Source organism: Pseudomonas sp. GNP013, assembly GCF_054343995.1.
Genome location: NZ_JBTGUT010000001.1, coordinates 341187 through 571872, shown reverse-complemented (window position 1 = coordinate 571872; position 230686 = coordinate 341187). Strand labels below are relative to the sequence as shown.

Genomic DNA, 230686 nt, shown 5'->3' with positions numbered 1-230686 from the left:
ACCGTTTGCTGGCCGAGGCACACACACCGGCACAACGCCCGGCCTTGCTGATGATGAGCGGTGACCAGATCTACGCCGACGACGTGGCCGGGCCGATGCTGCGGGCGATTCATGCGCTGATCGCGCGTTTGGAGTTGTTCGACGAATACCTGGAAGGCGCCGTGGTGGATGACAGCGCGAGCCTTTACGGGCATCGCGCCAGCTATTACCACCGGGCCGATCTGCTGCCCGCACTGGACAGCAACGAGACCTTGCGCGAACGGTTTTTCGGCGGCGTGAAAAAGCCGATTTTCACCAGCAGCACCGCAGACAATCACCTCGTGACCTTTGCCGAAGTGGTCGCGATGTACCTGTTGGTCTGGTCGCCCACGCCCTGGACACTGATCAGCCCACATGCGCCGCAATTGAGCGCGGAGGAACAACGGCGGTATGCCGGGGAGCAGGTGCAGATTGAGCGCTTCTGCGACGGCCTGCCCGGCGCCGCGAGGGTCCTGGCTCACCTCTCGACGCTGATGATCTTCGACGACCACGACATCACCGATGACTGGAACCTCAGCGCGCAATGGGAAGAAACCGCCTATGGCCATCCTTTCTCCAAACGCATCATCGGCAATGCCCTGCTGGCCTACCTGCTGTGCCAGGGCTGGGGTAACCAGCCGGATGTGTTTGGCGATCTGTTGAAACAAACCCAGGCACTCACCGCCCAGCCGCACAACAACCATCTGCAGGCCGCTGCGCAAGATGACCTGCTGCAAGCGCTGCTGAAATTCCAGCAATGGCATTACGTGTTGCCCACGTCTCCCGCCCTGGTGGTGCTCGACACCCGAACGCGGCGCTGGCGCAGCGAATTCACGCTCAAACAACCCTCCGGCCTGCTGGACTGGGAAGCCTTGTGCGAACTGCAACAGGCGCTGCTGGACCACCCCTCGGCGATTATCGTCTCTCCCGCGCCAGTGTTCGGCGTCAAGCTGATCGAGACGGTGCAGAAGGTCTTCAGCTGGTGCGGCTACCCGCTGCTGGTGGACGCTGAAAACTGGATGGCCCATCGCGGCGCGGCCCAGGTGATCCTCAATATTTTCCGCCACTCCCGCACGCCGGGTAACTACGTGATTCTCTCCGGTGACGTGCACTATTCGTTTGTCTACCAGGTGCTGATTCGCCACCGCAACGGCGGCCCCAGGCTCTGGCAGATCACCAGCAGCGGCATCAAGAACCAGTTTCCCCCGCGTTTGCTGGAGTGGTTCGACCGCCTCAACCGCTGGCTCTACTCACCACGTTCCCCACTCAACTGGTTCACGCGTCGGCGCACCATGCAGGTGGTACCGCACATCCCGGAACATGCCGAAGCCGGGGAACGGCTGTGGAACTCGGCGGGCATCGGCCAGGTGTTTTTCAATGCCCAGGGCCAGCCTGAGGCGATCTACCAGCACAACGCGGATGGAAAGCCTCGGACGAGGATGGTGGAGCCACCGTTATAGGCGCCAGGGTGCGCGCGACTCCGACCGAGTAGAGGCGCATCCAGACCAAATAAGTAGCCAATCGCCATCAAACTAAAGCAGCACACTCTTCCTATTCAAACCCCACAGCCCCCCCTGTAGAGTGAAATCTGCCACGGAGTATCGGCGCCAATACACCCTGGCCTGGGGGCCAGCACATGCAGGGAAGCGCGCAGATGGACGATACATCCGGCAATAACCCGTTGGCCAATGACTTTTCCGACCTCAACGCCGACATGCTGCATGCGGTCATGGAGTTGGTCAGCGACGGGATCTGGGATTGGAACGCCGACACCGGTTACGTCTACCGCAACCCCGGCTGGTACGAGATGCTCGGCTACCCCCGCCACTCGCTGGAAAACAACGTGTTTACCTGGGAGAACGTCATCCATCCGGATGATTACCCCCTTGTGATGGTTGTTTTCGATGATTACATCAACCAGCGCGCGCCCCATTATCAGGCCGAATATCGCTGTCGAAAAAAAGACGGCAGCTATCTGTGGATCGAAGACCGGGGCTATGTGATTGCGCGCAACCCCGACGGCTCGGTAAGGCGCATGGTCGGCGCACACCGCGATATTCATTCGCGCAAACACTCCATTGAACAACTGCAAAAGCGCAACCAGTCTCTTGAAGCGCTGGTAGCCGAACGCACCCGTGAACTGTCGCGGGTCAATCAACAACTGCAGCTGCAACTGGACGAGAACCGCATCCTCGCCGAACAGGATGCCCTGACGCACATCGCCAACCGCTACCGTTTGGAGAAAGTCCTGCTGGAAGAATGCGAGCGTGCCGAGCGTTTTCGCCTGCCGCTGACACTGGTAGCCATGGACATTGATGAATTCAAATTGATCAATGACCAGCACGGCCACAGCATGGGCGACGAGACCCTGATGATAGTGGTCGAGGGCCTGAACGCGTGCATGCGCACTGGCGACCTGCCGGCCCGCTGGGGCGGCGATGAGTTCATGGTGGTGCTGCCCAAAACCACACTGGACGCGGCAAAACGGGCGGCCGAACATATTCGTAAGCACATCGCGCAATTGCCCATCTTGCACGACGTTCGCGTGACCTTGAGCCTGGGTGTGGCGCAACGTCATCCGGGTGAGTCCGCAGCCGCGTTGATGAGGCGCGCCGATCAGGCGTTGTACCGGGCCAAAGCGGCGGGCAAGAACAGGGTTTCTGAGTAGATCGCGACTTTTATTAATGACCCGGCGACTTTATTTCGTTTGCGGCAAGGGCACGCGGGCAGCTTAGATAAAAAGACGCCCGCCACCGCCGAGTCCAGGATTCATGAGCCACGATCCGATCAGCCAGTCGATTTCCATCGTTCATCCCATCAGCCTCAGCCACGGTAAAAACGCCGAAGTCTGGGACACGGCCGGCAAACGCTATATCGATTTTGTCGGTGGCATCGGTGTGCTCAACCTTGGCCACTGCCACCCCGCCGTGGTCGAGGCGATACGCGAGCAGGCCACCCGGCTGACCCACTACGCCTTCAACGCCGCGCCGCATACACCCTATATCGAACTGATGGAGCGCCTGACCGCATTTATCCCGGTGAGCTATCCGGTCAGCGGCATGCTCACCAACAGCGGCGCGGAAGCGGCCGAAAATGCCTTGAAGATCGTACGGGGCGCCACCGGCCGTACCGCTGTGATCGCCTTCGACGGCGCGTTCCACGGCCGCACCCTGGCTACCCTCAACCTCAACGGCAAGGTCGCGCCCTACAAGCAAAAGGTCGGCGTACTGCCCGGTCCGGTGTATCACCTGCCCTACCCGAGTGCCGATAACAGCGTGACCTGCGCCGAAGCGCTGAAGGCGATGGACCGCCTGTTCAGCGTGGAAATCGACGTCAACGATGTCGCCTGCTTCATCATTGAGCCGGTGCAGGGCGAGGGCGGCTTCCTGGCCCTGGATATCGAGTTCGCCCAGGCACTTCGCCGTTTCTGCGACGCCAAAAACATCCTGCTGATCGCCGATGAAATCCAGTCCGGTTTCGGCCGTACCGGGCAGCGCTTTGCCTTCTCACGCCTGGGTATCGAACCGGACCTCATTCTGCTCGGCAAAAGCATTGCCGGCGGCGTGCCGCTCGGTGCAGTGGTGGGCCGCAAGGCGCTGATGGACAACCTGCCCAAAGGCGGCCTGGGTGGCACTTATTCGGGCAACCCCATCGCCTGCGCAGCGGCCCTGGCCACCCTCGACGTGATGACGGATGACCATTTGCAGCGCTGGGGAGCGCAGCAGGCGGCCGCGATCGTCAGCCGTTATGAAACCTGGCGGGCCCAGCACCTGTCGCCCTGCCTGGGGCGCCTTACCGGCGTCGGCGCCATGCGCGGCATCGAGCTGACGAATGCCGACGGCACCCCTGCCTCCAGGCAACTGACCCAGTTGCTGGGCTTGGCGCGAGACGCCGGCTTGCTGCTGATGCCCAGTGGCAAGTCGCGGCACATCATCCGCTTGCTGGCACCGCTGACCATCGAGCCTGCGGTGCTGGAGGAGGGCCTGGATATTCTGCAAGCGTGTCTTGCGCAACTGGACGAGTAGCACGCATCCGCCTTGACCTCACCCCCCTCCCCCCTGAAAATGCCCGACGCTTTTTTGTCTCCGTTTACTGAAGTAGTGAAATTTCAATGCCTGATTCCCACCTCGAAGAATCCGTAGCCACCTTGCACGCCAAGGCTGAATACGAAAACGCCATCAATCTTTCACAGCATGTGCCAGCGGCCAAGATCATCAGCGAGATGGTGCTGGACGCGTTTCACACCTCAAAGGAAAGCGACCAGATCCGCGAGTTGCGCGTGGCCATCCGCCAGGCTCACGACGCCTTCGACGATGACAAGGCCTATGACCTGATGGGCCGGCTCAAGCAACTCAAGGACGCTGAAGCGGCCGACAACCTCGCCCTGGAAGACCTGAGCAGCAAGTTCTCGATCAGCCGCATTTTGTCCAGTTTCAAGGACGACCCCGAGTTTCAGGAACTGGTGTACGGCCTGGCCCTCAAGGTGTTGAATCAGTCGCACCAGGCCATCAGCAACCCGAGCGCCGGCAAGAGCAAGGCCGCGCGTAGCAAAAAAGACGCTGAAGTGTTCGTGATCAGCAAGGATGGCGTCAGCGTCACCCTGCCGCTGCGCACGCCGCGCTCCAGGCTCAATGTCGACCGTCAGGCATTCGAGTTCCTGGGGTTCAGCTTCGTGGGTGAAGGCGATGAGGCCGAACTGGAAGTCGAGAGCTTTGTGGACAACTCAGGCGCCGAACAGCCGCTGAACCGCAAGAGCGTGATCACCGCGCTGCAGCAGCAGACGGCGTTCGCCGGTTACAGCATCGCCCAGCAGTAACTATGCGCGGGAGCTGTTGTGGCGAGCTTGCCATATTGAGACTGTGGTGTCTCAACTGATCCGTTTGACCTGCGCTGCGAATACCTCGCGAAAACGCGCCATCTCCTGCCTGTTGCCCACCGTCACGCGCATCCACTGCGGCCAGTTGCTCCACACCCGCCCAACCAGCACGTGATGGGCTGCCAGCCGTTCAACCACCTGCTGCGCCGGTTGCTTCACGTCGACCATGAAACAGTTGCTCTGCGACGCCGTGCAGGTGAACCCGCGCGCCCTCAGCCAGGCGATGGTCTCATCCCGCGCCCGGGCATTGAGGGCCTTGCGCTGCGGCAGCAGTTTGATGTCTTCCAGACTGGCCTGCGCGCCCAGCAGGCTTGCGCCCGCCGGAACGTTATCGCCGCCGAACACCGCCAGCCGTTCCAGCAGCGCCGGATGCCCGATCGCCAAGCCCACCCGCGCGCCAGCCATGCCGTAGATTTTCGAGAAAGTACGCAGCACCAGCAGGTCGTCGTGGTCGTTCACCCACCCCACACAACTGGGAGCGTCGCAGAAATCGATGTAGGCCTCGTCCACCACCAGCACGCTGCCCTTGGGTTTGTTCGCCAGCGCATGGCGGATCGCCTCGGTAGGCGTGAGGGTGCCGGTGGGGTTGTTGGGATTGCACAGGTACAGCATGCCCGCCTGTGGGTCGGCGGCAAGCATGGCGGGTAGGTCATGAGCGTGGTCAGCGTTCAGGCTCACCTCATGCACGGGAGCACGCCACGCCTGCGCAGACTGGTACGGGACTTCGTACGACGGCGTGGCCATCACCAGGCCACGGGTGGCGCTGGTAAATGCCAGGACGGCATAGCGCAGGGCGGCCATGGAGCCGGCAAACACCGCCACCCGTTCTTCGGCGATGCCCTGCTGCTGGGCGAACAACGCGGCCAGCGCGTACATGTGCGGGTAGGGATAACGCCCCGCCGCTGTAATCCCGCGCTGCATCGCATCGCGGGCGGTACCTGCGGGGCCGTAGGGGCTTTCGTTGTAGTTGAGCCGCACGGTGTCAGACGTTTTCGGCGCGGGGCTGGCGTGCGCCCAGTTCAGGTGCCCCAGCACCGGCAACGCGGCGCCAAAGGCGAGAAGGGAACGACGACTGACGCTGACCATGGTGTCTACTCCTTGTAGGCGAGTGCTGAATGCTCACTGTGTAAGGAAGTATGACGAGAAGCCGGCCAGTGGATTTAACCGCGGTTCAGCTCGACTGCAACTTGTGCTTCAGGCTGCCCATGACCGCCGTCTTGTTCTGCAGGTAGTCATTCAGGCCACGCGCACGCAGCTCGCAGGCGATGCAATTGCCGCAGCCGTCGCCGATCACGCCGTTGTAGCAGGTCAGGGTTTGCTGGCGCACCAGCTCCAGTTGGCCCAGGTCATCGGCCAGTGCCCAGGTCTCGGCCTTGTTCAGCCACATCAACGGGGTGTCCAGGCGCAGTGTGTAATCCATGCCCAGCGCAAGCGCCTTGTTCAGCGCCTTGACGAATTCGTCCCGGCAATCGGGATAGCCCGAGAAGTCGGTTTCGCACACGCCGGTGATCACGGTTTCGGCCTTTACCTGGTAGGCGTAGATCGACGCCAATGTCAGGAACAGGATATTGCGCCCCGGCACGAAGGTACTCGGCAAACCATCGCCTGAACTCTCGGTGGGCACGGGAATGTTGTCGCGGGTCAGGCTGCTGATGGCCAGCTCATTGAGCAACGACACATCCATCACCTTGTGCACGGTGGCGCCCAGCTGTTTGGCCAATCGCTGGGCCACTTCGATTTCGGCGACATGGCGCTGGCCGTAATCGAAGGTAATGCAGTGCACCTGTTCGTAACGCGCCAGGGCCTGGATCAGACAGGTCGTCGAGTCCTGCCCGCCACTGAAGACCAGAACGGCTGTTTTACTCATGCTTTTGTTCCTGCCTGCTTGGAAGTGGTGAAGAGTTTAAGGGTGGCTCAATAAAAAGCCCCGCGCTTCTTTCGAGGGCGGGGCTGATTTTGGCTAAAGAGCCGGTGCTCGATGACTCAGTGAGCGTAAGTCAGCAACAGCTCTTTGGGTGCCTGGAAATCCAGAGACATCATCACGCTGAGCGCGGTGATGGTGAAAATCGAGAACACGAACAGCTTGCGCGCCCAGACGGTGTCATCCACCGCCTTGTAGCCGGTCCAGGCCATGTACAGCCAGTACATGCCCATGGCGGCGGCAACGGCGAGGTAGCTCATGCCGGCATAGCCACTGAAGGTCAACATCAAGGTCGCCACAAGGAAGGCCAGGATGTAGAGCAGGATGTGTTTCTTGGCCACCTGGATGCCACGCTTGACCGGCAGAACCGGGATCGACGCAGCCAGGTAGTCATTGAAGCGGAAAATCGCGATGGCATAGGAATGCGGCATCTGCCACAGGCTGAACATCACCAGCAGCACCAGCGCGGCCATGTCGAAGCTATTGGTCACAGCCACATAACCAATCACCGGCGGCATCGCCCCCGACAGACTGCCCACCAGCGTGCCGTGAACCGACTTGCGCTTGAGGTACAGGCTGTAGAGGCCGACGTAGATGACAAAACCGATCACGGCAAACAGCGCCGCCAACGGGTTGGCCACCTTGTACAACAACACCACACCGGCAATACCCAGGACGGTCGCGAAGATCAGCGCCAGTTTCAGGGAAATAAGCCCCTGCACCAGCACACGATTCTTGGTGCGCTCCATCTTGATGTCGATGTCACGGTCGATGCAGTTGTTGAACACGCAACCGGACGCCACAACAAGGGAAGTGCCGATCATTGCCGCCAGGAAGATGGCCAGATCGACATGCCCCTTGGAGGCCAGGAAGAAGCCGCCTGCCACAGAAAGCACGTTACCGAAAATGATCCCCGGTTTGGTGATTTGGATAAAGTGCTTAAGCGACATCGGGTCTTACCTCACTTCGCCATCATGTAGGTGTGGATGCTGAACATGATCCACAGCGACAGACCAACCAGCAGAACGATCACAAGACCTGCGAACACGAACGCGATCACGTTCTCGCGCTGGGCTTCGGAGCGGTCCAGGTGCAGGAAGTACACCAGGTGCACCAGCACCTGGATCACGGCGAATGCCAGCACGATCATCAGGGTGATCGACTTCGGCAAGGTTGGGTACATCACCAGGCCGAACGGAATCAGGGTCAGGATGACCGACAGGATGAAGCCGATAGCGTAAGACTTTACGCTGCCGTGGCTCGCATCATGGCTGTCATGGGAGTGTGCATTAGCCATTACAGAGTCCCCATCAAGTAGACGACGGTGAATACGCAGATCCAGACCACGTCCAGGAAGTGCCAGAACAGGCTCAGGCAGCTCAGGCGGGTCTTGTTGGTGTTGGTCAGGCCGTGTTTATTGACCTGATACATCATCACCGCCATCCACAGCAGGCCGGCCGATACGTGCAGACCGTGGGTGCCTACCAGCGTGAAGAACGCGGACAGGAAACCGGAACGGTGCGGGCCGTAGCCTTCGGAGATCAGCAGGTGGAACTCGTTGATCTCCATGCCGATGAAGCCCAGGCCGAACAGGAAGGTCAGGGCCAGCCAGCTCAGCACGCCTTTCTTGTTGCCTTTGTAGAAGGCCAGCATGGCGAAGCCGTAGGTGATCGAACTGAACAACAGCAAGGCGGTTTCGCCGAGTACGTAAGGCAGTTCGAAGATGTCGTGGCCCGACGGGCCACCCGCTACGTTGTTTACCAGTACCGCGTACACCGCGAAGATCGACGCAAACAAAATGCAGTCGGTCATCAGGTAGAGCCAGAAACCGAAGACGGTTATCGGGCCGGTGTCGTGGTGGTCGTGGTGCCCATGGTCATCGACATGGGCGTGTCCAGCATTGGTCGCTAAGTTCGACATGGTTTAAACCTGTTCCAACGGGGTTTCAACACGGTTGGCCGGGATCTTCTTCTCGGCTACCAGGCGAGCGTGCTGCTCGGCTTCGATGCGTTCGATGGTTTCCACCGGCACCATGTAGCCTTGATCGTCACGTGCAGCGTGGACGATGAAGTAACCGATAGTGCCCACCAGGCCCACGATTGCCAGCCACCAGATGTGCCAGATCATCGCGAAACCGAACACGGTCAACAGCGCGCCCATCACCACGCCAGTGGCGGTGTTGTTCGGCATGTGGATCGGCTCGTAGTGCGCAGGTTTCTGGTACGCAGTACCGTCTTCCTTGGCTTCGGTGAACGCATCAATGGTGTTCGCAGTCGGGATCACGGCGAAGTTGTAGAACGGTGGTGGCGACGAGGTCGACCATTCCAGGGTGTGGCCGTTCCACGGGTCGCCGGACTCGCACAGGTTCTGCTTGCGATCACGCACGCTGACATACAGCTGGATCAACTGGCAGGCGATACCGGCCGCGATCATCAACGCACCGAACATGGCGACGTACAGGTACGGCACCCACTCAGGGTTGGTGGTGGCGTTCAGACGACGGGTCATGCCCATGAAGCCCAGTGCATAGAGCGGCATGAACGCGACGAAGAAGCCCGAGATCCACAGCCAGAACGCAGCCTTGCCCCAACCTTCGTGCAGCTTGAAGCCGAACGCTTTCGGGAAGTAGAAGCTGAAACCGGCGATGTAGCCGAATACCGCGCCACCGATGATCACGTTATGGAAGTGAGCGATCACGAACAGGCTGTTGTGCAGCACGAAGTCAGCACCCGGAATGGCCAGCAGTACGCCGGTCATGCCGCCAATGGCGAAGGTCACCATGAAGCCCAGGGTCCACAGAACCTGGCTGGTCATGCGCAGACGACCGTGGTAGATGGTGAACAGCCAGTTGAACAGCTTCACCCCCGTCGGGATGGAAATCAGCATCGTCGCCAGGCCGAAGAAGGCGTTGACGCTGGCCCCCGAACCCATGGTGAAGAAGTGGTGCAGCCAGACCATGAAGCCCAGTACCGAGATCGCGCCCGATGCATAGACCATCGAGTGGTGACCGAACAGGCGTTTGCCGGTAAAGGTCGAGATCACTTCGGAGAAGATACCGAACGCTGGCAGGATCAGGATGTACACCTCAGGGTGACCCCATGCCCAGAACAGGTTCACGTACATCATCGGATTGCCACCAAGTTCATTGGTGAAAATGTGGAAATCCAGGTAACGGTCAAGCGACAGCAGCGCCATGGTAGCGGCCAGGATCGGGAACGAAGCCACGATCAGCACGTTTGCCCAGGTGCAGGTCCAGGTGAAGATCGGCATGTCCATCAGTTTCATGCCAGGGGCGCGCATCTTGAGGACGGTGGCCAGGAAGTTGACCCCCGTCAATGTCGTCCCGAGCCCTGATAACTGCAGTGCCCAAATGTAGTAATCCACCCCCACGCCCGGACTGTATTGCAGGCCCGACAATGGCGGATACGCAACCCAACCGGTCTTGGCGAATTCGCCGACGCCCAGGGACAGGTTGATCAGCACCACGCCCGATACCAGCAGCCAGAAGCTCAGGGAGTTCAGGAACGGGTAGGCAACGTCACGCGCACCGATCTGCAGCGGCAAGGCAAGGTTCATCAGGCCGGTGAAGAAAGGCATCGCCATGAAGATGATCATGATCACACCGTGGGCGGTGAAGATCTGGTCATAGTGTTCAGGCGGCAGGTAGCCCGGCGAACCCTCGGTGGCCATGGCCAACTGGGTACGCATCATGATGGCGTCGGCAAAGCCGCGCAGCAGCATGACCATGGCCACGATGACGTACATGACACCGATTTTCTTGTGGTCGACGGAGGTCAACCACTCGGTCCACAGGTAGGTCCACTTCTTGAAGTAGGTGATTGCCGCAAACAGTGCCAGACCACCCAGCGCGATCATGGCGATGGTCACCATCACGATCGGCTCGTGGAATGGGACCGCGTCCCAACTTAATTTACCAAACATCGTTTACTCCTCTGCCCCAGCAGTTGAATTCGAGCCCGTGTCAGAACCTTCAGCCGCGGCCACTTCTTTCTTCTCGTGCTTGACCGGCTTGCCTGGTTTCATGCCTTCGTACTTGTCGACGATTTTCTGAAACAGGTTCGGCTCGTACGAGGAGTACAGGGCGACAGGGTTGTTCTGGCTTGGTTTGGTCAGGGCGTCGTATTCAGCTTGATCAAGCTGTTTAGGTGCGGCCTTGACTTCGGCGACCCAGGCGTTGAAGTCTTCCTGGCTTGTCGAGATCGCTTTGAATTTCATGCCGGTGAAGCCAGCGCCGCTATAGTTGGCGGAGATGCCTTCCATTTCAGCTTTCTGGTTGGCGATCAGGTGCAGCTTGGTCTGCATACCTGCCATCGCGTAGATCTGACCGCCCAGGGCTGGGATGAAGAACGAGTTCATCACGGCGTCGGAGGTGATCTTGAAGTTCAGCGGGGTGTGCTCCGGGAAACGGATCTGGTTCACGGTGGCGATACCCAGGTCCGGGTAGATGAACAACCACTTCCAGTCCAGCGCGACCACTTCGATGTTGATCGGCTTGACGTCCGATTCCAGCGGACGGTACGGGTCCAGTGCGTGGGTGGACTTGTAGGTCACATAACCCAGGGCAACGATGATGAGGATCGGGACCAGCCACACCGCGATTTCGATCTTGGTGGAGTGCGACCACTTCGGCGCGTAGGTCGCGTTGGTGTTGGACGCGCGGTATTTCCAGGCGAAGGCGAAGGTCATGATGATCACAGGGACCACGACCAGCAGCATCAGCAGGGTGGCGGTGATGATCAGGTTTCGTTCATCCAGACCGACCTGTCCTTTTGGGTCGAGCAAGGTCCACTTGCAGCCTCCCAGCATTAACAGCATGCCAAGCAGCGGCAAAAAGCCTAGTAATCGGGGGTACCTGTTTTTACTCATCTCACGACCTCTAAAGCAGCTTGCGCAATGCAGTTGGGTTTTGATCGCCAACACTTCACCCTGCCAAGGGTTGGCATTTCTCTTCGATTGAATAAGAGCCTGCCCGCCACACCAAAAAAACTGTACGTTTCACTGACCTGCGGCGCGTTCTTATTCGATTTCGTGGTTAAAGGCCTTGTTACAGACCAATTCCATTTGGTGCGGATAGTTGAAAGGCTGCCGGAACCTGGGTCGCACGGAGCCGTCCATCGCCCCTCGACCCCTGCGATGCTCAAATATTGCACAGCATCGGACACTCAGTGCGGGGGATTGTAGTTAGCTGGCGATGTATAAACCATGTCTGATAAAGAAATAATTTTTATCGATTACAGCAATAATTCTTCACTGACAGGGCCGGGATGCGCGATCTTATTGCGGTCAATTCTCAATAAAACCCACAAAAAATACCGTGTTATTCGTTCCTCCAGGCCATCCCTTACAAGTTGTAAGGGCATGACGAGGCCGTCGAAGTCCCCATAAAACAAGGCATTGGGACATCACCTCACGGCCACGACCGCGACCTGTCAAAGGTACGATTCAAACGATGAACTGACAGCACAAACTGACCGATTGGTGCAAATCCGCACGCCAAAAACGACGCATGGAAAGCGCCTGCGACAGCATCCGTGTGACAACATGTCGCACGCCACGCGCCCCATTTGTCGCCGTTCGTCACGGCCCTTTCACATTTGCCGACGCACAAAAAAGCCCCGGTCCTTCTTCAGGAGTGACCGGGGCTTTTTACGAAAAGTTCAGGCTGTGCGCTGGCGATTGCGATAAATGCCCAGCGGCACCAGGATCACCGTCAGCACAAACGCCACCAGCGCCCATTGCGCGAGCGACAGGCCCAGCACCGGTGGGTACGGTGTGCTGCAGAAGCCATCGACCTGGAAGCCCAGCGGGAATACCTTGGCCAGCGGCAAGTCATCGACGATCGGCTGCAACACGTCGACGCCGCAGCTGACCTGCGGGAAGAACTGGGTGTACACATGGTGCCCCGCCGCAGCCACCCCGCCGAGTGCACTGAGGATCACCAACCCTTCGAACAGGGTGACCGCGCCCTTGGTGCGCATCGCCGCGCCAATGAACGCGAAGATCGCGATCAGCAGCAAGGCGTAACGTTGCAGGATGCACAACGGGCACGGCGCTTCGCCCAGCACCACCTGCATGTACAGCGCACCGCCGATCAGCGCCAGGCAGATGATGCCCAGCAACACCAGAAAGCGCCGCTCCCTGCCTAAACGCAATTCGTCACTCATCCCCGTATCCCTTTGTTTGGTTGTGCCAATGGGCGCAAGTTTACACACAGAGCATGGTTTAAACAGAGGGGGGTTAACGGGGGATTAATCAGTCAGCACACCGATCCAACGGTGGCAGGGGCTTGCTCCCGATGGCAGTGGGTCAGCCAGCTTGGCTGTCACTGATACACCGCCATCCGGAGCAAGCCCCCTCCCACACTGTTGACGCGCGTTACTCCAGCGCCGCTGCAGGGCCGAAGAACTCGTAGCGCGTTTGCGCCTGCGGCACGCCCAGTGCCTTGAGGTGACGTTTGATCGCGGTCATGAAGCCCTTGGGCCCCAGGAAATAGGCATCCACATCGCGCTGTTCAGGCAACCACGCCGCCAACTGCGCCTGGCTCAACAACCCGATACTGTCCGCCGCCGGACTCACCCCATCGTCCTCGGCGTAGCAGTAAAACCGCTTGAGCTGCGGATGCCTGGCCGCCAGTGCATCCACCCACTCACGAAACGCATGCACCCCGCCATTGCGCGCGCAGTGGATAAAGTGCACCGGGCGCTCGGTGGCCAGGGCCGCCTCGAGCATCGCCAGGGTCGGTGTGATGCCCACCCCGCCACTGATCAGCACCAGCGGTTTGTCGCTGGCCACCAGCGTGAAATCCCCCGACGGCGGGAACAGCTCAATCGTCGCGCCGACCTGCAGTTGATTATGCAAATAGCTGGACACCCGTCCCCCGGCTTCGCGTTTGACGCTGATGCGGTATTCGCCGCCATCGCTCAGTGCCGACAGGGAGTAATTGCGGCGCACTTCTTCGCCGTCGAGCACCAGCCGCAGGCTGATGTATTGGCCCGGCGCGGCCTTGAGAATCGGGCCGTTGTCCACCGGAGCAAAATGAAACGAAATGATCTCGGCGCTCTCCTCCACCCGCTTCACCAGTTTGAACGACCGAGCCCCGCGCCAACCACCCGGCGCCTTGGCTTTTTCGTCATAAAGGGCTTTTTCCGCGCCGATCAGAATATCCGCCAACTGGCCGTAGGCCGCGCCCCAGGCCTGCATGACCGCAGGCGTGGCGATGTCGCTGCCCAGCACTTCAGAGATCGCACGCAACAGGCAGGCGCCGACAATCGGGTAGTGCTCCGGCTGGATCTGCAGCGCCACGTGCTTGTTGATAATCTTCGCCACCAGGTCGCCCAACTGGTCGAGCCGGTCGATATGCCGCGCGTACATCAACACGCCATTGGCCAGCGCGCGGGGCTGATCGCCGCTGGCCTGGTGGGCCTGGTTGAACAGCGGACGCACCTGCGGGTACTCGGACAGCATCATGCGGTAGAAATGGGTGATCAGCGCTTCACCGCCGCGTTCCAGCAACGGCACGGTGGACTGGATGATGGCACGGTCTTGGGCCGTCAGCATGGGAGACTCCTGGGCCTGTTAATGAAGTGCCCTGAAGCAGTCAGTATTCGTGCCAATCTACAAATCCAATATTTTCAATTGCTTACGACATACCTAGTCAATATGACTTGCTACGCCTTATAGTCACAACGACTACAAGGAGTCATTATGACTGCGCATTCGCTGCTTACCACCCTGCTGCCCCTGGTCGCCGACCTTTCCCGCGACCTGCCCGAAGGCGAGCGTTACCGCCGCCTGCTGCACGCCATGCGCGCCCTGCTGCCGTGCGACGCCGCCGCGCTGTTGCGCCTGGACGGCGAGTGGCTGGTGCCGCTGGCGGTGGATGGCCTGAGCGCCGACACCCTGGGGCGACGCTTCAAGGTCAGCGAGCACCCGCGCTTCGCCGTGCTGCTGAGCAGCCCCGGCCCCACCCGCTTCGACAGCGACAGTGCGTTACCCGACCCCTATGACGGCCTGGTCGCCGGCGTGCACGGGCAACTGGAAGTGCACGATTGTATGGGCTGCCCGCTGTTCGTCGATGACCGGCCCTGGGGCCTGCTGACCCTGGATGCGCTGGACACCGAACGTTTCGAACGCGTTGAGCTGGACGCCCTGCAAGCCTTCGCCAGCCTCGCCGCCGCCACCGTCAATGTCGCCGAACGCATTGAACGCCTGGCCCTGCGCGCCGAGATCTACCGCCAGGCCGGCGGCCAGCCCCACAAGGAAATGATCGGCCAGAGCAAAACCCACAAGCGCCTGGTGGAAGAGATCAACCTGGTCGGCGGCAGCGACCTGACGGTGCTGATCACCGGCGAAACCGGGGTGGGCAAGGAGCTGGTGGCCCAGGCGATCCATGGCGCCTCGACGCGGGCCGACAAACCGCTGATCAGCCTCAACTGCGCCGCCCTGCCGGAAACGCTGGTGGAAAGCGAGCTGTTCGGCCACGTGCGCGGCGCCTTTACCGGCGCACTGAATGAACGCCGAGGCAAATTTGAGCTGGCCAATGGCGGTACCCTGTTTCTCGATGAGGTCGGCGAACTGTCGCTGAGCGTGCAGGCCAAGCTGCTGCGTGTGCTGCAAAGCGGCCAGCTGCAGCGCCTGGGCTCGGACCGCGAACACCGGGTGGACGTGCGCCTGATCGCCGCCACCAACCGCGACCTCGCCGAAGAAGTGCGCAGCGGCCGCTACCGCGCCGATTTCTACCATCGCCTCAGCGTGTACCCGCTGCATGTGCCGGCGCTGCGTGAACGCGGACGCGATGTGTTGCTGCTGGCCGGTTATTTCCTTGAACAGAACCGCTCACGCATGGGCCTGGGCAGCCTGCGCCTTGGCGGCGATGCCCAGGCCGCGCTGCTGGCCTGGCACTGGCCGGGCAATGTGCGCGAGCTGGAGCACGCGATCGGGCGCAGCGCGCTCAAGGCGCTGGGCAACTGCCGCGAGCGTCCGAAGATACTCAGCCTGAGCGCCAGGGACCTGGATCTGCCGGAGGTCAACGCCCCGGTCATTGAAGCGCAAGCCGCGCCGGCCCCCGTCACCGGTGACCTGCGCCAGGCCACCGAGCACTACCAGCGCCAGGTGATCGGCGCCTGCCTGGAACGCCACCAGCACAACTGGGCCGGCGCCGCCCGCGAGCTGGGCCTGGACCGCGCCAACCTGGGCCGCCTGGCCAGACGCCTGGGCCTGAAGTAGCAGGCAACCACATCCCTGCGGGTACCGGCGTGTTGTGGCGAGCGGCTTGGTTGTGGCAAGCGGGCCTGTTGTGACGAGCGGGCTTCTTGTGGAGAGCGGGCTTGCCCTAAGCGCAGATTCCCTGTGGCGAGCAGGCTTGTCCTGCGTTGGGCTGCGCAGCAGCCCCAAAGCCAGGCGCTGAGCCGTATCAGGTACACCGCGTTTTGCTCGATTGGGGGCGCTTCGCACCCCAACGCGGGGCAAGCCCGCTCGCCACAATAAGCCCACACATTTTCCTTAACTGAACGGCATTAGGGCTTGCCACAGGGCGGCAGCAGAATCGACGCGTTGGCGGAGCCTCACTGGATTGGTTTTGTCTGGAAGGTCGGGCTCATAACTTTAGGCTTTCGGAACACCAGCACATTGCCCAGCATCACCAGCACCAACCCGGCCAATGCCGGCGGCGTCCACTGATAGCCTTCGGCAAACGCCGACACGTTCAGCGCCACCACTGGGAACAGCACGGTGCAATACGCCGCACGCTCGGGCCCCATGCGCCCCACCAGCGTGAGATAGGCCGTAAACCCGATCACTGACCCCGGAATCACCAGGTACCCCAAGGCGCCGATGTACCGCGCGCTCCAGTCCATCTCGAAGGGAATGCCGCGCACCCCGCACCAAGTCGCCAGCATCAAGGCGCCGTAGGCCATGCCCCAGGCATTGGTGGTCAACGGTCTGAGCCCGGCCTTCTGTTGCAGGCTCGAAAGCATATTGCCCGCCGAAAAACACAGCGTTCCCAGCAGCGCCAGGCCCAGCCCCAGCAACGTCTGCGGGCTGGCGGTGTGCCCGGCCAGTTCCGGCCAGAACAGAAAGCCCAGTCCCAGCAGACCGAGGCCGCCGCCCATCAACACATTGCGCGCCACGCGCTGGCCGAAGAACACCCGCGCGTTCAGCGCGTTCCACAGCGTAGCCGTGGAAAACACCACCGCCACCAAGCCGCTGGGGACCCACTGCGTGGCGGTCAAAAAACACATGAAGTTGACGCAGAATAGGCACAGGCCCTGGGCCAGGCAGATCAGATGCCCACGCCGGTTCATCACCTGCAGCCTGCGACTGAACAACAGCAGCGCAAACAGCACCAGCGCGGCCAGGCCGAAGCGGTACACAATCGACACGGGAATGGCGACAACCCCCAACTGCCACTTGAGGGCGATCCAGGTGGTGCCCCAGATCAGCACGGTAAGGACATACAGGGAAAGGTTCATGGCGCGGCTCCGAAGGTTGAGCCACAGTGTCCGCCTCAAGCCACGGACCGCTCTTGCACATTCTTGCGCTTTTGTCGGGCGAAGGGATCACAGCCCGGACCTCGCGCGGTAGGATGCCAGGCATCGGAGAACACACGCCATGCCTGATCTGCAATCGCTGCACATCTTTCAGTCCCTCAACCGCTCGCCCAACGCACGCCTGCACGCCTGCGCCGAGCTGGGTGACGGCGTGTCGGCCGCGCTGTGGAGCAACCACCACGATGCCCAGGATTACCAGGGGCCCAGCCATCACACGCTGTCCTGCTACATCGGCGGCGGCACCGGTACGTTTCGCCGTGACCAGCCGGGCATCAAGGGCGGCCCGGACAAGTTGTGCGTGCTGCCGGCCGAGCATCAATCGGCCTGGGTGATCAACGGCGACATCCGCCTGGCCCATGTGTATTTCAGCCCGGAACAATTCGCCCTCGGTTGCGTCACCCTGCTGGACCGCGAACCGCGTGCCCTCGCGTTGCAGGAAGCGACCTTTCTTGAAGACCCAGGCCAGGCGCGGCGCTTTCATCAACTGATCGCGCTCAATTGGCACGAGCCGGCCGAACGCCTGCTCACCAGCAGCCTGGCCCATGAAATGCTTAGCCACACCCTGCTCAACCAGGTCGGCGCTCGCGATGGCCTGCGCTTGAAAGGCGGGCTGGCGGCCTACCAACGGCGGCGGTTGGTGGAGTACATCGAGCAGCACCTGCAGGATCCCATCAGCCTCGGGCTGTTGGCGGGCTTGTGCGCCTTGTCGGAATACCACTTCGCGCGGATGTTTCGCCAGAGCTTCGGCCTGCCGCCCCATCAATACCTGCTGGCGCGGCGCCTGGCCCGTGCGCGCAGCCTGCTGCGCGGCGGCGCCCTGCCGCTGGGCGAGGTCGCCCTGATGTGCGGGTTTTCCAGCGCCAGCCATTTCAACCAGCGCTTTCGCCAGGCCACGGGCGCAACGCCTGGCGACTACCGTCAGGCCTTCGTCTAGACCATCAGCCCGAGGGTCTTGGCCTTGGCCACCGCCTGGGTGCGCCGTTCCACGCCGAGCTTGCTGTGGATGCGCCGGGCATGGGTCTTGACCGTGTGCAGGGAGATGAACAGACGGTCGGCAATCTGCAGGTTGGAATTGCCCAGGGCGATCAACCGCAGCACTTCCAGCTCGCGCTGGCTCAAGGGATTGTCCGCCGCGCCAATGGCGGCTGTGTGCGGCTCCAGGCCCAGTTCACTCAGCACACCGGGGGAGCGCAGGCGCAGCTCGCGGATCGCTTGCTGCACCTGGCAACGCGCCGCCAGGGCCAGGCCACTTTGCAGCGCACGCCGCGCCAGCGCGGTGTCGCCCAACTGCCACGCCACCTCGCCAAGCACCAATTGCACCTCGGTTTCCAGGCAGAGCATGCCGCGTTGCCGGGTGACCTCCAGCAGCGCGTTGAGCCTTGAAAGAGGTTGCTCGGCGCACCCGAGCCTCACTTCTGCCAGCACCAGCAGGTACTCAAGGCGCGGGATCAATTCCAGCGTGGCCGGCGGTGCCTGCCTGGCGTGCGGCCCATGAAAGTGACGCAGCACGCGGCGCACCGCTTCCACGGTCAAGTCGGCCCGCCCCTGCTGCAACCAGAAATGCCCGCTGATCAACAGCAGCACCGCGCGGTAAACGCTCTGCGGGACGTGCCGCTGCTGCATCAACCGCTCGGCCTCGCGCAGCTGGATAAACGCCTGGGCGTAGTCGCCCTGGTTGGCCGCCAGCAGTGCCAGGCCCAGAAAGCCGTAGAGCACGCGTTTGTCCTGACTGTGCAGGCACATCGCCAAGCCTGCCTGGAAACACTCGGCGGCCAGTGCGTCCTGACCCTGGCGCAAGGCAAGGTGGCCACGGCGCAATGCGATCCGCCCCACCAGCGGGCCGGCCTCGATCTGCTGCTTGAGCAACATCGCCTGCACTTGCTCCAACAAGCTCTGCGCCCGATGCGGTGCGCCGCGCTGCTCGAGCAACTGGGCGTGATCCAGCTCAAGTAACGCCTCCAGCAGCAGCGAACCCTCGGCGCGCGCCAGGCACAGCGCTTCGCGATTGAGGGTTTGGGCGACGTCCAGCTCGCCGCGCAGCAAGGCTTGCTGGGTGAGCCCGGACAGGCACATCAGGCGCGAGGTCCAGGCGCTGTCGGGCAAGGCCTGCAGCGCATCAAGAAAATGCGCGCGGGCGCATTCGGCATCGCCGTTCAAATGCAACAGCCAGCCCCACTGCGCCTGCCAACGCGCCAGCAAGTGACGTTGCTGTACGGCGCCAGATTGCGGCGTAAAGCGCGCCAATTGATCGATGCACTGCGCGGCCTGATCGAAGCGCCCGGCGAACAGCAGCGCCGCCGTCACCAGCCCCACCAACTGCGCAGAACACAGCAGCAGTTCATCACCGTGCTGTTCGTGCAGACGTAACACCAACACGGCGTTCTGCTGGCGAAACAGGTCTTCGAAACTGAAATGCTGCAACAGGCTTACCGCCACTTCGAACGCTTCGGCCAGCAATGCCTGTTCGAACGCGGCCTGCCAGTCGCCCTCGGTGGTAAACCATTGGCAGGCGCGCCGATGCCAGGAACGCCGGGCCGGCCACGGTTCGTCGCGCACCACGTGGGCCAGTGGCGCGAATATGCACAGCCAGTCGGCGCTGTGTTCCCACGGCTGGACAAAGGCACCGAGCGCCTGCAGATCGCGCAGGTAGCGGGCGCCGTCGCCCGCGCCGAACAGGTGTTCACACAGGCTCGCATTGAACCTCGGCAGATGGGCCAGCACCTGCCAGGCCTCGACCCACTCGGCGGACCAGGTGCTGAACAGCTCGTGCTGCAAATAGTCGCGCAAGGTCTTGTCGGGAGGGCCGTCGCCCAGCAAGGCGATACGCACGCCGGCGCACCAGCCGGCACTGAAGTGCATGACGCTGTCGAGGCTCTGGCCGGGGCCCAGCAAAGCCTGGACTTCCCCAGCGCTGAACGCCAGCTCGCCGGCGCTGCACTCCCACAGTTCATCATCGAGCAACAGCCTTGGCCAGTTGCACGCCGGGCGCCGCCGCGTGCCGAGCCACCAGCTCAGCGCCGGGCTGCCGAGGGTGAGCAGGCGGTCGAGCAAGGCATCCAGTTCGGGGTCGGGAAAACGGCAGAAGTCATCGAGAAACAGCCAGGCCGGCGTTGACCAGGTACTCAGGTCGAGCAACAGCGCGGCTTCATCGGTGAAGGGCAGGCCCAGGCTCTGCGCTACTCGGCGGCAAAGACCCTCGGGGCTCAAGGCCACCCCATTGAGCGCCAGCCAGTACACCGGGCACCCCGCCGGCGCCTGCAAGGCGCACTCGGCGAACAACGCACTCTTGCCACTGCCGCCCGGCGCACACAGCAACCTCACCCGTGCCTGCGCCGCGAGCAAGGGCTGGGCCAGCCGCGGCCGCAGCAGATGGTGAGCGGACAGCCGTGGCATGAATCCGGGACGGTCCAGGCAACGAGTCATGGCGGTCATTGCTGCATCCTGCGTTTTTATTGTGATGAAGCCTGACGCGTACCCTAGTCCTGGGGTTGGTGGTTGTTGAAGAAGTATTCAGCGGGGTGATTGACGGCCATGCATAAAAGCCAGGGTGTACACACTCTACTGTGGAAGGGAGCAAGCCCCCTCCCACAGTGATTGCATTTCACCTCACCTTCAGCGCACGCCTTCGGAGCGCAATGCTGCGGGGGTGTAGTCGGCGGCCTTGGCGGCGAAGCCGAACACGAAGCTGCGTTTCTCCTCGTTCTTCATGCCCAGGGCGATGTAGCGCCCGGCGATGAGGTCATACAGGGTTTCGACCGTGTAGGCCGGCACCTGGTGGTCGTAATAGAACTGCGCATGACCTTCGGCGACGCGCCACAGTTGGCCGCGACCGTCGTAGTGATCCACCAGCGCCACCTGCCAGCTGTCTTCGTCGATGTACATGTGGCGCTTGGCGTAGATATGCCGCTCGCTGGGCTTGACCGTACCGACCACTTCCCACACGCGGTGCAGCTCGTAGCGGGTGAGGTCCTGGTTGATGTGGCCGGCCTTGATGATGTCGTCGTACTTGAGGTTCGGCGAATCGAGCTTGTAGCTGTTGTAGGGGATGTACAGCTCTTTCTTGCCCACCAGCTTCCAGTCGTAGCGGTCGGGCGCGCCGGAGAACATGTCGAAGTTGTCGGTGGTGCGCAGGCCGTCGGAAGCGGTGCCCGGCCCGTCATATGACACTTGCGGTGCACGCCGCACACGGCGCTGGCCGGCGTTGTAGATCCAGGCCAGGCGCGGCTCCTTCACCTGATCGAGGGTTTCGTGCACCAGCAGCACGTTGCCCGCCAGCCGCGCCGGGGCCGTCACCGATTGCTTGAAAAAGCTCAGCACGTTGGCCGCCTTGGCCGGGTCCATGTCGGGGATGGCCTGGGGCACTGCCACTTCTTCTTCGAAACGGATCGGCGTGTAGCTGCCGTTGGTCTGCGGCGTGGCCTGGGTGATGATGCGGCGCAGGTTGCCGCCGTGGTAACGGGTGATGTGGTTCCACTGCACCTCGACGCCAGTCTTGGGAATCGGGAACGCGTAATAGCGGTTGCCGGTGAAGTTCTCCAGGCCGTTGCCGTCGTTGATCGCCTTGACGTTCAACGCGCTGCGCTTGATCGACTCGTAGATGTCCGGCGGCAGGTTTACCGTACGGTGGCTGGGGTACACCGGGATCTTGTAGGTCTCGGGGTAACGCTTGAACATCGCCACCTGGCCGTCGGAGAGTTTGCTCTGGTACTTATCGACGGTGGCGGCGGTGATCACGAACAGTGGTTTTTCACTGGCAAACGGATCGGCCAGAAAGCCTTTGCTGTCCACCGCGCCGGCGTTTTTCGGGATGCCGCCGGTCCAGGCCGGGATCGAGCCGTCAGCATTGCCGGCCTTTTCGGCACCGACCGGCGTGAGGGTGGTGCCCAATTTGGCGGCCTCTTGCGGCGAGACCGCCGCCATCACGTGAGCGGCCAGCAGACTCAGGGCCAACGCTGCAATTGTCTTACGCATAAGTTCTTGTCCTTCTTTAAGCCAAATCAGAAGTTCACGCCGAAGCTGAGGGCGAGGAAGTCGCGGTCGGTCAGGGTGTTGTAGTCGCCGCCAAAAAAGTCGGTGTAGCTGAGGCTGGCGGTGTAGGTGCTGCGGTAGTCGGCATCCACGCCGACGCTGATGGCCTTGGCGCCCTTGTTGAAGATGCCGTTGGGGCCGTAGCCGGCGACGTCATGGGACCAGGACAGGTTGGGCTTGAGGTTCACCCCGGCAATCGCGTTGTTGTAGTCCAGGATCGCCCGCGCGCGGTAGCCCCAGGAGGTGGAGGTGACGAAGCCATCGGTGTCACCCTGAAACCCGTAAGCGCCGTACACCGAGTCGCGGCCGTAACGCAGCTTGGCTTTGTCTTCCAGGCCGGCAACGTGCACCACAGCCGCCTCGCCCACCAGGGTCAAGCGCTCGGCGCCCAGCACCTGGTCGAAAAACTGGGTCATGGTGCTCTGGATCTGGGTGATTTCCTTGCGCCGGTAACCCACGTTATCGGCGCCGAACGAGCTGCGGATGGGCGAGGCGGTGTTACCGGCAATCGGGTTGATCAGCGCCAGGGTCAGGTCGGTGGTGTTGAGTTGCACCGGGGCGTTGGGGCGGTAGCTGATTTCCCCGGTCCACGCCGTGCCGGTGGGCAAGGTGGTGGAGAAGCTGGCGCCGAACAGGCGGATATCCTCGGGATAGTCGAGGTAATACTGGCCGCGGCCGAGCATCAGACTTTGCACCAGGCCCGCACCGGAGCCGGGCGCCAGGCGGTTGGCGGCACCTGCAATGGCGCCGAGGGTCGCAAGGCTGGTGTTGTTGGTAAGGGTGCCCACGGTCGGCGTGCGGCTGTGGTAGTTCATGAAGTACAGGCCGTACTCGGTGTCGTCGCCGAGCCAGCGCAGGGCCGCGCCGAACTGGCCGGAGTCGCGCGCATCGCGGTCGCCGGCACGCCGTACGATCACGCCTTCATTGGTCACGCCGAAACCCTGGCCGAATGCGGCGGCCACCGGTTGCAGGGGCCGGATCGCCGGGCTGCCGACCGTGTAGTTATTGGTGCAACCGTCCGCCGCCACATCGCCGCCAAAGAAGGTGCCGCAGTTGTCCAGCACCGTCTGGTCCCATTCCAGTTGGTAGAAGCCTTCGACGGTGAGCTGACTGGTGAGGCTTTGGGAGGCGAACAGCATGTTCACCGGGATCAGGCCTTCCTTGATCTCGGCGCCCGGGCGGCGGAACGCGGAGACGTCAACCGGGTTGATGCTGTTGATGGAGTTGCCGATAAACGTGCTTTCGCCCCAGCTGACCACTTGCTTGCCGGCGCGCACGGTGCCCGGCAGGTCGCCCAGGGAATAGTTGTGATACACGAAGGCATCGAGGATCTGCGCGCCACTGGATTTGGCGCCCTCTTTGCGGTTGTGATCGCTGATGGGCTTGAACTCGCGGTCTTCGTCCTTGAGTTCGAAGTCGTACCAGTATTTGCCACGCACGAACACGCCGGTATCACCGTATTTCAACTCGAGGTCGTGCAGGCCTTTGAAGATTTTCGAGAAGGTCTCGCCTTTCTTGAAGTTGAGCCGCCCGTCATCGCCCGTGGAAGCCTGGCCACTGCCACCGTTGACGGTGCCCACCAGCTTGCGGTCGGCATCACGCATGCCCCAACTGGCGCCCACCGACAGCGACGAATCGAATTGCCCTTCGATCTCGCCGATGTTGAACGAAACAGCCTGCGCCTGGGCGCAGCAACCCAAGGCAACCGCAGCGGCCAGCGCCTGCGGCATGAAGATGGCGCGCATTGTTGTTTTTGTCATGCGTCTTCCCCGGTGAGTAACAGAAGGCTTCACCCTACTGCCGCCCGTGGGGAGCGATAAGCGCACCAAGGAGGTATTCGTGTTGTCGTTCGAAAGGATTAACGGCCACGCTGGCCGGGCTTCGGGCGCGGGCATGCAGCGGATGGATGGAGTCTTATCAAAGGGATGGATGGATCGTTACCAATTTTGTAATAGTCCTTGTCCCAATGAGGTATTACTCATTCTGTAACAAACGACTATTCTGACCCGGCTTTAAGAGCACTGCGCTCGCTCCCACCCCAGGGTGCAAAGCCGGATTCAACTTGATTGATGTTTTTATTCAATCGGTTATCGGTGTTCATTGACGTTTATCTGCCGCTCCTTGGTACAACGTCTTACTTCAGCCGCTGCATTTGCAGCGGCTTTTTTTTGCCTGGGGATTAAAAGACGATCACGCAACGATCAGAGGCTGTACTTCTGCAAATTGGCCATCATCTCCTTCAGCGCCTCGATGTTGTCCTGCGGATGGGCGGCTCCTTCGAAGTCGCAGATCTGTGCCCAGTGCGCCGCCACATCCTCGGGCGAGAAGCCGGCCTGCGGATCAAAACCCACCCCCAGGCTGCGCTCCCAGCGGGTCTTGCCGATCCAGCCACCGCCGACTTCAAACAGGCCCGAGGTGTCCTGGCAGGCCTCGCTGCCCAGGTACACCACCAGCGGGCTGACCAACTCCGGCTTGAGGCGCTCGAACACCTGCGGCGGGATCAGGCCTTCGGTCATGCGCGTGCCGCCGGTGGGGGCAATGGCGTTGACCAAAATGTTGTGCTTGCGCCCTTCCAGCGCCAGGGTGCGGGTCAGGCCATACAGCCCGAGCTTGGCCATGCCGTAGTTGGACTGGCCGAAGTTGCCGTAGATGCCTGAGGTGGACGCGGTGAAGATCACCCGTCCGTACGCTTGCTCACGCAGGTGCGGCCAGGCGGCGCGGGTGACTTTGTAGGCGCCTTCGACATGCACCCGGTAAACCAGGTCCCAATCGCTGTCCTCCATCTTGTGGAAGGTTTTGTCGCGCAGGATGCCGGCGTTGTTGACCACCACGTCGATGCGACCGAATGCGTCCATGGCGTTCTGCACAATCCTGTCACCGTCGGTGACCGAGTCATGGTTGGCCTCGGCAATGCCACCGGCTTCGCGGATTTCGGCAACCACCCGATCGGCCGCCGAGGCGTTGGCGCCTTCGCCCTGGGCGGAGCCGCCGAGATCGTTGACCAGTACCCTGGCCCCGTGCCTGGCAAACAGCAGCGCATGGGCGCGGCCCAACCCGCCGCCGGCACCGGTGACGATCACGACCTTATCCTGGAACTGCACTGACTCACTCATACCGAACTCCACAGGCGACAATGACAATGGCTCGAGTGTCCGGCACCGGGCGTGCGGTCACAATGAACACGGCCGCGGCTGAATGGTGCGCGATAAGGCAGCGGGATGATTGCGGGGCAAGCCCTAATGCCGTTCAGTTAAGCGCAGATTCCCTGTGGCGAGCAGGCTTGTCCTGCGTTGGGCTGCGCAGCAGCCCCAAAACCAGACGCTGAGCCGTATCACGTACACCGCGTTTTGCTTGATTGGGGGCGCTTCGCACCCCAACGCGGGGCAAGCCCGCTCGCCACAATAAGCCCACAAGAGCCCTCTTGATCGTTCCCACGCGTGGGAACAATCAAAATTTCCTTAACTGAACGGCATTAGGGCAAGCCCGGTTGTTGTGGCTATGGCGAGCGCGCTCGCCACAGGGATATTGGTTGGCTGAAATAGGCTTACCCAAGGCTTCATCGCGAGCAAGCCCCCTCCCACACGGTGACGCGTGCGATGTGCGCGCGAAACGTCAGGTAGTGTTTGAGCACCTGCACCGGCGCTTCGATCTGCGGGTAGTGGCCGATATTGGTCAGCAGCACGGTATCGGCGTGGGGCACCAGTTGATGGTATCGCTCCACCATGTGTGCGCCGGAGATCGGGTCGACCTCGCCATCGATCACGCGCAACGGCACATCGCCCACTTGCATGGCCGCCACCCAGCGATCGCGCAGGGTACGGCGCTGGGGCACGTAGGCGATGAGTTTGTGCAGGATGCGCGTGCCGTCGTTGGCGCTGATCAGGCTCCAGAAATCGTCCAGAGCGCTTTCGCTGGGGCGGGTCTGGGGGCCGAAGATCTGGCTGAAGCTGTTGGACAGGGCGTTGCGCCCAAAGGCGCGGCTGATCATCCACCCCAGCGGGCTGAGCAAAAGCTTTTGCAGCAGCGCCGGGTGATGGGTTTCGGGAAACAACCCGCCGTTGAGGAACACGCAACTGGCCATCTGGAAGCGGCCTTCGTAATGCCGTGCCAGCAGTTCCTGGGCGACACTGTCGCCGTAGTCATGGGCCAGCACATGCACGGGCTGCTCGACCCCCAGGTGCTGGAGCAGCGCCTGTTGCAGATCGGCCTGCTCCAGCAGGCAATAGCCATGATCCAGCGGCTTGGCCGAATCGCCAAAGCCGAGCATGTCGCAGGCGATCACCAGGTTGCGCTGGGCCAGGGGCTGCCACAGGTAGTGCCAGTCCCAACTGGCGGTGGGGAAGCCATGGATCAGCAGCAGCGGCTCACCCTGGCCGGCCACCCAGTAACGAATGGTATGGCCGCGAAAGTCAAAACTGCGGCTGCGCTTGCGCCAGGCACGCAACGGGATCTCGGCGAGTGGCATCAGGTTTTATACCCCGGGTCTTGCAGCTCGAGTTTGCGCAGCAGCGCAGGCCAGGCCAGCGCGCCGCCCAGGCCCTGAGCACTGCGGGTGACGGCGGCGGCCATGGCCTTCGCGCCGGCGAGAATCTGCGGTTCGATGGCGATTAACTCTGCGCCGCCGGTTTGCGCCAGTACCTGAATATCACAGGCCCGCTGAAAGATGAACATCATCAGGAATGTATCGGCAATGGTGCTGCCGCAGGTCAGCAGGCCATGGTTGTGCAGCATCAGAAAACCGTTGTCGCCCAGATCGGCCTGCAGGCGGACCTTCTCCTCGTGGTTCAGCGCCACGCCTTCGTAGGCGTGGTAGGCCAGGCTCGCCAGCACGAACAACGATTGCTGGCTGATCGGCAGTACCCCCTGCCTCTGCGCCGCCACCGCCACGCCGGCGGCGGTGTGGGTATGCAGTACGCACACCACGTCATGCCGCACTTCATGAATGGCGCTGTGAATGGTGTAGCCCGCAGGGTTGATCTCGTAGGGGCTGTCCATCAGTTTATTGCCGGCCTGATCGACCTTGACCAGACTCGACGCGGTGATCTCGTGGAACATCAGCCCATAGGGGTTGATCAGGAAGTCTTCGGTGCCCGGCACCTTGGCCGAGATATGGGTGAAGATCAGATCGTCCCAACCGTGCATCGCCACCAGGCGATAGCAGGCCGCCAGATCGACACGCGCTTGCCATTCGGCGGCGCTGACCTGGTCTTTGACATTCGGTGGCGATAGAACGGGGGATAGGCTCACGGCGATGACCTCCTTGGCGCATTTCTTATTATTTTTTTGAGTGATGGGCCAGTCTAGTCAGACACCCTGGCGCGATGAGTTGCCTTCGCAGCCAGCTTGATGACCGTGCGAGTCAGTTGTAAGAATAGTCCAGATCAGGGGTCGGCGGCGTCAGAGAAGCGCCGCCAGAAAAGCCGCAATCAGCCGCGCAGGGCCGTTATCAGCTCGCTCAGCCAGGGCTCGGCGTCGGCTTCCGGGGTGACGCTTTCGCTGGCGTCCAGGCGCAGCATCGGCAGGACTTCGCGCACGCCAAGCTCTGCGAAGAGTTCACGCATCTGCTCGCCACCACCGCAGAAGGTGTCGCCATAGCTGGCGTCGCCCAGGCCGATCACGGCGCCCGGGAGTCCGCGCCAGGCGGCGGGCAGTTGGTCACGGATGCTCGAATACAAGGGCTGCAGATTGTCGGGCAATTCGCCCATGCCGGTGGTGGAAGTCACGGCCAGCAAAGCCTCGGGCGCAAATGCCTGCACCTCTGCCAGGGTGGCGCGAGGGTTGTGCCAGGCTTCGAAGCCGGCCGCATTGAGGATGCCGACGGCGTGGCGGGCGACTTCTTCAGCCGTGCCGTACACTGAGCCGGAAAGGATGGCGACTTTCATCAATCTGATCCTGTGGTTGAGTGAAAGCCTGGGATATTAACAGTTGAGGCATATAGTTCGGTGCGCCCCGTGCAACATCCTGCCGGTGCCATAAACTGCCCTTTGAAAACACGCTTTGGACCGCTTAATGATTAACCCCAACCTGATGCAAATGGTGATCAACGCTTCCAACGACGGCATCGTGGTCGCCGAACGGGAAGGCCGAGAGACGCCGGTGATCTACGTCAACCCGGCGTTCGAGCGTCTGACCGGCTACACCCTCGATGAAATCCTCTATCAGGACTGCCGCTTCCTGCAGACCGGTGACCGCGACCAGCCGGGCCTGATAGCAGTCCGCAAAGCCATGCAAGAAGGCAGCCCCTGCCGCGAAATCCTGCGCAACTACCGCAAGGACGGCACGCTGTTCTGGAATGAGCTGTCGCTTTCTACCCTGTATAACGAGGCCGACAAGCTGACGTATTTCATCGGTGTGCAAAAGGACGTCACGCTGCAGGTCAAGGCTCAGCAGCGCGTCGCGCAGCTTGAAGCGGAACTGGCCGGGGTCAAGGCTGAGCTCGCAGCGCTGAAGGCGGCGGCCGGATCGAATAAAGTTTAGAAAACGTCGGCATTAGAATGGATAATCGCCCCTTACTCTTCCTCATTGAGCCCGATCAATGTCACGCGAAGCGCTTCTGACTCAGGATGAGTTGGATTTCATTCAGAACATGCAGCACAACCCCCAGCTCAATCTAAGGGATGCATCGTCGAGCCTGACGGTCAATGGCGGTGCGCAATTGCGCGACCTGCTCACCCGGCTGGCGGCTCACGATCACGTCACGCTGCAGGCGCAATTCGACAACCAGCAACTCACGTTCCCGCTGCATCTGGAGGAGGATGAGTTCAATGCGGTGCATTTGCGAGTCGGGGTGCCGAGCATCTTCGAAGACGGGCCGATGATCCGCCCGTGGCGCCTGGCGCTGGATACACCGGTGGCGCTGGAAAACATCCGCGGCACCCCCGGCGCACTGTGGGTGCATCAGGTGTCATTCAAGGGCGTGCTGGTGGAGATGCGTGGCCGGGTCAAGCCGCCCAAGAGTTTTTCGCTGTGGTTCAGCCCATCGGGCTACGAGCGAATTTCGCTGCGCGGTGCGTTCGAGCGGGAGACGGCGCGGGGCCTGTTCGCCTACCGCCTCAGCCAGGGTGATGCGGATGAAACCGAGCGCCTGCGCCAGTTCATCCTGCACGAACACCGCCGGGTGCACCCGCATATGCACGCCTGAATTCAGGCATCCAGCTTCGCGCCGATAAACTGCTGCAAGCGAGCCTGCATCAACTTACCGTCATTGCCCAGGCAGCCGATGGTGGAATCCACCAGGCCTTCGCGGGCCAGGTCCGACGCGTCTCCGGCCAGCAGCAACGGGCAGTCCAGGGTCAGCGCCAGGCGTTTGAGGCGCAGCGGCAATTCGCTGCCAGGCGCGTGATTGGAAAACAACACCAGTGCGCGCGGTCGGGTCTTTTCGCACACCAGCGTCAACTCATCGAACGGCTGGCCCACGCCCAGCACCTTGACCGAGAGCTGATCGCTGCTCATCAAGACCCCTGCCACCAACAATTCCAGCTCACGACACTCTCCGGCAATGGCCGCCAGCAACACACGCGGCGCCGGAGAAGCGCAGGCCAGTCGCAAGCGTTTTGAGGTACTGGCACGCAGAAAGTTATCGAAGAACAACCATTCACTGGCCTGGCCGAAGCGGCCTTGATGGCGCAACAGGTCGCTCCACAGCGGCATCAGGATGCCTTGGAACGCTACGCTGGCCGGGTAAGTCGCAAAAATCCGGCCGTAGAGGGTGTCCAACTGGGCATCGTCAAAAGCGCTGATCGCAAGCATCAACTGCGCCTGCCAACTCGGCCATTCTCCCTCTTCGACCGGGTTTCGCTCAGCGCGCACCACCACGGCCTGCTGGTCATCACGGGCGATGATCTTCGCGACCTTGCTGACGGCCAGGCCGCGTTCGATCCAGTCGAGGATGCGATTGACCGTGTCGATATCCGCCCTGGAGTACAGACGATGCCCACTTTCGGTGCGTGTGGGCTGGATCAGCGCATAGCGCCGCTCCCAGGCACGCAGGGTAACGGGGTTGACGCCGGTCAACCTGGAGACTTCACGAATCGGAAACAGCTGGTCGGAAACGGAGTCGGCAACCGGGGCGATTTCGTGAACAGGAGCAATGGTTTCGGACATCAGGCGGCCACGACGTACGTGAAATTGGATCCCATTTAACGCTTTTATACCGTGGTTTTTCAAGGACCGTGCCTATCGGACCAATGTCGCTGGTGTATTCGCGCAAAACAGGAATAATCCTTGCCTGCCTTTTCAACAGAGCTGCAACACCCCGCAGCTTCGTTTGTGCGCCACCTACCCGGTTCAGCGCACCCGTACATTCGGAGATACACAATGTCTACCTCACCCGTCACCTTGATGGTTGCGCGCCGTGTGGCCAAAGGGCGCTATGAAGAACTGATGGCCTGGCTGCGCGAAGGCGAGCAACTGGCCACGGACTTCCCCGGTTACCTGGGCTCCGGCGTACTGGCCCCGCCGCCCCATGACGATGAATTTCAGATCATCTTCCGCTTCGCCGATGAAACCACCCTGCACGCCTGGGAGTTTTCCGCCTCGCGCAGTGCGTGGCTGAGCCGTGGCAGCGAGCTGTTTGCCGACCCGTCCGAACACCGCGTGCGCGGCATCGATGGCTGGTTTGGCGCAGCGGGCGCGCGACCGCCGCGCTGGAAACAGGCGGTGGCGATCTGGCTGGCGTTTTTCCCGGTGTCGCTGCTGTTCAACTTTGGCCTGGGGCCGCTGCTGGGCGAGCTGGATCTGGTCCCGCGCATTCTGATCAGCACCCTGGCGCTTACGCCGTTGATGGTGTTCTGGTTCATTCCTCTGTCGACCCACCTGCTGGCCAACTGGCTCCACCCATCGCCGCCGTCCAAGGCCACGCAAGCTCCGGCCTGAGTACAGGGAAGGCCGGTCGCTGGTATAGTTTCAACCTGCCCGCGACCTGAGCCTCCCATGACCGCACCCCTTGCCCCGATCCTGATCACCGGCGCTGCCCAGCGCGTCGGCCTGCATTGTGCCGAGCGCCTGCTGGACGCGGGTCAGCCGGTGATTTTCAGCTACCGCAGCGAGCGCCCGGGTGTGCACGCGTTGCGCGAGCGCGGTGCCACAGGCCTGTTTGCCGACTTCTCCAGCGAGGCCGGGATTCTTGCGTTTATCACCGAGCTGAAAACCCATACCGACTGCCTGCGTGCAATCATCCACAACGCCTCGACCTGGGTCGCGCCAACGCCGGGCGACGAAAGCCGCGCGTTTACCGACATGTTCAGTGTGCACATGCTTGCGCCGTATCTGATCAACCTGCATTGTTCAACCTTGCTGCACCGCTCGACACCTGCCGATATCGTGCATATCAGCGATGACGTGGTACGCAAGGGCAGCCACCGGCACATCGCCTATTGCGCCACCAAGGCCGGGCTCGACAGCCTCACGCTGTCGTTTGCGGCGCAGTTCGCGCCGCTGATCAAGGTCAACGGCATTGCGCCGGCGATGGTGTTGTTCAACGAGGGCGACGATGCCGCTTACCGCGACAAAGTCCTGGCCAAGTCGGCCCTGGGCATCGAGCCCGGGCCCGACGTGATCTACCAGAGTGTGCGTTACCTGCTGGACAACCCCTATGTCACTGGAACCACCCTGACCGTCAACGGTGGGCGGCATATCAAGTAAGCCGTTTTTGAGGATGTTGTATGACTGTATCCCTGCCCCACCACTATCGCGAGATCCTCAAGGGCCTGGGTGAAGACCCGGAACGCGAAGGCCTGCTCGACACCCCCAAGCGCGCCGCCAAGGCCATGCAATACCTGTGTCATGGCTACGAGCAGAACCTGGAAACCATCGTCAACGGTGCGTTGTTCGCGTCCGACAACGATGAGATGGTGATCCTCAAGGACATCGAGCTGTATTCGCTGTGCGAGCACCACCTGCTGCCCTTTATCGGCAAGGCCCATGTGGCCTATATTCCGACCGGCAAGGTGCTGGGCCTGTCGAAGCTGGCGCGCATCGTCGACATGTTCGCCCGGCGCCTGCAGATTCAGGAGAACCTCACGCGGCAAATCGCCGATGCCATCCAGAGCGTAACCCAGGCCGCCGGCGTGGCCGTGGTGATCGAGGCCCGGCACATGTGCATGATGATGCGCGGCGTGGAAAAACAGAATTCAACCATGAACACTTCGGTGATGCTCGGCGCGTTTCGCGAGTCGAGCACCACGCGCATGGAGTTCCTGCAACTGATTGGACGGAGCAAGTAGCAATGCCACAACTTCAACCAGGCATGGCGCGCATCCGGGTCAAGGACCTGTGCCTGCGTACCTTTATCGGCATCAACGAGGAAGAAATCCTCAACAAGCAGGACGTGCTGATCAACCTGACCATCCTGTATGCCGCCCAGGCAGCCGTGCGCGACAACGATATCGACCACGCCCTGAACTACCGCACCATCACCAAAGCGATCATTGCTCATGTGGAAGGCAACCGCTTTGCCTTGCTCGAACGCCTCACCCAGGAACTGCTGGACCTGGTGATGGGCAATGAATCCGTCCTGTATGCCGAAGTCGAAGTGGACAAGCCCCATGCGCTGCGCTTTGCCGAATCGGTGTCGATTACCCTGGCGGCCAGCCGCTGACAGTGAAGTGAGCCCTATGAACGACCAACAACGCCTCGAACTCGAAGCCGCCGCCTTTCGCCGGCTGGTGGCGCACCTGGACAGCCGCAAGGATGTACAGAACATCGACCTGATGAACCTGTCGGGCTTCTGCCGTAACTGCTTGTCCAAGTGGTACAAGGCCGAGGCCGACGAGCGCCAGATCGAACTGAGCCTGGATGACGCCCGGGAAGTGGTGTACGGCATGCCCTACGCCGAGTGGAAAGCCCAGTACCAGCAAGAAGCCAGCGCCGACCAGCAGGCCGCGTTTGCCAAAGGAAAAACCCATGACTGACCTGAACACCCTGCGCGCCAGCCTCAACAGCGGCGAACACCTGTTTGCCGACACCCTGGCGTTTATCGCCGCCGGTTACGACTACCAGCCGCAAGCCTTCACCAATGGCAACGTGGAAAATGCGGCCGGCCAGAACGAAGGTTCGTGCAAGACCTTGGGTTTGGCGTTGCTGGAAGGGTTGAGCGACCAGCAAGCATTGCTGGCGTTTGGGGAGCATTACCGGTCGGTGATGGCGACGCCGGAGGGCAGTGACCATGGCAATATCCGGGCGTTGATCGAGCATGGCCTGGCCGGGGTGAAGTTCACCGCGCAGCCCCTGACCCGCAAATCCTGACATAGATCAACATGTGGGAGGGGGCTTGCCCTAATGCCAGTCAGTTAAGCGCCGCTCCCCTGTGGGAACGGCGGTGCGACGATTCGACTTGCCCGCGAAAGCGGTGGGTCTTCAACATCAATGTTTGCTGGGCCGACGCCATCGGGAGCAAGCCCCCTCCCACATTTTGTACAGCGTTCGGCAGACATTTCGGTCGGCTCTCAGGCCGCCACGCTTTTGCTTTTGCTTTTGATCTGGAAGCGCCCCGTCAAACACGCTGGCCGAACGCAGATTTTGGAGCGTGGGTAACCCGGCAGGACGCCGGGTTAGCCGCGCTGGGCCAAGGATGGCCCATCGCGGCGGCCCACGCTCCAAAGCCTGAGTGAGGGCACACCGAGCCTGGGCGAGGTGCCGAGTGTTGGGGCAAGAGCGTTTTGCTTACTTTTGCGCTTTTCAAAAGTGAGCCGCCGTAAGGGCGGAACCCTAAGCCGCCGTTACCGCACAAACCGATAGGTACACCGAAAAGTCGCACCGCTCGTTGCTTCGAGCATCACGCTGGCTTAACTGAACGGCATTAGGGCTTGCCCCCTCCCACATTTGTCTTGCGGTGTGATTTAGATTGGGCATAAAAAAACCGGCCTCTCAGCCGGTTTTTTCAGTTCAACAGGTTTAGAACGACGCGTCCTTCAACCCATCGAGGTAGCGCTCGGCGTCCAGGGCCGCCATGCAGCCGGCGCCGGCCGAGGTAATGGCCTGGCGGTAGACGTGGTCGGCCACGTCACCGGCGGCGAAGATGCCGTCGATGTTGGTGGCTGTCGCGTTGCCTTCACGGCCGCCCTGCACCACCAGGTAACCGTCCTTGGCGTCCAGCACGCCTTCGAACAGCGAGGTGTTCGGGGTGTGGCCGATGGCGATGAACACGCCGTCGACTTTCAACTCGTCGAAGCTGCCGTCGTTGTTCTTCAGGCGAGCACCGGTCACGCCCATGTTGTCGCCCAGGACTTCGTCCAGGGTGGCGTTGAGCTTGAGGATGATCTTGCCTTCGGCAACACGCGCGTGCAGCTTGTCGATCAGGATCTTCTCGGCGCGGAAGGTCTCGCGACGGTGCACCAGGGTCACGGTGCTGGCGATGTTGGCCAGGTACAGCGCTTCTTCCACGGCGGTGTTGCCACCACCGACCACGGCGACCGGCTTGTTGCGGTAGAAGAAACCGTCGCAGGTGGCGCAGGCGGACACGCCTTTGCCCATGAACGCTTCTTCCGACGGCAGGCCCAGGTAACGGGCGCTGGCGCCGGTGGCGATGATCAGCGCGTCACAGGTGTACACGCCGCTGTCGCCGGTCAGGCTGTAAGGCTTCTTGGAGAAGTCGACTTTGTTGATGTGGTCGAACACGATCTCGGTTTCAAAGCGCTCGGCGTGCTCCTTCATGCGTTCCATCAGCGCCGGGCCGGTCAGGCCGTGCACGTCACCCGGCCAGTTGTCGACTTCGGTGGTGGTGGTCAGTTGACCGCCCGCCTGCATGCCGGTGATCAGCAGCGGCTTGAGGTTGGCTCGGGCAGCGTAGACGGCTGCGCTGTAACCGGCAGGGCCGGAACCGAGAATAATCACTCGCGAATGACGGGTATCAGACATGACTCACTCCTGTCGACCGCCCGCAGAACAGGACGGCTGGAATAAAAAAGGACTGCGAAGCACTTGGGGAAGGCTTGAACTCGCAGATCCTGAAAATGATGGGTGCAGCGTATAGAGGGGGGCAAGATTAAGGAAATACGCATTAACAATCCAGCTCATAGGTGGTCTCTATGCAGTCGACTTGACTCATCGACGGCTTTGTAACTGCTGATGTTGCCGCTTTCGACTTGAGTGCAAAGTCGGTAAGGTCGGCGCGTTCGTCATCCTGCTCGGAGTTCACCATGCCCGCTCCTGTTCTTTCCGGCCCGCAATACCTGCGCGAAGGCCTCAAACTGGTATTGAGCCCAGGCCTGCGCCTGTTCGTGCTGCTGCCGCTGGCGATCAACCTGGTGCTGTTCGTCGGCTTGATCTATTTCGCCGGCCATCAGTTCAGCCTGTGGGTCGATCACCTGATGCCAACGCTGCCCGGCTGGCTGAGCTTTCTGAATTACCTGTTGTGGCCGCTGTTCGTGGTGCTGGTGGTGCTGATGGTGTTTTTCACCTTCACCATGCTCGCCAATATCATCGCAGCGCCGTTCAACGGGTTTCTGTCGGAAAAGGTCGAAGTGGTGGTACGCGGCACCGATGACTTCCCGGCATTCAGCTGGGGCGAGTTGATCGCTATGGTCCCGCGCACCCTGGCCCGGGAAATGCGCAAGCTGGGCTATTTCCTGCCCCGCGCCATCGGGCTGTTTATCCTGTCATTCATTCCGGTGGTCAACCTGATCGCAGCGCCGCTGTGGCTGCTGTTCGGCGTGTGGATGATGGCGATCCAGTACATCGACTACCCGGCCGACAACCACAAGCTGGGCTGGAACGAAATGCTCGCCTGGCTGCGCCAGAAGCGCTGGCAGAGCATGAGTTTTGGCGGGGTCGTCTATCTGGTGCTGCTGGTGCCGGTGGTGAACCTGCTGATGATGCCGGCGGCGGTGGCCGGCGCGACGCTGTTCTGGGTGCGCGAGCAAGGGGCCGAGGCGATGGCGGCGCAGCAGATCACTCGGTCATAAATCCATCATCCGCGCGACACATTGACGACATGGCCCACAGCGACACTGTGGGTCATGACGACAGCCTCGCTCCACATCACTCTGATCACCGAAACCTTCCCGCCGGAAATCAACGGGGTGGCCAATACCCTTGGCCGTCTGTGCGACGGTTTGCGCGCCCGTGGCCACGTGGTCGAACTGGTTCGCCCGCGCCAGGGCGTCGACCAGTGCCGACCCAGCGACGACGAACTGCTGCTGTGCCGCGGCTGGCCGCTGCCAGGCTACCCCGGCCTGCAATGGGGCCAGTCGTCGATGCACAAGCTGTTGCGACGCTGGACGCGCCAACGCCCGGACGTGCTGTACATCGCCACTGAGGGCCCACTGGGGCTCTCGGCCTTGCGCGCGGCGCGCAGGTTGGGCATCAGCGTGGTGAGCGGCTTTCACACCAATTTTCAGCAATACACCAACCGCTACGGGTTGAGCCTGCTGAGCCGTATGGTTACGCATTACCTGCGCTGGTTTCATAACCGCTCGAGCCTGACCCTGGTGCCCAGCGCCAGCCAGCGCCTGGAGCTGGAGCGCCGGCATTTCGAACGTCTGGGGATGTTGTCGCGTGGGGTCGACAGCCAACTGTTCCATCCCGCCAAACGGGACTGCACGCTGCGTGAGAGCTGGGGCCTGGAGAGCGACGACATCGCCGTGCTGCACGTGGGGCGCCTGGCTCCGGAGAAAAATCTCGGGCTGCTCAAGCGCTGCTTTGAGGGGCTGCAGGACAGCTACCCGACCCGGCGCATGAAGCTGATCATCGTGGGTGACGGTCCGCAACGCGCGGTACTGGAGCGCGACCTGCCCGACGCCGTGTTCTGCGGCACCCGGCGAGGCGAAGAACTGGCGCGCCATTACGCCTCAGGCGATCTGTTCCTGTTTCCCAGCCTGACCGAGACCTTCGGCAATGTGGTGCTGGAAGCCATGGCCTCGGGGCTTGGTGTGGTCGCGTATGACCAGGCCGCGGCCACCCAGCATATTCGCCATGGCTACAACGGCGTGCTGGCCATGCCTGGCGATGAGGGCGCGTTTTGCGATGCAGCCATCTGGCTGCTGGAGGAGCGCGAGACCTTGCGCAGGGCACGCCTGAACGCGCGCCAGCATGCGAGCCGCCAGGGGTGGACGGCGATTATCGAGCAGTTCGAGCGTCAACTGCGCGGCGTGTGCAAGGACCCGCACCCGTTGCCGGTCCTCACGCCCTTTACACCAGGGTCGTCAACGCCTCACGACTGAACGGCAAAATATCGCCCTCACGCCCTTCACGCACCTTCACCGCCCACTCCGGGTCCACCAGCAGGGCGCGGCCCACGGCCACCAGGTCGAACTCGTCGTTGTTCAGGCGCTCGAGCAATTTTTCCAGGCTGGCCGGCTGTGCGACCTTGTCAGTGTTGACCATGAACTGCAGGAACTCGCCATCCAGGCCGACGCTGCCCACGGTGATGGTCGGCTTGCCGGTGAGCTGACGGGTCCAGCCAGCCAGGTTGAGGTCGGAGCCTTCGAACTCCGGCTCCCAGAAGCGACGGGTGGAGCAGTGGAAAATATCCACGCCGGCGTCGGACAACGGCTTGAGGAATTCACCCAGCGCCTCGGGGGTTTGCACCAGCCGCGCGGTGTAGTCCTGCTGCTTCCACTGGGAGAACCGGAAGATGATCGGGAAATCCGGGCCCACGGCGGCGCGGGTGGCCTGGATCAACTCGATGGCAAACCGCGAACGGTTGGCCAGGCTGCCGCCGTAGTCGTCGGTACGCTGGTTGCTGCCTTCCCAGAAGAACTGGTCGACCAGATAACCATGAGCGCCGTGGATCTCCACGCCATCCATGCCGATGCGCTGAGCATCCCTGGCGGCCTGAGCGAAGGCGTCGATCACGTCCTTGATGTCCTGAACGGTCATGCCGTGGACGACCACCGTGCCATCCTTGAGTTTTTCCATCGGGCCGTAAGCCGGCACGCTGGCGTCAGGCTCGGTGCCGAGACGGCGCACACTGCCCACGTGCCACAGCTGCGGGACGATCTTGCCGCCTTCGGCATGTACCGCGTCGACCACCTGCTTCCAGCCGGCCAGGGCGGCTTCGCCGTAAAAATGCGGGACGTTGGGGTAGCCATTGGAGGCCACATGACCGACCACGGTGCCTTCGGTGATGATCAGGCCCACGCCGGCAGCAGCGCGGCGACGGTAGTACTCGATAACCTTGGCGTTGGGTACGCCGCCCGGCGAAAAGGAACGGGTCATGGGCGCCATGACCACGCGGGTCGACAGTTGCAGAGTACCGAGTTGGAAGGGTTTGAACAGGGCTTGGACAGGCACGGGACACTCCACGAAAGCAGGGTTTATGACGTGGATAATATGGTCCGGAGCGTGCGCCGCACAGCACTATTGATCTGAGTGATTGAGGGCCAGAAGTGAGCGGAGTCTGTGACTCAGCTCAGGGCTTTTTCGATGGCCTGGACGATTGCCGGGTCTTCCGGCGGGGTACGCGGCGAGAAACGCGCCAGCACGCGCCCATCTTTGCCCAACAGGAATTTCTCGAAATTCCAGGTGATATCCCCAGGAAACTCGGCGCCCTCGCCCGCCAGCAAGCGATACAACTGGTGACGCTCGGGGCCGTTCACGTCGAGTTTGCTGCCCAGGGGAAACGTAACGCCGTAGTTCAGGCTGCAGAACTGGATGATTTCTTCGTCGGTGCCCGGTTCCTGCCCCGCAAACTGATTGCACGGCAGGCCCAGCACGGTGAACCCGAGGTCCTTGTACTGCTGATAAAGTTTTTCCAGCGCCGCATACTGCGGGGTCAAACCACATTTGGAGGCCACGTTGACCACCAGCACCACCTGCCCCTTGAAGGGTGCCAGCGGCAGTTCTTGACCGTCCAAAGCTTTGAGTTTCAGGTCGTGGAAAGCACTCATGACGAACTCCAGATATCCATGTTCTTTGCGTTGCACAGGTTCGAGATTACAGACCGCGAGCCTGCAATCATAGACACCGCTGACAAAACTCGCCCGCCGGTTACTGAGCGGTCGGCCACGGCAGAATCGGAATCGCAGTGACCGCATTCTGCGGGCTGCCCTCGATCAGGCGGTCGCTGTAGACCAGGTACACCAGGGTATTGCGCTTCTTGTCGAGGAAGCGCACCACCTGCATGGTCTTGAACACCAGCGAGGTGCGTTCCTTGAACACCTCGTCGCCATCCTTGAGATCGCCCTTGAAGTGGATCGGGCCGACTTGACGGCAGGCGATCGAGGCTTCGGCGCGGTCTTCGGCCAGGCCCAGGCCGCCCTTCACGCCGCCGGTCTTGGCGCGGGACAGGTAGCAGGTCACGCCGTCGACCTTGGGGTCGTCAAAGGCTTCGACAACGATACGGTCGTTGGGGCCGACAAACTTGAACACCGTCGACACCTGGGCGATTTCTTCGGCTGAGGCCACCAGCGGTGTGAGCAACAACAAGCCGAGTACGCACTTCATTAAACGCATCGTGTATTCCTTTGGTTAAACCAGGATCAGGTTGTCGCGGTGAACCAGTTCCGGTTCGGCCATGTAACCCAATAATCCGACAATGGCGTCGGACGATTGTCCAATAATCTTCTGCGCTTCCAGGGCACTGTAGTTGGCCAGCCCGCGAGCAATTTCGCGACCGTCAGGCGCGACACACACCACCATCTCGCCACGGCGGAAGCTGCCCTGCACCCGTTTGACGCCCACCGGCAGCAGGCTCTTGTTGCCCTGGGACAACGCCGAGACCGCACCGGCGTCCAGCACCAGGGTGCCACGGGTTTGCAAATGCCCCGCCAGCCACTGCTTGCGCGCTGCCAGCATGCCGCGCTCCGGCGACAGCAGCGTGCCGATGCGCTCGCCCGCCTTGAGGCGATCCAGCACGCGTTCGAGGCGCCCGCCAACGATGATGGTGTGGGCACCGGAACGCGCCGCCAGGCGTGCGGCGCGCAGCTTGGTCTGCATGCCGCCACGGCCCAGTGCGCCGCCGACGCTGCCGGCAACCGCGTCCAGCGCGGGGTCGTCCGCGCGCGCTTCATAAATAAGCTGCGCGTCAGGGTTGTTGCGCGGGTCGGCGTCGAACATGCCGTCGCGGTCGGTCAGGATCACCAGCAGGTCAGCTTCGACCAGGTTGGCGACCAGCGCGGCCAACGTGTCGTTGTCGCCGAAACGGATTTCGTCGGTGACTACCGTGTCGTTCTCGTTGATCACCGGGATTACCTTGAGCTCCACCAGCGCGCGCAAGGTGCTGCGGGCGTTGAGGTAGCGCTTGCGGTCGGACAGGTCGTCGTGGGTCAGCAGGATCTGCGCCGTATGACGGCCGTGCTCGGCAAAGCTCGACTCCCAGGCCTGCACCAGGCCCATCTGGCCGATGGCAGCGGCGGCTTGCAGTTCGTGCATCGCGCTGGGTCGCGCGGTCCAGCCAAGGCGGCTCATGCCGGCGGCAACGGCGCCTGAGGACACCAGCACCAACTCCACGCCCGCTTCATGCAAGGCCACCATCTGCTCGACCCAGACGCTCATTGCTGCGCGATCCAGACCCTTGCCATCCGCCGTCAGCAGCGCACTGCCGATCTTCACGACCCAGCGCTGCGCGCCTGTCACTTTGCTCCGCATCATCTTCAACCTTAGAGTGAGGGCTGCACGCGACCCAGCGCCGCCCATAACGTTATACCCGGATACTAAAACGCCGCTCTATAAGGAGCGGCGTTCAAGTTTATCGCAACGAATCAGTCGCGCACGTAAATGATTTCCGGACCGTCCTCATCATCCACGTCTTCTTCGTCCCAATCGTCGTCGCCGATGTCATGGACCGACTTCACGCCGCTGCGGCGCAGGGCACGCTGGTCGTCCAGGGCCTGCAACTGGGCGCGGGCTTCGTCTTCGATCTGCTGATCGAGCTCGGCGAGCTCTGCCTTGAACACCGGATCGGCCGCCAGGCGGTCGGCACGGTCTTCCAGGTAGCGCATGATGTCGCGGGTCAGGCGCTCGGTGCCTTCTTTGGCAATGGCCGAGATCACGTAGACCGGACCTTCCCATTCCAGGCGGTCGACGATTTCCTTGACGCGCTCCTCGTGCTCTTCTTCAAGGATCTGGTCGCACTTGTTCAGCACCAGCCAGCGATCACGCTCGGCCAGCGCCGGGCTGAACTTGGTCAGTTCGCTGACGATCACTTCGGCAGCATCCGCAGCACTGGTTTCATCCAGCGGCGCCATGTCGACGAGGTGCAGCAGCAACCGGGTGCGCGACAAATGCTTGAGGAAGCGAATGCCCAGGCCTGCGCCATCGGAAGCGCCTTCGATCAGGCCGGGGATGTCGGCGATCACAAAGCTCTTCCAGCGGTCGACGCTGACCACGCCCAGGTTTGGCACCAGGGTGGTGAACGGGTAGTCGGCGACTTTCGGCTTGGCGGCCGAGACCGAGCGGATGAAGGTACTTTTGCCCGCATTCGGCAGGCCCAGCAGGCCCACGTCCGCCAGTACTTTCATTTCCAGCTTGAGGTCGCGCTGCTCGCCCGGCTTGCCCGGCGTGGTCTGGCGCGGCGCACGGTTGGTGCTGGACTTGAATCGGGTATTACCCAGACCGTGCCAGCCGCCCTGCACGACCATCAGCTTCTGGCCGGCTTTGGTCAGGTCGCCAATCACTTCCTGGGTGGCCGAGTCGATAATGGTGGTGCCGACCGGAACGCGCAGTACCAGGTCTTCGCCTTTTTTACCGGTGCAGTCGGTGCTGCCGCCGTTGGAGCCACGCTCGGCATCGAAGTGCCGGGTGTAACGGTAGTCGACCAGGGTGTTGAGGTTTTCGTCGGCCATCATGTAGATGGAACCGCCGTCACCGCCATCACCGCCGTTTGGGCCACCGTTTTCAATGAATTTTTCGCGACGGAAACTCATGCAACCGTTACCGCCGTCGCCTGCTTTTACTCGGATGGAAACTTCATCAACGAACTTCATAACAAAACGCCTCTCGCCGCACGGACGAGCTTAAGAAACCAAGACATAAGACTCTTGCAAAAATGAGCGTAGCGACCTCAATCAGCGACCGCAAATCCAGCCCCGGAGCCCATCACAAACAGCTTTGCAAGAGACTCACCCCATAAACGAAAAAGCCCCGTCGCGAGACAGGGCTTTTCCAGCGATCGCGCAATTAAGCGGCGACAACGCTCACGTAACGGCGGTTGAACGCGCCTTTTACTTCAAACTTGATCACGCCTTCGATTTTCGCGAAGAGGGTGTGATCCTTGCCCATGCCAACACCGTAACCGGCGTGGAATTGGGTGCCGCGCTGACGCACGATGATGTTGCCCGGAATGATTTTCTGGCCGCCATACATCTTCACGCCAAGGCGTTTGGCTTCCGAGTCGCGACCGTTACGGGTACTACCACCAGCTTTTTTGTGTGCCATGAGTCAATTCTCCTAGTGAGGAATTAGGCTGAAATTAAGCCTGAATACCGGTGATTTTGATCTCGGTGTACCACTGGCGGTGGCCCATACGCTTCATGTGGTGCTTACGACGACGGAACTTGATGATGCGGACTTTATCGTGACGACCTTGGGAGATCACTTCAGCCACAACGGTAGCGCCAGCAACAACTGGAGCGCCGATGTTCACGTCATCGCCATTGGCGACCAACAGAACGCGATCAAACGTCACGGATTCGCCAGTGGCGATTTCCAGTTTTTCGATCTTCAGGTATTCACCTGGGGCGACTTTGTATTGCTTGCCACCAGTAACAATTACTGCGTACGACATGGTATTTCTCCGATAATCCTGCTCACCCAGCGCTTTATAAGAAGAGGTATTGGCTGGCATGGCTGCATGGGATGGACGTCCCGAATGCAATTGCGTAAGGCAGGTGCTGCCCAGGAAGTTCAGGGTGCGCGATTGTACGCAAGCTATAGGAGGCTTGCAAGGGGCCGTCTATCGCGCCTTGACACCCGGGGGTCAGGGTCCTAGCATGCCGCGCAACCCTTCTGGAGCGACTGTCGCTGATGCAACCCCAAGCTTTCTACCGCGCGGTGGCGGACGATTTTAGCGCCGTCGACGGCATCATCAAGCAGCAGCTCACCTCGAAAGTGCCGCTGGTCTCCAAAATTGGCGACTATATTACGTCGGCCGGAGGCAAACGCCTGCGTCCTTTATTAGTGTTGCTGTGCGGCAAGGCGCTGGGCCGCGAAGGCGATGACCTGCGCTTGCTGGCCGCCACTATTGAATTCCTGCACACCGCCACCCTGCTGCATGACGACGTGGTCGACATGTCCGGCATGCGCCGTGGGCGCGAGACCGCGAACGCGATGTGGGGCAACGCGCCGAGCGTGCTGGTGGGCGATTTCCTGTACTCGCGCTCGTTCGAAATGATGGTCGAGCTGGGCTCGATGCCGGTGATGAAGATTCTTTCACAGGCCACGCGCATCATCGCTGAAGGCGAAGTATTGCAGTTGTCCAAAGTGCGCGACGCCAGCACCACCGAAGAAACCTATATGGAAGTGATTCGCGGCAAGACCGCGATGCTCTTCGAAGCCTCGACCCACAGCGCCGCGGCGTTGTGCGGTGCAACAGCCGAACAGGCCGAGGCTCTGCGTACCTTTGGAGACCATCTGGGCGTGGCGTTCCAACTGGTGGACGACCTGCTCGACTACCGCGGCGACGCTGAAACCCTGGGCAAGAACGTCGGTGACGACCTGGCCGAGGGCAAGCCGACGCTGCCGCTGATCTACACCATGCGTGAAGGTACGCCGGAACAGGCGGCACTGGTGCGCAAGGCGATTCAGAAAGGCGGGATCGAAGACCTCGAAGCTATCCGTGCTGCGGTAGAAGCCTCGGGCTCCCTGGAGTACACCGCACAGCTGGCGCGCGACTACGTGGCCCGTGCCATCCAGTGCCTGGAAGCTCTGCCAGCCAGCGAATACCGGGATGCCCTGGTCGAGCTGAGCGAGTTTGCGGTAGCCCGTACGCACTAAAGACGATTGGCGTAGTGGGTGTGTGTGGGAGCCCGCTCCCACATTTAGATCCCATTACCAACTCACTGTCCCGCACTCGCCAATAAACCCTATATAATGTGCGACTTTTAGCCATCCCTGACCCTTGAGGAGCTTTAGTGAGCACGTTGCCACCCTGCCCGAAATGCAATTCCGAATTCACCTACGAAGACGGCACCCAACTGATCTGCCCTGAGTGTGCCCATGAGTGGTCCGCCACGGGCGAAGCCGATGCGGCCAGCGATGACACCGTGAAGAAAGATGCTGTGGGCAATGTCCTGCAGGACGGCGACACCATCACCGTGATCAAGGACCTCAAGGTCAAGGGCACCTCACTGGTGGTCAAGGTCGGCACCAAGGTCAAGAACATCCGCCTGTGTGACGGCGATCACGATATCGATTGCAAGATCGACGGTATCGGCCCGATGAAACTCAAGTCCGAGTTCGTGCGCAAGGTCTGAACTTGCTGCCGCCATCCCGCAGCCACTGCGGGATGGCGTTTCGCCCTGTTTGCTGACGCAGCTCAATACCCCCACAGAAAAACACACAAATCGCCAATAGGCCCTTGCTATTCAACGAATAAGAATTATTCTCATTGAAACCCATCAAGGAGAATGAACCATGACTTATTTGATCGATGCCTGGCTGGACCGCCCACACCCCTACCTGCGAATCCTCCATCGGGAAACCGGCGAAGTCTGTGCGGTGCTGGAAGAAGAAGCGCTCAATGAGCTGCAGGACCAGGGCGACCTGGACGTAAACGGCCTGAGTTCGAGTGAACCGGGTGTGTTGAAGGAAGTGGTGCGCAACCTGTTTCTGTTCTGCTATGCGCGGGCATTGCGCCCGGCGACGGAGCTGCATGGCAGGTTTCATCCGTGAGCCAGACACGGGATGCTGCGCTTTATGTGGGAGCCGGGCTTGCCTGCGATGCGGTAACTCGGTCTGAAGCACCGAGGTGATGCCATCGCAGGCAAGCCAGCTCCCACTTGAAACCAAAGCAGGTCTTACAGAACGTCGAGCAGCTCGACGTCGAATACCAGTACGCTGTGCGGCGCAATGCTGCCAACGCCTTGAGCGCCGTAAGCCAGCTCGCTCGGCACGTACAGGCGCCATTTGCTGCCGGCATTCATCAGTTGCAGGGCTTCGGTCCAACCGGCGATCACGCCGCCTACCGGGAATTCTGCAGGCTGGCCGCGCTCGTAGGAGCTGTCGAACACAGTGCCGTCGATCAGAGTGCCGTGGTAGTGAGTACGCACCTGGTCTTCACGGGTCGGTTTGGCGCCTTCACCCTGGGTCAGCACTTCGAATTGCAGGCCGGACGCCAGAGTCGTGATGCCGTCACGCTTGGCGTTTTCAGCCAGGAATGCCAGACCAGCGCCAGCGGCCGCTTCAGCCTTGGCAGCCGCTTCGGCTTGCATGATTTCGCGGATGACCTTGAAGCTGGCGGCCATTTGCTCCTGGTCGACGCGGCTTGGCTTGCCTGCGAACGCGTCGGTCAAGCCGGCCAGGATGGCGTCCAGGCTGACGCCCGGTGGCGGGTTGTCGCGCAGTTGGTCGCCCAACTGACGGCCGATACCGTAGCTGACACGGGTTTCGTCGGTGGACAGATTAACGTCGGACATGAAGAGGCTCCGCTGCAGGACCACGCGATTTGCCGCGCCGTCCAAATTAAAAGGGCCAGCAGACTAGCATAATACGGGCAACTGGGGATGCGCCCTGGCGGAGCATCGTCGCACCCTTTTAGTGCTATTTCTTCGCATCGCAGATAAAAACCCTACAGATTTTTTTCTCGTCGCCGATAGAGAGCTACACCTTGGCTGGCTCAAAAAACAACATCGTCCAGCAGACAGACATTTTTTCTTGCGGAGCAATCGATGAACAGCTGGTTCGGTAACATCAGCGTAAACCTCAAACTCGGCCTGGGCTTCGGCCTGGTGCTTGTCCTCACGTCGATCCTGGCATTCACCGGCTGGACCAGCCTGGGCGGCCTGATCGACCGCAGCAACTGGATGAGCGATATCACCCAGCTCAATGCCTCCCTGACCAAACTGCGCATCGTGCGCCTGCAATATATGCTGGCCAATGGTGACGAGGCCGTAGCACAAAACGTGCAGACCAGCCTGGAAGCCTTCACCGCCCAGCAGCAAAAGCTGCTCGACAGCTTCAAGAGCCCGGAAAACCTCAAGCTGCTCAATGCGCAGAAAACCGTGATCACCGCCTACCAGCAGTCGCTGAACAAGATGCGCGAGGCCTACCGCAACGGCAACGCTGCACGCGAAATGATGGGGGACAAGGCCGACATTGCCAACGCGCAGATCAACGCCCTTGAAGCCGGCGTGCAGCAGATGCCCGACAGCCCCGAGCGTTTCACCCAATACCAGGCCGTGGTCAACGCCAAGACCGAACTCCAGCAGGCGCGTTACGAAGTGCGTGGTTACACCAACAACGTCAACGCAGAGACCGAGGCCCGTGCTGCCGCGCAGATCGAAAAGGCCATCAGCAGCCTGAAGAACCTCAGCGCCGCCTTTGGCAGCAGCCAGCAAACCGCGCTGAGTTCCCTGGAAACCGCGCTGGGTGCCTATCGCAGCGCCGTGCAAAGCTACAAGGCAGCGAATGCCAACATCGTCAGCGCCCGCGCCGAGATGACCACCCAGGGCGCCGATATCGTCACGATCAGCGAGAAACTCTACGAGATTCAACTGCAACGTCGTGACGCCGAAAGCGCCCAGGCCCGTAGCCTGCAGTTGATCAGCACGCTGCTGGCCCTGCTGGTTGGCATTATTGCGGCGCTGGTCATCACTCGCCAGATCACCCGCCCGCTGCAGGAAACCCTTGCCGTGGTCGAGCGCATTGCCTCCGGCGACTTGAGCCACAACATCCAGGTCACCCGCCGGGATGAACTGGGGGTGCTGCAACAGGGCATCCAGCGCATGGGCACCACCCTGCGTGAGCTGATCAGCGGCATTCGCGACGGTGTGACCCAGATCGCCAGCGCTGCCGAAGAACTGTCGGCCGTGACCGAACAGACCAGCGCCGGGGTCAACAGCCAGAAGATCGAGACCGATCAGGTCGCCACCGCCATGCATGAAATGACTGCCACTGTGCAGGAAGTGGCGCGTAACGCCGAGCAGGCGTCACTGGCCGCCGCCGATGCCGATGGCCAGGCCCGCGCCGGCGACAAGGTGGTGGCCGAAGCCATCGCCCAGATCGAACGCCTCGCCGCCGAAGTGGCACGCTCCACCGACGCCATGTCGCACCTGCAACAAGAGAGCAACAAGATCGGCAGCGTGATGGACGTGATCAAGGCCGTGGCCGAACAGACCAACCTGCTGGCACTCAACGCGGCGATTGAAGCGGCGCGTGCCGGTGAAGCCGGTCGCGGGTTTGCGGTGGTGGCCGACGAAGTGCGTGGCCTGGCCCAACGCACGCAAAAATCCACCGAGGAAATCGAAGGCCTGGTTGCCGGTTTGCAGAACGGTACCCAGCAAGTGGCCAACGTGATGAACAACAGCCGCAGCCTCACCGACAGCAGCGTCGAGCTGACGCGCAAGGCCGGTGTGTCGCTGGAAAACATCACCCGCACGGTGTCGAACATTCAGTCGATGAACCAGCAGATTGCCGCGGCGGCCGAACAGCAAAGTGCGGTGGCCGAAGAGATCAGCCGCAGTATCGTGAATGTGCGCGACGTGTCGGAACAGACCGCCACGGCAAGCAACGAGACAGCCAAATCGAGCGTGGAACTGGCGCGATTGGGCAGCCAGTTGCAGCAGATGGTCAGTCACTTCCGCGTTTAACAATGCAAAAAGCCGCCTCAGGGTTAACCGAGGCGGCTCTCTACAAAAAACCGCCCGACCAAGGCGGTTTTTTATTGCCTGCTATTGACCACTCAGCCCTCGCCTTCCTCGACAAATACCAGCCGATTCCCAAACGGGTCCTTGATGCTCATCTCCCGCGAGCCCCAGGGCGTTTGCTCAATTCCGGGCTTGGCAAAACGGTAGTCTTTGGCCTGCAACTGCTGCTGGTAAGCGTCCACCCCTTGCGCCTGAATCCGCACCGCCGCCCCCGGCGACGCATCGCCATGGTGCTCGGACAAATGCAGCACACACTCCCCCAGCGATACCTGCAGGTACAGCGGATAATTCGCTTCGAACCGATGCTGCCAATCGACCTTGAACCCCAGGAAGTCGACGTAGAATTCCAACGCCTTGGCCTCGTCGAAACTGCGCAGGATGGGGATGACTTTTCCTAAGTGCATGGCGACTGCTCCGTGTAAAAGAGCGCCCACTATAGAGGCGAAAACCCACCAAGAAAATTCGCCAGGAGGTGGGCTTACAGCTCGCTCGGACGTGCCCGAAACTCAAGCGCTGTCTGCGAGTCATAGACTGCGACTCCACTCAAGCCCAGGAACCCGATCATGATTCGTACATCCTTTGCCGTCAGCGCCCTGCTTGTGGCGCTTTGCGGCACCGCTTCAGCCGCCGACAATCCTGCGTTGAAAAAATGCATGGACAGCGCCGAAACGACCCTCGCGATGGTCACGTGCAATGTCAAGGAAACCAAGGTGCAGGATGCGCGCCTGAACAGGGCCTACAAGACCGCAATGGGCGCTCAGGAAGGTGAACGCAAGAAGCAACTGCAGGACGTGCAGCGCCTGTGGATCCAGTACCGCGACGCCAATTGCGCCTTCGTCGGCAGCGCCACCGGCGGCACCATCGATCAGGTCAACGGCTCCGGCTGCGTGCTGGACATGACCCAGACCCGCGCCCAGGAACTCGAAGACTTGGTTGGGCCATAACGGGTTGGGCCATAAACACGCTCAATCGTGATGCACCTTCGCTCGCTTGAGCAGCTTCTTGCAGCGTTCCGACAGGTGCAGCACCCGCACATGCTTGCCGGCCTTGGTGTAGCGCTCGCGCAGGGTCATCAGCGCGGCTATCGCTGAATAGTCGACAAAGCTCAGGTGACGGCAATCGAGCGTCACCTGAGCCGGGTCGTTGGCCGGGTCGAAACGGTTCAGAAAGGGTGTGGTCGAGGCAAAGAACAAGGTGCCGTGCAGCCGATACAGCTTGCTGCCATCCGCCTCCAGGTGCTCATCGGCATACAGTTCACGGGCCTGCTGCCAGGCGAAATTCAGCGCCGCGATCACGATGCCGCACAGCACGGCCGTGGCGAGGTCGGTGAACACCGTGATCACCGTCACCGCAATGATCACCAGCACATCATTGACCGGCACCTTGTTGATCACCCGCAAGGATGCCCAGGCGAAGGTCTGCTGGGACACCACGAACATCACCCCCACCAGCGCCGCCAGCGGGATGCGCTCGATCAAGGGTGACAGAAACAGAATGAACAACAGAATCATCACCCCGGCAAACACCCCGGAGAACCGCCCGCGCCCGCCGGAACTGAGGTTGATCACGGTTTGCCCGATCATCGCGCAGCCGCCCATGCCGCCGAACAGGCCCGAGACCATGTTCGCAGCCCCCAGGGCCACGCTTTCGCGGTCCGGGTAGCCACGGGTCTCAGTGATTTCGTCGGTGAGGTTCAGGGTGAGCAGGGTTTCCAGCAGGCCAACCATCGCCATCAGGAACGCATAGGGCGCGATGAGGGTGAGGGTTTCCAGGGTCCAGGGGATCTGCGGCAGCGCAAAGGTCGGCAGGCCGCCGGCGATGTGGGCCATGTCGCCCAGGGTACGGGTGGGCAGGCCGAGCAGGTACACCGCCAAGCCCACGCCGAGGATCGCCACCAGCGCCGGCGGCACCACGCGCGTCAAGCGTGGCAGCAGGTAGACAATCGCCATCGTCGCCCCCACCAGGCCGATCATCACGTACAGCGGCGTGCCGCTGAGCCAGTGTTCACCCCGCTTGAAATGCTCCAGTTGCGCCAGCGCAATGATGATCGCCAGGCCATTGACGAACCCCAGCATCACCGAATGCGGCACCATGCGCACCAGCTTGCCCAGGCGCAACACGCCAAAGGCGACCATGATCAACCCGCCGAGCAGCACCGTGGCCAGCAGGTACTGCACGCCGTGTTGCACCACCAGCGCAACGATCACCACCGCCATCGAGCCTGCCGCACCGGACACCATGCCGGGCCGACCGCCGAACAACGCGGTGAGGGTGCAGATGATGAAGGCGCCATACAGGCCCATCAGCGGGTTGAGATGGGCCACCAGCGCAAAGGCGATGCACTCGGGCAGCAATGCGAAAGACGTGGTGAGGCCGGCCAGGGCGTCGGCGCGCAAACGGGTGAAGGTCATGGAGGTACCAGGGAGTTGCGGGGGATCAGGCGGGGAATGGTACGGAAATGTGCTCGGAGGGGCCAGTGAAGCGTGACGACAGGTGGCCCAAAGCGCGCCTTTCGCGGGCAATCCCGATCCCACATTTGACGGTGTTCACCGCCTGTCAGCAGGCATAGCGCGCCAGCTTGGCCTGGATAAAATCCAGGAAGCACTGAATGCGCAGCGCCAGTTGCGAGTTGCGGTAGAACACCGCGTGGATCGGCTGGCGATACCCGCTGTTGAACGCCTCCAGCACCGGCACCAGGCGCCCGGCGCTGATGTCTTCGCCAGTCATGAAGTTCGACAGGCAGCCAATGCCCTGCCCCTGCAACGCCAGATGCCGCACGGTTTCGCCGCTGGACGCGACAATGGCCGGCTGGATCAGCCATCGGTCGCCCTCCACATGGCGCAGGGGCCAGTGGTTGAGGGTCTCGGTCTGGCTGAAGCCCAGCAAGGTGTGCTGCGCCAGGTCGGCGACACTGGCCGGCGTGCCGTGTCGCTTGAGGTATTCCGGGCTGGCCAGTATATGCAGCGGCGTGCAGCCAAGGGCACGCGCGTGCAGGGTCGAGTCGGTCAGGGCACCGATGCGTATGGCAATGTCGGTGCTGTGTTCCAGCAGGTCGATGATCAGGTCATCGCTGTTGAGCTCCAGCTGGATCTGCGGGTACAAGGCTCGAAACTCGGCAATGTACGGCACGATCCCATGCAGCATGAACGGCACCGCTGCATTGACCCGCAGCCGCCCGGCCGGGGTTTTCTGGCGCGACGACAGGTGCTCCTCCAGCTCATCCATCTGCGCCAGGATCCGCTTGGCCTGTTCGAAGAAGTACCGGCCCTCTTCCGTCAGGTCCATGCGCCGCGTGGTGCGGTTGATCAGCGTGGTATCGAGCTTGGCCTCCAGCCGCGAGAGCGTGCGGCTGACCGCCGAGGGCGTCTGCCCGGCCTGCTCGGCCGCCGCGGAAATCGAGCCGCACTCGATCACGCTGACGAAGATCTGTAGCTCATCGGATCGGGCTTTCAAGGGGCTGTCCTCGTGATCGGTCGACGCAAGCTTACACCGACAGGCCCAACACCTGCGCCAGATGCTGTTCGTAGCGCGCCACGTCGGCTTCGATGGCCGGGCGTTTCATCACATCCACGCAGAGGAACGTCGGCAAGGCGCTCATGCCGAGAAACGCATTGGCCTTGTGGAACGGAAAGTACACCGCATCCACGCCCTTGGCTTCGAAGAAGTCGGCCGGATCGTCAAAGGCCTGCTGCGGCGCGTTCCAGGTCAGCGACAGCATGTAGCGTTTGCCCTGGATCAGGCCGCCGCTGCCATACTTTTGCGAGGCATCGGAGCGGGTACGACCATCGCTGGCGTAGAGGCTGCCGTGGCCTTCGGTAAAGACTTCGTCGATGTATTTCTTGACGATCCACGGCGCGCCCATCCACCAGCCGGGCATCTGGTAGATGATCACATCGGCCCAGAGGAACTTGGCGACTTCTTCGGCAACGTCGTAGCCGTCGTCGATGTGGGTGACCTTGACGTCAAGGCCGCCACGGTCGAGCAGGGCCACGGCGGCGTCATGCAGGGTGGCGTTGTAGCGACCATCGGAATGGGCGAATTTTTTGCCACCGTTGAGCAGGAGTACTTTTTTCATGGGAGGGGATCCTGAGGGTTATCAATACAGGCCGTCAGGCTATCGATATCGCCCACTCGGAATAAGCGGCGGCGCGGCAAAATACAGTTGACCAGAACGCACGAATGGAACTTTATTCTTGAATTCAGCCGCTGATCAGCAGGTGGGCGCCCAGCAGTGCCATGCCGATGAAGAACACCCGCTTGAACAGCACCACACTGATGCGTTGGCGCAGCGCCTGCCCCAGCCACATCCCCAGCAGCGCGGGCACCAGTGCCAGCAACGAGGCGCTGATTTCGCCAGTGCCAAGAGTACCGTGCCAGGCCAGGCCTGCGGCCAGCGCCAGGGTCGACACGCTGAACGACAACCCCAGCGCCTGCACCAACTGGTCGCGACTCAGGCCGAGCGCTTGCAGACAAGGCACCGCCGGAATCACGAAGACGCCCGTGGCCGAGGTAATGAGGCCGGTGATCAAACCGCATAGCGGCGCCAGCCAGCGCTCGGTGCGCGGCGCCATTTTGAACGTGGGCAGGCACAGGCCGCTGAGCGCGTAAATCAACAACGCCGCGCCCAGTGCGCGCACCACCCATTGCTCGGCGCCCATACCCAGCCACAGCGTGCCCAGCCCGGTGCCGAGGAAAATCAGCAAGAGCATCGGCCATAGACGCTTGAGCAGCGCACTCAAGTGGCCGCCGAACGCCAGTTGCCAGAGGTTGGTCACCATGGAGGGAATGATCAGCAGCGCGGCAGCTTGCGCCGGCAACATAGCCAGACCGAGCAGACCCATGGCGACGGTGGGCAGGCCGAGGCCGATAACGCCCTTGACCGTGCCGGCCAGCAGGAAAGTGCCGATGACCAGTATTGTCAGGGTGGGACCGAGACTTTGGTAGAACGCGAGGAAGGTTGTCATGGGGCGATTGTGCGGGCTTCCGGCTGGATCGAAAATGCGGCATATACTGAGGCTGCCTCTTGTTTTGCGTGAGGCTTAGGGCCTCATCGGGAGCAAGCCCCCGCCCACATGATGACGTGTGAATACCTTCAAGTGTGGGAGGGGCTTGCTCCCGATAGCGTCAGCCCAGTCACCGGAAACCCAGCCATGCACTTTGACCTGATCGACCTGCGCCTCTACCTGCATACCCTCGACACCGGCAACATCACCGCCGGCGCCGCCCGTAGCCATCTGTCCCTGGCCGCCGCCAGCGCCCGTATCCGCGCCATGGAAGCTTCGCTGGGCATTGCCTTTCTTGAGCGCGGCCGCCGTGGCGTCGCGCCAACGCCCGCCGGCAAAGCCCTGGCCCGCCATGCACGGCTGCTGCTGCAACAGGCCGACCACCTGCAACAGGACCTGGCGGCATACGCCAACGGCGTCAAAGGCCAGGTGCGTCTGCTGTGCAACACCACCGCCCTCAGCGAATACCTGCCGGAACTGCTGGCGGCGTTTCTACGCGAACACCCCAACCTCGATATCGACCTGCAGGAGCTGCCGAGCCTGCGCATCACCCAGGCCCTGCGCCAGGGCACGGCGGACCTGGGCATCATCTCCGACGCGGTCGACACCCATGGCTTGCAGACCCTGCCCTTTCGCGATGACCCGCTGGTGCTGATCATGCCGCTGGATCATCCCTTGGCAGCCGCTCCGGTCAGCTTTATCGACAGCCTGCAACACGACTACGTCGGCCTGGCCGCCCATAGTGCGCTGGCGGTGTACCTGGAGGAACAGGCCCTGCACGCAGGGTTTCGCCTGCAAACCCGCATCCGCGCCGATGGCTTCGAGGGGTTGATGCGCATGGTGGCCGGTGGAGCAGGCATCGGGATCGTGCCGCAGGCGGCGCTGGCGCGCGGGCCGGTGCCGAGTGCCTTCAAGGCTCAAGCACTGGCGGAAGAGTGGGCCCGTCGTCGGTTGCTGCTGTGCGCGCGCTCGTTCGAGCAGTTGCCGGGGTATGCCAAGGCGCTGTGGGAAGCCTTGAGCAAGCCGCTCCCACATTTTGATCTTCATTCAACTTAAGGTTCTGTAATATCTGCCCCCTCAGCGTCCGGGGATGGGTTCTGCGTGCAACCGATCCTGCGGAACAACAAGTAGAAGGTAATGTTTAATGGCGGATGACACAGTAAACCCGGTAGGCCTCAAGCGTGGCCTGAAGAACCGGCATATTCAGTTGATCGCCCTGGGCGGTGCGATTGGTACCGGCCTGTTCCTCGGTTCCGCCGGGGTGCTCAAGTCGGCGGGGCCGTCGATGATCCTGGGTTACGCGATTGCCGGTTTCATCGCGTTCCTGATGATGCGCCAGCTTGGCGAGATGATCGTCGAGGAGCCGGTGGCCGGCTCGTTCAGCCACTTTGCCCATAAATACTGGGGCGGTTACGCGGGTTTTCTGTCGGGCTGGAACTACTGGGTGCTCTACGTGCTGGTGGGCATGGCCGAACTGACGGCGGTGGGCAAGTACATCCAGTTCTGGTGGCCCGAGATTCCGACCTGGGTCAGCGCGCTGGTGTTCTTCGCCGCCGTGAACCTGATCAACACCCTGAACGTGAAGATCTTCGGTGAGGCCGAGTTCTGGTTCGCGATCATCAAGGTGGTGGCGATCGTCGGCATGATCATGCTCGGCGGCTACCTGCTGTTCAGCGGCGGCGGTGGCCCGCAGGCGTCGGTCAGCAACCTGTGGAGTCACGGCGGGTTCTTCCCCAATGGCGGCATGGGGCTGTTGATGGCCATGGCGTTCATCCTGTTCTCGTTCGGTGGCCTGGAGCTGGTAGGCATCACCGCCGCCGAAGCCAGCGAGCCACGCAAGGTGATCCCCAAGGCGATCAACCAGGTGGTCTACCGCATCCTGATTTTCTACGTCGGCGCGCTGACCGTGCTGCTGTCGCTGTACCCGTGGGACCAATTGCTGCAAACCCTCGGCGCCTCGGGCGATGCCTACAGCGGCAGCCCGTTTGTGCAGATCTTCTCGCTGATCGGCAACGACACCGCTGCGCACATCCTTAATTTCGTGGTGCTGACCGCGGCGCTGTCGGTGTACAACAGCGGCGTGTACTGCAACAGCCGCATGCTGTTCGGCCTGGCCGAGCAGGGCGATGCGCCCAAGGCGCTGATGAAGCTCAACAAGCAGGGCGTGCCACTGCGGGCGCTGGCGGTTTCAGCGCTGGTGACGCTGCTCTGCGTGGTGGTCAACTACGTGGCCCCCAAAAGTGCGCTGGAGCTGCTGTTTGCACTGGCGGTTGCCTCGCTGATGATCAACTGGGCGCTGATCAGCATCACCCACATCAAGTTCCGCAAGGCCATGGGCGAGCAAGGCGTGACGCCGTCGTTCAAGACTTTCTGGTTCCCGTTCAGCAACTACCTGTGCCTGGCGTTCATGGTGATGATCATCAGCGTGATGCTGGCGATTCCGGGAATTCGCGAGTCGGTGTACGCGATGCCGGTGTGGGTGGGGATCATCTACCTGGCCTACCGGGTGCGGATAAGAAACGCAAACGCTGCGCCAGCACACTGATTGGATGTGGGAAGGGACATCCCTTCCCACACCTCATGCGCTTACAGACATCCTGATGTCGAGTTCAGACCACTGACGCAACGCCCGAGGCCTTAGGGTGCATCCTTCCCTTCCCTGCCTCGGAGTCATCATGTCCAAGCCCATCACCGTACTGCGCGACACCCATCCCCTGCCGGTCCTGGACGCGTGCAAATGGGAGAAGCTCGAAGGCGACCCCCACACCGTCAACCTCAACGCCTACACCAGCGAAGACGGCAGCAAGATCATGGGCACCTGGATCTGCACGCCGGGCAAGTGGTACGTGGAGTACGTGAAGTGGGAATACTGCCACTTCCAGGAAGGCTACTGCGTGATCACCCCTGAGGGCATGGAGCCGATTCACTTGCGCGCCGGGGATATCTTTGTGGTGGAGCCCGGCATGAAGGGCACGTGGGAAGTGGTGGAGACGGTGCGCAAGTATTTTGTGTTTGCCTGATACGCGTAGTGCGTTGTGGCGAGCGGGCTTGCCCCGCGTTGGGGTGCGAAGCGTCCCCAATCAAGCAAAACGCGGTGTACCTGATACGGCTCAGCGTCTGGTTTTGGGTCTGCTGCGCGGCCCAACGCAGGACAAGCCTGCTCGCCACAGGGAATCTGCGCTTAACTGAACGGCATTAGCGCTTGCCCCGCGTTGGGCCGCGTAGCAGCCCTGAAATCCCTCACCGCGATCTTTGCGGAAAATCGCGGTGCCTGGATTGGGGCTGCTGCGCAGCCCAACGCGGGGCAAGCCCGCTCGCCACAAAGGCGCAAAAGTCCTGCTATTTGGGCTTGCGATAGCTGTTGATGATCGCCGAAAAGTCCTTGCCCCCTTCCCCGCGCTGGCTCATCGATTGATACAACTGCTGGGCCACCGCGCCGAGGATCACGGGCTGCTTGGCCTGGCGCGCCGCTTCGGTGGCCAGGCCCAGGTCCTTGAGCATCAGGTCGGCGCCGAAGCCGCCGGTGTAACCGCGTGATGACGGCGCGGTTTCGATCACGCCCGGCCATGGGTTGTAGGTGTCCGAACTCCAGCAACGCCCGGTGGAGCTGTTGATGATGCCCGCCAGCACCTGGGTGTCGATGCCCAATGCGTCGCCCAGCGCCATGGCTTCGCTGACGCCGACCATGCTGATGCCCAGCAGCAGGTTGTTGCAGATCTTGGCGATTTGCCCGGTGCCCACCTCACCGCAATGCACAATGTTGCGGCCCATCTGCGCCAGCACCGGCTGGAGGGTGGCGAACAATTGCGGCGTCGCGCCCACCATAAAGGTCAGCGTCCCGGCCTGCGCCCCGCCGGTGCCGCCGGACACCGGCGCATCAGCCATCACCACGCCGTGCTCGGCGGCAACGGCCGCCACGTCGCGTGCGGTCTGCGGGTCGATGGTGCTGCAATCCACCGCTGGCACGCCGTGGCCGATACCGGCGAGTACGCCGTCTTCATTGAGCCACACGCTGCGCACATGGGCGGCGGCCGGCAGCATGCTGATCACCAGTTCGGCGCCCTGGGCAGCGTCACGCGGTGAGCCGCTGATCGTGCCGCCCAGTTCGGCGAGTTCCTTGAGCACGGTCTGATTGAGGTCGAACAGGTTCAGCGCGTGGCCGGCCTTGATCAGGTTGCGGGCCATGGGTGCGCCCATGTTGCCCAGGCCGATAAATGCAATTTTCATGATCGTCTCCCCCACTCAGCGCAGGTTGATAGTGGTGTTGACGCCATCGTTGACCGTGTCGTCGTCGAACCAGCGGCTGGTGACGGTTTTGGTCTGGGTATAGAACTGCACCACTTGCTTGCCGTAGGGGCCGAGGTCGCCAAGCTTAGAGCCGCGCGAGCCGGTAAAGCTGAAGAACGGCACCGGCACCGGGATCGGAATGTTGATGCCGACCTGACCCACGTCGATTTCGCTCTGGAACTTGCGCGCCGCCGCGCCGCTCTGGGTGAACAGGCCGGTGCCGTTACCGAACGGGTTGGCGTTGACCAGCGCGATGGCCTCATCCAGCGTGGCGACTTCCAGCACGACCAGCACCGGGCCGAAGATTTCCTCGGTGTAAATCTGCATGTCCGTGGTCACGCCCGAGAACAGGGTGGGCCCGACAAAGTTGCCTTGCTCGAAGCCCGGCACCTTGATATCGCGGCCGTCCAGCTCCAGCGTGGCGCCTTCTTTCACGCCGCTTTCGATCAACGCCAGGATGCGCGCCTTGGCACGCCTGGAGATCACCGGGCCGACATCCGTGCCCGCTTCGCTGCCAGCATTCACCTTGAGTTTCTGCGCCAGCGCCTTGAGGTCCGGTAGCCATTGCTTGGCCGCGCCCACCAACACCACCACCGAAGTGGCCATGCAGCGCTGACCCGCCGCGCCGAAACCGGCGCCCACCAACGCATTGAGCGTGTGTTCGCGGTTGGCATCCGGCAGCACCACCGCATGGTTCTTCGCGCCCATCATCGACTGCACGCGCTTGCCATGTTTGCCGGCCAGGTCATAAACGTGGGTGCCGACGGCGGTCGAGCCGACGAAGGACACGGCCTTGATGTGTTGATGGGTGCACAGCGCATCCACCACGTCCTTGCCGCCATGCACCACATTGAGCACGCCGGCCGGCACGCCGGCTTGCAGCGCCAGCTCCACCAGCAGCATGGTGGACAGCGGGTCCTGCTCGGACGGTTTGAGCACAAAAGTGTTGCCGCAGGCGATGGCCATCGGGAACATCCACAGCGGAATCATTGCGGGGAAGTTGAACGGCGTGATGCCGGCGCACACGCCGATGGGCTGGCGCAGGGTGTAGGTGTCGACACCGCCGGCAACGTTTTCGGCGAACTCGCCCATTTGCAGGGTACCGATGGAGCAGGCGTGCTCGACCACTTCCAGCCCGCGAAAAATATCGCCCTCGGCGTCAGCGATGGTCTTGCCCTGCTCGGCGCTGAGGACTGCGGCGATGCGTTTGGAATGTTCGCGGATCAACGCTTGCAGCTTGAGCATGATGCGCATGCGCGCGCCAATCGGGGTCAGTTTCCAGGGCTGGAAGGCGCGATGGGCGGCGTCGATGGCGGCGTTGATTTCGTCAGCGGTGGCAAACGGGACTTTGGCCAGCACCTCCTGGGTCGCCGGGTTGACGATGTCCTGCCATTGGGTGGTGCCGGATTCGACCCACTCACCGTCGATCAGCAGCTTGACCCGTTGCACGGAAATGTCGGTGGATGCGTTCATGTGGTCTCCAAATCTTATAGTTATGCAGAGACAAGGCGCGTGAACCGCCTTGGGAAGTGAGGCGTTCGGACTGTTTTTGGAGTATAGATGTGCAAATCTCTAATAAGAACGCACATAAAAGCCGGTCCAATATGCAAAAAAACATCACCTCACTGGGCTCCCTGAACTGGGACGACCTGAAGTTTTTTCTCGAAGTGGCGCGTACCCGCAAGGCCAGCGTTGCGGCCAAGCGCCTGGCAGTGGACTACACCACGGTGTCGCGGCGCATCACTTCGCTGGAAGTGTCCCTCGGCACGCTGCTGTTCGAAAAATCCCGCACCAACGGCTTCGTGCTCACCGCCGAGGGCCAGCGTTTGCTCGGTTACGCCGAGTCCATCGAAAGCACGTTGCACATGGCCTGCGAGCAGGTGTCCGGCTCCGGCGTGGCGTTGTCCGGCCATGTGCGCATGGGCTGCACCGAGGGCTTTGGCAGTTTTTTCATCACGCCGCAGTTGAGCCATTTCGTCGACACCTATCCCGCCATCTCGGTGGACATCCTGCCCCTGCCCCACTTCATCAGCCTGTCCAAGCGCGAAGCCGACATCGTCATCGCCCTGGAACGCCCGGAACACGGGCCGTATGTGTGCTGCAAACTGTGCGATTACCAATTGCAGCTGTACGCGACCCAGGACTACCTCGACCGGCACCCACCGATCCAGCGTCCGGCAGATCTGGCCGAGCATCCGTTTATCAGCTACGTGGATGACCTGGCGTTCAGTTCAGAGTTGCTGTACCTCGCCAACGTGGTGCCAGGTGCCAGCGCCAGCTTGCGCAGCACCAGCGTAATCGCGCAGTACGTGGCCGCGCAGCAAGGGCGGTCGCTGGCGATATTGCCATGCTTTCTCGCGGCGCAGGACCCACGCTTGCTGCCAGTGCTGGGGGAGCAGATTGCGATTACGCGGCAGTTCTGGATGTACTGCCGGGAGGATTTGCGCAAGCTCAAACGGATCACCCTGCTGTGGGATTACATCCGTGAGGTGACGGAGCAGAACCAGCGGTTGTTGATGGGGGAAACGCGGGAGATGCGATTTGCCGATTAAATGTGGGAGTGGGATTGCTCCCGATGGCTGTGAGTCAGTGACCTATCAGTGCCTGACACTTTGCTATCGGGAGCAAGCCCCCTCCCACACTTTGATTGCATTACAGATTGAGAATGGAAGGTCCGTTCAGTCAGCCTCTACTGTGTCCAGGCCCAGCTCCAGCATCAACCCGCTCAAGCGCTTGACCTTGCGCCGCACAGCTTCTTCGAACACGCCGCCACGCGGTTCGATCAGGCTGAACCAGCGTTTGGCGCGGGTGATGCCGGTGTAGATCAGCTCTTTGGTGAGCACCGGGTTGAGCGCATCCGGCAGGATCAGCGCAGTGTGGGTGAACTCGGAGCCCTGGGACTTGTGCACGGTCATGGCGTACACGGTTTCCACATCATTCAAGCGGCTGGGCAGCACAAAGCGCACGCCGCCCTGGCCGTCGTTGCGCGGAAAGGCCACGCGCAATACCTGCGGGCCGCCGTCACTTTCCGGCAGTTTCAGGGCGATGCCAATGTCGCCGTTCATCAGCCCAAGGCCGTAGTCATTGCGCGTCATCAAGACCGGGCGCCCTTCGTACCATTGCTCGTCGCCTTCGATCAGCTTCACTTTGCGCAAGGCGGCGGTGATACGCAGGTTGAGGCCTTCCACGCCCCAGGGGCCCTTGCGCACGGCGCAGAGCAACTGGAACGCGTCGAAGGCTTGCAACAGTTGTTGCGCCCAGTGGGTCCAGGCGGGGTCTTCGCGTGGGGTATAGAGCGGCGGGCGCGCGGACTGCAGCAGGTTCAGGTAGTAGCGATAACCCTGGGCGCCATCGCCCTGCCCGTCCAGCACCAGCCGTTCCAGGGCGTGGTCGTGCTCGCCCTTGAGGCTGACGCAGAACAGGTCGCTGTGGCTGCGCGCGGCCAACAGTGCACGTGCCTGTTCGGCGTTTTGCTGGTTGACCCAGCGCGCCAGCTGGCCGATGCCGCTGCCTTCGCCAAAACGCCGCGAGTAACGCAGCATCACCACTTGTTGCGCCAGCGGATGGCTGGCGTCGAGGTCTTCCTGCAAGCCGCTGGCACTGAGGTCTTCGCCGCTGACCGCTTGCAGCCATTGCCGCGTCTGTGGGCTGTACCAGCCGGCCTCGGCGTCGCGGCACAGGTCGCCGAGCACGGCACCGGCCTCCACCGAGGCGAGCTGGTCCTTGTCACCCAGCAGCACCAGCCGCGCGTGAGACGGCAAGGCGTCGAGCAGGTTGGCCATCATTTCCAGGTCGATCATCGAGGCTTCGTCCACCACCAGCACATCCAGCGGCAGCGGGTTGCCCAGGTGATGACGAAAGTGCCGGGTGCCTGGGCGGCTGCCGAGCAAGCGGTGAACGGTGGTGACCTGGGTCGGGATCTTGTCCTTCACGCCCTGCGGCACATTGAGCGACAACACTTGCTGGCTGATGGACTCGGTCAGGCGCGCGGCGGCCTTGCCGGTGGGCGCGGCCAGACGAATGCGCAACGGGCTGCCGGCCTCCACGGCGGGCGCCTGCAACAGCGCGAGCAGGCGTACCACGGTGGTGGTCTTGCCGGTGCCGGGGCCGCCGGTGACGATGCTGAACGCACCGCGGGTGGCCAGGGCGCAGGCGAGTTTCTGCCAGTCGATCACGCCATCCGGCGGGGCGTGTTCGAACAGGCCGTTCAAGCGTTGGGGCAAGTCGGTCGAGACGGTTTCTTCGGTGGCCAGGCGCAGGCGCAACGCCGTGTCGATGCGCCGCTCATAGGCCCAGTAACGGCGCAGGTACAGGCGTTTGCCGGCCAGCACCAACGGCCGGCTGTGGGCGGACTCGCTGTCATCGACGGCCAACGCGACCAACGGGCTGGCCGCCAGGGCCTGGCACCAATGGGCGCCGTCAAGGCCGTCGAGCAGTTGCGACGGCAGCAGCATGGCGCCGGTCTGCAGGTCGCCTTCGGGGGGCAACGACAGGGCGAAATCCGCTGCCTTGAGGGTTTCGAACAGGTCCAGGCACACATGGCCGTGGCCAAGTTGGTGACTGGTCAAGGCCGCCGCCAGCAACACCAGGGGGTCGGCGTGCGGATCAAGCTCATGCAGGAAGCCGACGAAGGCTTTGTCCAGCGCACGCAGCCAGCCACGTTCGACCCAACGTTCGAGCAGTTGCAGCAGGTCGGCGGCGCGGTTCAAGGGCGCCAGTGCCTCCAGCGGTAGCGGCGACAGGCTCATAACAGCACTCCTTGTTCCCACGCGGGCTCAGCCTTGGGCGGTATCGATTTACCCTGGAACAGCAGGTCAAGCCCCTCGATCAGCGCGCGCGGTGGCCGGGTGAAATACGCGCCCTGGCTGGCGGCCTGGGTGCCCCGCAGGAACAGGTAAAGCGCACCGCCGACATGCCGGTCGTAGTCGTAATCGGGCAAACGGGCCTTGAGCTGGCGATGCAGGGCCAGCAGGTAGAGGACGTATTGCAGGTCGTACCGATGCTCGAGGATCGACTGTTCCATGGCCTCGACGGTGTAGGCCGAATCATCGGGACCGAGCCAGTTGGATTTGTAGTCGGCCACGTAGTAGCGGCCCTCGTGTTCGAACGTGAGGTCGATAAAGCCTTTGAACATGCCATTGAGCAATACCGGTTCGGCAGCCACGCGCGACACGCCTTGGTGGGTGTGCTGACACACCAGCCTGTCGAGGGCGAGCACATCGACCTTGTGACTGGCGAACCAGAATTCCATCTCGATCTGATAGTGCTGCAGACCGCTGAGCGTGACCTGATCGTCATGCAGGGGCAGCGGCGTTTCCAACAGATGGCCCAGCCAACTGCTGAGGGTGACGATCCAGCCTTCCCAGTTGCGGCGATTGCAGCGCGCGCCGACGGCTTTTTCGAGCGCCTGTGGGGTCACGTCGAAACCTTCCTCACCGGCCCACTCGAGCAACCCGTGAAGGAAGGTCCCGGGGTTAGGGCCACGTGGGAAACGGTGAATATCGCCGCCGGACGCTGCCACTTCGCGCGGGGCATCGGGGTCGAGGCGTTCGTCATCGAACAGCTTCTGGGCCTGGGGGCTTTCCGGCGCTTCGAGGGGGGCGGCGCTCATGCTGTCGCCAATGCGCAGGGCACTGTAGGACGCGATCCACCAGTTTTCCGCCGCCTTGCGCGTGGGCAGCAACGGCGCCCGCAAGGTGGCCTGGTTGCGCGGCGGGTGGAAGACATTGTCCTGCGGGTCGGGCACCTCAGTGTAGTGCACCGCCGGGCAGCCTTGCGCCAGGTCCAGCAACCAGCGCGCCAGCCTGGCAGACTCGCCCAGCGCGGCGCCGGCACCGAGCAGATAGCCGAGCGCCGACAGGTGCAGCACCGAGCTGCTGGTGTTGCCGCGCTTGAGGTCGGCGATGCCGAGCCAACACGCATGTTTGGCGCGCGTGAGGGCCACGTAGAGCAGGCGCAGGTCTTCGGCAAGACGCTCGTCGTCGGCTTGGGCGATCAGCTCGGCGGTGGGGCGCAGGCTGACCTGGGACTTACCCTGTTGATCGTGGTAATGCAGCGGCAAGCGGCTGCCATCCACCGGTTTGGCCGAGCAGATGAACGGCAGGAAAACGAGGTTATATTCCAGGCCCTTGGACTTGTGAATGGTCACCACCTTGACCAGTTGCTCGTCGCTCTCCAGGCGCAGGATCTGCTCTTCACCGGCCTGACCGGACAGCGCCAGGTGTTCGGCCAGGTGACGGATCAGCGCCTGCTCGCCATCGAGTTCCGAGGCCGCCTGTTGCAATAACTCGCTCAGGTGCAGCAGGTTGGTCAGCACCCGTTCGCCATCGCTGCGGGCGATCAGGGTTTGCGGCAGTTTGAAATCATGCAGTAAGCGACGCAGCATCGGCAGCACGCCCTGGTTGCGCCAGATCGCGCGGTAGCCACGAAACTGCATCACGCGGGTTTCCCACGCCAGTTCGTCCTGGTTCAGGCGCTCCAGTTCCGCCAGCGACAGGTTCAAGGTGACGCAGGCCAGCGCGGCGCGCAGTGGGCGCTCGACGTCGGGCTCGGCGCAGGCTTTGAGCCAGGCCAGCAGGTCGTGGGCTTCCTGGGCGGCGAACACTGAATCCTTATCGGACAGGTACACACTGCGCACGCCACGGGCTGCCAACTCGGCACGCACAGCCTGGGCTTCCTTGCCATCGCGCACCAGGATGGCGATGTCTGACGGCAGCACGCCATTGAAGCGGTCATCCTGCTGCCGCAAACCTGCCGTGCCTTGTTGCCCACCGTTGAGCAGCTCGACAATCTGCGTCGCGCAGACAGCAGCCAGATGCTTGCGATAGATGACGTTGGAAATCGGCTGATCGGTGGGCAGGTGCCAGAGGTTCAGCGCCGGCAGCGTCTGACCATTGACCTGCAACTGTTCCTTGCGGCCCTGGGCCAGCACCGCGTGGAACGGTACCGGGTTATCGCCATTGGGCTCACGAAACAGAAACGCGCCACGGCCTGTTTCCGCACGCTGGAACACATGGTTTACCGCCTCGACCATGGCATGGCTGGAACGGAAGTTGGTGCCCAGCGTGTGATGGCGGCCGAGGGTGGATTTGCGCGCGCGCAGGTAGGTGTAGATGTCGGCGCCCCGGAACGCGTAGATTGCCTGCTTGGGGTCGCCGATCAGGAACAGGCCGCTGTCGAGGTGGTTTTCTTCGATACGGTAAATGCTGTCGAAGATGCTGTACTGCACCGGGTCGGTGTCCTGGAATTCGTCGATCAGGGCCACCGGGAACTGCTCGCGGATCACACTGGCCAGGCGCTCGCCGCCTTCGGCTTGCAGGGCGGCGTTGAGGCGGATCAGCATGTCGTCAAAGCCCATTTCGGCGCGGCGACGTTTTTCTTCTTCAAACCGTTTGCCGACCCACCCGGCGGCGTGTTGCAGCACGGCGGCGTCGGGCGTCGGCAAGGCATCAAGACGGGCTTTGAGATCGGCCATGGCCTCGATGCCGGGATGCTGCGGCGGGTCGCCCTTCCAGGCTTCGGCCATGCCGTCCGGGGTAAGCCGCGTGAAGCCGGTGCCGATGTCCAACTGCTCCAGGCTTTCGTCGGCAGCCCAGGCGCTGATTTTTTCGAACCACGGCTCGAAGTAACGGGCCTGCATCTTGCGGCCGTCAACCGCTTTGGCGGCGACGGCCTGCAGGCAGATCTCACGCAATTCCGTTGCCCATTGTTGCCAGGGCGCCTTGAGGTGGATCAGCGCTTCACGGCGCTCCTGCAGGCAGGCGTTGATCAGCTCGGCCGGCTCGCGGGTCTCGTCGGTCGGCCGCTCGCTGCCGAACAGCGCGCGCACCCGTGGCATGAGCGCGGCCGGCCCCCCCCAGTGGTTGCGCACCCAGTTGAGTGCGTCGTCGTGCAGGGGGTAGCAGAACAGCCGCCAGTAATCGCGCAGCACCTCGCCCAGCAGATCGCTGTGGTCGGTTTCCAGGGTCTGGGTGAACAGGCTGCCGCTGTCGAAGGCATGTTCGCGCAGCATGCGCTGGCACCAGCTGTGGATGGTCGAGACGGCTGCTTCGTCCATCCACTGCGCGGCGATGTCCAGGCGATTGGCGCAGGCAGGCCATAGCTCGGGCGGGTATTCGTCGCGCAGGTCGGCGATCAGCGCGTCCGGCTGTTCGATTTCAACGCGGAAAAAGCGTGCGGCTTCGGCCAGACGGATGCGGATGCGTTCGCGCAGTTCCTTGGTGGCGGCGTCGGTGAAGGTCACCACGAGAATTTGCGGCGGCAGCAACTCGTGACCAAAACCGGACGTTTCGCCACCGTGGCCGAGCACCAGGCGCAGGTACAGGGCCGAAATGGTGAAGGTCTTGCCGGTGCCGGCGCTGGCTTCGATCAGTTGGCTGCCTTTGAGCGGGAACGCCAGGGCCAGGGGTTTGCGGGTCATGCGCCGGCCTCCTCGCGGGTGAGTGATCGCCAGGACGCATTGATCAGCGGGCGATACAGGGTTTCGGCCCAGCCTTCGAACTCTTCGCTGGCGGTGAGCGCGGCATAGTCGGGAAATTGCCGGGTGAGTGCCGGGCTTTCACGGCGCTCGCCATCAGTGGTAATGCCATCGCCTTCGTAGGCTTTGCTGGCGGCCGCCTGCGCCTTGACGGGGTCGGTTTGGCCCAGCCAGGCAAACGCGGTTTTGACGGCGACTGGCAGCGGCTTGCTCATGCCGGTGTGCCAGGCCAGCAGCAGGTCGTTGAGCAGGGCTTGGGCCGCGGCCTTTTCCAGTGGGGCCAGCAGCAAGGTGTCGTCGCTGGCGACCAGGCCGGTGCTCAATGGCAGTCCGCAGGCGCAGGCCACTACATGGTTGACCCAGGGCCGAATCAGGCGATGCCACTTGCGTGTCTTGATCGAGCCGATGCTGTTGGGGATGGTGGTGACGCTCAGTAACCCGCCATCACTGCGTCGATGCAGGCCGCTGACCCAGCCGTCCAGTTGAATGCCCTGGTAGTCGAAGCTGATCGGTTCTGCGCCGGTGTGGGGCATGGGCCAAAGCGCAAGCAATTGTTGATAGCGCTGCAGCAAGTCGGGCAACGGCTCGATCAACTCGTTGCGCAGGCATTCGCCGAAACCGACCATGGGCAGCAGGCCGCTGCCTTGCAGGCGCAGGGCCTGGGCGCTGAGGGCCTGGTCGAGCTGATCGGGTCGGGTCAGGGCGGCGTTGAGCAAACTGTCGCTCAGGCTGTAGCGTTGCAGGGCGTCGAGGACGAAAGGTTCTTCGTCCGCCAGCGGTACTTCGGCGGCTTCGAAGAACACCTTCAGACGCTGGCTGAAGAAATGTTTGACCGGGTTGCGCAAAAAATCCTGCAATTGGCCGAGGCTCAGGGGTTCTTCCTGCTGATGCGGTGCGAGTGCGTCTGCGATGGGTGGGGCGTCGGTCGCCTGGTGCAGCATCTGCCATTCGCGGGCGTAACTGAACAGCGCGTCGCCTTCGTGGAAGTAGCGGGCGCTGAACGGTTGGAGCGGGTGTTCCTGGGTCATGGCCTCCAGCAATGGAGCGTCCTGGAGGTTGTGCCAGCCGCTGGCGATATGGTCGCGCAACTGGCCGATCAGCACCGAGGCCGGCCGGTCGCTGTTGTCGCGAATGCTGCGGCCCACCCAACTGATATAGAGCTGGTCGCGGGCCGAGAGCAGGGCTTCGAGCAGCAGGTAGCGGTCGTCTTCGCGGCGTGAACGGTCGCCGGGACGGTAGTCGCTGCCCATCAGGTCGAAATCCAGCGGCGGTTGCGCGCGCGGGTAGTCGCCGTCGTTCATGCCGAGCAGGCAGACCAGCTTGAAGGGGATGGCGCGCATGGGCATCAGGGTGCAGAAATTGACGGCCCCGGCGAGGAAACGCTGGGACAGGCGGCCCTGATCCAGACCGGCCAACCACGCTTCGCGCACCACGGTGAGGGGTAATTCGTCCTGCAGGCCGACGGACTCACAGGTTTCCAGCCAGGTTTCTCTCAACTGTTCGAGCTGGCCCAGCAGGTAGTCGTCATGTTCGCTGCTGGCCAGGAAGAACCGTTGCATCAGGCGCTGCAGGCGTTCGCCCCATACCCTCGGCGACGCGGCTTGCGACAGGGCTTGATGGGCGTCATTGAGCGCGTCGAGCAGGGCCACCAGCGGGCCGATCAGGGCAGCATCGAGGCCACCGATTTCGTCGTAGGGCTCGATGCCGTCGCAGGCCATACCGGTGCCGACCGCGTAGCCGAGCAACATGCGACGCAGGCCGAATCGCCAGCTGTTCTGCTCCAGCGCTGGCGGCAGGCCCAGGCCGGCGCGCTGTTCGGCGTTCAGGCCCCAGCGGATACCAGCACCTTCGATCCAGCGATGCAGGGTGGGCAGGTCTCGCTCCTTGATGGCGAAACGTTCGCGCAGGGCGGGCACGTCGAGCAGGTCGAGGATTTCACTGACGGGGAAGCGGCTGTCAGGCAGTTTGAGCAGGTGCTCGACGGCAATCAGCAACGGATCGCGGCCGCGCTGGCCCTGGTCGGTGAGCGTGAACGGAATGAAGCGTGGATCGCTGCGTTCGAGTTGACCGAACACCGCGCGAATATGCGGCGCGTAGCTGTCGACGTCGGGGACCATGACGATGATGCCCCGAGGGCGCAGCGTGGGGTCGGCGCTGAAGCGCTGGAGCAGTTGGTCGTGGAGGATTTCGACTTCGCGTTGGGCGCTGTGGGCGATGTGGAAGCGGACTGAGGTATCGCGCTGCAGGTCGACGGCGGGCCACATTTCGCGGGTTTCACTCAAAGGGCGCAGTTCGAGAATGTCGTCCTGCAGCTGGTTGAGCAGCGTGGTGGGCTCGCTGTCGCTGAACAGGTCGATGCGACCGTCGCGGAACGCGGCGCGATAGCTGCTGGGGTCGTCGTAACTGTCCAGCAGGCTGATGTAGTCGCGCCCCTGCTTACCCCACGCGGCGAGCAGCGGGTGCGCGTGCTGGTGCAGGGTTTGCGGGTCGAGGGTGACGGGCATGCCGGCTTTGCGCGCCTGGCGTTTGTACTCGTTGCGCAGCAGGTCCTTGTCGGCAACGATGTCGGACCAATGATGGCGGCAAGGGTTGTGCACGCAGAGCAGCACCTGGCTGAACCGGGCCAGGCCGGCGAGGGCTTCGAGCGCCTGGGCGGGCAGTGATGAAATGCCGAAGACGATCACTCGCGAAGGCAGGCCCTTTGGCGCTTGCTCAAGGCTGTTGATGCGTTCGATGAAGCGCTGATGCACACCGGCGCGACTTTGGGCCATGCCCTGCTCTCCCACATCCAGCAGCAGTGCGCGCCACAATTCGGCTTGCCAGCAATTGGCGGGATTGAGGGGTTTGGACTCGCCTCGACCGTTGCGTAATTGATGGCGGCCGGCGGCCCAGTCTTCCAGCCAATCGGCGCGGTAGACCTGGTACTGGTCGAACAGGTCAGCCAGGCGTTCGGCGAGTTGGTAGCGTTTGCGCAGGTCGGTGTCGTCGGTCAAAAAACGCTGCAGCGGCTCGAAGTATGGCTGGTCGATCAGCTCCGGCAGCAGACGCATCAGGCGCCAGGTCAGGGGCGCCTTATCGAGCAGCGATTTGGGCGGGATTTCGTCGCGGCCCAAAACCATGCGATAGAGCTGCCACATGAAGCTGCCGGGCAGTTGAACGTCGATGGCGGCGGCAATACCGCAGCCGCCCATGTCGTCGTCCTGCGGATCTTCGGCCAGGGCCAGCTTGAGCCATTGGGCGATACCGTTGCTTTGCACCAGAGCGATTTCGTTTTCCAGGGGCGCCAAGGGGTAACGGCGCATCCAACTGACCACCAGGCTGCGCAGCTCGTCCAGGCGGTTGCCGTGAACCACCATGAACCCAGCGCTGAGGGACGTCGCATCCGGCATAACGGCTTCCTTGGGAAAAGCACAATCGAGGGGTGCGACTTTAGCACTGTGGGCCGTTATTGGCGGGCTTGAGATGGTTTAGGCCCCCGGGAGCCGCCACAAATGTGTCACTGCGCATACATGGGCGTGTAAAACCTGCTTGCTAGGGTCGGCGCCTTATCCCGATAGAGTGAAGGCGAAGGCTATGCGATCCAACACCCAAACGGCCCAGATAATGGCGTCTTCATTGCTACTTTCATTGCTTGCCGTATCGGTTCAGGCAGCGAGCCGTGCGGGGGACGACAGCATCAACGGTGTCGATCTGCTGTCCGGCTTCGGCACACTATGGACGACCGGCGCGACCTGGGATACCGGCACGCCGACCGCGCTGGGTCAGGGATTGCTCAGGCGCAACCTGCAAATCGTGCTCGACCGCGCCAACGCTCGTACCGTTGCGCAAGAAACCGCCGCCTACTTCGATGATCGCCGTGACCAGAGCTACAGCGCCATCAGCGGGCTCGGTTCGTTGAGCGCTGCCTACAAGGCAGGCGCTGGCGCTTTCACGACCATCACGCAATTCGACGACAGCAACAAAACCGTCAGGTACGACGATAAAGGCAACGGCGCCGGCAGCTCCTCTTCGGCGCTGGGCAAGGTGGTCGATCTGGTCGGAGCGTTGCGTAATGACGCGTCTACCACGCCTGCCAAATCCCACTATCTGTATCCCCGTCCCTGGCGGCAAAGCCTGGACGGTCAAAGCCTGGAGTTCGTGGTGCAGCCTTCGCTGCGGCCGGCCAAGAGCACGACGCCGGCCAGCGATTCGGGATTCCCCAGCGGCCATACCAACGCTGCGTACTTGTCTTCCTACGCACTGGCCTACGCGATTCCCGAACGTTTCAGCGAACTCATGCTGCGCGCGTCGGAAATCGGTGACAACCGTATTGAAGCGGGCATGCATTCGCCTTTTGACGTGATCGGTGGGCGCATTACCGCAACGTATTTCGCCATCGATAACTTGTCCAACCCGGCCAATGCTCAACTGCGCGCCGATGCGCGGGCACAGGCGCTGGCGTATTTCACTGCGCAATGCGGCGGCAATGTTAATAACTGCCTGGCGACCATCGACCCGGCCACTGACCGTACCTCTCAGCACGCTCAGGACAAGGCGCTGTATACGTCGCGCATGACTTACGGATTCGATCCTGTGGGGGCGACCAACCTGGCATCGGTAGTGCCGGTTAGCGCCGAAGTGCTGTTGGAAACGCGCTTTCCTTATCTGGACGCGAGCCAGCGCCGCGAGATTCTGGCGACGACTGAAATTGCCTCGGGCTATGCGGTGATCGATCAGTCAGGCGGCTATGGCCGATTGAACCTGTACGCGGCGGGCGATGGTTTCGCGGCGTTCAATTCCAACGTCACAGTGAACATGGACGCCAGCCTCGGTGGCTATAACGCCATTGACGCCTGGCGCAACGATATCAGCGGCAGTGGTGCGCTGATCAAGAACGGCAGCGGTAATCTGCTGCTGACCGGTAATAACACTTACTCGGGCGGCACGGTGATCAATGGCGGGGTTCTGACCGGTCACGCTCAGGCGTTCGGCAGCGGAGCGATCACCGATAACGCCACACTGGTGGTCGATCAGTCAACCAACGATACCCTCGGCAACACACTGGCGGGCAACGGTGCGCTGATCAAACGGGGGGTGGGGTCGTTGAACCTGACCGGCAATAGCAGTCTGTCGGGCGCGACGACTGTGCAAGCCGGGCGCCTGGCCGTAAACGGCAATCTGGGGAACTCGCTCGTCAGTGTGCAGCAAGGCGCAACGCTGGGTGGCAACGGCATTGTTGGCGGCATCAATGTCGCTCAGGGTGGCGTGGTGGCGCCGGGCAATTCGGTCGGGCAACTGAACGTCAAGGGTGACGTCAACCTTGCTCAGGGTGCGGTCTATCAGGTGGAGTCGGACGCTGCCGGCAATGCTGATCGCATCGTCGCCAGCGGTCGTGCAAACATCAATAACAGCACATTGTCGCTGGTTGAAGGCGGTCACTGGCTGGCCGCGAGCCGTTACTCGATCCTCTCGGCAGCCGGCGGCGTAAGCGGTGCGTTTGCGCCTGTGCAAACCAACTTCGCATTCCTCACCCCAACGTTGAACTACACAGCTACCGATGTGGGCCTGACGCTTGATCGTAACGCGCAGAGCTTCTCCACCCTGGCGACTACCCGCAATGCCAGGGCTGTCGCGCAAGGGCTGGACAGCGCGGGTGCTGGCAATGCGCTCTGGCGTCAGGTGGTACAGGATGACGCGCCGACGGCACAAGCCACGTTCAAGGCGTTGTCCAATGAGCTGCATGCTTCAACGCAGACTGCATTGATTGAAGACAGCCGACTGGTGCGTAATGCCATGAATGATCGCTTGCAACAATCGCAGTCGGCGCAGGCATTCGGCAGCACGGCGCAAACACTGGTCGGTGATGCTTCGCGTGGCGTGGTGTGGACTCAAGCCATTGGCGCGACCGGGAAAACCGACGGCAGCCGTGACGCCTCGGGACTCGACAGTCATACCAGCGGGCTGCTGTTCGGCGTTGATGTACCGCTCGATGATACGTGGCGCGTGGGCGCGCTGGCTGGCGTGAGCAGCAGCAGTTTCGACCTGCGTCATGCATCCGGCTCCACTGACAGCGATAACTATCACCTGGGCGCCTATGGAGGCGCCAAGTGGGGCCAACTGGGCCTGCGCCTGGGCGCGGTGCGCACCTGGCACGAGCTGACGGCCAAGCGCACGCTGGACTTGCCGGGCTCTTCCGAGCATTTCAAAGAAGATTACAAGGCAGCGACCAACCAGGTCTTCGGCGAACTGGGTTACTCCATCGAAATGGGTAACGCGCTGCTGGAACCCTTCGCCAACCTTGCCCATGTGCGACTGGACACTGACTCCTTCGATGAGAACAGCAACCTGATCACGCTGGAGAACAAGTCCCAGGACAATCACATCACCTTCAGTACCCTGGGCCTACGTGCAGCCACTCATTTGAATGCTGGCAGCGTCGCGGTCAAGCCTAACGCCATGCTGGGCTGGCGTCGCGCCTATGGCGACGTGACGCCAGAGAGCCGTGCCGCTTTCAGTGGTGGCGACACCTTCGAATTGGCCGGCGCACCGATTGCTCGCAGTGCAGCAATAATCGGCGTGGGCGTCGATCTGGGGTTGAGCGATACCTTGAGCGTGGGGTTGAGTTATGACGGTCAGGTGAGCAGCAATACATCTGATCAGTCGTTGAATGCTCGGCTGACATTGGCGTTTTAAGCGTAAAGCCTGACTTTCCAACCGCCCAAAACAAAACCCCATCTGCTTTCGCAAATGGGGTTTCGGAATTTAATCTTGACGATGACCTACTCTCACATGGGGAAACCCCACACTACCATCGGCGATGCATCGTTTCACTGCTGAGTTCGGGATGGGATCAGGTGGTTCCAATGCTCTATGGTCGTCAAGAAATTCGGGTACTGAGTCGCGGCCAGAGGGCCTCGCTTCAGCAAATTGGGTATGTGACAGCTGTCGGTGTTTTGTGAGCGTCGAACTTTCGGTTCATCTCGTCTTCACACACCGCAATCTGATGCTTCTACTTGTTTCCAAGTCAGGAGTAGTCAAATTGCTTGGGTGTTATATGGTCAAGCCTCACGGGCAATTAGTATTGGTTAGCTCAACGCCTCACAGCGCTTACACACCCAACCTATCAACGTCGTAGTCTTCGACGGCCCTTCAGGGAACTCAAGGTTCCAGTGAGATCTCATCTTGAGGCTAGTTTCCCGCTTAGATGCTTTCAGCGGTTATCTATTCCGAACATAGCTACCCGGCAATGCCACTGGCGTGACAACCGGAACACCAGAGGTTCGTCCACTCCGGTCCTCTCGTACTAGGAGCAGCCCCTCTCAAATCTCAAACGTCCACGGCAGATAGGGACCGAACTGTCTCACGACGTTCTAAACCCAGCTCGCGTACCACTTTAAATGGCGAACAGCCATACCCTTGGGACCGGCTTCAGCCCCAGGATGTGATGAGCCGACATCGAGGTGCCAAACACCGCCGTCGATATGAACTCTTGGGCGGTATCAGCCTGTTATCCCCGGAGTACCTTTTATCCGTTGAGCGATGGCCCTTCCATACAGAACCACCGGATCACTAAGACCTACTTTCGTACCTGCTCGACGTGTCTGTCTCGCAGTCAAGCGCGCTTTTGCCTTTATACTCTACGACCGATTTCCGACCGGTCTGAGCGCACCTTCGTACTCCTCCGTTACTCTTTAGGAGGAGACCGCCCCAGTCAAACTACCCACCATACACTGTCCTCGATCCGGATAACGGACCTGAGTTAGAACCTCAAAGTTGCCAGGGTGGTATTTCAAGGTTGGCTCCACGCAGACTGGCGTCCACGCTTCAAAGCCTCCCACCTATCCTACACAAGCAAATTCAAAGTCCAGTGCAAAGCTATAGTAAAGGTTCACGGGGTCTTTCCGTCTAGCCGCGGATACACTGCATCTTCACAGCGATTTCAATTTCACTGAGTCTCGGGTGGAGACAGCGCCGCCATCGTTACGCCATTCGTGCAGGTCGGAACTTACCCGACAAGGAATTTCGCTACCTTAGGACCGTTATAGTTACGGCCGCCGTTTACCGGGGCTTCGATCAAGAGCTTCGCGTTAGCTAACCCCATCAATTAACCTTCCGGCACCGGGCAGGCGTCACACCCTATACGTCCACTTTCGTGTTTGCAGAGTGCTGTGTTTTTAATAAACAGTCGCAGCGGCCTGGTATCTTCGACCGGCATGAGCTTACGGAGCAAGTCCTTCACCCTCACCGGCGCACCTTCTCCCGAAGTTACGGTGCCATTTTGCCTAGTTCCTTCACCCGAGTTCTCTCAAGCGCCTTGGTATTCTCTACCCAACCACCTGTGTCGGTTTGGGGTACGGTTCCTGGTTACCTGAAGCTTAGAAGCTTTTCTTGGAAGCATGGCATCAACCACTTCGTGTTCTAAAAGAACACTCGTCATCAGCTCTCGGCCTTAAGATCCCGGATTTACCTAAGATCTCAGCCTACCACCTTAAACTTGGACAACCAACGCCAAGCTGGCCTAGCCTTCTCCGTCCCTCCATCGCAATAACCAGAAGTACAGGAATATTAACCTGTTTTCCATCGACTACGCTTTTCAGCCTCGCCTTAGGGACCGACTAACCCTGCGTCGATTAACGTTGCGCAGGAAACCTTGGTCTTTCGGCGTGGGTGTTTTTCACACCCATTGTCGTTACTCATGTCAGCATTCGCACTTCTGATACCTCCAGCAAGCTTCTCAACTCACCTTCACAGGCTTACAGAACGCTCCTCTACCGCATCACTTACGTGATACCCGTAGCTTCGGTGTATGGTTTGAGCCCCGTTACATCTTCCGCGCAGGCCGACTCGACTAGTGAGCTATTACGCTTTCTTTAAAGGGTGGCTGCTTCTAAGCCAACCTCCTAGCTGTCTAAGCCTTCCCACATCGTTTCCCACTTAACCATAACTTTGGGACCTTAGCTGACGGTCTGGGTTGTTTCCCTTTTCACGACGGACGTTAGCACCCGCCGTGTGTCTCCCATGCTCGGCACTTGTAGGTATTCGGAGTTTGCATCGGTTTGGTAAGTCGGGATGACCCCCTAGCCGAAACAGTGCTCTACCCCCTACAGTGATACATGAGGCGCTACCTAAATAGCTTTCGAGGAGAACCAGCTATCTCCGAGCTTGATTAGCCTTTCACTCCGATCCACAGGTCATCCGCTAACTTTTCAACGGTAGTCGGTTCGGTCCTCCAGTTAGTGTTACCCAACCTTCAACCTGCCCATGGATAGATCGCCCGGTTTCGGGTCTATTCCCAGCGACTAGACGCCCTATTAAGACTCGCTTTCGCTACGCCTCCCCTATTCGGTTAAGCTCGCCACTGAAAATAAGTCGCTGACCCATTATACAAAAGGTACGCAGTCACCCAACAAAGTGGGCTCCCACTGCTTGTACGCATACGGTTTCAGGATCTATTTCACTCCCCTCTCCGGGGTTCTTTTCGCCTTTCCCTCACGGTACTAGTTCACTATCGGTCAGTCAGTAGTATTTAGCCTTGGAGGATGGTCCCCCCATATTCAGACAAAGTTTCTCGTGCTCCGTCCTACTCGATTTCATGACTAAGAGATTTTCGCGTACAGGGCTATCACCCACTATGGCCGCACTTTCCAGAGCGTTCCGCTAATCTCAAAGCCACTTAAGGGCTAGTCCCCGTTCGCTCGCCACTACTAAGGGAATCTCGGTTGATTTCTTTTCCTCAGGGTACTTAGATGTTTCAGTTCCCCTGGTTCGCCTCTTACGCCTATGTATTCAGCGTAAGATAACCATCTTATGATGGCTGGGTTCCCCCATTCAGACATCTCCGGATCAAAGTCTGTTTGCCGACTCCCCGAAGCTTTTCGCAGGCTACCACGTCTTTCATCGCCTCTGACTGCCAAGGCATCCACCGTATGCGCTTCTTCACTTGACCATATAACCCCAAGCAATCTGGTTATACTGTGAAGACAACATTCGCCGAAAATTCGAATTTCTCAGTTAAGAGAACTCACAAATTTTACCTTAGCCTGATCCGTTACCAGTGAAAGTAACGTTCAGTCTATCTTTCTATCACATACCCAAATTTTTAAAGAACGATCTAATCAAAGACTAGAAATCAATATTCACGTCAGAATATTCATTTCTAAACTCTAACAGCAGAAGCAGTTAATGGTGGAGCCAAACGGGATCGAACCGTTGACCTCCTGCGTGCAAGGCAGGCGCTCTCCCAGCTGAGCTATGGCCCCATAACAAAATTGGTGGGTCTGGGCAGATTCGAACTGCCGACCTCACCCTTATCAGGGGTGCGCTCTAACCAACTGAGCTACAGACCCAATTTCGAGCGCGTAACTGATTAGCTAAGAGCTATCAGCTTGGAGCTTAAAGCTGCTTCTATCGTCTTCTTCAATGAATCAAGCAATTCGTGTGGGAACTTATGGAGCAGCTGATGTCGTCGATTAAGGAGGTGATCCAGCCGCAGGTTCCCCTACGGCTACCTTGTTACGACTTCACCCCAGTCATGAATCACACCGTGGTAACCGTCCTCCCGAAGGTTAGACTAGCTACTTCTGGTGCAACCCACTCCCATGGTGTGACGGGCGGTGTGTACAAGGCCCGGGAACGTATTCACCGCGACATTCTGATTCGCGATTACTAGCGATTCCGACTTCACGCAGTCGAGTTGCAGACTGCGATCCGGACTACGATCGGTTTTGTGGGATTAGCTCCACCTCGCGGCTTGGCAACCCTCTGTACCGACCATTGTAGCACGTGTGTAGCCCAGGCCGTAAGGGCCATGATGACTTGACGTCATCCCCACCTTCCTCCGGTTTGTCACCGGCAGTCTCCTTAGAGTGCCCACCATTACGTGCTGGTAACTAAGGACAAGGGTTGCGCTCGTTACGGGACTTAACCCAACATCTCACGACACGAGCTGACGACAGCCATGCAGCACCTGTCTCAATGTTCCCGAAGGCACCAATCTATCTCTAGAAAGTTCATTGGATGTCAAGGCCTGGTAAGGTTCTTCGCGTTGCTTCGAATTAAACCACATGCTCCACCGCTTGTGCGGGCCCCCGTCAATTCATTTGAGTTTTAACCTTGCGGCCGTACTCCCCAGGCGGTCAACTTAATGCGTTAGCTGCGCCACTAAAAGCTCAAGGCTTCCAACGGCTAGTTGACATCGTTTACGGCGTGGACTACCAGGGTATCTAATCCTGTTTGCTCCCCACGCTTTCGCACCTCAGTGTCAGTATTAGTCCAGGTGGTCGCCTTCGCCACTGGTGTTCCTTCCTATATCTACGCATTTCACCGCTACACAGGAAATTCCACCACCCTCTACCATACTCTAGTCAGTCAGTTTTGAATGCAGTTCCCAGGTTGAGCCCGGGGATTTCACATCCAACTTAACAAACCACCTACGCGCGCTTTACGCCCAGTAATTCCGATTAACGCTTGCACCCTCTGTATTACCGCGGCTGCTGGCACAGAGTTAGCCGGTGCTTATTCTGTCGGTAACGTCAAAACAATCACGTATTAGGTAACTGCCCTTCCTCCCAACTTAAAGTGCTTTACAATCCGAAGACCTTCTTCACACACGCGGCATGGCTGGATCAGGCTTTCGCCCATTGTCCAATATTCCCCACTGCTGCCTCCCGTAGGAGTCTGGACCGTGTCTCAGTTCCAGTGTGACTGATCATCCTCTCAGACCAGTTACGGATCGTCGCCTTGGTGAGCCATTACCCCACCAACTAGCTAATCCGACCTAGGCTCATCTGATAGCGCAAGGCCCGAAGGTCCCCTGCTTTCTCCCGTAGGACGTATGCGGTATTAGCGTCCGTTTCCGAACGTTATCCCCCACTACCAGGCAGATTCCTAGGCATTACTCACCCGTCCGCCGCTCTCAAGAGAAGCAAGCTTCTCTCTACCGCTCGACTTGCATGTGTTAGGCCTGCCGCCAGCGTTCAATCTGAGCCATGATCAAACTCTTCAGTTCAAACATCTTTGGGTTTTTAAGAAACCCTAAACTTGGCTCAGCAATCGTTGGTTATTCTTTGATTTCTCGCGGAGTAACTTGTGATGCTGATAATCTTGTTGACTATCAGTCTGACTCCACAAGCACCCACACGAATTGCTTGATTCAGTTGTTAAAGAGCGGTTGGTTAAGATCTTTCGTCTCAACCGAGGCGCGCATTCTACAGCAGCCTCATTTGCTGTCAAGTGATTATTTTCAGAAGCTTTCGAAGAATTCTTCAACAACTTCAACCACTTGCGCTTCCGATCTCTCGTTAGCGGGAGGCGAATTCTACAGCGTTACACGCTGCTGTCAACACCTCTTTTTCTCCGCTTTCGACCGAGAAGATCGAAACGTTAATAGCGCCAGACAACACCGCACTATCAACTTCTTCTGGACTTCGATGAACTGAAGCAACTCACTGTCGAATCTTGCGTAACTACTTGTTTACCAAGGAGTTTTCCGTTTCGACTGCGCCGGAAGTGGGGCGAATTATAGACTTCCAGAATCTGCCGTCAAGCACTAATTACACTTTTGTTGCAGAAGCTGGTTTTTTTGCAATAAGCCGGGGAATACGGCGCATCACAGGCGGAATTCGCAGTACCAGAAGCAACGCGCCTATAGAGGCATAGATCGCCCACTCCTTCAGATCCGCTCGTACGATCCATAACATGTGCAGCAACCCAAGCCCGAGAACGCCATACACAAGCCGGTGCAGCCTCTTCCAACGACTACCCAGTCGCCGCTGGCTATAGCGATTCGACGTGACCGCAAGCACCAGCAAACACAGAAAGCCCAACGCTCCAACAATAATGTATGGCCGCTTGCGCAACTCAACGCCCAGCTGCGACCAATCCAACCCCAGCACGAAAACGCAATAAGCTGCCAGGTGCAGCACCACGTAAGCGAAACACCACAACCCCAATTGCCGGCGCACGGCTATCCACCCCGCCCAGCCACTCAGTTTTTGCAGGGGCGTCATGCACAGGGTGATCAGCAACAGAATCAAGGTGCCCAGGCCAAGCCGATCAACCAGGACTTTACCCGGATCCGGACCGAGCGCAGAACTCCACGCCTCATAGAGCCAGAACAACGGCCATACACCCGCTGCAATAAAGACGCCGATGCGCCAGATGGGATAGCGCATCAGTAGTTCTTCCGCAAATCCAGACCGGTATATAGAGAAGCGACCTCATCCCCATAGCCGTTGAACATCTGAGTCTCCCGAACATTCGGGCTGAACAGGCCACTCGGCAACCGCCGCTCCCGGGCCTGTGTCCAGCGTGGATGGTCAACCGTAGGGTTCACGTTCGCATAAAAGCCGTACTCATCGGCCGCGATACTCTGCCAAGTCGTCTTAGGCTGCTCACTCACCAGACTGATACGCACAATGGACTTCACACTCTTGAAGCCATACTTCCACGGCACCACCAAGCGCAAAGGCGCACCATTCTGATTGGGCAACTCACGCCCATACATGCCGACGGCAAGAATCGCCAGCGGGTTCATCGCCTCATCCAGGCGCAACCCTTCTACATAGGGCCAGTCGATCAGGCCGAAATTCGAGCGCTGCCCAGGCATGCTTTTTGGATCTTGAAGGGTTTCGAAACGAATGTACTTGGCCTTGGACGTAGGCTCGACCTGCTTGAGCAAGGCCGAAATTGGAAAACCGATCCAGGGAATGACCATCGACCACGCCTCAACGCAGCGCAGACGGTAGATTCGCTCTTCCAACTGATAGGGCTTCATGAAGTCTTCCAGAGCATAGCGCCCTGGCTTGCCGACTTCACCATCGATCACCACACTCCAGGGTTCGGTCTTGAGTGAACCCGCGTTATTCGCCGGGTCACCCTTATCGGTACCGAACTCATAGAAATTGTTGTAATGGGTCGCGTCCTTGAACGGTGTGATGGCCTCGTCCTTGACGGTGACCGCATTCCATTGCGTACCAGGCAACTTTTCGGTGAACCAACTCGGCGCCCTGCCCGGCTCGACATCGGCATAGCGGGCCGCGTCCTCGGCACTCGCCCAACGCGGCAGGCTGGCTGCAGCCATACCGGCAAGCGCACCGCCGAGTATGCTGCGGCGAGAGAGGTAAAAGGATTCAGGCGTGACATCCGATTCGTGGCAATCGGACGCTTTAGGCAGTTTGATTAACATGGCAACTCCGCAGCATTGGAGGACAGATGCACCAATAGACTGCGGAGTATGGGGGAAATTACATTAAGACAATGTTTTGTCCCGACGCATATGCAGCAGATACTGAACCGGCCCGGAAGCCGCGTAGACCAGGAAAGCCAGCAGCAAGATGCGCGGCGGATCGCTGAATACCACTGCAAACACCAGCACCACTACCAGAATGGCCACGAAAGGCACCCGACCCTTGAGGTCAAACTCCTTGAAGCTGTTGTACTTGATGTTGCTGACCATCAGCATCCCGGCAGCCGCTACCATCAGCGCCACCAGGAACGACATTTTCGAACCCTGGATGCCGTAGTCACTGAATGCCCAGACAATCCCCGCAACCACGCCGGCAGCTGCCGGGCTGGCGAGGCCGATGAAGTAGCGCTTGTCGGCAGTACCGACTTGTGTATTGAAACGCGCCAGGCGCAACGCGGCGCCTGCCACATAGATGAAGGCAACCATCCAGCCCACCTTGCCCATGTCACCCAGCGCCCAGGCAAATGCCAGCAGCGCGGGCGCCACACCAAAGGCAACCATGTCCGACAGCGAGTCGTACTCGGCGCCGAAGGCACTCTGGGTATTGGTCATTCGCGCTACACGACCATCAAGGCCGTCCAGCACCATGGCCACGAAAATGGCGATGGCGGCAAAACCGAAATACTTGCTGGCACTTGCCGCGTCACCTGCCGCCAGCGCGCTCTGGGCACTCATGGAATTGATGATGGAATAGAAGCCGGCAAACAGGTTCGCCGTGGTGAACAGGTTCGGCAGCAAATAGATGCCACGATGCCGGACCTTGCGGCCTTCAGCGTCATGCCCTTCTTCGACATGTTCATCGATGGGCAGCATGCTTTCGGCGTCGTAAGCCTGGTTTGGCTCTTCGGGACGTTCGCTCATGGACTTTACCTTGCAACGGTGTGAAAAAAATTCGACAAATACTTGCGGCGAGTGTTCGCCCGCAAACGATGCAGCTTTATACCAGAACACGCCTCCCAAACGAAAAAACGCGGCCTAGGCCGCGTTTTCCCTTGATACGTACGACTTAGTTCTTGGCTTTGTCGACGATCTTGTTGGCACCGATCCACGGCATCATGGAGCGCAGTTGCTCGCCGATGACTTCGATACCGTGAGCGGCGTTGTTGCGACGCTTGGCGGTCATCGAAGGGTAGCCGGTAGCACCTTCGCTGATGAACATCTTGGCGTATTCGCCGTCCTGAATACGTTTCAGAGCGTTGCGCATCGCCTGACGGGACTCGGCGTTGATCACTTCCGGGCCAGTCACGTACTCGCCGTATTCGGCGTTGTTGGAGATCGAGTAGTTCATGTTGGCGATACCGCCTTCGTACATGAGGTCAACGATCAGCTTCAGTTCGTGCAGGCATTCGAAGTAGGCCATTTCCGGCGCGTAGCCCGCTTCAACCAGGGTTTCGAAACCGGCTTTGACCAGCTCGACGGTGCCGCCGCACAGCACGGCCTGTTCGCCGAACAGGTCGGTTTCGGTCTCGTCCTTGAAGGTGGTTTCGATGATGCCGGTACGACCGCCACCCACGCCGGAGGCGTAGGACAGCGCAACGTTTTTGGCGTTGCCGGACGCGTCCTGATAGATCGCGATCAGGTCAGGGATACCGCCGCCTTTGACGAATTCAGAACGCACGGTGTGGCCCGGTGCTTTCGGCGCGATCATGATCACGTCGAGGTCGGCACGCGGCACAACCTGGTTGTAATGAATCGCAAAGCCGTGGGAGAAGGCCAGGGTGGCGCCCTTTTTGATGTTCGGCTCGATTTCATTCTTGTACAGCGCGGACTGGAACTCGTCCGGGGTCAGGATCATGACCACGTCGGCAGCCGCCACAGCGGAAGCCACGTCGGTCACTTTCAGGCCGTGGGCCTCAGCCTTGGCAACGGTAGCCGAGCCTTTGCGCAGGCCGACGGTGACGTCAACGCCGGAGTCCTTGAGGTTGCAAGCTTGCGCGTGCCCCTGGGAACCGTAGCCGATGATGGCGACTTTCTTGCCCTGGATGATCGACAGGTCACAATCTTTATCGTAATAAACTTTCATGAGGTTCCTCTATATATCCAGGCCGTAAGGCCATTCGCTAATTTGGGTTAGATGCTGAGTACTTTGTCGCCACGGGCAATCCCGGTGACACCACTGCGTACGGTTTCCAGAATCGAGGCCGTCCCGATCGACTGGATGAAGCTGTCCAGCTTGTCGCTGGTACCGGTCAGTTGAACGGTATAAACGCTGGCGCTCACATCGACGATCTGCCCGCGATAAATGTCGGTGGTCCGCTTGATCTCGGCACGTTGGGCACCCGTAGCCTTGACCTTGACCAGCATCAGCTCGCGCTCGATGTGGGCACTTTCAGACAGGTCGACCAGCTTGACCACCTCGATCAGCTTGTTGAGGTTCTTGGTGATCTGCTCGATCACCTCATCGTGGCCAACAGTAGTTAACGTCAGGCGCGACAGCGTCGGGTCTTCGGTCGGTGCCACGGTCAGGCTTTCGATGTTGTAGTTGCGTTGCGAAAACAGGCCGACAACACGAGACAGAGCGCCGGGTTCGTTCTCCAGAAGCAGGGAGATGATGTGCCGCATGATTAAGTACGCTCCGTCTTGTTCAGCCACATGTCGCGCATGGAGCCGTCTTTGATCTGCATCGGATAGACGTGCTCACTGGTGTCCACTTGAATATCGAGGAACACCAGGCGGTCCTTCATGGCGAATGCCTCTTCCATCTTCGGCTTCAGATCTTTCAGATCGGTGATGCGCATGCCGACGTGGCCATAGGCTTCAACCAACTTGACGAAATCCGGCAACGATTCCATGTAGGAATGGGAGTGACGGCTGCCGTAGCTCATGTCCTGCCACTGACGAACCATACCCAGCACGCCGTTGTTCAGGCAGACGATCTTCACCGGCAGGCCGTACTGCAGGCATGTTGACAATTCCTGAATGTTCATCTGGATGCTGCCCTCGCCGGTGACGCAGGCGACGTCGGCATCCGGGAAGCTCAGTTTCACGCCCATGGCCGCAGGAAAACCAAAACCCATCGTGCCCAGGCCACCTGAGTTGATCCAGCGGTTGGGCTTGTCGAAGGTGTAGTACTGCGCCGCGAACATCTGATGCTGGCCCACATCGGAGGTTACAAAGGCATCGCCCTTGGTCACTTCGCACAGGGTTTCGATCACGGTTTGCGGTTTGATGATGCTGCCGTCGCCCTTGTTGTAAGGGAACAGGCCGCGATCACCGCGCCACTCGTCGATCTGCTTCCACCAACTGGCGACGGATTCCTTGTTCGGCGTTTCGCCAATATCCTTGAGTGCAGCGACCATTTCGGTCAATACGCTCTCCACAGGTCCCACGATCGGCACGTCAGCCTTGATGGTCTTGGAGATGGATGCCGGATCGATGTCGATATGGATGATCTTGGCATTTGGGCAGAATTTGCTCGCGCCGTTGATCACTCGGTCATCGAACCGCGCGCCCACGGCCAGGATCACGTCAGCGTGGTGCATGGCCTGGTTGGCGGTGTAGCTGCCGTGCATGCCGAGCATACCGACGAACTGACGGTCGGTGCCCGGGAAGGCGCCGAGACCCATCAGGGTGTTGGTCACCGGCAAGTTGAGCAGCCTGGCCAGCTCAGTCAACTGTGCGGAGCCGCCGCCCAGAATCACGCCACCACCGGAATAAAGCACAGGGCGCTTGGCCGCCAGGAGCATTTCTGCCGCCTTGCGGATCTGCCCCGAGTGCCCACGCACGGCCGGGCTGTAGGAACGCAGCTTGGCTTTCTTCGGAAAGATGTATTCGAATTTTTCAGCCGGATTGGTCATGTCTTTCGGGATATCGACCACCACAGGGCCCGGGCGACCGGACTGTGCGAGGTAGAACGCCTTCTTCATGACTTCCGGGATCTCCGACGCGTGCTTGATCATGAAGCTGTGTTTCACGATCGGCCGGGAGATACCGATCATGTCGGTTTCCTGGAATGCGTCGGTGCCCACCAGGGTGCTGGCCACCTGGCCGGAGATGATCACCATCGGAATGGAGTCCATATACGCAGTCGCGATGCCGGTAATGGCATTGGTTGCGCCTGGGCCGGACGTTACCAGGACCACGCCGGCTTTACCGGTGGCACGGGCATAACCGTCAGCCATATGGGTCGCGGCCTGTTCGTGGCGAACCAGGATGTGGGTAACAGCCGGTTCCTTGAACAGTGCGTCATAAACATGAAGCAGAGCACCACCTGGGTACCCGTAGATATAGTCGACGCCTTCGTCACGCAAAAAGCGGACGAGCATCTCACCGCCAGATAAAAGCTCCACGTTGTTCACCTCTAAAACGCCAGAATACCGTCCGTTGAAAAACCGACGGGTCTTAATAGGTTTACTTCTCAACAGAGCATGAGCGACGGTGGTCGCCGACTACGTCAGCACTGACTGAGCAAGTATTGGGATCGTCCCAAGTGTTGCGGGATTTTCCCACCCAGCGCGAGGTAACGCGTTGCGGGTGTAACAGGTCGGCGCGGATATGCGCCTCATGATCTGCCGAGCGGGCCTGCTTCTGGCAGTCCCGATACAGCGGACTTTGGATTCTTCTGTTTCAGGCCGTTCAAGTCAAGCAATAATTGCGCTTTTTTCCAACTAAGCGCATGAGAACGCAGAAGAAAGGCGTTTGATGAGGGATAAAACTCGCCTGAATGTCGTCAAGCGGTAGAAATATGCGCAAGACTGCCGAAAAACCCGACAGCCAGGCAATTAACGAGCGTCGACGATCAATTGGTCGAACTTTTTCAGCGCATTGCGCAATCCAAGGCTTTCCCGTGGCCGATCGGCATAAACCATCTCGGCCATCTCCAGAATCCCTGAAGCGTTGGGCAATGGCAGATCCTGTTCAAGAATCTGCTTCATGCGTACCAGGAAGATCCACTGCAGCCACTGGTGAAAGTCCAGGGTGTCGACCGAGAAAGGCTCGACACTGCTGAGCGCCTCCATGCTGGGGGATTGCTCATCCCACCAGCCTTGCACACGCAACTCGCGCTCAATCAGCAATAACTGTTCGGCAATCGCTGGAAAACGCCCATCCATCAGAGGCTGACCTTGGCTTTCTGGCGGGCCTGGGCAGCGCCGGCGGCGTCGCCCTGGGCCGCACGCGCATCACCGATCAAGGCCCACAGGCTGGCTTGCAGGTCGGGACGACCGTTGGCCAGACTCAGCCCACGACGGGCGAACTGTTCGGCTTGCGGCGCATCGCCCTGGGCCATGCGCACTTGCGCCAGGCGATACAGCACTTGCGGTTCACGCGGCGCCACACGCTGGGCGCGCTCAAGGCTTGAGGATGCGCCGTTCAAATCGCCACCAGCCTGCTGTTGCTGGGCGGTGGTGAGCAAGGCCAGTACCGGACCATCCAGTTGTTCGTCAGCAGACAAGCCACCGCCGGAGGAGGACGGAACGCCGCTGGGCGACGAAGGCATGCTGTACGACCCCTGATTGATCGGTGCCGCCTGAACCGGCGCGGTGTCGATCGGTGCGGAGCTGCTCGGACCGGGTGTCCACGGTTCGGCACTGATCGGCGCCGCAGTGGCGGCGCCGCTGCCCGGCACCATCACCACCACGCCGGAATCCTGAGGCATTGCCTGAGGTTTGGCCTGCGCCGGGCGGTTGGTCACGGTCTGGCGGAACCCGCCATTGGCCGAGATCCGGTCATTGCTGGAAGCGTTGCTGCTCGCATCCACCACGGGAATCGAGCCGCGCTGCACGCTGGAGCAACCGCCCAGCAAGGCCAGGACAGTAATAGCTGGAATCCACAACTTGTTCACTTGAAACCCTCGTTTGCTTAATGCATCCAGCCCTTGACCCAATCCATCACCGAATCCGCATCCGCAGGCGCACTGCCACCGCATGCGGGACCGGGTGGTGGCTCGCTGCCGCGAATATACGGCATCTGCACCGCACCCGGACAGTTGGCATCAGAACCTTGCCCACTGTGCGGATCAATCCAGGCCTGCACGATGTTGTCCGGCTGCGGCATATTCAGCGGCAGCGGATCGGCCTTGCGCATGAAACTGGTCCACACCTGCAGCGCACCGGTCGCGCCGGTGAACGGCGTCTTGCCGTTGTCGTCGCGGCCCAGCCACACCACCGCCAGCACATCCTGGCCGAAGCCGGCGAACCAGCTGTCACGCGAATCGTTACTGGTACCGGTCTTGCCCGCCAGTGTGAGGTTCGATGGCAGGACTTTATAGACCGAGCTACCCGTACCTTCACGCATCACGCGTTGCATGGCGTTCTGGATGAGGTAAATGGAGCCTGCATCGAAGCGCTGCTGAATCTGGAACGGGTAACGCTTGAGCGGCTCACCGTCGGCCGTGAGCACGCTGCGAATCCCGCGCATCGGCGTGTTGAAGCCCCCGTTGGCAAGGGTCTGGTACATGGTCGCGACTTCCATCGGCGTCATCGCACCCGCCCCCAGCAGGATCGACGGGAACGCCGGGAATTCGCGAGTGATACCCAGCCGCGCCAGCGTTTTGAGCACATTCGGCACGCCCACTTCGAGGCCCAGCCGCGAGGTCGAGATATTGTAGGAATGCGCGAGCCCTTGATAAAGGAACACCGTGCCATGGGAGCGTCTATCAAAGTTCTGCGGCGTCCACACCTGGCCATCAGCCCCCTTGACCGATAACGGATCATCGGAGAGCCAACTGGTGAGGGTGTATTTGCTCGGTTTTTCCAACGCAGTGAGGTAGACCGCCGGCTTGACCAGCGAGCCAATCGGCCGCACCGCATCCAGTGCGCGGTTGAAGCCGGCAAAACTGGCCTGACGGCTGCCGATCATGGCCTGAACTTCACCGGTTTCCGGGTTGGTCACGACCATGGCCGCTTCCACTTCATCGGAACCTTTACGCCCGGTAAGACGCTTGAAGGTGTCGTTGACGGACGCCTCGGCTTTCATCTGCAGAATCGGGTCAAAACTGGTGAAGATGCGCAGGCCCTCTTCGGTCAAGTCTTCGTCGCGGTAGTCTTCACGCAACTGGCGTTTGACCAGGTCGATAAAGCCCGGGAAGGAGCTGTCCGCCAGCTTGCCACGAGTCGTCACACCCAGAGGCATTTTCTTCGCTGCGGCGACCTGTTCAGCGGTAGCGACGCCTTGCTGTTCAAGCACATCCAAGACCAGGTTGCGACGCTCCAGCGCGCGCTCCGGGTTGCGCCGCGGGTTGTAGTAGGACGGCCCCTTGACCATGCCCACCAGCAACGCGACTTGATGCAGCTTCAACTCGGACAGCGGTTGGCCAAAGAAGAACTGGCTGGCCAGACCGAAACCGTGCACCGCGCGCTGGCCATCCTGGCCGACGAAGACCTCGTTGAGATACGCCTCGAGAATCTCCTGCTTGCTGTAGTGCAGCTCCAGCAGCATGGCCATCATGGCTTCGGTGAGCTTGCGGGTCAGGCTGCGCTCACTGGTGAGGTAGAAGTTCTTGACCAATTGTTGCGTCAGCGTACTGCCGCCCTGAGTCATCTTGCCGCCGGATGTGTTGACCCAGATGGCACGCGCAATCGACTTCGGCGACACGCCCCAGTGGCTGTAGAAATCGCGGTCTTCCACGGCGACCAGGGTTTCCAACAGATAAGGCGGCACCTGATCGAGCTTGATCAGGATGCGGTCTTCCAGGTTTTTAGGATAAATCCCACCGATCATCAGCGGTTCAAGGCGCACCACCGGCAGCTTCGAGCCGTTTAGCGACGACAGCTCGGCCACGTAGTCACCGGAAAACCGCACGCGAACCGGCTGGGCTTTTTCCAGCCCTTCATAGAACTGGAAGCCGCGCGTGTTCAAGTCCACGGTATTGCCGCTGACAGCCGCAGAACCCGGGCCATTGCTCACGGGCTCGCGGCGATAGCCCAAAGCATCGAGTTCGGTGAGGAAGTCGTCCTTGCTCAGCTTCTGGCCGGTAAACAGCTCCAGCGGGCGGGCGTAGACCTTGGCCGGAATGGTCCAGCGCTTGCCGGAGAATTTCTCCTGCACCACCGCATCGAGGTACACCGCGAAGCCGGCGAGCACTACCAGGCCCACGAGGCCGAGCTTGAGCGCCCAGCCAAGCCATGGGCGCAGGCCACGGGAAGGAGGTTTTTTACGGGAACGGGGAGATCGGGATCGAGTCATGGCGGCGGATTATACGCACTTTATTTGATGATCAACATGAGCCGGACAGCGGTTTGCACGACCGCCCGTAGCGGCCATAATGCCCGCCATGAATTTTTCCAGACTCTGAAGGATCGCCCGTGAGCCAGTCCCTGATCGCTGCCCTGCAAAACCCGGCGTTGTACCCGCATCCGGTTGAAGCGTTCCACGTCATTGAGACCCATATTTCCTGGGTCATCCTCACCGGCCCCTACGCCTATAAATTGAAGAAACCGATGAACTTCGGCTTCCTGGATTTCACCGATCTGGAAAAACGCGGTCACTTCTGCAATGAAGAATTGCGCCTCAACCAGCGCCTGACCAAAGATTTGTATCTTGAGGTGTTGCCAATTACCGGCACTGCCGAATCTCCACAGCTGGGCGGCGACGGACCGGTGATCGAATACGCGCTGAAAATGCGCCAGTTCCCGCAAAGCCAGATGCTCAGCACCTTGCAGGCCAATGGCGAGCTGACCAGTGCACACATCGACGAGATGGCCAGGCAGATCGCGCAGTTTCACCTCACCGCGCCAAAAGTCCCACAGGAGCATGCGGCCGGCACGCCGGACGAAGTGATGGCGCCAGTGCGGCAGAACTTCGAACAAATTCGTCCCTTCCTCAGCGACAAGGCCGACCTTCTGCAGCTCGAAGCGCTGCAAGCCTGGGCCGAAAGCAGCTTCGATCGCCTCAAGCCGCTGCTGGCCCAGCGCAAGGCCGAGGGTTTTACCCGTGAATGTCACGGTGATATCCACTTGGGCAACGCCACCGTGATTGATGGCCAGGTGGTGATTTTCGACTGCATCGAATTCAACGAGCCGTTTCGTTTCACCGACGTGTACGCCGACACCGGCTTCCTGGCCATGGACCTGGAAGACCGTGGGCTCAAGTCGCTGGCACGGCGCTTTATCAGCCAGTACCTGGAACTGACGGGCGATTATCAGGGCCTGGAAGTGCTGAATTTCTACAAGGCTTACCGCGCGTTGGTACGCGCCAAGGTCGCGCTGTTCAGCATGCCGAGCGAAGCAAGCGCGGTGCAACGCGCCACCACGCTGCGCCAGTACCGCAACTACGCCAACCTGGCGGAGAGCTACAGCACCATTCCGTCGCGCTTCCTGGCGATTACCCACGGTGTGTCGGCGGTGGGCAAGAGCACCGTCAGCATGCGTCTGGTCGAAGCGCTGGGCGCCGTGCGCCTGCGTTCGGACGTGGAGCGCAAGCGTCTGTTTGGTGAGCAGCAGGTTGAAAACGCGCCACAGGCGGGCATTTATGCGGTAGATGCCAGCGCGAAAACCTACGCGCGCCTGAACGAAATCGCCGACACCGTGCTGCGCGCCGGCTTCCCGGTGGTGCTGGACGCTACCTTTCTGAAACGCGAGCAGCGCGAAGCCGCCGCCAAGGTCGCCGAAGCCACAGGCGCGCCGTTTCTGATTCTGGATTGCAACGCACCGCAAGCGGTTATCGCCAACTGGTTGGCGCAGCGTCAGGCAGATAAGAGCGATCCTTCCGACGCTACGCTGGCGGTTATCGGCGAACAGCACGCCAATCGCGATCCGCTGACAGCCGAGGAGTTGATCCTCAGCCAACGGGTAGAAACCAATGAAAGCGGCACGCTGGATGCGTTGGTTGCGCATATTCGTCAGCGCTTGCCGGGCCTGTAAGAAAAGTTTCTTGGTCGTGTCGTCGGCTTCGTCGCACGACCCAGAAATAGTGGCACTATAATGGCTTACTACCTCCAGCTGGTATTGCCATCATGAGTCAGCCGAAGCTTCTCGATACCCCGCTCTACTCGCTTTTGCATAAAGACGATATTCGCGGCTTCAATCAGGAACGCCCCAAAGACGGCGTGATCGACATGCGCGGTGGCGATTTCCGTGGGCTGGACCTGCGTGAACTGGACGCCGCGGGTGTGGATTTCACTGACGCGTATTTCCGCTCCGCTGATTTGCGCGGCCTGGATCTGCGCGATTGCCCATTGGAAGGTGCAAGCCTGGCCCACGCGCAGATCTCCGGGACTTACTTTCCGCCGCAATTGACTGCCGATGAGATCCTTATGTCGGTCAACTTCGGAACGCGCCTGCGCTATCGCACCAGATAACGCCCTTTTATGACGCCCGGCCACGCAGGACGCGTGGCACGGACGCTGCCGTCAAAATTTTCGCGCCATTCTTATAAGCATTTGGCCGTTTCTTCGTAAAGAATCACGCTTTTCCTGCTGAGCGCTACACTCCTTTTCAGGCTTGCCTGGTCACGATACCCACCGCACCATTCGGCCGTCGCAAGGAGGCTTGATGAACGATGAGCTGCAACTCCTGAAAAATCTTGGCAAGACGTCGGCGCAATGGCTGCATGCGGTGGGCATCCACAGTGCCTCCGACCTGCGCCGCCTGGGCGCGGTCGACGCATACCGCGCCGTGCGCACGCGCGGCTTCCGTGCCTCGAAAGTGTTGTTATATGCCATCGAGGGGGCGTTGCTGAATGTTCACTGGAATGACATCCCTGCCGAACGCAAGGAAGCGTTGAATCGCCAGCTGGACGCCATTGCAGCGCGCCAGAAGAATTAAGTCACGGGGCTGTTTCGAACAAGCGTTTGAGGAAAACACAGCGTCGTTCAAAATCAGCTGTTGACTCTCAAATGAGAATCGTTATGATTATCACAACTGGTCGCGAGATCAGCCGATAACTGAAAGACCATTGGTTCGGACTCTCAGATTATCTCCTCATCAGGCTAATCACGGTTATTTGACCCGGCTCTTGCCGGGTCTTTTTTTGCCCGTAAGAAAGTCCTGCTAGCGAGCAATGATCAGCGGATGTCCACGTTCCGGGTGCGGCTGCACCAACACATCAAGGCCAAATACGGCTTTGAGCGGGCCGGGCCGCAAGACCTGCGCCGGCGTGTCCAATGCATGAGGACGTCCCTTTTCCAGCAGCAGAATTCGGTCGCAATAACGTGCGGCCAGGTTCAAGTCATGCAGAATCACCAGCACTGCCGCGCCTTGATCGGCAAAAGTGCGTATCGCCTGCAAGACAGTGTGCTGGTGCAGTGGGTCAAGCATTGATGTCGGCTCGTCCAACAGCAACGTCTGCCCCGTCTCACCCGGCCATAACTGCGCCAAAACCCGCGCCAGGTGCACACGCTGACGCTCGCCGCCGGACAGCGAGAGGTAGCTGCGACCGATCAAGTGCCCGACATCCGACGCCTGCAACGCGGCCTCAATGATTTCATCATCACGTACTCGCCCGGTTTGATGGGGCAGGCGCCCCATGCCAACCACCTCTTCGACGCGAAAGGCAAAATCCAGGGTCGAGGACTGGGGCAGCACGGCCAGGCGCTGGGCGCGTTGCGCGCCGCTCCAGTGCTTCAACTCCTGCTGGTCCAGCCACACCTTGCCCTGGTCGGGCTGCAACTCACCGCACAATGCACCGAGCAAGGTACTTTTGCCGGCGCCATTCGGGCCCAGTACACCGAGCACCTCACCCGGCAACAGCGCCAGGGTGACATTCGCCAATACGGTTGTGCGACCCCGACGAACCTGCAGCGCCTCTACTCGCAGCATCAGGCGCGCCCCCGCAACAAGAGATAAAGAAAAAACGGCGCGCCGATAAACGCCGTCACAATCCCGATCGGCAATTCAGCCGGTGCCAGCGCCAGGCGAGCCACCAGATCGGCAAACAACAGCAGACTCGCACCCGCCAATATTGAGGCGGGTAGCAACACCCGATGGTCGGGACCGGCCAGCAATCGCACCAGATGGGGCACCACCAACCCAACAAACCCGATCATCCCCGCCGCCGCCACCGCCGCGCCTACGCCGAGCGCCGTACAAAACACCAGTTCACGCTTGAGCCCTTCGACATCAATACCCAAGTGCCCAGCCTCGGACTCGCCCAGCAACAGCGCATTCAACGCCTTCGCGCGGCGCGGCAGCCACAGCGCCACCGCCGCGCTCACCAGCAATAAAGGCCACAACCGAGAATAACTGGCGCCGTTCAGGCTCCCCAGGTTCCAGAAGGTCAAGGTGCGCAAGGTGGCGTCGTCCGCCAGATAAGTGAACAGGCCTACCGCAGAACCGGCCAACGCGGTCAGGGCGATGCCGGCCAGCAGCATAGTCGCCACATGGGTCTGCCCGTTTCGCCGGCCCAGACGGTAAACCAGCGCCGTCACGCCCAAACCGCCGAGGAATGCACACAACGACAAAAGATAAGGGCCGACCGCATCCGGCAAGCCGCCGAACAACGAACCGCCAACAATCGCGACCGCCGCGCCCAACGCAGCACCGCTGGACACACCCACCAACCCGGGATCGGCCAACGGGTTGCGAAACAAACCCTGCATCGCCACGCCCGACAACGCCAGCACGCCACCGACCGCCAGGCCCAGCAAGGTGCGCGGCAAACGGATCTGCCCAAGGATCAGCTCCGCCTGCTCCAACCCTTGAGGGTCAATCGGCAAGCCCATCAAACGCAAAGCGGCCCTGAGCGTATCCAGCAACGGCAGGCTGACAGGGCCCAGGGCCAACGAAAGCCAGATCGCAAGGACACATAACAATGCCAAGCCAATAAACAGGGTCTTGGGTCTGACCAATGTCGTCATGGGGCGGATTCAGCCTGAGACGGATAAAACCCGGCAGACAGTTTCACCAGGCTTTGCGGCAGACGCGGTCCGAGCCCGCCCACCAACAGGGTTGGGTCCAGTTCAACCACGCGGCCATTTTTGGCGGCAGGCGTTGCGGCCAGGATCGGATTTTCCTTGAACAACGCCGCACGCGCCGCTTCGCCGGTCAGGGCCCGATCGGCAAACACCAGTACATCCGGACTCAAACCCGCCAGCGACTCGGCCGAGAACGGCTTGTAACCGGTGTGGGTCGCCAGGTTATGCCCGCCCGCCTGTTGCAACAGCCAATCCGCCGCCGTGTCCTTGCCGGCGATCAGCGGCTTGCCCCCCGCGTGGCCGAGCAGCAGCAATACACCTGGCGCCTGTTGCGTGGTCTGCGCCTTGACGACCGCGCTTTTCTGCTGATTCAGTGCCTGCTCGTATCCGCTAAACAATTGGCGAGCCTTGGCCTCATTGCCCAGCAACTTGCCCAAATGCTCAAGGTTGCCCTTGAGGGTTGGCAAATCCGCCTGCGCGGAGAACATCTCCACTTGCACACCCGCGCCGCGTACCTGCGCCAGTACCGGCGGCGGGCCCATTTCTTCGGTGCCGATGAGTACCTGCGGGCGCAAGCTCAGAATGCCTTCAGCCGACAATTGCCGCTGATAACCGATACTGGGCAGCGCCTTGACCGACTCGGGATGCTGACTGGTAGTGTCCACCCCCACCAGTGTCGACTCGCCACCCAGGGCGACCACCCACTCGGTCAGCGCGCCACCGGCACTCACCCAGCGTTGTGGCAGTTCCGAGGCGTGCGCCCCGGGGTTGACCAGCAGTCCGACAACAAGCGCGATAGCGCTGGTACACAGGCGCATAACAGGGTTTCCTTCCAAGGGACGAAGCCGCTCCGGCACTCGTTGATGTGACAGATAAACGCTGCCGGGCATCGTACTGAGCGCAAGATCAACTGACGGACGAAGCCGGCATTTGATAATTGTTTTCATTTGGACGTCAAGGCACTTGAGAATTGAAATGAAGTTCGTCTGCCCCTCCGATACCCTCGCACCCGACAGCAGCCTCGGTTTTGAAATAGACGGTTGCAAGCTGTTGGCCGTGCGCCGCGATGGCATCGCCTACTTCTATATCAACCGTTGCCCTCATCGCGGCATCCCGCTGGAATGGCAGCCTGATCGCTTCCTCGACGAGAGCGCCAGCTTGATCCAGTGCGCCACCCACGGTGCATTATTTCTCATCGAAAGTGGCGAGTGCATCGCCGGGCCTTGTGCAGGTCAAAGCCTCACAGCGCTGCCCGGCCGCGAAGACGAACACGGCCTGTGGGTGCAACTCTAATCGCCGAGCAGCACCTGGAGTCTGCGGTCCACCACGATTTCTTCGTGGGTCACCCTCACCCCGTAGGCCAGCACCTCGACGCCCGCCGCCTTGGCCTCACGCAGGGCGCCAGCATAGCCGGCGTCGATTTCCACGGCAGGCCGCACCGCTTCGATCCCGGAAAGATTCACGCAATACAGTTGCACCGCACGCACCCCGCTGCGCGCCAGGTGTGCCAGTTCGCGCAAGTGCTTCGCGCCACGCTGGGTCACCGCGTCGGGAAACGCCGCTACCGCCGAACCGTCAAAGCCCAAGGTGACGCTTTTGACTTCGACATACGCCGCCCCCTCCGGATACTCCAGGCGAAAGTCGATCCGGCTTTTCTCCTGACCGTACGGCACCTCTCGCTTCAGCGCGGTAAACCCGTTGAGCTCGCTGATCACCCCGGCGTGCAGCGCTTCCTCGACCAATTGATTGGCACGCGCCGTATTCACGCACGCCAGCCGGCCCTGAGGTGTTTCGGCGATTTCCCAGGTGCCGGGCAACTTGCGCTTGGGGTCATCGGAGCGGCTGAACCAGACCTGCCCACCCTCGACCATGCAATTGAGCATCGAACCGGTGTTCGGGCAGTGAATAGTAAGTAACTCGCCGGTAACGGTCTCGATATCGGTGAGAAAACGCTTGTAGCGGCGAATCAGCCGCGCTTCTTCAAGGGGAGGATAAAAGCGCATCAGCCTTGCCAGCTCCGCAAGCCACGGGCGATGCGCTCCACCGCCTCCTGCAGGCGATCGAGGTTTTGCGTGTAGGCAAAACGCACATGATGACCGGCCTGGTAGCGGCCGAAATCCAGTCCGGGCGTAAACGCCACGTGTTCGGTCTCGAGGAAATGCCGACAGAACGCAAAGGCATCGCCGCCGAATGCGCTGATATCGGCGTACAAATAGAACGCCCCCTCCGGCTCCACTGCGATACCAAAGCCAAGTTCGCGCAGGGCCGGTAGCAGGAAATCACGGCGGCGGCCGAACTCGGCGCGGCGCGCTTCCAGAATGCTCAGGGTTTGCGGGGTAAAACAGGCAAGCGCAGCATGCTGGGCCATGCTCGGCGCGCTGATGTAGAGGTTTTGCGCCAGCTTCTCCAAATCCGCCACCGCATCGGGCGGCGCCACCAGCCAACCGAGGCGCCAGCCGGTCATCCCGAAATACTTGGAAAAACTATTCAGGACAAATGCTTCATCATCAACTTCCAGCACGCTGGCGGCATCGGTGCCGTAGGTCAGGCCGTGATAGATCTCATCCACCACCAGGTGCCCATTGCGCGCCTTGATCGCACTGGACAGCCCGGCCAGCTCATCCCGCGTGAGCAGGGTGCCGGTCGGGTTGGCCGGCGATGCGACGAGGGCACCTACGCTGTCCTGGTCCCAGTGTTTGGCCACCAGCTCGGCGTTCAGTTGATAACGCACGTCCGGCCCAACCGGCACCAGTTGAGCGGCACCCTCCACCAGGCGCAGAAAGTGTCGATTGCAGGGGTAGCCGGGGTCCGCCAACAGCCAGTGCTTGCCAGGATCGACCAGCAAGCTGCTGGCCAATAACAAGGCGCCGGAGCCACCGGGCGTAATCAGAATGCGCTCAGGGTCTACGTTCAATCCGTAGCGCTGCTGATAAAACCCGCTGATGGCCTCACGCAACTCGGGCAACCCACGGGCGGCGGTATAGCGTGTCTTGCCATTGGCCAGCGCGGCCTGGCCGGCCTGGATGATGGGCTCAGCAGTGGTGAAATCCGGCTCACCGATTTCCAGGTGAATCACATCCAGGCCCGCCGCCTGCAGCTCATTGGCTCGCGCCAGCAACGCCATGACATGAAACGGTTCGATGGCGCGGCTGCGCGCACTGTAGGGCTGGGCCATTAGCCTTCCTTAAAGCGTGAGAACAAAGTCAGGATTCTACCGAACCCTTGCGTTAATACATGCTCTATTGCCTGTTCGGCCACCCAAGATGGGCCAGCACATGCCAGCAAAACGACTAAAATCAACCTTCGAGGCGCTCCACGCCTTACCATGGCGGGCTGCAGCGGTTGGCAGCCCTGTCGAGATGCCTCGACAACCGGGAGTGGCGCACCCCGAATCTATCTGGTAAGTTCGCCCGCTTGCAGCCGCAGGGCCGGCAGGTGTCGGTGACGTTGCAATCCTGCGCAATGGATTAGAAGAGTGAGAGGCGGTCTATTCATGTCCACCCAAGCAAAGCAACAGCAGACTCAAGGCCTCGGCGGCTTCGACCCTTATGTGGAAAAAAAGGGCGAGGAGTACATGGGCGAGCCCATGCGCGAGCACTTCACCAAGATCCTGAACAAATGGAAACAGGACTTGATGCAGGAGGTTGACCGTACCGTTGACCATATGAAGGACGAAGCAGCCAACTTCCCTGACCCGGCCGACCGTGCCAGCCAGGAAGAAGAGTTCGCTCTGGAGCTGCGCGCCCGTGATCGCGAGCGCAAGCTGATCAAAAAGATCGACAAAACGTTGCAACTGATCAAGGACGAGGAATACGGCTGGTGCGAATCCTGCGGCGTCGAGATCGGTATTCGCCGTCTGGAAGCCCGCCCAACCGCGGACCTGTGCGTAGACTGCAAGACCTTGGCTGAAATCAAGGAAAAACAGGTCGGCAAGTAATTGCTGCCGAACTGAACGAATGGGGCGTGCAAACGCCCCATTTGTGTATCTGGCGTTCCTGTTTCCAGTAGTATCCGGCCCATGACAGCCTCTACCTATATAGGGCGTTTCGCCCCCACGCCCAGCGGCCACTTGCATTTCGGCTCCCTGGTCGCCGCCCTCGCCTCCTACCTCGACGCCCGCGCCAACCATGGTCGCTGGCTGATGCGCATGGAAGACCTCGACCCTCCCCGCGAAGAACCTGGCGCCCAGGCCGCGATCCTGCACGCGCTGGAAAGCTATGGCTTCGAATGGGATGGCGAGTTGGTCCGACAAAGCGAGCGGCACGAAGCCTACGCCAAGGTGCTGAACGACCTGTTCAACCATGGCCTGGCGTACGCGTGCACCTGCTCACGCAAACAGCTGGAACCCTACAACGGGATTTACCCCGGCCTGTGCCGCAATGCCGGGCACGACCAGCAGGACGCCGCGATCCGCGTGCGCGTGCCCGAGCTTGCCTACCATTTTACCGACCGCGTTCAAGGCGAATTCCGACAGCACCTGGGCCGCGAGGCTGGCGATTTCGTCATCCGCCGCCGCGACGGTCTGTACGCCTATCAACTGGCGGTGGTGCTCGACGATGCCTGGCAGGGCGTGACCGACATCGTGCGCGGCGCCGACCTGCTCGATTCCACGCCGCGCCAGCTGTACCTGCAGGAACTGCTGGGCCTGCGCCAACCGCGCTACCTGCATGTGCCGCTGATCGTGCAGCCGGACGGCAACAAGCTGGGTAAATCCTACCGTTCACCGCCGCTGACGCAAGACCAGGCAACGCCGCTGCTGCTGCGCGCCTTGCGCGCCCTCGGCCAGCAACCCGGTGACGAACTGCTTCACGCCAGCCCACGGGAACTGCTGGATTGGGGCATCCGGCACTGGGATCCGCTGCTGATCCCGCGCACGCTCACCCTGGCCGAAGCGCAATTGAGTTGAAGGCGCTTGCAGCCGGCCCGGCATCCGTTACCATCGCGACAGTTTTTTAATCAGAGGCCAACATGTACATCTATCGATTGGTCCTGCTGCTGGTCGTCGGGATTTACCTGTTTTCTCCCGCCATCATGGATTGGTGGATCGACGCCACGGGCGCCTGGTATCGCCCTTATCTGCTGTGGCTGATCCTGATCGTCGTGACTTTCATCCTGCAGAGCCAAAAAGATGCCGATGAGCTTTAGCCTCACCCAGATGCTGCTGATCAGCGCCGCCTACCTGGCAGCGCTGTTCGCCGTCGCCTGGATCAGTGAGCGCGGAATGATTCCGCGGGCGATTATTCGCCATCCGTTGACCTACACCTTGTCCCTGGGCGTGTATGCCAGCGCCTGGGCGTTCTACGGCACCGTCGGCCTGGCCTACCAGTACGGCTACGGGTTTCTCTCCAGCTACCTGGGGGTGTCCGGGGCTTTTTTGCTGGCGCCGGTGCTGCTGTACCCGATCCTGAAAATCACCCGCACCTACCAGCTGTCGTCCCTGGCCGACCTGTTCGCCTTCCGCTTTCGCAGCACCTGGGCCGGCGCGCTCACCACCATTTTCATGCTGATCGGCGTGCTGCCCTTGCTGGCCCTGCAGATCCAGGCGGTAGCCGACTCCATCAGCATTCTCACCCGCGAGCCGGTGCAGCACCGCGTGGCTCTCGCCTTCTGTGCGCTGATCACGCTGTTCACGATTTTCTTCGGCTCACGGCATATCGCCACCCGCGAGAAACATGAAGGCCTGGTGTTTGCGATTGCCTTCGAGTCGGTGATCAAGCTGATCGCCATCGGCGGTGTCGGCCTGTACGCGCTCTACGGCGTATTCGACGGCCCGCAACAGCTGGAACTGTGGCTGCTGCAAAACCAGACCGCCCTCGCCGCCCTGCACACGCCGCTGCAGGAAGGCCCGTGGCGCACGCTGCTGCTGGTGTTCTTCGCCTCGGCGATTGTGATGCCGCACATGTACCACATGACCTTCACCGAAAACCTCAACCCGCGCTCGCTGGTCAGCGCCAGCTGGGGCCTGCCGCTGTTCTTGCTGCTGATGAGCCTGGCGGTGCCGCTGATCCTGTGGGCCGGCCTCAAGCTTGGGGCCACCACCAACCCGGAATACTTCACCCTCGGCATCGGCATCGCCGCCAACAGCCCGGCACTGGCGTTATTGGCGTATGTCGGCGGCCTCTCGGCGGCCAGCGGGCTGATCATTGTCACCACCCTGGCGCTGTCGGGCATGGCGCTCAACCACCTGGTGCTGCCGCTGTACCAGCCACCGGCCGAGGGCAATATCTACCGCTGGCTCAAGTGGACGCGCCGCGCGCTGATCGTCGCGATCATCATGGCCGGTTATGGCTTCTACCTGATGCTGGGTGCCGGCCAGGACCTGGCCAACCTGGGCATCGTTGCCTTCGTCGCCACCTTGCAGTTCCTGCCGGGCGTGTTGTCGGTACTGTACTGGCCGACCGCCAATCGTCGCGGTTTTATCGCCGGGCTGCTGGCGGGCATCCTCGTGTGGGTGGTGACCATGCTGCTGCCGCTGGTCGGCAACCTGCAGGGCTTCTACATCCCGCTGCTGAACATGATCTACGTGCTCGACGACACCAGCTGGCACATGGCGGCGATTGCCTCGCTGGCGGCCAACGTGCTGATGTTCACGCTGATCTCGCTGTTCACCAATGCCAGCCCCGAAGAAACCAGCGCCGCCGAAGCCTGCGCGGTGGACAACGTACGCCGCCCGCAACGCCGCGAATTGCACGCGGCCTCGCCCCAGGAGTTCGCCACCCAACTGGCCAAGCCGCTGGGTGCCAAGGCGGCGCAGAAGGAAGTCGAACAGGCGTTGCGCGACCTCTATCTGCCCTTCGACGAACGCCGCCCCTATGCCTTGCGCCGCCTGCGCGACCGTATCGAGGCCAACCTGTCCGGCCTGATGGGCCCCAGCGTGTCCCAGGACATGGTGGAAACCTTCCTGCCCTACAAGGCCGGCGGCGAAAACTACGTGACCGAAGACATCCACTTCATCGAGAGCCGGCTGGAGGACTACCACTCGCGTTTAACCGGCCTTGCCGCCGAACTCGATGCCCTGCGCCGTTACCACCGCCAGACCTTGCAGGAATTGCCAATGGGCGTGTGCTCACTGGCCAAGGATCAGGAAATTCTGATGTGGAACAAGGCCATGGAAGAACTCACCGGCATTGCCGCGCAACGGGTGGTGGGCTCGCGCCTCAATACGCTCGGCGATCCGTGGAAAGCGTTATTGCAGGGTTTTATCAACCTGCCCGACGAGCACTTGCACAAGCAGCACCTGGCCCTCGACGGCCAGACCCGCTGGCTCAACCTGCACAAAGCCGCCATCGACGAACCCCTGGCCCCCGGCAACAGCGGCCTGGTGCTGCTGGTGGAAGACCTGACCGACACCCAGATGCTCGAAGACAAACTGGTGCACTCCGAGCGCCTGGCCAGCATTGGTCGCCTGGCCGCCGGCGTGGCCCACGAGATCGGCAACCCGATTACCGGTATCGCGTGCCTGGCGCAAAACCTGCGCGAAGAGCGCGAGGAAGACGGCGAAATCACCGAGATCAGCGGGCAGATCCTTGAGCAGACCAAGCGCGTGTCGCGCATCGTGCAGTCGCTGATGAGCTTTGCCCATGCCGGCGCCCATCAGAATCAGGACGAGGCGGTGTGCCTGGCCAAAGTAGCCCAGGATGCCATTGGGCTGCTGGCCTTGAACCGGCGCAATTTCGAGGTACAGTTCTTTAACCTGTGCGACCCGGAACACTGGGTCGACGGCGATTCACAACGTTTGGCCCAGGTATTGATCAACCTGCTGTCCAACTCCCGCGATGCAACGCCCGCCGGCGGCGCGGTGCGGGTCAAGACCGAAGCTTTCGAGCATACGGTCGACCTGATCGTGGAGGACGAAGGCAGCGGCATTCCACAGAACATCATGGACCGATTGTTCGAACCTTTCTTCACCACCAAGGACCCCGGTGAAGGCACCGGTCTGGGCCTTGCGCTGGTCTATTCCATCGTTGAAGAGCATTATGGACAAATCACCATCGACAGCCCGGCTGACCTTGAAAGCCAACGCGGCACCCGTATACGGGTGACCTTGCCGCGTCATGTCGAAGCGACGTCCGCTGTGAACTGAGACCGTCGAGAGAATTGAATCAATGCCGCACATTTTGATCGTCGAAGACGAAACCATCATCCGCTCTGCCTTGCGTCGCCTGCTCGAGCGCAATCAGTATCAGGTCAGCGAAGCCGGCTCGGTACAGGAAGCGCAGGAGCGATTCAGCATTCCCACGTTCGACCTGATTGTCAGCGACCTGCGCCTGCCCGGCGCACCGGGCACCGAGCTGATCAAGCTGGGCCAGGGCACTCCGGTGCTGATCATGACCAGCTACGCCAGCCTGCGTTCGGCCGTAGACTCCATGAAGATGGGCGCGGTGGACTACATCGCCAAGCCGTTCGACCACGACGAGATGTTGCAGGCCGTGGCGCGTATCCTGCGTGACCGCCAGTCGGCCGGCAGCACACCGGCCGAACCGCGCCCTGCCGGCAAAACCGCCGAAAAACCGGGCGTCGACAACAGCAACGGCGAGATCGGCATCATCGGCTCCTGCCCGCCCATGCAGGATCTGTACAGCAAGATCCGTAAAGTGGCGCCCACCGACTCCAACGTGTTGATCCAGGGCGAGTCCGGTACCGGTAAAGAACTGGTGGCCCGTGCACTGCACAACCTGTCCAGGCGCGCCAAGGCGCCGATGATCTCGGTGAACTGCGCGGCGATCCCCGAATCCCTGATCGAGTCCGAACTGTTCGGCCACGAAAAAGGCGCCTTCACCGGCGCCAGCGCCGGGCGTGCGGGCCTGGTGGAAGCGGCGGATGGCGGCACCTTGTTCCTTGACGAGATTGGCGAGCTGCCACTGGAAGCACAGGCGCGGTTGCTGCGGGTATTGCAGGAAGGCGAGATTCGACGCGTCGGCTCGGTGCAGTCGCAGAAGGTCGATGTGCGCCTGATCGCCGCGACCCACCGCGATCTCAAGAGCCTGGCCAAGATCGGCCAGTTCCGCGAAGACCTGTATTACCGCCTGCACGTGATCGCCCTAAAGCTGCCGGCCCTGCGTGAGCGTGGCGCCGACGTCAACGAGATCGCCAATGCGTTCCTGCTGCGCCAGAGTGCGCGCATCAACCGTACCGACCTGACGTTTGCCCCGGACGCCGAGCAGGCGATTCGGCACTACTCGTGGCCAGGTAACGTGCGCGAACTGGAGAACGCAGTGGAGCGTGCGGTCATCCTGTCGGAGAGCCCGGTAATTTCCGCCGAGCTGCTGGGTATCGATATCGAACTCAGTGATCTGGAGGATGACGACTTCATCGGTCTGGCGCCGCAATCGGGCGCGAGCAACACCAGTCATGAACCGACTGAAGATCTGTCACTGGAAGATTACTTTCAGCATTTCGTGCTCGAGCATCAGGATCACATGACCGAGACTGAACTGGCGCGCAAGCTGGGTGTGAGCCGCAAATGCCTGTGGGAACGGCGTCAGCGCCTGGGTATTCCGCGACGCAAGACCGGGGTTGCCAGCGAGAGTTGAGGGGGCGCCCTCACAGGTAACACCCTCAGATGTGAAAAAACTGTTACCGCGGATATTTCGCGTAACAAAAGCCGGGGCTTACGGTAACGAAGCCCCGGCTTTTTTTCGTCCGCCAAAACCCTGAAATCGCCTCAACCCCCTGATTTTACTGGGCGGCGCAAAAGTTGGCACGCACCCTGCTATATGCTTAGTACAAAAACAATAACAAGCTCTGAACAAGACAATAAAAATAAGACGAATCGACTCACGCATAACAAAAACAACACGGCGGAGGCGCAGCTAACTGATTCTTTTGGAGAGGCGTTGCATTTGGGGCTTGCCCCGCAACCAGGCCGAGAACAACAAAAACTGCCCTAAGGCAGAGCCTGAACTGGTTGGATCGTAGATCAGCAACACAGCGACCAAAGCAATCCGTTTGCTCTTGGCTCCCGATTGGGAGTGTCATGAAGGTGAAGCTTCCTGACGAGGGCGATCAATAAAAACAAAAAGCCCGACACCCATAATAAAAATAGAGTACGCAACTACTTCTGGGGGAGCTTCGGCTCCCCTTGTAGTTTCTGCGTTTTACCCCCTGAGGCATTCGTTTGAAGCTTTCAAAGCAACGCTTGCAGCTTGTTCCTACACCATCCCCTGACTAAATGCTAGAATCCCGGCCCATCATGCGGTCATTCTTCGTTATGGCCGAACATTCCTTCAAACAGTGCATCCCATGCTGAAGAAGTTGTTCCAGTCATTCCGTTCTCCCGTGCGTCGTACGCAACACATTCGCAGCACGCCTGAAGTGCTTAACAGCAATCAGCATTCATTGCAGCGCGCTCAGTTCAGCCGCTACGCGGTGAACATCGTCGAACGTTTGCAGAACGCCGGCTACCAGGCCTATCTGGTGGGCGGCTGCGTACGTGACATGCTGCTTAATATCACGCCCAAGGATTTCGACGTCGCCACCAGCGCCACGCCGGAGCAGGTGCGTGCCGAGTTTCGCAATGCGCGCATCATCGGTCGCCGTTTCAAGCTCGTGCACATTCACTTCGGCCGCGAAATCATCGAGGTCGCGACCTTCCGTGCCGGTCATCCGCAAAACGATGAAGAGGAAGACACCAACCAGTCCTCCCGCAACGAAAGCGGGCGCATCCTGCGCGATAACGTCTATGGCACGCTGGAAGAAGACGCGCAGCGCCGCGACTTCACCATCAATGCCCTGTATTACGACCCGGTCAGTGAGCGCATCCTCGATTACGCCAATGGCGTGCCCGATATTCGCAACAACCTGATCCGCCTGATCGGTGAACCGACGCAGCGCTACCAGGAAGACCCGGTGCGCATGCTGCGGGCCGTGCGCTTTGCCGCCAAGCTGAATTTCGGCATCGAGAAACACACCGCCGCACCGATTCGCGAGCTGGCCCCGATGCTGCGCGAAATCCCTTCGGCGCGGCTGTTCGAAGAAGTGCTCAAGCTGTTCCTTTCGGGTTATGCGGCCGACACTTTTGAGATGCTCGTCGACCTGCAGCTGTTCGATCCTCTGTTTCCGGCCAGCGCCGAAGCCCTGGAATACAACCCGACGTACACCCACACCCTGATCAGCGAAGCGTTGACCAACACTGACCTGCGCATCAAGCAGAACAAACCGGTCACCCCGGCGTTCCTGTTTGCCGCGCTGTTGTGGCCAGCCTTGCCCAAACGCGTACTGCGCCTGCAGGACCGTGGCATGCCGCCCATTCCGGCGATGCAGGAAGCCGCTCACGAGCTGATCACCGAGCAATGCCAGCGCATCGCGATTCCGAAACGCTTCACCATTCCCATCCGCGAGATCTGGGACATGCAGGAGCGCCTGCCACGCCGCAGTGGCAAACGCGCCGACATGCTGCTGGACAACCCGCGCTTCCGTGCCGGCTACGACTTCCTGCTGCTGCGCGAAAGCGCCGGCGAGCAGACCGACGGCCTGGGCGAATGGTGGACCGATTACCAGGACGCCAACGACAGCGGGCGCCGCGACATGATTCGTGACCTGGGCAGCAAAGGCGATGGCGAAGGCGTTGCGCCCAAAAAGCGTCGGCGCAGTAGCAGCAGCAAGCGCAAACGCAGCGGCGCCGATGCCTCGGGCGCCGCAGGCGAATAAACGTGGAACGTATCTACATTGGCATGGGCAGCAACCTCGCTGCCCCGGATCAGCAATTGCGCAGCGCTATCGAGGCGCTGGCGCAGTTGCCAGACACCACCGTCGCCGGTGTCTCCGCCTTCTACCAAAGTGACTCCCTGCTCCCCGGCCAGCCGCGCTACACCAACGCGGTAGCAGCCCTGAACAGCAGCCTTGCGCCCCTGGAACTGCTGGATGCGTTGCAAGCCATCGAGAACGATCAGGGCCGCGAGCGCCTTGAGCGCTGGGGGCCACGCACACTCGACCTGGACATCCTGCTGTTCGGCGATCACCTGATCGATGAGCCTCGCCTCAAGGTGCCGCATTACCAAATGCACCTGCGGGCGTTTGTGCTGTATCCGCTGGCCGAATTGGCCCCGGCAAATTTCCATTTACCGGACGGCCAGCCTTTAAGCCAGTTGCTGGCAACTTGCCCGTTCGAAGGCCTGGAACGCATTCCCCAGAACTGACGCGGTCAAAGTGGGAACTGGCTTGCTTGCGAAGGCATCGACCCGGCCCAACGGAACACCGAGGTGCCTGCATCGCAGGCAAGCCAGCTCCCACATGTGATTTTCACGGCCTTCAACCTGCTGAATCGCGTCAGTAACAGGGGTAACACCGCCCTCGTAACAATGCGGTAACACATCCAATTGACTTCCCGTGTCCTCCTCACGACTATAGGCGTCCCGCTGCCGCCAACCCGGCAATGAAGGGCGCAATCCAGGCCTTATAAGCACTGCTCTCAAGACAGTGCGCCTGTATAAACGAAGACTCACGCGCGTTACTCGCTGTTTCCAAGCGCCTGAACGAGGACCCTTTCGATGCCAGACATTACCCTGACCACCTTGCAGAGCCTCAAGCTCAAAGGTGAAAAAATCACCATGCTGACCTGCTATGACGCCACATTCGCCAACGCCTGCTGCCAGGCAGGCGTCGAAGTGTTGCTGGTAGGTGACTCCCTGGGCATGGTTCTTCAAGGGAATGACAGCACGCTCCCCGTCACCACCGATGAACTCGCCTACCACACCGCCAGCGTCAAGCGCGGAAACAAAGGCGCGTTCATCATCGCTGACCTGCCGTTCATGGACTACGCCACCGTCGAACAGACGTTCCTCAACGCCGGCAAGTTGATGCGCGCCGGTGCGCACATGGTCAAGGTCGAAGGCGCGCTGTGGCTCGCCGAGTCGATCCGCCTGCTGGCCGAGCGCGGCGTACCGGTGTGCGCTCACATGGGCCTCACGCCGCAGTCGGTGAACCTCCTCGGCGGTTACAAGGTGCAGGGTCGCAACGAGGCCCAGGCGCGCCAGATGCGGGCCGATGCCATCGCCCTGGAGCAAGCCGGCGTTGCCATGATCCTGCTCGAATGCGTGCCCAGCGAACTGGCCGCAGAAATCACCCAGGCTGTCAGCGTGCCGGTCATCGGCATTGGCGCGGGCTGCGCCACCGACGGCCAGGTGCTGGTGTTGCACGATATGCTCGGCTTGTCGATCACCGGTCGCGTGCCCAAGTTCGTGAAGAACTTCATGGCCGGCCAGGACAGCATTCACGCAGCCTTGAGCGCGTACGTCGCCGAAGTCAAAGGCGTGACCTTCCCCGCCGCCGAACACGGATTTTCTGCATGAACACCGTAAAAACCCTGCGTGAACTGCGCGCTGCCGTAACTCACGCCCGCAGCGCCGGCAAGCGCATCGGCTTCGTGCCGACCATGGGCAACCTGCACGAAGGCCATGCCACCCTGGTGACCAAGGCCGTGCAGCAAGCCGACTTCGTGGTCGCGAGTATCTTCGTCAATCCGCTGCAATTCGGCGCCAATGAAGACCTGGACAAGTATCCCCGCACCCTCGCCGCCGACCAGGAAAAACTCCTGCAGGCCGGCTGCAATCTGCTGTTTGCACCGACCGTCGAGGAGATGTACCCGGGCGGCATGACCGGCCAGACCCGCGTCAGCGTCCCGCACCTCTCCGAAGGCCTCTGTGGCGCCAGCCGTCCCGGGCACTTCGAAGGCGTCGCCACGGTGGTCAGCAAGTTGTTCAACATGGTGCAGCCGGATATCGCCGTGTTTGGCCAGAAGGACTACCAGCAGTTGGCGGTCATCCGCGCCATGGTGCATGACCTGAACATGCCGATCCAGATTATCGGCGAGCCCACCGTGCGCGCCGAAGACGGCCTGGCGCTGTCATCACGCAACGGTTTTCTCTCCGAGCAGGAACGCGCCATCGCCCCGGTGCTGTATCGCAGCCTCAGCCGCATCGCTGTGGCCATCAAGGCCGGCGACCATGACTTCGCCAGCCTGCGTGCCGAACAAATGAGGCAGATCGAAGCCGCCGGGTTGCGCCTGGATTACCTCGAAGTGCGCCAGGGTGAGCATTTGCGCCCCGCCACGACGCAGGACAAGGACATTGTGATTCTGGTCGCGGCGTTCCTGGGCAGCACCCGGTTGATCGATAACCTGCATTTGAACCTCAACTGACCCCGCCCAGGCAGCACGCCTGTTGCCCTGATCGCCGTGCCGGTATAAAAAAGTACCGGCCACGGCGCAGACAAAGCCAAGACATATCGACACGCTAGGTTTAATGTAATCGCCCGGCGCTAAGGTTAGCGCTGTCCGCAACCCAATTGTTGCGACAAGACTGGACGTTCCGGGCTTTGAAGTGTCCTAAAGGCAGTCCCCGTAATAAAAGGAAACCCGCAGCGATGGCGTACTACCGCACTCCTCATGACGTTACCGCGCTGCCCGCCTGGCAAGCGCTCAATCAACATCGCCAAGCCATGCAGGATTTCAGCATGCGCGAAGCCTTCAATGCCGATCCGCAGCGCTTTTCCCAGTTCACCCTGAGCAGCTGTGGGCTTTTCCTCGATTACTCGAAGAACCTGATCACCAGCCAAACCCGTGACCTGCTGGTGGGCCTGGCCGATGAAGTGGGCCTCAAGGACGCGATCAACGCGCTGTATGCCGGCGAACCGGTCAACTCCTCCGAAGGCCGCCCTGCCCTGCACACCGCCCTGCGCCGCCCGGTAGGCGACAAGCTGTCGGTGAACGGCGTGAACATCATGCCGGACGTGCACAAGGTGTTGAACCAGATCACTGACCTGGTCGGCCGCATTCACGACGGTCTGTGGCGTGGCTACACCGAAAAGCCGATCACCGACGTGGTGAACATCGGCATCGGTGGTTCGTTCCTCGGCCCGGAGCTGGTCTCCGAGGCGCTGTTGTCTTACGCCCATAAGGGCGTGCGTTGCCACTACCTGGCGAATATCGACGGCAGCGAGTTCCACGAGCTGACCATGAAGCTGCGCGCCGAGACCACGCTGTTTATCGTCTCGTCAAAATCGTTCAACACCCTGGAAACCCTGAAAAACGCCCAGGCCGCCCGCGCCTGGTACCTGGCCCAGGGTGGCTCGGAAGCCGAGCTGTACCGCCACTTCATCGCTGTGTCGAGTAACAACGCGGCGGCGGTGGCCTTTGGTATCCGCGAAGAAAACATCTTCCCGATGTGGGACTGGGTCGGCGGCCGTTATTCGCTGTGGTCGGCCATTGGTCTGCCCATCGCCCTCGCCATCGGCATGTCCAACTTCAAGGAACTGCTGTCGGGTGCCTACACCATGGACCAGCATTTCCTGACCGCACCGTTCGAGCAGAACATGCCGGTGCTGCTGGGCCTGCTGGGCGTGTGGTACGGCAACTTCTGGGGAGCGCAAAGCCATGCGATCCTGCCGTACGACCACTACCTGCGCAACATCACCAAACACCTGCAACAGCTGGACATGGAATCCAACGGCAAGAGCGTGCGCCAGGACGGCACACCCGTGGCCACCGACACCGGCCCGGTCATCTGGGGCGGCGTGGGCTGCAACGGCCAGCATGCGTACCACCAGTTGCTGCACCAGGGCACCCAACTGATTCCGGCCGACTTCATTGTGCCGATTGTCAGCTTCAACCCGGTGTCCGACCACCATCAATGGCTCTATGCCAACTGCCTGTCGCAAAGCCAGGCACTGATGCTCGGCAAGACCCGCAGTGAAGCCGAAGCCGAGCTGCGCGACAAAGGCATCGCAGAGGACGAAGTGCAGAAGCTGGCCCCGCACAAGGTGATCCCGGGCAACCGTCCGAGCAACACCATTGTGGTCGAACGCATCAGCCCGCGTCGTCTCGGCGCGTTGGTGGCCATGTATGAGCACAAGGTGTTCGTGCAGAGCGTGATATGGGGCATCAACGCCTTCGACCAATGGGGCGTGGAGCTGGGCAAGGAGCTGGGCAAGGGTGTTTACAACCGCCTCACCGGCGCCGAAGAAACCTCGGCCGAGGACGCGTCCACCCAAGGCCTGATCAACTACTTCCGCGGTCGTCATCGCGGCTGATACCTGCCTCAACGCGACCCCGGCCTGCTCAGGCCGGGGTTAGCTGTTAAACTCCCCGCCCCTGTTTTCCTCATTTACAGCAAGGCGCGCTCCATGTCCCCCCTGAACCAGGCGCTGCGCGCCGCCCTCGATCATCGCCAAGACCTGATCAACGAACTGCACGCCCAGGGCACCGACTGCTATCGACTGTTTCACGGCAGCCAGGAAGGCGCCGGCGGCCTGACTATCGACCGCTATGGCCCGCAATTGCTGGTGCAAAGCTTTCACCAGTCGCTGGACACCGCAGACCTGCTGGACCTGCATCAACAGATCAATCAGTTCATGGGCCTGGAATTGCTGCTGGTGTATAACGACCGCTCCCGTGGCAACTCGCGCATCGACCGTGACGATACGGTGTATCGCGCCGAGCCGGCGGCGCTGGAAGACCTGGTCGGCCACGAATGGGGCCTCAATTATCGCGTACGCGGGCGCCACGCCGGGCAGGACCCGCTGTTGTTCCTGGACCTGCGCAACACCCGTGGCTGGGTCAAGGCGCACAGCGCCGGCAAAAGCGTGCTGAACCTGTTCGCCTACACCTGCGGTGTTGGCTTGAGCGCGGCGGCCGGCGGTGCCCGCGAGGTGTGCAACCTGGACTTTGCCGAGGGCAACCTGGCGGTCGGTCGCGAGAACGGTCTGCTGAACCCGCAATTGCCGACCATGGCGTTTGTGCAGTCCGATTACTTTCCGGCGATTCGCCAACTGGCCGGTCTGCCCATCACCCAGCGGCGCGGCCACACACTGCCAGCTTACCCGCGCCTGGAGCAACGCCAGTACGACCTGGTGCTGCTCGATCCGCCCGCCTGGGCCAAGAGTGCGTTCGGCACGGTCGATCTGCTGCGCGACTACCAGAGCCTGCTCAAGCCGGCGTTGCTGGCAACCGCCGACAATGGCGTGCTGATCTGCTGCAACAACCTGGCAAAAGTGGGCATGGACGATTGGCGGGAGCAGGTGCTGCGCTGTGCCGAAAAAGCCGGGCGACCGGTACGCGACTGGCAAATCATGACGCCGGGAGCCGACTTTCCGTCGCAGGATCAACAGCCACCCCTGAAGACCCTGATCCTGCAGTTGTAGTCCTTTTCCCAATAGGCTCGGTGCTTCGGAACCGATAACCCGTGCCATACTCCAAGGCACTCCTGTTCGATATAGATGGCGTCGCCCATGTCCAAAGGATTGATCCGCGCCATTGGCGCACTGCTGACCGCACTGGCTCTGTACAGCTTGCTGGGTTTTCTGATTCTGCCGGGCATCGCGCTTCGTATTGCCAACCAGCAACTGGCCCATTACGCCACGGTGCCGGCAAGACTGGAGCGTATCGAACTCAACCCGTTCAGCCTGGAAGTGACGGCCTGGGGCTTGAAAGTCGGCGAACCGGGCAAGGAGCAGGTCGGTTTTGAACGCCTCTATGCCAACCTGCAACTCGACAGCCTGTGGACCCGCGCGCTGCACCTGGCGGATGTGCAGTTGGACCAGCCCAAGACCGAGCTGCTGTTCGACAAGTCCGGCACATTGAACCTGGCGCAGCTGTTCAAACTGCCGCCCAGCGAGCCCACCCCGACAGACCCGGACGCCAAGCCCTTCCCGCTGCGTATCGACAGCGTCAAGCTGGCCGGTGGCTACGTGCACTTTCAGGACCTGCGCCCCAGCGAACCCATCGAATTCCTCTACGACAAGCTCGACTTCGAGCTGAAAAACCTCAGCACATTGCCTGAAGACAATGCCGACATGACCCTGGTGGCCGCCGGCCCTGCGGGCGGGCAAATCGACTGGAAGGGCAATTTCAGCCTGGTGCCCATCACCTCTGAAGGCACCTTGAAAGTCACCGATGGCAAGATGAAAGCCTGGTGGCCCTATGTGCGTGATGCCTTGCCGCTGGTGCTGGAAGACGGGGTGCTGAATTTCAACACGCATTACACCTTCAGCCTGGCCAAGGAAACTGAACTCAAACTGACCAACACCACGGCCAGCATCGCGCCATTTGCCATCAACGCCCCGGATGGCCGGCCGCTGGTGCGCCTGGAGCGTCTGGACGTGAGTGACACCACAGTCGACCTGGCCAGGCAGCAAGTGGTGGTTGGCAAAATCCGCAGCAACAAGCTGGAAACCTGGGCCGCCCGCGAAGCCGACGGGCAACTGGACTGGCAGAAACTGTTCGCCAGTCAGCCGAACAAACCGGCCAGGGCGCCGGAACCCGCCAGCGCTCCGGCGACGGCCGACTCGCCCAAGCCTGCCCCTGCCGCACCGAGCAAACCGTGGCAAGTGCTGCTCAAGGACGTGCAACTGCGCAACTACCAGGTGCATGTGGCTGACCGTCAGGCTCAACCCGCCGTCGCGCTGGAGCTGGGCCCGCTGAACGTCGATGTGCAGAACTTCGACAGCCTCAATCAGAAACCCTTCACCCTCAAGCTCGACAGCGGCCTGGGCAAGCAGGGCAAACTCCAGGCCAGCGGTGAGGTGAATCTCAACCCGGTCAGCGCGAAGTTGAAGGTAAACACCCAGGATATCGATCTGCGGGTGGCGCAGTCCTACATCAGCCCGTTCATCCGCCTGGAACTGCGCAGCGGCATGCTCGGCAGCAACCTGGATGTAAACCTCACCAGCACCGATCCGCTGAAGCTGCAGGTCACCGGCCGGGCGCAGGTCGACCAGTTGCACACGCTCGACACCCTCAAGACCCGCGACTTTCTCAAATGGCAGCGCCTGGTACTCGAAGGCGTGAATTATCAGCACGGCGACAGCCTGTCGATCGACAAGGTCAACCTGCTGCAACCCTATGCGCGCTTCATGATCAACGATGACCGCACCACTAACATCGATGACCTGCTGATTCCGCAGCCGGCCGACAATGGTGCCAAGTCGTCGGCCAAGCCGGCAGCGAGCAAAGACAAGCCGCTGGGCATCCGAATCGGCCAGGTGGCGATCAATGACGGTTCGGCCAACTTTGCCGACTTCAGCCTCACGCCCAACTTCGCCACCGCCGTGCAGCAGCTCAACGGACAAATCGGCACGATTGACAGTCGCCAGGGCAAACCGGCCAGTGTCGACATCAAGGGCAAGGTGGACCGCTACGCACCCGTCACCATCAAGGGCAGCGTAAATCCGTTTGATCCGATGGCAGCGCTGGACATTGCCACCAGCTTCAAACGTGTCGAGCTGACCACGTTGACGCCCTACTCCGGGAAATTCGCCGGTTTCCGCATTCGCAAGGGCCGCTTGAACCTCGACTTGCACTACGTGATCACCAAGGGCCAGTTGAAGGCCGAGAACAAGGTGGTGGTCGAGCAATTGCAACTGGGTGAAAAAGTCGACAGCGCCGATGCCGTGGACCTGCCGATTCGTCTGGCGATTGCACTGCTCAAGGACACCAACGGCAGAATCTCCCTCGAGTTGCCGGTGAGCGGCGACTTGAATAATCCACAGTTCAGCGTGATGCCGATTGTGTGGCAGACCCTGCGCAACCTGGTTGCCCGTGCGGCCACCGCGCCGTTCAAGTTCATTGGCGGGCTGGTGACAGGCGGCGGTTCGGAGGATCTGGGCAGTGTGTCGTTTGCGGCAGGCTCCAGTGACCTGGACAAGAATGCCGAAGGCGCGCTGAACACGCTCGCCAAGGCCTTGAAGGAACGCCCTGCGCTGCGCCTGGAAATTGAAGGTACGGCGGCAGCCAGCAGCGACGGGCCGTTCCTGGCACACGAGCGTCTGGAGCGTGAATACCAGTACAACTACTACAAGATTCTGCAGCGCCGTGGCGACAAGGTTCCCGCCCAGGCATCACTGCTGGAAGTACCGGAGAAAGAAAAGGCGCCATTGCTTGAAGGTATCTATCGCACCCGTCTCAAGCAGCAACCGCCCGCTGAATGGAAAGGCTTGAGTGACGCCGAACGCGCGGCAAAACTGCGCGACGGTGTGCTCAAGTTCTGGAGCGCCAGTGATGTGTTACTGCGTCAGCTGGGTCAGGACCGAGCCAGTACCATCAAGGACTACCTGGTGGACAAGGGGCAGCTTGAAGATGACCGGGTGTACTTCATCGACACTCAACTGGGGCAGGCAGAGAAAGACGGCCGCGTAGTCACACCGATGCACCTGGATGCCGAGTGACCTGAGGCCTCTATAGATCCAAATGTGGGAGGGGGGTTGCTCTCGATAACGGGCTGTCAGTTGATTTATTCATCACTGACCCGCCGCTATCGGGAGCAACCCCCCTCCCACTTTTTTTGATTTGGGTACATCAGACCCACAATAAAACAGGCCCCGGCACAAGTGCCGGGGCCTGTAATGACCACATCCGTGTGGTCGGTCGCATGAACTCCGGGGTGCGTTGGGTGGATATCTGACTCACCCGCCGCCGCCATTCAGTTCAGTTGAACCGTTGAGCGTTACTCTGCTTTCAAGCCATCAGCCGAAACAGCTTTAACGCCTTTGATTTTCTTCGCGATGTTCACAGCGGTGGTTTTCTGAGCTTCAGTCACCGCTACGGTGGAAGACAGGGAAACTACGCCTTTGTTGGTTTCGACTTTGATGTCGGTACCAGGAATACCTTTCTCGGTTACCAGGTCAGCTTTGACTTTGGTAGTGATCCAAGTGTCGGTGGTAGCGCCTTTGGCGTCATGAGCTGCGCCTTTGGTCTTGTCGATGTTGTCTGCCTTGGTAGCGCCGCCAGCCAGAAGGCCGTCAGCGGAAACAGCAGTCACACCTTTGATTTTCTTGGTGATGGCTACAGCGGTCGCTTTCTGCGAGTCCGAGATAGCTACCTTGGAGGACAGGGAAACCACACCTTTGTTGGTTTCAACCATGATGTCCGAACCTGGGATGCCTTTTTCAGTCAGCAGGTCAGCTTTGACTTTGGTGGTGATCCAGGTGTCCGAAACGCTTTCCTTAGCCTGGGTGGCTTCGCCGGCCGCCAAAGTCATAGGGGCTTGGGAAGTCTGAGCAAAGGCTACGTTAGCACCCATGGCCAGAGTCAGAGCGGTAGCAGTAGCGAGAGCGAACTTCTTCATACGAGTAACTCCTGTTTTATTAAAAGACTGCAGTACGTAAATCTTGGTACTGAAGCGCTAACAGGGATATTGCAGGCAGTGTGCCAAGTTGCGGTACGAGATTAAATCCTTTAAAAACAAGGAGTTATAAAACCGCCCTGTTTCCGGAATCGTGCAACTTGCATGAAGACGGCCGGATCTGCATGCAAGTTGCGGCTTTTGTCTGTGGTGCTAAACGGCTGATCACGCCTACCTTTCGTGCGCCCATAAAAAAAGGACTCCGAAGAGTCCCTTTTCAGCATGAAGCCTGGGGGTGATTAAACGCCCGAGGCCTTGGCTGCTGCAACGTCCTTGATGGACAGCTTGATACGGCCGCGGTTGTCCACGTCCAGTACCAGCACTTCCACTTCCTGGCCTTCTTTCAGAATATCGGTCACTTTCTCTACGCGAGCATCGCTGAGCATGGAGATGTGAACCAGGCCGTCTTTGCCCGGCAGGATGTTGACGAATGCGCCGAAGTCGACGATGCGCTCAACCTTGCCGACGTAGATCTTGCCGATCTCGGCTTCGGCAGTGATGCCCAGAACGCGCTGACGCGCAGCCTCAGCCGCTTCCTTGGATTCGCCGAAGATCTTGATCGAACCGTCATCTTCGATATCAATCGAAGCCTTGGTTTCTTCACAGATCGCACGAATGGTCGCGCCGCCTTTACCGATGACGTCACGGATTTTGTCGGTGTCGATTTTCATCGCGATCATGGTCGGAGCATTTTCCGACAGCTCGGTGCGCGACTGACCAATGATCTGGTTCATCTGGCCGAGGATGTTCAGGCGCGCTTCCAGGGCTTGGCCCAGGGCGATTTCCATGATCTCTTCGGTGATGCCCTTGATCTTGATGTCCATCTGCAGCGCGGTCACACCTTTGGCGGTACCGGCTACCTTGAAGTCCATGTCGCCCAAGTGGTCTTCGTCACCCAGGATGTCGGTCAGGATGGCGAACTTCTCGCCTTCTTTAACCAGGCCCATGGCGATACCGGCAACCGGTGCCTTCATCGGCACACCGGCGTCCATCAGCGCCAGGGAAGCACCGCAGACGGATGCCATGGAGCTGGAACCGTTGGACTCGGTGATTTCCGATACAACACGGATGGTGTACGGGAACACGTCGGCGGCCGGCAGCATCGCAGCGATCGAACGACGGGCCAGACGGCCGTGGCCGATTTCGCGACGACCAGCGCCACCCATGCGACCGCACTCACCGACCGAGAACGGCGGGAAGTTGTAGTGCAGCATGAACGGGTCTTTTTTCTCGCCTTCCAGGGTGTCCAGCAGCTGTGCGTCACGGGCAGTACCCAGCGTCGCGACTACCAGCGCCTGAGTTTCACCACGGGTGAACAGGGCCGAACCGTGAGTCTTCGGCAGCACGCCGACTTCGATGTTCAGCGGGCGTACGGTGCGGGTGTCACGGCCGTCGATACGTGGCTTGCCGTTAACGATGTTTTCGCGAACGGTGCGGTATTCGATTTCGCCGAAGGCGGCTTTAACTTCGCTGGACGAAGGCTGGCCTTCCTCACCGGAGAGCTTGGCAACAACCTGGTCCTTCAGCTCGCCCAGGCGAGCGTAACGGTCGGCCTTGACGGTGATGGCGTAGGCCTGGGAGATCGCGTCGCCGAACTCCGAGCGGATAGCGCCCAGCAATTCGGTGGCTTCCGGAGCAGCAGCCCAGGTCCAGGTCGGTTTGGCAGCTTCGGCGGCCAGTTCGGTGACAGCCTTGATGACAGCCTGGAATTCGTCGTGAGCAAACAGTACCGCGCCCAGCATCTGGTCTTCGGTCAGCTCTTTGGCTTCCGATTCAACCATCAATACGGCTTCGGACGTACCGGCAACGACCATGTCCAGGCTCGACGCTTTCTGCTGCTCGTAAGTCGGGTTGAGCAGGTAGCCGGTGCTTTCGTGGAAAGCAACGCGGGCGGCGCCGATCGGGCCGTCGAACGGAATGCCCGAGATAGCCAGGGCAGCCGAGGTACCGATCATCGCAGCGATGTCCGGATCGGTCTTCTTGCTGGTGGAAACGACGGTGCAGACAACCTGCACTTCGTTCATGAAGCCTTCGGGGAACAGCGGACGGATCGGACGGTCGATCAGTCGGGAAGTCAGGGTTTCTTTTTCGGAAGGACGGCCTTCACGCTTGAAGAAACCACCAGGGATCTTACCGGCAGCGTAAGTCTTTTCCTGGTAGTGAACGGAAAGAGGGAAGAAGCCTTTGCTTGGGTCAGCGGTCTTGGCGCCAACAACGGTCACCAGTACGGTAACGTCGTCATCAACGGTAACCAGCACTGCGCCGGAGGCTTGACGGGCGATACGGCCTGTCTCGAGGGTAACGGTCGACTGACCGAACTGGAATTTTTTGATAACCGGGTTCACGGTGTCCTACCTTCTTTGTGGCTCTTGGGGAACTTGTCTTCTTGCGAAATTCTTGGGCAATGTCGGGAATCGGCCCAACGCCTGTCCAGGGTAAAACGTGTATCCAGATAAAACTTGAGGCTGGGAGCCTGCCATGGGCCAGCGGGAATCCCACTGACACACGGCAGACAACCAACCTCTAGCGCAATCGCTTGTTAGCGACGCAGACCCAGGCGACCGATCAGAGCCTGATAACGACCCAGATCCTTGCCTTTCAGGTAGTCCAGCAGCTTACGGCGCTGGTTTACCATGCGGATCAGACCACGACGGGAGTGGTGGTCTTTACCGTTGGCCTTGAAGTGACCTTGCAGCTTGTTGATGTTGTGGGTCAGCAGTGCAACTTGCACTTCTGGCGAACCAGTGTCACCAACAGCTTGCTGATAGTCAGCTACGATTTGTGCTTTTTCTTGAACGTCGAGAGCCATGAGGCAATCCTTTTTTCAGGAAACCACCCAAAGGGTGATCTCAATAGGCCAGGGACAAATCCCTGTATCTAAAAATGAGAAGTGACCGTGCCTATTAACAGCCACCCTCGTTCGGTCATTCTGACCGAATCAGTCGACGCGGCGCTATGCGCCCGTCTTCGCTCACTTCACCGATTCCGATGAAACGACCGTTATGATCCTGTACCCGCACCATGCCGAACTTCGGGGCATCCGGGGCACGTACCGGCTGGCCGTTGAGCCAGTAGAACGCGCTGTGCTCCGAGAAGTGCAGCAATGGCCAATCGAGCAAACCGCTGTCCGATGGCATCAGGAAGCGATCAACCGCTTCGTTGCCGCCTTCGGCGTGAACCGCTTCCAACTCTTCCAGCGTGACCGTCTGAGCCAGGCTGAAGGGACCCGCCTGGGTGCGTCGCAGTTCTGCCACGTACGCACCGCAACCAAGCTGTTCACCAATATCTTCCACGAGGGTACGGATATAGGTGCCTTTGCTGCAGTCCACGGCCAGGCGCGCGGTGTCGCCTTCACAGGCGAGCAATTCCAAGCGCGCAATAGTAACAGAACGCGGTTCGCGCTCCACTACTTCGCCCGCACGTGCCAGCTTGTAAAGAGGCTGACCATCACGCTTGAGGGCCGAGTACATCGGCGGTATCTGGCTGATTTGCCCACGAAAACCGGGTAAAACCGCCTCGATATCAGCACGACCAACGGTCACATCACGCACCTGCAGAACATCACCTTCGGCGTCGGCCGTGGTAGTGGTCTTGCCCAATTGCATCAGGGTTTCGTACCCCTTGTCGGAGTCGAGCAGGTATTGCGAGAATTTGGTGGCCTCGCCGAAGCACAACGGCAACACGCCGGTGGCCAGGGGGTCGAGGCTGCCGGTGTGCCCGGCCTTTTCGGCATTGAGCAGCCAGCGAACCTTCTGCAACGCGGCATTGGAAGTAAAGCCAATGGGCTTGTCGAGCAGAATGATGCCGCTGACGTTGCGACGGATACGTTTGACCTGAGCCACCGCTTACTCCTTGGCGTCTTCAGGTGTGGACGGGTGCTGACTGTCTTCTGCCACCGCGCGCTCGATCAATGCCGACAGGTGCGCGCCACGCACGACGCTTTCGTCGTAGTGGAAGTGCAACTGGGGAACACTGCGCAGCTTCATTTCACGGGCCAACTGCATGCGCAGGAAACCTGCCGCCGCGTTGAGTACCTTGATGCTTTGCGCGATTTCTTCGCTGCTGTCCTGACCCATCACGGTGATGAAGATCTTGGCGTGACCCACGTCACGGCTCACTTCAACGGCGGTAATGGTGACCAGGCCGACACGCGGGTCTTTGACTTCGCGACGGATCAATTGAGCCAGCTCGCGCTGCATCTGATCGCCGATACGCTGGGTACGGCTGTATTCTTTTGCCATGTCTTGTTACCTGTTACTGCCACACGGTGAAACCCGTGGGGTCTGAAAGCGGCAAACGCCCGGCCTGACAAAAGCCAGACCGGGCGTTGCGTTTAGAGTCCGGACACGGCGCCCGGCATTTGCATGCCGGAGCGCCGCGCGGCCCTTGAAGTACGCGAGTTAGAGGCTGCGAGCAACCTGAACCTTCTCGTAGACTTCGATCTTGTCGCCAGGCTTGACGTCGTTGTAGCTCTTGACGCCGATACCGCATTCCATGCCAGCACGCACTTCGGAAGCGTCATCCTTGAAGCGGCGCAGGGATTCCAGCTCGCCTTCGAAGATAACGATGTCTTCACGCAGTACACGGATTGGACGGTTACGGTGCACAACACCTTCGATAACCATGCAACCGGCGATCGCGCCGAATTTCGGCGAGCGGAACACGTCACGCACCTCGGCGATACCCAGGATGTTCTCCCGAACATCGCTGCCAAGCATGCCGGTAAGGGCTTTCTTGACGTCTTCGATGATGTCGTAGATGACGTTGTAGTAACGCATGTCCAGGCCTTCCTGCTCGACGATCTTGCGAGCGCCGGCATCGGCACGCACGTTGAAGCCGAACAGTACAGCGTTGGAAGCCAGTGCCAGGTTGGCGTCGGACTCGGTGATACCACCGACACCGCCACCGACAACGCGCACTTGCACTTCGTCGTTACCCAGGCCATTCAAGGCGCCGTTCAACGCTTCGAGGGAACCACGAACGTCAGATTTGAGAACGATGTTAAGCGTCTTCTTCTCTGCCTGGCCCATGTTTTCGAAGATGTTTTCCAGCTTGCCGGCGTGGGCACGGGCCAGTTTGACTTCGCGGAACTTGCCTTGACGGAACAGAGCCACTTCACGGGCTTTCTTCTCGTCCGACAGCACGCTCATTTCGTCGCCAGCGTCCGGGGTACCGTCCAGGCCGAGGATCTCGACAGGGATGGAAGGACCGGCTTCCTTGATGGGCTTACCGTTCTCGTCGAGCATGGCACGTACACGGCCATAGTTCGAACCGACCAGTACCATGTCGCCTTGGCGCAGGGTACCGTCTTGAACCAGAACGGTCGCAACCGGGCCACGACCCTTGTCGAGACGCGATTCAACCACAACACCACGACCTGGGGCCGATGGAGTTGCTTTCAGTTCGAGTACTTCAGCTTGCAGCAGGACCGCTTCGAGCAGTTCGTCCACACCAGTACCGACTTTCGCCGAAACCGAAACGAACGGCGTATCACCGCCCCACTCTTCGGAAGTCACACCGTGAACCGACAGTTCGCTACGGATGCGATCGAGATCGGCGCCCGGCTTGTCGATCTTGTTCACTGCAACAACCAGTGGAACACCGGCAGCCTTGGCGTGCTGGACCGCTTCAATGGTCTGCGGCATCACGCCGTCGTCCGCTGCAACGACCAGAATCACGATGTCAGTCGCCTTGGCACCACGGGCACGCATTGCAGTAAATGCGGCGTGACCCGGGGTGTCGAGGAAGGTGACCATGCCGCGTTCGGTTTCAACGTGGTACGCACCGATGTGCTGGGTAATACCGCCAGCTTCGCCAGCAGCTACCTTGGCACGACGGATATAGTCGAGCAGGGAGGTCTTACCGTGGTCCACGTGACCCATTACGGTCACAACGGGCGCACGGGAGAACGTCTCACCTTCAAACTTCAGGGACTCAGCCAGGGAATCTTCCAGGGCCGTGTCGCTGACCAGGGTCACTTTGTGGCCCAACTCCTCAGCCACGAGCTGAGCAGTTTCCTGATCAAGCACCTGGTTGATGGTGGCCGGGGTGCCCAGTTTGAACATGAACTTGATGATTTCAGCCGCCTTGACCGACATCTGATTGGCGAGGTCGCCAACAGTGATGGTCTCGCCGATCTGCACATCACGCACGACAGGGCCGGTTGGGCTCTGGAAACCGTGGGCATTGCGCTTCTTCAGCTTGGCCTTGCCGCGACCACCACGACGGAAGCCATCGCTTTCTTCGTCGGTAGTACGTGGGGCAACGCGTGGCGCAGGCGCTTTCTCTTTGACCGAAGCACGATGCGGAGCGTTTTTGCGCTCGCCATCGCCACCGCCGCTGCGACGATTGTTGTCGTCGGCGCGTGGCTTGTCCGGGCGACGAGGTTCGTCGCGCTTACGGGCGTCGGCTGCCGGAGCAGGTGCAGCGGCAACCGGAGCGGCCTCACGCACAGCTTCAACAGGCGCAGCAACCGCGTCAGTGGCAGCAGGTTGCGCAGCCGCAGGCTGGCGACGCGCTTCTTCTTCGGCGCGACGCTTGGCTTCTTCTTCAGCCTTCTGACGTGCAGCATTTTCTACTGCGCGACGTTCTTCCAGATCGCGTTTGCGCTCGGCTTCGATTTCTTCCGGGCTGCGCTGTACGAAGACTTTCTTCTTGCGTACTTCAACGCTGATGCTCTTGCTACCCGCAACACGCAGGGTGCTGGTGGTTTTGCGCTGCAATGTAATCTTGCGCGGTTCTTCCACTTTCGCCTTGTGGCTGCTCTTCAAGTGAGTCAGCAAAGACTGCTTCTCACTATCGCTCACACCTTCGTCGGCGGCGGTGTGCGGCAGACCTGCCTCACGCATCTGCTGCAACAGGCGCTCTACCGGTGTTTTGACCTCATCGGCCAGTTGTTTCACCGTGACTTGCGTCATGCACTTCTCTCCTCAGGCCGCGCCTAATTACTCGAACCAATGGGCTCGGGCGGCCATGATCAACTTGCCGGCACGATCTTCGTCAATGCCGTCGATGTCGAGCAGATCGTCAATAGACTGCTCGGCCAGGTCTTCGCGGGTAATTACGCCGCGCACCGCCAGTTCCATCGCCAAATCCTTGTCCATACCCTCAAGCGAGAGCAGGTCTTCGGCCGGATGGGCGTCTGCCAGCTTTTCCTCAGTAGCGATGGCTTTAGTCAACAAACGATCCTTGGCCCGAGCGCGAAGCTCGTTGACGGTGTCTTCGTCAAAGCCGTCGATGTTGAGCATTTCTTCCAACGGTACGTAGGCAATCTCTTCCAGGCTGGTGAAGCCTTCATCTACCAGCACCTGCGCCAGATCTTCATCGACTTCCAGCTCTTCGATAAAGTTTCGCAGGATGTCACCGGTTTCAGCTTGCTGCTTAGCCTGGATGTCCGATTCGGTCATCACGTTCAGGGTCCAACCAGTCAGTTGGCTGGCCAGACGCACGTTCTGCCCACCACGACCAATGGCCTGAGCCAGATTGTCTGCGCCAACGGCGATGTCCATTGCATGGGCATCCTCGTCGACGATAATTGCCGCCACTTCAGCCGGTGACATGGCGTTGATCACGAACTGAGCCGGGTTATCGTCCCACAGCACGATATCAACACGCTCACCGCCCAACTCACCCGACACTGCCTGGACACGCGAACCGCGCATACCGATGCAAGCGCCCTGCGGGTCGATGCGTTTGTCCTTGGAGCGGACCGCGATCTTGGCGCGCGAACCCGGGTCGCGGGATGCTGCCATGACTTCGATCAGGCCTTCGGCGATTTCCGGCACTTCAATACGGAACAGCTCGATCAGCATTTCCGGCGCGGTACGCGACAGGATCAACTGAGGGCCGCGGTTCTCGGTGCGGATTTCCTTGAGCAGTGCACGCAAGCGCACACCCACACGGAAGGTTTCACGAGAAATGATGTCTTCACGGGCCAGCAACGCTTCAGCGTTGTTGCCCAGGTCAACGATCACGTTGTCGCGGGTAACTTTTTTGACGGTGCCGGAGATGATTTCACCCAGACGCTCGCGATAGGCGTCAACGACTTGAGCGCGCTCGGCTTCGCGAACCTTCTGCACGATGACCTGTTTAGCGGTCTGTGCTGCGATACGGCCGAACTCGATCGATTCGATCTTTTCTTCGACGACATCGCCTACATTGGAACCGGGATGCGTTTCGGCAACCTTGCTCGGCCAGGTTTCGATGGCCGGATCATCAAGATCGGCTTCTTCGACGACTGTCCAGCGACGGAACGTCTCATAGGCACCGGTGTGGCGGTTGATTTCCACACGCAGATCAACTTCGTCCTCAAAACGCTTTTTGGTAGCGGTGGCCAGGGCCAGCTCCAGCGCTTCAAAAATCACGTTTGCCGGTACACCCTTTTCATTGGATACCGACTCAACAACCAGCAGTACTTCTTTGCTCATCGTACGCCTCGCCTTTCGCAAGCCATTGGATCCGCGGGATCCGCGTCTCAGTCAAAACTGGGAATAATGTTGGCCTTGTCGATCATATCGATCGGCAACAGGAACTCATGGTCTTCTACCTGCACCACGACATCCTGTTCTTCTACACCGCGCAGAAGGCCCTGAAAGTTGCGTCGCCCTTCGAACGGGGAGCGCAGCTTGATCTTCACTTGTTCACCGGCAAATTTTGCAAACTGATCAATAGTGAACAGTGGGCGTTCCATGCCTGGCGAGGAAACTTCGAGGGTGTATTCAACGGAAATCGGATCTTCAACATCCAGCACACCGCTGATCTGACGGCTGACAATGGCACAATCGTCCACCAGCACGCCGCCCTCTTTATCGATATAAACGCGCAACATTGAGTGGCGACCTTGAGCCGAGAACTCAATACCCCAGCATTCATAGCCCAGGGCCACGACCACCGGGGCCAGCAAGGCCTGCAACTCTTCTAGCTTGCTCGACACCTGAACCCCCTCGTGCATGTATGTGCATGCTGTGCAAAATAAAAAAATGGGCGAAACGCCCATCCTTGAAACGCCGTCGAACAGCGGCGTTGAAAGTGTCCAGCTAACAAAAAGCCCCTTAAAAGGGGCTCCGCTAAAACTGGTTGCGGGGGCCGGATTTGAACCGACGACCTTCGGGTTATGAGCCCGACGAGCTACCAGACTGCTCCACCCCGCGACAAAGCTGGGGCGGAAGTATACGACCGATCCCTTACAGGGTCAATGTAACCTTCCACCTACAAGAAAGCCCGCAACAGCGGGCTCTCCTGATAATTGGTACCGAGAAGGGGACTCGAACCCCTACACCCTATGGGCACAACCACCTCAAGGTTGCGTGTCTACCAATTCCACCACCTCGGCAATACAGCGTTTACAACCCTTCTTACTTTTGCTCTTGAGCTGGAGGTACGTCAGTCGCTGGAGTAGCCGACTTTTGCTCTTGAAGCACCGGGACATCATCAGAAGCCGGTTTCGCCTTTGGTACTTCCAACACTGCCGGGTTTGGCAAACCTGCTTGAGTCAGCACATGAGCTTTCTCTTTAGCAAAGTAACCTAACCCCAAGCTGGTTATGAAGAAACCGGCGGCGAGTATAGCAGTAAACTTACTAAGAAAGGTAGAGGAACCTTGGCTTCCGAACACAGTATTTGAAGCACCTGCACCGAAAGACGCACCAGCATCCGCACCTTTGCCCTGTTGCAGCAAAACCAGGGCAACTACGCCCAAGGCAGCCAACAGATGAAAAACGACTACGACTGTTTCCAGCATTTTTTCAGTTTCCCGCGGCGCGACAGATCGCACCGAACTCATCTGCATTCAGGGAAGCTCCACCAATGAGCCCCCCATCGATATCCGGCATGCCGAACAGTTCGACCGCATTGGCCGCCTTCACGCTGCCGCCGTATAGAAGACGCACACCTTGTGCGACTTCAGAATTCTTTTCCGCCAACTGCGCACGAATGGCTGCGTGCACATCCTGCGCCTGTTGCGGTGTAGCAGTCAGTCCGGTGCCAATGGCCCAGACCGGCTCGTAAGCAATGACCGCGCTTGCAAACGCATCAACACCCAGCTCATCGATGATGCTGTCCAGCTGACGCGAGACAACCTCGATCGTCTTGCCCGATTCACGCTGCTCAAGGGTCTCCCCTACGCACAACACTGGAATCAAGCCACTGGCCTGCGCCGCTGCGAACTTGCGATTGAGCATCTGATCACTTTCGCCCATCAACTGGCGACGTTCCGAGTGCCCAACCAGTACATAGGCGCAACCCGCATCGACCAGCTGACTAGGCGCAACCTCACCCGTCAACGCACCTTGGCCGGGCTCCACCGCAGAATTCTGCGCGCCGACCTGAATCGACGTACCTTTCAAGCCATCAACCACTTGGCTGACATGCAACAAAGGCGGGAAAACCGCGACATCGACACCGCCAGGCAGGGCCAACTCACGAAGGCCGTCGATCAGCTCAGCGACACTGGCGCGGGTACCGTGCATCTTCCAGTTACCAGCTACCATCGTGCGACGCATGCTGTACCCCGTCGGTCAAAGTGGGCGCAGATGTTACCCAACCACACCATCACTGGCAAGCCGAATTCAGGCGCAAACTTCAGTTACCAGTTTTGCCAGGTCTTCGGCATGGCCGCGAACCTGTGTTTCGTCTTCACCTTCGACCATGACGCGCACCAGAGGCTCTGTGCCAGACTTGCGCAGCAACACGCGCCCACGCCCTTCCATCGCCAGCGTCACGCGCTCGCAGGCCTCTTTGACAGCCGGATGCTCGATTGGATTTTCACCACCGGCAAAACGCACATTGAGCAACACTTGTGGACACTTGCGCAGGGCCTGACGCGCCTGGGCAAGGCTTTCCTTGCGACGACGCAGAGCCAGCAGCACCTGCAATGCGGCAATAATTGCATCGCCCGTGGTGGTGTGCTGGAAACACACGACGTGCCCTGAGTTCTCTCCGCCTACCAACCAGTTACGCTCGAGCAGCTCGGCAATGACGTAACGGTCGCCAACGTTGGCGCGGATGAACGGAATACCCAGATCTGCCAGCGCCAACTCAAGCCCCAGGTTGCTCATCAATGTACCGACGACGCCACCTTGCAGCTTGTTACGCTCATGCAGGTCGCGCGCGATGATGAACAGCAGGTCATCGCCATCTACCACGGCGCCTGTGTGATCCACCATCAGCACGCGGTCACCGTCACCGTCGAAGGCAATACCCAGATCGGCATGCTCGGCGAGTACAGCCGCCTGCAATTGCTCCATATGGGTGGAACCGCAGTTGTCGTTGATGTTCAAGCCGTTGGGCTGGGCCGACAGCACGGTCACGTCGGCACCCAACTCCTTGAATACGCTTGGCGCGACCTTGTAGGTGGCACCATGAGCGCAATCAACCACAATCTTCAACCCGGCAAAACTGGTACTGGTGGGCACACTGCTTTTGCAGAATTCGATATAGCGACCGGACGCGTCGTTGATCCGCGACACCTTGCCCAACTTGCTGGATTCAACCACCGTCATCGGCGCGTCCAGCAACTCTTCGATCATCAATTCGATCTCGTCCGGCAACTTGGTGCCCTGCCCCGAGAAAAATTTGATGCCATTGTCATCATGCGGGTTATGCGACGCACTGATCACGATACCGGCTTCAGCGTGAAAGGTACGCGTCAGGTAAGCAATCGCAGGCGTGGGCATTGGGCCCAGCAACATAACGTCGGCACCGGCGGCCGACAAGCCGGCCTCCAGGGCGGATTCGAACATGTAGCCTGAAATGCGTGTGTCCTTGCCTACCAGGATGCGGCACGCGCCCATGCTGCGGAACGCCATGCCTGCCGCCCAACCCAGCTTGAGCATGAAATCAGGGGTAATTGGAAATTCGCCGACCCGACCACGGATACCGTCGGTGCCAAAGTATTTTTTAGTCATAAGTGCTCCATCATTCTTATTCAGCTGATTCTACAGCGGCAATCATGCGCACCACATCAACAGTCTCGGCAACATCGTGCACACGCAGAATGCGCGCACCCTTGCCTACGGCAAGCGCGGCCAACGCAAGGCCGCCATACAAACGCTCACCTACCGGGCGATTCAAGGCCAGCCCTATCATGCTTTTGCGGGAAACGCCGACCAGCAACGGTCGACCAAGGGCATGCAGGGCTTCCATGTGTTTGAACAGGCTTAAATTGTGTTGCAGAGTCTTGGCGAAGCCAAAACCCGGATCAAGAATGACCCTCTCCGGCGCAATGCCTGCTGCGGCACACTGCGCCATGCGCCCAGCGAGAAAACCACTCACCTCGCCCACCAGGTCATCGTAATGGGGATTGTCCTGCATATTGCCGGGCTCGCCCAGCATATGCATCAGACAGACCGGCAGACCAGTCGCCGCAGCGGCATCCAGCGCGCCATCACGCCTCAGCGCACGCACATCATTGATCAGGCCGGCACCCAGCCGCGCGGTTTCGCGCATTACAGCGGGCGTCGAAGTATCGACCGAAATGATCACGTCCAGCTCGCGGGCGATGCACTCGACAATTGGCGCTACGCGCTCCAGCTCCTCCAGCGGAGAGACCACGCGCGCGCCAGGTCGGGTCGACTCGCCCCCCACATCAATCAAGGTCGCGCCAGCAGACACCATGGCCTCGGCATGACGCAAAGCGGCATCCCGTTGGCTAAAGCGGCCACCATCGGAGAAAGAATCGGGGGTTACATTGAGAATGCCCATGACATGTGTATGGGCCAAATCAAGAACCCGATTGCCGCAAGGCAACCGGGTGGAGGACAACGCAGAAGTCATTTCAAACCTTAGTGGTCAGCTGCAGGACCGCCAATCGGGGCTTCAGGGCGTTCGTTCTGAACCACAGGCGGAGTGCCCGAAGTACCCGAACCACCTTCCCAGTCGCGCGGCTCACGCGGCGCACGACCGGCCATGATGTCGTCTATCTGATCGGCATCGATGGTCTCGTACTTCATCAGCGCGTCAGCCATGGCGTCCAGCTTGTCGCGATTGTCAGTCAGGATCTGCTTGGCCGTGCCGTAGCACTGGTCAATGATACTGCGCACTTCGGAGTCGATCAGCTTGGCTGTTTCACCGGAGAAGCTTGCGCTTTGACCACCACCGCCACGACCCAGGAACACTTCGCCTTCTTCCTCGGCATACATCAATGGGCCCAGTTTTTCCGACAAGCCCCACTTGGTCACCATGTTCCGCGCAATCTGGCTGGCGCGCATGATGTCGTTGGAGGCACCGGTGGTGACCCCATCGAAGCCCAGGGTCATCTCCTCAGCGATTCGACCGCCATACAGCGAGCAGATCTGGCTGATCAACGCACGCTTGGAAAGGCTGTAACGATCCTCTTCCGGCAGGAACATGGTCACACCCAGGGCACGGCCGCGAGGAATGATCGAAACCTTGTAGACCGGGTCATGCTCAGGCACAACACGACCAACGATGGCGTGACCCGCCTCGTGGTAAGCAGTGTTCTGCTTCTCTTTCTCGGACATGACCATGGATTTGCGCTCGGCGCCCATCATGATCTTGTCCTTGGCCAGCTCGAACTCTTTCATTTCCACAATGCGCTTGCCGGTGCGGGCCGCAAACAGCGAAGCCTCGTTGACCAGGTTGGCCAGGTCGGCACCGGAGAAGCCTGGGGTACCACGGGCAATCACGCCCGGGGCCACATCGTCGCCCATTGGTACTTTGCGCATGTGTACTTTCAGGATCTGTTCACGACCACGGATATCCGGCAAACCAACCACAACCTGACGGTCGAAACGGCCTGGACGCAGCAACGCGGGGTCCAGCACGTCCGGACGGTTGGTCGCGGCAATCACGATGATGCCGTCATTCATCTCAAAACCGTCCATCTCGACCAGCAACTGGTTGAGGGTCTGCTCGCGCTCATCATGACCGCCGCCCATGCCGGCACCACGATGGCGACCCACGGCGTCGATTTCATCGATGAAGATGATGCATGGCGCGTGTTTCTTGGCCTGTTCGAACATGTCACGAACACGGCTGGCGCCGACGCCGACAAACATCTCGACAAAGTCGGAACCGGAAATCGTGAAGAAAGGCACCTTGGCTTCACCGGCAATCGCCTTGGCCAGCAAGGTTTTACCAGTACCCGGAGGACCGACCATCAGCACGCCGCGAGGAATACGGCCGCCAAGGCGCTGGAACTTGCCAGGATCGCGCAGGAACTCAACCAGCTCGCCTACTTCTTCCTTTGCCTCGTCGCAACCCGCGACGTCCGCCAATGTGGTCTTCACCTGATCTTCAGAAAGCAGACGCGCCTTGCTCTTGCCGAAGCTCATCGGCCCGCCCTTGCCCCCGGCGCCACCTTGCATCTGGCGCATGAAGAACATGAACACGGCAATGATCACCAGGATCGGGAAGCTCGCGACCAGGAGTTGGGTCCAGATGCTCTGCTGCTCAGGCTGCTTGCCCTCAACGACCACGTGGTTATCCACCAGATCGCCGATCAGACCGTTGTCCTGGATTGCCGGACGGATGGTCTTGAAGCTGTCGCCATCGCTGCGCTTACCGGTAATCACGTAGCCATCAACCGCTACGCGCTCGACCTTGCCATCCTTGACCTGCTGGATGAAGTCGGAATAGTTGAGGGTCTGCGGCTCGTTAGGGCTGGAGAAGTTGTTCATCACCGTCACCAGGACAGCCGCAATGATCAACCACAGGATCAGATTCTTTGCCATATCGTTCAATTAACTACCCTCTGAAGCAAGCTCCGCTGCTGGCGCGCGCTTCGCATGATATTCACCGGCCTAACTTACTACATTACCTACAACTCTTGCAGACGCCGTCTGTAACCCTTTGTGAAACTTTGACTACACAATATTCGTAAAGCTTCATTACGAAAGCGATTTAAAAAAACCTATCGCCCTGCTCGAACACATCAGAATCGCTCTTCGCTTGCCGCACCTTCTACCCCGCGGAACCCGCGGCACAGCAGGTACTGTTCACGGGATCTGTCCCGGGAAGAGTCTGGCTTGCGTGTCTGAACCTTGTCGAACAGCTTGCGGATGTTCTTGTGGTACTCGTCAAAACCTTCGCCCTGGAAGACCTTCACCAGAAAATCACCACCAGGGCGCAACACCCGACCCGCCAGATCCAGCGCCAGTTCACAGAGGAACATGGCGCGCGGCATATCGACAGCCGGTAACCCACTCATATTGGGGGCCATGTCGGAAATCACAAGGTCCACCTGAGAATTTCCCACGGCTTCCAGAATCTCGGCCAGGACAGAATCCTGGGTGAAGTCGCCGTGCACAAAGGTCACATCGGGGATGCTGTCCATCTCAAGGATGTCGGAAGCGATCAACCGGCCTTGCCCACCAATCAGACGACTGGTCACCTGGGACCAACCACCCGGTGCCGCACCCAGGTCGATGACGCTCATGCCTGGACGAATCAGTTTGTCCTTGTCCTGGATCTCCAGCAGTTTGTAGCTGGCCCGGGAACGGTAGCCGTCCTTCTGCGCCTTTTTGACGTAAGGATCGTTGAAATGCTCTTGCAGCCACTTAAGGCTAGTTTTGGAACGGGCCACGGGCCACCTCGAAAATAAAACGGGTCGTGATTAACTGGGCGGTCCCGGACTCGCTCGGGTAAACTGGCCGCCGCTTTTTACAAGATCAGACGCAGGGGTCAGATTATGCCGCTCACTCAAGAGCAGAAGAAACAGTACAAATCCATTGGCCACCATCTGAAACCAGTTTTGATTGTGGCTGACAACGGTTTGACTGAAGGTGTTTTAGCCGAACTTGAACGCGCATTGGGCGATCACGAACTGATCAAGATCAAGGTCAACATCCTTGACCGTGAAGCGCGCCTGGCGGCCATTGCAGAACTGTGCAAGGTCGGCAAGGCAGACCTGGTCCAGGTCATCGGCAAGATGGCGCTGCTGTACCGCAAGAACTTCAGCGTCAACAAGCAACTGTCGAACGTTCATCGCTTCAAGTAACGAAAAGGGTCACGGGCGTGCTTCGCGCGCCCCGCCACTCCACCCCGGCGCCGGCTGCATCACCAGCACCAGGCCGGAAAACCCTAACACAAGATAGCTGAACAGCTGCCAGCGCAACGCTTCCGGCAGCCAGAGATGCACCGCGCAAAACATCGCGCAGGCATACAGCGCCATCAACAGCAGTTGTCCGCGAATATCCCGCAACAAACTCCCAGCGCCTTCAGCCGTAACCAGCACCAGCGCCTGGAGCGTCACGCACGCTGCTGCAAAACCCACCAGCAGCGCACTCAATAATCCGTCAATCTCATCGATCAGCATCGGCGCCAGGCCAATCAGGCCCAACGCGGGCAACACGCCGATGTGCAACAACCACAGGCCACCGACCCACAGCATCTGGGCCAATTGCCAAAGCATGGCGCCCGCACGCAGCGGGCGCCGTCTTTCAGACGTGACGAACTTCAACAATCTCGTACTCGATCACACCACCCGGCGTCTTAACGGCCACCACGTCACCCTCTTCCTTGGCAATCAAGGCACGGGCCAGCGGTGAACCTACGGAGATCTTGCCGAGTTTGAAGTCAGCTTCGTCCTCGCCCACGATGTGGTAGACGACGCTTTCATCAGTCTCGACGTTGGCGATTTCCACGGTCGTGCCGAAAATCACCTTGCCGGTCTTCGGAATCGTCGTCACATCGATAACCACCGAATTCTGCAGGCGGCCTTCGATGTCGCGAATACGCGCCTCGACCATGCCTTGCTGTTCGCGAGCGGCATGATATTCGGCGTTTTCCTTCAAGTCACCCAGCTCGCGGGCCGTACCGATGTCCTGGCTCAGCTTTGGACGTACGACCTTGGTCAGGTGGGCGTGCTCCTCTTCCAGGGCCTTGAAGCCCTGGACGGTCATTGGGTATTTGGTCATGCCTTCAATCCTGCGTGTAGATCCTGCAAGCGACGCACGGTCTTTTCCGGACCGAACTTGAGCGCTTCGCAGATGGCTTCGCCAGCAGCAATGGTGGTGGTGCAGTAGATCTTGTGCTGCAAGGCATTACGACGAATGGAGTAGGAGTCCGCGATCGACTGGCGACCTTCGGTGGTGTTGATGATCAACGTGACTTCGTCGTTCTTGATCATGTCGACCACGTGCGGACGGCCTTCCGTCACCTTGTTCACGCGACGTACTTTCAGGCCGGCAGCTTCGATCAGCTTGGCGGTCCCGGCGGTAGCCACGACTTCGAAGCCCAAGTTGATCAGATCACGGGCAACCCCTGCAACCAGTGGCTTGTCGTCATCACGCACGCTGATGAACGCAGTCCCGCCGGTCGGCAGCACTTCGCTGGCGCCCATCTGGGCCTTGGCGAAAGCTTCACCGAACGTATCACCCACACCCATCACTTCACCGGTGGACTTCATCTCAGGGCCCAGGATCGGGTCCACGCCAGGGAACTTGGCGAAGGGGAACACCGCCTCTTTCACACTGTAGAAGTTCGGAATGATTTCCTTGGTGAAGCCGATTTCCTTCAGGGTCTTACCGGCCATCACGCGGGCAGCGATCATGGCCAGGGACACACCGATGCACTTGGAAACAAACGGCACGGTACGCGAAGCACGCGGGTTGACTTCGATGACGTAGATGTCTTCGCCCTGCAGCGCCAACTGCACGTTCATCAGGCCCACCACACCCAGCTCCAGAGCCATTTTCTTGACCTGTTCGCGCATCTCGTCCTGGATGTGCGCCGGCAGCGAGTACGGCGGCAGCGAGCACGCGGAGTCACCGGAGTGAACGCCCGCCTGTTCAATGTGCTGCATGATTGCGCCGATTACCACGTCAGTGCCGTCGCACACCGCATCCACATCCATCTCGATGGCGCAGTTGAGGAAGTGGTCGAGCAGCACCGGGCTGTCGTTGGACACTTTCACCGCGTCACGCAGGTAACGCTTGAGTTCTTCTTCTTCGTAGACGATTTCCATCGCACGACCGCCCAGCACGTAGGACGGACGCACCACCAGTGGGTAGCCGATCTTGCTGGCAGCACGGATGGCTTCGTCTTCGCTGCGCACGGTGGCGTTAGGCGGCTGACGCAGGTTCAGGCGCTCAACCATTTGCTGGAAGCGCTCACGGTCTTCGGCACGGTCGATGGCGTCCGGACTGGTGCCGATGATCGGCACGCCGGCGGCCTCAAGGGCACGCGCCAGTTTCAGCGGGGTTTGGCCGCCGTACTGGACGATCACGCCTTTTGGCTTCTCGACACGGCAGATTTCCAGCACGTCTTCCAGGGTCACCGGCTCGAAGTACAGGCGATCAGAGGTGTCGTAGTCGGTGGAAACAGTTTCCGGGTTGCAGTTGACCATGATGGTCTCGTACCCGTCTTCGCGCAGGGCGAGAGCGGCGTGTACGCAGCAGTAGTCGAACTCGATGCCCTGGCCGATACGGTTGGGGCCGCCACCGAGGATCATGATCTTGTCGCGTCCCGACGGCGCGGCTTCGCACTCTTCCTCGTAGGTGGAGTACATGTACGCGGTGTCGGTGGCGAACTCGGCCGCGCAAGTGTCAACGCGCTTGTAGACCGGGAAGATGTCCAGCTTGTGACGATGGGTGCGCAGGTTTTTCTCGGTCACACCCAGCAGCTTGGCCAGGCGTTGGTCGGAAAAGCCTTTGCGCTTGAGGCGGAACATCAGGTCGCGGTCGATAGACGACAGACCGAGGGTCTTGACCTTCTCTTCTTCCTTGATCAGATCTTCGATCTGCACCAGGAACCATGGGTCGATCATGTTCATGCCGAAGATATCTTCGACGGTCATGCCCGCGCGGAAAGCATCGGCCACATACCAGATACGCTCGGCACCCGGCACGGTCAACTCACGCTTGAGGACGCTCATGCTTTCCGGGTTGCTCAGGTCGAGCTTCTCGTCCAGACCGCAAACACCAACTTCCAGGCCACGCAGGGCTTTCTGCAAGGATTCCTGGAAGGTCCGGCCGATGGCCATGACTTCACCCACGGATTTCATCTGGGTGGTCAGGCGCGCGTCAGCCTTGGCGAACTTCTCGAAAGCAAAGCGCGGCAGCTTGGTCACAACGTAGTCGATGGATGGCTCGAAAGACGCCGGCGTGGCGCCGCCCGTGATTTCGTTTTGCAGCTCGTCCAGGGTGTAACCGATAGCCAATTTGGCAGCGATGCGCGCAATCGGGAAACCGGTCGCTTTCGAGGCCAGCGCCGATGAACGCGATACACGCGGGTTCATCTCGATCACGACCATGCGGCCGGTGTCCGGGCAGATGCCGAACTGAACGTTGGAACCGCCGGTTTCAACGCCGATCTCACGCAATACCGCCAACGAGGCGTTACGCATGATCTGGTATTCCTTGTCCGTCAGGGTCTGCGCTGGAGCAACGGTGATCGAGTCACCGGTGTGCACGCCCATCGGGTCGAAGTTTTCGATGGAGCAGACAATGATGCAGTTGTCCTTTTTGTCGCGGACAACTTCCATCTCGTATTCTTTCCAGCCGATCAGGGATTCGTCGATCAGCAGCTCTTTGGTCGGCGACAGGTCCAGACCACGGGCGCAGATTTCTTCGAACTCTTCGCGATTGTAAGCAATACCGCCACCGGTGCCGCCCATGGTGAACGACGGACGGATGATGCACGGGAAGCCCAGCTTTTCGAGAACCGCGTTGGCCTCTTCCATGCTGTGGGCGATACCGGAGCGCGGGCAGTCCAGACCGATGGACTTCATGGCCTTGTCGAAACGCGAACGGTCTTCAGCCTTGTCGATGGTGTCGGCGTTGGCACCGATCATCTCCACGCCGAACTTCTCCAGAACGCCTTCGCGTTCCAGGTCCAGGGCGCAGTTCAGAGCGGTCTGGCCACCCATGGTCGGCAGCAGGGCGTCCGGACGCTCTTTCTCGATGATCTTGGCAACGGTCTGCCATTTGATCGGCTCGATGTAGGTGGCGTCGGCCATGTCCGGGTCGGTCATGATGGTGGCCGGGTTGGAGTTCACCAGGATGACGCGATAGCCCTCTTCACGCAGGGCTTTACAAGCCTGGGCGCCGGAGTAGTCGAATTCGCAGGCCTGGCCGATCACGATCGGGCCGGCGCCGAGAATCAGGATGCTTTTTATGTCTGTACGTTTTGGCATGGGTTTGTCACTCAAATCCGCAGGTCAGTCGGCAAGCCGTCTTGAACAATCTTGAAGTGCCTGCGGGGGCCACCGAAAACCGGGGCCGCCCGCAGGCCGCTCAGTCAGCGTCGCTTGGCCATTTCATTGATGAAACGGTCGAACAGCGGCGCTACGTCGTTCGGGCCCGGGCTCGCTTCAGGGTGGCCCTGGAAGCTGAACGCGCTCTTGTCGGTGCGCTCGATGCCTTGCAGGGAACCGTCGAACAGCGACTTGTGAATCGCGCGCACGTTGCTTGGCAAAGTCGCTTCGTCCACCGCGAAACCGTGGTTCTGGCTGGTGATCATCACAATGCCAGTGTCCAGGTCTTGCACCGGATGGTTGGCACCGTGATGGCCATGCCCCATTTTCAGGGTCTTGGCGCCGGAGGCCAGGGCCAGCAACTGGTGGCCCAGGCAGATGCCGAATACCGGAATCTCGGTCTCCAGCACATCTTTGATGGCCTGGATCGCGTAGTCACAAGGCTCTGGGTCGCCCGGGCCGTTGGACAGGAATACGCCGTCCGGTTGCAGGGCCAGTACGTCGCTGGCAGGGGTTTGCGCCGGCACCACGGTCACGCGGCAGCCACGCTCGACCAGCATGCGCAGGATGTTGTACTTCACGCCGTAGTCATAAGCGACCACGTGGTAAGGCAGCTCGGCGGCATCGATGGTCGCGTGGCTGTCGGTCTTCAAGTCCCAGACCGTGGAGCGCCACTCGTACTTCTCTTTGACGCTGACGACTTTAGCCAGGTCCATGCCTTTGAGGCCCGGGAAGCCCTGGGCTGCGGCAATCGCCGCCTCTTCGGAAATATTGTCACCGACCATGATGCAGCCGTTCTGCGAGCCTTTTTCACGCAGGATGCGCGTGAGGCGGCGCGTATCGATACCGGCGATCGCCACAACATTGTTGGCTTTCAGGTAATCGGACAGCGACATCGTGTTACGCCAGTTGCTCGCTACCAGCGGCAGGTCACGAATGACCAGGCCAGCCGACCAGACACGATCAGACTCGACATCTTCCGGCGTGGTACCGGTGTTGCCGATGTGCGGATAGGTCAGGGTAACGATCTGTTGGGCGTAGGAAGGATCGGTAAGGATTTCCTGATAGCCGGTCATGGCAGTGTTAAACACTACCTCTCCAACGGTCTGACCGTCGGCTCCAATGGCTTCGCCGCGAAAAATGCTGCCATCAGCAAGGGCGAGTATGGCTGGCTTAGTCAAGAAGACCTCCCGTAAATAAAGCCTGAAAGGGCGATCGCAGGTTGTAAAAAAGCGGAGTGACGTATGGACACGTCACCCCGCTTCTTCACTGAATTATTCTGCGCGCTTTTAGTGAACACACTAAAGCTGTAGGTTACAGAAAAAGCCTTTTTTGGTCCACCGCTAATAAGCCTTGAAGGCAGAGGAATGCGACAGGGCGTCGCTTAGCGGGTAAAAACGGAGCCCAGGAATAGTCCTGAGCCCCCTTTTTGACGACTGCCTAGTGCAGGTCCAGCACATCGCGCATGTCGTAAAGGCCCGGCTCGCGACTTTCAAGCCACAGCGCAGCACGTACCGCGCCCTTGGCAAACGTCATACGGCTGGAGGCCTTGTGGGTGATCTCCAGTCGCTCGCCTTCGGTGGCGAACAGCACGGTGTGATCACCCACTACATCTCCACCACGAACGGTAGCGAAACCAATCGTGTCACGCGCACGCGCGCCGGTATGACCTTCTCGACCGTAGACCGCGACCTTCGACAAATCACGACCTAGCGCATCGGCAATCGCCTCACCCATGCGCAGCGCGGTACCCGATGGCGCATCGATCTTGTGACGGTGATGGGTTTCAATGATCTCGATATCCGCCTCATCTCCCAGCACGCGCGCCGCCAGGTCCAGCAACTTGAGCGAAAGATTCACGCCCACGCTGAAATTGGCCGCGAACACCACAGGAATATCCCTGCCCGCCTCCACCAGGAGCTGTTTCTGCTCGGCACTGAGGCCCGTGGTGCCAATCACCATGGCCTTGCCCGCCTTGCGGCAGAACGCCAGGTTTTTCAGCATCACGTCCGGCAGCGTGAAGTCGATCAGTACGTCGAACTCGTCAGCCACCTGCTCCAGATTGCCGGACAGCGACACACCGATGCGCCCCAGCGAGGCCAACTCACCGGCATCCGCACCGATCAGCGTACTGCCCGGACGAACGATTGCTGCAGTCAGCCCCGACGCCGGCGAGCGCTGCTGCACCGCTTCGACCAACGTCTTGCCCATGCGCCCGGCAGCGCCCATCACGGCTATACGTCGCATACTCATTCCTTACAGGTCGCCGAAAAAGCGCTTCACGCCATCGAAGAAGCCCGTGGTCTTGGGCGAGTGGGAGTCGTCGCCTTCCAGCGAGCTGCGGAATTCCTCCAGCAGCTCACGCTGACGGCGGCCCAGATTGACCGGAGTCTCTACCGCAACACGGCACATCAGGTCGCCCGCACCGCCACCGCGCACCGGCGCAACGCCTTTGCCACGAATACGGAACTGCTTGCCGGTCTGGGTGCCTTCCGGGATCTTGAGCTTCACGCGACCATCGAGCGTCGGAATTTCCAACTCGCCGCCCAACGCCGCATCCACAAAGCTGATCGGCACTTCACAGAACAGGTGCTTGCCATCGCGCTGGAAGATCGAGTGCTCGCGCACACTGATCACCACGTACAGGTCGCCCGTAGGCCCGCCCTGGGCACCCGCCTCGCCTTCTCCCGACAGACGAATGCGGTCACCGGTATCCACACCTGCCGGTACTTTCACCGAAAGGGTCTTGTACTCTTCGACACGCCCTTCGCCGTGGCAGGAATCACACGGATCAGAAATGATCTTGCCCTGACCATGGCAACGTGGGCAGGTCTGCTGCACCGAGAAGAAACCCTGCTGCATGCGCACCTGGCCAATGCCGCCACAGGTCGGGCAGGTAATCGGCGAGGAGCCCTTCTTGGCACCCGAACCATCGCACGGCTTGCAGTTGACCAGCGTCGGCACACGAATATTGACGCTGGTACCACGCACGGCCTCTTCAAGGTTCAGCTCAAGGGTGTAGCGCAGGTCGCTGCCACGCTGGGCGCCACCGCGCTGACCACCGCGGCCACCGCCAAAGAAGTCACTGAACACATCACCGAAAATATCGGAGAAATTCTGCCCGCCAAAGCCGGCACCGCCGCCGCCCATGCTTGGGTCGACGCCTGCATGACCATACTGGTCGTAGGCTGCACGCTTGTTGGGGTCAGACAGACATTCATAGGCCTCATTGGCCTCCTTGAACATCTCTTCGGATTCTTTGCTGTCCGGATTACGGTCCGGGTGATGCTTCATCGCCAGGCGACGGTAGGCCTTTTTCAGGTCCGCCTCGCTGGAGCCACGCTCCACGCCCAACACTTCGTAATAGTCACGCTTTGCCATAAGTCTTTGCACTCTTAAGGACGTTCGGCCAGACCCTCCTGAGCCCCGCCAAACTCGTTGAGCCCCAATACAGGCCCGGACCCAACTCACGTCAATTCAACGATCCTGGTCATTACTGCTTTTTAGCCAGGCAGCCGGCCAAAAGCGCGGTATTTATTGCTCGGAAAGCAGGAGCATTCCCGATCACACCGCCAGCATCCGAACGCTGTCGCATGCTGTAAAAATTCGCATACCCCAGACACGCCAACGCGGGAGCAAGCTCCCGCGCGGCGACATCCTACCAGTCACCGCTGGAAAGCGGTCAACCGGACGACCTGTTACTTCTGGTCTTTGACTTCTTCGAACTCGGCATCAACCACGTCATCGTGCTTGGCTTCAGGCTCTGCGTGCTGCGCAGCACCCTCGGCCGGCTGACCTTGTTCGGCGTACATTTTCTGAGCAACCGGCGCGGAGACTTTCGACAGTTCCTCGACCTTCGCTTCGATGGCGGCCTTGTCGTCACCTTTAACGGCAGCTTCCAGGGCAACCACGGCAGCTTCGATCGCGGCCTTCTCCTCAGCGGTCACTTTGTCGCCAGCGTCAGCGATCATCTTGCGAGTCGAGTGAACCAGCGCGTCACCCTGGTTGCGGGCACCGGCCAGTTCTTCGAACTTCTTGTCCGCTTCAGCGTTGGTTTCAGCATCACGAATCATCTGTTGAATTTCTTCATCAGACAGACCGGAGTTGGCCTTGATGGTGATCTTCTGCTCTTTACCGGTGGCCTTGTCTTTCGCGCCGACGTGCAGGATGCCGTTGGCGTCGATGTCAAAAGTCACTTCAATTTGCGGCACGCCGCGTGGTGCCGGTGGAATCTCGGCCAGGTCGAACTTGCCCAGGGACTTGTTCTGCGCAGCCTGCTTACGCTCACCTTGCAGCACGTGAATGGTCACGGCGCCCTGGTTGTCATCGGCAGTCGAGAACACCTGGGATTTCTTGGTAGGAATCGTGGTGTTTTTCTCGATCAGCGCGGTCATCACGCCGCCCATGGTTTCGATACCCAGGGTCAGCGGGCTGACGTCCAGCAGCAACACGTCTTTAACGTCACCCGCCAATACCGCGCCCTGGATGGCAGCACCCATGGCAACAGCTTCGTCCGGGTTCACGTCTTTACGTGCTTCCTTGCCGAAGAACTCGGTCACCAGCTTCTGCACCAGTGGCATACGGGTCTGACCGCCGACGAGGATGACGTCGTTGATCGCGCCCACATCGATGCCGGAATCTTTCAGCGCAATGCGGCAAGGTTCGATGGTGCGTTGAACCAGGTCTTCAACCAGAGCTTCGAGCTTGGAGCGCGAGATTTTCACGTTCAAGTGCTTTGGACCGGTAGCGTCTGCAGTGATGTAAGGCAGGTTCACATCGGTCGACTGCGAGGAAGACAGTTCGATCTTGGCTTTCTCGGCCGCCTCTTTCAGGCGCTGCATGGCCAGCGGGTCACCTTTGAGGTTCATGCCGCTTTCTTTCTTGAATTCGTCAACGAGGTAGTCGATCAGACGAATGTCAAAGTCTTCACCACCCAGGAAGGTGTCGCCGTTGGTGGCCAACACTTCGAACTGGTGCTCGCCGTCCACTTCCGCGATCTCGATCACGGAGACGTCGAAGGTACCGCCACCCAGGTCATAAACGATCACGGTGTGATCGCCCTTGGCCTTGTCCATGCCGTAAGCCAGAGCGGCTGCGGTGGGCTCGTTGATGATACGTTTAACGTCCAGGCCCGCGATGCGGCCGGCGTCTTTGGTCGCCTGACGCTGGCTGTCGTTGAAGTAGGCCGGAACGGTGATCACCGCTTCGGTGACTGTTTCGCCCAGGTAATCTTCGGCAGTCTTCTTCATCTTTTTCAAGATTTCAGCCGAGATTTGCGGCGGCGACATTTTCTGGCCGTTCACTTCAACCCAGGCGTCACCGTTGTCAGCCTTGGCGATTTTGTACGGGACCATCTTGATGTCTTTCTGCACGACTTCTTCGTCGAACTTGCGACCGATCAGACGCTTCACCGCGTACAGGGTGTTGTGCGGGTTGGTCACAGCCTGACGCTTGGCCGACTGACCCACCAGAATTTCGCCATCGTTGGCGTAAGCGATGATCGACGGCGTGGTACGCGCGCCTTCGGCGTTTTCGATAACTTTAGCTACGCCGTTTTCCAGCACGGAGACGCAGGAGTTGGTGGTCCCCAGGTCGATACCGATAATTTTGCCCATGATTTACTCTCCCGAAACTTGAATTTGGATGCCGCAGCAGTGGTGGCTAACTGCGGTAGCACTTAAACGCTTGACTTATAAATGGGGGCCTTGCGGCGGATTTCAAGCCTGCTCATCAATAGAAGGTGCAGCCGGTGCCGGTGCCTTGCTGACCACCACCATTGCCGGGCGCAGCAAGCGACCGTTAAGTTGGTAACCCTTCTGGAACACCTTCAACACACTGTTAGGCTCCAGGTCATGGCTTTCCTGCATGGCCATGGCTTGGTGATGTTCGGCGTTGAACGGCTCGCCGCCTTGCGGATCGATCGCCTCCAGTTGATAACGCTTCAGGGTGTCCTGGAACATTTTCAGGGTCAGCTCAATACCTTCGCGCATCGGACGGATGTTTTCGTCGTCCGGGTTGGACAATTCGAGCCCACGCTCCAGGCTGTCGATGATCGGCAGCAGGTCATTGGCGAATTTTTCCAGCGCGAATTTATGTGCCTTTTCCACATCCTGCTCGGCGCGGCGGCGGACGTTCTGCAGATCGGCGGCAACACGCAGAGACTGGTCCTGCGCGGCGACCAATTGCTCTTCGAGCACTTGCACACGAGTCGCCAGTTCATCGCCGACAGCCGAATTGGCGTCTGGCGCTTGCGTATCCTGCGTCTGTTCGTCAGCCATAGATTTCTCCTTTCAAAATCATGCGCGAACTCAACTCGCGCTTCTGTTCCGGTATATGGGGCCACAATTTTCAGGTTCAAGAGCGCGTTCGTTACCAAAAGTCTTTCGCGCACTCATGCACACTTCCTGCGTATTCATTCTGCATTGCGCTAAAAAAAACGATTGACCAAGCAAATCGAGCTAAGCGGGAGGATTGTCAGGCCCGAATAAAACACTGTATAAATAACCAGACCTAAAGCCTGGGAGCGGCCGTCATGCTCGTGCACCTGTCCGTACATAACTACGCCATCGTTGAACACCTGGATCTCGAACTGGATCGCGGGATGAGCGTAATCACAGGCGAAACCGGCGCCGGCAAGTCGATCATGCTCGACGCCCTGGGCCTCACACTCGGCGACCGTGCCGACAGTGGCGTGGTGCGCCCCGGTGCAGACAAGGCCGACATATTGGCTACCTTCGACCTGGCGGACATCCCCGAGGCCGAAACCTGGCTGGCCGAGCGCGACCTGAACCATGAAGGCCCCTGCATCCTGCGCAGGGTCATCACTGCCGAAGGGCGTTCGCGCGGCTATATCAATGGCACGCCCTGCCCCCTCGGCGACTTGAAGGCCCTGGGCGAATTGCTGATCGACATCCACAGTCAGCATGAACATCAGTCGCTGCTGAAAACCGACACCCATCGCCGGCTGCTCGACGAATACGCAGGCGCCACCGAACTGGCGCGCCAGGTCCAACTGGCCGCCCAGCGCTGGCGTCAGACCCGCCAGGAGCTGGAGCGCCTCTCAAACTCCGGCGACGAGCAACGTGCTCGCCACCAGTTGCTCAGCTATCAACTTGAAGAACTGGAAAGCCTGAGTCTTGGCGAAAGCGAACTGGAACAGCTGGAACAGGAACACAAAAACCTCACGAACGCCGAGACCCTGCTGGGCATATGCCGCCAGGTGGTCGAGCAATGCAGCGAGAGTGATTCGGGTAACGTACTGAATGCACTCACGGCCAGCCTCAATCGGCTTTCAAGCGTAAACAACGCATCCGGCTCGCTGAGCGAAGCCACTACTCTGCTCACCAGTGCGCAGATCCAGGTCGAGGAAGCCGTGGGCGAACTCAACCGCTTCCTCGACCACTTCGATGCCGACCCTGCACGCCTGCAGCAAATCGAAGAACGCCTGGACACTATCTATACCCTGGCGCGCAAACATCGCATCCAGCCCAGTGAAGTGGCTGCGATGCAGCAGAAACTGATGGATGAAATCGAAACACTGAACGCCAATGATGAATCCATAGAGCGGCTGGGCGATGAACTCGCTTCGTTCGCCCGGCATTATCAGGAAAAGGCCAGGGAGCTGAGCGAGCTTCGCCAGCAGGCATCCACCCGCCTGGCCGGTGCAGTGGAACAAGAGATCCAGCGACTGGGCATGCCGGGCGGCCGCTTCGTGATCGAGCTTCGCGCCAATGCCAACAACGAACTGCAGCCTCACGGCCTGGAACAGGTGGAACTGCTGGTCAGCGCCAACCCTGGGCAACCGCTCAAGGCTCTGGCAAAAGTGGCGTCCGGTGGTGAGTTGTCACGCATCAGCCTGGCGATCCAGGTCATCACCGCACAAACGTCACGCGTACCGACGCTGGTGTTCGACGAAGTAGACGTGGGGATTGGCGGCCCAACTGCAGAAATTGTCGGCCAGTTGTTGCGTCGGCTTGGAGATCGCGGCCAGGTGCTGACCGTGACTCACTTGCCGCAAGTGGCAGCCCAGGGCCATCAGCATTTGTTTGTGCATAAAGTCCGAGGCAGTGATGCGACCCATACGGCCGTGTCCAAGCTGAACAAGTCCGAGCGCGTGGAGGAAGTGGCGCGAATGCTCGGCGGCATCGACTTGACCAAGGAGTCTCTGGCTCACGCGAAGAAAATGGTGGTAGCGGCCAAGGCTTGAGTTGAGTCTCTTCTCCCTCCTATAGAAAGCATGAAGGCGACCCTGGGGTCGCCTTCTATCGTTTTGCAGAGCGAATCTGCAACGACTTTTACTTTTTCTTACGTATGTAGAGCACGAGATTGTGGTCAACCAAATCGAAGCCATGCTCCTCAGCGATCTTGTGCTGAAGGGCTTCGATTTCCGGACTGGTGAACTCGATAACCTCATTGGTATCCAGGTCAACCATGTGGTCGTGATGACCACCGTCAGCCAGTTCGAACACTGCATGACCGCCGTCGAAATTATGGCGAACCACCAGCCCTGCGGCTTCAAACTGGGTCAGCACACGGTAAACCGTGGCCAGGCCTACGTCCTCGTTAGACTCCATCAGCGCCTTGTAGACATCCTCGGCACTCATGTGGCGCTGCTCAGCAGAATCGAGCATTTGTAGAATCTTGACTCGAGGCAGAGTCACTTTGAGACCGGCTTTGCGTAGTTCGCTATTTTCAACCATGGTTAGCTTTCTCGCGGATGCTGCTTCGCAGCTTCTCTTAATACGGGTATGATCGGCGTTTACGTTGTCCCAGCCAAGATAGTGGAAGTCGCCCACCGATGCAAAACACCAAGCTCTTGCTAACCAGTTTCACCTTTGTGGGACTGCTCGCACTCGCCGGTTGTTCATTCCCCGGGGTTTACAAAATCGACATCCAGCAGGGCAATGTCGTCACGCAGGACATGATAGACCAGTTACGCCCCGGAATGACCCGACGGCAAGTACGGTTTATCATGGGTAACCCCCTGCTGACCGACACTTTCCATGCCGATCGCTGGGATTATCTGTACAGCCTTCAACCGGGTGGCGGTGAACGCCAGCAGGAACGCGTCAGCGTAATTTTCAATGGCAATGATCAGCTCGTCAGCCTTTCCGGTGACTTCATGCCTGGCGTAAGCCGTGATGAAGCCCTGCTTGGCAAGGACACCGGCACTGCACCTGTGCCTGCTCCCGCGCAGCAAAGTGAGCAGCCCAAGTCCGAAGTACCGGCCAAGCCTGGCTCTTTGCTGGACAAGATCCAGAAAGACGTCGACGGTGTGGAAACTGTTCCAGTCCCGTCGCCACAGCCTCTGGACACCAGCCCGCAGTAAGTTAGCGGCGCTCGATAAAAAGCCCGGCATGCCGGGCTTTTTGTTGCCTGCCAATTGGCAAGCCTAGTCGTTTCTCTGTCTGGCCAGCGCAGCCTTGGCCGCGCGCAGCCTGCGCACTTCCTTGGGATCTGCCAGCAGCGGGCGATAAATCTCGATGCGGTCACCCGACTGCACAGGGCGAGTCTCGGCATCCGTCACCACCTTGCCAAAAATCCCCAACGGGCAATCGGCAAGCTCCACTTCAGGAAATTGCGCAGCCATTCCCGACGCCTGCACGGCTGCCCGCAGACAAGTACCGACCGGCACGCTTACAGCCAATAAAACCTGGCGTTCGGCGGTGGCATACACCACTTCAATCTCAACCATGCAGTTGCTTGGCTCGTTCACAGAAGGCGTCGACCAACGTATTCGCTGCCTGATTGAACAGCGGCCCCAACGTCGCCCGCACAATCGGCCCGGCGTAATCAAAGGACAGATCCAGGCTGATCTTGCAGGCCTTCTCGGTCAATGCCTTGAATACCCATACGCCATGCAATTGCGTAAAAGGGCCTTCCTGCAGATTCATTTCGATGGATTTGCCAGGCACCAGGATATTGCGCGTGACAAAGTGCTGGCTAAGGCCGCCCTTGGCGACGCCAACACTGGCAACCATGTACTCGTCACTGCCTTCCAGCACTTCAGCGGTCGAGCACCAGGGTAGAAATTCCGGGTAACGCGCCACGTCGTTGACCAGGTCATAGAGCGCCTGCGCCGGATAAGGCAGCAGGGCCGAACGTTGAATATGCGTCGTCATGTGAGCGTTATTTCCACTGCTGAGACAAACATCGCGAAAAAAACAGCCCAATCCGCGAGAGAAAAAAACCAAAGAACTGCCCGCATTGTCCGGGATTCGCTCAACACGCTCAAGCACGCAGCTTGACCGTAGCCGACACGCTCGCAACTCCCTATAATGCCGCCCCTATGGCTAAACAAAAGAAACACCCTACAGGGACCATCGCGCAAAATAAAAAGGCGCGACACGATTACTTCATCGAACACCGTTTCGAGGCTGGTCTGGTCCTGGCCGGCTGGGAAGTAAAAAGTCTGCGCGCCAGCAAGCTGCAGTTGGTTGACAGCTATGTGCTGCTCAAGGATGGCGAGGCGTGGCTGCTCGGCAGTCATATTACCCCGCTGACCACCGCGAGCACTCACGTGATTGCCGACCCGGTACGCACACGCAAGCTGTTGCTCAACGCCCGCGAACTGGAAAAGCTCGCCGCTGCCGTGCAACAGAAAGGCTATGCCTGCATTTGCCTGTCCTGGTACTGGAGCAAGCACCTGGTCAAGTGCGAGATTGCGCTGGGCAAGGGTAAAAAGGAATACGACAAGCGCGACACCGAACGTGAGCGCGATTCCAATCGCGAGCTGCATCGCGCCGTACGCAACAAAGGCAAGGAAGACTAACCTTGTCACGGCGTAGCCCCGGGAACCTCCCGTGGCTACATGCCCTCGCCTCCCACAGACCTCCTCCCGATACAGCTCCCGATAACGCCAGCGCACACTTACCGGTTCACCGGTATGCTGATGACCTGCGCGTAACAGGATAGGAATCGACACCGGACAGCGTCTCCGGCGTCTGCTGTTTCTGGAGGATCGATGAGTCTGCCTGCTGCTTTCCTGAGCGATGTCGCACAACTGATCCCGAAAGATCGGCGTTTCGACGACCCACTTTCTACCCTCGCCTTCGGCACCGACGCCAGTTTTTACCGACTGATCCCACACCTGGTGATCCGCGTCGAGTCGGAAGACGAAGTGGTCGCGCTGCTGCAATGGGCGCAACGCGATGGCGTACCCGTGACATTCCGCGCAGCGGGAACCAGCCTGTCCGGGCAGGCCATCAGCGATTCGGTGCTGATCGTCCTGGGCGACAATTGGAACGGCCGCGAGATTCGCGGGCAAGGCCTGCAAATCCGCCTGCAGCCAGGCGTAATCGGTGCCCAGGCCAATGCCTGGCTCGCCCCGTTTGGGCGCAAGATCGGGCCGGATCCGGCGTCAATCAATGCCTGCAAAATCGGCGGCATCGTCGCCAACAACGCCAGCGGCATGTGCTGCGGTACGGCGCAGAACACTTATCACACCCTCGCCGGCATTCGCCTGGTGTTGGCCGATGGCAGCCGCCTGGACACCGAAGACGCGGCAAGCGTCACGGCATTTCGCAATCGGCACGGCGCGCTGCTTGAACGCTTGGCGACACTCGGTCGCCAGACGCGGGCGAATGCCGAATTGGCCGCACGCATCCGCCATAAATACCGCCTGAAAAACACCACCGGCCTGTCACTCAACGCTCTGGTGGATTTTGATGACCCACTGGAGATCCTCAGCCACCTGCTGGTGGGCTCCGAAGGCACCCTGGGATTTATCAGTGCCGTGACCTACAACACGGTGGTCGACCATCCGAACAAAGCCTCGGCGCTGATCGTATTCCCGAATGTCGAGACCTGCTGCAACGCCGTAACCGCCCTGAAAACCCAGCCAGTTTCCGCGGTGGAATTGCTGGACCGACGCAGCCTGCGCTCCGTGCAAAACAAGCCAGGCATGCCCGAATTCGTACAGCACCTATCGGAAACAGCCTGCGCCCTATTGATTGAATCCCGCGCGGCGTCGCCGTCATTACTTCGTGAGCAACTGGCGCTGATCATGAAGGCCCTGGCCCCCTTTGCGGTGGAGAAGCAGGTCGACTTCACTGAAGACCCCGTGGCAAACGCCCGGCTGTGGGCGATCCGCAAAGACACCTTCCCCGCCGTCGGGGCGGTGCGCAAGACCGGCACCACCGTCATCATCGAAGACGTGACCTTCCCGGTCGAGCAACTGGCCATCGGCGTAAACCGTCTGATCGCGCTGTTCGACAAACATCACTACGACGAAGCCATCCTGTTCGGACACGCCCTGGAGGGCAATCTGCACTTCGTGTTCACCCAAGGCTTCAACAGCGCGCAAGAAATCACACGCTATCAAGCGTTCATGGATGACGTGGCGCAGTTGGTGGCCGTGGAATTCGGCGGCTCGTTGAAGGCCGAACACGGCACCGGCCGCAACATGGCGCCATTCGTCGAACTGGAATGGGGCAGCGAGGCCTATCAACTGATGTGGCAGCTCAAGCGCCTGCTCGACCCCAATGGCATCCTCAACCCGGACGTAGTGCTCAGCGAAGACCCGCAAATCCATCTCAAGCACTTCAAGCCCCTGCCGGCTGCCGACGAGCTTGTGGATAAGTGTATCGAGTGCGGATTTTGCGAGCCGGTGTGCCCGTCGAATGGCCTGACCCTGAGTCCGCGCCAGCGCATCGTGATCTGGCGTGACATCCAGGCCAGGAAACGCGCGGGCGTGGATACCGCCGAACTCGAAGCCGCCTACCAGTACCAAGCAATCGACACCTGCGCCGCCACCGGGCTGTGCGCCCAGCGCTGCCCTGTAGGCATCAATACCGGTGACCTGATGAAAAAGCTGCGCAGCCGAGACGCCGACCGCAGGAAAACTGCCGAATGGCTCGCCAACCATTTCGCTACTGTGCTGCAAGGCATGCGATTCACCCTGCATGTCGCCAACGGCGCGCGCATGCTATTGGGCGCCCCGCGCCTGGCAAAGTTGTCGGCGCAGATGACCAGGTTGTCCAAGGGACAGGTTCCGCAGTGGACCACTGCCATGCCGCAACCGGAAAAAACCATTCGCTTCAGCCCCGCAGCCACCGACGGACGTCCGCGCGTGGTCTACCTCGCCGCTTGCGTCTCACGCGCGATGGGGCCGGCGGCGGCAGATAAAGAGCAAATGTCGCTGTACGACAAAACCCGCAGCCTGCTGGAAAAAGCCGGTTACCAAGTCGTCATCCCCGACAACCTCGACAGCCTGTGCTGTGGCCAACCCTTCGCCTCCAAAGGCTACGCCGAACAGGCCGATCACAAGCGCCAGGAACTGATCGGCGCCCTGCTCCAGGCCAGCCGTGGCGGCCTCGATCCGATCTACTGCGACACCAGCCCCTGCACCCTGCGCCTGGTGCAAGACCTGGGCGAAACACGCCTGGACCTCTACGACCCCGTACGATTTATCCGCACCCACCTGATGGACCGCCTCGACTTCACACCTCAGCAAGCGCCAATCGCCGTGCACGTCACCTGCAGCACTCAACACCTGGGCGAAAGCCAAGCACTGATCGACCTTGCCCGACGCTGCGCCAACACCGTGGTCATTCCGGAAGGTATCCACTGCTGCGGTTTCGCCGGCGACAAAGGCTTCACCACGCCGGAACTCAACGCCCACGCCCTGCGCTCACTCAAGACGGCGGTGCACTCTTGCAGTGAAGGCATTTCCACCAGCCGCACCTGCGAAATCGGCCTGAGCCAACATGGCGGCATCGACTACCATGGGTTGGTGTACCTCGTTGACCGCGTCACAAAAGCACGCACACATTAAACCCGCAAAAAAACAGAACCCCTGCGCACTGGCGTAGTCATCTGCATAGGCCTCGACGAACGAGGCTCATCAGTGATGTCGCTGGCCGCCGTTCAACGCCAGCAGCGTCGAGCCCTTTTGCGCAAGGAGATACCCCATGAAGCGTTCCGCTCTTGCTGGCTTGTTTGTTACCGCTGCGATGCTGGCGTCCCCTGTGTTCGCCGCGGGTAATGACAAAGACCTGTGCCAGATCAACCTCGACAAAATCAACAACGGCAAAGCCCTGCTCGCCACCGACACCAGCGGCAAAAGCGGCGAAATCGACACTGCCGTATCCCAGGCCAAGGCGGCTCATGCAGCTGGCGATGACAAGAAGTGCATCGAGATCAGCTCCAAGGCCCTGCAGGACCTGCAAAACAGCGACAAAGGCGGTCAGTAAGCGAGAGGGCCAACCTTCGGGTTGGCCTTCCGTGAGCATTTGACGTACACTGCACAGGCTTGTCACTCACTAAGAAACAACGAGTTACAAGCACGGGGCCGTTTAGGATTCGACGCCGGTCGCGAAACTTTAGGTGCATGCCGAGTTGGTAACAGAACTCGTAAATCCACTGTTGCAACTTCTTATAGTTGCCAATGACGAAAACTACGGCCAGGAATTCGCTCTCGCTGCGTAAGCAGCCTTAGCCCTGAGCTTCTGGTACCTTCGGGTCCAGCAATCACCAGGGGATGTCTGTAAACCCAAAGTGATTGTCATATAGAACAGAATCGCCGTGCAGTACGTTGTGGACGAAGCGGCTAAAACTTACACAACTCGCCCAAAGCACCCTGCCCTTCGGGTCGCTGAGGGTTAACTTAATAGAAACGGCTACGCATGTAGTACCGACAGCGGAGTACTGGCGGACGGGGGTTCAAATCCCCCCGGCTCCACCATATCCTTACACAGCGCCCCGTTTTCGGGGCGTTGTGCTGTCAGAAGCTAGCATTTTTAGCTAGTGCGCCACCAAGGCGTGACACTCTGGTGAGGCATCAACCGGTGCTCATCGTGAAACTACTACCCTACTACCTATCGCTCAACCGTCACGGAACTTACTATTTCCGGATGGTCATTCCGGCCCCCCGTTCGTAAACTGCTCCAGGGTAAACGCGAGATTCGCCGGTCACTTAAAACCGACAGCCAGAGGCTGGCCGTGAAGCGTGCTAGGCAGCATGCTGTGCGCTTAGAATCAGTTTTTGATCAAGTATTGAGCATGACGGCACAACACGACTACTAGCCCTCAGAGGAGGAGTGAAAGCTGTTTAACGAACTCACCGGCGAAAATCAGCGCGGGGTATGGGGCGAAGCCGAATTGCGGCCGCAGGCCCCTCAAGAGCGTGGATCGATTTGGAGAGACCTGACGAAAGGTATCACTAGTCACCGGCTGAAACGTCCGCGTACCATCTGGGCGACGACTATGCTCATGACAGCAACGCTACGCTAGCGGTCCTACATGGCCATGCCCGCAATGGACGGGCTGCGGAGGCAGGCTGGGTCTCATCTCACTCGTACAACTCGGAATCGACCTCGCAGGGAATTGCACCGATGCTGCATCACTACACGGCAGTGAACACGTTGGCTTTGATACTTAGGCACCAGACTTTACGCTTCACTCGTTTAGACCAGTTTGATGACATAACCGAAGGCCGGTCGCTGGGCCCATTTCCTCTCGGGGCGCGGATGTTTGCAAGCTGCTGGTCAGCCGCCGACGAGGAAAGCATTCCGCAGTGGGCGATGTACGGAGACTCTATGCGGGGTGTTCGCCTTTCCCTCCGCTCTGACCCCTTCATCTGGCGTCCAATCGATATCAGGTGGCACGAGAATTTTCAGTTTCTTGATCTTGAAGCGCCGTACAGTATTGAAGAGATGCTCGCCGCCAACATAACGCTACTTCCTACGCCTCAGATGAGACAAACATTCGGTCAACCAGTGAGCTACGTGCCGGACGTATCCGCTGCGATTGGGCGATTCGCTACCGTATCCAGTGAAAACGAAATCACACTCCATGGTGAAGGCACTGAGATCGCATTCTTGAAGTCTGACTCATGGGCGTTTCAGCAGGAGCATCGGTTCGTAATGGTCGCCGCGCCGGGCCCCACGGAGCCGTACACCGGCGAAGCATCTGCATATATTGAATCCAGGAAAATCTGGCATCAAAAGGGCGTCGATCTCATAAGAGGAATCCCTAATCCTCTTTACGTCGACCTGAAGCTCGATCACAAAGCGCTGACGAATGCGGAAATTTTGGTAGGACCTCTAGCGCCGCCAGGCACGATGGAGATCGTTGAATCGCTCATCGCGCGCTTCGCAGTAGGTGCAGTCGTGCGTGAAAGCAATCTCAGAGGCATGATCCGCCCGAAGTAAAGGTACACGGATAGGCAATCAGACCTTTACCTGCCTCAGCCGATTACTGCCCCAATCAAGATCAAACGCATCCGGCGCCAAATCCATCACCCCCATTGCCTCATAGTCAGCGTGAATAGCACATTGCCTACACAGTCTGAAAACTTCAATATGGCCTTACTGAACCTTGAGCGCGTTGCTACACACTGTGGGCCAAAAGCTGTCAGTTAGCGTCTACAGCAGAAGTGGTGATTCACTTTGTGCAGGTCTTTTCATAATATCTTGACGTTCGGCAATCCGCCGACACACAACGTCATAAACAATTTCCGCGATTTTGTTTGCCAATAAAGGCGGTACCGCATTGCCCACTTGGTGGTACTGCTGGGTTCGATTCCCTTCGAAATAATAGTTATCTGGGAAGGTCTGAAGCCGCGCGGCCTCGCGAACGGTCAAGCTACGACATTGCGCAGGGTCGTAGTGAATAAAGTAGTGGCCATCCTTCGAGATATGGCTGGTGATAGTCGTTGCCGGAAGCTCTGCGAGCTGCACCCTGAAGCGATCACTGAATTTACCGCTTTCCCAGTTCTTGTGAGCGGGAGCAAGGCCAGGCAGTGAAAATTGCTGATGGCCCTTTGGCGAATACTTGTTGTGCTCAGCAAAGGTGCTTGCAAACGCGTATCGCCGCAGGTCGGACTGCATATGTCCGCGGGCATCGTGGCTCATCCAGTATTTGATATCGGCGTCTTGGTACCAGGCATCAAGGGTAGGTATACCCGTGCTGCCTAGACCTTGCTCCTTAGGCACTCGCAGACCGCCAGAACTCTGAGGAGCATTGAAAAGTGCTTGACGAGTAGCTCGCAGAGGCGCAATCAGTTTGCCATCTTCCATTTCCGCGTGACGCAGTAAATCGTCTACTTCGTCGGTAACCGCTCGGTACCAATCTTTTTGGGAGTCCGAACGCCGCGACAGCTTGCTTCTAAGCTTGGGCAAACCACCGATGGCTTGTCTGACCGATACCGGGTCGGCTGTTTTCAGGAGGTCATGAAATGGGGTATTACCGTGCTCGTCGAGCGCTATTCCCAGAAGAATGACTCGATGGCGAGCTTGTGGAATCCCGTATTTTTCTGCTTCGATGATAAAAGACTTCGGATTTACCCTCCCGATGCAATCAGCAGAGCTGATCGACTCTTCTGAAACCAGAGAACAGATCTTGTATTTCTGCCCGCCCTCTACATGATCCAATGCTTGGGTAGGGTCCACTAGGTCTCTGAGAATCTGCGCAAAGATCCCTTCACCCCCAACCTTGGAAGACAATATCCCTTTGACATTTTCCATGACAAAAACAGTAGGGCGATAATTCTTGATGATACGCAGATAATCTTTATACAGAAAATGCCGATGATCATTCTCAGCGACGTAACCCTGCTTGCCTTGATTTCTAGCCCGACCAACGATTGAATACGCTTGGCATGGAGGGCCGCCTATGAGGACCCAGGGACGTCCATCTTTATTCAATCTGGCGTCGATGAGTTCATTTAGCTCAGAGTCGCCTGCCTCCGATCCCAAGGTGATCTGCCGTGCTTCCTCCTCGGCTCGGGTCCAGAAATCTCTCGTTTCAGGAGTGCTAGGCTCTGCGGCCTCACCATTGCAGTACCGGTAGTAGTCCTGAAGCCCTTTGGGATACTCGCGCTTGAGCAAGCGATAGAAGGCGCGCAGTTTAAGTGTCTTCCTGGCCACAGGGTCCATTTCGGCGGAAACGATGATGTCGAATCGATTGCCATCACCGGAGGATGAAAAACCCTCACCCAGTCCGCCAGGGCCCGCGAAAAGGTCAACGATCTGGATAGCGTCCTCAACTGCAACAGCTGGCTCGGCGGTCGCCCTCGGCGGGAAAAGAGTGTTCTGGTATTGAGTCATGGGCTCATCAGTCAAGAAAACAGGAATGGCAACAGCATAGTTAGCCGAGCAGCAATACTTTACCAGGATTGGCCCACCAGCGCAGCTTTAGCCGCGCTCACGACGATTGCCAACTAAAAGTTTTTCGGCGGAAATGGCAATCTCAAATTATGGTCCATACGCAGCTAAATCGTTGTCCACTACTCTGCGCCCGGCGAGAAAACCAGCGATTTATATAAGCCTCGGGAGCGCTAGCGCAGTTCAAAGGTCGTAACTCAGCAAGAGCAGGCACATCTGGAGGGTGATCGGTGGACGTAGTCAGCAAAGAAGTCAGATCTCGCATGATGGCCGGCATCCGCGGCAGCAATACAATCCCGGAGATGAAGGTTCGAAAGCTGCTGCACAGTCATGGCTTCAGGTATCGATTGCACCCACGACAGCTTCCCGGTCGCCCGGACGTGGTGTTACCTCGCTACCGCCTCTGCTTATTCATTCATGGCTGCTTCTGGCACAGGCACCCCGGATGCCGGTACGCGACCAATCCCAAGTCTCGCGAAGATTTCTGGCGCGCAAAGTTCGAGCAGAACGTGAAGCGAGATATAAGAAACAGGGACGAACTGCTGCAACAGGGTTGGCGCGTCTTCGAACTCTGGGAGTGCGGAATCCGCAGGCCGGAAGCAGAGATCCAATGGCTTCTGGAGGCCGTGCCGGATTGCGATCAACGTTATATTTCCTGGCCCGCTCTCCATACAGCGCCGTCCATCTGACCGGGGCGCTCGGGCTACCAAGCCGGCAATCCTGAACCTCCATCGAACCGTTACGCAACCTGAGTCAATCTCTATAGCAGTTTGGACTTTAGACCAGAAAGATCAACGCTGTACTCGAACTGAACAACGCCTGCGGGTAATACTCCACCTATGAAACTTGCAGGCGTTATCCGGGGAAAACTGTCATCAACCGAATAGGACAGTGCCTCGAGCAGGTTGTATGCTTCTTTTCGTGCCGAACACCCTGCCTCCATGCCGAGACGCTGCAATGCTCCTTCCAGCACGGCGGCATCGATGCCGAGTGCAACGAGACGATCGCAAACGAGATCAATCGACAGACCTTCATCGACCGGCTCAAACCTGAAGTGAATCAGTTGTAGCGGCTTACCCGATGAGGCGGCCAGCTGGAACTGCCCAGAAATGTTGATCACGCTCCCGTAACGGCTGATCGTTGACTTGACTTCGTAGTCGGTCGTTGGAGTTCTAATGTCAACTACGCCTCCGAAAGGGCCGCTCCACTCATAGGCCCCCCCTCCAATAACCAGCGTCTCCAGAGCCAGCAGTTCAGCGAGCACGTCATAGCCATGCTTGTCGACCAGCGCATTCCCCAGCAGGTGCCGCCACCTTTCCCACCAAACCAGAGGATCAGCCAGCAACGCTTGCCGTACCGCGATGCCGGGCTCGACGCTGACCATATGCTCGCAGATCACCCCGAACTCGTTGCGGAGCCATTCAATGGACGACTCCAACCGCAGAAAGCGCCTCTGCTGTCCCGCGATCACCCGCTCCACTGTCCGGAGCCTGGCGCCGGCGAACCCTTCCGAGATCTCTAGGGGGGCAGAGCACTCAACGGCAACGCCGAACCTGTCGCCTTCACGAAATACCCACGCAGGGCAGGCTGCTGGCATCGCCTTGATGGGCAACATCCGCCCACTCTGGTCGAGGTTGGCAAAGCCTCCCTGAATCTCTTTCAACAAGTCAGTCATGTTCGCTATTAATACCAATGGGTGCGCATCCTACATCGGCAAACAGTGCATCGACGTAGCCGAACAAACCGCCTTCGCAGAAAACGGGTTCCTTGAGCACGATCTGCGCCGTATTGAGCTTCATGATTGCCCTGAACTGATCCTGGGAGGGTTTACGCAGCCATCGCATCCTGAAAATCAAGCGCGTCAGATCAATCCTGAAACCGCCCTTACCTGGGCGCTCAACCAGTTGTACGACCGTATCGGTAGTCACGCTCTCCAACACCTTTCGAGTGTTTTCCTCGGTGCCCTGCCACGTCAGGTGAACGGTCCACCACAACGCCCGTAACCAGATGCGGCTTCGGCCTTTCCAGTAACGCACGGGTGGTGCGCTGTCCCAACGATTTTTCACCAGATCAGGCAGTACACGCAAGGATAAATAGCGCCACCAGCCGTCATCTGCGGCGGTGCGAATGTCCATGCCAGCCTCTCCCAAGACCTGGTACAGGGCAAGGCCAACTTTCATGTCATAGGCCCCAGGGCCTGAGGCATTGCTTCTGGCAATGGGGTCATACATCGACACAATTGCAAAGAGTTTGCGGCGTACCTCTTCCATTTCCGGACTGAAAACTTCGTGGAGAAATGAACCGCTTTTGACCATCTCGTCAAAGTGGCGCTGCGACAGTTTGAGATTCAGTGTCGGGAAACTCATACCGCGTTCTCCAGTGCCCGAATCCGGCGATCAAGCCAGCATTGCGTGGATATGAACAATTCAGGAAGCGAGGCTGTATTCAGATCACCCATTCGAATGAACGTATGCACTGCATCCGCAATACTCGCAATACCTTCATCGGTATCGAGCCCGTCCTGATATGTATCGAATTGTGCACCCATGTCTACTTTGACCTGCGCAATGACCAGGGCGAGCCAGGCTGCGAACACTTGGCGCATCAACGGCGACTGCTCGATATTCAGGGCCCGACGGTCGCGCAACTGCTCAAAATGCGGGTGGGCATTGTTGAGTACCAAAGCGACATAGTCGCTGGAGAATGGCTCATCCTGCGGATCGCTCCAGCAAGCTTTCAATTCCCACAGTGGACCGTCTGCGCCAAGAGACTCCTCCACCACAGGGAAAAGGGAGCCGTCACCGTCGATGATGATTTCGATCGGTTGTGCCAAAGGACCCAGTCGTGCACCTAGGTGATGCGCAAATCCGGGAACGAACTCTGCTTTGGATTGGCCTAGAAACGCCTGAACAGATAGAAAACCGCTCCCTCTTACGGTCCCGGGCTCCAATTCGATGTTGAGCATCACACCGCTGCCTGCTTCTTCGTAACGCAGGCCATGAACGGGCCCAAGCGTTCGCCAGCAGGAATCTGCCGATGCCCATTCCAGTGCCAGCAACACTTCAGTGTCGGTGTTCGCCACACCCTCGGGACCGAAGATGGCTTCCAGAAGCGGAGCCCGCTCGATCAAGGATTGAACCACCAAGGGATGTTCGGCCGGGTTCCAGTCACTGTCCTTGCCCAAGGCGTATTGATCGCCACTCACCTCCGTCGCACCCGGATCAAGGCCATCATGTGACCGGAAAACAAAGAGCACTTCCGAATCGCTTGCGCCGCCGAGTGGCGCATTCAGCATTCGATATAGCGGCAACCGAGTACTCATTGCGCGGCTCCATTGGAATCCGAAATCCGCACACCGACCACCGGCCGCAATAACTTGCCACCAGGTTCATTTATCCTGACGTGAAGCTCCCCCTCCAGCACCAGCCCCGGTTGAACAGACGCCGCATCGACCGAGAGCCTGACATAGGTTCCGTCGGCCATTTCCGTGCATTTTACAGAAGGGGTCGCACTGCTGATGAGGGGTGATTCCAGTCGAAACGGAAACGTGCCGAGCCCGTTCACAAACCATGCCTCTAAAGGGATCGGCCCGGATTCGGAATCCACGGAAACGGTGATTTCTCTGGATATGTCTGGCTGCATCAGCCCCCACCTCAAGCACCATTTCATGACGATGGCGGATGCCGCATGCTTGACTTCGGTTACCTCCAATTCGGGCGAAGCCACAGCGCCTTTTCTGGAACCTTGGCCGATGGACGGAGGCGGCGCCGCTTTGCCAAACCGCCCATCCCCGCCAAACCCACGGCTGGGCAGCACGAGTTCGGCCAGTTTGCGTGACATACGCATCGAAGGTTTGACGGTTACGCTGGGCTGGGACGGTACGCCGAAATCCTTCAAGATTCGGCCACACTGGCCACGAATCTTTTCAACAACCCGCCCTCCGTTCACGTCCACCCACGCGGCATGGTCCGCACGCTCGCAGCTCCTTAGATAACCTTCGAGATTCTGTATGCTTGAGCGTAACCCTCGGGCTGCGGATGGCAGGAGCTCCTGTTCCGAATCTGGCACAAAAAGCGCCACAACGTGTCGGCCGTCTGCAAAACCGGCGAACCCACCGGCCCAGCCTCGCGAATCGATACTGTCATCCCAACAGATGTTCATTCCAGGTGAGCGCATGAATGTCACCATCGGTCGATGGGGAGCGCCGCTTCCTGGCCTAGAGAAGATACAGGTTTCCGGGCTGGGGGCGTTGTCTGGCGCCTCCATCTGCAATTGACGTGAGGTCAACGCCACGCCAAGCAGCCAGCCCGCGTGACCGGAGCCCACGAACTCACCTCGCAACTGGATAGCTTTGCAAAGCACATCGTCGCTCTTGAGACCTCTGGCCGTCAGATAATCTGCCTCTTCAGGCGCCTCTCCTATTGCGCGGTCATACAAGCACTGACTGGCCCGGAATATCGGCAACATATCCGCGCTAGCTATCTCCATACCGTTAACCGAAGCACTCAGGTATCTACCACTGGCGAAGAAGGGGTTATCCAGGCGCGCACTGAACCAGCGCTGGATCGCAACATTTACGTAATCTTCGTAACTACTGTGCCACCACGGCGCCGACCTGTCTTCGTGGTCGAACACGGACAGCAGGTTTTCCTTGAGCAATGGGATGATGATTGCCGTGCCGGTTGTTTTACCGCTGAACGGTTGGGCACCCAATGCCCTCAGGATATTGTGGATGTGCTCCGGCGCAGTGATTGCTTGCAGTCTGTCATTCGCTCCCCACCACGCAATGCCGGTTTGCGTCGTGAGCTGCAAGCGGTCGACACTGTTTTCATCTTCGACCAGCGAAGCCACCAGCCGCTCTTCATATCCTCCGGATGTCTCGATCCGGCTGTAGTAGACAACAAGGCCTGCCCCCATGCGGAAGTAACAGGTCTTGCCCAATCCCCACGAACCACCCGCACTCTCATCCGTGCGAGTCCGGCCGATTTCGAACACGAGCTTCAGGAAATTGCCATGCTGACCATTGGCTCCAACGCTGTCGAAGGTCATCGGCCCGGTCAGCCCCTCAGTACCTGAGTCGCGGATCTCAAGCAGTTTCGGCGTACGCGGATAGCGTTTTCCGAGCATCTGCAGGTTCAGCCCTTCACTGAAGATGGAGGCGATGGCCTCCAGCGAGTGCTCGCGGATATGGAAATCCACTGAAACCGGCAGTTCCTGATTACCTTTGCGCCCTGCGTCGAGCGCGTTCTGAACGGATTCGCGTACCAGCAAGTCCAGCAAAGGCGTTTCTTCATTCTGCAGCGCGCGAAGCAGGAACGCACCGGACTCCTGCATGGGCTGCAGTGGGAGGCTGTAATACTTCATGGATCAGACCGCGCCTACCGTTTCTTCAAGATTACTTTCCGATGGCGCGAAGGTCTCCGGAATATTGACTGTCACGTGAGTGACATAGCTTTTCTGCTTGCCTTGCGAACCCGGCAGATAAAGGCTGATACCTACGATGTGCGCTTTGGCATTGAGCGATTGCCTCTCTCGGCGCGGCGCAGGGGTGACCTTTGTAGAAGGCTCATAGGGGCTGTCTTTATCGATGAGATAGATCAGCAGTTGAGGTACTGTTCCGACACCACCTTTGTCGCGTTCCTCTGCCACTTGGAAATTACTAGAACCCGGCTTCGGAAGACCAACTTCTTGAAGAGCGTATGCATCCGCCAGCAGGTCCTTCGGATCTCGCAGCGTACCAATGGACACACCATCATCCGAACGCTTATCGGCGAAGCGGCTACGGTTGATCCGGCCAATAGTCTCGCCGGAAATCTCCCAGCTGTTATCCGGTTTCGGTGTGTTGCCCGCCACCACGACGTTCCACTTCGTATAGCCAGCGTCTTTATCGTGCTCACCGAGCCATGTCAAAAAAGCTGGCATGTCGGAGAAGAACTGATTACCGGGATGAAACGACAGGTCCGCCAGATATTTGGCTACCTGACCGACGTCGACATTACGCCAGACAAGGCTATTGGCCCCCTTCAATTCGGATTTTTTGAGGTTGGTACCTGCCGAGCTTAGAAATTTCGCTGTACACAACAAATTATTATTGAGCACCGCAGCAGCATCATCGCCGTCATGAAAAACGGTTGTTTGCCGATTGATTCCCGAAAAGTCGAATTTTGCCTTGATCGCGCGCTGCATCCTGTTCGCACCTGTCGGGCGAAGCCATGCGAGCCCAGCATGGACACGGACCCGAGGCCCGAACTCTTCAGGCTTGGCACCGGCGTACATGAAGCGCTGCAGATCGTCACGAAGTTCCTCTTCCGCGACGGTCATGAACTCGTACTTTTCTCTCGTATCATCGGACATCCACACACGAGGCAACAATTCATAGCCTCTGCGGTAACCAAACCAGCGCCCCATCTGCATCAGGGAATCTGCCTGCGCCGAGCCACGCAGGAAGAATGTGCTGACTAGGTTTTCAATCGTCAGCCCGCGAGAAAGCGTGCCACCGCCGATAACGATAAACGCTGTGCAGTAATTCAGAGCGTGCTCAGCGTCAGGGTAGAATAGCCGCCTGACCTCGTTCTCATCAGTCACGCCGTTATTGGCACAGTTATCAACACAGATATGGATGCCCTGGTGGTATGTCCGTTGCAAATCTGCATCCAGCTGGATAGCTGTCACCGTATCGAGAAGTGTCCGCACTTCTGCAAAAAAAAAGTCAAACGCCGGCAGTTCACGAAGTTCGGAGAGCCGGCCGTAGTCAGGGAAACGGTCGGCAAACTGCGCAACATCGAGTTGTGACGAAACGTTGTCCCACACGGGCCTGAATGTAGCGGCCAACTGATCATCAGCGTACTTCGACCACGTCTGGAGCGCTGCCTGCACCGCTTTGCTCATGTACTCATGATGAAGCTGCCTTGCACTTGTATGGATCAACATGCTCACAGGCTTTGCAGCGCCGGACAATCGCATCACGGCTACACAGCACAGGTACCAAATCAGGCTTTCGTGCAGCGCGTGAGGCAGTGTCAGGTCTTCCCCTCGGTGAAGGCTACCCACCTGTTCCAGGTCTTTTGTAGAGACTTCACGAACGATTCCAAGCGGCTCTTTATCATGTTCGGCGTAACCAAAAATCTGCACGGGCCCGAAATGTTCGTCCGCCTGCGGCAGCGCTGCAATGAAATCCGAAGGGTAAAGGGTCTCTCCTGGTCCTTCATTGAGAAAGTTGGCGGCGGGTGTGGCGGTGAACGCAACATAGTTCACGCATTGCAGAGGCAAACTGATCAATTGGAGGATGAGTTTGTTGATGGCCGTACGCTCAGCCTTCGAAACGTCATTCGAATTGATGCCCGCCTGATCCGCCTCGTCATCAATCACCACGAGCCGCATCTGCGACATGCCCAGCGGGTGCGCTTTGATCCACGCAATGAGATGCTTCAGCCGAGCCGGGTTCTTCAGGCAAACAACAAGGTGGCGGTCTCGTCGGCCAGCGTCGAACTGCATGTCCTGCGCACGGGCACCATAAGGACTGTTCTTCGATGGATGCTCGATCGCCTTCCAGCTGACGTTACCATCATGCTGGAACAGGTCGCCGACCAGACGCTTGTTGGTTTGTACCCGCAGGTTCTCGAGGGTGCCGGTGAGCACGACGAACAGGTTCCATCGATAGTCGGCTGCCATGGAAATCAAACCCGCCATGTTGGCCGTCTTTCCGGACTGTACATGCCCGACCACCAGCCCTTTTACAGGCATGCGATCTTGGGTGGTCTGCCGCAGGTGCCGAAGGACGCGCACCGCAGACATTTGAATATTATCGACCGAGGCTTGCTTCCAGCCCTGCGCGATCAGATGTTTTCTGTAAAGCTGCCATGCACTTCGCGCGTCTTGCGGCACTGCCATGCCAGGCTCGGCTTCTTCCGCCCCCACAACAATCAAGGGTCTCGCCGCGGCAACGGATTGCTGCTCGGCCTGTTCCTTGTGCCGAACAATCTTCTTCCAGCATTCAAGGCGCTCCTGCGGGCTTTTGCCCAGCGAAGGCCAGTCGTCCATTTGCTCCTGCAACAGGAACCAGTCGTTGACCTTCTCAATTGACTGTTCCGTCCGGCCGAGTCTGGCGATATCTTCCCAACTCCAGCTTTTCAGGCGCCGACCATCAATGAACGCGCGGCATTTATCGTACGCTGGGTTGATACTGTAATCAGACATTAGCATCCCTACTATATTCGGAAGACAACTCGAAGCAGGAACATCGCCCACATCCAAGTCAGGAACAGAGATAGTGGCACAGAGCTAGCCACCTTACAAAATCCTGTCACCAGGCGGTCGTGAATTGCGAGTCCGCTCTTGCGCGGATACTTTCCATCGCCATCAGACAGCGATATCTGTTCAGCCTTAGGCCGTTAAATTATCTGCCAAGACACTCTCGCAGAGGTCGGCAGCCGCGTACGTGAGAATTCAACGAGGAAGATAAGACGTTGTTTGCTCATCAGTCATCTCGATTCGACAGGTTTTGGCGAGTGCCTCACCACGATGAGATCGGCTTCCGTCTCGTACTAAAAGCGCTGATCCATGTAAAATTATTGCGTGAAAAAACTCTTGCCACACAGGAACAATGTTCCCAATATTACGCAAGGTAAAACGAAGCGGCGCCCTATAGTGTAGTGACGGAGCAGGATGACATGGCACTCAAAAAACAGGCCAAGCCTACTGAAGCACTTCTGACCTTCGAGGTTTTTTATAATGGCGAGCTGTTTCAAACCGTCGAGTTTTCTAGGCTCCGCAAGTGCAACAACTGGCGCGAAAAGAACCTAGAGACACCGTTCCTTTATGTGATCAAAACGCCTGACTGCAACCGTGAGAGCTGCATCGAGCTTTCCAAGCGCTACTTCTTAACCAAACACCGCGTGTACCCGGATATATTTGAGCGCCCTGAGTGGGACGTCGTGACCGAGGCAGAACTGCAACAGCTTGCAGAGACTCGCATTGTGCGGGAAACCCGCGAGCGCACAGGCGTACCGCTTTCTGTCCAAGTTGGCGGCGGTAAATACGACGTCACCATCGTTCACTTTGACAAGCCAATGCGTGACCGCGTTGAGATCATCAAGGGCGACCTGAGCCGCGAAGAAGCTTACGAATTCATTCGCCACTACGGCACCGATGTCGTTACAAAGGTAGTGACACCAACCGAATACGAAATGAGGCCAGTAACCAAAATGAATCAAACCGAGCGCCAGCAGCTGATCCTTAACACGTTGCTAGACACCATCAAGCCAGAAAAAACTGGCTGGCGAGAAATTATCAAAGCCATTGAAGCGCTGAACGTAATCAAGCCAGACGGCTGGCTGGAAGTACGCGACGTACTTCAGTACGCCTTGGATGAAGGTCGCATCGTCCGCCCTAAGTTCGATCCGCATGCCGATGACGAGTATTACTTTGCAGTCACCCCCGCTAACCCTAACAACACGGAAGCTGAGGAATAAGCACAAGTTGACGTGTTCGTAGAGAGAAAGAACCAACGACGAGCGTTACCGTGTATTGCATTAGGGGAGCTCATCAAGAACCCCCTAAGAGCGGGGGAGGTGGCGCTAGAGCCTAGCACGGCTGTTGCGTATGAATCCGTAGGCGCATAGCAGCCAGCGGCACCAACGTCAGTTTCATTGGGGTTTTCCGGTAAATACCACTCACCCCGGTATAAGAGATACGAGACTGACGACATGTACCCTCGAAAGCCAGACGCCTCGCTGTACGACCCGTCCCCGGCTTACCTACGTGGCCTTCTGGAGACGGCAGGCATCACCCAAGAGGCAGCAGCGACCGCACTCGGCATCACCGACCGGGTTATGCGCTACTACTTGAGCAGCCAAGAGTCGGCCACCTACCGACCAGCGCCCTATGCAATCCAGTACGCACTTGAGCAACTGGCTGCATACGCCACGAAGAAGCGAAGAGTTAAACGAGTCTGAACCTGGGTGGGTCACCGGCAAGTGGAATGAGTATTCCAAAGAGTATTCCAAACAAAAAACAAAAAGATAAAAATTATAAAAATCAATAGGTTATTTGCCTTATTCAGATAACCCCGGCACTTCAAAAAAGACGCCCCCCCAGACGTCTTTTTATACCCGCAACCTCCGCTACCCCCTCCCCCTCCGCTCAAACGCCGCCAACACCGTCCGTTCCGACTGCACCAAATACCCTTCCAGCATCACCACCGCATCCCCCGCACGTCCTTCCTCCACACACCGAAGTATCGAAGCATTCATGTCCAGAAACGGAAGGTGCAAAAACTGCGGATCATTGAGCAACCCAAACGCCAACCGCAATTCAGCCGATATCTGCCCGTAGAACACCAGCAGGCGCGGGCTGTCGGCGAGTTCGACGATGGCGGTGTGGAACGCCATGTTGGCCGTGCCCACTGCCACCCAATCCTTGGCTTCGCGTGCGCGTGCGCCGGCTTCGACGGCTTGCTGCATGTGCAGGGCGCCGGGGTGTTGGGGGTAGCCTTGGGCGATGGCCTTGCATTCGATGAAGCGGCGCACGCGGTAGATGTCGATGATCGAGGCCATGTCGGGCGCTGCGACCGTGACGCCGCGGTTGGGTTCGTGTTTGAGCAGGCCTTCGCGGGTCAGCACTCTGAACGCTTCCCTCAGGGTGTTGCGCGAGATATCCAGAGTCTCGGCCAGTGCGGCTTCGGACAGGCGTTGGCCGGGCACGAGTTCGCCTTCGACCAGCATTCTGCGTATTTCCTGGGTGATGGATTCTCCCAGCGTGCGAGGAAGAGTGGGAGGTGCGTCGTTCATAAGAAATCCAAGGTAGGAATAACCGCGCGGTTATTCCATCAGAGCTGGGTGCAAGGCACAAGGATGACGCAGGGAGCGTGCTTCATTAAGTAGCAGCTTGCGGGCTTTGGGTAACAATTGAGTGCACATGAATCACTCATCAACAACAGATTGTTCAACAATAAACCCTTTATCAACCAACACTTAGGTGCCGATTCATGGCTTCTGGTACACACATTGCTCAGTCGAGGTATCTCTCACCGTAGGAACGATGCCGTGACACAGACCCCTCAAGCGTTCACCAAAGACCGGCGCGCCTCTCTGGTGGCGGCGATTTTCATGATGGCGACGTCGGCCATCGGGCCGGGCTTTCTGACGCAGACGGCGACGTTCACGGCGACCCTCGGCGCGGCGTTTGCGTTCGGCATTCTGGCCTCGATCCTGATCGACTTCGTGGTGCAGTTGAACGTCTGGCGCATCGTGTCGCTGACGCGGATGCGCGCAGCGGACCTGGCCAACGCGGCAATCCCCGGGAGTGGCTACCTGCTGACATTGCTGGTGCTGTCCGGCGGCCTGGTGTTCATGCTGGGCAATATCGCCGGTGCGGGCCTGGGCTTGAATGCGTTGACCGGCCTGGACCCCAAATGGGGCGGGGCGTTGAGTGCGCTGCTTGCCATCGCGATTTTCTCCTCCCATCGCGCCGGCATTGCCATGGACCGCATCATGATGGCGCTGGGCATTCTCAAGGTGTGCCTGATCCTGTTCGCCGCCTTTGCCACCCATCCGCCGTTGGGCGAAGCCCTGCGTCAATCGGTGTGGCCTGACTTCATCGACTTCGCCGCCATCACCACCATCGTCGGTGGTACGGTCGGCGGCTACATCACCTATGCCGGTGCGCACCGGCTGCTCGACCGGGGCACGGTGGGTGTGGAAAACATTGAAGCGGTTTCCAGGGCCGCGCTGACCGGCATTCTGGTCACGGGCGTGGCGCGTTATGTGCTGTTCCTGGCGATTCTCGGGGTGGTGGCCAGTGGCGTCGTCATCGACGTGTCCGGCCAGGGCGCCAACCCTGCGGCCCAGGCGTTCCATGCGGCGGCGGGTAATATCGGCATGATGATGTTCGGCCTGGTGCTGTGGGCGGCGGGGATCAGCAGTGTGATCGGCGCTTCGTACACATCGATGTCGTTTATCACGGTGTTTTCAAAACGCATCACCGAGCGCGGGCGTCACCTGGCGACCGTCGTGTTCATTGTCATTTCGCTGGCTGTTTATCTGATGCTGGGCAAACCACCGGCGGCGCTGCTGGTGTTCGCCGGCGGCTTCAACGGGCTGATCCTGCCGCTGGGCCTGAGCATCTTCATGTACGTGGGCTGGCGCCGCTCCGATCTCATGGACGGCTACCACTATCCTCGCTGGTTGCTGGTGCTGGGTATCCTCACCTGTCTGCTGTCGTGGTTCATGGCCTACAAGTCGGCGGGTGCCATCTTTGCCTTTATCGGCGCGGCCTGATTTAACCGGAGGTTACTTTTGATGCGTGCAATTGATCTTAACAGCGACCTGGGAGAGAGCTTCGGCGCCTGGAGCATGGGCGACGACAGCGCGATGCTCGATGTGGTGACCAGCGCCAACGTCGCCTGCGGTTTTCATGCCGGCGACCCGGCCGGCATGCTGCGCACCCTGCAAGCCGCCGCCGGCAAAAACGTCACCATTGGCGCCCATGTGGCCTACCCGGACAAGGTCGGCTTCGGTCGCCGCAACATGGACCTGGCCAGCGATGAACTGACCGCCGACGTGATCTACCAGATCGGTGCGCTTCAAGGTTTGGCCAGGGCTGCGGGCACGTCGGTGCGCTACGTAAAACCCCACGGCGCGTTGTACAACACCATTGCCCACGACCGTCGCCAGGCGCTGGCGGTGATCGCCGCCATCCGCGCCATCGATCCCACGCTGATACTGGTGGCCCTGGCCGGTTCCACGCTGATCCAATGGGCGCGCGACGAGGGCTTGCAGTGTGTCGCCGAAGCCTTCGCCGACCGGGCCTACACGCCGCAAGGCACGCTGGTGTCGCGACGTGAACCGGGCGCGGTGCTGCACGATCCGAAACAGGTGGCGCAACGCATGCTGCGCCTGGTCGAAGACGGCACCATTGAAGCCATTGATGGCACGCGCACCCGCATTGAAGCCGACTCCATCTGCGTGCATGGCGATAGCCCAGCAGCGGTGGACATGGCGCGCGAACTGCGCCGAGTGCTGGAGCAGGCCAACCTGTCCGTGCGGCCGTTTGCGGGAGATCGCCCATGAATGCCTTCGCCCGCGCCCGCGAGGCGGCCATTGACGCTGCCCGGCAAGCCCGTCAAACCTACCGTGACGGGCTGATAACCCCTACGGCCGGGATTGCCCCGGGCATGACCCAGGCCAACCTGATCGCCCTGCCGCTCGAATGGGCCTACGACTTTCTGCTGTACGCCCAGCGCAATCCCAAAGCCTGTCCGGTCCTCGACGTCAGCGACGCGGGCAGTCCAAGCACGCTGCTGGCGCAAGGCGCAGACCTGCGCACCGACCTGCCGCTGTACCGCATCTGGCGGGACGGAAAAATGGTCGACGAAGTCAGCGACGCCACCCAGGCCTGGGCCGAGCACGGCGACATGGTGGCGTTCCTGATCGGTTGCAGCTTCACCTTTGAAACCGCCCTGCAGGAAGCGGGCATCGAAGTGCGGCACATCGCCGATGGCTGCAACGTGCCGATGTACCGCACCCACCGCGCCTGTCGCCCGGCGGGACGCCTGCACGGTGAAATGGTTGTGTCCATGCGCCCGATCCCGCCGGATCGGGTGGCCGAGGCCAGCGCAATCTCCGCGCGCTATCCCGCCGTCCACGGCGCCCCGGTGCACATCGGTGAGCCTGCACTGCTGGGCATCCAGGACCTGAGCCGACCCGATTTCGGCGACGCAGTGCGCATCGAGCCTGGCGAGGTGCCGGTGTTCTGGGCCTGCGGCGTGACGCCCCAGGCGGCGGTGGCGGCGTCGGGTGTGCCTTTTGCGATCACCCACGCGCCCGGCCATATGTTCATCACCGATGTGCCTGACAGCACTTACCACGTCTAGGAGTTTCCCGTGCGCTTTCTACCGGTCAACCTGGACACCCTGCTCGTCGAATTGAACGACCTCGACCAAACCCTGGCCCTGTTCGACGCCCTGATGGCGGAGCCGATTGCCGGCGTCGAAGAAATCGTGCCCGCCGCGCGAACGCTGCTGATCCAGTTTCGTCCCAGCGCCATCGCGCGCCAGGCGCTGGTCGAGCGTATCGCCGGCCGGGACCTGAGCCAGCGCCGCGAAGGCGAGCAGCGCCGGGTGGAAATCCCCGTGCACTACAACGGCGAAGACCTCGACGAAGTCGCCACCCTGCTGGGCATCAGCCGCACCGAAGTGATACAGCGCCACACCGCCCATGACTACAGCGTGGCCTTTTGTGGCTTTGCACCGGGTTTTGCCTACCTCACCGGCGGCGCCGGTTTCCAGGTGCCGCGCCGGCAAACCCCGCGCACCCGCATACCGGCGGGCGCCGTGGCCCTGGCCGGAGACTTCAGTGGCGTCTACCCCCAGGCCAGCCCCGGTGGCTGGCAGATCATCGGCGTCACGCCGTTGCAGATGTGGGACCTGAACCGCGCCGAACCGGCCCTGCTGCGCCCTGGCTATAAAGTGCGATTCACCGACGCCGGCCCGCTCCCGGCCGGCGGGTTGCCCGCTACCAGCGCCGCCGCGCGTGCCGCCGCCCCAAGCGGCGCCTGCCTGGAAATCATCAGCCCCGGGTTACACAGCGTGTTGCAGGACATGGGCCGCCCCGGCCAGACCGACCAGGGCGTGTCGCGCTCCGGCGCGCTGGACCTCGGCGCCCTGCGCGCGGCCAACCGCGCCGTGGGCAATCGCTCGGACATGGCCTGCGTGGAATCGGTACTCGGCGGCCTGAGCTTCGTTTGCCACGGCCATGGGGTGATCGCGGTCACTGGCGCGCGCACGCCGATCACCATTACCAGCGCCAGCGGCCTGCAATGGACGGCCGACAACTACCAGCCCATCGAACTGGCCATGGGTGATCGTGTCAGCCTGGGCGCACCGTTGGCGGGGCTGCGCAGCTACCTGGCGATGCGTGGCGGCTTTGACGTCACGCCGGTGCTCGGCAGCCTGTCCACCGACACCCTGGCCCAGGTCGGCCCCCCGGCGCTCGCCGTCGGCGACCGCCTGGGCTTTACTCCACGCACCACCGGCACCAGCGTATCGCTGCAGGAAGCGCCGGCCTTCGAACTGCCGACGGCAGCGCACATCGTCACCCTCGACGTGGTGATGGGGCCACGCACTGACTGGTTTACCGAAGACGCCGTGCAGCGCCTGAGCAGTCAGTTGTGGCGCGTCACCTCGCAGTCCAACCGCGTCGGCATTCGCCTGGCCGGAGACATGCCGCTGACGCGCAGCAATCACCAGGAATTGCCCAGCGAAGGCACCGCCGTCGGCGCCATCCAGGTCCCGGCCAGTGGGCAACCGGTGCTGTTCCTGGCCGACCACCCGCTGACCGGCGGCTACCCGGTGATCGCCGCCGTGGCCAGTCACCACCTGGACCTGGCCGGGCAGATACCAATCAATGCGCAGATTCGCTTCAACCCGCTGAGCGCATTCAGCGAAATCCAACCGCGCACAGATGCCTCTTTTTCAACTGCCGATGCGAAGAAAACCCCATGAAAAAATTACTGATCGCCAACCGTGGTGAAATCGCCGTCCGCATCGCCCGCGCCTGCCGTGACTATGGTGTGCAATCGGTTGCGGTGTACGCCGACGCCGACATCGACGCCCTGCACGTGCACCAGGCCGACGAAGCCTATGCCCTGAACGGCCAGCGCCCGGCAGACACCTATCTGGATATCGAAAAACTCCTGGCCATTGCCAAACGCAGCGGCGCGGATGCCGTGCACCCAGGCTATGGTTTTCTGTCCGAGCGTGCCGACTTCGCTCGCGCGGTGATCAACGCAGGGCTGGTGTGGGTCGGCCCCAACCCCGAGACCATCGACGTGCTGGGCGACAAGGTCGAGGCGCGCAAACTGGCGCAGCAGGTCGGCGCTCCGCTGGTCGCCGGTACGCCTGGCCCGGTCGAAAGCGCGGCCCAAGTGCTGGCGTTTGCCGAGCAGCACGGCCTGCCGATTGCCATCAAGGCCGCCTTTGGCGGTGGCGGGCGCGGCATGAAAGTGGCCTGGCGCCTGGACGAGGTCGCCGAATTGTTCGCCTCGGCCGTGCGCGAAGCCGAAGCGGCGTTCGGCCGTGGTGAGTGTTTCGTCGAGCAGTTCCTCGACCGTCCTCGGCATATCGAAGCCCAAGTCATCGCCGACAAACATGGCAAGGTCGTGGTGGTCGGCACGCGTGACTGTTCGCTGCAACGCCGCAACCAGAAGCTGGTGGAAGAAGCCCCCGCGCCGTTCATCAGCGACGCCCAGCGCGAGCGTATCCATCAGTCGGCCCACGCTATTTGCGCCAAGGCCGGTTACGTCGGTGCCGGCACGGTGGAGTTTCTGCTCAGTCAGGATGGCACGCTGTCGTTTCTGGAGGTCAACACGCGTCTTCAAGTCGAGCACCCGGTCACCGAAGAAACCACCGGCGTGGACCTTGTGATCGAGCAACTGCGTATCGCCGACGGTTTGCCGTTGTCGTTCAGCGAAACGCCAGTGCCGCGCGGCCACAGCTTTGAATTTCGCATCAACGCCGAAGACCCGGGCAAAGGCTTTTTGCCCACCCCCGGTCACATCAGCGCATTCCAGCCACCCTCCGGCCCCGGCGTGCGCCTGGACAGCGGCGTGGTCACGGGTTCGAGCGTGCCCAGCACCTTCGATTCGATGATGGCCAAGCTGATCGTCAGCGGCGCCACCCGCGAACAGGCCATCGCCCGCGCCCGCCGTGCCCTGGCAGAGTTCAACATCGAAGGCATCGCCTCGGTGCTGCCCTTTCATCGGGCCGTGATGGAGCATGCCGACTTCACCGGCGCCGACCGCTTCGCCGTGCACACCCGCTGGATCGAGACCGACTTCGCCGAACAGATCACCCTCGCCCCACGCAGCGCGTTGTCGGCCGACCCCGAGGTGCTGCGCACCTTCGTTGAAATCGACGGCAAGCGCCACGAACTGGGCCTGCCCGCCGCCCTGTTGCGCGGCATCAGCCTCAACGGACCGGCTCCCGCCAGCGCCAGCTCAAGCCCCAGCCAGGCCGCAGATCCACAAGCGGTGCTGACGCCGGTCGCGGGCAACCTGCATGCCTGGGTCGTCGGCGACGGCGACTCGGTCAGCGCCGGCCAAGTGATCGCCGTGGTGGAGGCGATGAAAATGGAAACCTCGATCCTCGCCCCCTGCGCGGGCGATGTTCAGATTGCCGAACAGGCAGGTGCTTATTTCGAGGCTGGCTGCGTGATTGGGCGTATCAAGACAGCCAATTGAGCTGAACGCTTCGCCACAGCTGCACGCGCAACGAGGGATTAGCTCGATTGCCGCGTGCAGCCTGCAGAAAACCGCAGGCAGGACGCGAGCAAAAACCGCACGCTCGTTCACGAATTGTTAAGAAACACCTCCCTATACTTGCCGATTGCCATGTCCGCTCCCCCGAGCGGTCCCCTGCCCCGGTAGCCACACTCCATGACGCGTCCCGTTCCTCTGCTGCTTCTGCTCGTTGGTCTGTTGTTCTTCTTCGCCTTGGGTAACCATGAATTGCAAGGTTCCACCGAGGCCCGTGTGGCCGGGATCGCCATGGCCATGCACCTGGACAACGACTGGGTGGTGCCGCGATTGTTTCAGGAGCCTTTTCTGGAAAAACCGCCCCTGAGCCTGTGGCTCGACGCCGGCGCGATTCGGCTGTTTGGCGCCAGCACCGGGGCGGTGCGTCTGGCGTCGGCGTTTGCCGGGCTGTTCAGTGTGATGCTGTTGTATGGGATGTTGCGCACCTTCGGGCGGCCAAAAACGTTGGCGTTCAGCGCGGCGCTGATCCTGGCGACCATGGCCAGTTACTGGGGCAATGTGCGCGGCGTGGGTGAGGATTCATTGCTCAGTCTCGGCGTGACGACCGCGCTGCTGGCGTTTTACCAGGCCGTGCGGCCTGATCGCGAAGGCTCCAGCACGTGGGCCTGGGCGCTGTTCGCGGCCGGAATGGTCATCGCCACCCTGAGCAAGGGCGTGCTGGGCCTGGCGATGCCGGGCATCGTGATCTTTGTGTACCTGGTCAGCATCAGCCTGATGGACAAGCGCCTGAGCATCGGCGACTGGCTCAAGCCGGCGCTGTTTACCCTGTTGGCGTTGGTGCCGCTGGTGATCTGGCTGGGGTTTCTGTTTCAGCGCGACGGGATGCAGGCGGTGGGCGAGGTGCTGTTGACCAACAGTGTCGGTCGCTTCAGCGGCTCGTTTGTCGAAGCCGGGCATTACGAGCCGTTTTACTACTACCTGGTGAAGCTGCCCGAGGCGTTTTTGCCGTGGAATATCCTGGTGTACCTGGGCCTGTGGCACTTTCGCAAAAGCCTGGTGCGCAACCGTTATCGCCTGTTTTTCAGCGTGTGGCTGGTGGCGCAATTTACCTTGCTGACCCTGGCGTCCAGCAAGCGCACGGTGTACCTGATGGCGCTGACGCCGGCCGCCGCCGTGCTGGCCGCCGAATATGTGCGCGTGCTGCTGGCGTGGCTCAAGGAACACAAGCCTGCGCTGTACGCGCACCATCGGCGCGTGATCGGCGCGGTGTTTATCCTGGCCATCACCTGCTACCTCACGGCGGCCTTCTGGTTCGCGCCCAAAGCGGACGTGCGCCACTCGTTCGTGCCGGTGATCAGCGAGATCCAGACCCTGCTGGACCAGGGCAGAAACGTGGTGCTGTTTCAACCCAACGAGCGGATCGCGGGCGCCAGTGTGTTTTACCTGCGCGCTTACCTGCCGATCCTGCAAACCGAAGCGCAATTGCGCAGCTACCTGGCCGCCAAACCCGGCAATGTGGCGCTGCTGGATCGCACCGAGCAACTGCAGGAAAAGGTCACGGTGACCAAACAGATGTCGATCAATCGCCAGCCCTACTACTTCATCGAGCAGTAAGGCCGGCGCGGTGCATCAGTGCTTGGTGAGTTTGTCCAGGTAACCCATGGCGAACGCCGAGACCACGAAGGTCATGTGGATGATCACGTACCACATCAAATGCTGCGGATCGACGTTCTTGGCGTCCATGAAGATGCGCAGCAGGTGGATGGAGGAAATCGCCACGATGGACGCCGCCACTTTCATCTTCAGCGAAGATGAATCCATAGTGCCGAGCCAGTTGAGCTTTTCCTTGTTGTCATCGATGTCCAGCTGCGAGACAAAGTTCTCGTAGCCGGAAATCATCACCATCACCAGCAGGCCGCCGACCAGGGCCATGTCGATCAGCGACAGCAGCACCAGGATCAGCTCGGACTCGGCCATCGAGAACACGCTCGGCAGCAGGTGGATCACTTCCTGGAAGAATTTCAGCGCCAGCGCCAGCAGGCCCAGGGACAGACCGAAGTAGATCGGCGCCAGCAGCCAGCGCGAGGCGTACATAGCATTTTCGATAAAACGTTCCATTGAATCTCACACAGCGTGGCTAGAAATGGCGGCGAGTATACCAGCCGCTGCCAGCCGCCTGTCACCGCGAGAAAACTGACGTGTACGGCATCTGTAAGCGCGTTTATCTGCTAGTGTCGAGCCCATCAAATCGACTCAATGTTGTCGGACAGGAAAACTTGCAATGATGGATGTGCGATCTCCCTTGGCCAGCGTCGGCCTGTGCGCGGCACTGCTGCTGGCCGGCGGCTGCTCTCCCAGCGAAGAGCAGAAGCAGGCCACCCTCGAAGAGAAAACCGCCAAGTTCGAACAGTCCCTCGACGGCATCCAGGACCCCAAGCTGCGCGACGCCATCGCTGACCTGGGCGGTTCGCTGTTGCTGCTCGAGCGCGCGCAAACCAAGCTCGCCAGCAAACCCATCGAGCCCGAGTACGGCGAAGACACCCTGGCCCTGCTCAAGCACTACCCCACGCCGCAGGCGCTGGTCGATACCTACATCAACGGCCTGTTCGTGCTGCGCAGGGCCTCCCATTCGGACTACCTGACAGATTTGCAGCCGGTATTCCCCTTTACGTTCAATGTGCCGGAGCAGTTTCCATTCCCCCACAACCTGGAATGGCAGTCGGTCACCTTGAGCAACAACAAGGTGATTCCGTTCCAGCCGGAATGGTCGGAAACCGATCCCGGCATTCAGTTGAGCCCGAGCAGCTCCAACCTGACCAACCCTGACGACCTGACGGTGACCTACCCGTTTTTCGACGGTATCGAGACCGAAAACAAGAGCCAGCCGCAGCCGGTGAGCCTCAAGGGCGCGGTGGAAGTGGTAGCGCCCGGCAAGGTGCTCAGCTTCGACCTGTCGAAAAAGGACGTCGGTCACACGCGCACCGAAGGCACTGTCAGCGTCAACCTGCTACTGCTTGAAAAGAACTACGCCGAGCTCGAACTCACCAACAGCGCGCCCCTGGCGCCGGAACTGGCGGATGATTCGCCCAATCCGCTGCTGGTCCAGGCACGGGACGTTACCGGGCAGTTTCTGACGCGCTCGGGCTCGATCAACGAAAGTGCTGCGCAAGTGGCGTTCTACGAAAAACAACTGGCCGAGCTGCAAAAGCAAAAAGCCTGGTCACCGGCCCTTGAAAAACAGCTGACCGATGAGCAAAAAGCCTTCGAGCAAAAACAGCACCGGTCTTACGCCAAGGTCTACTTCAATGGCGTGATCGACTCCCTGCAAGTCAATGTGCTGGACTTTTCCACGGTCACCGTCACCCGCAAGGAACTGGACCTGCCGGTCCTGCGGTTTGACAAAAACAGCCTGGAAAAGACCGTGCAAGCCTTGCCGATGCCTGTCACGGTGTACGACGACGGCGCCGCCAGTTGGCTCAAGGACGCGTCGATGACCGAAGACCAGCTGAAAAACAGCGTCACCATCAGCCAGTCCGTCGACGATGCCAGCGCTGCGCATGTGGTGTTCGATCACCCCTTTACCTTCAACGACGACCTGGTGGGCGCCGAGCGCAACAGCAGTGAGGCGCCGGTGACGTTTTTTACCGCCGACGAAAAAGGCGGGCGCGGCGACCCTATCGAGTTGCCCACCGAGGCCTTCGAACTGAACCCGGCGCGCGGCATGCTCACCTACGACCTCAACCTGTTCCCGGAGAACCCGGCGTTCGTGGTGGGCTCGATCCCGCTGTTCCTGGCCACTATCGAAAAAACCACGCTGGATGCGGCCAAGTTGCCCAAGGGCCTGGCGCTCAAGGACAACGCGCTGATCGTCGATCAACAAGCCTTCCCCGCCGACAGCTGGCGCTTCTACGCCAAGGACGCCAGCGGCAATTACCTCAAGGAAATCCTCGGCGTCAGCCACCGCGCCGAGGAATACGGCACGGCGATGTTCGACGTGCATTACTTCTACGGCCAGCCGACCCGCCTGGAAGGCTACCAGCGCACCGACCTGAGCACCGTGCAATACGGCTTCGAGGTCAAGCTGGACAAGCCGGAAAGCAAATAACGCGGTGATTACAGGGCGAGGCGTTCTTGCCTGCGATTGAGTTGGCGCAGATAGGCCTGCAAATGCAGGCCCCATATCGGCGGCTCGCGCCTCTGCACATAGCCTTGCAGCGTGAGGCCGTCGACGATGGTGCCCAGCAGGGTTTCAGCGGCGCAGGCCCCATGAAACGGGCCCTCGGCCTTGATGGCGGACGGCTGCTCGCCGGCCATGCCTGCTGCGAATAACAACATCCACAGCCCGCTGTCCCCCGCTAGCGGGCGCACGGTGCATTCGATACGGGTTTCCAGGCCCAGGCATTGACGGATAAGGCAAAGGTTGCGCGGCATGGCGGCGCCCCTCGGTAGACTGGTTTAACTCAGAATAGAAGAAAACCAAGACAAACCAAGGCTGTAGAGACCAACGGCGATAAACCGTCAATTTAACGTCTCGCAGCAAACTCGAACCTCTGTGGCGAGCGGGCTTATTGTGGCGAGCGGGCTTGCCCCGCGTTGGGGTGCGAAGCGCCCCCAATCGAGCAAAACGCGGTGTACCTGATACGGCTCAGCGCCTGGCTTTGGGGCTGCTGCGCAGCCCAACGCAGGACAAGCCTGCTCGCCACAGGGAATCTGCGCTTAACTGAACGGCATTAGGGCTTGCCCCCTCTCACACTGGTTACTCAGCGTCAGGTCGGTTTGGCTTCGGCCAGCGCCAACTGCGCCAGCTCCTTCTCCGCTTCTTTCAGGTCTTCCTCGCTGATCATCTCGGCAATCGCGCGCAGGCGCTCGACCACCCGCGCATTCACCGTGCCTTCGGGGAATTGCCCTTCGTCGTCGGGCTCGCCGGCGTCCTCGCCCACCAGCAGGCTCAGCGCTTCATCCGCCTGGCGCACCGCGTAGATGTGAAACTGCCCGGCGCGCACGGCCTGCAGCACTTTCTCATCCAGCATCAGCGTGGCCACGTTGGCCTTGGGAATGATCGCACCCTGCTCGCCGGTCAGCCCGCGCGCTTCACAGAGGCGGAAGAAGCCCTCGATCTTCTCGTTGACCCCGCCCACCGCCTGCACTTCACCAAACTGGTTGATCGAACCGGTGATGGCGAAGCACTGCTTGAGCGGCGTTTTCGACAGCGCAGAGATCAATGTGCACGCCTCGCCCAGGGACGCACTGTCGCCGTCCACATAACCGTAGGACTGCTCCAGCGCAATACTCGCCGAGATCGCCAGCGGGAATTCCTGGGCATAGCGGCTGCCCAGGTAACCGGTGAGGATCATCACGCCCTTGGAGTGAATCGGCTGCCCAAGGTTAACCTCGCGCTCGATGTCGACAATGCCGCTGCCGCCCGGGTACACCGTGGCGGAAATCCGCGCGGGCACACCGAACGCCGAGTCGCCGACTTCCAGCACGGTCAGGCCGTTGCACTTGCCCACGGCAGCGCCGGCGGTGTCGATCAGGATCACCCCGGCGAGCATGTCATCCAGAATCCGCGCCGAGACCCGCCCCGTGCGCGTGGCCTTGGCCTTGAGCGCGCGCTCGATATGCCCGGCATCGGTCATCTCGTCCCCCGCCAGGTGGCGAATGAAATCCGCCTCGCTCACCAACTGGAACAAATCACCGATGCGCGCCGACAGGCGCCCCTGGTGTTCCGCCAGCCGCGCGCTGTAAGTGGCCAGCCGCGCCACGGCATCCGAGGTCAGCGGCGCCATGCCTTCTTCCGACGTGCGGGTTTTGAGCAACTGGGCGAACTGCTCCAGGCTTTCGTCGACCATCGGAATGTCTTCGTCGAAGTCCACCAGCACCCGGAACATCTCCTGGAAGTCCGGATCGGCGTCCTGCAACGCGTAATACAGCTGGCGCGAACCGATGATGATCACTTTGACCTGCAGCGGAATCATCTGCGGGTTGAGGGTCACGGTGGCCAGGCGGCCCAGTTCGCCCAGGGGCGACTCCATCTTCAGTTTGCGCGATTGCAGGGAGCGCTTGAGCGCGTCCCACACGAACGGCTCGCCGAGCATTTTCTCGGCCTCAAGGATCAGGAAACCGCCATTGGCGCGGTGCAGGGCCCCCGGACGCAGTTGGCGATACGTGGTGTAGAGCGCGCCCTGGTCGGTGCTGTATTCGATGCGGCCGAACAGGTTGTCGTAGGTCGGATGCGGCTCGAACACCACTGGCGCGCCACCGTTGACCGCATGGCCCACCACCAGGCTCGGGCAGTATTGCTCTTCGAGCAGCTTGCGCGCCTGGGCGTCGGTCTTGGCGTCGTCTACCAGTTGCTCGACCACGGTTTTGAGCAGGTACACCTGCATGGCTTGCAGGTAACCGCAAACACCTGCGTTCTCGGCGTACTTTTCCGACAGCGGCGCGAGCAGAGGTTGCAGGGCCAGGGTGATGGTTTCTTCGTTGAACTGGCGCAGTTGGTTGTTCGACTCACGCTTCCACTGCGGCAGGCTGGCCAGTTCTTCGTTGAGACGCTCTTCCAGCTCGGAGATGTCCGAGTGGAAGCGCTCGCGATCAGCCTCCGGCAACTGCGAGAACTCGGCCTCGTCCAGCGCCTTGCCGTCGAGCATCGGGGTGAAGGCGATGTTGGTGCTGTCGCGGTACAGCGCCACGTCCTTTTCCAGGGCCAGGCGCTCGATCACGTCCAGGGCCTTGTCGTAGCGCTGGTTGAACGCGCGGTCGATGGCGCTTTTGCGCTGTTGATAGGTCGGGTGTTCGAACACCGCCGGGAAGGTTGCCACCAGGTTGTCGACCAACCCGTTGATATCGGCGATGAACGCCGCCGCGCAGCCGCCCGGCAATTCCAGGGCACGCGGTTCGCGCGGCTCGTCGAAGTTATTCACATAGACCCAGTCCGACGGGGTCTGCAGGCGCTTGCCTTCGGCTTTCAGGTAGCGTTTGACGAACGAAAAGCGACCCGTGCCCGGCTCGCCCATGACAAACACGTTGTAACCGGGGCGTGGCATGGCCACACCGAACTGCAAGGCTTCAACCGCACGTTCCTGGCCAAGCACACCGCGAAAGGGCTCCAAATCATTGGTGGTCGAGAAGCTGAACTGTTCAGCGGAGAAAGGGCGAGTCAGCGCTTCGGGCGCTAGACGCAAGCTGGCAGCAACAGGATCAGGCATCGGGCTTCCTTACATCAGGCGGGGCAGATAACGGCATTCTGGCTCCCCCTTGCGCGCTCTGGCAAGGCGAGCTGTAGGGAAAGCATAGACAGCGAGCGCGTCCTGCAAAAAAATCGCGACAACGGCGATTGTTTTATAAAAACCCACGGAACCCTTCGAACGTGCCTAAACTCCAAACTGCGCGGGTTGGACTAATAACTGGCCCCTAGGGCGCGATCAAGCGCCTGAACCCCTTGTCCATTGGTTTGCACACAAAGAGAACAAAGCTATGAAACGGATCCTTCTTGGTACTCTTTTCACCGTCGTCTCCCTCAATGCAATGGCAGAAGCACCAGGCGGCCCGAACTGCGGTTGGGGCAACATGTTGTTCGAAGGCCAGCGCGGCACTCCAGCTCACTTCCTGGCTTCCACCACCAACGGCACCTCGGGTAACGCCACCTTCGGCATGACCTCGGGCACCAACGGTTGCAGCACCAACAGCGCCCTGACCTACGGCGGCAAGTCCTGGATTGCCATGAATGGCATGATGAACGAGCTGTCCGAAGACATGGCCAAGGGCAACGGCGAAGCACTGACCACCTACGCCGTGGTACTGGGCGTGGCGCCAGAAGACCGCGAGCACTTTGCTGCCGTGACCCACGAGCACTTCCAGCAGATCTTCAGCAAGGCTGACGTGACCGCTGACGACGTGCACAACAACACCCTTGCTGTACTGAAAAGTGATTCGCGTCTGGCGAAATACGCTACCCAGGCTTAAGCTCGACCTGCCCGCGCCTCTTGAGGCGCGGGTTTTATTTTTTGGGCCCGCCTCCCCTTTGGGTCTCACTTTTTCCGACTTAAGTAGCCCTTATGCTCAAACGCTTTGCCTGGCTGGCACTCTTCGCCTGCGCCCCGCTGTACGCGGCCCCGCATATTGATGATCAACGTTTGCAGCAACTGGCCAACGATCCGTTCTGGCTATCTCTTGGCCATTACGAAGCCGGCAAGATCAAAGGCTGGCGCAGCTATGTCAGCGACAAAAAATTCTTTCTCGCAGCCGACGGTGCCCACCACCCGGATGCCGAGCTCAAGGCCACCGTTGAAGCGTTGTATGCGCCGGCCAGCCTTGGCGAAAAACACGCCCAATGCGTTTACCCCGCGCGCACCCGCTGGCTCAAGGCGCAGTTGCAACTCAACGACCTGCCTGCGCTGGAGTGCAAGGAGTTCACCCAGTGGTTCAAGGACGTCGCGCCCCACAGCGCGGTGATGATCTTCCCGGCGGCGTACCTCAACAGCCCGTCGTCGATGTTCGGCCATACCCTGCTGCGTATCGACCAGGCGGATGTGCAACGGGACAAGACCGCGCTGCTCAGCTACGCGATCAACTTCGGCGCCTACATCGAAGGCTCTGACAACAGCATTCTCTACGCCTGGAAGGGCCTCGCCGGCGGCTACCCCGGCCTGTTCGCCCTGGTGCCGTATCAGGAAAAACTCTCGGAATACCGCAGCCTCGAAAACCGTGACCTGTGGGAATACCGCCTCAACCTCACCGAAGTCGAGACCAGGCGCATGGTCGAGCACGTGTGGGAACTCAAGCAGATCAAGTTCGACTACTTCTTCTTCGATGAAAACTGCTCCTATCGCCTGCTGGAATTGCTGCAAGTGGCGCGCCCCGGCCTGCGCCTGACCGAGCAATTCCCCCTCACCGCCATCCCCACCGACACGGTCAAGGCGGTCAAGGACGCGGGCCTGGTAGAAAAAATCGATTACCGCCCGTCCCGCGAGCGCGAGTTGCTAGAGCGCGCCAAGCCGCTGGACGGCGATGAGCAGCAATGGGTGCTGAAGATCAGTGACGACCAGAAGCAGTTGCAGGCGCCGGGTTTCAAGGCGCTGCCGCGTGACCGCCAGGCGCTGGTCATCGACGCCGCCTACCGCCTGGGCCGCTACCGCGCCAATGGCCTGGAGCGCGACACCGCCCGCTCCCAGCGCAGCTTCGAATTGCTGCGCGCGATCAACCAGAACCCTGCGCCGGACCTGAAAATCACGCCGCCGGGCCTTCCGGAAAACGGCCACGAATCACGCACCTGGCAGGCCGGCATCGGCACCCGAGGCGACAAGGCCTTCGGCGAATACGGCCTGCGCATGGCCTACCATGACCTCAACGACAACGCCGAAGGTTTCCCCTTGGGTGCGCAGATCGAAATCCTGCAGATGAAACTGCGCCAGTACGAAGGCAATCACTGGCAACTGCAGCAACTGGACCTGGCCACCATCCGCTCCCTGACCCCGCGCAACGCCCTGTTGCAACCCTGGTCATGGCAAGTCACCGGTGGCCTGGAGCGCGTGCCGGGCAAACACGACGACGAAACCCTGGTGGCCCACGTCAACGGCGGCGCAGGCGGCACCTGGCAGCTGAGCGACGACATGCTCGGCTTCGCCCTTGGCACCGTGCGCGTGGAACACAACAACGACTTCAGCGAAGCCATCTCCCCCGCCGCCGGCTTCAACACCGGCGTGCTGTGGAAAAACCCGCTGGGCAACCTCAGCCTGGAGGCCAAGGGCGACTTCTTCACCAATGGCGAAGTGCGCCGCAGCATCAGCCTGAACCAGCAGTGGGAGCTGTCCCGCAACCTGGGCCTGCGCCTGAGCGCCCAGCGCGAGTACAGCCACCTGTCGACGCCGGTGAATGAAGTGATGCTGGAAGTGAAGTGGTATCACTACTGACCCACGCCAACCCATAGGGCCTCTGTGGCAAGCCCTAATGCCGTTCAGTTAAGGAAAATGTGTGGGCTTATTGTGGCGAGCGGGCTTGCCCCGCGTTGGGGTGCGAAGCGCCCCCATCAAGGAACATGCGGTGTACCTGACACTGCGCAGAGGATGGCTTTGGGGCTGCTGCGCAGCCCAACGCAGGACAAGCCTGCTCGCCACAGGGAGTCTGCGCTTAACTGAACGGCATTAGGGCAAGCCCGCTCGCCACGGAGGCTTGCGGCGGTGCTGAAAAATATCGTCGCCCCGTCTTCGCTGACAGAAGAGCTTTGATGCGTAAGGACTACCTGGCTTTTTTCATCTCGCTGTTTCTATCCAGGCTGGCCGATCAGATCCTGCTGTTCATCGTGCCGCTGGTGGTATTCCAGACCACCAACAGTGTCGCCTGGGCGGGGCTGGCCTTCTTCGTCGAATCGCTGCCGCGCTATCTCGCGTTTCCGTTGTGCGGCGCCCTGTGCGACAAGTACTCCCCGATAAAAATCCTGCATATCAGCCAGGTCTACCGGGCCTTGCTGTGTGTGCTGGCCGTGGCGCTCCACGCTTTTTTTGGCGGTATCACCTGGGTGGTGGTGCTGTCGGCGCTGTGCGGGGTGCTGACCACGCAAGGCATCATGGCGCGTGAAGTGTTGATGCCGCATATCTTCGGGCACTACAGCTATACCAAAACCCTGTCGTATTCCCAGATCGCCGACCAGACAGGCCTGGTCCTCGGCCCACTGCTGGCGGCACTGATGCTGGAGGTGTGGGCCTGGCACTGGGCAGTGCTGGGGGTCGCCGGGCTGTTTTTGCTGGCGGACCTGAGCATGCTCGCGTGGCAACGCCTGAGCCGCGTGACCCTGGAGGTTTTCGAGCAGCATCAGGGTATCTGGCTGCGACCTCTGCGAATCGCGTTCGCGCATATCCACCGTCTCACGGAGCTGAAAAAAGTCATCCTGCTGGCCGTAGGCGTGAACCTGATCGTCGGCGTCACCCTGGCCACCTCGGCGGCCATGGTGATCGGCCACTACCGCGCCGGCAAGGACAGCTATGCCGGGCTGCAGGCGGCGGGCGCGGTCACGACGATCGTGATCCTGTTTTTCCTCGCCCGAGTGGCACTGCCTCTGCGGCTGCTGGGCGGTGTCGGCTATTCGATGATCGCCATGGGGGCCTTGATCAGCGCGCTGAGCCCGAACCTCGGCGGCTATGTGCTGGGTTTCCTGTTGATTACAGGCTTCGACAAGATGTTCAACGTCTACCTGCGCACCCTCCGGCAACGGGTGATCCCGCCCCAGGACTTCGGCAAGACCGTGGGCGTGATCACCTTGCTGAACAACCTGTCGCAGCCTCTGGCAGGCCTGCTGGTGGCATTGCTTGCGGCGCCGCTGGGCACGCAATCGGTGATCCTGATGTTAGCCGTGCTGGCGACCTTGCTCGGGGTGGGCGTCTGGTGGTGGTTCGCCAAGACACAGCCAGGGAACGTTGGGCACCGATCCAAACCAGATGAAAATTAAACGGTGAGAGGGCCCATCTCACAGCGTTCTCACCCGCCTTTCACGCCGCCCCGACAATTCCCTGACTAGACTTCCTCCCATAAGCCGAGAAACGGCCAGGGAGTACGCCATGTGGCGGTATGCGGTGATGCTGGGCGCGGTGTTGTGGTTGTCGGGTTGCCAAACAACCCATCAGGATCTGCTGGCCAAGGGTTATCCACCGGCGTTTGCCGATGGCTTCGATGATGGCTGCAGCAGCGGACGCCAGGCAGCCGGGGTGATCAGCGGGGAGTTTCGCAAAAATGTCCCGCGCTACCTGAAAGAGCGGGAATACGCCGCAGGCTGGGAAGACGGCTTTCGCCAGTGCAAGGCCATGCGTGAACATGAAGAACTGCGTGACTACAGAGACAATCGCTGGGACTACCGCGAGCGTGCCTGGCAGCGGGAGAAAGACCGCGACGCCGCCAGGGCCTACCGCGCCCAATAGATCGCTCCCACGCAGAACGCGGGAACGATAGCGCGGCGCACAGGGCCCAACCTCCATTGAGGAGAATGTCATGAGCCGAGCTTTTGTAAACGAAGACAACGCCGCCGCCCAGGCTGATCAACCGGTGGAACGCCAGGTCAGCGAGCAGCCCAATCACCTCACCGCGTCCGGTTTGGCGCAGTTGCAGGCCAGGGTTACGCAGTTGCAGGCCGAGCACAGTGCCGAGACGGCCAGGGGCGAACAGGCGGATAAACAACGCCAGGCTGATCTCGAGCGGGATCTGCGCTACTTCAACCAGCGGGTACACAGCGCTCAGGTCGTTGCACCGGCCACGTCGACCGACAAGGTGCAGATTGGCAGTAGGGTCACCTTCGCCAACGAGCAGGACGAACAGCAGCGCATTCAACTGGTCGGGGAAGACCAGGCCGACGCCAACGCCGGTCTGATCAACTGGGGCTCTCCCCTGGGTCGCGCGCTGCTGGGTGCTCAGGTGGGCGACGAGGTCGTGTGGAAGCGGCCGGTCGGCGATCAGGTGATTGAAGTGTTGCGCATCGAGCCCGACGCTTAGCCCAAGCGGGTGCCGGCAGTTATACCCCTATCGGGAGCAAGCCCCCTCCCACAGGGAAATGCATTCCAGCTGTGGGAGGGGGCTTGCTCCCGATTAAGTCACCTCGGCATTCCTGAAAAAACGATCGAGTAGGAGGCGGGATTACTCCCGCCGTCCTCTCACACCACCGTACGTACGGTTCCGTATACGGCGGTTCAGGCTATGCGGTTGAGTCGGTTTATCGTATCCAGTATCGAGACCAGCCCGAGTTGATCCCAAAGTTTCTTCGGTAGCGCCTGATTCATGTGGGGCGCTCCCGAGTTCCACCATGGGCCTCGGCCATTGGACGCTGATGTGTAAGCGCGTCCTTCGTCGAGCCCTAGGCGCATCAGGTTGCGCGCCCTCGTCGAGGGCTGCTTCCATTGACGCCATACGGCGCAGCGAAGTTTGTGGCGCACCCAGCCATCAAGTTTATCCAGCGCTCGCTTGCCTTGGGTTAACTTGAAGTACCCAGCCCAACCGCGCAGTACGGGGTTTATCCGCTCGATGACATATGCCATCTTGCGGCCTCGCGCGCCGCGTAGCAGCTCTGCGAGTCGGTCGCGCAAGCGACCCAGACTCATCGTCGCCACCCTCAGTCTCGGCTGTTGATGCCAGCTCATCCCATAGCCCAAGTAATCACACACCCATGACCCAGCTACCCGGCTCTTTTCTCGATTCAGCGTCAGTCTCAAACGCTGCCTCAAGAACCGCTCGACGCCTGTCATCACTCGTTCACCCGCACGACGACTGCGCACATAAATGTTCGCATCGTCAGCGTAGCGTACGAAACGATGGCTTCGCCGTTCCAATTCACGATCGAGTTCGTTGAGCAGGATGTTCGACAGCAACGGCGAGAGCGGGCCGCCTTGCGGCGTCCCTTCCTGCCGGCGACTGGCGATCCCGCCTGACATCGATCCCGCTTCGAGATAACGCCGGATCAGCGTGAGCACACGCTTGTCTGCGATTTGACGCTCAACATAAGCCATCAAGACATCGTGGTTGACCCGATCAAAGAACTTCTCAAGATCGAGTTCCACGCACCAGCGGTAGCCTGCCGCCACATGGGCGCGGGCTGTTTCGATGGCTTGATGAGCGCTTCTGCCCGGACGAAAACCGTAGCTATGGTCCGAGAACAGAGGGTCGAAGATCGGTGTGAGCTGTTGCAGCAGAGCCTGTTGGATCAGGCGATCCACGACGCAGGGGATACCCAACTGGCGGGTGCCGCCTTTGGGTTTGGGGATTTCGACGGCGCGCGCACCTTGCGGGTGATACTCGCCAGCCAGCAACCGAGCTTTGAGGATCGGCCAATACTGTTTCACGTGGTCCGCTAATTGGTCGACCGTCATGCCATCGGCACCCGGTGCGCCCTTGTTGCTGACCACACGTTGATACGCACGTCTGAGGTTGGCAGGTGCAAGCACCCGTTCCATCAGCGTGTCCGGCTCCGCGTTCGTCCACGTCACAGACGCCGTCGGTACCTGTGCGCTGTCAGCCGTCATCCTCGGATTCTGTCCGGGACTCGGAGTAACAGTCTTCTCTGGGAGAAATTTCTGCATTTCGGTATTCAACGAGACTCTGACGCCTACTGGCGACATAACCTGTTCAGCCCTTGGTGACGTGGTTATTCGTCACTTACTACGGCCTCGGCTGACTTCTGCACGCTCATCCCGTCGCCTCGCGGCGCTCGGTAGCACAGTGGCAAACGCACAGATCTCCCAGGGTAATTCGCGCGACCTTCCTGCTTATGCCTGTCGGATCTACGTCACAGCTTTCCGTGCAAGTATTGGGCTTTGGCAATTCTGGCTACCTTACCCCGCTGCACCGCCTAATCCGCTTCCTGTTCGTCAGGCCAACAGTTTGCCTCGGGCTTCCTTCAGATTCGCAGTCACCCGCGACACCCTTGCCTCTGGCTAACACTTCCCCTTGCCGGGTGTGTAGAGGACTTTCACCTCCAAGTCACCAGCGTGGCCACCACAGCCAAACTGGTTGCGCTTCGCGCAACGCGCCATGCCTGGCGCACCAAAAAAAACGGAGCCCGAAGGCTCCGTTCTTACAAACAACCCGCCTGAATCAGGCCAGTTTCTTGTGCCGCACCCGGTGCGGCTGCGCCGCTGCATCGCCGAGGCGCTTTTTACGGTCCGCTTCGTACTCGGTGTAGTTGCCTTCGAAGAACACCGCTTGCGAGTCGTCTTCGTACGCCAGGATGTGAGTCGCGACGCGGTCAAGGAACCACCGATCGTGAGAGATCACAATGGCGGCGCCCGGGAAGTCCAGCAGGGCTTCTTCCAGGGAACGCAGGGTTTCAACGTCGAGGTCGTTGGACGGTTCGTCGAGCAGCAACACGTTGCCGCCTTCTTTCAGGGTCAGGGCCAGGTGCAGGCGACCGCGCTCACCACCGGACAGGTCCTTGACGAACTTCTGCTGGTCGCCGCCCTTGAAGTTGAAACGGCCCACATAAGTGCGCGACGGGATTTCATAGTTGCCGATGCGGATCTGGTCGGAACCGTCGGACACCTGCTGGAACACCGTCTTGCTGCCGTCGAGGTCGTCGCGGCTCTGATCGACACAGGCAAGCTGCACGGTTTCGCCGATCTCGATGCTGCCCGAATCCGGGGTTTCCTTGCCCATCAGCATGCGGAACAGGGTGGATTTACCCGCACCGTTACCGCCGATAACGCCGACGATTGCGCCTTTTGGCATGGAGAACGACAGGTTGTCGATCAGCACGCGGTCGCCGTAGCCTTTGGAAACGTTCTTGAACTCGATGACCTTGTCACCCAGGCGCGGGCCGGCCGGGATGTAGATCTCGTTGGTTTCGCTGCGCTTCTGGAATTCCTGCGACTGCATTTCTTCGAAGCGTTGCAGACGTGCCTTGGATTTGGACTGGCGGGCCTTGGCGCCTTTGCGCACCCATTCCAGTTCTTCCTTCATGGCCTTTTCGTGGGCCGATTGCTGCTTGGATTCGGCGGCCAGACGGTCGGACTTGGCTTCCAGCCAACCGGAGTAGTTGCCCTCGTAAGGGATACCGGCGCCACGGTCGAGCTCGAGGATCCAGCCGGCGACGTTGTCGAGGAAGTAACGGTCGTGCGTGATCGCAACCACGGTGCCCGGGAAATCGTGCAGGAAATGCTCCAGCCAGGCGACGGAATCGGCGTCCAGGTGGTTGGTCGGTTCGTCGAGCAGCAGCATGTCGGGGGCCGACAGCAGCAGGCGGCAGAGGGCCACGCGGCGTTTTTCACCACCGGAGAGGAATTCGACCTTGGCGTCCCATGCCGGCAGGCGCAGCGCGTCGGCGGCGACTTCCAGCTGGCGCTCCAGGTTGTGACCGTCGCTGGCCTGCAGGATGGCTTCGAGCTTGGCCTGTTCGGCGGCGAGCTTGTCGAAGTCGGCGTCTTCTTCTGCGTAAGCGGCGTAGACCTCGTCCAGGCGCGCCTGGGCGTTCTTGATCACGCTGACGGCCTCTTCGACCACTTCACGCACGGTCTTGGTCGGGTCCAGGATCGGCTCTTGCGGCAGGTAACCGATGTTCAGTTCCGGCATTGGGCGCGCTTCGCCTTCGAACTCGGTGTCGACGCCGGCCATGATTTTCAACAGGGTGGATTTACCCGAGCCGTTGAGGCCGAGCACGCCGATCTTGGCGCCGGGGAAGAAGGACAGCGAAATGTTTTTCAGGATTTCCCGCTTCGGCGGAACAACTTTTCCCAGCCGATGCATGGTGAAGACGTATTGAGCCATGGTGAACCTAGCGTCAGTGACTGATGAATTGAGCGGGCGAAGCCCGTGCCAGGCCATGCGCGGCGCGGGCCTTTGACTATGATCAATGCCAGCGAGCGGAAAAGCCTGAATGTCTGGGGCTGGAACGCCCCCGCGTAACCGGCAAAGCTACCTGAATGCGCCTGGTCAGTCCAGCCAGGCCAGGGCTGGCACTTTGCCACAAGTCAAGGCATGCTAGCCGCCCTCCGGGCGTCAGGCTTATAGTGCATGCCGCGCCAGTCCGCCAAACCGCAGGATCACAGCTTGTCCAACGTCACGCCGCCCTCGCCCCTGCGCGCCGCCCATCTGGCACCGGGAGCGCCCCTGCACGGCACCCTCAAAGGCGCATTGGCGACCCTTGTGCTGATGCTGCTCGCGCTGCTGTTCTGGCAGTTGCTTGACCAATTGCAGCAAAACCAGAAAAACCAGCAGCAATACACCATCGACTACAGCGCCGACCTGGCCGAGCAGATCAGCCTGAATATGGCCCTGAGCGCGAAAATCGCGTTGAACCTGCTGCCCATGGTCGAGCCCCCGCGTGACAACGAACAGCAACAAGCCCTGATGCGCAGCCTGCAACGCTCGCTGCCCGAGCTGCGCAGCCTCGCTCTGCTCGCCCCCAGCGGCGCGATCATCAGCGACAGCGCCACCGACAGCCAGGACAGCGCCTGGCTTGAAGAGCTGGTGCAACGCAGCCACGGCCAGTCCTATTACCTGAGCAACAACCACGACGGCAGCCTTATCTACCTGCTGCTGCACCAGCCCAGCGGCGGCTCGCGGATGTACTGGGCGCTGCGCCTGGCGCCCGACTACCTGACCAACCTCACCCGCCAGGACGGCCAGGGTCAGCGGCCGATGTGGGCCATCGAAAACCGCATCAACCATCAGGTGGTCAGCCGTGAAGGCGGTATGTCGGCGCAAGGGGTCAACAACCTGACCACCGACGAACTGAACAAAAGCGTGCTGATCACGCCGTTGAGCAAAAGCGACTGGCAGTTGCGCGGCCTGTTCGACCGTAGCGCGGTGCTTGAAGAACTGCTGCCGGCGTTTATCGGCAAATGCCTGCTGGGCCTGGCATTTTCGCTGATTCCGGTGATCGTGCTGCTGAACATGCGTCGGCGCCAACGCCAGGTGAATGAAGGCCGGCGCCGCTATCAGGATATTTTCGAAGGCACCGGCGTGGCCCTGTGCGTGCTCGACCTGTCGAGCCTCAAGGCGTTCTTCGACAAGGCACAGTTGCACAGTCGCGAGCAACTGCACGCCTGGCTGCGGGACAATCCCGAGGCGCGCGGGCAATTGCTCAAAGGGCTGCGGATCACCGAGGTCAACCAGGTGGCCGTGCGCCTATTGAATGTCAGCTCCTGCGATCAGGCCTGGGAGCGTCTGCTCGATGACTCACCGCACAACGCCACCTCGATTGGCTACCAGGTGCTCGAAGCGGTGCTGACCCAGCAAAAACAGCTGGAGCTGGAGATCCAGCTCAACGATGTCGCCGGCAACCCGCAATACCTGTGGCTGGTGATGCGCCTGCCGGAACAGTTGGACGACTTCAAGGCGGTGATCCTCAGCATCAATGACATCACCAGCCGCAAGCTGATCGAGTTGTCGCTGGTGGAACGCGAAAGCTTCTGGTCGGATGTGGTGCGCACCGTGCCGGACCACCTGTATGTGCAGGACGTGATCAGCCAGCGCATGATCTTCAGCAACCATCACCTCGGCCATACCCTGGGCTACAACAAGCCCGAACTTACGCAGATGGGCGAGTATTTCTGGGAGATCCTGCTGCACCCCGAAGACGCCGAGCATTATCAGGATCAGCGCCAGCAGCAGCGCGAGGTCGGCTATTCGACCCAGTTGCACTGCCAACTGCGCTTTCGCCATCGCAACAACCAATGGCGGCGTTTCGATATCCGCGAACAGGCCCTGGCCCGCGACAACAGCGCCCAGGTGACGCGCATCATTGGCGTGGCCAAAGACATTACCGACCAGATCGAAGCCAGCGAATCCCTGCGTGACAGCGAACAGCGCTACCGCATGCTGGCCGAGAGCATCAGCGACGTGATCTGCTCCACCGACAGCCAAATGGCCCTCAATTACATCAGCCCCTCGGTCAATGCGGTGCTGGGTTATGACGTGGAGTGGGTGTTCAAGCACGGCTGGCAATCGATCATCGCCAACCCGCAGCAACTGACCGGCATCAGCGCGCTGTTCGAACAGGTCAACCGCGCGGCGGGCGATCCGCGGGCGCTGGCGGCGCTGCGCGATGAAACCCACACGCAACTGTTCCTGTTCGACTGCCTGCGCGCCGATGGGCGCAAAGTGCCGATCGAGATGCGCCTGGTGCTGGTGTGGGACGAACACGGCGCCTTCGAGGGCATCCTCGGCGTGGGCCGCGATATCAGCCAGCAACGCCGCGCCGAGAAAGACCTGCGCATGGCGGCCACGGTATTCGAACATTCCACCTCGGCGATCCTGATCACCGACCCGGCCGGTTATATCGTGCAGGCCAACGAGGCGTTCAGCCGGGTCAGCGGCTATGCGGTGACGGATGTGCTCGACCAGTTGCCGAACATGCTCACCGTGGATGAACAACAGGAAGCCCACCTGCGCTACGTGCTCAAGCAGTTGCACCAGCACAGCACCTGGGAAGGCGAAGTGTGGCTCAAGCGGCGCAACGGTGAGCATTATCCGGCCTGGGTAGGGATTACCGCCGTGTTCGACGACGAAGGCGACCTGGCCAGCTATGTGTGCTTTTTCAGCGATATCAGCGAACGCAAGGCCAGCGAACAGCGCATCCACCGCCTGGCGTATTACGACGCCCTGACCCACCTGCCCAACCGCACGCTGTTTCAGGACCGCCTGCACACCGCGCTGCAGTCGGCCGAGCGGCAGAAGTCGTGGGTGGTGCTGATGTTCCTCGACCTCGACCGTTTCAAGCCGATCAACGACTCGCTCGGGCATGCCGCCGGCGACCGCATGCTCAAGGAAATGGCCACGCGCCTGCTGGGCTGCGTGGCCGAGGACGATACCGTGGCGCGCATGGGCGGCGACGAGTTCACCTTGCTCCTGCAACCGAGGGGCAGTCGCGAACTGGCGCTGAACCGGGCGATCAATGTGGCCGAGCAAATCCTCGCCAGCCTGGTCAAACCCTTTGTGCTCGAGGGCCGCGAGTTCTTCGTGACCGCCAGTATCGGCATTGCCTTGAGCCCGCAGGACGGCAATGAGCTGAGCCAGTTGATGAAAAATGCCGACACCGCGATGTATCACGCCAAGGAACGTGGCAAGAACAACTTCCAGTTCTACCAGGCCGACATGAACGCCAGCGCCCTGGAGCGCCTGGAGTTGGAAAGCGACCTGCGCCATGCACTGGAGCAGGACGAGTTCGTGCTTTATTACCAGCCGCAGTTCAGCGGCGACGGCAAACGCCTGACCGGCGCCGAGGCGCTGCTGCGCTGGCGTCACCCGCGCCGTGGGCTGGTGCCGCCGGGAGACTTCATTCCGGTGCTGGAAGAGCTGGGGCTAGTGGTGGACGTGGGCGACTGGGTGCTCAGCGAGGCCTGTCGCCAGTTGAAAACCTGGCACCAGAACAAGGTGCGCGTGCCGAAAGTCTCGGTGAACATCTCGGCGCGGCAGTTCTCCGATGGCCAGTTGGGCACGCGCATCGCCACCATCCTCAAGGACACCGGCCTGCCGCCGGCGTGCCTGGAGCTGGAGCTGACCGAAAGCATCCTGATGCGCGAGGTCAACGAAGCCATGCAGATCCTCGCCAGCCTGAAAAACCTGGGCCTGAGCATTGCGGTGGACGATTTCGGCACCGGCTATTCTTCGCTCAATTACCTCAAGCAGTTCCCCATCGACGTGCTGAAGATCGACCGCACCTTCGTCGACGGCCTGCCGTCCGGCGAGCAGGACGCGCAGATTGCCCGCGCCATTATCGCCATGGCCCACAGCCTGAACCTGGCGGTGATCGCCGAAGGCGTGGAGACCCACGAGCAGTTGGACTTCCTCCGGGAGCACGGTTGCGACGAGGTGCAGGGGTATCTGTTTGGACGGCCGATGCCGGCGAACCGGTTCGAGGCGCAGTTCAGCAATGAGGCGCTGTTCCTGTTCGACTGAACGCTTACCTGTAGCGAGCGGGCTTGTCGTGGCGAGCGGGCTTGCCCCGCGTTGGGCTGCGTAGCAGACCCAAAACCTGACTTATGTTTCTATCTGAAAAAACGCGTCGACTGTCTCAGGGCCGCTTCGCGCCCCAACGCGGGGCAAGCCCGCTCGCCACAACAAGCTCGCTCGCCACAGCATGCCAGCTCGCCACAGCAATCCCGCTCGCCAAAAGGCACCCCTTGCCCCTAAGTGAATCCCGCTTGTCCGCGACATGATGTCCTTTCATATGCCATCCAAAACCCGTTGGGTTAGAATGCCCTCCTTTTCTGCCCCCGATCCTTGAGGACTGCCATGTTCAGCCGTGATTTGACTATTGCCAAGTACGACGCCGATCTCTTCGCCGCCATGGAGCAAGAAGCCGTGCGCCAGGAAGAGCACATCGAGCTGATCGCTTCGGAAAACTACACCAGCCCTGCGGTGATGGAAGCTCAAGGTTCGGTACTGACCAACAAGTACGCCGAAGGCTACCCGGGCAAGCGCTACTACGGTGGCTGCGAATACGTCGACGTGGTTGAGCAGCTTGCCATCGACCGCGCCAAGGAACTGTTCGGCGCCGATTACGCCAACGTCCAGCCACACGCCGGTTCCCAGGCCAACAGCGCGGTGTACCTGGCCCTGCTGCAAGGCGGCGACACCATCCTGGGCATGAGCCTGGCCCACGGCGGTCACCTGACCCACGGCGCCAGCGTGTCCTCCTCCGGCAAGCTGTACAACGCCGTTCAATACGGTATCGACGCCAACGGCTTGATCGACTACGACGAAGTCGAGCGCCTGGCCGTTGAGCACAAGCCGAAAATGATCGTGGCCGGCTTCTCTGCCTACTCGCAGATCCTCGACTTCCCGCGCTTCCGCGCCATCGCCGACAAGGTCGGTGCTTACCTGTTCGTCGACATGGCCCACGTGGCCGGTCTGGTCGCCGCTGGCGTCTACCCGAACCCGGTGCCTTACGCTGACGTGGTCACCACCACCACCCACAAAACCCTGCGCGGTCCACGTGGCGGCCTGATCCTGGCGCGCGCCAATGCCGAGATCGAGAAGAAGCTGAACTCCGCGGTATTCCCGGGCGCCCAGGGCGGCCCGCTGGAGCACGTGATCGCGGCCAAGGCGATCTGCTTCAAGGAAGCCTTGCAGCCTGAGTTCAAGACCTACCAGCAGCAAGTGGTGAAAAACGCCAAGGCCATGGCCGGCGTGTTCATCGAGCGTGGTTTTGACGTGGTGTCCGGCGGTACCGAGAACCACCTGTTCCTGCTGTCGCTGATCAAGCAGGACATTTCCGGCAAGGACGCTGACGCTGCGCTGGGCAAAGCCTTCATCACCGTGAACAAGAACTCCGTGCCGAACGACCCACGTTCGCCGTTCGTCACCTCCGGCCTGCGCTTCGGCACCCCGGCAGTGACCACCCGTGGCTTCAAGGAAGCAGAGTGCAAGGAACTGGCCGGCTGGATCTGCGACATCCTGGCTGACCTGAACAACGAAGCAGTGATTGATTCTGTTCGTGAGAAGGTCAAGGCCATCTGCAAGAAGCTGCCGGTGTACGGCGCCTGATTGCAGTTGCTTGAACAAGAAGCCCGGCTCTAGAGCCGGGCTTTTTTATGCCAATTGTCCCGTCCTGAATAAGGTTTACACCTTCTGACCTTTCTTCAGGAGGACTCAATGGATACGGGAAAAAGGCGCAGCCAACGCGATTACACGCTAGCTTTTAAATTGTCGGTCGTAGACCAAGTCGAAAAAGGCGAGTTGAGTTATAAAGAGGCTCAACGGCGCTTTGGCATTCAGGGCCGGTCCACGGTACTGGTTTGGCTACGCAAGCATGGCCGACAGGACTGGAGCCAAGGCGCCTCAATCCGAGCGCCGCGGAGCAGGCCGATGACCGACCCCAACCTCCCGCTGACACCCGAGCAGCGGATTAAAGAGCTTGAAGAACAGTTGGCGCTGAGCAATCAAAAGGCCCAGTTCTTTGAAGCTGTCGTGAACGTCTTGAAAAATGATTACGGTGTGTCCATCGTAAAAAAGCGACCCGGCAAGTCCTCTCGCAAGGGCAAATCCAAGACCTGAGCATTACCAGGGCTTGCCTGTTCATGGGAATTTCGCGCCAAGCGTATTACAAACGTAACCGAGCCGTTGATGCGAGAGCTCACCAAGACCAGCAAGTAGTGGACTTTGTTCTGGAAAAGCGGCGTCGCCAGCCGAGGTTAGGCACGCGCAAGCTGCATTATCTGATGAGCACTGAGGCTGAAGCGCAGGTAATTGTTGGTCGAGACCGTCTTTTTTCCATCTTGCGCGAAGCGCGAGAGCTGGTTCCTCGAAAGCGTGCTTATCATAAAACTACGCATAGCCATCATCGGTTCCGCCGCCATCCCAACCTGCTCAAAGCAGGCCCGGAACAAGTTGTCGCTGGCAGGCCCGAGCAGGTTTGGGTTGCAGATATTACCTATCTGCCCACGCGGGAAAGTGTTGTTTACGTCAGCCTGATAACAGACGCGTACTCACGCAAGATCGTGGGTCATCATGTGCATGACAGCCTGCATACGGAGTCGGTGGTCAAAGCATTGCAGAAAGCTGTTAGCCAGCGAAAATCCAAGCAATCGCTGATCCATCACTCGGATCGCGGGGCCCAATACTGCTCCGACCTGTACCAGCAAATGCACGCCAAGCATGGGATCAAGTGCTCAATGACGGACGGCTACGATTGCTATCAGAACGCGATGGCAGAGCGGGTAAACGGGATTTTGAAAACTGAGTTTTTGCTGCACCGGCCCAAAGATTTGGCGGATGCCGTAAAAATGGTGGATGAGTCGGTGCTGATCTACAACGGGGAGCGGCCGCACTTATCCCTGAAATACAAAACGCCCGATGCGGTGCATCAGGCGTTTTTAGACTGAAACAGGTGTAAACCTATTTCAGGACTAGACAAATTCCAAATTTGAAATACATTTGATTGCATTTCAAGTCAGTCAGGTCAGGGTTGGTAGACCCGCGCAAAGCCTTCGCGGATTTTGTCTTCCGGCAACTCATCGGCAATAAACACAATCACACTTTCCCGCGCCTCGCCCTCGGCCCATTCGGTATCCCAATCGAAGCCGTACAACTTCAGCACGCCCTGGAACACCATGCGCCGGTCTTCCCCGGTAATGTTGAGCACGCCCTTGTAGCGCAGCAGTTGCTTGCCGTGGTCTTCGAGCAGCTCGTTCATGAACTCACTGAGCCGGTCGATATCCAGCGGCTGATCGGTGCGCAGCACCAGGCTGGAAATACGATCGATGGACGGCGCCTTGCTTACCGGGCGCAGGCTCATGCCGGCGTTGAGATTGAAACCGCGCACATCGAGCAATTCGGCCAGGTCGATGTTGCCGTGGTCCACCACGCGAATCGGCGCGCGCCGGTTGATGCGGGTCAGGCGCTCGCTGAGGGCGTCGAACGTGGCGTCGTCCACCAGGTCACGCTTGCTCACCAGCAGGCGGTCGGCAAAGCCGATCTGCGCCTGGGCAATGGTCTGGGTCAGGTGGTGCTCGGCGTGGGCCGCGTCCACCAGGGTGATGATCCCGTCGAGGATGTAGCGCTCGCGCAAGTCCTCGTCGATGAAGAAGGTCTGGGCCACGGGCGCGGGGTCGGCAAGGCCGGTGCACTCGATCACCAGGCGGTCGAAGGCGATCTCGCCACTGTCCAGACGTTCGAGCAGCAGGTAGAGGGCTTTGGTCAGGTCGGTGTGAATGGTGCAGCACACGCAGCCGTTGGACAGGGTCATGACTTGCACGGGTTCGGCGCCCAACAGCTGGGTATCGATGCCGGCATCGCTGAATTCGTTTTCGATCACGGCGATTTTAAGACCGTGCTCGGCCTTGAGCAGGTGGCGCAGCAAGGTGGTCTTGCCGGCGCCGAGGAAACCGCTGAGAACGGTTACCGGAATGGGAGAGGACAAAGACAGTTCTCCTTATAACTGAAGGAACATAAAACAAATGTGGGAGGGGGCTTGCTCCCGATAGCAGTGTGTCAGGCACTTGTGTATCACTGACACACCGCTATCGGGAGCAAGCCCCCTCCCACAAGGGATCACCGCCATCCCGAGGTTATCGGGCTAGCAGCACTTGGGCCCACCCTTGCCGCCGTATCGCGCCTCCTGGCGTTCACGGAAGAACGCCTTGTAGTCCATCATCGGCTTGTCCGGGTGTTTGGTTTGCATATGCTCGACGTAGGTGTCGTAGTCGGGCATGCCGACCATCAGGCGTGCGGCCTGACCGAGGTATTTACCGAGGCGACTGATGTCATTGAACATGTTTGCAATCCTCGGTTATGCGTCCGGTACGGCCTGGAATGGCGCTTCTTTATCCGTACGTTCCTTGTTGCCCCAGGCCGCTACGCCAACCTTGAGCGCATAGAACAGGATGCTGAACACCACGAACAGGAACAGCACCGTCAGCGTTGCGTTGGTGTAGGCGTTCCAGATCACGTGCTGCATCTGGTCGACGCTCTTCGCCGGCGCGAGGATCTGACCATTGGCCAGGGCATCGCTGTACTTCTTCGCCAGGGACAGGAAACCGATTGCAGGGTTGGCGTCGAACAGCTTGATGAAGCCTGCGGTGGTGGTGCAGATCAGCAGCCATATCGCCGGCACCATGGTCACCCAGATGTAGCGTTGGCGTTTCATTTTGATCAGCACCACGGTGGCGAGCATCAGCGCGATACCGGCCAGCATCTGGTTGGAGATACCGAACAGCGGCCACAAGGTGTTGATGCCACCCAACGGGTCGATCACGCCCTGGTACAGCAGGTAGCCCCACATCGCCACGCAGCCTGCGGTGGCGATCAGGTTGGCGGTCCAGGATTCGGTGCGTTTGAGCGCCGGCACGAAGGAGCCCAGCAGGTCCTGCAGCATGAAGCGCCCGGCACGGGTGCCGGCGTCCACTGCGGTCAGGATGAACAGCGCTTCGAACAGGATCGCAAAGTGGTACCAGAACGCCATGGTGTTTTCACCCGGCAGCACACTGTGCAGGATCTGCGCGATCCCCACGGCCAGGGTCGGTGCACCGCCGGCACGCGCCAGGATGGTGGTTTCACCGATGTCATGGGCCACGGCCGACAACGCTTCGGGGGTGATTGCAAAACCCCAGCTGCTGACGGTCTGCGCCACGGTCACCACGTCGGTGCCGACAATCGCGGCCGGGCTGTTCATGGCGAAGTACACGCCCGGCTCGATCACCGACGCGGCAACCATCGCCATGATGGCCACGAACGACTCCATCAGCATGCCGCCGTACCCGATGTAACGGGCGTGGCTTTCGCTGGCGAGCAGCTTGGGCGTGGTGCCCGAGGAAATCAGCGCGTGGAACCCCGAAACCGCGCCACAGGCGATGGTGATGAACAGGAACGGGAACAGACCGCCCTTCCACACCGGGCCGGTGCCGTCGATGAACTGGGTGAGTGCCGGCATTTTCAGGTCGGGCATGGTCACCAGGATGCCGATGGCCAGCGCAATGATGGTGCCGATCTTGAGGAACGTGGACAGGTAGTCACGTGGCGCGAGGATCAGCCACACCGGCAGCACCGCTGCCACAAACCCGTAGCCGATCAGCATCCAGGTGATCTGGATACCGGTAAAGGTAAAGGCCTTGGCCCAGACCGGGTCGGCGGCAATCTGCCCGCCCAGCCAGATCGAACCGAGCAGCAACAGCACGCCGATGATCGAGATCTCGCCGATACGGCCGGGGCGGATGTAGCGCATGTAGATGCCCATGAACATCGCAATCGGGATGGTCGCCATCACCGTGAAGATGCCCCACGGGCTCTCGGCCAGGGCCTTGACCACGATCAGCGCCAGCACCGCGAGGATGATGATCATGATCAGGAAGCAACCGAACAGCGCGATAGTGCCGGGAATGCGGCCCATCTCTTCGCGCACCATGTCGCCCAGAGAGCGGCCGTTACGGCGGGTGGACAGGAACAGGACCATGAAGTCCTGCACCGCACCGGCCAGTACCACGCCGGCAATCAGCCACAGTGTGCCGGGCAGATAGCCCATCTGCGCCGCCAGCACCGGGCCGACCAACGGGCCTGCACCGGCAATCGCCGCAAAGTGGTGCCCGAAGAGGATGTGTTTGTTGGTCGGCACATAGTCCAGACCGTCGTTGTTGACCACTGCGGGCGTGGCCCGACGTGGATCGAGTTGCATCACGTTGTTAGCGATGAACAGACTGTAATAACGGTACGCGACCAGATAGATGGCCACGGCCGCGACCACAATCCACAAGGCGTTGATCGCCTCGCCGCGGCGCAAGGCCACTACGCCCAGGGCGCATGCTCCTACAACTGCCAGCACCAGCCAGGGCAGGTGGCGTAGCAGGCTATTATTATTTTTCATTTTTATATTCCAGCCAGGGTGGACAGAAAGACAGCCATTCGGAGTTTAGCGCTCCTTGCCCTAAAGGCCACCCCCCACGTTGGTCTAGAGCCTTGCGATGGCAAAAAAATGCAGGCATTGCCGAAAAATCGGCAGCCACCCCAGATTGTTTTACTGTGTGGCTGATTACTCGAACAAGGCATCCAGCGCCTGCTCCAGGCGTGTCACCCCGATAATCTGTATGCCCGGCGGCGATTCCTTCGGTGCGTTGCCCTTGGGCACGATCGCCCGCTTGAAGCCATGCTTGGCCGCCTCCTTCAAGCGCTCCTGCCCACTGGGCACCGGCCGCACTTCGCCCGACAGGCCAACCTCGCCAAACACCAGCAAGTCATGGGGCAACGGCCGGTTGCGCAGGCTGGACATCACCGCCGCCATCAAGGCCAGGTCGGAAGCGGTCTCCAGCACCTTGACCCCGCCCACCACGTTGAGGAACACGTCCTGGTCGTGGGTGGGGATACCGCCGTGACGGTGCAGCACCGCGAGCAGCATTGCCAGACGGTTCTGGTCCAGGCCGAGGGTGACACGGCGCGGGTTGGCCAGGTGACTGTCGTCCACCAGTGCCTGCACTTCCACCAGCATCGGCCGGGTGCCTTCCCAGGTTGCCATGACCACGCTGCCCGGGACTTCCTCCTGGGCGCGCGTGAGAAAAATCGCCGAGGGATTGGAGACTTCCTTGAGCCCGCGGTCTGTCATGGCGAACACGCCCAATTCGTTGACGGCGCCGAAGCGGTTCTTCACCGCCCGCAGCAGACGCAGGCGGCCGTCGGACTCCCCTTCGAAATACAGCACGGTATCGACCATGTGTTCCAACACCCGCGGCCCGGCCAATGCGCCCTCCTTGGTCACATGGCCCACCAGGAAGATCGCCGTGCCGCTCTGCTTGGCATAGCGCACCAGCAGCGCCGCGCTCTCGCGCACCTGGGACACGCCGCCCGGCGCCGATTGCAGTTGTTCGGTAAAAATCGTCTGGATCGAGTCGATCACCATCACCTTGGGCTTTTCGATACGGGCGGTGGCGATGATGCTTTCGATGCAGGTTTCGGTCATCACCCGCAGTTGGTCCTGGGGCAGACCGAGACGGCGGGCGCGCATGGCCACTTGCTGCTGGGATTCCTCACCGGTGACGTACAGCGCCGGCATGCGGCTGGCGATGCTGCACAGGGTTTGCAACAGGATCGTCGATTTACCGATGCCGGGGTCGCCGCCGATCAGCACCACCGAACCGTCCACCAGCCCGCCGCCGAGGACGCGGTCGAGCTCACCGGAGGCGGTGGAGAAACGCGGAATCTCTTCGACGCTGACTTCGGCCAGGGTCTTGATCTGCGCCTGCTGCCCGGTCCAGCCGGCCCGACCGGTGGGGGCCGCAGCGCCGCCGCTCTCGATCATGGTTTCCGTAAGGGTGTTCCACGCACCGCACTCGGTGCACTGGCCGGCCCACTTGGGAAAGGTCGCGCCGCACTCGGTGCAGCCGTACATGCGCTTGGCCTTTGCCATTTGAGAACCTCCAACCGAAAAACCGCGATGATAGCTCAGCGCGAGGCCGGGGTCCGGATTTCACCGCTGGCCAAGCGTGCCGCGCTGTTGCCGACCGGGTCCTGCGCATTGAGATCGGCGCCCTTGGCCTTCAGCGCGTCGAGCAGTTCGACGCGCTTGAACAGCCCGGCGTACATCGCCGCCGTCTGCCCGGCGCCATTGCGCTGGTCGGGGTTGCAGTCGGTGGCCAGCAGGCGCTGGGCGATTTTCAGCTCGCCTTTGAAGATCGCCCCCATCAGCGCGGTGTTGCCGCGTTTGTCCTGCACACAGGCATCGGCACCGGCCGCCAGCAGGCGCTCAACGTAGGCGCTTTCGCCGTGATAGGCGGCGAGGATCAACGCGGTGTAGCCCTTGTCGTCCTGGGTGTTGAGCGCGTAGCCCGACTCGATGAAGGTGTTGAGCATGTCGAGATCGCCACGGCGGGCGGCGTCGAAGTAATAGTCCTGAAGCTGCGCCTTGAGCGCGACCGGGTCAGGCGATTCGGCATGGGCGCCAAAGGCCAGCATGGCAATCAGTAAACCGATGGAAATACGCATAGTGTTCTCCAAAGGGTCGGCGCCCTGGGGGCGCCGACCACAGCCTGCGGGTCAGTCTTTGAGTTTTTCCGCCAGCGCCTTCACGCGGGCCAGGTCACCCTTGGCGACCTTGGTCACGCCGGTGCCGTACTCCGGGTCCGCCTTGTAGAGGAACGAGAGGATGATGTGCTTGCTCTCGTCATCGGTAGTGGCCAGCGAGCCACCGAAGTTGTCGATCAGGTCCTGGCGCTCTTTGGGGGTGTAGGAGCGATACAGGTCGCCGGCCTGCTTGAAGTTCTGCTCGCGCTGGATCTTCGCCTGCTGGGTGCTGCCGGTCAGGGCCGACTGGCTGTAACGTGCGGCTTGCGGCTCTTCGCGATTTTCCAGACGGCTTGGCTGGTAGTTCACGCCGCTGGTGGTTTTGCCGCTGTTGAGGGTGCCGTCCTGATTACCGTTGTTGACGGTTACGCGTGGCGCGTTGATCGGCAATTGCAAGGCGTTGGCGCCCAGGCGGTACATCTGGGTGTCGGCATAGGAGAACACCCGACCTTGCAGCAGACGGTCTTCCGAAGGCTCGATGCCCGGCACCAGGTTGGCCGGGGCCATGGCCACCTGCTCGGTTTCCTGGAAGACGTTCGCCGGGTTGCGGTTCAGCACCATTTGCCCAACTTTGCGCTCGGGTACGTTTGGCCAGATCTTGGTGGCGTCCAGCGGGTCGAAATCGAACTTGGCCAGGTCTTCAGGCTTGAGCACCTGCACATACAAGTCCCACTTGGGGAAGTCGCCCTTGTTGATATGGGTGACCAGGTCATTGGTCATATGGCTGTAATCACGCCCCTGCACCTGGGTGACTTGCTCGGGATCAAGGTTCTTGATGCCTTGCAGGCTCTTCCAGTGGAACTTGACGTAGTGCACTTCGCCTTTGGCGTTAATCAGTTTGTAGGCATGTACGCCGTTGCCGTCCATCTCACGGTAACTGGCCGGCGTGCCCGAGTCGGAGTACAGCTCGGTCAATGTCCGGGTGGACTCCGGTACATGGGAGAAGAAGTCGAAACGACGGGAGTCATCATCCAGGTTGGTACGCGGATCGGGTTTGAACGCGTGGACCATGTCCGGGAACTTGATAGCATCGCGAATAAAGAAGGTCGGGAAGTTATTCCCGACCAGGTCCCAGTTGCCTTCGGCGGTATAGAACTTGGTGGCGAAACCGCGTGGATCACGCAGGGTTTCCGGCGAATGGTTGCCGTGCACCACGGCCGAGAAACGTACGAACACCGGAGTGGCTTCGCCGGCGGCGAAGACCTTGGCCTTGGTCAGGTCGCTGAGGTTGTCGGTGACGGTAAAGGTGCCGTGGGCGCCAGTGCCACGCGCGTGCACCACCCGCTCCGGGATGCGTTCGCGGTCAAAGCGCTGCAGTTTCTGGATAAGCTGCACGTCTTGCAGCAGGACCGGGCCATTGGGGCCGGCGGTCTGGGAGTTCTGGTTGTCGCCGACGGCGGCACCGTTGTCACGGGTGAGGTTGGCGGCCTGTACGGACAGCGAGAGCAGGCTGGCGGTGGCCAGCAGCAAGGCATGTCGCGCCAGTATGGGCCCACGGTTCGTTGAAATATTCATCGAGGTTTCCTCTGGTTTTTTTAGCGCACATTCAGTTGTGCTTGCCAGAGGCTAGTGACCCGGGAGTCAGAAGATAAATAGAAAAAGCCCACCAGGCCGATTGAGAAATTATTCTCGCAACGCCGTCAAATAGCGCGTATTTCGCGCGCGATTGGTGGCACTTTGCAAACTATTTGCGATTTGGTGTGTCGATAAAACCTGGCAGTGTTAACAGTTGTGTCGGGCGAGTCCGCTATGACTGCCTTACACTGAGCCCCACCCTTCTCATGTGTAACAAGGAATAAACCTATGAGCGTGATCAGTGAGTTCAAGGCCTTCGCGGTCAAAGGTAATGTGGTCGACATGGCTGTCGGTATCATCATCGGCGCCGCCTTCGGCAAAATCGTGTCCTCATTTGTGGGCGATGTGGTGATGCCACCCCTGGGCCTGTTGATCGGCGGCGTCGATTTCGGCGACCTGGCGGTAACGCTCAAGGCAGCCCAGGGCGATGCACCGGCCGTGGTGCTGGCCTACGGCAAGTTCATCCAGAGCGTGGTCGACTTCCTCATCGTCGCGTTTGCGATCTTCATGGGCGTGAAGGTCATCAACCGCCTCAAGCGTGAAGAAGCCAAGGCCCCCAGCCTGCCACCCGTGCCGACCAAAGAGGAAGTGCTGCTGGGTGAGATCCGCGATCTGCTCAAGGCGCAGAACGACAAGCCGCTGTAGGCCCAACGGCTTTCGCAAAAGGCGCCTGCGGGCGCCTTTTTGCTTACCAGTAGTTTTCCACCGCCACCTGCCCGGGGCGCCGCCTCAGGCTCAACTGCAGGTCGCGCTGCTTGAGCAACTGACGTGTGTCATCGACCATCTGCGGGTTGCCGCAGATCAGCACGCGGGAGTGCTCCGGGGTAAGCGCAACGCCGGCCGCGCGTTCCAGTTCGCCGTTTTCGATCAGGGTGGTGATACGCCCATTCAAGGCGCCCGGATGCTGCTCGCGGGTAACAATCGGCACATACGTGAGCTTGTGCGCGAACTCGGCCAGGTACTCGCGCTCACCCAGCTCCCTGATCAGCGATTGATAGGCCAACTCCCTCGCCTCGCGGGCGCTGTACACCAGCACGATGCGCTCGAATTTTTCCCACACCTCAAAATCCTGCAGGATTGACAGGAACGGCGCCACGCCAGTGCCGGTGCCCAGCAGCCACAAATCGCGTCCATCGACGAAACGGTTCAGGGTCAGATAGCCCGTGGCCTGGCGTTCCACCATCAAGGTATCGCCCACCTTCAGGCGGCTGAGCTCACTGGTGAATTCGCCACCCGGCACCACAATGGAGAAGAAATCGAGGTGCTCGTCGAACGGCGAAGACACGATGGAATAGGCACGCCATACGGTGCTGCCATCCGCCCTGGTCACGCCCAGCCGCACGAACTGGCCGGCGGTGAACCGAAAGCCGGCGTCGCGGGTAGTGCGCAGGGTAAACAGGCTGGGGGTCAGCGATTGCACATCGAGCAAGGTCTGGCGGGTAAATTTCTCAGCACTGGCCGTCATGGGAGGCTCCGTTCTACAGGTGCCCTAGTGTCCCTCAAACCCTGGCGGTTAAACACCGTCGGTTTGTACTGGCATTGCCACTGGTTGCCACCGCGGCACTCTGTAACGAAGGGTAATGTGTTAACTTTTAGATACACTTGCTTGGCATCGCATGTTTATAACGATTACTGAACATTTCGCTATTACGCTGCTTCCAACACCCCTCTTAATTAGCTGCAACCTCTGAGTAGACAGGCCGAAATTCAACCGCTTAATCAATTAAGTTATACAAATCCCTTGTCCTCGTACAAAGAACCAAAGATCCCATCTGACATTTAAAGAAGATTTTTCGTTCAATCCTGCAAGTCATGTCCTACACTGTTTTCGTGCCGCGTTGGGAGCTGGGACGTACCCAAGTCACACCAAAATTCATGGAGCGTTCCTGATGGTCAACTGGCGAAACACGAGGCTTTCCAAGCTGGAAGGCGAGAACAAGACCACCACTGTTTATGAGATGGTTATTAATCAGACCTACGAACTCGGATTTGAATACTGTTCGTTTACAATGAGCTCACAACAATCCAACAACCAAACGAAACCCATCAATTTCAACAATTACCCAAATGAATGGACCAGCACCTATAAACAAGCTCACTTCTTTGAAGTTGATCCCATAGTCGCTCATTGCAAACGCAGCGTGCTGCCTATTGTCTGGGAGGAAAAAACCTTCGCTGCCACCCCTGATTTATGGGCGCTGGCCAAGTCGTTTGGCGTACATCAGGGATGGACGCAGGCGGTGCATGATTTCCAGGGCGTGTTCAGCATGCTGACCCTGGGTCGAAGCAAGCGCGAGGTCAGCCCCGAGGAGCTTTACGAAAAAGCCGGCCAGGTGCTCTGGATGTGCCATGCGATGCACGCGGTGGTCGCGCAGAAATTTGCCGATACGCCCGGCATCAGCCCTCCTTGCAAGCTGACACCACGGGAAACGGAAATCCTGCGCTGGTCGGCCATGGGCAAGACAGCGTCTGAGATCGCCACCATCCTGTGTCTGGCCGAGCGCACGGTGGGCTTTCATATCAGCAGTTGCCTCAAGAAGCTGGGCGTCAACAGCAAGATCGCCGCCGTGCTCTGCGCGTCCAAGGCCGGCCTGTTTTGACCGGTGCGTAAACGCCCCATGTAATCCCATCGAAAAAAAAGTAACATTTGTGGCCAAATCTGAGTGTTGATGCAGCCCCGAGGGCTCGCCTCGCAGTTCGCTCAGATGGTTGCGGCAGGTCTTTCCGCCACGACGCTCATCGTTGACCCAGAGTTTCCCCCGCCATGCCCTTGCTCGACAGCCCCTTCGCCCAGCTCGATCTGATTCGCCAGCCAGAGCAACACAATGACCCGCTGCAGGCATTCGATGCAGCCGACGAGTACCTGCTCAGCCACCTGGCCGCGCAGCAACCGACGATGGCAACCCGAGTGCTGGTGCTCAACGACAGTTTCGGCGCGTTGGCGGCGAGCCTGGAAGGCCGGGTACAGGTGACGTCCAGCGGTGACTCGTTCCTGGCCGCTCAGGGCCTCGAAAAAAATCTTCTGCGCAACGCCAGGGCATTCGATGCCGTGCCGTTTGTGCCGGCCAACGAGGTGCCGACAGGGCCCTTCGACCGGGTGCTGGTACGCGTCCCCAAAACCCTGGCATTGCTTGAAGAACAGCTGATCCGCCTGCAAGGCCAACTGGCGCCGGGTGCCGAGGTGATTGCCGGGGCGATGGTCAAACACTTGCCACGGGCAGCCGGCGAACTGCTCGAACGCTACATCGGGCCGATGCATGCCTCACTGGCGGTGAAAAAGGCCCGTTTGCTGATCGCCACCGTGGAAGATCGCCCGGCCGCCGTGTCGCCCTACCCCACCCGCTACACGCTGGACACGCCCGCCATCACGCTGCTCAACCACGCCAACGTGTTCTGCCGCGAAGGCCTCGACATTGGCACCCGCGCCTTCCTCCCGCACCTGCCGACCAACCTGGGCAGTGCCCGCGTGGCCGATCTCGGTTGCGGCAACGGCGTCTTGGCGATTGCCAGCGCGCTGCGCAACCCCGAGGCGCAATACACCCTGGTGGACGAGTCCTATATGGCCGTTCAATCGGCCGGCGAAAACTGGCGCGCGGCGCTGGGTGCGCGCAACGTCATCCTGCGTGCGGGCGACGGCCTGGCCGGTCAGGAAGCGCAATCGCTGGACGTGGTGCTGTGCAACCCGCCCTTCCACCAGCAGCAGGTGGTCGGCGACTTCCTCGCCTGGCGCATGTTTCAGCAGGCCCGGGAGGCACTGGTGGTCGGCGGCGCGCTGTATATCGTCGGCAACCGCCACCTGGGCTATCACAGCAAATTGGCGCGCCTGTTCCGTGGCGTCGAGCAAGTCGCCGCCACCCCCAAGTTCGTCATCCTCAAAGCGCGCAAGTAAAAAAAAGGCCCTGCCCTTCCAGATGAAGCGCAAGGCCTGAAAACCGGGCCGCGAAGCCCGGACAGGGATGTCAGTGGGTGGTCAGGCCCGCCGCGTTCATGAACATGCGCATCAGGCTGGCCACCACGAACAGGGCCAGCACGCTGCCGGTCCAGATCATTGCCAGCCAGCCGAGACGCCGCCACAGCGGCTGCTTTTCGGCCTGTTCGATTTCGTGCAACGAAGGTTTGCCGGACATCGTGCGACCCTCCTAGTGATAGCCGTCTTCGTGGGTGACCTTGCCGCGGAACACGTAATAGCTCCAGAAGGTGTAACCCAGGATGAACGGGATGATGAACAACGTGCCCACCAGCATGAAGCCCTGGCTCTGCGGTGGCGCGGCGGCGTCCCAGATCGATACCGACGGCGGGATGATGTTCGGCCACAGGCTGATGCCAAGGCCGCTGTAGCCGAGGAAGATGAGCACCAGCGTCAGCAGGAACGGCGTGTAATGCGCATGGCGCGCCACGGCGCGAATCAGCCCGTACATGGTCACCAGCACCAGGATCGGTACCGGCAGAAACCAGAACAGGTTGGGCAGGCTGAACCAGCGCGATGCGATATCGCCGTGGGCCAGCGGCGTCCACAGGCTGACGATCCCCATCACCGCCAGCACCACAAAGGCCAGCGGCCGCGCCAGTCTGTGCATCTGCGCCTGCAACTTGCCTTCGGTCTTCATGATCAGCCAGGTGCAGCCGAGCAACGCATAGGCAAAGATCAGTGCCACGCCGCAAAACAGCGTGAACGGGGTGAGCCAGTCCAGTGAGCCGCCGGCGAACTGGCGGTCGACCACCGGGAAGCCATCGATGAACGCCCCCAGCGCCACGCCCTGGAAAAACGTCGCAGCGATCGAACCGCCGATGAACGCTTTGTCCCACAGGTGGCGCTTGTGGTCCTTGGCCTTGAAGCGGAACTCGAAGGCCACGCCGCGAAAGATCAGCCCGATCAGCATCAGGATCAACGGCAGGTACAGCGCCGACAGCACCACCGAATAGGCCAGCGGGAACGCGCCGAACAGCGCCGCGCCGCCGAGCACCAGCCAGGTTTCGTTGCCGTCCCACACCGGCGCGACGGTGTTCATCATCACGTCACGGTCGACCTTGCCCGGAATAAACGGAAAGAGGATGCCGATACCCAGGTCGAAGCCGTCCATCACCACGTACATCATGATGCCGAAGATGATGATCACGGCCCAGATCAGCGGAAGGTCAATACCCATCTCAATGCCCCTTGTGCTGGAGGTGGTCGTCATCGGTGCCGTCATCGGCCGCCGACAGCGGACGCGCCGGCGTGCGTTTCTGGCCAGGGCCGCCGGGGGTCGGTTCGGTACTTTCGTGGGTGACCGGGCCTTTGCGCACCAGGCGCATCATGTAGCCCAGGCCCGCGCCGAACAGCGCGAAGTACACCACCACGAACAGCACCAGCGTAATGGTCATCTGCGCCAGACTGTGCCCGGAGGACGCATCGGCTGTGCGCATCAGCCCGTAGACCACCCACGGCTGACGGCCGATTTCGGTGGTGAACCAGCCGGCGAGAATCGCGATCAGGCCAGACGGGCCCATCCACAGTGCCAGGTAGAGAAACGGTTTGGACGTGTACATCCGGTCGCCACGGCGCAGCCAGAGGCTGAACAGACCGGTGAAGATCATCAGGAAGCCCAGGCCGACCATGACCCGGAACGACCAGAACACCACGGTCGAGTTGGGCCGGTCTTCAGGCGGGAACTCCTTGAGCGCCGGCACCTGCTTGTCCAGGGAGTGGGTCAGGATCAGGCTGCCCAGGTACGGAATTTCCACCGCGTATTTGGTTTTTTCAGCCTTCATGTCCGGCCAGCCGAACAGGATCAACGGGGTCGGCTCATTGCCTTTGTTTTCCCAGTGACCTTCGATGGCCGCGATTTTCGCCGGCTGGTGCTCCAGGGTATTGAGGCCATGGAAGTCACCGATCACCGCCTGGATGGGCGCGACGATCAGCGCCATCCACATCGCCATCGAGAGCATCTTGCGGATCGCCGGGTTGTCCTTGCCGCGCAGCAGGTGCCAGGCCGCCGAGGAACCGACGAAGAACGCCGTGGCGACGAACGCCGCCGTGGCCATGTGCGCCAGGCGATAGGGAAACGAGGGGTTGAAGACCACGGCGAACCAGTCAGTCGGGATCACCCGGCCATCGATGATTTCAAAGCCCTGGGGCGTCTGCATCCAGCTGTTGGACGACAGAATCCAGAACGTGGAAATCAGCGTCCCCACGGCCACCATCACCGTGGAAAAGAAGTGCAGGTTGCGCCCCACCTTGTTCCAGCCGAACAGCATCACGCCGAGAAAGCCGGCCTCGAGGAAGAACGCCGTGAGCACTTCATAGGTCAGCAACGGCCCGGTGACGGCACCGGCGAAGTCCGAGAAACGGCTCCAGTTGGTGCCGAACTGATAGGCCATGACCAGGCCCGAGACCACGCCCATGCCGAAGTTGACGGCAAAGATCTTCGACCAGAAATGGTAGAGGTCACGGTAGGTGTCGTTGCGGGTCTTAAGCCACAAGCCTTCCAGCACCGCGAGGTAACTGGCCAGGCCGATGGTAATGGCCGGGAACAGGATGTGGAACGAGATCGTGAACGCGAACTGGATTCGGGCGAGATCGAGCGCCTCCAAACCGAACATAAGTTTTCCTCTTTCAGGTAATACCGAATGCTGGCTGAAGGCCGCATCCACTGCCCCCACGGATATGGAGTGTGGCGAATTCAAATTCGTTTCTTTTTATGACCATCCACGCAGGGATTCCGGCCTTGCGGCCGCCAGACCAAGCCCCACACAGGTTTTGATCTGGATCAAGCATTGCTGAAAGAGTAGTCCCATTTTGTGTCAGTGGCCGTGTGGTGGATTGACGCGTGACAGGCTGCCTCACGGCTGTTCTTGCAACTATTTGTTACAGCTTGATGATAACCTCGCCGTTCCCTCAAGCTCCGGCCAGTACCTTCGATGCCCACTGAACCCGCGTTGCTGTTACGTCATCACCGTCCCTTTATTGCGTTCTGGCTGGCGCGGATCTTTACCGCCAGCGGCTTTCAGATGCTCACCGTGGCCATCGGCTGGAACCTCTACCAACTCACCGGCAACGTGCTCGACCTGGGCCTGGTCGGTCTGGTGGAGTTCGTGCCCCGAGTGCTGTTCATGCTGCACACCGGACATGTGGCCGATCGTTATGAGCGGCGCAGGGTCGCGGCCATCTGCCAGACCGTGCAGGCCCTGATCGCGCTGTCCCTGGCCATCGGCGGCCTGACCGGCCACGTGACCCGCGAGATGATCTTCATCCTCGCCTTCCTGCTTGGCGCTGCCCGCTCCTTTGAACAGCCCACCACCCAGGCGCTGTTGCCGAGCATCGTGCCCAGCGCGTTGTTCCCAAGGGCGGTGGCCTCGTCGCAGTCGGCCCAGCAACTGGCCACCATCGTCGCCCCGGCACTCGGCGGCCTGCTTTACGCATTCGGCAGCGTCTGGGTGTACGGCCCCACCGTGGTGCTGTACCTCATTGCCTGCGTGCTGATGCTCAACCTGCCTGCCCGCCAGACGCCACTGAACAAAGGCAAGGCCACGCTGGACTCGTTGCTGGCCGGCATCCGCTTTATCCGCAGTCGCCCGGACATTCTCGGCGCGATCTCCCTCGACCTGTTTGCCGTGCTGCTGGGCGGCGCCACCGCGCTGCTGCCGGTGTTCGCCAAGGACATTCTGCTGACCGGTCCCTGGGGCCTGGGCCTGTTGCGCTCGGCGCCGGCAGTGGGCGCACTGTTGATGTCGTTGTGGCTGGCGCGGTTCTCGGTCGACCGCAAAGTGGGCCGCGTGATGTTCACCGCCGTGGGTGTGTTTGGCGTGGCAACCATTGCCTTCGGCCTCTCCACCTCGTTCTGGTTTTCCCTGGCGGTGCTGGTGGTGCTGGGCGCGGCGGACATGATCAGCATGGTCATTCGCGCGTCGTTCGTGCAACTGGAAACCCCGGATGAAATGCGCGGACGCGTCAGCGCGGTCAACGGCCTGTTTATCGGCGCGTCGAATCAGTTGGGTGAGTTTGAATCGGGCATTACCGCCCATTGGTTCGGCACCGTGCCCGCCGTGGTGATGGGCGGGATCGGCACGCTGGTGGTGACCGGGGTGTGGATCAAACTGTTCCCGACCCTGGCGAATCGGGACCGGATGCATGTGCCGGTGGAAGAACCCGCTCTGAAACCCACTGCCTGAACCGACTTGTAACAGGGCGCAAATGTGGGAGGGGGCTTGCTCCCGATAGCGGTGGATCAGTCAGATATTGAGTGACTGATAGACCGCCATCGGGAGCAAGCCCCCTCCCACAGGGGTCATGTGTTGATGGTTAAAGCACCTTGTCCAGGGTGATCGGAAATTCCCGCACCCGCTTGCCGGTGGCGTGGTACACCGCGTTCGCCACCGCCGCCGCCACGCCGACAATGCCGATCTCGCCCACGCCCTTGGAGCCCAGCGCGTTGACGATCTCGTCATGTTCCTCGACAAACACCACATCGATCTCGCCGATATCGGCGTTAACCGGAATGTGATACTCGGCCAGGCTGTGGTTCATGTAGCGCCCCAGTTGATGGTCGACCTGGGTCTCTTCATGCAGCGCCATGCCGATGCCCCACACCACACCGCCGAGGATCTGGCTGCGTGCCATTTTCGGGTTGACCACGCGCCCGGCAGCAATCGCACTGACCACGCGGCTGACCTTGATGGTGCCCAGGTCCTCGTCCACGCGCACTTCGACGAACACCGCCGAATGAGTGGCCGTGGCGTAGCCTTCGCGCTGTTTGTCGGGCTCGCTGTCGACCTGTACTTCCAGCGCCTGTTCGCCGCTGTCCTTGACCAACTGCGCCAGGGACACGCGCTGTTCGCCGGCGTGCAGTTGACCGTCTTCAAAGCGCGCGGTGTCCACGTCCTTGAAAGCCGGATAGGTCTGTTGGGCGATTTTCAGCAACTTGGCATTAAGCGCTTCGCACGCCTGCTGCACCGCCGTACCGACCGACGACACGGTAAACGAGCCGCCTTGCAACGGCGCGGTGGGCAGGGATGAGTCCCCCAGCAGAAAGCTGATATCGGCCATTGCCACGCCGCTGGCCTGGGCCGCGATCTGCGTCATCACGGTGTAGGTGCCGGTACCGATGTCGGTGGTGGCGCTGCTCACGGTCAGTTTGCCGTTCGCGTCCAGACGCGCCTTGGCGCTGGCCTTCATCTGCATGGCTTCCCACACGCCGCCGGCCATGCCCCAGCCGATCAACTGACGACCGTCGCGCATGCTGCGCGGCTCCGGGTTGCGCTGGCTCCAGCCAAAACGCTCGGCGCCTTCGCTGTAGCACTCGCGCAAGGCTTTGCTGGACCAGGGTTTGTCTTCGTTCTGGTTGCGCTCGGCGTAGTTGATCAGGCGCAGTTGCACCGGGTCGATGGCCAGGGCGCAAGCCAGTTCATCCATCGCACATTCCAGGCCGATCACACCCAGCGCAGCGCCGGGTGCGCGCATGTCCAGCGGGGTGTAGACGTCCAGTGGCACCAGTTTGTAGGTCAGCTGAATGTTGTCGCAGTGGTAGAGCATGCCGCTCCACTCCACCACGTGTTCGCTGAAATCCTCGAAGCGCGAGGTCTGGCCAATCGCGGTGTGCCCCAGGGCCAGCAAGCGACCATTGGCGGCGGCGCCCATCTGCAGGCGCTGCAGGGTGCGCGGGCGGTAGCCGAAGGTGAACATCTGCTGGCGGGTGAGGGTCACGCGCACCGAACGCTTGAGCGACAGCGACGCCATCACCGCCAACGGCAACTGGTACTGCGGACGCAGGCCGGAACCAAAGGCGCCGCCGACGAACGCGGCAAAAATGCGCACCTGGCTTTTATCCAGGCCGAACACCTCCTGCACATAGGACTGGCAGTTTTGCGGGCCCTGGGTCTTGTCGTGGATGTGCAAGGTGCCGTCCGGCTGATACAGCACGGTGCTGGCGTGGGGTTCCATGGGGTTGTGATGTTCGATCGGGGTGCTGTAATGCAGGTCGAGGCTGATGGCCGCGCCGGACCATTCGGCCTGGAAGTTGCCGCGCGGTTTGGGCGGGGTCTGCGACGAAGGGTGAGCGCTCTCCTGCTGCGCAACCAGATCGGTGTCGAAGGCTTCGGTTTCGTACTCGATGTGCACCAGGGAACCGGCGTGGCGCGCCAGCTCCAGGTTATCGGCGATGACCAGCGCCAGCGGCTGGCCGCTGTACAGCACGCGGTCGTTGTACAACGGGCGGAAGGGCGAGCCGTCCGCCGCATCATCGTCGGCGAAGGCGTCATCGTAGCTGGCAATTTTCGGCCGGTTGAGGTGGTCGATCACGGCCACCACGCCCGGCAGCGCCAGCGCTCGGGAGGCGTCGATACGCAGCACGCGGCCCTTGGCAATGTTGCTGGAGACCACGCTGCCGTGCAGCAGGCCGCCCTCGGGAAATTCACCGGCGTAGCGCGCTTGCCCGGTGACCTTGAGCAGACCGTCGACGCGGTCCAGGGGTTTGCCGATAGCACTCATGGCTGTTCTCCTGCGACGGCGGCGTCGCTCAGGGCGCGGATAATTGCGCGGCGTGCCAGCTTGATCTTGAAGCCGTTGTGCTCAAGCGGCTCGGCATCCTGCAGCAGCGCGTCGGCGGCGTTGCTGAAGGTTTCGCGGCTGACCGACTGGCCAATCAAGGCGCTTTCCACCGCGCGGTCGCGCCAGGGTTTATGCGCTACACCGCCGAGGGCCAGACGCGCGTCAACGATGCGGTCGCCGTCCAGTTCAAGGGCTGCGGCGACGGACACCAGGGCGAAGGCATAGGACGCGCGGTCGCGGATTTTCAGGTAGTGGCTGTGACGGGCGAGGTGATCGGCCGGCAGTTCGACAGCGGTGATCAACTCGTCGTCGGCCAACTGGTTGTCGCGTTGCGGCGCATCACCAGGCAAGCGATGGAAATCGGCAAACTCGATGACCCGTGCGCCAGCGCGCCCTTGCACATGCACCCGCGCTTCCAGCGCCGCCAGAGCCACGCACATGTCGGAAGGATGGGTGGCAACGCACTGGTCGCTGGCGCCGAGGATCGCATGGATGCGGTTCAAACCGGTGCGCGCCGGGCAACCACTGCCGGGCTCGCGCTTGTTGCATGGCACGGCGGCGTCGTAGAAGTAGTAGCAACGGGTGCGCTGCAACAGGTTGCCGCCGGTGCTGGCCATGTTGCGCAGCTGCGGCGAGGCGCCGGCGAGAATGGCCTGGGACAGCAGCGGGTAACGCTGTTCGATCAGCGGGTGCCAGGCCAGGTCGGCATTACTGACCAGGGCGCCGATGCGCACGCCGCCGTCGGCGGTAGCTTCCACCTCGCGCAGCGGCAGGCCGGTGATGTCGATCAGGTGCTCGGGGCGGCTGATGTTCTCTTTCATCAGGTCCAGCAGGTTGGTGCCCCCGGCGATGAAGCGCGAGGCCGTGCTGCTCAGGTGCACCGCTTCCTGCACGTCGGCAGGCTTGCTGTAGTGGAAGGGATTCATTGCTCACCTCCCCGCTGACGGCACGCGGGCAGCGCGTCTTCAATGGCATCGCGGATATTGCTGTAGGCGCCGCAACGGCAGAGGTTGCCGCTCATCAATTCCTGGATCTGTGCGCTGTCGTGGGCACGGCCTTCGTTGACCAGGCCCACGGCGGAGCATATTTGGCCGGGAGTGCAGTAACCGCACTGGAAGGCGTCGTGCTTGATGAAGGCTTGCTGCATCGGGTGCAAGCGGTCGCCGTCGGCCAGGCCTTCGATGGTGGTCAGCTCGGCACCGTCGCACATGATGGCCAGGGTGAGGCAGGCATTGACGCGCTTGCCGTCGCGCAACACGGTGCAGGCGCCGCACTGGCCGTGGTCACAGCCTTTCTTGCTGCCGACCAGGTCCAGTTGTTCGCGCAGCAGGTCCAGCAGGGTGGTCCAGGGCAACACGCTCAGTTGGCGTTCCTGACCGTTGAGGGTCAAGCGTATTGGGTGGGCGACGAACGGTTGGGCCGCCGCGCCATTGGGGGTCGCGCTCATAAACACCTCACGGGTTGGTGTACATCCGCGGCGTTAGGGAAATCGCCGTCTCAGGGGTACGACTTCCCGGGGGTATGAGCGTTCAAGCGGATTGATCAGAGGATATTGAGTTGGGTCTTGAGGGTGTTGCGCGGCGGATTGATCGAGGAGTTGCTGTATTCAAAGCCGCCGGGGCCTGCGACGTTCAGGTCGAACACATAGATGTAGCCGATCAGTTGGCCTGCGCCGTTGCACGCCTGGCTGATATTGCCGACCTGGCACACCGCCGTGCGCTGAGCATTGAGCACCGCGCCGTTGAAGCGCCCGACCGGGTTGTTGCCCAGGCCCACTTCCATCACCGAGACCTTGGTGGGCCCACGGTGCGTGCACATCTGGGTGGTGGTCACGCGGTCCGGGATACTTTCGGTGCAGCGCGCCGACTCGACCTTGAACACCCGCACCTCGCTCAAAGCCGGTGCAGCGGCGCCCCACGCCGGTGCTGCACCGAGCCACAGGCCAATAAAGGGGAACAGCGCTAGACTCCACGCGTTGGCTTTTTTCATGCTGTCGACTACCCGCTATCAAACGTCGCCGCAGTATGCCTCAAGGCCACGCGCCACACAGCCTCGGCTGCTGGTATGATGCGCCGCTTTTTCCGATCCTCTCTGAAACCACAGGCGCTTGGCGCAGTTTGTGCTTTGACTTAGAGGTCAACAAATAACGACGCAAGATAGCGTCACAGGGAGCCGGCATGCTGGAAAAGCTGTTTCAACTCAAAGCCCACAACACCAACGTGCGCACCGAGATTCTTGCGGGGATCACCACGTTCCTGGCGATGGCCTACATCCTGTTCGTGAACCCGAGCATTCTGGGCGAGACCGGCATGGACAAGGGCGCGGTGTTCGTCGCGACCTGCCTGGCCGCCGCCATCGGTTCGACCGTGATGGGCCTGATCGCCAACTACCCGATTGCGCTCGCACCGGGCATGGGCCTGAACGCCTTCTTCACCTACACCGTGGTGCTGCACATGGGCCACACCTGGCAAGTGGCGCTGGGCGCGGTCTTCATCTCGGCGGTGCTGTTCTTCCTGCTGTCGATCTTCCGCATCCGTGAGTGGATCATCAACAGCATCCCCCTGCCGCTGCGCTCGGCGATTGCCGCCGGTATCGGCCTGTTCCTCGCGCTGATTGCCCTGCATAACGCCGGGATCGTAGTCGCCAACCCGGCCACCCTGATTGGCATGGGTGACCTCAAGCAACCCGCCCCCATCCTCGCCACCCTGGGCTTCGTGCTGATCGTGGCGCTGGAAGCCCTGGCCGTGCGCGGCGCGGTGCTGATCGGCATTCTGGCGGTGACCATCGTGTCGATCCTGCTCGGCATTACCCCGTTCGGCGGCGTGACCTCCCTGCCGCCGTCCCTGGCCCCGACCTTTCTGCAACTGGACATCAAGGGCGCGCTGGATATCGGCCTGGTCAGCGTGATCTTCGCCTTCCTGTTCGTTGACCTGTTCGACAACTCCGGCACCCTGATCGGCGTCGCCAAGCGCGCCGGGCTGATGGGCAAGGACGGCCACATGCCAAAAATGGGCCGTGCGCTGATCGCCGACAGCACCGCGGCCATGGCCGGTTCCCTGCTGGGCACCTCGACCACCACCAGCTACATCGAATCCGCTGCGGGCGTGAGCGCCGGTGGCCGTACCGGCCTGACCGCCATCGTGGTCGCCATTCTGTTCCTGCTGGCGCTGTTCTTCTCGCCGCTGGCCGCCAGCGTTCCCGCCTTCGCCACCGCGCCGGCGCTGCTGTTCGTGGCGGTGCTGATGACCCAGGGCCTGGCTGAAATCGACTGGGACGACATTACCGTGGCAGCGCCGGTGGTGATCACCGCCCTGGCGATGCCCTTCACTTACTCCATCGCCAACGGCATCGCCTTCGGTTTCATCGCCTGGACCGCCATCAAGCTGCTTTCGGGCCGCTACCGTGAGCTGAACCCGGCGCTGGTGATTCTGTCGATTCTGTTTGTGATCAAGCTGGGCTGGTTCAACGCATGACTTTTGACGCCGCACGCTACACCGCGCAACTGCAGAACAAGGTCACGCGCCTGCGTGACCTGTTGGCACCGTTCGACGCGCCCGAGCCGCAGGTCTTCGACTCGCCGTTACAGCACTTTCGCCTGCGCGCCGAGTTTCGCCTGTGGCGCGAAGACGGCGAGCGCCATTACGCGATGTTCTCTCAGGACGACAAGCGCACGCCGATCCTGATCGAAGATTTCCCGATTGCCAGCCAGCGCATCAACCAGTTGATGCCGCAGCTCAAGGCCGCCTGGCAAGCCAGCGCCGCCCTGAGTCACAAGCTGTTCCAGGTGGAGTTCCTCACCACCCTGGCCGGCGATGCGATGATCACCCTGTGCTATCACCGCCCGCTGGACGAACACTGGCACACGGCAGCGAACACGCTTGCGGCTGATCTGGGCGTGAGCATCATCGGCCGCTCCAAGGGCAAGCGCGATGTGATCGGCCACGACTACGTGGTGGAGAAACTCGACGTCGGCGGGCGCACCTTCAGCTACCGCCAACCCGAAGGCGCCTTCACCCAGCCCAACGGCACGGTGAACCAGAAGATGCTCAACTGGGCGTTCGAGGCATTGGGCGAGCGCCCGGATGACTTGCTGGAGCTGTACTGCGGCAACGGCAACTTCACCCTGCCGTTGGCCACGCGCGTGCGCAAGGTACTGGCGACCGAGATCAGCAAGACCTCGGTGAATGCGGCGCTGAGCAACCTCGATGAAAACGCGGTGAATAACGTCACGCTGGTGCGTCTCTCTGCCGAGGAACTCACCCAGGCGCTGAACGAAGTTCGCCCGTTCCGTCGCCTGCACGGCGTCGACTTGAAAAGCTACGAATTCGGCAGCGTATTCGTCGACCCGCCACGCGCCGGCATGGACCCGGACACCTGCGAACTGACCCGACGCTTCGACAACATCCTCTACATCTCCTGCAACCCCGAGACGCTGGCGGCGAACATTGCGCAACTGCATGACACGCACCGCATTACCCGGTGCGCCCTGTTTGACCAGTTTCCGTGGACGCATCACATGGAGTCCGGGGTGTTGCTGAGTCGTCGTTGATCCAGACCTCTACAGCGTCATGCGTCAGTGGAGTCACCGGTGCCCGGCGCTTTTTTGGGGGGCCGGCCACCCTTCTTGCCATTGGCGCGAGCGGCGGCGGATTTGGCCGCGCTGCTCTTGCGACCGTTGCGTGACGCCACCAGGCTCGTCGCCAGATCCATCAGAGGCTGGCTTGTGGCGATCAAGCCGGTGATCGACACATCAAGGTCCTGAGGCTCGCAGCACAGTGCCTTGCCGCCAAAGCCGACTTCCAACTGCTGGAAATCCTCCAGGGAAAACCCTTCGAACTCCGCAAGACCGGCTACAGGCAATACGACACGGCTGCCGTCGCTGAAGCCGATGGAGATACAGCCGTCTTCATAGCGCACGTCGATCGCATTGGCGTACAGACGCTTGAGCTTGCGCCCTCGTGCTATTGCCTTGTCGATATCTGCATCAGTGAGAGGTACATAAGGTGTGACTTTGGCCTTCACGATTTTCATAAATCAATCCCCACACAATTGGGCGCTCTTACCAGATTCAAAATTGTTCGTTGCTTTACAACATCGTGCCAGGCGCTTGCGATGACATGGACACCGCGTCGAATGACCAACCCCGGAACCAGTTCACTCGCGTCCAAATCCCAGGAATGGTTCTCCAGGCAAACCGTTTGCAGTTTTTCCCACCAAATCCTGCGCGCCCGAGCCAGATAGTGCCGCTGCGTTATTGCCTCGCCTATTTCATTCAAAAGCGCTTTGGAAGGTCGTCTGCGTTCGGGATCCACGTCCCACAGATCCACGCCCCCGTTCAGAAAGCTGAAGCGAAAGCGCGCATCCCAGTCCTTGCCCCTGACATGCACATGCGGCGGGCAATGCTCATCCCTGATAAATACCGAAATCACATATCCTTTGTAAGCGCCTACTCTCATCGTAACCCATCCGTTAGGTTATTTTCCGCCAGGTTACGCTTCTCAGTCCGCAACCCGACAACCGGCTCCACCACTCCGAAGCTTTTTCACAGATTAGTAACAGCGCACCATTCGTCGAATGCGGCGTTGTTACCGCACATTCCAACGTCTGAAGCCACGATTAATCGTTCGATAATCGAACACACCCCGCGCCATCCATTGACCAAACTAACCAACCAGTACATTTTATCCCCACAACCAATAAGAACTGTGGAGATCCCTCAATGCCACCCATCGTGCTGGTGCTCAACGGCCCCAATCTCAACCTGCTCGGCACTCGCGAGCCCGCCACTTATGGCCATGAAACCCTGGCCGATGTCGCCGCCCTTTGCGGACGCAGTGCGCAGCAGCTCGGGCTGAAAGTCGAGTTTCGCCAGACCAACCACGAAGGCGAACTGCTCGACTGGATACACGGTGCCCGCGCCCGTTGCGCCGGAATCGTGATCAACCCCGCCGCCTGGACCCACACCTCGGTCGCCATCCGTGATGCGCTGGTGGCCAGTGAAGTGCCGGTGATCGAAGTGCATCTATCCAACGTGCATGCGCGCGAAGCCTTTCGTCATCACTCGTTCGTGTCCCCGGTCGCCAAGGCGGTGCTGGCGGGGTTTGGCAGCCATGGCTATCACCTGGCCCTGGAACATTTCAGTCACACGCTCAGAGGATGCGCCTGATGAAACCACGCGTGCTCGCCGGCCTGATCGGCGCCGGTATCCAGGCCTCCCGCACCCCGGCCCTGCATGAGCAGGAAGGTGACGCCCAGGGCTTGCGCTACCTGTATCGCCTGATCGACCTGGAACCGTTGCAACTGACCGTCAGCGCCCTGCCCGACCTGCTGCGCGCCGCAGAGTCGATGCAGTTCACCGGTTTGAACATTACCTACCCGTGCAAACAGGCGATCCTGCCGTTGCTGGATGACTTATCGGACGAAGCGCGGGGTATCGGCGCGGTAAACACCGTGGTGTTCAAGGACGGCAAACGCATCGGTCACAACACCGACTGCCTGGGCTTTGCCGAAGGCTTTCGACGCAACTTCAATGATGTGCCGCGTCAGCGCGTGGTGCAGATGGGCGCCGGCGGTGCCGGGGCGGCGGTTGCCCATGCGTTGCTGGCCGAGGGTGTGCAGCAGTTGAGTATTTTCGACGTGGACGCCGCCCGCTCGCGCGAGCTTGTGGATAACTTGACCTTGCGCTTCGGCACGGGTCGCGCCGAGGTCGGCAGCCAATTGGACAACGCCATGGCCGAGGCCGATGGCCTGGTGAACACCACGCCGATGGGCATGGCCAAACTGCCCGGCACGCCGGTGCACGCAGCGCTGTTACGCGCGCAACTGTGGGTCGCGGAAATCGTGTACTTCCCGCTGGAAACCCAACTGCTGCGCGATGCCCGTGCCCTGGGTTGCCGCACGTTGGATGGTGGCAATATGGCGGTATTTCAGGCAGTGAAAGCGTTTGAATTGTTCAGTGGCGAGGTGGCGGATGCGCAAAGAATGCTTGCGCACTTCCAGACCATGAACACCTGAAAATGTGGCAGGCCGCGAGCGGGCTTATTGTGGCGAGCGGGCTTGCCCCGCGTTGGGGTGCGAAGCGCCCCTCATCGAGCAAAACGCGGTGTACCTGATACGGCTCAGCGTCTGGTTTTGGGGCTGCTGCGCAGCCCAACGCGGGGCAAGCCCGCTCGCCACAGGCGTGTGGCTGCCTGAAACTCCAGGCTAAAATCGACACGTTATTTTGTGTTTGATAAGCGGGGAGCTTGCCTCCTCCCACATGGATTGCATTTCAAAACGCGTAATCAAGCCTGCAGGTAACGCAACACCGACTCACAGATCATCTCGCGGTGCCGCTGTTTAATCGCCTCATCCGACAGTTCGATCTGAAAGATCTCACTGAAGGTATGACGGTTGGACACCCGGTAAAAGCTGAACGAGTTGATCAGCAAGTGCACGTCCAAAGGCTCCAGCCCCTCGCGAAACAATCCCAGCTCGGCGCCACGGCGCAGGGTTTCCCCCAGCCCCTCGAGGATCTTGCTGTTCATCGCCTTGATCGTGTCCGTGCGTTTCACATACTCGGCATTGTGGATATTTTCGATGCTGACGATGCGCACAAAATCCACATTCTGATCATGGTGATCGAAGGTGAATTCCACCAGCCGCCGGATCGCTTCGCGCGGCTCCAGGGCGGTGAGGTTCATGCGGGTTTCGGTGTTGCGGATGTCGCCGTAGAGCTTTTCCAGCACCTCGACGTACAACTGCTCCTTGCTGCCGAAATAGTAGTAGATCATGCGCTTGGAGGTGTGGATGCGCTCGGCGATGGCGTCCACGCGGGCGCCGGACAGGCCCTGCTGAACAAATTCGACGATGGCTTCCTGGAGAATATTCTCCCGGGTCTTTTCCGGATTGTTCTTGCGACTCTTGCGCGGTGCGTCTGACACGGCGGAGAGATCGGGAGTCAGGGTCATGGTGCGCTCATGGCGGTGTGTTATGCAGGCTGCGATTATGGGCCGCGGCGCTTGCCGAAGGAAGCACCTGGCCCGGTATCACAAACGCGCCTGACGAACCGCGCCGCTGCGCGACTTGGCCATCGCCGCCAGACGCACCGCCACGTTCGCCGCGCCATAGCCGGCGTAGCCATTCTTGCGCTGCAGGATCTCGAAGAAAAACCGCCCCTCGAACGGTTCGGTGTACACGTGAAACAGCTCACCCCCCTGGGCATCGCGGTCGTACAGCACGTTGTAATACGCCAGCTCGCTGAGGAACTCGTCGTCGAAATCAAACCGGGCGGCAAGGTCGTCATAGTAATTGAGCGGGATATCCAGCAGCGGCACCCCGGCGTCCTTGGCTCGGCGCACCTCGGCGAAAATATCCGCGCAGTCGAAGGCAATGTGGTGCACACCCGAGCCGCGATAGCTCGACAGTGCGTGGGAAATGGCCGTGTTGCGGTTCTCGGAGATATTCAGCGGCAGGCGAATCGAGCTGCAGCGGCTGCGCAGCGCGCGGCTTTTCACCAGCCCGTAAGGGTCAGGCAGCACCACTTCGTCATCGGCCTCGAAGTCGAGCAGGCTCTTGTAGAACAGCACCCAGCTGTCGAGGCTGTCGGCCGGCAGCGCCATGGCCATATGGTCGATGCGCAGCAGCCCGCCGCTGGCGGAAGGCGCCGATTGCAGGTTGAAATCGGTGTCGTACAGGCCGCCTTCGCTGGGGTCCACCAGGTAGATCAGGCTGCCATCCGGCGCACGCACGGCGGCCAGCTCCAGTTCATTGGGCCCGACCAGCCCGCGATAGGGCTGGCCCTTGAAGGCCACGGCACGTTGCAGCGCCTTGGCGCTGTCCTTGACCCGAATCGCCGTGGCACACAACGACGGCCCATGGGCCTCGAAGAAGTTGTGGGCGAAGGAGTAGGGTTCGCAATTGAGGATCAGGTTGATATCGCCCTGACGCAGCAGGCTCACATTTTTCGAGCGGTGCTGCCCGGCCCTGGCAAAACCCAGGCGTTCCAGCCAATGGGTGAGTTTGGCGCCGAGGCTTTCATCCACGGCGAATTCGAGGAACTCAATGCCGTCGTACTCGCTGGCGGCAGGCGTTTCAAAGAGGATATCGACCGGCGCGGCAGGTGCTTGCTCGGCCAGGCGCTGACGGGTTTTCTCTTCCAGGTACAGCAGCGAGCGCAGGCCGTCGGCGGCATTCGCGCGCGTGGGGGCGGCCCGAAAACCATCGTTGAAGATTTCCAGGGACAGCGGCCCGCTGTAGCCGCTCTGGATGATCGGCGCAAGAAACCCCGCGAGGTCGAACTCACCCTGACCCGGGAAGCAGCGGAAATGCCGGCTCCACTCCAGCACATCCATCGCCAGGATCGGCGCGTCGGCCATTTGCACAAAGAAAATCTTGTCGCCCGGTATCTGGGCAATGCCACTCGGGTCGCCCTTGAGCGACAGCGTATGGAAACTGTCGAGCAGCACGCCCAGGGCGGGATGATCGACCTGGCGCACCAGGTTCCACACCTGCTGCCAAGTATTCACATGCTTGCCCCAGGCCAGCGCTTCGTAGCCAATGCGCACGCCACGACGACCGGCGTGTTCGGCCAAAAGGCTGAGGTCATCGAGCAGGATGCGTTCATCGCCCACGCAATCGGCCGAGGCGTTGCTGCATACCAGCACCAGGTCGGTGCCCAGTTCCTGCATCAAGTCGAACTTGCGTTCGGCGCGCTCCAGGTTGCGCGCCAGGCGGTCGCGGCGGCAGCCTTCAAAGTCGCGAAACGGCTGGAACAACGTGATGGCAATTCCGAGGTCGGCGCACATTTGTCTAACTTCGCGCGGACTCCCGTCGTAATACAACAGGTCGTTCTCGAAGATCTCAACCCCATCAAAACCGGCGGCGGCAATGGCTTCGAGCTTTTCCGGCAGGGTGCCGCTCAAGGAAACGGTAGCGATGGATCGTTGCATGGAGTTCTCCCGGCACGTGTTGTTTGTGGCAAATTATTCGCCCCCAGCCTACACGCAGCAATCATAATGTACGAACCGGTTAGTTTTTGGTGCGATTATCGAACACTAGCCGATTTGGCGAATTGACGATTTTTTAACCGCTGCGCACCATCGATCTCGTAAGAAAAGACCCAGAACACACCATAAAAATTTCAAAAAAACGGGTACGACCTCATGCCTTTGCAAAACCCTACCCTGGCCACGCGCCCGGGCACCCCGCACGCCGGCATCGGCGACAAGATCCGCGGCGCCCTGGCCGTGGGTAAAACTCGCTGGGGCATGCTGGCCCTGGTGTTCTTCGCCACCACGCTCAACTACATCGACCGCGCCGCCCTGGGCGTGATGCAACCGATCCTCGCCAAGGAAATGAGCTGGACGGCGATGGACTACGCCAACATCAACTTCTGGTTTCAGGTGGGCTACGCCATCGGCTTCGTGCTGCAGGGCCGCTTGATCGACCGGGTGGGTGTGAAGCGCGTGTTCTTCTGCGCCGTGCTGTTGTGGAGCCTGGCCACCGGCGCGCACGGCCTGGCCACCTCGGCAGTGGGCTTTATGGTGTGCCGCTTTATCCTGGGCCTGACCGAAGCCGCCAACTACCCGGCCTGCGTCAAGACCACCCGCCTGTGGTTCCCGGCCGGTGAACGCGCAGTGGCCACCGGTATCTTCAACGCCGGCACCAACGTCGGCGCCATGATGACGCCGATGCTGCTGCCGTTGATCCTGCACGTGTGGGGCTGGCAGGCGGCGTTCCTGTGCATGGCGTCGCTGGGCGCGCTGTGGCTGGTGTTCTGGGGTTTGAAGTACTACAACCCGGAAGACCATCCGAGCGTTAAACAATCGGAACTGGACTACGTGCAACGGGAAATCGAGCCGGAGCAACCGGGCGTTCCGTTCAGCCGCATCCTGCGCATGCGCGGCACCTGGGCCTTCGCCATCGCCTACGCCCTGACCGCCCCGGTGTTCTGGTTCTACCTGTATTGGCTGCCGCCGTTCCTGAACCAGCAATACAACCTGGGCATCAACGTGACGCAGATGGGCATCCCGCTGATCATCATCTACCTCACCGCCGACTTCGGCAGCGTGGGCGGCGGTATCCTGTCGTCGTTCCTGATCGGCCGTGGCATGAACTCGATCAAGGCACGGCTGCTGTCGATGCTGCTGTTCGCCTGCTGCATCGTCGGCGTGATCATGGCGGCCGGCTCCAGCCAGCTGTGGGTCGCGGTGTTTGCCATCTCCCTGGCCATCGGCGCGCACCAGGCCTGGACCGCCAACATCTGGAGCCTGGTGATGGACTACACGCCCAAGCACATGATGAGCACGGTGTTCGGGTTCGGCGGGATGTGCGCGGCCATCGGCGGCATGTTCATGACCCAGATCGTCGGCCACATCCTCACGGTGACCAACAACAACTACACGGTGCTGTTCACCCTGATCCCGGCGATGTACTTCATTGCGCTGACCTGGATGTACTTCATGGCCCCGCGCAAGATCCCGACGGTAGACGTGTAACTCAACGACGCCGCTGCTGCCAGGCAGCGGCCAGCCCGCTCATGCAGATCACCCCGATGCCGACCACCGTGGTCATGTCGGGGGTATGACTGAACACCAGCCAGCCCAACAACCCCGCAAACACGATCTGGCAATAGCCGAACGGCGCCAGCAAGGCCGGCGCCGCGAAGCGGAACGCCTGGGTCAACATCAAGTGGGCAGTCATGCCGCAAGTGCCCAGTGCCAGCATCATCACCCCATGCCACAGGCTCGGCACATGCCAGAAGAACGGCACCATCGCACTCATCACCAGGGTGTTGCACAGCCCGGCGAAAAAGTTGCTGGTGGTGGGCGTGTCGTATTGGCTGAGGATGCGCGTGAGCAACTGGTAGAAGCAGAAGAACAGCGCCGAGCACAACGGCAGCAGCACCGCCGGGGTAAACAGCTCGCCGCCGGGATGGATGATGATCACCACGCCGATGAACCCGCAGATCACCGCCAGCCACTGGCCCCGCGTAACGTGCTCGCCCAGCAGCGGCACCGACAGCGCGGTCACCAGGATGGGCGCGAGGAAGTTCACCGCCGTGGCTTCCGCCAGCGGGATGTAATGCAGCGCCGTGGTGAAAAACAGGCTGGTGCCCAGCAGGCACAATGCTCGCACCACCTGCATGCCGGGGCGTTTGCTGCGCAGTACGCGCAGGCCCGACTGCGGCAGGAAAATCCCGGCCATCAGCAAGGTGTGCACCATGTAGCGCGCCCACACCACCATCACGATCGGGTAGAACCCGGCGAGGTATTTGGACAGCGCGTCGTGGCTGGAGAACAGGAACGTCGCCACCACAATCAACAGGATGCCTTTGAACGGATGGTTGACACCGGAAAGCGGGGTACTGACAGTCATTGAATTCTCTTGGGTGGCGAGTTAAACGCGATGGCACTCAACCGAATAATCTAGCAGCCGGGCGTGGGTCTGCCCTCAGAGCATAACCAAACACCGGGCGAACAGCGCACTAAATCACCGGGTTTGGGTCCAACCCTGCACGTTCACTGCCGTATTGCACATTTTTTAACCAAGGCCTGCCTGCCATGAAAAAAACCTTGTTCCTGCTCTCCACCCTGGCCTTGCTCGCCGCCTGTAACCATGAGGACAAGGCACCGGCCAAACCTGCGCCGCCCTCGGTGCAGGCGAGCCTGGTGCCGCCCACCCCGCCCACCGACCAATGGGTGGGCAAATGGATCGGCGTCGAAGGCCTGAACCTCACCATCGCCAAGGACGACGCCATTGGCCGTGGGCACTACATCCTGACCATGCAATACGGCCTGGATGCCGAGGACACCGGCACCTTCAAGGGTGAAGAAGCCGAGGACGGTATCGCCTTCACCCGCCCGGACGGCCCGCAGATACTGCGCGCCGGGGACGGTGAGGCCACGGGTCTTAAATGGCTGGCGGATAAAAAAGACTGCCTGATCGTCGCCACCGGCGAAGGCTATTGCCGCCAATAAGGCCATACTTCATCAATATTTTTGTAGGACCTTTCATCAAGAGGATTGCACCATGCTATGGAAAAAAGGCCGACGCAGCGACAACGTGGTGGATGCCCGGGATGACAGTGGCGGCGGCGGTGGCGGCATGCGCTTCGGCGGCGGCAAGGGCCTGAGCCTCACGGCGATTGTGCTGATCGTCGGCATTGGCTGGCTGACCGGCCAGAACCCGATGCAGATCCTCAGCGAGCTGACCGGCCAGGCCGAGCAAGCGCCTTCGGTGAGCCCGCAAACACGTCAGGCACCACCGGCCAACGACGAGCAGGCTGATTTTGTGCGCGCCGTGCTGGGCGACACCGAAGACACCTGGGGCCAGGTGTTCAAGGAAAACGGCCTGACCTACACCAACCCGAAACTGATTCTGTTCCGTGGCCGGGTGAATTCCGCCTGCGGTGGGGCCACCTCGGCCAGCGGCCCGTTCTACTGCCCGGCCGACCAGCAGGTGTACCTGGACCTGGATTTCTTCCGGGAAATGTCACAACGTTTCCAGGCCGCCGGCGACTTCGCCCAGGCCTACGTGATCGCCCACGAAGTCGGCCATCACGTGCAGACGCTGCTCGGCATCTCGGCCAAGATTCAGACCGCCCGCCAGCAGGGCCGTCCGATGGAAGGCGACGGTGGCCTGCTGGTTCGCCAGGAGCTGCAAGCCGACTGCTTTGCCGGGGTATGGGCCAACCGTGCGCAAAAGCGCCTGAACTGGCTGGAACCGGGCGATATCGAAGAAGCGCTGAATGCCGCCAACGCGATTGGCGATGACCGCTTGCAGCAACAGGGTCAGGGCCGCGTGGTGCCTGACTCGTTTACCCACGGCACCTCGGCACAGCGGGTTCGCTGGTTCAAGACCGGCTTCGCAGGTGGCCAGATCACTCAATGCGACACCTTTGCGGCCAAGAGTCTCTAAATGAACAAACCATGGGGTGTGCTGCTGGGTCTGCTGGTGTGCTGTTCAACCCTGGCGGCCGAACACGGCGTCAAGGAGGTCAGCCCTGACCGCTTTCACCTGCAGGCCGGCGACCTGAGCCTGGGCTTGAGCCAGGACTGGCGCCAGCCGATGCCCCAGGTCACGCGGGCGCTGATCATCGTGCATGGTCGCCTGCGCAACGCGCAGACCTACCTGCACAGCGGGGTCGATGCCGCCCGCCAGGCCGGCGTCGGCGCTGAAACACTGGTGATCGCGCCGCAGTTTCTCAACCAGGCGGACGTGAAGCGCAATCACCTGAGCGATCAGTTGCTGCGCTGGCATGGCAATGACTGGATGGGCGGCGCATCGTCCACCGGCCCGGGCCAGATCAGCTCGTTTGCTGCGCTGGACCAGATCATCAAGCACCTGGGCGACCGTAAACTGTTCCCGGCGCTGAAACAGATCGTGGTCGCCGGCCACTCCGGCGGCGGCCAGGTGGTGCAGCGCTTCGCCCTCACCGGCCAGGCTCACCCGCCCCTGCAAATCGAAGGCATCAGCCTGCGTTACGTGGTGGCCAACCCCTCATCCTATGCGTACTTCAGCCCGCAACGCCCGGTGAAGTTCGACGCCGCCCGCTGCCCGGGCTTCAACGACTGGAAATACGGCATGCAAAACCTGCCCGACTACGCCAAGGACCAGGGGCCCCAGCAGTTGGAACAGGCCTACGTGTCGCGGGATATCACCTACCTGCTGGGCCAGCAGGACACCGACCCCAACCATCCGGCGCTGGATAAAAGCTGCGAAGCTGAAACCCAGGGCGCGTATCGGTTGATTCGTGGGCACAACTATTTTGACTACCTCAAGCTGCGTCATCCGCAGTTGAGCCACAGGCTGGTGGAAGTGCCGGGTGTGGGGCATGACGGCGACAGGATGTTCACCTCGCCGGAGGGCCAGAAAGCCCTGTTCAACTGACGAAACCGGATAAACATGTGGGTGGGGGCTTGCTCCCTTCCACCTTTTGATTTCTATTGACTGGCCTGAATCATCCGGCGCAACGCCGTGCAATCCTCGGCATGCCAATCAGCCAGCTCCGGCCACGGGTTCTCCGGCAGGTTCACCAACACCGTCCGCGTTCCCGCCGCCCTTCCGCAATCCAGGTCGAAGCGGTAATCCCCCACCATCACCATCTCGCCCGGTGCCACGCCCCAGGCAGTCGCCAGCTTCAACAATCCACCCGGTGCCGGCTTGGGCGGTGCGTCTTCACGGCCCAGCACATCCGCCACCGCAAAGCAGTCCGCCAGGCCAATCGCCGCCAGCGTGACGTGGGCCAGCTCCCGCGCGTTGCGGGTCAGGATGCCCAGGCGATAACCGCGTTGGGCCAGTTCGCGCACCAGCGCCACCGCACCCTCGGCTGCCGTCGAGGCCAGCGCCAGTTCGCGCTCATGCGCCAGCAGCCAGGCATGTTTGGCCGCTGCGATATCGGCCGGCAACCCGGCCAGATGGGTGAGGATATCGTCTTCGGGCGGTATGCCCAGGGCCACGCGAATGGCCGCAAAGTCATGCACCGCCACGGTGAGGGTGCCGTCCATGTCGAACACCCAATGTTTAACCTCTGCCAGGCTCATGCCCAGTCCTTGCGATGACGAATCAGGCCTTCCTGAGTCACCGACGCCACCAGTTGCCCGGCGCGGTTGTACACGCTGCCCCGCGAGAACCCACGGGAATTACCGGCCCACGGACTGTCCATGGCGTAGAGCAGCCAGTCGTCGGCGCGCAGGTCGGCGTGGAACCACAGCGCGTGGTCGAGGCTCGCGACCTGCATATCCTTTTGCCACACGGTCTTGCCATGGGGCAGCAGCGAGGTGGTCAGCAGGCCGAAGTCCGAGGCGTAGGCCAGCAGGTACTTGTGCAGCGCCGGCGCATCCGCCAGGGCGCCATCGGCGCGAAACCACACGTATTTGACCGGGTCGGACGGCTGCGGGTTAAACGGGTCGCGCTCGGTGACCGGGCGTACTTCGATGGGCTTGGGGCACAGCAGCTTGTCGCGCATGTGCTCGGGGATCAAGTGCGCGCGCTGCTGGGTCAGCTCCAGCTCCGACGGCAGGTTTTCCGGCCCCACCACGACAGGCATGGTGGTCTGGTGCTCGAAGCCTTCCTCGTCATACTGGAATGACGCACTGCAGGTGAAAATCGGGTTGCCCTTCTGGATCGCCGTCACCCGGCGCGTGCTGAAACTGCCGCCGTCACGCACGCGGTCCACCGAATACACCACCGGCAAGGCGGCATCACCTGGGCGCAGGAAATAACCGTGCAGGGAATGCACATGGCGCGCTTCTTCCACGGTCTGGCTGGCGGCCGACAACGACTGGCCGAGCACCTGACCGCCGAACAACTGGCGAAACCCCAGGTCCTGGCTGCGGCCGCGAAAGAGGTTTTCCTCAATCGGTTCCAGGGTCAGCAAGTCCACCAGATCTTCCAATACTTGGCTCATAGAGCAACTCCTAAAATCTACGGGGCATTCCGGGCTGCTTATCCGTGCAGCGTGTCCAACCATTGGGCGCGGGTGATGCGATACAAAACATGTGGGCGCAGCGGGTCATCGGCTGCGACCTTGGGGTGTTCAAAATCTGCCTGGGGATCGTAATGCATACCGATGGCCTGCATGACTTTCTGCGATGGCAAATTGGCCTCGGTGGTGAAGGCGACGATTTCATCCAGCTGCAAGCGGTCGAACCCACAGCGCAGCGCGGTCCAGGCCGCCTCGCTGGCATAACCCAGCCCCCAGTGTTCGCGGGCCAGGCGCCAGCCGATTTCCAGCGCTGGGGTAAAACCTGCCTCAAAGCTGACATGCTGCAAGCCGGTAAGCCCGATGAATTCGCCGCTGTCCTTGCGCTGCAAGGCCCACTGGCCAAAGCCGAATTCAGCGAAATGGCCGCGAATACGGCCGATCAACGCGGCGCTTTCCAGGTGGCTCAAGGTGGCCGGGAAATAGCGCATCACCTGCGGGTCGGCGCACATGCGTGCAAATTCCGGCAGGTCGCTGTCGCGCCATTGGCGCATGATCAGGCGTGCGCTGTGCAGTTCGAGTATCGGCTCCATGGGTCCCCTCCCTTGCCATGTGCGAGAGTGTACAGCGCTGGTAAGATCCTTCGCAGGTTCCCGTCAGAAAATCCCATGCCTTTGCCATTGATCTACCACGATGACTACAGCCCTGAGTTCCCGGCAGACCACCGGTTTCCCATGGACAAGTTTCGCCTGTTGCGCGACCACCTGGTGTCCAGCGGGCTGACCGAAGACAGCCGTCTGCTGCGCCCAGAGTTGTGCTCGCCGCAGATTCTGGCCCTGGCCCACGAACCTGGCTACATCGCACGCTACATGAGCGGTGAACTGTCCCGCGAAGACCAGCGTCGCCTCGGCCTGCCCTGGAGCGAAGCCCTGGCCAGGCGTACCGTGCGTGCGGTCGGCGGTTCCCTGCTCGCCGCCGAACAAGCCCTCGAACACGGCCTGGCCTGTCACCTGGCCGGCGGCACCCACCACGCCCATTACGATTACCCGGCGGGCTTCTGCATCTTCAATGACCTGGCGGTAATCAGCCATTACCTGCTGGCCAGCGCCCGGGTCAACCGCGTGCTGATCTTCGACTGCGACGTGCACCAGGGCGACGGCACCGCACGCATTCTCCACGACACGCCGGAAGCCATCACCGTGTCGCTGCACTGCGAAAAGAACTTCCCCGCGCGCAAGGCCCAAAGCGACTGGGATATTCCGCTGCCCATGGGCATGGGCGACGCCGATTACCTCAAGGTGGTCGACGATGCGCTCAACTACCTGCTGCCGCTGTACCAGCCCGACCTGGTGCTGTACGACGCCGGCGTGGATGTGCACAAGGACGACGCCCTCGGTTACCTCAAGCTGACAGACTCAGGCGTCGCCGCCCGCGATGAAGCCGTCATGCGCCACTGCCTGGGTCGCGACATTCCAGTGATGGGCGTGATCGGCGGCGGCTACAGCAAGGACCGCCCGGCCCTCGCGCGCCGCCACGGCATCCTGCACCACAGCGCGCAGCGGGTGTGGACGTCATCAGGGTGTCACTGAACGCTGGGCGTTACCCACAATGGCTGTGGAACGGCCTGTGGATAACTTGAGCGTAAGCGCCTGTAGGCATTTATCCGCAAGACCTGCAGAAAACTGTATGTTTTTTGATCAGGCAGCCGGCGTCGCGTCCGGTAGAATGCCCCGCTTATTCACAGCACCGTAGCCCTGCCCATGCCTCAGACCCCACCTCACCACGTCACCCTCATCGGCGGCGGCCCAGCCGGGCTGATGGCCGCCGAAGTCCTGAGCCGGGCCGGCGTGCGCGTGGACCTGTACGACGGCATGCCCTCGGTGGGGCGCAAATTCCTGCTGGCGGGGGTGGGCGGCATGAACATCACCCACTCCGAAGCACACCCGGCGTTCGTGGCCCGCTATGCCGAACGCGCGCCGCACCTGGCGCCGTTGCTGCGTGAGTTTGGTGCCGAGGCATTGTGCGAATGGATCCACGGCCTGGGCATCCAGACCTTTATCGGCACCTCCGGCCGCGTATTTCCTGCCGACATGAAAGCCGCGCCGCTGCTGCGCGCCTGGCTCAAGCGCCTGCGCGACCAGGGCGTGGTTATCCACACCCGGCATCGCTGGTTGGGCTGGAACAGTGAGGGCGATTTACTTATCCACAGCCCGGAGGGCGAGAAGACCGTGCGCAGTGATGCCGTGCTGCTGGCCTTGGGCGGCGGCAGTTGGTCACGACTGGGTTCCGATGGCGCCTGGCTCAAGTTGCTGGAAGACAAAGGCGTGCCCTATGTTCGTCTGCAACCGAGCAACTGCGGGTTTGAGGTGTCGGCCTGGAGCGAATTGATGGTCAGCAAATTCGCTGGCGCGCCGTTGAAGAATGTCGCCATCGGGCTGGGCGACGACAAGCCCCGGCTGGGCGAATGCGTGATCACCGCCACCGGCATCGAGGGCAGCCTGATCTATGCGCTGTCGGCGCCGATACGTGAGGCCATCAACCGTGACGGCGCGGCCACCGTGCATATTGATCTGCTGCCCAGCAAGCCGCTGCACACCGTGCAGGCCGCACTGGCCAAACCGCGCGGTTCGCGCTCGATGAGCAAGCATTTGCACAGTCAACTGGGAGTGGACGGCGTCAAGGCGGCGCTGTTGCGCGAGTTGACGCCGGCTGAGCACTTCAATGATCCCGCGCAGCTGGCGGTGGATATCAAGGCATTGCCGTTGACCCTGGTGAAGACGCGCCCCATCGATGAGGCCATCAGCACCGCAGGCGGTGTGCCGTTTGAGGCGCTGGATGAGCGCTTGATGCTCAAGCAATTGCCGGGGATTTTCTGTGCGGGGGAGATGCTGGATTGGGAGGCGCCGACCGGGGGGTATTTGCTGACGGGGTGTTTTGCCAGTGGCAGAGCGGCTGGGCGGGGGATGCTGAACTGGCTTCAGCGCTGATCGTTGTGCTGTCTTCGGGCCCGCCATCGCAGGCAAGCCAGCTCCCACAGTTTGAATGTATTCACAGATCAAAACTGTGGGAGGCGGCTTGCTCCCGATAGGGCCATCAGCAGCGCCGCAAAATCACTTCTTCTTGCGCGGCCCGGTATTGAACACCGGCACCTTGCGCACCGGCTTGATCGACGGCTCAACCGGCGCCGAGTCGCCACTCTCCACCCACTTGCCCAAATTGCGCTTGCCACCACCACCGCCAGACGCCTTGGGCTTTTTCGGCTTTTTCGGCTTCTTCACCACCTGCCCACTGGCATCCGTGTCCGGCACGCGGTGCTCGGGTTCGAAGTCCGGCTCCATCTTGCGGGTCAGGGTCTGACGCGTGAGCATCTCGATGGCCGACAGCATGTTCACTTCATCGGCGCACACCAGGGAAATCGCTTCCCCGGTATTGCCCGCACGCCCGGTACGGCCGATGCGGTGGATGTAATCTTCGGCAACGATCGGCAGATCGAAGTTGACCACCAGCGGCAGGTCTTCGATGTCCAGGCCACGGGCCGCCACGTCGGTGGCCACCAGAATCTGCACGTCGCTGCTCTTGAAACGGTCCAGCGCACGCTGGCGCGTGGCCTGGGGTTTATCACCATGAATGCCGTCGGCGTTGATGCCCAACCCTTGCAGCTTGTCCACCAGCGCATCCACGCCG

Annotated in this window: 191 protein-coding genes, 4 tRNA genes, 3 rRNA genes, 1 other RNA gene and 2 pseudogenes (2 of these 201 only partly in view); 83 read left to right on the top strand and 118 right to left on the bottom strand. The window is 60.5% G+C overall.

Annotation, left to right across the window (positions count from 1 at the left end; translation table 11 throughout):
* The 4 genes from ACXX81_RS02620 to ACXX81_RS02605 all read left to right on the top strand — a co-directional run.
* Positions 1–1478, top strand: partial view of an alkaline phosphatase D family protein gene (locus ACXX81_RS02620; protein WP_458571161.1) — the 3' portion only. It extends 424 nt beyond the left edge of the window; 1478 of the gene's 1902 nt are visible here — the last part of the coding sequence; its start codon lies beyond the left edge, outside the window; it ends in the stop codon at positions 1476–1478.
* A gap of 194 nt (positions 1479–1672) precedes the next feature.
* Positions 1673–2686 carry a sensor domain-containing diguanylate cyclase gene (locus ACXX81_RS02615; protein WP_458571160.1) on the top strand — a complete coding sequence of 338 codons (1014 nt, stop codon included), beginning with the start codon at positions 1673–1675 and terminating at the stop codon, positions 2684–2686.
* A 103-nt stretch (positions 2687–2789) separates the two neighbouring features.
* Entirely contained in the window at positions 2790–4043 is a 1254-nt protein-coding gene (locus ACXX81_RS02610) for a 2-aminoadipate transaminase (RefSeq protein WP_458571159.1), read from the top strand.
* 86 nt (positions 4044–4129) lie between these two features.
* Positions 4130–4834 (top strand): hypothetical protein, encoded by a 705-nt coding sequence (locus ACXX81_RS02605; RefSeq protein WP_458571158.1) that lies wholly within the window; start codon positions 4130–4132, stop codon positions 4832–4834.
* A 51-nt stretch (positions 4835–4885) separates the two neighbouring features.
* Here ACXX81_RS02605 and ptaA read toward each other — a convergent pair whose 3' ends face one another.
* The 9 genes from ptaA to hmpA all read right to left on the bottom strand — a co-directional run bounded on the left by ptaA (position 4886) and on the right by hmpA (position 14393).
* A complete protein-coding gene (gene ptaA, locus ACXX81_RS02600; protein ID WP_458571157.1) occupies positions 4886–5980 on the bottom strand; it encodes a pyoverdine biosynthesis transaminase PtaA in 1095 nt (364 codons plus the stop codon).
* Positions 5981–6065: 85 nt separating this feature from the next.
* On the bottom strand, positions 6066–6761 hold the full coding sequence (queC, locus tag ACXX81_RS02595; protein ID WP_209984669.1) for a 7-cyano-7-deazaguanine synthase QueC: 696 nt from the start codon (positions 6759–6761) through the stop codon (positions 6066–6068).
* Between the two features lie 116 nt (positions 6762–6877).
* Entirely contained in the window at positions 6878–7765 is an 888-nt protein-coding gene (gene cyoE / locus ACXX81_RS02590; RefSeq protein ID WP_209984671.1) for a heme o synthase, read from the bottom strand.
* 11 nt (positions 7766–7776) lie between these two features.
* Entirely contained in the window at positions 7777–8112 is a 336-nt protein-coding gene (gene cyoD / locus ACXX81_RS02585) for a cytochrome o ubiquinol oxidase subunit IV (protein ID WP_003176003.1), read from the bottom strand.
* Positions 8112–8735 carry a cytochrome o ubiquinol oxidase subunit III gene (locus ACXX81_RS02580; protein ID WP_003238390.1) on the bottom strand — a complete coding sequence of 208 codons (624 nt, stop codon included), beginning with the start codon at positions 8733–8735 and terminating at the stop codon, positions 8112–8114. Before ACXX81_RS02580 ends, cyoD begins: the two co-directional genes overlap by 1 nt.
* Before the next feature lie 3 nt (positions 8736–8738).
* Positions 8739–10757 (bottom strand): cytochrome o ubiquinol oxidase subunit I, encoded by a 2019-nt coding sequence (gene cyoB, locus ACXX81_RS02575; protein WP_057007311.1) that lies wholly within the window; start codon positions 10755–10757, stop codon positions 8739–8741.
* Positions 10758–10760: 3 nt separating this feature from the next.
* Positions 10761–11702, bottom strand: coding sequence for a ubiquinol oxidase subunit II (cyoA, locus tag ACXX81_RS02570; protein WP_209984676.1), 942 nt, complete (start codon positions 11700–11702; stop codon positions 10761–10763).
* Between the two features lie 791 nt (positions 11703–12493).
* Positions 12494–13000 (bottom strand): disulfide bond formation protein B, encoded by a 507-nt coding sequence (locus tag ACXX81_RS02565; protein ID WP_209984679.1) that lies wholly within the window; start codon positions 12998–13000, stop codon positions 12494–12496.
* Positions 13001–13211: 211 nt separating this feature from the next.
* On the bottom strand, positions 13212–14393 hold the full coding sequence (hmpA, locus tag ACXX81_RS02560) for an NO-inducible flavohemoprotein (RefSeq protein ID WP_322214479.1): 1182 nt from the start codon (positions 14391–14393) through the stop codon (positions 13212–13214).
* A 147-nt stretch (positions 14394–14540) separates the two neighbouring features.
* Between hmpA and norR the strand changes: the two genes are divergently transcribed.
* Positions 14541–16061 carry a nitric oxide reductase transcriptional regulator NorR gene (gene norR / locus ACXX81_RS02555; protein WP_458571156.1) on the top strand — a complete coding sequence of 507 codons (1521 nt, stop codon included), beginning with the start codon at positions 14541–14543 and terminating at the stop codon, positions 16059–16061.
* 338 nt (positions 16062–16399) lie between these two features.
* Here norR and ACXX81_RS02550 read toward each other — a convergent pair whose 3' ends face one another.
* Entirely contained in the window at positions 16400–17305 is a 906-nt protein-coding gene (locus ACXX81_RS02550) for a DMT family transporter (protein WP_458571155.1), read from the bottom strand.
* A gap of 139 nt (positions 17306–17444) precedes the next feature.
* Between ACXX81_RS02550 and ACXX81_RS02545 the strand changes: the two genes are divergently transcribed.
* Complete coding sequence (locus tag ACXX81_RS02545; RefSeq protein ID WP_231423442.1) at positions 17445–18317, top strand: helix-turn-helix transcriptional regulator; 873 nt, start codon at positions 17445–17447, stop codon at positions 18315–18317.
* On the opposite strand, the gene ACXX81_RS02540 is transcribed toward ACXX81_RS02545, so the two are convergent.
* The 7 genes from ACXX81_RS02540 to ACXX81_RS02510 all read right to left on the bottom strand — a co-directional run bounded on the left by ACXX81_RS02540 (position 18314) and on the right by ACXX81_RS02510 (position 28293).
* Positions 18314–20815 (bottom strand): LuxR C-terminal-related transcriptional regulator, encoded by a 2502-nt coding sequence (locus ACXX81_RS02540; RefSeq protein WP_458571154.1) that lies wholly within the window; start codon positions 20813–20815, stop codon positions 18314–18316. The two genes, ACXX81_RS02545 and ACXX81_RS02540, sit on opposite strands and share 4 nt — an antisense overlap.
* A 180-nt stretch (positions 20816–20995) precedes the next feature.
* Positions 20996–22354: a DUF1329 domain-containing protein gene (locus tag ACXX81_RS02535; RefSeq protein WP_458571153.1), complete on the bottom strand. Its 1359-nt coding sequence runs from the start codon at positions 22352–22354 to the stop codon at positions 20996–20998.
* A 26-nt stretch (positions 22355–22380) separates the two neighbouring features.
* A complete protein-coding gene (locus ACXX81_RS02530; RefSeq protein WP_209984698.1) occupies positions 22381–24171 on the bottom strand; it encodes a DUF1302 domain-containing protein in 1791 nt (596 codons plus the stop codon).
* A gap of 441 nt (positions 24172–24612) precedes the next feature.
* On the bottom strand, positions 24613–25524 hold the full coding sequence (locus tag ACXX81_RS02525) for an SDR family oxidoreductase (protein WP_209984701.1): 912 nt from the start codon (positions 25522–25524) through the stop codon (positions 24613–24615).
* Between the two features lie 443 nt (positions 25525–25967).
* Positions 25968–26876, bottom strand: coding sequence for an alpha/beta fold hydrolase (locus ACXX81_RS02520; protein ID WP_209984703.1), 909 nt, complete (start codon positions 26874–26876; stop codon positions 25968–25970).
* The gene (locus ACXX81_RS02515; RefSeq protein WP_209984706.1) at positions 26876–27658 is read right to left on the bottom strand and encodes a class II aldolase/adducin family protein; all 783 of its coding nucleotides are present in this window, start codon (positions 27656–27658) and stop codon (positions 26876–26878) included. Before ACXX81_RS02515 ends, ACXX81_RS02520 begins: the two co-directional genes overlap by 1 nt.
* Before the next feature lie 179 nt (positions 27659–27837).
* On the bottom strand, positions 27838–28293 hold the full coding sequence (locus tag ACXX81_RS02510; RefSeq protein ID WP_209984709.1) for a flavodoxin: 456 nt from the start codon (positions 28291–28293) through the stop codon (positions 27838–27840).
* A 127-nt stretch (positions 28294–28420) separates the two neighbouring features.
* Here ACXX81_RS02510 and ACXX81_RS02505 point away from each other — a divergent pair, with 127 nt between their 5' ends.
* Both ACXX81_RS02505 and ACXX81_RS02500 read left to right on the top strand, forming a co-directional pair.
* On the top strand, positions 28421–28888 hold the full coding sequence (locus ACXX81_RS02505) for a PAS domain-containing protein (RefSeq protein ID WP_231423431.1): 468 nt from the start codon (positions 28421–28423) through the stop codon (positions 28886–28888).
* A gap of 58 nt (positions 28889–28946) precedes the next feature.
* Entirely contained in the window at positions 28947–29552 is a 606-nt protein-coding gene (locus ACXX81_RS02500) for a hypothetical protein (RefSeq protein ID WP_209984714.1), read from the top strand.
* A gap of 2 nt (positions 29553–29554) precedes the next feature.
* Here ACXX81_RS02500 and ACXX81_RS02495 read toward each other — a convergent pair whose 3' ends face one another.
* A complete protein-coding gene (locus ACXX81_RS02495) occupies positions 29555–30514 on the bottom strand; it encodes a MerR family transcriptional regulator (protein WP_209984720.1) in 960 nt (319 codons plus the stop codon).
* 213 nt (positions 30515–30727) lie between these two features.
* On the opposite strand from ACXX81_RS02495, the gene ACXX81_RS02490 reads away from it, so the two are divergent.
* Genes ACXX81_RS02490 through ACXX81_RS02465 form a run of 6 tightly spaced genes read left to right on the top strand, consistent with a single transcriptional unit; the run spans position 30728 to position 33655 of the window.
* On the top strand, positions 30728–31285 hold the full coding sequence (locus ACXX81_RS02490) for a putative antibiotic biosynthesis monooxygenase (RefSeq protein ID WP_209984723.1): 558 nt from the start codon (positions 30728–30730) through the stop codon (positions 31283–31285).
* A 57-nt stretch (positions 31286–31342) separates the two neighbouring features.
* A complete protein-coding gene (folM, locus tag ACXX81_RS02485) occupies positions 31343–32053 on the top strand; it encodes a dihydromonapterin reductase (RefSeq protein ID WP_458571152.1) in 711 nt (236 codons plus the stop codon).
* Positions 32054–32073: 20 nt separating this feature from the next.
* Positions 32074–32634 (top strand): GTP cyclohydrolase I FolE, encoded by a 561-nt coding sequence (folE, locus tag ACXX81_RS02480; RefSeq protein ID WP_209984729.1) that lies wholly within the window; start codon positions 32074–32076, stop codon positions 32632–32634.
* Positions 32635–32636: 2 nt separating this feature from the next.
* On the top strand, positions 32637–33008 hold the full coding sequence (folX, locus tag ACXX81_RS02475) for a dihydroneopterin triphosphate 2'-epimerase (RefSeq protein ID WP_057007329.1): 372 nt from the start codon (positions 32637–32639) through the stop codon (positions 33006–33008).
* 16 nt (positions 33009–33024) lie between these two features.
* Complete coding sequence (locus ACXX81_RS02470) at positions 33025–33321, top strand: DUF1244 domain-containing protein (RefSeq protein ID WP_057007330.1); 297 nt, start codon at positions 33025–33027, stop codon at positions 33319–33321.
* Entirely contained in the window at positions 33314–33655 is a 342-nt protein-coding gene (locus ACXX81_RS02465; RefSeq protein ID WP_209984732.1) for a HopJ type III effector protein, read from the top strand. The genes ACXX81_RS02470 and ACXX81_RS02465 overlap by 8 nt, the downstream gene beginning before the upstream one ends.
* Positions 33656–34303: 648 nt before the next feature.
* Here ACXX81_RS02465 and trxB read toward each other — a convergent pair.
* Complete coding sequence (trxB, locus tag ACXX81_RS02460; RefSeq protein WP_209984735.1) at positions 34304–35266, bottom strand: thioredoxin-disulfide reductase; 963 nt, start codon at positions 35264–35266, stop codon at positions 34304–34306.
* Between the two features lie 281 nt (positions 35267–35547).
* On the opposite strand from trxB, the gene cysZ reads away from it, so the two are divergent.
* Positions 35548–36312 (top strand): sulfate transporter CysZ, encoded by a 765-nt coding sequence (cysZ, locus tag ACXX81_RS02455; protein WP_209984738.1) that lies wholly within the window; start codon positions 35548–35550, stop codon positions 36310–36312.
* A gap of 54 nt (positions 36313–36366) precedes the next feature.
* Positions 36367–37569 (top strand): glycosyltransferase family 4 protein, encoded by a 1203-nt coding sequence (locus ACXX81_RS02450; protein ID WP_209984740.1) that lies wholly within the window; start codon positions 36367–36369, stop codon positions 37567–37569.
* On the opposite strand, the gene ACXX81_RS02445 is transcribed toward ACXX81_RS02450, so the two are convergent.
* From ACXX81_RS02445 to rplU, 7 genes are all read right to left on the bottom strand, one after another.
* Positions 37538–38641 (bottom strand): NADH:flavin oxidoreductase, encoded by a 1104-nt coding sequence (locus ACXX81_RS02445; RefSeq protein WP_231423428.1) that lies wholly within the window; start codon positions 38639–38641, stop codon positions 37538–37540. The two genes, ACXX81_RS02450 and ACXX81_RS02445, sit on opposite strands and share 32 nt — an antisense overlap.
* Before the next feature lie 113 nt (positions 38642–38754).
* Positions 38755–39237: a glutathione peroxidase gene (locus tag ACXX81_RS02440; RefSeq protein WP_458571151.1), complete on the bottom strand. Its 483-nt coding sequence runs from the start codon at positions 39235–39237 to the stop codon at positions 38755–38757.
* A 100-nt stretch (positions 39238–39337) separates the two neighbouring features.
* On the bottom strand, positions 39338–39802 hold the full coding sequence (locus ACXX81_RS02435) for a CreA family protein (protein WP_032869812.1): 465 nt from the start codon (positions 39800–39802) through the stop codon (positions 39338–39340).
* 15 nt (positions 39803–39817) lie between these two features.
* Positions 39818–40936, bottom strand: coding sequence for a glutamate 5-kinase (gene proB / locus ACXX81_RS02430; RefSeq protein ID WP_209990505.1), 1119 nt, complete (start codon positions 40934–40936; stop codon positions 39818–39820).
* Between the two features lie 113 nt (positions 40937–41049).
* Positions 41050–42273 (bottom strand): Obg family GTPase CgtA, encoded by a 1224-nt coding sequence (cgtA, locus tag ACXX81_RS02425; protein WP_003230855.1) that lies wholly within the window; start codon positions 42271–42273, stop codon positions 41050–41052.
* A gap of 193 nt (positions 42274–42466) precedes the next feature.
* On the bottom strand, positions 42467–42724 hold the full coding sequence (gene rpmA, locus ACXX81_RS02420) for a 50S ribosomal protein L27 (protein WP_003176049.1): 258 nt from the start codon (positions 42722–42724) through the stop codon (positions 42467–42469).
* Between the two features lie 34 nt (positions 42725–42758).
* The gene (gene rplU / locus ACXX81_RS02415) at positions 42759–43073 is read right to left on the bottom strand and encodes a 50S ribosomal protein L21 (RefSeq protein WP_003176051.1); all 315 of its coding nucleotides are present in this window, start codon (positions 43071–43073) and stop codon (positions 42759–42761) included.
* Positions 43074–43312: 239 nt separating this feature from the next.
* Here rplU and ACXX81_RS02410 point away from each other — a divergent pair, with 239 nt between their 5' ends.
* The 3 genes from ACXX81_RS02410 to ACXX81_RS02400 all read left to right on the top strand — a co-directional run bounded on the left by ACXX81_RS02410 (position 43313) and on the right by ACXX81_RS02400 (position 45178).
* The gene (locus ACXX81_RS02410; RefSeq protein WP_015372944.1) at positions 43313–44281 is read left to right on the top strand and encodes a polyprenyl synthetase family protein; all 969 of its coding nucleotides are present in this window, start codon (positions 43313–43315) and stop codon (positions 44279–44281) included.
* Positions 44282–44418: 137 nt separating this feature from the next.
* Entirely contained in the window at positions 44419–44760 is a 342-nt protein-coding gene (locus ACXX81_RS02405) for a zinc ribbon domain-containing protein YjdM (RefSeq protein WP_209984749.1), read from the top strand.
* A 160-nt stretch (positions 44761–44920) separates the two neighbouring features.
* Positions 44921–45178: a PA4570 family protein gene (locus ACXX81_RS02400; RefSeq protein ID WP_209984752.1), complete on the top strand. Its 258-nt coding sequence runs from the start codon at positions 44921–44923 to the stop codon at positions 45176–45178.
* Positions 45179–45303: 125 nt separating this feature from the next.
* Here the strand turns inward: ACXX81_RS02400 and bamJ are convergent, their stop codons facing one another.
* Positions 45304–45921 (bottom strand): BamJ family beta-barrel-assembly machinery protein, encoded by a 618-nt coding sequence (gene bamJ / locus ACXX81_RS02395; protein WP_231423424.1) that lies wholly within the window; start codon positions 45919–45921, stop codon positions 45304–45306.
* Positions 45922–46173: 252 nt separating this feature from the next.
* On the opposite strand from bamJ, the pseudogene ACXX81_RS02390 reads away from it, so the two are divergent.
* Positions 46174–47190, top strand: a pseudogene (locus ACXX81_RS02390) (methyl-accepting chemotaxis protein); the annotation flags it as partial.
* Between the two features lie 39 nt (positions 47191–47229).
* Positions 47230–48093: a methyl-accepting chemotaxis protein gene (locus ACXX81_RS02385; RefSeq protein WP_416350665.1), complete on the top strand. Its 864-nt coding sequence runs from the start codon at positions 47230–47232 to the stop codon at positions 48091–48093.
* Positions 48094–48185: 92 nt separating this feature from the next.
* On the opposite strand, the gene ACXX81_RS02380 is transcribed toward ACXX81_RS02385, so the two are convergent.
* Complete coding sequence (locus ACXX81_RS02380) at positions 48186–48554, bottom strand: glyoxalase superfamily protein (protein ID WP_209984761.1); 369 nt, start codon at positions 48552–48554, stop codon at positions 48186–48188.
* Between the two features lie 159 nt (positions 48555–48713).
* Here ACXX81_RS02380 and ACXX81_RS02375 point away from each other — a divergent pair, with 159 nt between their 5' ends.
* Positions 48714–49094: a lysozyme inhibitor LprI family protein gene (locus ACXX81_RS02375; protein ID WP_231423422.1), complete on the top strand. Its 381-nt coding sequence runs from the start codon at positions 48714–48716 to the stop codon at positions 49092–49094.
* A gap of 21 nt (positions 49095–49115) precedes the next feature.
* Here the strand turns inward: ACXX81_RS02375 and ACXX81_RS02370 are convergent, their stop codons facing one another.
* The 4 genes from ACXX81_RS02370 to ACXX81_RS02355 all read right to left on the bottom strand — a co-directional run bounded on the left by ACXX81_RS02370 (position 49116) and on the right by ACXX81_RS02355 (position 53114).
* On the bottom strand, positions 49116–50561 hold the full coding sequence (locus ACXX81_RS02370) for a SulP family inorganic anion transporter (protein ID WP_458571150.1): 1446 nt from the start codon (positions 50559–50561) through the stop codon (positions 49116–49118).
* 145 nt (positions 50562–50706) lie between these two features.
* Positions 50707–51603 carry a LysR substrate-binding domain-containing protein gene (locus ACXX81_RS02365; RefSeq protein ID WP_458571149.1) on the bottom strand — a complete coding sequence of 299 codons (897 nt, stop codon included), beginning with the start codon at positions 51601–51603 and terminating at the stop codon, positions 50707–50709.
* Between the two features lie 31 nt (positions 51604–51634).
* Positions 51635–52225: an NADPH:quinone oxidoreductase MdaB gene (gene mdaB / locus ACXX81_RS02360; RefSeq protein WP_458571148.1), complete on the bottom strand. Its 591-nt coding sequence runs from the start codon at positions 52223–52225 to the stop codon at positions 51635–51637.
* 124 nt (positions 52226–52349) lie between these two features.
* Positions 52350–53114, bottom strand: a complete 765-nt coding sequence (locus ACXX81_RS02355) for a sulfite exporter TauE/SafE family protein (RefSeq protein ID WP_458571147.1) — start codon at positions 53112–53114, stop codon at positions 52350–52352.
* A gap of 186 nt (positions 53115–53300) precedes the next feature.
* Here ACXX81_RS02355 and ACXX81_RS02350 point away from each other — a divergent pair, with 186 nt between their 5' ends.
* The 3 genes from ACXX81_RS02350 (at position 53301) to ACXX81_RS02340 (ending at position 56173) form a co-directional block, all read left to right on the top strand.
* A complete protein-coding gene (locus ACXX81_RS02350; RefSeq protein WP_209984779.1) occupies positions 53301–54209 on the top strand; it encodes a LysR family transcriptional regulator in 909 nt (302 codons plus the stop codon).
* Positions 54210–54297: 88 nt separating this feature from the next.
* A complete protein-coding gene (locus ACXX81_RS02345) occupies positions 54298–55698 on the top strand; it encodes an amino acid permease (RefSeq protein ID WP_458571146.1) in 1401 nt (466 codons plus the stop codon).
* Positions 55699–55828: 130 nt separating this feature from the next.
* Positions 55829–56173, top strand: a complete 345-nt coding sequence (locus tag ACXX81_RS02340; protein WP_003230905.1) for a cupin domain-containing protein — start codon at positions 55829–55831, stop codon at positions 56171–56173.
* A gap of 319 nt (positions 56174–56492) precedes the next feature.
* On the opposite strand, the gene mmsB is transcribed toward ACXX81_RS02340, so the two are convergent.
* Together mmsB and ACXX81_RS02330 are read right to left on the bottom strand one after the other, a co-directional pair.
* Positions 56493–57380, bottom strand: a complete 888-nt coding sequence (mmsB, locus tag ACXX81_RS02335; RefSeq protein ID WP_458571145.1) for a 3-hydroxyisobutyrate dehydrogenase — start codon at positions 57378–57380, stop codon at positions 56493–56495.
* A 15-nt stretch (positions 57381–57395) separates the two neighbouring features.
* Positions 57396–58913 (bottom strand): CoA-acylating methylmalonate-semialdehyde dehydrogenase, encoded by a 1518-nt coding sequence (locus ACXX81_RS02330; protein WP_458571144.1) that lies wholly within the window; start codon positions 58911–58913, stop codon positions 57396–57398.
* A gap of 131 nt (positions 58914–59044) precedes the next feature.
* Here ACXX81_RS02330 and ACXX81_RS02325 point away from each other — a divergent pair, with 131 nt between their 5' ends.
* Complete coding sequence (locus ACXX81_RS02325; RefSeq protein WP_209984807.1) at positions 59045–59992, top strand: LysR family transcriptional regulator; 948 nt, start codon at positions 59045–59047, stop codon at positions 59990–59992.
* Positions 59993–60118: 126 nt separating this feature from the next.
* Here the strand turns inward: ACXX81_RS02325 and recD are convergent, their stop codons facing one another.
* The 3 genes from recD to recC are packed head-to-tail and all read right to left on the bottom strand — an operon-like array spanning position 60119 to position 69305.
* Positions 60119–62188 carry an exodeoxyribonuclease V subunit alpha gene (recD, locus tag ACXX81_RS02320; RefSeq protein ID WP_458571143.1) on the bottom strand — a complete coding sequence of 690 codons (2070 nt, stop codon included), beginning with the start codon at positions 62186–62188 and terminating at the stop codon, positions 60119–60121.
* Positions 62185–65859 carry an exodeoxyribonuclease V subunit beta gene (gene recB / locus ACXX81_RS02315; protein ID WP_458571142.1) on the bottom strand — a complete coding sequence of 1225 codons (3675 nt, stop codon included), beginning with the start codon at positions 65857–65859 and terminating at the stop codon, positions 62185–62187. The genes recD and recB overlap by 4 nt, the downstream gene beginning before the upstream one ends.
* Positions 65856–69305: an exodeoxyribonuclease V subunit gamma gene (gene recC, locus ACXX81_RS02310; RefSeq protein ID WP_458571141.1), complete on the bottom strand. Its 3450-nt coding sequence runs from the start codon at positions 69303–69305 to the stop codon at positions 65856–65858. The genes recB and recC overlap by 4 nt, the downstream gene beginning before the upstream one ends.
* A 214-nt stretch (positions 69306–69519) precedes the next feature.
* On the opposite strand from recC, the gene ACXX81_RS02305 reads away from it, so the two are divergent.
* The gene (locus ACXX81_RS02305; protein ID WP_458571140.1) at positions 69520–72588 is read left to right on the top strand and encodes an autotransporter domain-containing protein; all 3069 of its coding nucleotides are present in this window, start codon (positions 69520–69522) and stop codon (positions 72586–72588) included.
* A gap of 73 nt (positions 72589–72661) precedes the next feature.
* Here the strand turns inward: ACXX81_RS02305 and rrf are convergent.
* The 14 genes from rrf to mrcB all read right to left on the bottom strand — a co-directional run bounded on the left by rrf (position 72662) and on the right by mrcB (position 88264).
* Positions 72662–72777, bottom strand: a 5S ribosomal RNA gene (rrf, locus tag ACXX81_RS02300).
* Positions 72778–72949: 172 nt separating this feature from the next.
* A 23S ribosomal RNA gene (locus tag ACXX81_RS02295) occupies positions 72950–75841 on the bottom strand.
* 237 nt (positions 75842–76078) lie between these two features.
* Positions 76079–76154 (bottom strand) — tRNA-Ala (locus ACXX81_RS02290).
* 10 nt (positions 76155–76164) lie between these two features.
* A tRNA-Ile gene (locus ACXX81_RS02285) sits at positions 76165–76241 on the bottom strand.
* 124 nt (positions 76242–76365) lie between these two features.
* Positions 76366–77902, bottom strand: a 16S ribosomal RNA gene (locus ACXX81_RS02280).
* The 16S, 23S and 5S rRNA genes sit together here with 2 tRNA genes alongside, the layout of an rRNA operon.
* Positions 77903–78446: 544 nt before the next feature.
* Complete coding sequence (gene msrQ, locus ACXX81_RS02275; protein ID WP_209984819.1) at positions 78447–79067, bottom strand: protein-methionine-sulfoxide reductase heme-binding subunit MsrQ; 621 nt, start codon at positions 79065–79067, stop codon at positions 78447–78449.
* A complete protein-coding gene (gene msrP, locus ACXX81_RS02270; protein ID WP_209984822.1) occupies positions 79067–80080 on the bottom strand; it encodes a protein-methionine-sulfoxide reductase catalytic subunit MsrP in 1014 nt (337 codons plus the stop codon). Before msrP ends, msrQ begins: the two co-directional genes overlap by 1 nt.
* 63 nt (positions 80081–80143) lie before the next feature.
* Positions 80144–81001: a CDP-diacylglycerol--serine O-phosphatidyltransferase gene (gene pssA / locus ACXX81_RS02265; protein ID WP_003234985.1), complete on the bottom strand. Its 858-nt coding sequence runs from the start codon at positions 80999–81001 to the stop codon at positions 80144–80146.
* Between the two features lie 145 nt (positions 81002–81146).
* The gene (gene ilvC / locus ACXX81_RS02260; protein WP_003234988.1) at positions 81147–82163 is read right to left on the bottom strand and encodes a ketol-acid reductoisomerase; all 1017 of its coding nucleotides are present in this window, start codon (positions 82161–82163) and stop codon (positions 81147–81149) included.
* Positions 82164–82210: 47 nt separating this feature from the next.
* The gene (ilvN, locus tag ACXX81_RS02255) at positions 82211–82702 is read right to left on the bottom strand and encodes an acetolactate synthase small subunit (protein ID WP_003176102.1); all 492 of its coding nucleotides are present in this window, start codon (positions 82700–82702) and stop codon (positions 82211–82213) included.
* A 2-nt stretch (positions 82703–82704) separates the two neighbouring features.
* The gene (locus ACXX81_RS02250) at positions 82705–84429 is read right to left on the bottom strand and encodes an acetolactate synthase 3 large subunit (protein WP_209984825.1); all 1725 of its coding nucleotides are present in this window, start codon (positions 84427–84429) and stop codon (positions 82705–82707) included.
* 432 nt (positions 84430–84861) lie between these two features.
* A complete protein-coding gene (locus ACXX81_RS02245) occupies positions 84862–85191 on the bottom strand; it encodes a YqcC family protein (protein WP_209984841.1) in 330 nt (109 codons plus the stop codon).
* Entirely contained in the window at positions 85191–85922 is a 732-nt protein-coding gene (locus ACXX81_RS02240) for a tetratricopeptide repeat protein (RefSeq protein WP_209984844.1), read from the bottom strand. Before ACXX81_RS02240 ends, ACXX81_RS02245 begins: the two co-directional genes overlap by 1 nt.
* Positions 85923–85939: 17 nt before the next feature.
* On the bottom strand, positions 85940–88264 hold the full coding sequence (gene mrcB, locus ACXX81_RS02235) for a penicillin-binding protein 1B (protein WP_209984847.1): 2325 nt from the start codon (positions 88262–88264) through the stop codon (positions 85940–85942).
* A 119-nt stretch (positions 88265–88383) separates the two neighbouring features.
* On the opposite strand from mrcB, the gene ACXX81_RS02230 reads away from it, so the two are divergent.
* The 3 genes from ACXX81_RS02230 (at position 88384) to ACXX81_RS02220 (ending at position 90843) form a co-directional block, all read left to right on the top strand.
* Positions 88384–89940 carry a bifunctional aminoglycoside phosphotransferase/ATP-binding protein gene (locus ACXX81_RS02230; protein WP_458571139.1) on the top strand — a complete coding sequence of 519 codons (1557 nt, stop codon included), beginning with the start codon at positions 88384–88386 and terminating at the stop codon, positions 89938–89940.
* Positions 89941–90032: 92 nt separating this feature from the next.
* Entirely contained in the window at positions 90033–90377 is a 345-nt protein-coding gene (locus tag ACXX81_RS02225) for a pentapeptide repeat-containing protein (protein ID WP_209984853.1), read from the top strand.
* Positions 90378–90570: 193 nt separating this feature from the next.
* The gene (locus ACXX81_RS02220) at positions 90571–90843 is read left to right on the top strand and encodes a TfoX/Sxy family protein (protein WP_209984856.1); all 273 of its coding nucleotides are present in this window, start codon (positions 90571–90573) and stop codon (positions 90841–90843) included.
* Positions 90844–91068: 225 nt separating this feature from the next.
* On the opposite strand, the pseudogene ACXX81_RS02215 reads toward ACXX81_RS02220, so the two are convergent.
* From ACXX81_RS02215 to ACXX81_RS02205, 3 genes and pseudogenes are all read right to left on the bottom strand, one after another.
* Positions 91069–91788: pseudogene (locus tag ACXX81_RS02215) on the bottom strand (heme ABC transporter ATP-binding protein); the annotation flags it as partial.
* 47 nt (positions 91789–91835) lie between these two features.
* Positions 91836–92873, bottom strand: a complete 1038-nt coding sequence (locus tag ACXX81_RS02210) for a FecCD family ABC transporter permease (protein ID WP_458571138.1) — start codon at positions 92871–92873, stop codon at positions 91836–91838.
* On the bottom strand, positions 92870–93748 hold the full coding sequence (locus tag ACXX81_RS02205; RefSeq protein ID WP_458571137.1) for a heme/hemin ABC transporter substrate-binding protein: 879 nt from the start codon (positions 93746–93748) through the stop codon (positions 92870–92872). The genes ACXX81_RS02210 and ACXX81_RS02205 overlap by 4 nt, the downstream gene beginning before the upstream one ends.
* A 157-nt stretch (positions 93749–93905) precedes the next feature.
* Here ACXX81_RS02205 and ACXX81_RS02200 point away from each other — a divergent pair, with 157 nt between their 5' ends.
* Positions 93906–94223 carry a Rieske (2Fe-2S) protein gene (locus tag ACXX81_RS02200; protein WP_057008752.1) on the top strand — a complete coding sequence of 106 codons (318 nt, stop codon included), beginning with the start codon at positions 93906–93908 and terminating at the stop codon, positions 94221–94223.
* On the opposite strand, the gene sfsA is transcribed toward ACXX81_RS02200, so the two are convergent.
* The gene (gene sfsA, locus ACXX81_RS02195) at positions 94220–94933 is read right to left on the bottom strand and encodes a DNA/RNA nuclease SfsA (protein WP_209984870.1); all 714 of its coding nucleotides are present in this window, start codon (positions 94931–94933) and stop codon (positions 94220–94222) included. The two genes, ACXX81_RS02200 and sfsA, sit on opposite strands and share 4 nt — an antisense overlap.
* Positions 94933–96105: a pyridoxal phosphate-dependent aminotransferase gene (locus ACXX81_RS02190; protein WP_231422631.1), complete on the bottom strand. Its 1173-nt coding sequence runs from the start codon at positions 96103–96105 to the stop codon at positions 94933–94935. Before ACXX81_RS02190 ends, sfsA begins: the two co-directional genes overlap by 1 nt.
* A gap of 318 nt (positions 96106–96423) precedes the next feature.
* Between ACXX81_RS02190 and dksA the strand changes: the two genes are divergently transcribed.
* From dksA to ACXX81_RS02130, 12 genes are all read left to right on the top strand, one after another.
* On the top strand, positions 96424–96867 hold the full coding sequence (gene dksA / locus ACXX81_RS02185; RefSeq protein WP_003235002.1) for an RNA polymerase-binding protein DksA: 444 nt from the start codon (positions 96424–96426) through the stop codon (positions 96865–96867).
* An 81-nt stretch (positions 96868–96948) separates the two neighbouring features.
* Complete coding sequence (gene gluQRS / locus ACXX81_RS02180) at positions 96949–97836, top strand: tRNA glutamyl-Q(34) synthetase GluQRS (protein ID WP_458571136.1); 888 nt, start codon at positions 96949–96951, stop codon at positions 97834–97836.
* A 62-nt stretch (positions 97837–97898) separates the two neighbouring features.
* Positions 97899–98075 (top strand): hypothetical protein, encoded by a 177-nt coding sequence (locus ACXX81_RS02175; RefSeq protein WP_003176118.1) that lies wholly within the window; start codon positions 97899–97901, stop codon positions 98073–98075.
* On the top strand, positions 98059–101013 hold the full coding sequence (locus ACXX81_RS02170) for a sensor histidine kinase (protein ID WP_231422629.1): 2955 nt from the start codon (positions 98059–98061) through the stop codon (positions 101011–101013). The genes ACXX81_RS02175 and ACXX81_RS02170 overlap by 17 nt, the downstream gene beginning before the upstream one ends.
* Positions 101014–101035: 22 nt before the next feature.
* Positions 101036–102463 (top strand): sigma-54-dependent transcriptional regulator, encoded by a 1428-nt coding sequence (locus tag ACXX81_RS02165; RefSeq protein WP_209984879.1) that lies wholly within the window; start codon positions 101036–101038, stop codon positions 102461–102463.
* A 709-nt stretch (positions 102464–103172) separates the two neighbouring features.
* Positions 103173–104579 (top strand): polynucleotide adenylyltransferase PcnB, encoded by a 1407-nt coding sequence (locus ACXX81_RS02160; RefSeq protein WP_209984882.1) that lies wholly within the window; start codon positions 103173–103175, stop codon positions 104577–104579.
* Between the two features lie 2 nt (positions 104580–104581).
* Entirely contained in the window at positions 104582–105067 is a 486-nt protein-coding gene (gene folK, locus ACXX81_RS02155; protein WP_209984884.1) for a 2-amino-4-hydroxy-6-hydroxymethyldihydropteridine diphosphokinase, read from the top strand.
* Between the two features lie 351 nt (positions 105068–105418).
* Positions 105419–106219 (top strand): 3-methyl-2-oxobutanoate hydroxymethyltransferase, encoded by an 801-nt coding sequence (gene panB, locus ACXX81_RS02150; protein ID WP_209984887.1) that lies wholly within the window; start codon positions 105419–105421, stop codon positions 106217–106219.
* Positions 106216–107067 carry a pantoate--beta-alanine ligase gene (panC, locus tag ACXX81_RS02145; protein ID WP_458571135.1) on the top strand — a complete coding sequence of 284 codons (852 nt, stop codon included), beginning with the start codon at positions 106216–106218 and terminating at the stop codon, positions 107065–107067. The genes panB and panC overlap by 4 nt, the downstream gene beginning before the upstream one ends.
* Positions 107068–107291: 224 nt before the next feature.
* On the top strand, positions 107292–108956 hold the full coding sequence (gene pgi, locus ACXX81_RS02140; protein ID WP_209984893.1) for a glucose-6-phosphate isomerase: 1665 nt from the start codon (positions 107292–107294) through the stop codon (positions 108954–108956).
* Between the two features lie 93 nt (positions 108957–109049).
* Positions 109050–110066 (top strand): class I SAM-dependent rRNA methyltransferase, encoded by a 1017-nt coding sequence (locus tag ACXX81_RS02135; RefSeq protein WP_231422625.1) that lies wholly within the window; start codon positions 109050–109052, stop codon positions 110064–110066.
* 87 nt (positions 110067–110153) lie between these two features.
* Positions 110154–113087: a DUF748 domain-containing protein gene (locus tag ACXX81_RS02130; protein ID WP_458571134.1), complete on the top strand. Its 2934-nt coding sequence runs from the start codon at positions 110154–110156 to the stop codon at positions 113085–113087.
* 278 nt (positions 113088–113365) lie between these two features.
* On the opposite strand, the gene ACXX81_RS02125 is transcribed toward ACXX81_RS02130, so the two are convergent.
* From ACXX81_RS02125 to rlmE, 16 genes are all read right to left on the bottom strand, one after another.
* Positions 113366–113899: a BON domain-containing protein gene (locus tag ACXX81_RS02125; protein ID WP_458572562.1), complete on the bottom strand. Its 534-nt coding sequence runs from the start codon at positions 113897–113899 to the stop codon at positions 113366–113368.
* A 383-nt stretch (positions 113900–114282) separates the two neighbouring features.
* A complete protein-coding gene (gene pnp / locus ACXX81_RS02120; RefSeq protein ID WP_057008738.1) occupies positions 114283–116388 on the bottom strand; it encodes a polyribonucleotide nucleotidyltransferase in 2106 nt (701 codons plus the stop codon).
* Positions 116389–116582: 194 nt separating this feature from the next.
* Entirely contained in the window at positions 116583–116852 is a 270-nt protein-coding gene (gene rpsO / locus ACXX81_RS02115; protein WP_003176135.1) for a 30S ribosomal protein S15, read from the bottom strand.
* A 115-nt stretch (positions 116853–116967) separates the two neighbouring features.
* Entirely contained in the window at positions 116968–117885 is a 918-nt protein-coding gene (gene truB, locus ACXX81_RS02110; RefSeq protein WP_209984904.1) for a tRNA pseudouridine(55) synthase TruB, read from the bottom strand.
* Positions 117886–117888: 3 nt separating this feature from the next.
* A complete protein-coding gene (gene rbfA / locus ACXX81_RS02105) occupies positions 117889–118284 on the bottom strand; it encodes a 30S ribosome-binding factor RbfA (RefSeq protein ID WP_057725021.1) in 396 nt (131 codons plus the stop codon).
* Between the two features lie 159 nt (positions 118285–118443).
* Positions 118444–120960: a translation initiation factor IF-2 gene (infB, locus tag ACXX81_RS02100; protein ID WP_209984906.1), complete on the bottom strand. Its 2517-nt coding sequence runs from the start codon at positions 120958–120960 to the stop codon at positions 118444–118446.
* A 27-nt stretch (positions 120961–120987) separates the two neighbouring features.
* Positions 120988–122469: a transcription termination factor NusA gene (gene nusA / locus ACXX81_RS02095; RefSeq protein ID WP_003235027.1), complete on the bottom strand. Its 1482-nt coding sequence runs from the start codon at positions 122467–122469 to the stop codon at positions 120988–120990.
* A gap of 47 nt (positions 122470–122516) precedes the next feature.
* Entirely contained in the window at positions 122517–122975 is a 459-nt protein-coding gene (rimP, locus tag ACXX81_RS02090; protein ID WP_003235029.1) for a ribosome maturation factor RimP, read from the bottom strand.
* A 140-nt stretch (positions 122976–123115) separates the two neighbouring features.
* Positions 123116–123192, bottom strand: a tRNA-Met gene (locus ACXX81_RS02085).
* Positions 123193–123288: 96 nt separating this feature from the next.
* A tRNA-Leu gene (locus ACXX81_RS02080) sits at positions 123289–123374 on the bottom strand.
* A gap of 22 nt (positions 123375–123396) precedes the next feature.
* Positions 123397–123780, bottom strand: a complete 384-nt coding sequence (gene secG, locus ACXX81_RS02075) for a preprotein translocase subunit SecG (RefSeq protein WP_003235031.1) — start codon at positions 123778–123780, stop codon at positions 123397–123399.
* 4 nt (positions 123781–123784) lie between these two features.
* Positions 123785–124540 carry a triose-phosphate isomerase gene (gene tpiA, locus ACXX81_RS02070; protein ID WP_322214509.1) on the bottom strand — a complete coding sequence of 252 codons (756 nt, stop codon included), beginning with the start codon at positions 124538–124540 and terminating at the stop codon, positions 123785–123787.
* 66 nt (positions 124541–124606) lie between these two features.
* Positions 124607–125944, bottom strand: a complete 1338-nt coding sequence (gene glmM / locus ACXX81_RS02065; RefSeq protein ID WP_003235035.1) for a phosphoglucosamine mutase — start codon at positions 125942–125944, stop codon at positions 124607–124609.
* A gap of 16 nt (positions 125945–125960) precedes the next feature.
* The gene (gene folP / locus ACXX81_RS02060) at positions 125961–126812 is read right to left on the bottom strand and encodes a dihydropteroate synthase (protein ID WP_209984910.1); all 852 of its coding nucleotides are present in this window, start codon (positions 126810–126812) and stop codon (positions 125961–125963) included.
* Between the two features lie 8 nt (positions 126813–126820).
* Complete coding sequence (ftsH, locus tag ACXX81_RS02055) at positions 126821–128731, bottom strand: ATP-dependent zinc metalloprotease FtsH (protein ID WP_209984913.1); 1911 nt, start codon at positions 128729–128731, stop codon at positions 126821–126823.
* 200 nt (positions 128732–128931) lie between these two features.
* Positions 128932–129582 (bottom strand): 23S rRNA (uridine(2552)-2'-O)-methyltransferase RlmE, encoded by a 651-nt coding sequence (gene rlmE, locus ACXX81_RS02050; protein ID WP_003235041.1) that lies wholly within the window; start codon positions 129580–129582, stop codon positions 128932–128934.
* 105 nt (positions 129583–129687) lie between these two features.
* On the opposite strand from rlmE, the gene ACXX81_RS02045 reads away from it, so the two are divergent.
* A complete protein-coding gene (locus ACXX81_RS02045) occupies positions 129688–129996 on the top strand; it encodes a YhbY family RNA-binding protein (RefSeq protein ID WP_017139256.1) in 309 nt (102 codons plus the stop codon).
* A gap of 9 nt (positions 129997–130005) precedes the next feature.
* Here the strand turns inward: ACXX81_RS02045 and ACXX81_RS02040 are convergent, their stop codons facing one another.
* The 8 genes from ACXX81_RS02040 to grpE form a co-directional block, all read right to left on the bottom strand.
* Positions 130006–130410 (bottom strand): MFS transporter, encoded by a 405-nt coding sequence (locus ACXX81_RS02040; protein WP_322214510.1) that lies wholly within the window; start codon positions 130408–130410, stop codon positions 130006–130008.
* 28 nt (positions 130411–130438) lie between these two features.
* Entirely contained in the window at positions 130439–130915 is a 477-nt protein-coding gene (gene greA, locus ACXX81_RS02035; RefSeq protein WP_003235048.1) for a transcription elongation factor GreA, read from the bottom strand.
* On the bottom strand, positions 130912–134133 hold the full coding sequence (carB, locus tag ACXX81_RS02030; protein ID WP_209984933.1) for a carbamoyl-phosphate synthase large subunit: 3222 nt from the start codon (positions 134131–134133) through the stop codon (positions 130912–130914). The genes greA and carB overlap by 4 nt, the downstream gene beginning before the upstream one ends.
* Before the next feature lie 104 nt (positions 134134–134237).
* Positions 134238–135374, bottom strand: coding sequence for a glutamine-hydrolyzing carbamoyl-phosphate synthase small subunit (gene carA / locus ACXX81_RS02025; protein WP_003235052.1), 1137 nt, complete (start codon positions 135372–135374; stop codon positions 134238–134240).
* A gap of 259 nt (positions 135375–135633) precedes the next feature.
* Entirely contained in the window at positions 135634–136440 is an 807-nt protein-coding gene (gene dapB / locus ACXX81_RS02020) for a 4-hydroxy-tetrahydrodipicolinate reductase (protein WP_209984936.1), read from the bottom strand.
* 9 nt (positions 136441–136449) lie between these two features.
* Entirely contained in the window at positions 136450–137574 is a 1125-nt protein-coding gene (gene dnaJ, locus ACXX81_RS02015; protein ID WP_003235057.1) for a molecular chaperone DnaJ, read from the bottom strand.
* Between the two features lie 317 nt (positions 137575–137891).
* A complete protein-coding gene (gene dnaK / locus ACXX81_RS02010) occupies positions 137892–139808 on the bottom strand; it encodes a molecular chaperone DnaK (RefSeq protein WP_231422619.1) in 1917 nt (638 codons plus the stop codon).
* 102 nt (positions 139809–139910) lie between these two features.
* Positions 139911–140471 (bottom strand): nucleotide exchange factor GrpE, encoded by a 561-nt coding sequence (gene grpE, locus ACXX81_RS02005; protein WP_003235061.1) that lies wholly within the window; start codon positions 140469–140471, stop codon positions 139911–139913.
* Between the two features lie 254 nt (positions 140472–140725).
* Between grpE and recN the strand changes: the two genes are divergently transcribed.
* Positions 140726–142399, top strand: coding sequence for a DNA repair protein RecN (gene recN, locus ACXX81_RS02000; RefSeq protein WP_209984939.1), 1674 nt, complete (start codon positions 140726–140728; stop codon positions 142397–142399).
* An 88-nt stretch (positions 142400–142487) separates the two neighbouring features.
* Here recN and fur read toward each other — a convergent pair whose 3' ends face one another.
* Positions 142488–142892, bottom strand: a complete 405-nt coding sequence (fur, locus tag ACXX81_RS01995; RefSeq protein ID WP_003194220.1) for a ferric iron uptake transcriptional regulator — start codon at positions 142890–142892, stop codon at positions 142488–142490.
* A 98-nt stretch (positions 142893–142990) separates the two neighbouring features.
* Between fur and ACXX81_RS01990 the strand changes: the two genes are divergently transcribed.
* Positions 142991–143521, top strand: coding sequence for an outer membrane protein assembly factor BamE (locus ACXX81_RS01990; protein WP_057008727.1), 531 nt, complete (start codon positions 142991–142993; stop codon positions 143519–143521).
* Positions 143522–143584: 63 nt separating this feature from the next.
* On the opposite strand, the gene ACXX81_RS01985 is transcribed toward ACXX81_RS01990, so the two are convergent.
* Entirely contained in the window at positions 143585–143887 is a 303-nt protein-coding gene (locus ACXX81_RS01985; protein WP_458571133.1) for an RnfH family protein, read from the bottom strand.
* The gene (locus ACXX81_RS01980; protein WP_003235071.1) at positions 143880–144314 is read right to left on the bottom strand and encodes a type II toxin-antitoxin system RatA family toxin; all 435 of its coding nucleotides are present in this window, start codon (positions 144312–144314) and stop codon (positions 143880–143882) included. The genes ACXX81_RS01985 and ACXX81_RS01980 overlap by 8 nt, the downstream gene beginning before the upstream one ends.
* Before the next feature lie 167 nt (positions 144315–144481).
* Here ACXX81_RS01980 and smpB point away from each other — a divergent pair, with 167 nt between their 5' ends.
* The 6 genes from smpB to ACXX81_RS01950 all read left to right on the top strand — a co-directional run bounded on the left by smpB (position 144482) and on the right by ACXX81_RS01950 (position 150344).
* Positions 144482–144964 carry an SsrA-binding protein SmpB gene (smpB, locus tag ACXX81_RS01975; protein WP_003235073.1) on the top strand — a complete coding sequence of 161 codons (483 nt, stop codon included), beginning with the start codon at positions 144482–144484 and terminating at the stop codon, positions 144962–144964.
* A gap of 192 nt (positions 144965–145156) precedes the next feature.
* Positions 145157–147967: an FAD-binding and (Fe-S)-binding domain-containing protein gene (locus ACXX81_RS01970; RefSeq protein ID WP_458571132.1), complete on the top strand. Its 2811-nt coding sequence runs from the start codon at positions 145157–145159 to the stop codon at positions 147965–147967.
* 136 nt (positions 147968–148103) lie between these two features.
* Positions 148104–148385 carry a PA2433 domain-containing protein gene (locus ACXX81_RS01965; protein WP_338488341.1) on the top strand — a complete coding sequence of 94 codons (282 nt, stop codon included), beginning with the start codon at positions 148104–148106 and terminating at the stop codon, positions 148383–148385.
* A 94-nt stretch (positions 148386–148479) separates the two neighbouring features.
* Positions 148480–148876: a transfer-messenger RNA gene (gene ssrA / locus ACXX81_RS01960) on the top strand.
* A gap of 161 nt (positions 148877–149037) precedes the next feature.
* Positions 149038–149217, top strand: a complete 180-nt coding sequence (locus ACXX81_RS01955) for a DUF6538 domain-containing protein (RefSeq protein WP_458572561.1) — start codon at positions 149038–149040, stop codon at positions 149215–149217.
* A 308-nt stretch (positions 149218–149525) separates the two neighbouring features.
* Positions 149526–150344 (top strand): hypothetical protein, encoded by an 819-nt coding sequence (locus ACXX81_RS01950; protein ID WP_458571131.1) that lies wholly within the window; start codon positions 149526–149528, stop codon positions 150342–150344.
* 213 nt (positions 150345–150557) lie between these two features.
* Here the strand turns inward: ACXX81_RS01950 and ACXX81_RS01945 are convergent, their stop codons facing one another.
* Positions 150558–152240 (bottom strand): DNA cytosine methyltransferase, encoded by a 1683-nt coding sequence (locus ACXX81_RS01945; protein ID WP_458571130.1) that lies wholly within the window; start codon positions 152238–152240, stop codon positions 150558–150560.
* Positions 152241–152527: 287 nt separating this feature from the next.
* On the opposite strand from ACXX81_RS01945, the gene ACXX81_RS01940 reads away from it, so the two are divergent.
* Complete coding sequence (locus ACXX81_RS01940; RefSeq protein ID WP_458571129.1) at positions 152528–152986, top strand: very short patch repair endonuclease; 459 nt, start codon at positions 152528–152530, stop codon at positions 152984–152986.
* A 71-nt stretch (positions 152987–153057) separates the two neighbouring features.
* On the opposite strand, the gene ACXX81_RS01935 is transcribed toward ACXX81_RS01940, so the two are convergent.
* The 5 genes from ACXX81_RS01935 to ACXX81_RS01915 are packed head-to-tail and all read right to left on the bottom strand — an operon-like array spanning position 153058 to position 160493.
* On the bottom strand, positions 153058–153972 hold the full coding sequence (locus ACXX81_RS01935) for a PD-(D/E)XK motif protein (RefSeq protein WP_458571128.1): 915 nt from the start codon (positions 153970–153972) through the stop codon (positions 153058–153060).
* Complete coding sequence (locus ACXX81_RS01930) at positions 153965–154663, bottom strand: DUF6339 family protein (RefSeq protein WP_458571127.1); 699 nt, start codon at positions 154661–154663, stop codon at positions 153965–153967. The genes ACXX81_RS01935 and ACXX81_RS01930 overlap by 8 nt, the downstream gene beginning before the upstream one ends.
* On the bottom strand, positions 154660–155619 hold the full coding sequence (locus tag ACXX81_RS01925; protein ID WP_458571126.1) for a hypothetical protein: 960 nt from the start codon (positions 155617–155619) through the stop codon (positions 154660–154662). The genes ACXX81_RS01930 and ACXX81_RS01925 overlap by 4 nt, the downstream gene beginning before the upstream one ends.
* The gene (locus tag ACXX81_RS01920; protein WP_458571125.1) at positions 155616–157661 is read right to left on the bottom strand and encodes a hypothetical protein; all 2046 of its coding nucleotides are present in this window, start codon (positions 157659–157661) and stop codon (positions 155616–155618) included. The genes ACXX81_RS01925 and ACXX81_RS01920 overlap by 4 nt, the downstream gene beginning before the upstream one ends.
* Positions 157662–157664: 3 nt before the next feature.
* Positions 157665–160493, bottom strand: coding sequence for a Z1 domain-containing protein (locus tag ACXX81_RS01915; protein ID WP_458571124.1), 2829 nt, complete (start codon positions 160491–160493; stop codon positions 157665–157667).
* Between the two features lie 473 nt (positions 160494–160966).
* On the opposite strand from ACXX81_RS01915, the gene ACXX81_RS01910 reads away from it, so the two are divergent.
* Positions 160967–161767, top strand: coding sequence for a hypothetical protein (locus ACXX81_RS01910; RefSeq protein ID WP_458571123.1), 801 nt, complete (start codon positions 160967–160969; stop codon positions 161765–161767).
* Between the two features lie 651 nt (positions 161768–162418).
* Here the strand turns inward: ACXX81_RS01910 and ACXX81_RS01905 are convergent.
* Complete coding sequence (locus tag ACXX81_RS01905; RefSeq protein ID WP_209984954.1) at positions 162419–163084, bottom strand: GntR family transcriptional regulator; 666 nt, start codon at positions 163082–163084, stop codon at positions 162419–162421.
* A gap of 255 nt (positions 163085–163339) precedes the next feature.
* On the opposite strand from ACXX81_RS01905, the gene ACXX81_RS01900 reads away from it, so the two are divergent.
* The 6 genes from ACXX81_RS01900 to ACXX81_RS01875 all read left to right on the top strand — a co-directional run bounded on the left by ACXX81_RS01900 (position 163340) and on the right by ACXX81_RS01875 (position 171161).
* Entirely contained in the window at positions 163340–164572 is a 1233-nt protein-coding gene (locus ACXX81_RS01900; protein ID WP_231422613.1) for an NRAMP family divalent metal transporter, read from the top strand.
* 21 nt (positions 164573–164593) lie between these two features.
* Complete coding sequence (locus ACXX81_RS01895; RefSeq protein WP_231422612.1) at positions 164594–165364, top strand: LamB/YcsF family protein; 771 nt, start codon at positions 164594–164596, stop codon at positions 165362–165364.
* Entirely contained in the window at positions 165361–166167 is an 807-nt protein-coding gene (locus tag ACXX81_RS01890) for a putative hydro-lyase (protein ID WP_458571122.1), read from the top strand. Before ACXX81_RS01895 ends, ACXX81_RS01890 begins: the two co-directional genes overlap by 4 nt.
* A gap of 9 nt (positions 166168–166176) precedes the next feature.
* On the top strand, positions 166177–167796 hold the full coding sequence (locus ACXX81_RS01885; RefSeq protein WP_458571121.1) for a 5-oxoprolinase subunit B/C family protein: 1620 nt from the start codon (positions 166177–166179) through the stop codon (positions 167794–167796).
* The gene (locus ACXX81_RS01880) at positions 167793–169532 is read left to right on the top strand and encodes an acetyl/propionyl/methylcrotonyl-CoA carboxylase subunit alpha (protein ID WP_231422609.1); all 1740 of its coding nucleotides are present in this window, start codon (positions 167793–167795) and stop codon (positions 169530–169532) included. The genes ACXX81_RS01885 and ACXX81_RS01880 overlap by 4 nt, the downstream gene beginning before the upstream one ends.
* Positions 169533–169727: 195 nt before the next feature.
* On the top strand, positions 169728–171161 hold the full coding sequence (locus ACXX81_RS01875; RefSeq protein WP_322214553.1) for an ArnT family glycosyltransferase: 1434 nt from the start codon (positions 169728–169730) through the stop codon (positions 171159–171161).
* A 15-nt stretch (positions 171162–171176) separates the two neighbouring features.
* Here the strand turns inward: ACXX81_RS01875 and ACXX81_RS01870 are convergent, their stop codons facing one another.
* A complete protein-coding gene (locus tag ACXX81_RS01870) occupies positions 171177–171665 on the bottom strand; it encodes a TIGR00645 family protein (RefSeq protein ID WP_024077486.1) in 489 nt (162 codons plus the stop codon).
* Positions 171666–171828: 163 nt separating this feature from the next.
* Between ACXX81_RS01870 and ACXX81_RS01865 the strand changes: the two genes are divergently transcribed.
* On the top strand, positions 171829–173652 hold the full coding sequence (locus ACXX81_RS01865; RefSeq protein WP_458571120.1) for a hypothetical protein: 1824 nt from the start codon (positions 171829–171831) through the stop codon (positions 173650–173652).
* Between the two features lie 8 nt (positions 173653–173660).
* Here ACXX81_RS01865 and ACXX81_RS01860 read toward each other — a convergent pair whose 3' ends face one another.
* On the bottom strand, positions 173661–173978 hold the full coding sequence (locus ACXX81_RS01860) for a PA4575 family protein (RefSeq protein WP_209984978.1): 318 nt from the start codon (positions 173976–173978) through the stop codon (positions 173661–173663).
* A gap of 335 nt (positions 173979–174313) precedes the next feature.
* Positions 174314–176752, bottom strand: a complete 2439-nt coding sequence (locus tag ACXX81_RS01855; RefSeq protein WP_209984981.1) for a Lon protease family protein — start codon at positions 176750–176752, stop codon at positions 174314–174316.
* 268 nt (positions 176753–177020) lie between these two features.
* On the opposite strand from ACXX81_RS01855, the gene ACXX81_RS01850 reads away from it, so the two are divergent.
* From ACXX81_RS01850 to ACXX81_RS01830, 5 genes are all read left to right on the top strand, one after another.
* Entirely contained in the window at positions 177021–177509 is a 489-nt protein-coding gene (locus ACXX81_RS01850; RefSeq protein ID WP_017253712.1) for a DUF3015 domain-containing protein, read from the top strand.
* Between the two features lie 92 nt (positions 177510–177601).
* Positions 177602–179455: an Lnb N-terminal periplasmic domain-containing protein gene (locus ACXX81_RS01845; RefSeq protein ID WP_458571119.1), complete on the top strand. Its 1854-nt coding sequence runs from the start codon at positions 177602–177604 to the stop codon at positions 179453–179455.
* Between the two features lie 314 nt (positions 179456–179769).
* Complete coding sequence (locus tag ACXX81_RS01840; RefSeq protein WP_458571118.1) at positions 179770–180987, top strand: MFS transporter; 1218 nt, start codon at positions 179770–179772, stop codon at positions 180985–180987.
* Between the two features lie 109 nt (positions 180988–181096).
* The gene (locus tag ACXX81_RS01835) at positions 181097–181453 is read left to right on the top strand and encodes a hypothetical protein (protein ID WP_209984993.1); all 357 of its coding nucleotides are present in this window, start codon (positions 181097–181099) and stop codon (positions 181451–181453) included.
* A 70-nt stretch (positions 181454–181523) separates the two neighbouring features.
* Entirely contained in the window at positions 181524–182021 is a 498-nt protein-coding gene (locus ACXX81_RS01830) for a GreA/GreB family elongation factor (RefSeq protein ID WP_322214559.1), read from the top strand.
* 194 nt (positions 182022–182215) lie between these two features.
* On the opposite strand, the gene ltrA is transcribed toward ACXX81_RS01830, so the two are convergent.
* Both ltrA and ettA read right to left on the bottom strand, forming a co-directional pair.
* Entirely contained in the window at positions 182216–183637 is a 1422-nt protein-coding gene (gene ltrA, locus ACXX81_RS01825; protein ID WP_231423851.1) for a group II intron reverse transcriptase/maturase, read from the bottom strand.
* Between the two features lie 475 nt (positions 183638–184112).
* Positions 184113–185777: an energy-dependent translational throttle protein EttA gene (ettA, locus tag ACXX81_RS01820; RefSeq protein ID WP_057008686.1), complete on the bottom strand. Its 1665-nt coding sequence runs from the start codon at positions 185775–185777 to the stop codon at positions 184113–184115.
* Positions 185778–186059: 282 nt separating this feature from the next.
* Between ettA and ACXX81_RS01815 the strand changes: the two genes are divergently transcribed.
* From ACXX81_RS01815 to ACXX81_RS01805, 3 genes are all read left to right on the top strand, one after another.
* Positions 186060–189911, top strand: a complete 3852-nt coding sequence (locus ACXX81_RS01815) for a sensor domain-containing protein (protein ID WP_458572560.1) — start codon at positions 186060–186062, stop codon at positions 189909–189911.
* A gap of 336 nt (positions 189912–190247) precedes the next feature.
* Positions 190248–191501 carry a serine hydroxymethyltransferase gene (gene glyA / locus ACXX81_RS01810; RefSeq protein ID WP_057008684.1) on the top strand — a complete coding sequence of 418 codons (1254 nt, stop codon included), beginning with the start codon at positions 190248–190250 and terminating at the stop codon, positions 191499–191501.
* 108 nt (positions 191502–191609) lie between these two features.
* Positions 191610–192838 (top strand): IS3 family transposase gene (locus tag ACXX81_RS01805; RefSeq protein ID WP_458571117.1). Its coding sequence is split into 2 segments (ribosomal slippage): positions 191610–191961 and positions 191961–192838, totalling 1230 coding nucleotides; the frame shifts between segments, so codons are not numbered across the junction.
* Positions 192839–192915: 77 nt separating this feature from the next.
* Here ACXX81_RS01805 and yjiA read toward each other — a convergent pair.
* The 6 genes from yjiA to katB form a co-directional block, all read right to left on the bottom strand.
* Positions 192916–193875 carry a GTPase gene (gene yjiA / locus ACXX81_RS01800; RefSeq protein WP_209985006.1) on the bottom strand — a complete coding sequence of 320 codons (960 nt, stop codon included), beginning with the start codon at positions 193873–193875 and terminating at the stop codon, positions 192916–192918.
* Between the two features lie 156 nt (positions 193876–194031).
* Complete coding sequence (locus ACXX81_RS01795; protein ID WP_003176208.1) at positions 194032–194229, bottom strand: YbdD/YjiX family protein; 198 nt, start codon at positions 194227–194229, stop codon at positions 194032–194034.
* Positions 194230–194244: 15 nt separating this feature from the next.
* The gene (locus ACXX81_RS01790; protein ID WP_057008682.1) at positions 194245–196311 is read right to left on the bottom strand and encodes a carbon starvation CstA family protein; all 2067 of its coding nucleotides are present in this window, start codon (positions 196309–196311) and stop codon (positions 194245–194247) included.
* A 165-nt stretch (positions 196312–196476) separates the two neighbouring features.
* Positions 196477–197844, bottom strand: a complete 1368-nt coding sequence (radA, locus tag ACXX81_RS01785) for a DNA repair protein RadA (protein ID WP_003235145.1) — start codon at positions 197842–197844, stop codon at positions 196477–196479.
* A gap of 35 nt (positions 197845–197879) precedes the next feature.
* Positions 197880–198419 carry an ankyrin repeat domain-containing protein gene (locus ACXX81_RS01780; RefSeq protein WP_209985009.1) on the bottom strand — a complete coding sequence of 180 codons (540 nt, stop codon included), beginning with the start codon at positions 198417–198419 and terminating at the stop codon, positions 197880–197882.
* Positions 198420–198470: 51 nt separating this feature from the next.
* Complete coding sequence (gene katB, locus ACXX81_RS01775; RefSeq protein WP_231422600.1) at positions 198471–200012, bottom strand: catalase KatB; 1542 nt, start codon at positions 200010–200012, stop codon at positions 198471–198473.
* A gap of 288 nt (positions 200013–200300) precedes the next feature.
* Here katB and mscL point away from each other — a divergent pair, with 288 nt between their 5' ends.
* Complete coding sequence (gene mscL / locus ACXX81_RS01770; RefSeq protein ID WP_057008679.1) at positions 200301–200717, top strand: large-conductance mechanosensitive channel protein MscL; 417 nt, start codon at positions 200301–200303, stop codon at positions 200715–200717.
* Positions 200718–200760: 43 nt separating this feature from the next.
* Here the strand turns inward: mscL and ACXX81_RS01765 are convergent, their stop codons facing one another.
* Positions 200761–201537 carry a ferredoxin--NADP reductase gene (locus ACXX81_RS01765; protein WP_458571116.1) on the bottom strand — a complete coding sequence of 259 codons (777 nt, stop codon included), beginning with the start codon at positions 201535–201537 and terminating at the stop codon, positions 200761–200763.
* Positions 201538–201961: 424 nt separating this feature from the next.
* Between ACXX81_RS01765 and ACXX81_RS01760 the strand changes: the two genes are divergently transcribed.
* Both ACXX81_RS01760 and ACXX81_RS01755 read left to right on the top strand, forming a co-directional pair.
* Positions 201962–202672: a helix-turn-helix transcriptional regulator gene (locus ACXX81_RS01760; protein WP_458571115.1), complete on the top strand. Its 711-nt coding sequence runs from the start codon at positions 201962–201964 to the stop codon at positions 202670–202672.
* 164 nt (positions 202673–202836) lie between these two features.
* The gene (locus ACXX81_RS01755; protein ID WP_209985015.1) at positions 202837–203961 is read left to right on the top strand and encodes a methyltransferase; all 1125 of its coding nucleotides are present in this window, start codon (positions 202837–202839) and stop codon (positions 203959–203961) included.
* A 70-nt stretch (positions 203962–204031) separates the two neighbouring features.
* On the opposite strand, the gene ACXX81_RS01750 is transcribed toward ACXX81_RS01755, so the two are convergent.
* Genes ACXX81_RS01750 through ACXX81_RS01740 form a run of 3 tightly spaced genes read right to left on the bottom strand, consistent with a single transcriptional unit; the run spans position 204032 to position 206654 of the window.
* Positions 204032–204199, bottom strand: a complete 168-nt coding sequence (locus ACXX81_RS01750) for a DUF2474 domain-containing protein (protein WP_010206690.1) — start codon at positions 204197–204199, stop codon at positions 204032–204034.
* 12 nt (positions 204200–204211) lie between these two features.
* The gene (gene cydB, locus ACXX81_RS01745; protein ID WP_209985017.1) at positions 204212–205219 is read right to left on the bottom strand and encodes a cytochrome d ubiquinol oxidase subunit II; all 1008 of its coding nucleotides are present in this window, start codon (positions 205217–205219) and stop codon (positions 204212–204214) included.
* Between the two features lies 1 nt (position 205220).
* On the bottom strand, positions 205221–206654 hold the full coding sequence (locus ACXX81_RS01740) for a cytochrome ubiquinol oxidase subunit I (protein WP_231422597.1): 1434 nt from the start codon (positions 206652–206654) through the stop codon (positions 205221–205223).
* A 318-nt stretch (positions 206655–206972) separates the two neighbouring features.
* Here ACXX81_RS01740 and ACXX81_RS01735 point away from each other — a divergent pair, with 318 nt between their 5' ends.
* Positions 206973–208223 (top strand): MFS transporter, encoded by a 1251-nt coding sequence (locus ACXX81_RS01735; RefSeq protein WP_209985022.1) that lies wholly within the window; start codon positions 206973–206975, stop codon positions 208221–208223.
* Positions 208224–208353: 130 nt separating this feature from the next.
* Here the strand turns inward: ACXX81_RS01735 and ACXX81_RS01730 are convergent, their stop codons facing one another.
* The 4 genes from ACXX81_RS01730 to ACXX81_RS01715 all read right to left on the bottom strand — a co-directional run bounded on the left by ACXX81_RS01730 (position 208354) and on the right by ACXX81_RS01715 (position 212586).
* The gene (locus ACXX81_RS01730; protein ID WP_458571114.1) at positions 208354–210537 is read right to left on the bottom strand and encodes a xanthine dehydrogenase family protein molybdopterin-binding subunit; all 2184 of its coding nucleotides are present in this window, start codon (positions 210535–210537) and stop codon (positions 208354–208356) included.
* Positions 210534–211523 carry an FAD binding domain-containing protein gene (locus ACXX81_RS01725; RefSeq protein WP_209985031.1) on the bottom strand — a complete coding sequence of 330 codons (990 nt, stop codon included), beginning with the start codon at positions 211521–211523 and terminating at the stop codon, positions 210534–210536. The genes ACXX81_RS01730 and ACXX81_RS01725 overlap by 4 nt, the downstream gene beginning before the upstream one ends.
* Complete coding sequence (locus ACXX81_RS01720) at positions 211520–212044, bottom strand: (2Fe-2S)-binding protein (RefSeq protein ID WP_209985034.1); 525 nt, start codon at positions 212042–212044, stop codon at positions 211520–211522. Before ACXX81_RS01720 ends, ACXX81_RS01725 begins: the two co-directional genes overlap by 4 nt.
* 95 nt (positions 212045–212139) lie before the next feature.
* Positions 212140–212586, bottom strand: coding sequence for a DUF4879 domain-containing protein (locus tag ACXX81_RS01715; protein WP_209985037.1), 447 nt, complete (start codon positions 212584–212586; stop codon positions 212140–212142).
* Positions 212587–212774: 188 nt separating this feature from the next.
* Here ACXX81_RS01715 and ACXX81_RS01710 point away from each other — a divergent pair, with 188 nt between their 5' ends.
* Positions 212775–214070, top strand: coding sequence for an NCS2 family permease (locus tag ACXX81_RS01710; RefSeq protein WP_209985040.1), 1296 nt, complete (start codon positions 212775–212777; stop codon positions 214068–214070).
* On the top strand, positions 214067–215146 hold the full coding sequence (trmA, locus tag ACXX81_RS01705) for a tRNA (uridine(54)-C5)-methyltransferase TrmA (protein WP_458571113.1): 1080 nt from the start codon (positions 214067–214069) through the stop codon (positions 215144–215146). Before ACXX81_RS01710 ends, trmA begins: the two co-directional genes overlap by 4 nt.
* 17 nt (positions 215147–215163) lie before the next feature.
* Here trmA and ACXX81_RS01700 read toward each other — a convergent pair whose 3' ends face one another.
* Positions 215164–215628 (bottom strand): DUF2442 domain-containing protein, encoded by a 465-nt coding sequence (locus tag ACXX81_RS01700; protein WP_458571112.1) that lies wholly within the window; start codon positions 215626–215628, stop codon positions 215164–215166.
* Positions 215625–216053, bottom strand: a complete 429-nt coding sequence (locus ACXX81_RS01695) for a DUF4160 domain-containing protein (RefSeq protein WP_209985050.1) — start codon at positions 216051–216053, stop codon at positions 215625–215627. Before ACXX81_RS01695 ends, ACXX81_RS01700 begins: the two co-directional genes overlap by 4 nt.
* Before the next feature lie 263 nt (positions 216054–216316).
* Between ACXX81_RS01695 and aroQ the strand changes: the two genes are divergently transcribed.
* A complete protein-coding gene (gene aroQ / locus ACXX81_RS01690) occupies positions 216317–216763 on the top strand; it encodes a type II 3-dehydroquinate dehydratase (RefSeq protein ID WP_209985053.1) in 447 nt (148 codons plus the stop codon).
* Positions 216763–217611, top strand: a complete 849-nt coding sequence (locus tag ACXX81_RS01685) for a shikimate dehydrogenase (RefSeq protein WP_373460569.1) — start codon at positions 216763–216765, stop codon at positions 217609–217611. Before aroQ ends, ACXX81_RS01685 begins: the two co-directional genes overlap by 1 nt.
* Before the next feature lie 269 nt (positions 217612–217880).
* Here ACXX81_RS01685 and ACXX81_RS01680 read toward each other — a convergent pair whose 3' ends face one another.
* Both ACXX81_RS01680 and quiC read right to left on the bottom strand, forming a co-directional pair.
* Positions 217881–218546: a TetR/AcrR family transcriptional regulator gene (locus tag ACXX81_RS01680; RefSeq protein ID WP_209985056.1), complete on the bottom strand. Its 666-nt coding sequence runs from the start codon at positions 218544–218546 to the stop codon at positions 217881–217883.
* A 78-nt stretch (positions 218547–218624) separates the two neighbouring features.
* Positions 218625–220526 carry a 3-dehydroshikimate dehydratase QuiC gene (gene quiC / locus ACXX81_RS01675; protein WP_209985059.1) on the bottom strand — a complete coding sequence of 634 codons (1902 nt, stop codon included), beginning with the start codon at positions 220524–220526 and terminating at the stop codon, positions 218625–218627.
* Between the two features lie 213 nt (positions 220527–220739).
* Here quiC and ACXX81_RS01670 point away from each other — a divergent pair, with 213 nt between their 5' ends.
* Positions 220740–222074, top strand: coding sequence for an MFS transporter (locus ACXX81_RS01670; RefSeq protein ID WP_057008664.1), 1335 nt, complete (start codon positions 220740–220742; stop codon positions 222072–222074).
* Between the two features lies 1 nt (position 222075).
* On the opposite strand, the gene ACXX81_RS01665 is transcribed toward ACXX81_RS01670, so the two are convergent.
* Positions 222076–222954, bottom strand: coding sequence for a DMT family transporter (locus tag ACXX81_RS01665; RefSeq protein ID WP_209985063.1), 879 nt, complete (start codon positions 222952–222954; stop codon positions 222076–222078).
* Positions 222955–223139: 185 nt separating this feature from the next.
* Here ACXX81_RS01665 and ACXX81_RS01660 point away from each other — a divergent pair, with 185 nt between their 5' ends.
* The 3 genes from ACXX81_RS01660 to ACXX81_RS01650 are packed head-to-tail and all read left to right on the top strand — an operon-like array spanning position 223140 to position 225468.
* Positions 223140–223556: a lipoprotein gene (locus tag ACXX81_RS01660; RefSeq protein WP_209985065.1), complete on the top strand. Its 417-nt coding sequence runs from the start codon at positions 223140–223142 to the stop codon at positions 223554–223556.
* Between the two features lie 52 nt (positions 223557–223608).
* On the top strand, positions 223609–224496 hold the full coding sequence (ypfJ, locus tag ACXX81_RS01655) for a KPN_02809 family neutral zinc metallopeptidase (protein WP_057008662.1): 888 nt from the start codon (positions 223609–223611) through the stop codon (positions 224494–224496).
* Positions 224497–225468: an alpha/beta fold hydrolase gene (locus ACXX81_RS01650; protein ID WP_209985068.1), complete on the top strand. Its 972-nt coding sequence runs from the start codon at positions 224497–224499 to the stop codon at positions 225466–225468.
* Between the two features lie 53 nt (positions 225469–225521).
* Here ACXX81_RS01650 and ACXX81_RS01645 read toward each other — a convergent pair whose 3' ends face one another.
* From ACXX81_RS01645 to ACXX81_RS01635, 3 genes are read right to left on the bottom strand one after another with little or no spacing between them, the layout of a single operon-like run.
* A complete protein-coding gene (locus ACXX81_RS01645; RefSeq protein ID WP_209985071.1) occupies positions 225522–226121 on the bottom strand; it encodes an HAD family hydrolase in 600 nt (199 codons plus the stop codon).
* Positions 226118–226987 (bottom strand): acyl-CoA thioesterase II, encoded by an 870-nt coding sequence (tesB, locus tag ACXX81_RS01640; protein ID WP_209985074.1) that lies wholly within the window; start codon positions 226985–226987, stop codon positions 226118–226120. Before tesB ends, ACXX81_RS01645 begins: the two co-directional genes overlap by 4 nt.
* A 38-nt stretch (positions 226988–227025) precedes the next feature.
* Positions 227026–227595 (bottom strand): GNAT family N-acetyltransferase, encoded by a 570-nt coding sequence (locus tag ACXX81_RS01635; RefSeq protein WP_209985077.1) that lies wholly within the window; start codon positions 227593–227595, stop codon positions 227026–227028.
* Between the two features lie 75 nt (positions 227596–227670).
* On the opposite strand from ACXX81_RS01635, the gene ACXX81_RS01630 reads away from it, so the two are divergent.
* Complete coding sequence (locus tag ACXX81_RS01630; RefSeq protein WP_209985080.1) at positions 227671–228591, top strand: histone deacetylase family protein; 921 nt, start codon at positions 227671–227673, stop codon at positions 228589–228591.
* A 171-nt stretch (positions 228592–228762) separates the two neighbouring features.
* On the top strand, positions 228763–229989 hold the full coding sequence (locus ACXX81_RS01625; RefSeq protein WP_458571111.1) for a TIGR03862 family flavoprotein: 1227 nt from the start codon (positions 228763–228765) through the stop codon (positions 229987–229989).
* A 123-nt stretch (positions 229990–230112) separates the two neighbouring features.
* Here the strand turns inward: ACXX81_RS01625 and rhlE1 are convergent, their stop codons facing one another.
* Positions 230113–230686: the 3' portion of an RNA helicase RhlE1 gene (gene rhlE1, locus ACXX81_RS01620; RefSeq protein WP_209985088.1), read on the bottom strand. It continues 764 nt past the right edge of the window; 574 of the gene's 1338 nt are visible here — the last part of the coding sequence; its start codon lies off the right edge, out of view — the gene reads right to left on this strand; its stop codon occupies positions 230113–230115.

Coding starts and splice junctions, on each gene's coding strand:
- ACXX81_RS02175 (WP_003176118.1), top strand. CDS start 97,899: ATGTACATCTATCGATTGGTCCTGCTGCTGGTCGTCGGGATTTACCTG.
- ACXX81_RS02545 (WP_231423442.1), top strand. CDS start 17,445: ATGCCTGATCTGCAATCGCTGCACATCTTTCAGTCCCTCAACCGCTCG.
- ACXX81_RS02190 (WP_231422631.1), bottom strand. CDS start 96,105: ATGGCCCAGCCCTACAGTGCGCGCAGCCGCGCCATCGAACCGTTTCAT.
- ACXX81_RS02325 (WP_209984807.1), top strand. CDS start 59,045: ATGCAAAAAAACATCACCTCACTGGGCTCCCTGAACTGGGACGACCTG.
- ACXX81_RS01715 (WP_209985037.1), bottom strand. CDS start 212,586: ATGAAAAAAGCCAACGCGTGGAGTCTAGCGCTGTTCCCCTTTATTGGC.
- ACXX81_RS01930 (WP_458571127.1), bottom strand. CDS start 154,663: ATGAGTTTCCCGACACTGAATCTCAAACTGTCGCAGCGCCACTTTGAC.
- ACXX81_RS01920 (WP_458571125.1), bottom strand. CDS start 157,661: ATGAAGTATTACAGCCTCCCACTGCAGCCCATGCAGGAGTCCGGTGCG.
- folM (WP_458571152.1), top strand. CDS start 31,343: ATGACCGCACCCCTTGCCCCGATCCTGATCACCGGCGCTGCCCAGCGC.
- ACXX81_RS02520 (WP_209984703.1), bottom strand. CDS start 26,876: ATGCCACTCGCCGAGATCCCGTTGCGTGCCTGGCGCAAGCGCAGCCGC.
- ACXX81_RS01875 (WP_322214553.1), top strand. CDS start 169,728: ATGACGCGTCCCGTTCCTCTGCTGCTTCTGCTCGTTGGTCTGTTGTTC.
- ACXX81_RS01750 (WP_010206690.1), bottom strand. CDS start 204,199: ATGTCCGGCAAACCTTCGTTGCACGAAATCGAACAGGCCGAAAAGCAG.
- ftsH (WP_209984913.1), bottom strand. CDS start 128,731: ATGGCAAAGAATCTGATCCTGTGGTTGATCATTGCGGCTGTCCTGGTG.
- ACXX81_RS02135 (WP_231422625.1), top strand. CDS start 109,050: ATGTCCCCCCTGAACCAGGCGCTGCGCGCCGCCCTCGATCATCGCCAA.
- cyoB (WP_057007311.1), bottom strand. CDS start 10,757: ATGTTTGGTAAATTAAGTTGGGACGCGGTCCCATTCCACGAGCCGATC.
- gluQRS (WP_458571136.1), top strand. CDS start 96,949: ATGACAGCCTCTACCTATATAGGGCGTTTCGCCCCCACGCCCAGCGGC.
- ACXX81_RS01835 (WP_209984993.1), top strand. CDS start 181,097: ATGTGGCGGTATGCGGTGATGCTGGGCGCGGTGTTGTGGTTGTCGGGT.
- ACXX81_RS01725 (WP_209985031.1), bottom strand. CDS start 211,523: ATGAATCCCTTCCACTACAGCAAGCCTGCCGACGTGCAGGAAGCGGTG.
- ACXX81_RS02340 (WP_003230905.1), top strand. CDS start 55,829: ATGTCCAAGCCCATCACCGTACTGCGCGACACCCATCCCCTGCCGGTC.
- recB (WP_458571142.1), bottom strand. CDS start 65,859: ATGACCCGCAAACCCCTGGCCCTGGCGTTCCCGCTCAAAGGCAGCCAA.
- proB (WP_209990505.1), bottom strand. CDS start 40,936: ATGCGGAGCAAAGTGACAGGCGCGCAGCGCTGGGTCGTGAAGATCGGC.
- ACXX81_RS01710 (WP_209985040.1), top strand. CDS start 212,775: ATGCTGGAAAAGCTGTTTCAACTCAAAGCCCACAACACCAACGTGCGC.
- tpiA (WP_322214509.1), bottom strand. CDS start 124,540: ATGCGTCGCACGATGGTAGCTGGTAACTGGAAGATGCACGGTACCCGC.
- ACXX81_RS01740 (WP_231422597.1), bottom strand. CDS start 206,654: ATGTTCGGTTTGGAGGCGCTCGATCTCGCCCGAATCCAGTTCGCGTTC.
- radA (WP_003235145.1), bottom strand. CDS start 197,844: ATGGCAAAGGCCAAGCGCATGTACGGCTGCACCGAGTGCGGCGCGACC.
- smpB (WP_003235073.1), top strand. CDS start 144,482: ATGGCTAAACAAAAGAAACACCCTACAGGGACCATCGCGCAAAATAAA.
- ACXX81_RS02170 (WP_231422629.1), top strand. CDS start 98,059: ATGCCGATGAGCTTTAGCCTCACCCAGATGCTGCTGATCAGCGCCGCC.
- ACXX81_RS01635 (WP_209985077.1), bottom strand. CDS start 227,595: ATGGAGCCGATACTCGAACTGCACAGCGCACGCCTGATCATGCGCCAA.
- ACXX81_RS01645 (WP_209985071.1), bottom strand. CDS start 226,121: ATGAGCCTGGCAGAGGTTAAACATTGGGTGTTCGACATGGACGGCACC.
- ACXX81_RS02040 (WP_322214510.1), bottom strand. CDS start 130,410: ATGCTTTGGCAATTGGCCCAGATGCTGTGGGTCGGTGGCCTGTGGTTG.
- trmA (WP_458571113.1), top strand. CDS start 214,067: ATGACTTTTGACGCCGCACGCTACACCGCGCAACTGCAGAACAAGGTC.
- ACXX81_RS02565 (WP_209984679.1), bottom strand. CDS start 13,000: ATGAGTGACGAATTGCGTTTAGGCAGGGAGCGGCGCTTTCTGGTGTTG.
- ACXX81_RS02495 (WP_209984720.1), bottom strand. CDS start 30,514: ATGTCCGAAACCATTGCTCCTGTTCACGAAATCGCCCCGGTTGCCGAC.
- ACXX81_RS01890 (WP_458571122.1), top strand. CDS start 165,361: ATGAATGCCTTCGCCCGCGCCCGCGAGGCGGCCATTGACGCTGCCCGG.
- secG (WP_003235031.1), bottom strand. CDS start 123,780: ATGCTGGAAACAGTCGTAGTCGTTTTTCATCTGTTGGCTGCCTTGGGC.
- ACXX81_RS02500 (WP_209984714.1), top strand. CDS start 28,947: ATGTCACGCGAAGCGCTTCTGACTCAGGATGAGTTGGATTTCATTCAG.
- ACXX81_RS02410 (WP_015372944.1), top strand. CDS start 43,313: ATGCAACCCCAAGCTTTCTACCGCGCGGTGGCGGACGATTTTAGCGCC.
- ACXX81_RS01865 (WP_458571120.1), top strand. CDS start 171,829: ATGATGGATGTGCGATCTCCCTTGGCCAGCGTCGGCCTGTGCGCGGCA.
- quiC (WP_209985059.1), bottom strand. CDS start 220,526: ATGCAACGATCCATCGCTACCGTTTCCTTGAGCGGCACCCTGCCGGAA.
- hmpA (WP_322214479.1), bottom strand. CDS start 14,393: ATGCTGACGGCCCAAGACCGTGCCATCATCCAGTCCACCGTGCCGTTG.
- recC (WP_458571141.1), bottom strand. CDS start 69,305: ATGCCGGATGCGACGTCCCTCAGCGCTGGGTTCATGGTGGTTCACGGC.
- ACXX81_RS02245 (WP_209984841.1), bottom strand. CDS start 85,191: ATGGATGGGCGTTTTCCAGCGATTGCCGAACAGTTATTGCTGATTGAG.
- norR (WP_458571156.1), top strand. CDS start 14,541: ATGACTGCGCATTCGCTGCTTACCACCCTGCTGCCCCTGGTCGCCGAC.
- bamJ (WP_231423424.1), bottom strand. CDS start 45,921: ATGTCCGACGTTAATCTGTCCACCGACGAAACCCGTGTCAGCTACGGT.
- ACXX81_RS02450 (WP_209984740.1), top strand. CDS start 36,367: ATGACGACAGCCTCGCTCCACATCACTCTGATCACCGAAACCTTCCCG.
- cgtA (WP_003230855.1), bottom strand. CDS start 42,273: ATGAAGTTCGTTGATGAAGTTTCCATCCGAGTAAAAGCAGGCGACGGC.
- ACXX81_RS02440 (WP_458571151.1), bottom strand. CDS start 39,237: ATGAGTGCTTTCCACGACCTGAAACTCAAAGCTTTGGACGGTCAAGAA.
- ilvC (WP_003234988.1), bottom strand. CDS start 82,163: ATGAAAGTTTATTACGATAAAGATTGTGACCTGTCGATCATCCAGGGC.
- ACXX81_RS02505 (WP_231423431.1), top strand. CDS start 28,421: ATGATTAACCCCAACCTGATGCAAATGGTGATCAACGCTTCCAACGAC.
- glmM (WP_003235035.1), bottom strand. CDS start 125,944: ATGACTAAAAAATACTTTGGCACCGACGGTATCCGTGGTCGGGTCGGC.
- ACXX81_RS02400 (WP_209984752.1), top strand. CDS start 44,921: ATGACTTATTTGATCGATGCCTGGCTGGACCGCCCACACCCCTACCTG.
- mdaB (WP_458571148.1), bottom strand. CDS start 52,225: ATGAAAAAAGTACTCCTGCTCAACGGTGGCAAAAAATTCGCCCATTCC.
- ACXX81_RS01670 (WP_057008664.1), top strand. CDS start 220,740: ATGCCTTTGCAAAACCCTACCCTGGCCACGCGCCCGGGCACCCCGCAC.
- ltrA (WP_231423851.1), bottom strand. CDS start 183,637: ATGTCGCCAGTAGGCGTCAGAGTCTCGTTGAATACCGAAATGCAGAAA.
- ACXX81_RS02045 (WP_017139256.1), top strand. CDS start 129,688: ATGCCGCTCACTCAAGAGCAGAAGAAACAGTACAAATCCATTGGCCAC.
- tesB (WP_209985074.1), bottom strand. CDS start 226,987: ATGAGCCAAGTATTGGAAGATCTGGTGGACTTGCTGACCCTGGAACCG.
- ACXX81_RS01660 (WP_209985065.1), top strand. CDS start 223,140: ATGAAAAAAACCTTGTTCCTGCTCTCCACCCTGGCCTTGCTCGCCGCC.
- ACXX81_RS02380 (WP_209984761.1), bottom strand. CDS start 48,554: ATGCACTTAGGAAAAGTCATCCCCATCCTGCGCAGTTTCGACGAGGCC.
- ACXX81_RS02220 (WP_209984856.1), top strand. CDS start 90,571: ATGAACGATGAGCTGCAACTCCTGAAAAATCTTGGCAAGACGTCGGCG.
- ACXX81_RS01925 (WP_458571126.1), bottom strand. CDS start 155,619: ATGAGTACTCGGTTGCCGCTATATCGAATGCTGAATGCGCCACTCGGC.
- ACXX81_RS01845 (WP_458571119.1), top strand. CDS start 177,602: ATGCTCAAACGCTTTGCCTGGCTGGCACTCTTCGCCTGCGCCCCGCTG.
- ACXX81_RS01630 (WP_209985080.1), top strand. CDS start 227,671: ATGCCTTTGCCATTGATCTACCACGATGACTACAGCCCTGAGTTCCCG.
- ACXX81_RS02385 (WP_416350665.1), top strand. CDS start 47,230: ATGGGCACCACCCTGCGTGAGCTGATCAGCGGCATTCGCGACGGTGTG.
- rbfA (WP_057725021.1), bottom strand. CDS start 118,284: ATGGCAAAAGAATACAGCCGTACCCAGCGTATCGGCGATCAGATGCAG.
- ACXX81_RS02125 (WP_458572562.1), bottom strand. CDS start 113,899: ATGACTTTGGCGGCCGGCGAAGCCACCCAGGCTAAGGAAAGCGTTTCG.
- nusA (WP_003235027.1), bottom strand. CDS start 122,469: ATGAGCAAAGAAGTACTGCTGGTTGTTGAGTCGGTATCCAATGAAAAG.
- ACXX81_RS01765 (WP_458571116.1), bottom strand. CDS start 201,537: ATGACGGCCAGTGCTGAGAAATTTACCCGCCAGACCTTGCTCGATGTG.
- ACXX81_RS02510 (WP_209984709.1), bottom strand. CDS start 28,293: ATGAAAGTCGCCATCCTTTCCGGCTCAGTGTACGGCACGGCTGAAGAA.
- glyA (WP_057008684.1), top strand. CDS start 190,248: ATGTTCAGCCGTGATTTGACTATTGCCAAGTACGACGCCGATCTCTTC.
- ACXX81_RS02550 (WP_458571155.1), bottom strand. CDS start 17,305: ATGAACCTTTCCCTGTATGTCCTTACCGTGCTGATCTGGGGCACCACC.
- pgi (WP_209984893.1), top strand. CDS start 107,292: ATGGCGTACTACCGCACTCCTCATGACGTTACCGCGCTGCCCGCCTGG.
- ACXX81_RS02470 (WP_057007330.1), top strand. CDS start 33,025: ATGAACGACCAACAACGCCTCGAACTCGAAGCCGCCGCCTTTCGCCGG.
- ACXX81_RS01965 (WP_338488341.1), top strand. CDS start 148,104: ATGAAGCGTTCCGCTCTTGCTGGCTTGTTTGTTACCGCTGCGATGCTG.
- ACXX81_RS01830 (WP_322214559.1), top strand. CDS start 181,524: ATGAGCCGAGCTTTTGTAAACGAAGACAACGCCGCCGCCCAGGCTGAT.
- ACXX81_RS02345 (WP_458571146.1), top strand. CDS start 54,298: ATGGCGGATGACACAGTAAACCCGGTAGGCCTCAAGCGTGGCCTGAAG.
- ACXX81_RS02305 (WP_458571140.1), top strand. CDS start 69,520: ATGGCGTCTTCATTGCTACTTTCATTGCTTGCCGTATCGGTTCAGGCA.
- ACXX81_RS01915 (WP_458571124.1), bottom strand. CDS start 160,493: ATGTCTGATTACAGTATCAACCCAGCGTACGATAAATGCCGCGCGTTC.
- folP (WP_209984910.1), bottom strand. CDS start 126,812: ATGACTTCTGCGTTGTCCTCCACCCGGTTGCCTTGCGGCAATCGGGTT.
- ACXX81_RS01680 (WP_209985056.1), bottom strand. CDS start 218,546: ATGACCCTGACTCCCGATCTCTCCGCCGTGTCAGACGCACCGCGCAAG.
- ACXX81_RS02535 (WP_458571153.1), bottom strand. CDS start 22,354: ATGCGTAAGACAATTGCAGCGTTGGCCCTGAGTCTGCTGGCCGCTCAC.
- ACXX81_RS02225 (WP_209984853.1), top strand. CDS start 90,033: ATGAGTCAGCCGAAGCTTCTCGATACCCCGCTCTACTCGCTTTTGCAT.
- mscL (WP_057008679.1), top strand. CDS start 200,301: ATGAGCGTGATCAGTGAGTTCAAGGCCTTCGCGGTCAAAGGTAATGTG.
- ACXX81_RS02605 (WP_458571158.1), top strand. CDS start 4,130: ATGCCTGATTCCCACCTCGAAGAATCCGTAGCCACCTTGCACGCCAAG.
- ACXX81_RS01880 (WP_231422609.1), top strand. CDS start 167,793: ATGAAAAAATTACTGATCGCCAACCGTGGTGAAATCGCCGTCCGCATC.
- ACXX81_RS01700 (WP_458571112.1), bottom strand. CDS start 215,628: ATGAAAATCGTGAAGGCCAAAGTCACACCTTATGTACCTCTCACTGAT.
- dksA (WP_003235002.1), top strand. CDS start 96,424: ATGTCCACCCAAGCAAAGCAACAGCAGACTCAAGGCCTCGGCGGCTTC.
- ACXX81_RS02580 (WP_003238390.1), bottom strand. CDS start 8,735: ATGTCGAACTTAGCGACCAATGCTGGACACGCCCATGTCGATGACCAT.
- ACXX81_RS01840 (WP_458571118.1), top strand. CDS start 179,770: ATGCGTAAGGACTACCTGGCTTTTTTCATCTCGCTGTTTCTATCCAGG.
- panB (WP_209984887.1), top strand. CDS start 105,419: ATGCCAGACATTACCCTGACCACCTTGCAGAGCCTCAAGCTCAAAGGT.
- rplU (WP_003176051.1), bottom strand. CDS start 43,073: ATGTCGTACGCAGTAATTGTTACTGGTGGCAAGCAATACAAAGTCGCC.
- carB (WP_209984933.1), bottom strand. CDS start 134,133: ATGCCAAAACGTACAGACATAAAAAGCATCCTGATTCTCGGCGCCGGC.
- sfsA (WP_209984870.1), bottom strand. CDS start 94,933: ATGCGCTTTTATCCTCCCCTTGAAGAAGCGCGGCTGATTCGCCGCTAC.
- ACXX81_RS01980 (WP_003235071.1), bottom strand. CDS start 144,314: ATGACGACGCATATTCAACGTTCGGCCCTGCTGCCTTATCCGGCGCAG.
- ACXX81_RS02610 (WP_458571159.1), top strand. CDS start 2,790: ATGAGCCACGATCCGATCAGCCAGTCGATTTCCATCGTTCATCCCATC.
- ypfJ (WP_057008662.1), top strand. CDS start 223,609: ATGCTATGGAAAAAAGGCCGACGCAGCGACAACGTGGTGGATGCCCGG.
- mrcB (WP_209984847.1), bottom strand. CDS start 88,264: ATGACTCGATCCCGATCTCCCCGTTCCCGTAAAAAACCTCCTTCCCGT.
- ACXX81_RS01895 (WP_231422612.1), top strand. CDS start 164,594: ATGCGTGCAATTGATCTTAACAGCGACCTGGGAGAGAGCTTCGGCGCC.
- rpmA (WP_003176049.1), bottom strand. CDS start 42,724: ATGGCACACAAAAAAGCTGGTGGTAGTACCCGTAACGGTCGCGACTCG.
- ptaA (WP_458571157.1), bottom strand. CDS start 5,980: ATGGTCAGCGTCAGTCGTCGTTCCCTTCTCGCCTTTGGCGCCGCGTTG.
- ACXX81_RS01990 (WP_057008727.1), top strand. CDS start 142,991: ATGCAAAACACCAAGCTCTTGCTAACCAGTTTCACCTTTGTGGGACTG.
- cysZ (WP_209984738.1), top strand. CDS start 35,548: ATGCCCGCTCCTGTTCTTTCCGGCCCGCAATACCTGCGCGAAGGCCTC.
- infB (WP_209984906.1), bottom strand. CDS start 120,960: ATGACGCAAGTCACGGTGAAACAACTGGCCGATGAGGTCAAAACACCG.
- ACXX81_RS01780 (WP_209985009.1), bottom strand. CDS start 198,419: ATGCGTATTTCCATCGGTTTACTGATTGCCATGCTGGCCTTTGGCGCC.
- ACXX81_RS01625 (WP_458571111.1), top strand. CDS start 228,763: ATGCCTCAGACCCCACCTCACCACGTCACCCTCATCGGCGGCGGCCCA.
- aroQ (WP_209985053.1), top strand. CDS start 216,317: ATGCCACCCATCGTGCTGGTGCTCAACGGCCCCAATCTCAACCTGCTC.
- queC (WP_209984669.1), bottom strand. CDS start 6,761: ATGAGTAAAACAGCCGTTCTGGTCTTCAGTGGCGGGCAGGACTCGACG.
- ACXX81_RS01730 (WP_458571114.1), bottom strand. CDS start 210,537: ATGAGTGCTATCGGCAAACCCCTGGACCGCGTCGACGGTCTGCTCAAG.
- ACXX81_RS01720 (WP_209985034.1), bottom strand. CDS start 212,044: ATGAGCGCGACCCCCAATGGCGCGGCGGCCCAACCGTTCGTCGCCCAC.
- dnaK (WP_231422619.1), bottom strand. CDS start 139,808: ATGGGCAAAATTATCGGTATCGACCTGGGGACCACCAACTCCTGCGTC.
- ACXX81_RS01665 (WP_209985063.1), bottom strand. CDS start 222,954: ATGACTGTCAGTACCCCGCTTTCCGGTGTCAACCATCCGTTCAAAGGC.
- dnaJ (WP_003235057.1), bottom strand. CDS start 137,574: ATGGCAAAGCGTGACTATTACGAAGTGTTGGGCGTGGAGCGTGGCTCC.
- ACXX81_RS02355 (WP_458571147.1), bottom strand. CDS start 53,114: ATGACAACCTTCCTCGCGTTCTACCAAAGTCTCGGTCCCACCCTGACA.
- greA (WP_003235048.1), bottom strand. CDS start 130,915: ATGACCAAATACCCAATGACCGTCCAGGGCTTCAAGGCCCTGGAAGAG.
- ACXX81_RS01985 (WP_458571133.1), bottom strand. CDS start 143,887: ATGGTTGAGATTGAAGTGGTGTATGCCACCGCCGAACGCCAGGTTTTA.
- cyoE (WP_209984671.1), bottom strand. CDS start 7,765: ATGTCGCTTAAGCACTTTATCCAAATCACCAAACCGGGGATCATTTTC.
- ACXX81_RS01735 (WP_209985022.1), top strand. CDS start 206,973: ATGCCCACTGAACCCGCGTTGCTGTTACGTCATCACCGTCCCTTTATT.
- ACXX81_RS02375 (WP_231423422.1), top strand. CDS start 48,714: ATGATTCGTACATCCTTTGCCGTCAGCGCCCTGCTTGTGGCGCTTTGC.
- ACXX81_RS01935 (WP_458571128.1), bottom strand. CDS start 153,972: ATGACTGACTTGTTGAAAGAGATTCAGGGAGGCTTTGCCAACCTCGAC.
- ACXX81_RS01790 (WP_057008682.1), bottom strand. CDS start 196,311: ATGAAAAATAATAATAGCCTGCTACGCCACCTGCCCTGGCTGGTGCTG.
- cyoD (WP_003176003.1), bottom strand. CDS start 8,112: ATGGCTAATGCACACTCCCATGACAGCCATGATGCGAGCCACGGCAGC.
- fur (WP_003194220.1), bottom strand. CDS start 142,892: ATGGTTGAAAATAGCGAACTACGCAAAGCCGGTCTCAAAGTGACTCTG.
- ACXX81_RS01795 (WP_003176208.1), bottom strand. CDS start 194,229: ATGTTCAATGACATCAGTCGCCTCGGTAAATACCTCGGTCAGGCCGCA.
- recN (WP_209984939.1), top strand. CDS start 140,726: ATGCTCGTGCACCTGTCCGTACATAACTACGCCATCGTTGAACACCTG.
- ACXX81_RS01870 (WP_024077486.1), bottom strand. CDS start 171,665: ATGGAACGTTTTATCGAAAATGCTATGTACGCCTCGCGCTGGCTGCTG.
- ACXX81_RS02205 (WP_458571137.1), bottom strand. CDS start 93,748: ATGCGCCTGTGTACCAGCGCTATCGCGCTTGTTGTCGGACTGCTGGTC.
- ACXX81_RS02130 (WP_458571134.1), top strand. CDS start 110,154: ATGTCCAAAGGATTGATCCGCGCCATTGGCGCACTGCTGACCGCACTG.
- msrQ (WP_209984819.1), bottom strand. CDS start 79,067: ATGCGCTATCCCATCTGGCGCATCGGCGTCTTTATTGCAGCGGGTGTA.
- trxB (WP_209984735.1), bottom strand. CDS start 35,266: ATGTCTGATACCCGTCATTCGCGAGTGATTATTCTCGGTTCCGGCCCT.
- panC (WP_458571135.1), top strand. CDS start 106,216: ATGAACACCGTAAAAACCCTGCGTGAACTGCGCGCTGCCGTAACTCAC.
- ACXX81_RS01950 (WP_458571131.1), top strand. CDS start 149,526: ATGCTGCATCACTACACGGCAGTGAACACGTTGGCTTTGATACTTAGG.
- ACXX81_RS02370 (WP_458571150.1), bottom strand. CDS start 50,561: ATGACCTTCACCCGTTTGCGCGCCGACGCCCTGGCCGGCCTCACCACG.
- ACXX81_RS01945 (WP_458571130.1), bottom strand. CDS start 152,240: ATGACTCAATACCAGAACACTCTTTTCCCGCCGAGGGCGACCGCCGAG.
- ACXX81_RS02615 (WP_458571160.1), top strand. CDS start 1,673: ATGGACGATACATCCGGCAATAACCCGTTGGCCAATGACTTTTCCGAC.
- ACXX81_RS01905 (WP_209984954.1), bottom strand. CDS start 163,084: ATGAACGACGCACCTCCCACTCTTCCTCGCACGCTGGGAGAATCCATC.
- ACXX81_RS02465 (WP_209984732.1), top strand. CDS start 33,314: ATGACTGACCTGAACACCCTGCGCGCCAGCCTCAACAGCGGCGAACAC.
- ACXX81_RS02200 (WP_057008752.1), top strand. CDS start 93,906: ATGAAGTTCGTCTGCCCCTCCGATACCCTCGCACCCGACAGCAGCCTC.
- msrP (WP_209984822.1), bottom strand. CDS start 80,080: ATGTTAATCAAACTGCCTAAAGCGTCCGATTGCCACGAATCGGATGTC.
- cydB (WP_209985017.1), bottom strand. CDS start 205,219: ATGGGTATTGACCTTCCGCTGATCTGGGCCGTGATCATCATCTTCGGC.
- ACXX81_RS01695 (WP_209985050.1), bottom strand. CDS start 216,053: ATGAGAGTAGGCGCTTACAAAGGATATGTGATTTCGGTATTTATCAGG.
- ACXX81_RS01685 (WP_373460569.1), top strand. CDS start 216,763: ATGAAACCACGCGTGCTCGCCGGCCTGATCGGCGCCGGTATCCAGGCC.
- recD (WP_458571143.1), bottom strand. CDS start 62,188: ATGAGCCTGTCGCCGCTACCGCTGGAGGCACTGGCGCCCTTGAACCGC.
- mmsB (WP_458571145.1), bottom strand. CDS start 57,380: ATGAAAATTGCATTTATCGGCCTGGGCAACATGGGCGCACCCATGGCC.
- ACXX81_RS02525 (WP_209984701.1), bottom strand. CDS start 25,524: ATGAGTGAGTCAGTGCAGTTCCAGGATAAGGTCGTGATCGTCACCGGT.
- ACXX81_RS01860 (WP_209984978.1), bottom strand. CDS start 173,978: ATGCCGCGCAACCTTTGCCTTATCCGTCAATGCCTGGGCCTGGAAACC.
- ACXX81_RS02165 (WP_209984879.1), top strand. CDS start 101,036: ATGCCGCACATTTTGATCGTCGAAGACGAAACCATCATCCGCTCTGCC.
- ACXX81_RS02350 (WP_209984779.1), top strand. CDS start 53,301: ATGCACTTTGACCTGATCGACCTGCGCCTCTACCTGCATACCCTCGAC.
- ACXX81_RS02530 (WP_209984698.1), bottom strand. CDS start 24,171: ATGACAAAAACAACAATGCGCGCCATCTTCATGCCGCAGGCGCTGGCC.
- ACXX81_RS02330 (WP_458571144.1), bottom strand. CDS start 58,913: ATGAACGCATCCACCGACATTTCCGTGCAACGGGTCAAGCTGCTGATC.
- ACXX81_RS01850 (WP_017253712.1), top strand. CDS start 177,021: ATGAAACGGATCCTTCTTGGTACTCTTTTCACCGTCGTCTCCCTCAAT.
- ACXX81_RS02490 (WP_209984723.1), top strand. CDS start 30,728: ATGTCTACCTCACCCGTCACCTTGATGGTTGCGCGCCGTGTGGCCAAA.
- folX (WP_057007329.1), top strand. CDS start 32,637: ATGCCACAACTTCAACCAGGCATGGCGCGCATCCGGGTCAAGGACCTG.
- ACXX81_RS02210 (WP_458571138.1), bottom strand. CDS start 92,873: ATGACGACATTGGTCAGACCCAAGACCCTGTTTATTGGCTTGGCATTG.
- ACXX81_RS01650 (WP_209985068.1), top strand. CDS start 224,497: ATGAACAAACCATGGGGTGTGCTGCTGGGTCTGCTGGTGTGCTGTTCA.
- ACXX81_RS02540 (WP_458571154.1), bottom strand. CDS start 20,815: ATGACCGCCATGACTCGTTGCCTGGACCGTCCCGGATTCATGCCACGG.
- pssA (WP_003234985.1), bottom strand. CDS start 81,001: ATGAGCGAACGTCCCGAAGAGCCAAACCAGGCTTACGACGCCGAAAGC.
- ettA (WP_057008686.1), bottom strand. CDS start 185,777: ATGGCTCAATACGTCTTCACCATGCATCGGCTGGGAAAAGTTGTTCCG.
- katB (WP_231422600.1), bottom strand. CDS start 200,012: ATGAATATTTCAACGAACCGTGGGCCCATACTGGCGCGACATGCCTTG.
- ilvN (WP_003176102.1), bottom strand. CDS start 82,702: ATGCGGCACATCATCTCCCTGCTTCTGGAGAACGAACCCGGCGCTCTG.
- rpsO (WP_003176135.1), bottom strand. CDS start 116,852: ATGGCTCTCGACGTTCAAGAAAAAGCACAAATCGTAGCTGACTATCAG.
- ACXX81_RS02435 (WP_032869812.1), bottom strand. CDS start 39,802: ATGCGTTTAATGAAGTGCGTACTCGGCTTGTTGTTGCTCACACCGCTG.
- ACXX81_RS01755 (WP_209985015.1), top strand. CDS start 202,837: ATGCCCTTGCTCGACAGCCCCTTCGCCCAGCTCGATCTGATTCGCCAG.
- ACXX81_RS02160 (WP_209984882.1), top strand. CDS start 103,173: ATGCTGAAGAAGTTGTTCCAGTCATTCCGTTCTCCCGTGCGTCGTACG.
- folE (WP_209984729.1), top strand. CDS start 32,074: ATGACTGTATCCCTGCCCCACCACTATCGCGAGATCCTCAAGGGCCTG.
- grpE (WP_003235061.1), bottom strand. CDS start 140,471: ATGGCTGACGAACAGACGCAGGATACGCAAGCGCCAGACGCCAATTCG.
- dapB (WP_209984936.1), bottom strand. CDS start 136,440: ATGCGACGTATAGCCGTGATGGGCGCTGCCGGGCGCATGGGCAAGACG.
- ACXX81_RS01760 (WP_458571115.1), top strand. CDS start 201,962: ATGGTCAACTGGCGAAACACGAGGCTTTCCAAGCTGGAAGGCGAGAAC.
- cyoA (WP_209984676.1), bottom strand. CDS start 11,702: ATGAGTAAAAACAGGTACCCCCGATTACTAGGCTTTTTGCCGCTGCTT.
- ACXX81_RS01855 (WP_209984981.1), bottom strand. CDS start 176,752: ATGCCTGATCCTGTTGCTGCCAGCTTGCGTCTAGCGCCCGAAGCGCTG.
- ACXX81_RS01910 (WP_458571123.1), top strand. CDS start 160,967: ATGGCACTCAAAAAACAGGCCAAGCCTACTGAAGCACTTCTGACCTTC.
- ACXX81_RS01970 (WP_458571132.1), top strand. CDS start 145,157: ATGAGTCTGCCTGCTGCTTTCCTGAGCGATGTCGCACAACTGATCCCG.